The sequence below is a fragment of the Bradyrhizobium archetypum genome (assembly GCF_013114835.1).
Lineage (GTDB): Bacteria > Pseudomonadota > Alphaproteobacteria > Rhizobiales > Xanthobacteraceae > Bradyrhizobium > Bradyrhizobium archetypum.
In genome coordinates, this window is the sequence record NZ_JAAVLW010000003.1 from 226,000 (window position 1) to 451,752 (window position 225,753).

General features: G+C 63.4%; 210 protein-coding genes, 1 tRNA gene, 1 other RNA gene and 1 pseudogene (1 of these 213 only partly in view). 109 read left to right on the forward strand and 104 right to left on the reverse strand.

Annotated elements, in window-relative coordinates; translation table 11 throughout:
- The 3 genes from HCN50_RS09700 to HCN50_RS09710 all read left to right on the forward strand — a co-directional run.
- Positions 1 to 283, forward strand: the end of a protein-coding gene (locus tag HCN50_RS09700) for a patatin-like phospholipase family protein (RefSeq protein ID WP_311967742.1). 590 nt of this gene lie to the left of the window's left edge; only the last 283 of its 873 coding nucleotides appear in the window; the start codon falls outside the window, past its left edge; it ends in the stop codon at positions 281 to 283.
- 188 nt (positions 284 to 471) lie between these two features.
- Complete coding sequence (locus tag HCN50_RS09705; RefSeq protein WP_171709425.1) at positions 472 to 2,103, forward strand: FMN-binding glutamate synthase family protein; 1,632 nt, start codon at positions 472 to 474, stop codon at positions 2,101 to 2,103.
- 98 nt (positions 2,104 to 2,201) lie between these two features.
- A complete protein-coding gene (locus HCN50_RS09710; RefSeq protein ID WP_171709426.1) occupies positions 2,202 to 3,509 on the forward strand; it encodes a hemolysin family protein in 1,308 nt (435 codons plus the stop codon).
- 66 nt (positions 3,510 to 3,575) lie between these two features.
- Here HCN50_RS09710 and HCN50_RS09715 read toward each other — a convergent pair whose 3' ends face one another.
- The 3 genes from HCN50_RS09715 to HCN50_RS09725 form a co-directional block, all read right to left on the reverse strand.
- The gene (locus tag HCN50_RS09715) at positions 3,576 to 5,624 is read right to left on the reverse strand and encodes a carbohydrate porin (RefSeq protein WP_283812064.1); all 2,049 of its coding nucleotides are present in this window, start codon (positions 5,622 to 5,624) and stop codon (positions 3,576 to 3,578) included.
- A gap of 443 nt (positions 5,625 to 6,067) precedes the next feature.
- Positions 6,068 to 6,325: a hypothetical protein gene (locus HCN50_RS09720; RefSeq protein ID WP_171709427.1), complete on the reverse strand. Its 258-nt coding sequence runs from the start codon at positions 6,323 to 6,325 to the stop codon at positions 6,068 to 6,070.
- Positions 6,326 to 6,479: 154 nt separating this feature from the next.
- Positions 6,480 to 7,289, reverse strand: a complete 810-nt coding sequence (locus HCN50_RS09725) for a creatininase family protein (RefSeq protein ID WP_171709428.1) — start codon at positions 7,287 to 7,289, stop codon at positions 6,480 to 6,482.
- A gap of 144 nt (positions 7,290 to 7,433) precedes the next feature.
- On the opposite strand from HCN50_RS09725, the gene HCN50_RS09730 reads away from it, so the two are divergent.
- Genes HCN50_RS09730 through HCN50_RS09750 form a run of 5 tightly spaced genes read left to right on the forward strand, consistent with a single transcriptional unit; the run spans position 7,434 to position 11,747 of the window.
- Positions 7,434 to 8,453 carry an ABC transporter substrate-binding protein gene (locus tag HCN50_RS09730; protein ID WP_171709429.1) on the forward strand — a complete coding sequence of 340 codons (1,020 nt, stop codon included), beginning with the start codon at positions 7,434 to 7,436 and terminating at the stop codon, positions 8,451 to 8,453.
- Between the two features lie 6 nt (positions 8,454 to 8,459).
- Positions 8,460 to 9,272 carry an ABC transporter ATP-binding protein gene (locus tag HCN50_RS09735; protein WP_171709430.1) on the forward strand — a complete coding sequence of 271 codons (813 nt, stop codon included), beginning with the start codon at positions 8,460 to 8,462 and terminating at the stop codon, positions 9,270 to 9,272.
- A gap of 23 nt (positions 9,273 to 9,295) precedes the next feature.
- Positions 9,296 to 10,057, forward strand: coding sequence for an ABC transporter permease (locus HCN50_RS09740; protein WP_235976919.1), 762 nt, complete (start codon positions 9,296 to 9,298; stop codon positions 10,055 to 10,057).
- Positions 10,057 to 11,046, forward strand: a complete 990-nt coding sequence (locus HCN50_RS09745; protein WP_171709432.1) for a 2-hydroxyacid dehydrogenase — start codon at positions 10,057 to 10,059, stop codon at positions 11,044 to 11,046. The genes HCN50_RS09740 and HCN50_RS09745 overlap by 1 nt, the downstream gene beginning before the upstream one ends.
- A gap of 20 nt (positions 11,047 to 11,066) precedes the next feature.
- Positions 11,067 to 11,747: an AprI/Inh family metalloprotease inhibitor gene (locus tag HCN50_RS09750; protein ID WP_171709968.1), complete on the forward strand. Its 681-nt coding sequence runs from the start codon at positions 11,067 to 11,069 to the stop codon at positions 11,745 to 11,747.
- 145 nt (positions 11,748 to 11,892) lie between these two features.
- On the opposite strand, the gene HCN50_RS09755 is transcribed toward HCN50_RS09750, so the two are convergent.
- Complete coding sequence (locus HCN50_RS09755) at positions 11,893 to 13,833, reverse strand: alpha/beta hydrolase domain-containing protein (RefSeq protein WP_171709433.1); 1,941 nt, start codon at positions 13,831 to 13,833, stop codon at positions 11,893 to 11,895.
- Between the two features lie 611 nt (positions 13,834 to 14,444).
- On the opposite strand from HCN50_RS09755, the gene HCN50_RS09760 reads away from it, so the two are divergent.
- The gene (locus HCN50_RS09760; RefSeq protein ID WP_171709434.1) at positions 14,445 to 14,930 is read left to right on the forward strand and encodes a GreA/GreB family elongation factor; all 486 of its coding nucleotides are present in this window, start codon (positions 14,445 to 14,447) and stop codon (positions 14,928 to 14,930) included.
- 16 nt (positions 14,931 to 14,946) lie between these two features.
- Positions 14,947 to 15,360 (forward strand): nucleoside diphosphate kinase regulator, encoded by a 414-nt coding sequence (rnk, locus tag HCN50_RS09765; protein WP_171709435.1) that lies wholly within the window; start codon positions 14,947 to 14,949, stop codon positions 15,358 to 15,360.
- Between the two features lie 406 nt (positions 15,361 to 15,766).
- Here rnk and HCN50_RS09770 read toward each other — a convergent pair whose 3' ends face one another.
- Complete coding sequence (locus HCN50_RS09770) at positions 15,767 to 16,273, reverse strand: GDSL-type esterase/lipase family protein (RefSeq protein ID WP_376700274.1); 507 nt, start codon at positions 16,271 to 16,273, stop codon at positions 15,767 to 15,769.
- Positions 16,274 to 16,433: 160 nt separating this feature from the next.
- On the opposite strand from HCN50_RS09770, the gene HCN50_RS09775 reads away from it, so the two are divergent.
- Both HCN50_RS09775 and HCN50_RS09780 read left to right on the forward strand, forming a co-directional pair.
- Positions 16,434 to 16,874 carry a YciI family protein gene (locus HCN50_RS09775; RefSeq protein WP_311967751.1) on the forward strand — a complete coding sequence of 147 codons (441 nt, stop codon included), beginning with the start codon at positions 16,434 to 16,436 and terminating at the stop codon, positions 16,872 to 16,874.
- Positions 16,875 to 16,905: 31 nt separating this feature from the next.
- Positions 16,906 to 18,183, forward strand: a complete 1,278-nt coding sequence (locus tag HCN50_RS09780; RefSeq protein WP_171709970.1) for an RNA polymerase sigma factor — start codon at positions 16,906 to 16,908, stop codon at positions 18,181 to 18,183.
- Positions 18,184 to 18,185: 2 nt separating this feature from the next.
- Here the strand turns inward: HCN50_RS09780 and HCN50_RS09785 are convergent, their stop codons facing one another.
- On the reverse strand, positions 18,186 to 18,497 hold the full coding sequence (locus tag HCN50_RS09785; protein WP_171709436.1) for a putative quinol monooxygenase: 312 nt from the start codon (positions 18,495 to 18,497) through the stop codon (positions 18,186 to 18,188).
- A gap of 183 nt (positions 18,498 to 18,680) precedes the next feature.
- Here HCN50_RS09785 and HCN50_RS09790 point away from each other — a divergent pair, with 183 nt between their 5' ends.
- On the forward strand, positions 18,681 to 19,058 hold the full coding sequence (locus tag HCN50_RS09790) for a hypothetical protein (RefSeq protein ID WP_171709437.1): 378 nt from the start codon (positions 18,681 to 18,683) through the stop codon (positions 19,056 to 19,058).
- Positions 19,059 to 19,139: 81 nt separating this feature from the next.
- Here the strand turns inward: HCN50_RS09790 and HCN50_RS09795 are convergent, their stop codons facing one another.
- Positions 19,140 to 19,820: a DUF6064 family protein gene (locus HCN50_RS09795; protein WP_171709438.1), complete on the reverse strand. Its 681-nt coding sequence runs from the start codon at positions 19,818 to 19,820 to the stop codon at positions 19,140 to 19,142.
- Positions 19,820 to 20,737: an aldo/keto reductase gene (locus HCN50_RS09800; RefSeq protein WP_171709439.1), complete on the reverse strand. Its 918-nt coding sequence runs from the start codon at positions 20,735 to 20,737 to the stop codon at positions 19,820 to 19,822. The genes HCN50_RS09795 and HCN50_RS09800 overlap by 1 nt, the downstream gene beginning before the upstream one ends.
- 352 nt (positions 20,738 to 21,089) lie before the next feature.
- Between HCN50_RS09800 and HCN50_RS09805 the strand changes: the two genes are divergently transcribed.
- The gene (locus HCN50_RS09805; protein WP_171709440.1) at positions 21,090 to 21,770 is read left to right on the forward strand and encodes a DUF1326 domain-containing protein; all 681 of its coding nucleotides are present in this window, start codon (positions 21,090 to 21,092) and stop codon (positions 21,768 to 21,770) included.
- On the opposite strand, the gene radC is transcribed toward HCN50_RS09805, so the two are convergent.
- From radC to HCN50_RS09825, 4 genes are all read right to left on the reverse strand, one after another.
- Positions 21,767 to 22,480 (reverse strand): RadC family protein, encoded by a 714-nt coding sequence (radC, locus tag HCN50_RS09810; protein ID WP_171709441.1) that lies wholly within the window; start codon positions 22,478 to 22,480, stop codon positions 21,767 to 21,769. The two genes, HCN50_RS09805 and radC, sit on opposite strands and share 4 nt — an antisense overlap.
- Positions 22,481 to 22,587: 107 nt before the next feature.
- On the reverse strand, positions 22,588 to 23,145 hold the full coding sequence (locus tag HCN50_RS09815; protein ID WP_171709442.1) for a hypothetical protein: 558 nt from the start codon (positions 23,143 to 23,145) through the stop codon (positions 22,588 to 22,590).
- Positions 23,146 to 23,332: 187 nt separating this feature from the next.
- Positions 23,333 to 24,157 carry a type I methionyl aminopeptidase gene (map, locus tag HCN50_RS09820; RefSeq protein ID WP_171709443.1) on the reverse strand — a complete coding sequence of 275 codons (825 nt, stop codon included), beginning with the start codon at positions 24,155 to 24,157 and terminating at the stop codon, positions 23,333 to 23,335.
- Positions 24,158 to 24,273: 116 nt separating this feature from the next.
- Entirely contained in the window at positions 24,274 to 25,590 is a 1,317-nt protein-coding gene (locus tag HCN50_RS09825; RefSeq protein ID WP_235976878.1) for a mechanosensitive ion channel family protein, read from the reverse strand.
- A gap of 221 nt (positions 25,591 to 25,811) precedes the next feature.
- Between HCN50_RS09825 and HCN50_RS09830 the strand changes: the two genes are divergently transcribed.
- Positions 25,812 to 27,605: a potassium/proton antiporter gene (locus HCN50_RS09830; RefSeq protein WP_171709445.1), complete on the forward strand. Its 1,794-nt coding sequence runs from the start codon at positions 25,812 to 25,814 to the stop codon at positions 27,603 to 27,605.
- A 41-nt stretch (positions 27,606 to 27,646) separates the two neighbouring features.
- Here HCN50_RS09830 and HCN50_RS09835 read toward each other — a convergent pair whose 3' ends face one another.
- Entirely contained in the window at positions 27,647 to 27,874 is a 228-nt protein-coding gene (locus HCN50_RS09835; RefSeq protein WP_376700275.1) for a dodecin, read from the reverse strand.
- 255 nt (positions 27,875 to 28,129) lie between these two features.
- Here HCN50_RS09835 and HCN50_RS09840 point away from each other — a divergent pair, with 255 nt between their 5' ends.
- The 3 genes from HCN50_RS09840 to ilvD all read left to right on the forward strand — a co-directional run bounded on the left by HCN50_RS09840 (position 28,130) and on the right by ilvD (position 32,448).
- Positions 28,130 to 29,059: a glycine reductase gene (locus HCN50_RS09840; RefSeq protein ID WP_171709446.1), complete on the forward strand. Its 930-nt coding sequence runs from the start codon at positions 28,130 to 28,132 to the stop codon at positions 29,057 to 29,059.
- Between the two features lie 224 nt (positions 29,060 to 29,283).
- Positions 29,284 to 30,477: a CaiB/BaiF CoA transferase family protein gene (locus HCN50_RS09845; RefSeq protein ID WP_171709447.1), complete on the forward strand. Its 1,194-nt coding sequence runs from the start codon at positions 29,284 to 29,286 to the stop codon at positions 30,475 to 30,477.
- A 126-nt stretch (positions 30,478 to 30,603) separates the two neighbouring features.
- The gene (ilvD, locus tag HCN50_RS09850; protein ID WP_171709448.1) at positions 30,604 to 32,448 is read left to right on the forward strand and encodes a dihydroxy-acid dehydratase; all 1,845 of its coding nucleotides are present in this window, start codon (positions 30,604 to 30,606) and stop codon (positions 32,446 to 32,448) included.
- A 3-nt stretch (positions 32,449 to 32,451) separates the two neighbouring features.
- Here ilvD and modC read toward each other — a convergent pair whose 3' ends face one another.
- The 6 genes from modC to HCN50_RS09880 all read right to left on the reverse strand — a co-directional run bounded on the left by modC (position 32,452) and on the right by HCN50_RS09880 (position 37,401).
- Positions 32,452 to 33,111 carry a molybdenum ABC transporter ATP-binding protein gene (modC, locus tag HCN50_RS09855; protein WP_171709449.1) on the reverse strand — a complete coding sequence of 220 codons (660 nt, stop codon included), beginning with the start codon at positions 33,109 to 33,111 and terminating at the stop codon, positions 32,452 to 32,454.
- A gap of 2 nt (positions 33,112 to 33,113) precedes the next feature.
- Positions 33,114 to 33,809 (reverse strand): molybdate ABC transporter permease subunit, encoded by a 696-nt coding sequence (modB, locus tag HCN50_RS09860; protein ID WP_171709450.1) that lies wholly within the window; start codon positions 33,807 to 33,809, stop codon positions 33,114 to 33,116.
- Complete coding sequence (gene modA, locus HCN50_RS09865) at positions 33,809 to 34,594, reverse strand: molybdate ABC transporter substrate-binding protein (RefSeq protein ID WP_171709451.1); 786 nt, start codon at positions 34,592 to 34,594, stop codon at positions 33,809 to 33,811. Before modA ends, modB begins: the two co-directional genes overlap by 1 nt.
- A gap of 191 nt (positions 34,595 to 34,785) precedes the next feature.
- The gene (locus HCN50_RS09870; protein WP_235976879.1) at positions 34,786 to 35,238 is read right to left on the reverse strand and encodes a Spy/CpxP family protein refolding chaperone; all 453 of its coding nucleotides are present in this window, start codon (positions 35,236 to 35,238) and stop codon (positions 34,786 to 34,788) included.
- A 115-nt stretch (positions 35,239 to 35,353) separates the two neighbouring features.
- Entirely contained in the window at positions 35,354 to 36,301 is a 948-nt protein-coding gene (mepA, locus tag HCN50_RS09875; protein ID WP_171709453.1) for a penicillin-insensitive murein endopeptidase, read from the reverse strand.
- A gap of 98 nt (positions 36,302 to 36,399) precedes the next feature.
- On the reverse strand, positions 36,400 to 37,401 hold the full coding sequence (locus HCN50_RS09880; protein WP_171709454.1) for a Bug family tripartite tricarboxylate transporter substrate binding protein: 1,002 nt from the start codon (positions 37,399 to 37,401) through the stop codon (positions 36,400 to 36,402).
- Positions 37,402 to 37,523: 122 nt separating this feature from the next.
- Here HCN50_RS09880 and HCN50_RS09885 point away from each other — a divergent pair, with 122 nt between their 5' ends.
- A complete protein-coding gene (locus HCN50_RS09885) occupies positions 37,524 to 38,708 on the forward strand; it encodes an FAD-dependent oxidoreductase (RefSeq protein ID WP_171709455.1) in 1,185 nt (394 codons plus the stop codon).
- 324 nt (positions 38,709 to 39,032) lie between these two features.
- Positions 39,033 to 41,240, forward strand: coding sequence for a putative bifunctional diguanylate cyclase/phosphodiesterase (locus HCN50_RS09890; protein WP_171709456.1), 2,208 nt, complete (start codon positions 39,033 to 39,035; stop codon positions 41,238 to 41,240).
- A 271-nt stretch (positions 41,241 to 41,511) separates the two neighbouring features.
- Here HCN50_RS09890 and HCN50_RS09895 read toward each other — a convergent pair whose 3' ends face one another.
- From HCN50_RS09895 to lepA, 4 genes are all read right to left on the reverse strand, one after another.
- Positions 41,512 to 41,910 (reverse strand): hypothetical protein, encoded by a 399-nt coding sequence (locus HCN50_RS09895; RefSeq protein ID WP_171709457.1) that lies wholly within the window; start codon positions 41,908 to 41,910, stop codon positions 41,512 to 41,514.
- 98 nt (positions 41,911 to 42,008) lie between these two features.
- Entirely contained in the window at positions 42,009 to 43,181 is a 1,173-nt protein-coding gene (locus tag HCN50_RS09900; RefSeq protein ID WP_171709458.1) for an acyl-CoA dehydrogenase family protein, read from the reverse strand.
- Positions 43,182 to 43,277: 96 nt separating this feature from the next.
- Positions 43,278 to 44,513 (reverse strand): MFS transporter, encoded by a 1,236-nt coding sequence (locus HCN50_RS09905; protein WP_171709459.1) that lies wholly within the window; start codon positions 44,511 to 44,513, stop codon positions 43,278 to 43,280.
- Positions 44,514 to 44,684: 171 nt separating this feature from the next.
- Positions 44,685 to 46,496: a translation elongation factor 4 gene (gene lepA / locus HCN50_RS09910; protein WP_171709460.1), complete on the reverse strand. Its 1,812-nt coding sequence runs from the start codon at positions 46,494 to 46,496 to the stop codon at positions 44,685 to 44,687.
- Positions 46,497 to 46,611: 115 nt separating this feature from the next.
- Here lepA and HCN50_RS09915 point away from each other — a divergent pair, with 115 nt between their 5' ends.
- Both HCN50_RS09915 and HCN50_RS09920 read left to right on the forward strand, forming a co-directional pair.
- On the forward strand, positions 46,612 to 48,222 hold the full coding sequence (locus tag HCN50_RS09915; RefSeq protein WP_171709461.1) for a glycosyltransferase family 39 protein: 1,611 nt from the start codon (positions 46,612 to 46,614) through the stop codon (positions 48,220 to 48,222).
- A gap of 31 nt (positions 48,223 to 48,253) precedes the next feature.
- On the forward strand, positions 48,254 to 49,051 hold the full coding sequence (locus tag HCN50_RS09920; protein WP_171709462.1) for an SDR family NAD(P)-dependent oxidoreductase: 798 nt from the start codon (positions 48,254 to 48,256) through the stop codon (positions 49,049 to 49,051).
- Positions 49,052 to 49,069: 18 nt separating this feature from the next.
- On the opposite strand, the gene HCN50_RS09925 is transcribed toward HCN50_RS09920, so the two are convergent.
- From HCN50_RS09925 to HCN50_RS09945, 5 genes are all read right to left on the reverse strand, one after another.
- Positions 49,070 to 49,396: an HPr family phosphocarrier protein gene (locus HCN50_RS09925; RefSeq protein ID WP_171709463.1), complete on the reverse strand. Its 327-nt coding sequence runs from the start codon at positions 49,394 to 49,396 to the stop codon at positions 49,070 to 49,072.
- Positions 49,393 to 49,794, reverse strand: a complete 402-nt coding sequence (locus HCN50_RS09930) for a PTS sugar transporter subunit IIA (RefSeq protein ID WP_171709973.1) — start codon at positions 49,792 to 49,794, stop codon at positions 49,393 to 49,395. The genes HCN50_RS09925 and HCN50_RS09930 overlap by 4 nt, the downstream gene beginning before the upstream one ends.
- A gap of 131 nt (positions 49,795 to 49,925) precedes the next feature.
- Positions 49,926 to 50,441: an HPr kinase/phosphorylase gene (locus tag HCN50_RS09935; RefSeq protein WP_171709464.1), complete on the reverse strand. Its 516-nt coding sequence runs from the start codon at positions 50,439 to 50,441 to the stop codon at positions 49,926 to 49,928.
- Positions 50,438 to 52,255 (reverse strand): sensor histidine kinase, encoded by a 1,818-nt coding sequence (locus tag HCN50_RS09940; RefSeq protein WP_171709465.1) that lies wholly within the window; start codon positions 52,253 to 52,255, stop codon positions 50,438 to 50,440. The genes HCN50_RS09935 and HCN50_RS09940 overlap by 4 nt, the downstream gene beginning before the upstream one ends.
- A 96-nt stretch (positions 52,256 to 52,351) precedes the next feature.
- Entirely contained in the window at positions 52,352 to 53,053 is a 702-nt protein-coding gene (locus HCN50_RS09945) for a response regulator transcription factor (protein ID WP_027541437.1), read from the reverse strand.
- 216 nt (positions 53,054 to 53,269) lie between these two features.
- Here HCN50_RS09945 and HCN50_RS09950 point away from each other — a divergent pair, with 216 nt between their 5' ends.
- Entirely contained in the window at positions 53,270 to 54,007 is a 738-nt protein-coding gene (locus HCN50_RS09950) for a HugZ family pyridoxamine 5'-phosphate oxidase (protein WP_171709466.1), read from the forward strand.
- A gap of 254 nt (positions 54,008 to 54,261) precedes the next feature.
- On the opposite strand, the gene HCN50_RS34225 is transcribed toward HCN50_RS09950, so the two are convergent.
- Positions 54,262 to 54,390, reverse strand: a complete 129-nt coding sequence (locus HCN50_RS34225; RefSeq protein ID WP_283812065.1) for a hypothetical protein — start codon at positions 54,388 to 54,390, stop codon at positions 54,262 to 54,264.
- A gap of 116 nt (positions 54,391 to 54,506) precedes the next feature.
- Here HCN50_RS34225 and HCN50_RS09955 point away from each other — a divergent pair, with 116 nt between their 5' ends.
- The gene (locus HCN50_RS09955) at positions 54,507 to 56,123 is read left to right on the forward strand and encodes a phosphoenolpyruvate carboxykinase (RefSeq protein ID WP_171709467.1); all 1,617 of its coding nucleotides are present in this window, start codon (positions 54,507 to 54,509) and stop codon (positions 56,121 to 56,123) included.
- 144 nt (positions 56,124 to 56,267) lie between these two features.
- Here HCN50_RS09955 and rocF read toward each other — a convergent pair whose 3' ends face one another.
- The 3 genes from rocF to HCN50_RS09970 all read right to left on the reverse strand — a co-directional run bounded on the left by rocF (position 56,268) and on the right by HCN50_RS09970 (position 60,934).
- The gene (gene rocF / locus HCN50_RS09960) at positions 56,268 to 57,239 is read right to left on the reverse strand and encodes an arginase (protein ID WP_171709468.1); all 972 of its coding nucleotides are present in this window, start codon (positions 57,237 to 57,239) and stop codon (positions 56,268 to 56,270) included.
- A 148-nt stretch (positions 57,240 to 57,387) separates the two neighbouring features.
- A complete protein-coding gene (locus tag HCN50_RS09965) occupies positions 57,388 to 58,206 on the reverse strand; it encodes an acyl-CoA thioesterase (RefSeq protein ID WP_171709469.1) in 819 nt (272 codons plus the stop codon).
- Between the two features lie 202 nt (positions 58,207 to 58,408).
- Positions 58,409 to 60,934, reverse strand: coding sequence for a glycogen/starch/alpha-glucan phosphorylase (locus HCN50_RS09970; protein WP_171709470.1), 2,526 nt, complete (start codon positions 60,932 to 60,934; stop codon positions 58,409 to 58,411).
- Between the two features lie 238 nt (positions 60,935 to 61,172).
- Here HCN50_RS09970 and HCN50_RS09975 point away from each other — a divergent pair, with 238 nt between their 5' ends.
- Positions 61,173 to 61,403 (forward strand): hypothetical protein, encoded by a 231-nt coding sequence (locus HCN50_RS09975; protein ID WP_171709471.1) that lies wholly within the window; start codon positions 61,173 to 61,175, stop codon positions 61,401 to 61,403.
- Between the two features lie 46 nt (positions 61,404 to 61,449).
- Here HCN50_RS09975 and HCN50_RS09980 read toward each other — a convergent pair whose 3' ends face one another.
- Positions 61,450 to 61,740 carry a GIY-YIG nuclease family protein gene (locus HCN50_RS09980; protein WP_171709472.1) on the reverse strand — a complete coding sequence of 97 codons (291 nt, stop codon included), beginning with the start codon at positions 61,738 to 61,740 and terminating at the stop codon, positions 61,450 to 61,452.
- 176 nt (positions 61,741 to 61,916) lie between these two features.
- Between HCN50_RS09980 and HCN50_RS09985 the strand changes: the two genes are divergently transcribed.
- The gene (locus HCN50_RS09985; RefSeq protein WP_171709473.1) at positions 61,917 to 62,348 is read left to right on the forward strand and encodes a hypothetical protein; all 432 of its coding nucleotides are present in this window, start codon (positions 61,917 to 61,919) and stop codon (positions 62,346 to 62,348) included.
- Positions 62,349 to 62,447: 99 nt separating this feature from the next.
- On the opposite strand, the gene HCN50_RS09990 is transcribed toward HCN50_RS09985, so the two are convergent.
- Together HCN50_RS09990 and pyrE are read right to left on the reverse strand one after the other, a co-directional pair.
- On the reverse strand, positions 62,448 to 63,197 hold the full coding sequence (locus HCN50_RS09990; protein WP_171709474.1) for a DUF2865 domain-containing protein: 750 nt from the start codon (positions 63,195 to 63,197) through the stop codon (positions 62,448 to 62,450).
- 306 nt (positions 63,198 to 63,503) lie between these two features.
- Entirely contained in the window at positions 63,504 to 64,067 is a 564-nt protein-coding gene (pyrE, locus tag HCN50_RS09995) for an orotate phosphoribosyltransferase (protein ID WP_171709475.1), read from the reverse strand.
- Positions 64,068 to 64,264: 197 nt separating this feature from the next.
- Between pyrE and HCN50_RS10000 the strand changes: the two genes are divergently transcribed.
- On the forward strand, positions 64,265 to 64,891 hold the full coding sequence (locus tag HCN50_RS10000) for a glutathione S-transferase family protein (protein ID WP_171709476.1): 627 nt from the start codon (positions 64,265 to 64,267) through the stop codon (positions 64,889 to 64,891).
- A 45-nt stretch (positions 64,892 to 64,936) separates the two neighbouring features.
- Here HCN50_RS10000 and polA read toward each other — a convergent pair whose 3' ends face one another.
- Together polA and HCN50_RS10010 are read right to left on the reverse strand one after the other, a co-directional pair.
- On the reverse strand, positions 64,937 to 67,987 hold the full coding sequence (gene polA / locus HCN50_RS10005) for a DNA polymerase I (RefSeq protein WP_171709477.1): 3,051 nt from the start codon (positions 67,985 to 67,987) through the stop codon (positions 64,937 to 64,939).
- Between the two features lie 105 nt (positions 67,988 to 68,092).
- Positions 68,093 to 69,145 carry an acyltransferase family protein gene (locus HCN50_RS10010; RefSeq protein WP_171709478.1) on the reverse strand — a complete coding sequence of 351 codons (1,053 nt, stop codon included), beginning with the start codon at positions 69,143 to 69,145 and terminating at the stop codon, positions 68,093 to 68,095.
- A gap of 181 nt (positions 69,146 to 69,326) precedes the next feature.
- On the opposite strand from HCN50_RS10010, the gene HCN50_RS10015 reads away from it, so the two are divergent.
- The 4 genes from HCN50_RS10015 to HCN50_RS10030 all read left to right on the forward strand — a co-directional run bounded on the left by HCN50_RS10015 (position 69,327) and on the right by HCN50_RS10030 (position 75,606).
- Positions 69,327 to 70,643 carry a UDP-glucose dehydrogenase family protein gene (locus HCN50_RS10015; RefSeq protein WP_171709479.1) on the forward strand — a complete coding sequence of 439 codons (1,317 nt, stop codon included), beginning with the start codon at positions 69,327 to 69,329 and terminating at the stop codon, positions 70,641 to 70,643.
- 121 nt (positions 70,644 to 70,764) lie between these two features.
- Positions 70,765 to 73,242, forward strand: coding sequence for an ATP-dependent helicase HrpB (gene hrpB / locus HCN50_RS10020; protein WP_171709480.1), 2,478 nt, complete (start codon positions 70,765 to 70,767; stop codon positions 73,240 to 73,242).
- Positions 73,243 to 73,467: 225 nt separating this feature from the next.
- Positions 73,468 to 73,983 (forward strand): TIGR02281 family clan AA aspartic protease, encoded by a 516-nt coding sequence (locus HCN50_RS10025; protein ID WP_171709481.1) that lies wholly within the window; start codon positions 73,468 to 73,470, stop codon positions 73,981 to 73,983.
- Between the two features lie 123 nt (positions 73,984 to 74,106).
- The gene (locus HCN50_RS10030) at positions 74,107 to 75,606 is read left to right on the forward strand and encodes a phosphomannomutase/phosphoglucomutase (protein ID WP_171709482.1); all 1,500 of its coding nucleotides are present in this window, start codon (positions 74,107 to 74,109) and stop codon (positions 75,604 to 75,606) included.
- Positions 75,607 to 75,717: 111 nt separating this feature from the next.
- Here HCN50_RS10030 and HCN50_RS10035 read toward each other — a convergent pair whose 3' ends face one another.
- From HCN50_RS10035 to HCN50_RS10050, 4 genes are all read right to left on the reverse strand, one after another.
- On the reverse strand, positions 75,718 to 76,218 hold the full coding sequence (locus tag HCN50_RS10035; protein ID WP_171709483.1) for an Lrp/AsnC family transcriptional regulator: 501 nt from the start codon (positions 76,216 to 76,218) through the stop codon (positions 75,718 to 75,720).
- A 68-nt stretch (positions 76,219 to 76,286) separates the two neighbouring features.
- On the reverse strand, positions 76,287 to 77,249 hold the full coding sequence (locus tag HCN50_RS10040; protein WP_171709484.1) for a sugar kinase: 963 nt from the start codon (positions 77,247 to 77,249) through the stop codon (positions 76,287 to 76,289).
- Between the two features lie 80 nt (positions 77,250 to 77,329).
- Positions 77,330 to 78,280, reverse strand: coding sequence for an NAD(+) diphosphatase (gene nudC, locus HCN50_RS10045; protein WP_171709485.1), 951 nt, complete (start codon positions 78,278 to 78,280; stop codon positions 77,330 to 77,332).
- Between the two features lie 4 nt (positions 78,281 to 78,284).
- Entirely contained in the window at positions 78,285 to 78,704 is a 420-nt protein-coding gene (locus tag HCN50_RS10050; RefSeq protein ID WP_171709486.1) for an HIT domain-containing protein, read from the reverse strand.
- A gap of 227 nt (positions 78,705 to 78,931) precedes the next feature.
- Here HCN50_RS10050 and ffs point away from each other — a divergent pair.
- From ffs to HCN50_RS10075, 5 genes are all read left to right on the forward strand, one after another.
- Positions 78,932 to 79,028, forward strand: an RNA gene (gene ffs / locus HCN50_RS10055) — signal recognition particle sRNA small type.
- 109 nt (positions 79,029 to 79,137) lie between these two features.
- On the forward strand, positions 79,138 to 80,982 hold the full coding sequence (locus HCN50_RS10060) for a DNA polymerase III subunit gamma/tau (protein ID WP_171709487.1): 1,845 nt from the start codon (positions 79,138 to 79,140) through the stop codon (positions 80,980 to 80,982).
- 24 nt (positions 80,983 to 81,006) lie between these two features.
- Positions 81,007 to 81,330, forward strand: a complete 324-nt coding sequence (locus tag HCN50_RS10065; RefSeq protein ID WP_171709488.1) for a YbaB/EbfC family nucleoid-associated protein — start codon at positions 81,007 to 81,009, stop codon at positions 81,328 to 81,330.
- 1 nt (position 81,331) lies between these two features.
- Positions 81,332 to 81,937, forward strand: coding sequence for a recombination mediator RecR (gene recR / locus HCN50_RS10070; RefSeq protein ID WP_171709489.1), 606 nt, complete (start codon positions 81,332 to 81,334; stop codon positions 81,935 to 81,937).
- Positions 81,938 to 81,961: 24 nt separating this feature from the next.
- Positions 81,962 to 82,387 (forward strand): hypothetical protein, encoded by a 426-nt coding sequence (locus tag HCN50_RS10075; RefSeq protein WP_171709490.1) that lies wholly within the window; start codon positions 81,962 to 81,964, stop codon positions 82,385 to 82,387.
- A 159-nt stretch (positions 82,388 to 82,546) separates the two neighbouring features.
- Here the strand turns inward: HCN50_RS10075 and HCN50_RS10080 are convergent, their stop codons facing one another.
- The 3 genes from HCN50_RS10080 to HCN50_RS10090 form a co-directional block, all read right to left on the reverse strand.
- Positions 82,547 to 83,908 (reverse strand): AmpG family muropeptide MFS transporter, encoded by a 1,362-nt coding sequence (locus HCN50_RS10080; RefSeq protein WP_171709491.1) that lies wholly within the window; start codon positions 83,906 to 83,908, stop codon positions 82,547 to 82,549.
- A gap of 80 nt (positions 83,909 to 83,988) precedes the next feature.
- Entirely contained in the window at positions 83,989 to 84,294 is a 306-nt protein-coding gene (locus tag HCN50_RS10085) for a GIY-YIG nuclease family protein (protein WP_171709492.1), read from the reverse strand.
- A gap of 67 nt (positions 84,295 to 84,361) precedes the next feature.
- On the reverse strand, positions 84,362 to 85,570 hold the full coding sequence (locus tag HCN50_RS10090; protein WP_171709974.1) for a DNA recombination protein RmuC: 1,209 nt from the start codon (positions 85,568 to 85,570) through the stop codon (positions 84,362 to 84,364).
- A gap of 182 nt (positions 85,571 to 85,752) precedes the next feature.
- Between HCN50_RS10090 and def the strand changes: the two genes are divergently transcribed.
- The 3 genes from def (at position 85,753) to truA (ending at position 88,232) form a co-directional block, all read left to right on the forward strand.
- Positions 85,753 to 86,280, forward strand: a complete 528-nt coding sequence (gene def / locus HCN50_RS10095; protein ID WP_171709493.1) for a peptide deformylase — start codon at positions 85,753 to 85,755, stop codon at positions 86,278 to 86,280.
- A 144-nt stretch (positions 86,281 to 86,424) separates the two neighbouring features.
- A complete protein-coding gene (gene fmt, locus HCN50_RS10100) occupies positions 86,425 to 87,360 on the forward strand; it encodes a methionyl-tRNA formyltransferase (RefSeq protein ID WP_171709494.1) in 936 nt (311 codons plus the stop codon).
- A 134-nt stretch (positions 87,361 to 87,494) separates the two neighbouring features.
- A complete protein-coding gene (truA, locus tag HCN50_RS10105; protein ID WP_171709495.1) occupies positions 87,495 to 88,232 on the forward strand; it encodes a tRNA pseudouridine(38-40) synthase TruA in 738 nt (245 codons plus the stop codon).
- A 145-nt stretch (positions 88,233 to 88,377) separates the two neighbouring features.
- Here truA and dapE read toward each other — a convergent pair whose 3' ends face one another.
- The 10 genes from dapE to rpmH form a co-directional block, all read right to left on the reverse strand.
- A complete protein-coding gene (gene dapE / locus HCN50_RS10110; RefSeq protein WP_171709496.1) occupies positions 88,378 to 89,538 on the reverse strand; it encodes a succinyl-diaminopimelate desuccinylase in 1,161 nt (386 codons plus the stop codon).
- An 84-nt stretch (positions 89,539 to 89,622) separates the two neighbouring features.
- Positions 89,623 to 90,468, reverse strand: coding sequence for a 2,3,4,5-tetrahydropyridine-2,6-dicarboxylate N-succinyltransferase (gene dapD / locus HCN50_RS10115; RefSeq protein ID WP_171709497.1), 846 nt, complete (start codon positions 90,466 to 90,468; stop codon positions 89,623 to 89,625).
- A 219-nt stretch (positions 90,469 to 90,687) separates the two neighbouring features.
- Positions 90,688 to 91,383, reverse strand: coding sequence for a pyrimidine 5'-nucleotidase (locus HCN50_RS10120; RefSeq protein WP_171709498.1), 696 nt, complete (start codon positions 91,381 to 91,383; stop codon positions 90,688 to 90,690).
- Positions 91,384 to 91,537: 154 nt separating this feature from the next.
- Entirely contained in the window at positions 91,538 to 92,524 is a 987-nt protein-coding gene (locus HCN50_RS10125) for a DUF1036 domain-containing protein (RefSeq protein WP_171709975.1), read from the reverse strand.
- Between the two features lie 86 nt (positions 92,525 to 92,610).
- Positions 92,611 to 93,507 (reverse strand): acetylglutamate kinase, encoded by an 897-nt coding sequence (gene argB / locus HCN50_RS10130; RefSeq protein ID WP_171709499.1) that lies wholly within the window; start codon positions 93,505 to 93,507, stop codon positions 92,611 to 92,613.
- Positions 93,508 to 93,601: 94 nt separating this feature from the next.
- On the reverse strand, positions 93,602 to 93,982 hold the full coding sequence (locus tag HCN50_RS10135) for a DUF423 domain-containing protein (RefSeq protein WP_171709500.1): 381 nt from the start codon (positions 93,980 to 93,982) through the stop codon (positions 93,602 to 93,604).
- Positions 93,979 to 94,632, reverse strand: a complete 654-nt coding sequence (gene yihA, locus HCN50_RS10140; RefSeq protein ID WP_171709501.1) for a ribosome biogenesis GTP-binding protein YihA/YsxC — start codon at positions 94,630 to 94,632, stop codon at positions 93,979 to 93,981. The genes HCN50_RS10135 and yihA overlap by 4 nt, the downstream gene beginning before the upstream one ends.
- A 129-nt stretch (positions 94,633 to 94,761) precedes the next feature.
- The gene (gene yidC, locus HCN50_RS10145) at positions 94,762 to 96,636 is read right to left on the reverse strand and encodes a membrane protein insertase YidC (RefSeq protein ID WP_171709502.1); all 1,875 of its coding nucleotides are present in this window, start codon (positions 96,634 to 96,636) and stop codon (positions 94,762 to 94,764) included.
- Positions 96,637 to 96,656: 20 nt separating this feature from the next.
- Positions 96,657 to 97,106 carry a ribonuclease P protein component gene (rnpA, locus tag HCN50_RS10150; RefSeq protein ID WP_171709503.1) on the reverse strand — a complete coding sequence of 150 codons (450 nt, stop codon included), beginning with the start codon at positions 97,104 to 97,106 and terminating at the stop codon, positions 96,657 to 96,659.
- Between the two features lie 27 nt (positions 97,107 to 97,133).
- Entirely contained in the window at positions 97,134 to 97,268 is a 135-nt protein-coding gene (gene rpmH, locus HCN50_RS10155) for a 50S ribosomal protein L34 (RefSeq protein ID WP_008542748.1), read from the reverse strand.
- Between the two features lie 423 nt (positions 97,269 to 97,691).
- Here rpmH and HCN50_RS10160 point away from each other — a divergent pair, with 423 nt between their 5' ends.
- Both HCN50_RS10160 and HCN50_RS10165 read left to right on the forward strand, forming a co-directional pair.
- Entirely contained in the window at positions 97,692 to 99,170 is a 1,479-nt protein-coding gene (locus HCN50_RS10160; RefSeq protein ID WP_311967803.1) for a sensor histidine kinase, read from the forward strand.
- A gap of 234 nt (positions 99,171 to 99,404) precedes the next feature.
- A tRNA-Arg gene (locus HCN50_RS10165) sits at positions 99,405 to 99,481 on the forward strand.
- A 221-nt stretch (positions 99,482 to 99,702) separates the two neighbouring features.
- Here the strand turns inward: HCN50_RS10165 and HCN50_RS10170 are convergent.
- Entirely contained in the window at positions 99,703 to 100,071 is a 369-nt protein-coding gene (locus tag HCN50_RS10170; RefSeq protein ID WP_171709504.1) for a nuclear transport factor 2 family protein, read from the reverse strand.
- 169 nt (positions 100,072 to 100,240) lie between these two features.
- Here HCN50_RS10170 and HCN50_RS10175 point away from each other — a divergent pair, with 169 nt between their 5' ends.
- Positions 100,241 to 101,125, forward strand: coding sequence for a LysR substrate-binding domain-containing protein (locus tag HCN50_RS10175; protein ID WP_311968037.1), 885 nt, complete (start codon positions 100,241 to 100,243; stop codon positions 101,123 to 101,125).
- On the opposite strand, the gene HCN50_RS33065 is transcribed toward HCN50_RS10175, so the two are convergent.
- On the reverse strand, positions 101,122 to 101,508 hold the full coding sequence (locus HCN50_RS33065; protein ID WP_210264866.1) for a hypothetical protein: 387 nt from the start codon (positions 101,506 to 101,508) through the stop codon (positions 101,122 to 101,124). The two genes, HCN50_RS10175 and HCN50_RS33065, sit on opposite strands and share 4 nt — an antisense overlap.
- A 58-nt stretch (positions 101,509 to 101,566) precedes the next feature.
- On the opposite strand from HCN50_RS33065, the gene HCN50_RS10185 reads away from it, so the two are divergent.
- The 5 genes from HCN50_RS10185 (at position 101,567) to HCN50_RS10205 (ending at position 104,455) form a co-directional block, all read left to right on the forward strand.
- Positions 101,567 to 102,028, forward strand: coding sequence for a GbsR/MarR family transcriptional regulator (locus tag HCN50_RS10185; RefSeq protein WP_210264867.1), 462 nt, complete (start codon positions 101,567 to 101,569; stop codon positions 102,026 to 102,028).
- Positions 102,029 to 102,089: 61 nt separating this feature from the next.
- Positions 102,090 to 102,773, forward strand: a complete 684-nt coding sequence (locus tag HCN50_RS10190) for a methyltransferase family protein (RefSeq protein ID WP_171709506.1) — start codon at positions 102,090 to 102,092, stop codon at positions 102,771 to 102,773.
- 37 nt (positions 102,774 to 102,810) lie between these two features.
- The gene (locus HCN50_RS10195; protein ID WP_171709507.1) at positions 102,811 to 103,047 is read left to right on the forward strand and encodes a hypothetical protein; all 237 of its coding nucleotides are present in this window, start codon (positions 102,811 to 102,813) and stop codon (positions 103,045 to 103,047) included.
- A 101-nt stretch (positions 103,048 to 103,148) separates the two neighbouring features.
- On the forward strand, positions 103,149 to 103,856 hold the full coding sequence (locus HCN50_RS10200; RefSeq protein WP_171709508.1) for an alpha/beta fold hydrolase: 708 nt from the start codon (positions 103,149 to 103,151) through the stop codon (positions 103,854 to 103,856).
- A gap of 125 nt (positions 103,857 to 103,981) precedes the next feature.
- Positions 103,982 to 104,455: a VOC family protein gene (locus HCN50_RS10205; RefSeq protein ID WP_171709509.1), complete on the forward strand. Its 474-nt coding sequence runs from the start codon at positions 103,982 to 103,984 to the stop codon at positions 104,453 to 104,455.
- 26 nt (positions 104,456 to 104,481) lie between these two features.
- Here HCN50_RS10205 and HCN50_RS10210 read toward each other — a convergent pair whose 3' ends face one another.
- From HCN50_RS10210 to HCN50_RS10225, 4 genes are all read right to left on the reverse strand, one after another.
- Entirely contained in the window at positions 104,482 to 105,396 is a 915-nt protein-coding gene (locus tag HCN50_RS10210) for a hypothetical protein (protein WP_171709510.1), read from the reverse strand.
- A 13-nt stretch (positions 105,397 to 105,409) separates the two neighbouring features.
- Positions 105,410 to 106,738 carry an HlyD family type I secretion periplasmic adaptor subunit gene (locus tag HCN50_RS10215; RefSeq protein WP_171709511.1) on the reverse strand — a complete coding sequence of 443 codons (1,329 nt, stop codon included), beginning with the start codon at positions 106,736 to 106,738 and terminating at the stop codon, positions 105,410 to 105,412.
- Entirely contained in the window at positions 106,735 to 108,468 is a 1,734-nt protein-coding gene (locus HCN50_RS10220; protein ID WP_171709512.1) for a type I secretion system permease/ATPase, read from the reverse strand. Before HCN50_RS10220 ends, HCN50_RS10215 begins: the two co-directional genes overlap by 4 nt.
- A gap of 130 nt (positions 108,469 to 108,598) precedes the next feature.
- Positions 108,599 to 108,889, reverse strand: a complete 291-nt coding sequence (locus HCN50_RS10225) for a hypothetical protein (RefSeq protein ID WP_171709513.1) — start codon at positions 108,887 to 108,889, stop codon at positions 108,599 to 108,601.
- A gap of 199 nt (positions 108,890 to 109,088) precedes the next feature.
- Here HCN50_RS10225 and HCN50_RS10230 point away from each other — a divergent pair, with 199 nt between their 5' ends.
- From HCN50_RS10230 to HCN50_RS10255, 6 genes are all read left to right on the forward strand, one after another.
- Positions 109,089 to 110,330: an NAD(P)/FAD-dependent oxidoreductase gene (locus tag HCN50_RS10230; RefSeq protein ID WP_235976882.1), complete on the forward strand. Its 1,242-nt coding sequence runs from the start codon at positions 109,089 to 109,091 to the stop codon at positions 110,328 to 110,330.
- 198 nt (positions 110,331 to 110,528) lie between these two features.
- Entirely contained in the window at positions 110,529 to 111,446 is a 918-nt protein-coding gene (locus HCN50_RS10235) for an ABC transporter permease (RefSeq protein WP_171709515.1), read from the forward strand.
- Positions 111,443 to 112,324 (forward strand): ABC transporter permease, encoded by an 882-nt coding sequence (locus HCN50_RS10240; protein ID WP_171709516.1) that lies wholly within the window; start codon positions 111,443 to 111,445, stop codon positions 112,322 to 112,324. Before HCN50_RS10235 ends, HCN50_RS10240 begins: the two co-directional genes overlap by 4 nt.
- Positions 112,321 to 113,298: an ABC transporter ATP-binding protein gene (locus HCN50_RS10245; RefSeq protein ID WP_171709517.1), complete on the forward strand. Its 978-nt coding sequence runs from the start codon at positions 112,321 to 112,323 to the stop codon at positions 113,296 to 113,298. The genes HCN50_RS10240 and HCN50_RS10245 overlap by 4 nt, the downstream gene beginning before the upstream one ends.
- Complete coding sequence (locus HCN50_RS10250; RefSeq protein ID WP_171709518.1) at positions 113,295 to 114,245, forward strand: ABC transporter ATP-binding protein; 951 nt, start codon at positions 113,295 to 113,297, stop codon at positions 114,243 to 114,245. The genes HCN50_RS10245 and HCN50_RS10250 overlap by 4 nt, the downstream gene beginning before the upstream one ends.
- A gap of 44 nt (positions 114,246 to 114,289) precedes the next feature.
- Positions 114,290 to 115,819 (forward strand): ABC transporter substrate-binding protein, encoded by a 1,530-nt coding sequence (locus HCN50_RS10255; RefSeq protein ID WP_171709519.1) that lies wholly within the window; start codon positions 114,290 to 114,292, stop codon positions 115,817 to 115,819.
- An 81-nt stretch (positions 115,820 to 115,900) separates the two neighbouring features.
- Here HCN50_RS10255 and HCN50_RS10260 read toward each other — a convergent pair whose 3' ends face one another.
- A complete protein-coding gene (locus HCN50_RS10260; protein WP_171709520.1) occupies positions 115,901 to 116,482 on the reverse strand; it encodes a CGNR zinc finger domain-containing protein in 582 nt (193 codons plus the stop codon).
- Between the two features lie 96 nt (positions 116,483 to 116,578).
- Between HCN50_RS10260 and HCN50_RS10265 the strand changes: the two genes are divergently transcribed.
- A complete protein-coding gene (locus HCN50_RS10265; RefSeq protein WP_171709521.1) occupies positions 116,579 to 117,472 on the forward strand; it encodes a haloalkane dehalogenase in 894 nt (297 codons plus the stop codon).
- Positions 117,473 to 117,477: 5 nt separating this feature from the next.
- On the forward strand, positions 117,478 to 118,872 hold the full coding sequence (locus HCN50_RS10270; protein WP_171709522.1) for an amidase: 1,395 nt from the start codon (positions 117,478 to 117,480) through the stop codon (positions 118,870 to 118,872).
- A 69-nt stretch (positions 118,873 to 118,941) separates the two neighbouring features.
- On the opposite strand, the gene HCN50_RS10275 is transcribed toward HCN50_RS10270, so the two are convergent.
- Positions 118,942 to 120,417, reverse strand: coding sequence for an amidase (locus tag HCN50_RS10275; protein ID WP_171709523.1), 1,476 nt, complete (start codon positions 120,415 to 120,417; stop codon positions 118,942 to 118,944).
- 64 nt (positions 120,418 to 120,481) lie between these two features.
- Entirely contained in the window at positions 120,482 to 121,450 is a 969-nt protein-coding gene (locus HCN50_RS10280; RefSeq protein ID WP_171709524.1) for a VOC family protein, read from the reverse strand.
- Positions 121,451 to 121,593: 143 nt separating this feature from the next.
- Between HCN50_RS10280 and HCN50_RS10285 the strand changes: the two genes are divergently transcribed.
- From HCN50_RS10285 to HCN50_RS10295, 3 genes are all read left to right on the forward strand, one after another.
- Positions 121,594 to 121,878 carry a hypothetical protein gene (locus HCN50_RS10285; RefSeq protein WP_171709525.1) on the forward strand — a complete coding sequence of 95 codons (285 nt, stop codon included), beginning with the start codon at positions 121,594 to 121,596 and terminating at the stop codon, positions 121,876 to 121,878.
- A gap of 898 nt (positions 121,879 to 122,776) precedes the next feature.
- Positions 122,777 to 123,343 carry a thiamine pyrophosphate-binding protein gene (locus HCN50_RS10290; protein WP_171709526.1) on the forward strand — a complete coding sequence of 189 codons (567 nt, stop codon included), beginning with the start codon at positions 122,777 to 122,779 and terminating at the stop codon, positions 123,341 to 123,343.
- Positions 123,340 to 123,939 (forward strand): thiamine pyrophosphate-dependent enzyme, encoded by a 600-nt coding sequence (locus HCN50_RS10295; protein WP_171709527.1) that lies wholly within the window; start codon positions 123,340 to 123,342, stop codon positions 123,937 to 123,939. The genes HCN50_RS10290 and HCN50_RS10295 overlap by 4 nt, the downstream gene beginning before the upstream one ends.
- Before the next feature lie 35 nt (positions 123,940 to 123,974).
- On the opposite strand, the gene HCN50_RS10300 is transcribed toward HCN50_RS10295, so the two are convergent.
- Positions 123,975 to 124,898: a LysR family transcriptional regulator gene (locus HCN50_RS10300; protein ID WP_171709528.1), complete on the reverse strand. Its 924-nt coding sequence runs from the start codon at positions 124,896 to 124,898 to the stop codon at positions 123,975 to 123,977.
- Between the two features lie 165 nt (positions 124,899 to 125,063).
- Between HCN50_RS10300 and HCN50_RS10305 the strand changes: the two genes are divergently transcribed.
- Positions 125,064 to 126,296 (forward strand): rhodanese-like domain-containing protein, encoded by a 1,233-nt coding sequence (locus HCN50_RS10305; RefSeq protein ID WP_171709529.1) that lies wholly within the window; start codon positions 125,064 to 125,066, stop codon positions 126,294 to 126,296.
- Between the two features lie 58 nt (positions 126,297 to 126,354).
- On the opposite strand, the gene HCN50_RS10310 is transcribed toward HCN50_RS10305, so the two are convergent.
- Entirely contained in the window at positions 126,355 to 127,074 is a 720-nt protein-coding gene (locus tag HCN50_RS10310; protein ID WP_171709530.1) for a DNA-3-methyladenine glycosylase I, read from the reverse strand.
- Positions 127,075 to 127,295: 221 nt separating this feature from the next.
- Between HCN50_RS10310 and HCN50_RS10315 the strand changes: the two genes are divergently transcribed.
- The 8 genes from HCN50_RS10315 to HCN50_RS10345 all read left to right on the forward strand — a co-directional run bounded on the left by HCN50_RS10315 (position 127,296) and on the right by HCN50_RS10345 (position 134,163).
- Positions 127,296 to 129,128, forward strand: a complete 1,833-nt coding sequence (locus tag HCN50_RS10315) for a DEAD/DEAH box helicase (protein WP_171709531.1) — start codon at positions 127,296 to 127,298, stop codon at positions 129,126 to 129,128.
- A 103-nt stretch (positions 129,129 to 129,231) separates the two neighbouring features.
- A complete protein-coding gene (locus HCN50_RS10320) occupies positions 129,232 to 129,621 on the forward strand; it encodes a RidA family protein (RefSeq protein WP_171709532.1) in 390 nt (129 codons plus the stop codon).
- Between the two features lie 4 nt (positions 129,622 to 129,625).
- On the forward strand, positions 129,626 to 130,957 hold the full coding sequence (locus HCN50_RS10325) for a (Fe-S)-binding protein (protein WP_171709533.1): 1,332 nt from the start codon (positions 129,626 to 129,628) through the stop codon (positions 130,955 to 130,957).
- Positions 130,935 to 131,663: a Crp/Fnr family transcriptional regulator gene (locus HCN50_RS10330; protein ID WP_171709534.1), complete on the forward strand. Its 729-nt coding sequence runs from the start codon at positions 130,935 to 130,937 to the stop codon at positions 131,661 to 131,663. The genes HCN50_RS10325 and HCN50_RS10330 overlap by 23 nt, the downstream gene beginning before the upstream one ends.
- Positions 131,664 to 131,699: 36 nt before the next feature.
- Positions 131,700 to 131,987 (forward strand): DUF1330 domain-containing protein, encoded by a 288-nt coding sequence (locus HCN50_RS10335; RefSeq protein ID WP_171709535.1) that lies wholly within the window; start codon positions 131,700 to 131,702, stop codon positions 131,985 to 131,987.
- Between the two features lie 156 nt (positions 131,988 to 132,143).
- Positions 132,144 to 132,422, forward strand: coding sequence for a hypothetical protein (locus HCN50_RS10340; RefSeq protein ID WP_171709536.1), 279 nt, complete (start codon positions 132,144 to 132,146; stop codon positions 132,420 to 132,422).
- Between the two features lie 267 nt (positions 132,423 to 132,689).
- Positions 132,690 to 132,815, forward strand: a complete 126-nt coding sequence (locus HCN50_RS34230; protein WP_283812066.1) for a hypothetical protein — start codon at positions 132,690 to 132,692, stop codon at positions 132,813 to 132,815.
- Positions 132,816 to 132,906: 91 nt separating this feature from the next.
- A complete protein-coding gene (locus tag HCN50_RS10345; protein ID WP_171709537.1) occupies positions 132,907 to 134,163 on the forward strand; it encodes an aminopeptidase in 1,257 nt (418 codons plus the stop codon).
- A 124-nt stretch (positions 134,164 to 134,287) separates the two neighbouring features.
- On the opposite strand, the gene HCN50_RS10350 is transcribed toward HCN50_RS10345, so the two are convergent.
- Together HCN50_RS10350 and HCN50_RS10355 are read right to left on the reverse strand one after the other, a co-directional pair.
- On the reverse strand, positions 134,288 to 134,386 hold the full coding sequence (locus tag HCN50_RS10350) for an alpha/beta fold hydrolase (protein WP_171709538.1): 99 nt from the start codon (positions 134,384 to 134,386) through the stop codon (positions 134,288 to 134,290).
- A 109-nt stretch (positions 134,387 to 134,495) separates the two neighbouring features.
- On the reverse strand, positions 134,496 to 135,326 hold the full coding sequence (locus tag HCN50_RS10355) for an MBL fold metallo-hydrolase (protein WP_171709539.1): 831 nt from the start codon (positions 135,324 to 135,326) through the stop codon (positions 134,496 to 134,498).
- Between the two features lie 212 nt (positions 135,327 to 135,538).
- Here HCN50_RS10355 and HCN50_RS10360 point away from each other — a divergent pair, with 212 nt between their 5' ends.
- The gene (locus HCN50_RS10360; RefSeq protein WP_235976925.1) at positions 135,539 to 136,423 is read left to right on the forward strand and encodes an alpha/beta fold hydrolase; all 885 of its coding nucleotides are present in this window, start codon (positions 135,539 to 135,541) and stop codon (positions 136,421 to 136,423) included.
- 64 nt (positions 136,424 to 136,487) lie between these two features.
- On the opposite strand, the gene HCN50_RS10365 is transcribed toward HCN50_RS10360, so the two are convergent.
- The gene (locus tag HCN50_RS10365) at positions 136,488 to 138,011 is read right to left on the reverse strand and encodes a permease (protein ID WP_171709541.1); all 1,524 of its coding nucleotides are present in this window, start codon (positions 138,009 to 138,011) and stop codon (positions 136,488 to 136,490) included.
- Positions 138,008 to 138,760, reverse strand: a complete 753-nt coding sequence (locus tag HCN50_RS10370; RefSeq protein WP_171709542.1) for an ABC transporter ATP-binding protein — start codon at positions 138,758 to 138,760, stop codon at positions 138,008 to 138,010. Before HCN50_RS10370 ends, HCN50_RS10365 begins: the two co-directional genes overlap by 4 nt.
- A 287-nt stretch (positions 138,761 to 139,047) precedes the next feature.
- On the opposite strand from HCN50_RS10370, the gene HCN50_RS10375 reads away from it, so the two are divergent.
- The 6 genes from HCN50_RS10375 to HCN50_RS10400 all read left to right on the forward strand — a co-directional run bounded on the left by HCN50_RS10375 (position 139,048) and on the right by HCN50_RS10400 (position 145,900).
- Positions 139,048 to 139,923: a branched-chain amino acid ABC transporter permease gene (locus HCN50_RS10375; protein ID WP_171709543.1), complete on the forward strand. Its 876-nt coding sequence runs from the start codon at positions 139,048 to 139,050 to the stop codon at positions 139,921 to 139,923.
- The gene (locus tag HCN50_RS10380; protein ID WP_171709544.1) at positions 139,923 to 141,074 is read left to right on the forward strand and encodes a branched-chain amino acid ABC transporter permease; all 1,152 of its coding nucleotides are present in this window, start codon (positions 139,923 to 139,925) and stop codon (positions 141,072 to 141,074) included. Before HCN50_RS10375 ends, HCN50_RS10380 begins: the two co-directional genes overlap by 1 nt.
- Positions 141,071 to 141,829, forward strand: coding sequence for an ABC transporter ATP-binding protein (locus HCN50_RS10385; protein ID WP_171709545.1), 759 nt, complete (start codon positions 141,071 to 141,073; stop codon positions 141,827 to 141,829). Before HCN50_RS10380 ends, HCN50_RS10385 begins: the two co-directional genes overlap by 4 nt.
- Before the next feature lie 10 nt (positions 141,830 to 141,839).
- Positions 141,840 to 142,619, forward strand: coding sequence for an ABC transporter ATP-binding protein (locus HCN50_RS10390; protein ID WP_171709546.1), 780 nt, complete (start codon positions 141,840 to 141,842; stop codon positions 142,617 to 142,619).
- Between the two features lie 152 nt (positions 142,620 to 142,771).
- On the forward strand, positions 142,772 to 144,610 hold the full coding sequence (locus tag HCN50_RS10395) for an AMP-dependent synthetase/ligase (RefSeq protein WP_171709547.1): 1,839 nt from the start codon (positions 142,772 to 142,774) through the stop codon (positions 144,608 to 144,610).
- A gap of 90 nt (positions 144,611 to 144,700) precedes the next feature.
- The gene (locus tag HCN50_RS10400; protein WP_171709548.1) at positions 144,701 to 145,900 is read left to right on the forward strand and encodes an ABC transporter substrate-binding protein; all 1,200 of its coding nucleotides are present in this window, start codon (positions 144,701 to 144,703) and stop codon (positions 145,898 to 145,900) included.
- A 240-nt stretch (positions 145,901 to 146,140) separates the two neighbouring features.
- Here HCN50_RS10400 and HCN50_RS10405 read toward each other — a convergent pair whose 3' ends face one another.
- The 4 genes from HCN50_RS10405 to HCN50_RS10420 all read right to left on the reverse strand — a co-directional run bounded on the left by HCN50_RS10405 (position 146,141) and on the right by HCN50_RS10420 (position 150,161).
- A complete protein-coding gene (locus HCN50_RS10405; protein ID WP_171709978.1) occupies positions 146,141 to 147,022 on the reverse strand; it encodes a substrate-binding periplasmic protein in 882 nt (293 codons plus the stop codon).
- Positions 147,023 to 147,057: 35 nt separating this feature from the next.
- Positions 147,058 to 147,411, reverse strand: a complete 354-nt coding sequence (locus HCN50_RS10410) for a c-type cytochrome (protein ID WP_171709549.1) — start codon at positions 147,409 to 147,411, stop codon at positions 147,058 to 147,060.
- A 13-nt stretch (positions 147,412 to 147,424) separates the two neighbouring features.
- Positions 147,425 to 149,089, reverse strand: a complete 1,665-nt coding sequence (locus HCN50_RS10415; RefSeq protein ID WP_171709550.1) for a methanol/ethanol family PQQ-dependent dehydrogenase — start codon at positions 149,087 to 149,089, stop codon at positions 147,425 to 147,427.
- A 271-nt stretch (positions 149,090 to 149,360) separates the two neighbouring features.
- Positions 149,361 to 150,161, reverse strand: a complete 801-nt coding sequence (locus tag HCN50_RS10420) for a transglutaminase-like cysteine peptidase (protein WP_171709551.1) — start codon at positions 150,159 to 150,161, stop codon at positions 149,361 to 149,363.
- Between the two features lie 679 nt (positions 150,162 to 150,840).
- Between HCN50_RS10420 and HCN50_RS10425 the strand changes: the two genes are divergently transcribed.
- Both HCN50_RS10425 and HCN50_RS10430 read left to right on the forward strand, forming a co-directional pair.
- Positions 150,841 to 156,546 (forward strand): VCBS domain-containing protein, encoded by a 5,706-nt coding sequence (locus tag HCN50_RS10425; RefSeq protein ID WP_171709552.1) that lies wholly within the window; start codon positions 150,841 to 150,843, stop codon positions 156,544 to 156,546.
- A gap of 76 nt (positions 156,547 to 156,622) precedes the next feature.
- Positions 156,623 to 158,848, forward strand: a complete 2,226-nt coding sequence (locus HCN50_RS10430) for a CHASE2 domain-containing protein (protein WP_171709553.1) — start codon at positions 156,623 to 156,625, stop codon at positions 158,846 to 158,848.
- Positions 158,849 to 159,028: 180 nt separating this feature from the next.
- Here HCN50_RS10430 and HCN50_RS10435 read toward each other — a convergent pair whose 3' ends face one another.
- Positions 159,029 to 160,642 (reverse strand): ABC transporter substrate-binding protein, encoded by a 1,614-nt coding sequence (locus tag HCN50_RS10435; RefSeq protein WP_171709554.1) that lies wholly within the window; start codon positions 160,640 to 160,642, stop codon positions 159,029 to 159,031.
- 197 nt (positions 160,643 to 160,839) lie between these two features.
- Here HCN50_RS10435 and HCN50_RS10440 point away from each other — a divergent pair, with 197 nt between their 5' ends.
- The 7 genes from HCN50_RS10440 to HCN50_RS10470 all read left to right on the forward strand — a co-directional run bounded on the left by HCN50_RS10440 (position 160,840) and on the right by HCN50_RS10470 (position 168,175).
- On the forward strand, positions 160,840 to 162,498 hold the full coding sequence (locus HCN50_RS10440) for an ABC transporter substrate-binding protein (protein WP_171709555.1): 1,659 nt from the start codon (positions 160,840 to 160,842) through the stop codon (positions 162,496 to 162,498).
- A gap of 167 nt (positions 162,499 to 162,665) precedes the next feature.
- Positions 162,666 to 163,619 carry an ABC transporter permease gene (locus tag HCN50_RS10445; RefSeq protein WP_171709556.1) on the forward strand — a complete coding sequence of 318 codons (954 nt, stop codon included), beginning with the start codon at positions 162,666 to 162,668 and terminating at the stop codon, positions 163,617 to 163,619.
- Positions 163,620 to 163,630: 11 nt separating this feature from the next.
- On the forward strand, positions 163,631 to 164,509 hold the full coding sequence (locus HCN50_RS10450) for an ABC transporter permease (RefSeq protein ID WP_376700281.1): 879 nt from the start codon (positions 163,631 to 163,633) through the stop codon (positions 164,507 to 164,509).
- Between the two features lie 3 nt (positions 164,510 to 164,512).
- Positions 164,513 to 165,592, forward strand: coding sequence for an ABC transporter ATP-binding protein (locus HCN50_RS10455; protein ID WP_171709558.1), 1,080 nt, complete (start codon positions 164,513 to 164,515; stop codon positions 165,590 to 165,592).
- Positions 165,589 to 165,786 carry a hypothetical protein gene (locus HCN50_RS10460; protein WP_171709559.1) on the forward strand — a complete coding sequence of 66 codons (198 nt, stop codon included), beginning with the start codon at positions 165,589 to 165,591 and terminating at the stop codon, positions 165,784 to 165,786. Before HCN50_RS10455 ends, HCN50_RS10460 begins: the two co-directional genes overlap by 4 nt.
- On the forward strand, positions 165,783 to 167,195 hold the full coding sequence (locus HCN50_RS10465; protein ID WP_171709560.1) for an amidase: 1,413 nt from the start codon (positions 165,783 to 165,785) through the stop codon (positions 167,193 to 167,195). Before HCN50_RS10460 ends, HCN50_RS10465 begins: the two co-directional genes overlap by 4 nt.
- Positions 167,192 to 168,175 (forward strand): ABC transporter ATP-binding protein, encoded by a 984-nt coding sequence (locus tag HCN50_RS10470; protein WP_171709561.1) that lies wholly within the window; start codon positions 167,192 to 167,194, stop codon positions 168,173 to 168,175. Before HCN50_RS10465 ends, HCN50_RS10470 begins: the two co-directional genes overlap by 4 nt.
- A 64-nt stretch (positions 168,176 to 168,239) precedes the next feature.
- On the opposite strand, the gene HCN50_RS10475 is transcribed toward HCN50_RS10470, so the two are convergent.
- Positions 168,240 to 168,479 (reverse strand): hypothetical protein, encoded by a 240-nt coding sequence (locus tag HCN50_RS10475; RefSeq protein ID WP_171709562.1) that lies wholly within the window; start codon positions 168,477 to 168,479, stop codon positions 168,240 to 168,242.
- 127 nt (positions 168,480 to 168,606) lie between these two features.
- Here HCN50_RS10475 and HCN50_RS10480 point away from each other — a divergent pair, with 127 nt between their 5' ends.
- The 3 genes from HCN50_RS10480 (at position 168,607) to HCN50_RS10490 (ending at position 172,303) form a co-directional block, all read left to right on the forward strand.
- The gene (locus HCN50_RS10480; RefSeq protein ID WP_171709563.1) at positions 168,607 to 168,876 is read left to right on the forward strand and encodes a GlsB/YeaQ/YmgE family stress response membrane protein; all 270 of its coding nucleotides are present in this window, start codon (positions 168,607 to 168,609) and stop codon (positions 168,874 to 168,876) included.
- A gap of 374 nt (positions 168,877 to 169,250) precedes the next feature.
- On the forward strand, positions 169,251 to 170,999 hold the full coding sequence (locus HCN50_RS10485; protein WP_171709564.1) for a type I secretion system permease/ATPase: 1,749 nt from the start codon (positions 169,251 to 169,253) through the stop codon (positions 170,997 to 170,999).
- Entirely contained in the window at positions 170,996 to 172,303 is a 1,308-nt protein-coding gene (locus tag HCN50_RS10490) for an HlyD family type I secretion periplasmic adaptor subunit (protein ID WP_171709565.1), read from the forward strand. Before HCN50_RS10485 ends, HCN50_RS10490 begins: the two co-directional genes overlap by 4 nt.
- Positions 172,304 to 172,484: 181 nt before the next feature.
- Here the strand turns inward: HCN50_RS10490 and HCN50_RS10495 are convergent.
- Positions 172,485 to 172,968, reverse strand: a pseudogene (locus HCN50_RS10495) (CinA family protein).
- 139 nt (positions 172,969 to 173,107) lie between these two features.
- Here HCN50_RS10495 and HCN50_RS10500 point away from each other — a divergent pair.
- From HCN50_RS10500 to HCN50_RS10510, 3 genes are read left to right on the forward strand one after another with little or no spacing between them, the layout of a single operon-like run.
- On the forward strand, positions 173,108 to 174,187 hold the full coding sequence (locus HCN50_RS10500) for an amidohydrolase family protein (protein ID WP_171709566.1): 1,080 nt from the start codon (positions 173,108 to 173,110) through the stop codon (positions 174,185 to 174,187).
- Entirely contained in the window at positions 174,184 to 175,287 is a 1,104-nt protein-coding gene (locus tag HCN50_RS10505) for an amidohydrolase family protein (RefSeq protein WP_171709567.1), read from the forward strand. The genes HCN50_RS10500 and HCN50_RS10505 overlap by 4 nt, the downstream gene beginning before the upstream one ends.
- On the forward strand, positions 175,287 to 175,700 hold the full coding sequence (locus HCN50_RS10510) for a Rieske (2Fe-2S) protein (protein ID WP_171709568.1): 414 nt from the start codon (positions 175,287 to 175,289) through the stop codon (positions 175,698 to 175,700). Before HCN50_RS10505 ends, HCN50_RS10510 begins: the two co-directional genes overlap by 1 nt.
- A gap of 153 nt (positions 175,701 to 175,853) precedes the next feature.
- On the opposite strand, the gene HCN50_RS10515 is transcribed toward HCN50_RS10510, so the two are convergent.
- The 7 genes from HCN50_RS10515 to HCN50_RS10545 form a co-directional block, all read right to left on the reverse strand.
- Positions 175,854 to 177,830 carry a glycosyltransferase family 2 protein gene (locus tag HCN50_RS10515; RefSeq protein WP_171709979.1) on the reverse strand — a complete coding sequence of 659 codons (1,977 nt, stop codon included), beginning with the start codon at positions 177,828 to 177,830 and terminating at the stop codon, positions 175,854 to 175,856.
- A complete protein-coding gene (locus tag HCN50_RS10520) occupies positions 177,830 to 179,038 on the reverse strand; it encodes a hypothetical protein (protein WP_171709569.1) in 1,209 nt (402 codons plus the stop codon). Before HCN50_RS10520 ends, HCN50_RS10515 begins: the two co-directional genes overlap by 1 nt.
- Before the next feature lie 14 nt (positions 179,039 to 179,052).
- Positions 179,053 to 180,474 (reverse strand): HlyD family secretion protein, encoded by a 1,422-nt coding sequence (locus HCN50_RS10525; RefSeq protein WP_235976883.1) that lies wholly within the window; start codon positions 180,472 to 180,474, stop codon positions 179,053 to 179,055.
- 294 nt (positions 180,475 to 180,768) lie between these two features.
- Entirely contained in the window at positions 180,769 to 181,884 is a 1,116-nt protein-coding gene (gene tcuB, locus HCN50_RS10530) for a tricarballylate utilization 4Fe-4S protein TcuB (protein ID WP_171709570.1), read from the reverse strand.
- A 31-nt stretch (positions 181,885 to 181,915) separates the two neighbouring features.
- The gene (locus HCN50_RS10535) at positions 181,916 to 182,947 is read right to left on the reverse strand and encodes an alpha/beta hydrolase (RefSeq protein ID WP_171709571.1); all 1,032 of its coding nucleotides are present in this window, start codon (positions 182,945 to 182,947) and stop codon (positions 181,916 to 181,918) included.
- A gap of 54 nt (positions 182,948 to 183,001) precedes the next feature.
- Positions 183,002 to 184,396: an FAD-dependent tricarballylate dehydrogenase TcuA gene (gene tcuA / locus HCN50_RS10540; protein WP_283812074.1), complete on the reverse strand. Its 1,395-nt coding sequence runs from the start codon at positions 184,394 to 184,396 to the stop codon at positions 183,002 to 183,004.
- 194 nt (positions 184,397 to 184,590) lie between these two features.
- On the reverse strand, positions 184,591 to 185,490 hold the full coding sequence (locus HCN50_RS10545) for a transcriptional regulator GcvA (RefSeq protein WP_171709574.1): 900 nt from the start codon (positions 185,488 to 185,490) through the stop codon (positions 184,591 to 184,593).
- A 115-nt stretch (positions 185,491 to 185,605) separates the two neighbouring features.
- On the opposite strand from HCN50_RS10545, the gene HCN50_RS10550 reads away from it, so the two are divergent.
- From HCN50_RS10550 to HCN50_RS10560, 3 genes are all read left to right on the forward strand, one after another.
- Positions 185,606 to 185,809: a DUF1127 domain-containing protein gene (locus HCN50_RS10550; protein WP_171709575.1), complete on the forward strand. Its 204-nt coding sequence runs from the start codon at positions 185,606 to 185,608 to the stop codon at positions 185,807 to 185,809.
- A gap of 70 nt (positions 185,810 to 185,879) precedes the next feature.
- Entirely contained in the window at positions 185,880 to 186,512 is a 633-nt protein-coding gene (locus HCN50_RS10555) for a GNAT family N-acetyltransferase (RefSeq protein ID WP_171709576.1), read from the forward strand.
- Between the two features lie 132 nt (positions 186,513 to 186,644).
- Positions 186,645 to 187,064, forward strand: coding sequence for a nuclear transport factor 2 family protein (locus tag HCN50_RS10560; RefSeq protein WP_171709577.1), 420 nt, complete (start codon positions 186,645 to 186,647; stop codon positions 187,062 to 187,064).
- A gap of 149 nt (positions 187,065 to 187,213) precedes the next feature.
- Here the strand turns inward: HCN50_RS10560 and HCN50_RS10565 are convergent, their stop codons facing one another.
- Together HCN50_RS10565 and HCN50_RS10570 are read right to left on the reverse strand one after the other, a co-directional pair.
- Positions 187,214 to 188,044, reverse strand: a complete 831-nt coding sequence (locus HCN50_RS10565) for an enoyl-CoA hydratase (protein WP_171709579.1) — start codon at positions 188,042 to 188,044, stop codon at positions 187,214 to 187,216.
- Between the two features lie 118 nt (positions 188,045 to 188,162).
- Positions 188,163 to 188,864: an SDR family NAD(P)-dependent oxidoreductase gene (locus HCN50_RS10570; RefSeq protein ID WP_171709581.1), complete on the reverse strand. Its 702-nt coding sequence runs from the start codon at positions 188,862 to 188,864 to the stop codon at positions 188,163 to 188,165.
- A 321-nt stretch (positions 188,865 to 189,185) separates the two neighbouring features.
- Here HCN50_RS10570 and HCN50_RS10575 point away from each other — a divergent pair, with 321 nt between their 5' ends.
- Entirely contained in the window at positions 189,186 to 190,274 is a 1,089-nt protein-coding gene (locus HCN50_RS10575) for a Zn-dependent alcohol dehydrogenase (protein WP_171709582.1), read from the forward strand.
- A gap of 107 nt (positions 190,275 to 190,381) precedes the next feature.
- On the opposite strand, the gene HCN50_RS10580 is transcribed toward HCN50_RS10575, so the two are convergent.
- The 6 genes from HCN50_RS10580 to HCN50_RS10605 all read right to left on the reverse strand — a co-directional run bounded on the left by HCN50_RS10580 (position 190,382) and on the right by HCN50_RS10605 (position 197,699).
- The gene (locus HCN50_RS10580; RefSeq protein ID WP_171709583.1) at positions 190,382 to 190,735 is read right to left on the reverse strand and encodes a nuclear transport factor 2 family protein; all 354 of its coding nucleotides are present in this window, start codon (positions 190,733 to 190,735) and stop codon (positions 190,382 to 190,384) included.
- Positions 190,736 to 190,758: 23 nt separating this feature from the next.
- On the reverse strand, positions 190,759 to 192,231 hold the full coding sequence (locus HCN50_RS10585; RefSeq protein WP_171709584.1) for an amidase: 1,473 nt from the start codon (positions 192,229 to 192,231) through the stop codon (positions 190,759 to 190,761).
- 156 nt (positions 192,232 to 192,387) lie between these two features.
- Positions 192,388 to 193,359 carry an iron exporter MbfA gene (gene mbfA, locus HCN50_RS10590; RefSeq protein WP_171709585.1) on the reverse strand — a complete coding sequence of 324 codons (972 nt, stop codon included), beginning with the start codon at positions 193,357 to 193,359 and terminating at the stop codon, positions 192,388 to 192,390.
- 78 nt (positions 193,360 to 193,437) lie between these two features.
- Positions 193,438 to 194,595 (reverse strand): alpha/beta fold hydrolase, encoded by a 1,158-nt coding sequence (locus tag HCN50_RS10595; protein WP_171709586.1) that lies wholly within the window; start codon positions 194,593 to 194,595, stop codon positions 193,438 to 193,440.
- A 201-nt stretch (positions 194,596 to 194,796) separates the two neighbouring features.
- Positions 194,797 to 196,335: an acyl-CoA synthetase gene (locus HCN50_RS10600; protein ID WP_171709587.1), complete on the reverse strand. Its 1,539-nt coding sequence runs from the start codon at positions 196,333 to 196,335 to the stop codon at positions 194,797 to 194,799.
- Positions 196,336 to 196,526: 191 nt separating this feature from the next.
- Positions 196,527 to 197,699, reverse strand: a complete 1,173-nt coding sequence (locus HCN50_RS10605; RefSeq protein ID WP_171709588.1) for an acetyl-CoA C-acetyltransferase — start codon at positions 197,697 to 197,699, stop codon at positions 196,527 to 196,529.
- 159 nt (positions 197,700 to 197,858) lie between these two features.
- On the opposite strand from HCN50_RS10605, the gene HCN50_RS10610 reads away from it, so the two are divergent.
- The 7 genes from HCN50_RS10610 to HCN50_RS10640 all read left to right on the forward strand — a co-directional run bounded on the left by HCN50_RS10610 (position 197,859) and on the right by HCN50_RS10640 (position 206,301).
- Positions 197,859 to 198,512, forward strand: a complete 654-nt coding sequence (locus tag HCN50_RS10610) for a TetR family transcriptional regulator (RefSeq protein ID WP_171709589.1) — start codon at positions 197,859 to 197,861, stop codon at positions 198,510 to 198,512.
- A gap of 87 nt (positions 198,513 to 198,599) precedes the next feature.
- On the forward strand, positions 198,600 to 199,358 hold the full coding sequence (locus tag HCN50_RS10615; protein WP_171709590.1) for an SDR family NAD(P)-dependent oxidoreductase: 759 nt from the start codon (positions 198,600 to 198,602) through the stop codon (positions 199,356 to 199,358).
- 332 nt (positions 199,359 to 199,690) lie between these two features.
- Positions 199,691 to 201,562, forward strand: a complete 1,872-nt coding sequence (locus HCN50_RS10620) for an AMP-binding protein (RefSeq protein WP_171709591.1) — start codon at positions 199,691 to 199,693, stop codon at positions 201,560 to 201,562.
- Positions 201,563 to 201,699: 137 nt separating this feature from the next.
- Positions 201,700 to 202,827, forward strand: coding sequence for an acyl-CoA dehydrogenase family protein (locus tag HCN50_RS10625; RefSeq protein WP_171709592.1), 1,128 nt, complete (start codon positions 201,700 to 201,702; stop codon positions 202,825 to 202,827).
- A 114-nt stretch (positions 202,828 to 202,941) separates the two neighbouring features.
- Positions 202,942 to 204,186, forward strand: coding sequence for an acyl-CoA dehydrogenase (locus HCN50_RS10630; RefSeq protein WP_171709593.1), 1,245 nt, complete (start codon positions 202,942 to 202,944; stop codon positions 204,184 to 204,186).
- Between the two features lie 157 nt (positions 204,187 to 204,343).
- Positions 204,344 to 205,588: an acyl-CoA dehydrogenase gene (locus HCN50_RS10635; RefSeq protein WP_171709594.1), complete on the forward strand. Its 1,245-nt coding sequence runs from the start codon at positions 204,344 to 204,346 to the stop codon at positions 205,586 to 205,588.
- Positions 205,589 to 205,590: 2 nt separating this feature from the next.
- On the forward strand, positions 205,591 to 206,301 hold the full coding sequence (locus tag HCN50_RS10640) for a nitroreductase (protein WP_171709595.1): 711 nt from the start codon (positions 205,591 to 205,593) through the stop codon (positions 206,299 to 206,301).
- Here HCN50_RS10640 and HCN50_RS33590 read toward each other — a convergent pair.
- The 5 genes from HCN50_RS33590 to HCN50_RS10660 form a co-directional block, all read right to left on the reverse strand.
- Positions 206,298 to 206,678, reverse strand: coding sequence for an ankyrin repeat domain-containing protein (locus tag HCN50_RS33590; RefSeq protein ID WP_235976884.1), 381 nt, complete (start codon positions 206,676 to 206,678; stop codon positions 206,298 to 206,300). The two genes, HCN50_RS10640 and HCN50_RS33590, sit on opposite strands and share 4 nt — an antisense overlap.
- The gene (locus tag HCN50_RS10645; RefSeq protein ID WP_235976885.1) at positions 206,648 to 207,928 is read right to left on the reverse strand and encodes an ankyrin repeat domain-containing protein; all 1,281 of its coding nucleotides are present in this window, start codon (positions 207,926 to 207,928) and stop codon (positions 206,648 to 206,650) included. The genes HCN50_RS33590 and HCN50_RS10645 overlap by 31 nt, the downstream gene beginning before the upstream one ends.
- A gap of 229 nt (positions 207,929 to 208,157) precedes the next feature.
- Positions 208,158 to 208,412: a hypothetical protein gene (locus HCN50_RS10650; protein WP_171709596.1), complete on the reverse strand. Its 255-nt coding sequence runs from the start codon at positions 208,410 to 208,412 to the stop codon at positions 208,158 to 208,160.
- Positions 208,413 to 208,717: 305 nt separating this feature from the next.
- Positions 208,718 to 209,503, reverse strand: a complete 786-nt coding sequence (locus HCN50_RS10655; RefSeq protein ID WP_171709597.1) for an enoyl-CoA hydratase/isomerase family protein — start codon at positions 209,501 to 209,503, stop codon at positions 208,718 to 208,720.
- A gap of 28 nt (positions 209,504 to 209,531) precedes the next feature.
- Complete coding sequence (locus HCN50_RS10660) at positions 209,532 to 210,644, reverse strand: cyclic nucleotide-gated ion channel (protein WP_171709598.1); 1,113 nt, start codon at positions 210,642 to 210,644, stop codon at positions 209,532 to 209,534.
- Positions 210,645 to 210,958: 314 nt separating this feature from the next.
- Here HCN50_RS10660 and HCN50_RS10665 point away from each other — a divergent pair, with 314 nt between their 5' ends.
- Both HCN50_RS10665 and HCN50_RS10670 read left to right on the forward strand, forming a co-directional pair.
- Positions 210,959 to 211,624: a Crp/Fnr family transcriptional regulator gene (locus tag HCN50_RS10665; protein WP_171709599.1), complete on the forward strand. Its 666-nt coding sequence runs from the start codon at positions 210,959 to 210,961 to the stop codon at positions 211,622 to 211,624.
- A gap of 18 nt (positions 211,625 to 211,642) precedes the next feature.
- Positions 211,643 to 212,527 carry a DUF6537 domain-containing protein gene (locus HCN50_RS10670; protein WP_171709600.1) on the forward strand — a complete coding sequence of 295 codons (885 nt, stop codon included), beginning with the start codon at positions 211,643 to 211,645 and terminating at the stop codon, positions 212,525 to 212,527.
- Between the two features lie 192 nt (positions 212,528 to 212,719).
- On the opposite strand, the gene HCN50_RS10675 is transcribed toward HCN50_RS10670, so the two are convergent.
- Together HCN50_RS10675 and HCN50_RS10680 are read right to left on the reverse strand one after the other, a co-directional pair.
- The gene (locus HCN50_RS10675) at positions 212,720 to 213,907 is read right to left on the reverse strand and encodes an extracellular catalytic domain type 1 short-chain-length polyhydroxyalkanoate depolymerase (RefSeq protein ID WP_171709601.1); all 1,188 of its coding nucleotides are present in this window, start codon (positions 213,905 to 213,907) and stop codon (positions 212,720 to 212,722) included.
- Positions 213,908 to 213,912: 5 nt separating this feature from the next.
- Complete coding sequence (locus tag HCN50_RS10680) at positions 213,913 to 214,332, reverse strand: ribbon-helix-helix domain-containing protein (protein ID WP_171709602.1); 420 nt, start codon at positions 214,330 to 214,332, stop codon at positions 213,913 to 213,915.
- Between the two features lie 115 nt (positions 214,333 to 214,447).
- Between HCN50_RS10680 and HCN50_RS10685 the strand changes: the two genes are divergently transcribed.
- Complete coding sequence (locus HCN50_RS10685; RefSeq protein WP_171709603.1) at positions 214,448 to 215,449, forward strand: alpha/beta fold hydrolase; 1,002 nt, start codon at positions 214,448 to 214,450, stop codon at positions 215,447 to 215,449.
- Between the two features lie 80 nt (positions 215,450 to 215,529).
- Here HCN50_RS10685 and HCN50_RS10690 read toward each other — a convergent pair whose 3' ends face one another.
- The gene (locus HCN50_RS10690) at positions 215,530 to 216,939 is read right to left on the reverse strand and encodes a TAXI family TRAP transporter solute-binding subunit (RefSeq protein WP_171709604.1); all 1,410 of its coding nucleotides are present in this window, start codon (positions 216,937 to 216,939) and stop codon (positions 215,530 to 215,532) included.
- A 416-nt stretch (positions 216,940 to 217,355) separates the two neighbouring features.
- On the opposite strand from HCN50_RS10690, the gene HCN50_RS10695 reads away from it, so the two are divergent.
- On the forward strand, positions 217,356 to 217,709 hold the full coding sequence (locus tag HCN50_RS10695) for a DUF3307 domain-containing protein (RefSeq protein WP_171709980.1): 354 nt from the start codon (positions 217,356 to 217,358) through the stop codon (positions 217,707 to 217,709).
- Between the two features lie 197 nt (positions 217,710 to 217,906).
- Positions 217,907 to 218,311, forward strand: coding sequence for a hypothetical protein (locus HCN50_RS10700; protein WP_171709605.1), 405 nt, complete (start codon positions 217,907 to 217,909; stop codon positions 218,309 to 218,311).
- A 147-nt stretch (positions 218,312 to 218,458) separates the two neighbouring features.
- On the opposite strand, the gene HCN50_RS10705 is transcribed toward HCN50_RS10700, so the two are convergent.
- Both HCN50_RS10705 and HCN50_RS10710 read right to left on the reverse strand, forming a co-directional pair.
- Positions 218,459 to 218,773, reverse strand: coding sequence for a YkgJ family cysteine cluster protein (locus HCN50_RS10705; protein ID WP_171709981.1), 315 nt, complete (start codon positions 218,771 to 218,773; stop codon positions 218,459 to 218,461).
- Between the two features lie 59 nt (positions 218,774 to 218,832).
- Entirely contained in the window at positions 218,833 to 219,531 is a 699-nt protein-coding gene (locus tag HCN50_RS10710; RefSeq protein ID WP_171709606.1) for a helix-turn-helix transcriptional regulator, read from the reverse strand.
- 103 nt (positions 219,532 to 219,634) lie between these two features.
- Between HCN50_RS10710 and HCN50_RS10715 the strand changes: the two genes are divergently transcribed.
- Together HCN50_RS10715 and HCN50_RS10720 are read left to right on the forward strand one after the other, a co-directional pair.
- On the forward strand, positions 219,635 to 219,883 hold the full coding sequence (locus HCN50_RS10715) for a hypothetical protein (protein WP_171709607.1): 249 nt from the start codon (positions 219,635 to 219,637) through the stop codon (positions 219,881 to 219,883).
- A 62-nt stretch (positions 219,884 to 219,945) separates the two neighbouring features.
- A complete protein-coding gene (locus HCN50_RS10720) occupies positions 219,946 to 220,674 on the forward strand; it encodes a glutathione S-transferase family protein (RefSeq protein ID WP_171709608.1) in 729 nt (242 codons plus the stop codon).
- Between the two features lie 64 nt (positions 220,675 to 220,738).
- Here HCN50_RS10720 and HCN50_RS10725 read toward each other — a convergent pair whose 3' ends face one another.
- The gene (locus HCN50_RS10725; RefSeq protein WP_171709609.1) at positions 220,739 to 221,368 is read right to left on the reverse strand and encodes a pyridoxamine 5'-phosphate oxidase family protein; all 630 of its coding nucleotides are present in this window, start codon (positions 221,366 to 221,368) and stop codon (positions 220,739 to 220,741) included.
- A 120-nt stretch (positions 221,369 to 221,488) separates the two neighbouring features.
- Between HCN50_RS10725 and HCN50_RS10730 the strand changes: the two genes are divergently transcribed.
- A complete protein-coding gene (locus HCN50_RS10730) occupies positions 221,489 to 222,382 on the forward strand; it encodes a LysR family transcriptional regulator (protein WP_171709610.1) in 894 nt (297 codons plus the stop codon).
- An 85-nt stretch (positions 222,383 to 222,467) separates the two neighbouring features.
- On the opposite strand, the gene HCN50_RS10735 is transcribed toward HCN50_RS10730, so the two are convergent.
- Positions 222,468 to 222,911, reverse strand: a complete 444-nt coding sequence (locus HCN50_RS10735) for a PaaI family thioesterase (RefSeq protein ID WP_171709611.1) — start codon at positions 222,909 to 222,911, stop codon at positions 222,468 to 222,470.
- A 256-nt stretch (positions 222,912 to 223,167) separates the two neighbouring features.
- Positions 223,168 to 224,337: a 4-hydroxybenzoate 3-monooxygenase gene (gene pobA, locus HCN50_RS10740; RefSeq protein WP_171709612.1), complete on the reverse strand. Its 1,170-nt coding sequence runs from the start codon at positions 224,335 to 224,337 to the stop codon at positions 223,168 to 223,170.
- Positions 224,338 to 224,600: 263 nt separating this feature from the next.
- Here pobA and HCN50_RS10745 point away from each other — a divergent pair, with 263 nt between their 5' ends.
- The gene (locus HCN50_RS10745; protein WP_171709613.1) at positions 224,601 to 225,617 is read left to right on the forward strand and encodes a TRAP transporter substrate-binding protein; all 1,017 of its coding nucleotides are present in this window, start codon (positions 224,601 to 224,603) and stop codon (positions 225,615 to 225,617) included.
- Positions 225,618 to 225,753: the final 136 nt, after the last annotated feature.

The following is a 225,753-nucleotide window of genomic DNA, read 5'->3' on the forward strand; positions in this document are numbered from 1 at the left end:
TGCCTGCGCAAACCAGGCCCCACCCGTCGGCGCGGTCGCCAACGCGCTGCACGCGCTGACGCTGCTGATCGCGCGGCAATTGGTCAGCGAGCTGGAAGCCCTCGGACCCGACATCGAGTATTTCGTGGTGCCGCCGCTATGCCCGCTGGTGGGCTCTCCTTACGACTTCTCGCGAACTGACGACCATATCGATCGCGCCATTCTCTCCACCGATGCATGGCTGGCCCAGCACGGCCTGCAGCAGGGCAAAATCCCGCACGAGATGCGGTTGCACAGCCACTAGCGGCCGGGTGCCGCCGCGTTACGCTGCACTGCAGGAGGCGGCTGATTTGATCGGCCTCGTGACGCAGCAAATTTTATTCGAAGCCGCCGTCATGTTCCCGTATGCCGCTCCGTATATCCGTGTAGCGCTCGCTCCGGCGGTTGGACTAAGCTGGTGGCGGCGACGCGACAATCCGGCTGGGGGATTCCATGGAAACGCTGCTGCTCCCGTTCTCGCCACGCTACATCGTGCTCACGGTCTGCGCCGTGGTGACGGCGCTGCTGGTCGGTATCGGGATTTTCGACCATAACCCTAAAGTGTGGGAACTGCTGCTGGTGCCGATCGCGATTTTCGGCGCGCTCACGCTGCTTGGCATTCGGGATCTGCTGCAGAAGAACCATGCCGTTCTGCGCAACTATCCGATCTCGGCGCATATCCGCTTCCTCCTCGAAGAGATCAGGCCGGAGGTGCGGCAATACTTCTTCGAGAGCGAGAAGGACGGCATGCCGTTCTCCCGCGATACCCGCGCTCTGGTCTATCAGCGTGCCAAGATGCAGCTCGACAAGCGGCCGTTCGGCACCCAGGAAGATGTCTATCGCGAGGGTTACGAATGGATGCATCATTCGGTGGCGCCGAAGGCGCGAAGCACCGCGGAATTCCGCGTCACCATTGGCGGCCCGGATTGCACCAAACCGTATTCGGCATCGGTCTTCAACATCTCGGCGATGAGTTTTGGCGCGCTCAGCCCCAACGCCGTGCGCGCGCTGAACATTGGTGCCAAGAAAGGTGGCTTCGCGCACGATACCGGTGAGGGCGGTGTCAGTCCCTATCATCGCGAAAATGGCGGCGACCTCATCTGGGAGATCGGCTCCGGCTATTTCGGCTGCCGCAATCGCGATGGCTCGTTTAACCCGAACGAATTTGCCCGCGTCGCGGCCGATGGCCAGATCAAGATGGTTGAGCTCAAGATCAGCCAGGGCGCCAAGCCCGGACATGGCGGCGTGTTGCCGGCAGCCAAGGTGTCGGAGGAGATTTCCAAGATCAGGGGCGTCGCAATGGGCGAGGATTGCGTTTCGCCGGCCACCCATAGCGCGTTTTCGACGCCGCTTGAGATGATGGCATTCATCGGCGAAATGCGCCGGCTGTCCGGCGGCAAGCCGGCCGGGTTCAAGATGTGTATCGGCCACCCCTGGGAATTCCTGGCGATCTGCAAGGCAATGCTGGAGACCGGCATCTATCCGGATTTCATCGTCGTTGACGGCAATGAGGGCGGCACCGGCGCGGCGCCGCTGGAGTTCATGGATCACCTGGGCATGCCGATGCGCGAGGGCGTCAGTTTCGTCCACAACGCGTTGATCGGCATCAATGCGCGCGACCGCATCAAGATCGGCGCCGCCGGCAAGATCGCGACCGCCTTCGACATGGCGCGCGCCATGGCAATCGGCGCCGACTGGTGCAATTCCGCGCGCGGATTCATGTTCGCGCTGGGCTGCATCCAGTCCTTGAGCTGCCACACCGACCGCTGTCCGACCGGCGTATCCACGCAGGATTCTACCCGCGCCCGAGCGCTGGTGGTGCCACTCAAGACCGAGCGGGTCTACATGTACCATCATGCCACCCTGCACGCGCTGTCCGAGCTTCTCGCCGCCGCCGGCCTCGACCACCCGAAGCAACTACGGCCAATCCACTTCTCGAAGCGAACGTCGAACACCGAGGTGCTGTCATTCGCGAAACTGTATCCGTCGCTGCGTCCGGGCGAGTTGATCGAAGGCACCCAGGATCCGCGCTTCCGCGATGCATGGGCGATGGCGCGCGCGGATTCGTTCCAGCCGGTGGGATAAAAGATCCCGGCGGTTTCCCACGCCCTGTTGAATCTTGCCGGGATGGCTATCTGGTAAGGTTCTGCTGGCGCATGGAATGGAACCGCAAGAAAGCGATAATGCTCACCTTTGAACTCGGGATCGTGACGATCCTGATCGTCACCAACGGCCTGCTTTCGATGTCGGAGCTGGCCATCGTGTCATCGCGGCCGGCACGGCTGGCGGCGCTCGCTGAAAAACACGTCAAAGGCTCGCGCCGGGCGCTGGCGCTGGCCTCTGATCACGGAAAGTTTCTTTCCACGGTGCAGATCGGCATCACGCTGATCGGCGTGCTGTCAGGCGCGTTTTCCGGCGCCACGCTCGGCCAGCGTCTGAGCAGCCTGCTGGTCGGGGCCGGCTGGCCGCTAGGCGTGGCCGATACCATCGGCGTCGGCATCGTGGTGACCGCGATCACCTACGCGTCGCTGATCATCGGCGAGTTGGTGCCGAAGCAGATTGCCTTGCGCGACCCTGAATCGGTGGCGGTGCGAGTGGCGCCTTACATGATGCTGCTGGCGAGGATTTCGTTGCCAGCGGTCTGGCTTCTCGATCGGTCTGGCAAGGCGCTGTTGTGGCTATTGGGTCACCGCGGCGGGACTAGCGAGCGAGTGAGCGAGGATGAAATTCGCACGCTGGTCGTCGAAGCCGAGAATGCCGGGGTGCTCGAGCCCGGCGAAAAGGAAATGATCGCGGGCGTCATGCGCCTCGGCGATCTTCCGGTGGGCGCCGTCATGACACCGCGCCGCGAGGTGAGCATGATCAATCTGACCGACGACCTGCAAGCCATCCGCGCCGTGCTCGCGGCCAGCAGCCATTCCCGCTTGGTGGTGTTCGATCAGGCGGCCGATACCGCGGTCGGGATCGTCAGCGCCAGGGACATGCTGGACCGCTGTCTGTCGGGACAGCCACTGGACATCGCAAAGCTGGTTCGTCCAGCTCCAGTCATTCCGGAATTTCTCGACGCGAGGGACGTCGTCGCCATCCTGCGCGACTCCACCGTCCACATGGGACTGGTTCATGACGAATATGGCGGCTTCCAGGGCGTGGTAACCAGCGCCGACATTCTGGAATCGATCGTCGGCGGTTTTCACACGGAAGAGGGGCCGCCGGAGGCGGCGGCCGTCAGGCGCAATGACGGTTCGTATTTGATTTCGGGCTGGATGTCGGCCGTCGAGTTTGCGTCGCTGCTCAGGTTCGAGTTGCCGGCGTCGCGCCACTACCAGACGGTTGCCGGCTTCCTGCTCAACCGCTTCGGCCGGATACCCGACGTCGGCGATCACATCGAGGCGGAAGGCTGGCGCTTCGAGATCATCGATCTCGACGGCCGTCGCATCGACAAGGTGCTGGCCACGAGGATCAGCGACGCTTCGGTTCAGGTAGACGCGTGAGTGGCTGCGCAGCCGGATGCGCATCGTCCAATGTCGTCCTGCGTGCGCAAGGACGACGAAGAGCTTCTAAAACTCCCCGTGCAGCCTTCCCGAAAACACGTGAACCGGGCCGCGGTCGGCGTTGTAGGCGGGATTGGTGACGAACTGGTAGTCCGCCGTCAGCGTGATCTGCTTGGTGAGCGCATAGGCGTAGTAGGTTTCCAGGATGCGCTCCTTGCGGTAATTGAGCTGTCCGTCGCCGATCAGGGGGCCGAGCCCGCCGGCCGCGATGAAGTCGCGATGATCGCGCGACAGCGCGTTGATCGCGCCGGCAATGCCGATGGTATCGTCGGGCCTGCCCCATGCGGTGCCCCTGATCGAGGTGCCGAGCGAGAGCGAGGCATCGATGTCGGTGAACGACATGATCTCGGTCTTGCCGTTGTTCCAGCTCCAGCGGCCGAACAGGCCGATATCGTCCGTGACTGACTGTTCGACGTTGAAGACGTAGCCGTATTTGAGGCGGCCGGTGCGCGTCAGCGAAATATCGAGATTGAGCGCCGGATCGTTCAGCGTGTCGCGATAGCTGCCGGAATTGGCGCTGCTCACCCACCCGATGGTGCGCAGCTTGCCCGGACGGGAGAACAGCTGATAGCGCGTCTCCAGTTCGGCCACATACTGACCGCGGCGGAAGACCTGCGTATCGAAATTGTTGGAGTTGGAGACCGCGCCGATCATGAAATAGCCGCCGCGCAACGCCCATTGCTTCTGGTTCAGTTCGGCGGTCACGCCGTAGGTCAGTCCGAGCCGGTCGGCGGCATAGTCGAAGGCGCCGGGCGCCCAGATCGACCAGTTCATGAAATCACGGCGGGTATCCTTGGCGTAGGAATTGCCGTCAAAGACGTCGCCGACCGAGAACTTGCCGGCCTGCAGCGTCAGCCGGTTGACGTCGACCTTGCCGGCAAGCTGCTGCTGGCCACTGGCCAGCTCCTCCTGCTCGCCGCCGAATCCGAAGGTCTGCCGCACATAGAGCCGCGAGGTGTTGTAGTGCGGGTAGGGGAAGTTCGACTTCTGCGCCTCGCCGCTGGGAAAGCCGGCGACGCCGACGGTGTCGCTGAGGCCAAATCCCTGCAGCAGTTCGGGATTGTAATAGACCTCGCCGCCTTCCCAGAGCCGGGCGTTCAGGTAGAGGCTGTTGCTCCAGGTGGCCTGTGCCTGCCGCGCCGGCGTGAGGCTGTTGGTGCCGGTATAGGGTGCGCGGAATGCCGGATAGCCCTGGCCGAGATAGGTGGTCTGGCCGTGAATCTCCCAGCGGTCGGATTCCGGATCGGTCAGGTCGGTGTTCGGCGTCCAGGTCTTCGATCCCGGCCAATCGACTTTGCGGTTGAGTCCGATGCGGACCTGCTGGAAATCGAGAGTCGAGCTGTGTTCTGCCCCCGAAGGAAAGCGCACATCGGCGCGATCGAACTGGCTGTAGAGATATTCGAGCCTGACGCTCCAGTGCGGCGCAAAGGCATATTCCACGCCCGCGCCTGCGGCCCAGCCGGGCCGGACATTGATGTGCTTCTGGTCGGGGCCGACGTCGGGCGTGTTGGTGAAACGCTCGCCGGCAAAGGCGAAGCCGCCGGTGGCGTAGAGCAGCCAATGGCCGCTGGCAAAGCCAAGGCGGCCCCGCACGGTGCCGGCATAATCCAGTTTCTCGACGACTTCGGAGCGAGCGCCCGTGAGCGTCGAGACGATGGAGTTGGAGGCAATGTAGTTCGGAAAGGTCAGGTCGGCTTCGACGCCGAGCACGACGCCGGAAGGCAGGTGCGCATTGTAGCCGGCTTGCACGCCGCCGATCGGACCGCTGAAGACGCTGTTGGTGGAAACCGCAACTGGATCCGACAGCACCGCATTGGAGGAGCCACGGCCATAGCCGGTGTGGCCGCCAACATAAAAGCCGCTCCAATCGAACGCCGGGCGAAGATAGGGCGCCTTCAGCGGCATGTCGGCCGCCAGCGCCGGGCTGCCGAGCGCCAGCGCACTGATCGCGGCGCCTGCCAGCGCATGTTCCAGGGATCGGTGGTTGCGGTTCACGGTTCGGATATTCCCGGCGCGACCCGTATGGTCGCTACCCATCACGGCAGATTCGAACATCTGCCGCCACCCACCAAATGAAGTCATCAACCCGTCGCCACCAAATTCCGGCAGTTCCTCCCTGCTGGCCCTCAGACCCGGAGTATCCGCCGCTTTATCGAACCTTTATTGCGAATAATTCGCAATAGCAAGAACGGAGCTTCAGCTACAGTTCAATGACACCGTTGCGTGACGTGGCTGCAACAACGTCCGTTCCGGCAGATCGCTGACAGGGTGTTCGGAGAGATGGCTGACACGTTGCTGTGCGGTTGCGAGACGCCGATGGCGAGGCCGCGCGTAAAAAGGTGACCCGCCCGGGGGGACAGCCGGGCGGGTCGGGTACGGCACGGGGTGGATGAGGCGCCCGTGCCGGACGCAGATCCACGAGAAGCGTTTTCAGGGTCTGAAGTGGTTTGCTTGGAAAGAAATCGCTTCTCAAACAGCAACCAAGTCAGCCGCAGAAATCAGTAGGCGCAGGTGCGGACGCGGCCGATGTAGTTGCCGAACGCGTCGTACTGACGAACCCAGCCGCAGCGGCGATAGCCGTCGTAGTAGTAGTGGGGGCCCGAAGCTGCGATGGCAGTGCCGACGATGGCTGCGCCAACGAGGCCGGCTCCGACGCCCCAGTGCAGCGGCTTGGCTTGAGCCTGTGTGGACGCCATGCCGCCGGTAACGGCAAGGGTAGCGAGAGCGAGCGCGGCGAACTTGGTCTTGATCGACATGGAAGTCTCCATCCTTGTGTTAAGCGGCCCATTGTGGTCCGCATGCCCAGTTGGACGGAGCACGTTGAAAGGCGGTTCGAGGCGACGGCCGGAAATATGATTTCGTCGATTATTTCTTCAACATTTCAGATAGTTACGGAAATAAATCGCGATTCTATGCTTTACGAAGAAATAATTCCGGATCGAATTTGTCGATGTCATCGAGCAATTCGCAGAACGCGCGCGCGCCGTGATCGAGCAGTTGTTCGCCCTTCCCCGCAGTGGCCTTGGTGGCGTCGCCGACCGCGCCGCTTTCGTTGAGGTCCTGCGCCTGCCAGGCGAAGGGGACCGGCCGATGCGCCGAGAGCCAGCGAAATTTCTGCTCCATCGCGATGCTGGCCGGGCGAAAATCAGCGATTGCATCCTTGCGCACGGTGTGCGGGTAGCGCGCCAGCATGATCGATGTCTCGACCGCGCCGCCATGGATACCGTGGCGAATTTCTTCCGCGGAAAATAATCCATCCGGCGCGCCGAAGCGCGACCAGCTCGTGGTGACGACGAGAAGCTTGTGATGCGCGCGCAGATCCTGCGCCACCAGCGACATCGCCGCGCTGTTGCCGCCATGGCTCGTCACCATCACAAGCTTGCGGATGCCGGTTCGCGCGACTTTCTCGCCGATCGTCGTCCATTCTTTTAGCGCCACGTCGGTCGGCAGCGTCACCGTGCCGGGAAAATCGATATGCTCGGTGGAAATGCCGATCCGCTGCGGCGGCAGGAAGGTGACCGGGAGCGCGACGGGCAATAGCTCACGCACCCGCGCCAGATAGGCTTCGCCGATCAGGACGTCGGTTTCCAGCGGCAGATGCGGGCCGTGCTGCTCGGTTGCCGCCAGCGGCAGCACCGCAATCCAGCGCGCGGCATCGGCTTTGCGGATGTCGGGCCAGTGGATGTCGGCCCAGTCGCGGGGCGGAACGGTTGAAGCCATCGAGCGAAGCGTTTCTTTGGATGAATTTGCAGGGTAGTTTGTTAGATAGTCCGGGAATTGATCCAATTTGCGGATAAACCGGTGGGACGATATCCACGTCCACTGTCTCCCATCATGGGCCAGAACGATCGACGGAGTCCAACCATGAAACGGGCCTTTTTGCCGCGAGCGTTAACTGCAGCTCTTCTGGCGCTGGCTGCGGGGCTGATGCCTGCGCGCGCCGAAACCCTCGACAAGGTGTCGTTCGGAACCAACTGGGTTGCGGAAGCCGAACATGGCGGTTTCTTCCAGGCGGTTGCCGACGGCACCTACCAGAAATACGGCCTCGACGTCACCATCGTTCCCGGCGGCCCCAACACCAACAACCGCATGCTGCTGACCGCCGGCAAGCTCGATTTCTTCATGAGCGCGAATACGCTGCAATCATTTGACGCCGTCGCCAACAACGTGCCGCTGATTGCGGTCGCCGCGATCTTCCAGAAGGATCCGCAGGTATTCCTCACCCACCCGGAGACCAGGATTGCGAAACTCGAAGATCTCAAGCCGCTGACGCTGCTGGTCTCCAAGGAAGGTGTCGCGAGCTACTTCCAGTGGCTGAAGTCCGAATACGGGTTCAGCGAAAGCAAGGTGAAGCCCTACACCTTCAATCCGCAGCCCTTTATCGTCAACAAGCAGAGCGCGATGCAGGGCTATGTCACGTCCGAGCCCTACGCTGTCGAGAAGGCCGCAGGCTTCAAGCCGGGCGTGATCCTGCTCGCCGATCACGGCTTCAACGCCTATTCGACGCTGATCGAGACCCGCCGCGAGATCGTCGACAAGAAACCCGACCTCGTGCAGCGCTTCGTCGATGCCTCCGTCGTCGGCTGGTACAACTACCTCTACGGCGACAATTCGGCCGGCAACGAGATGATCAAGAAGATCAACCCGGAGATGACCGACGAGCTGCTGAGCTATTCCGTCGCCAAGATGAAGGAATACGGCATCGTCGATTCCGGCGATACGTTGCGCGATGGCATCGGCGCCATGACTGACGCGCGCGTGGCGAGCTTCTTCGACAAGATGGTACGGGCCGGCGTGGTTCGCCGCGATATCGACTTCCGTCAGGCCTATACGCTCCGCTTCGTCAACAAGGGCGTCGGGCTCGACCTGCGGCCGAAGAACTGAGGCAAGATGGCCGGGCCCGTTGTGTCCGAAACGGATATCGATGCGGCGGGCCTAGCGGTGCGCCTGCGCGCCGTAACCAAGATCTATCACAGCGGCGTGACGGCGCTCGGACCGCTCGACCTCGAGGTCGCAAAGGGCCAATTCGTTTCACTGCTCGGGCCTTCCGGCTGCGGAAAGTCGACCGCGCTGCGGCTGATCGCGGGACTGGCCGCGCCGAGCGCGGGCAGGGTGGACGTTTCCCATCGCGCCAGCAAGGCGGACGGGTGCCATCCCATAGGTTTTGTGTTTCAGGAGCCCACCTTGATGCCGTGGGCGAGCGTGCGTGAAAATGTGCGCCTGCCGCTGAAGCTGGCGCACGTGACGGCGACTGAGGCCGACCGGCGCATTGCGGAGGCGCTGGCGCTGGTCGATCTTTGCGAATTTGCCGATGCATATCCGCGCGAATTGTCCGGCGGCATGAAGATGCGGGTCTCGCTGGCACGCGCGCTCGTGACCGACCCGGATATTCTCCTGCTCGACGAGCCGTTCGCTGCGCTCGACGAGATCACGCGCTTTCGGCTTAACAACGACCTGCTGGCGCTGTGGCGCAAGCTGCACAAGACCATCATTTTCGTCACCCATTCGGTGTTCGAGTCGGTCTACCTGTCGCAGCGGGTGATCGTGATGACGGCGCGGCCGGGCCGCTTGGCACGCGAGTTTCGCATCGCAACGGTAGAGCCGCGGGGCGAGGAGTTCCGCACCTCGGTCGACTATGTCGCTTACTGCCGCGAGGTCTCGAGCGCCCTGGCGCCTTCCTATTCGGGACAACGCGGAGCATGATTTCGTTGCAGAATATTGGCCGCATGCTGCTTCCCGCCGCCGTGCTCGCGGCGGGGTTTGGGTTCTGGGAACTCGTGGTGCGCATCAACGATATCCAGCCCTACGTGCTGCCGAGCCCGCTAACCGTGTTTCAGACGCTGGTCAGCGACTGGCCGGTGCTGTCGGAATCGCTCGGCGTCACCCTGCTCACCACGCTGGAAGGCTTCATCGCGGCGGCCATCGGCGGCGTCGCGCTGTCGCTGTTGTTCAACCAGTCGAAATGGCTGGAGTATTCGCTGTTTCCCTACGCGGTGATCCTGCAGGTCACGCCGGTGATCGCAATTGCGCCGCTATTGCTGATCTATCTGCCGCAGCAGACCGCGGTCATCGTCTGCGCCTGGATTGTCGGCTTCTTTCCGGTGCTGTCCAACACCACGCTCGGGCTGAATTCGGTGGACCGCAATCTGGCCGGGCTGTTTCAGCTCTATGGCGCGTCAAAGCTGCAGACGCTGCGCTACCTGAAATTGCCGGCGGCACTGCCGTATATTCTCGGCGGATTGCGGATTGCGGGTGGCCTGTCACTGATCGGCGCCGTGGTCGCCGAAATCGCGGCAGGCACTGCTGGCTCGGGCTCCGGCCTTGCCTTCCGGATCGCCGAATCCGGCTATCGCCTCAACATTCCCCGAATGTTCGCGGCGCTGTTGTTGCTGTCGGCAGCCGGGATTGTCATCTATGGGCTGCTGGCGCTAGTTTCGCACCTCGTATTACGGCGCTGGCATGAGAGCGCGCTTGGAAAGGAAAGTTGATGGCTGCCGCTAATGTTTCGTCTGAGAAGATCGATCTCCTGATCTACGGCCCGGTCCGGCCGATCCTGGAAAACGGCTTTTCGGATCAGTACGTCCTGCATATGGCGGAGAGCCGCGCCGATCTCGAGCGGTTGACATCAGACACGGTCGCGAAGATCCGCGGCATGGCGGTGACCTATCACATGGTGCCGGCTGATGCGAAGGCGCTGTCGCAATTCCCGAAGCTCGAGATCGTCGCGAGCTTCGGCGTCGGATACGATCACGTCGATTCGGCTTATGCGCGCGAGCACAATATCGTCGTCACCAACACGCCCGACGTGCTGACGGAAGAAGTGGCCGACGTCGCGATGGGGCTTCTGATTGCGACCCTGCGTGAATTCGTCAAGGCGGACCGCTATCTGCGCTCGGGCCTGTGGCAGGCGCAGAACTATCCCTTGAGCGCCGGCTCGCTGCGCGACCGCAAGGTCGGGATCGTCGGCATGGGCCGCATCGGACAAGCGATCGGGCGCCGGCTGGAGGCCTCGCGCGTGCCGGTCTGCTATCACTCGCGCAACCCGTCTTCGGCCGTCTCCTACAAGCACTATCCCGATCTCCTGGAAATGGCGAAGGACGTGGACACCCTGGTCGTGATCGTGCCCGGCGGCGCTTCCACGGCCAAGATGATCAACGCCGATGTGCTAAAAGCGCTCGGCCCGCGCGGCGTCTTGATCAACGTCGCGCGCGGCTCGGTGGTCGATGAGCCGGCGCTGGTTGCGGCGCTGAAGTCCGGCACCATTCTGGCGGCCGGCCTCGACGTGTTCGCCAACGAGCCGAACGTCCCGGACGAGCTGAAGGCGATGCAAAATGTCGTGTTATTGCCACATATCGGCTCGGCTTCGGTGGTAACGCGAAACGCCATGGACCAGCTCGTCGTCGACAATCTGACAAACTGGTTTGCCGGCAAGGCGCCGCTGACGCCTGTTCCGGAAACCCCGGTGAAGGGACGCTGATGCCCCGGACACGCCCGCACATGACCGCGGCAGCGCTGACGGCGCTGCTGGCGCTTGCGCCGGCTGTTCGGGCACAGGATGCCTCGACCCTGAAAAAGGAAATGATCGGGCAGTGGGAGCTTGCCACCACCGAGCGCAGCAAGACCTGCGTCATCACGATGAAGGGCGATGCGACGCCGCAAGGGCTCAAGCTCGAGCTTGAGCCCGGCTGCGCCAAGGCGCTGCCGTTCACCAAGGACATCACCGCCTGGAACATCAAAGGGCTGGATATCGTGCGGCTGCAGGATGCCGCCGGCCAGCCGGTGATCGACTTCACCGAAGTCGAGAGCGGCATTTTCGAAGGCTTGCGGACCGGCGAGGGGGTCTACATCCTGCAGAACCTCGCGGCCGCCCGCTCACTCGCGAAGTCGATGGACCAGATGATCGGCGACTGGTCAATGGTGCGTGGCAACGGCCAGACGGTCTGCGGGCTGACGCTGACCAATACCGAGGCGACAGGCGATAATTTCCAGGTGTTCCTGAAGCCGAAATGCGATCCGGCGGTTGCGGCCTTTGCGCCAAACCAGTGGCGGCTGGAGCGCGGACAAATGATCCTGATGTCGGCCAAAGGCGAGACCTGGCAATTCGAGGCCGACGACAATGCGCAGTGGCGGCGGGTGCCCGATACCGCCGATCCCCTGATCATGGTCCGGGGCCAGTAGGACCTAATTGACCGTGAATCAGGGCGTGAACTCATAAAGGCGATGTCGGCTTCTGACGGCCAAACGGAAAGCTTCTGATCGGTCACGGCCGTACCCAAAGGCCACATTCGCGCGGGATAGTTCAGCCATTGCCGCCCTCATCTAATTAAATGTTTGCGATGAACAGCTCGACGTCCTGCTCTAAGAGGAGTCGGTCTTGGACGAGCTGCTTCGCGGCCTTCGAAACAGCCGCAGCACGGTCGCCTTGTTTTGGATAGCGCTCAGCCAGCGATAGACGCGTATCGTTGTTCTTGAGCCGCTCCTCGCGAGTGGCTGCGAACGGGAACATCGACCCGTAATTCTCGCATAGTTCGCCTTCTGCAAATCCAGCTTTGCGGAAGTTCCAGCCCGTATGCGTTGCGATAGGGGCCTCCAGGGTCGGCAGGCGCACCCCTGCGATATTCCGGCCGTCGGCGTCGGTCTTTGGAACGAATACCGGATAGGCTGCTCCTTTGACCGGTGGCATCACGTCGAAATCGATGACCGTTGGTCGTGTCAGCTGCCCGGAATAACGAACGCCCGGAATTTGCGGAAAGCCCACCGCTTCGGCAGTAGGCGGCACAAGCGTGCCGTCGCTTCGGCTTGGGTACCGGCTTGGCGGTGGCAAGATGCCATCCGTTATCCACGCATCAAGCGCAACCAACAGCGCTCGCGCTGGCGGACCTGCATGAAGTGGGTTCGTCGGGAACATGCAGGTCCGTGCAAGTGCGGAGCGGTCATTTGCCAGCGCGAAATGCTGAAGATTGGAGATCAGGAACAGCCGAACATTGTCAGGCATCGCCAAGTCATTGCCTTGTGTGTCGGTCGCGACCAGGGATGCGCGTTGCTGGTAAAATTCGATTTCGCTGTCGGTCTTGATGGTCTTCGGACAGTTGCCGGCAGCGAGGCACTGCGCCAGCAGGCCGTCGGTGCGTCCTGTGAGCGCGTCCGTCGTCACCGGGTAGGTGAACGGAAATTCCGAGCCCGGATATACCGTATCGGCGTGTTGGTAGGGCGAGCGGCCAGGTTGGCTGAAGCGATAGTTGGTGAATGTCTTCTTCCCGCCGGCGACGTGTGGCATCAGCCCCTCGAACACGGCGCGGCCCTCCTCATCGGTGTTGAAGCCGAGATAGAGGAAATCATGCAGGTATCGGCCACTCTGTGAGACGCCGAACGCGATGGCGCGATCGATCTGGCCGGCCAACAAATTCGCAGTGCCTTCCGCATCGGCCTTCTGATGCCGAAGGAACGAGACGATATCGCGCGTTGCCGCGAACCCCAGGCCCATCACCTTCGGATCCTTGGCAAGGTAAATGAGTTCATAGATCGCCCCAGCGTCAAAACCGGCAGGACGGCGGATCGCAATCCGGTTTGGACTGTCAAAGCGGAGCGAAAGGTCGTTCGGCGCAGTTCGCGGATCGCTCTCGCGCTCGCGCACCGTGATCTTCGCATGCGCTGGATCGAGATCGGCAGCGGGATAGCTCAGCGTTGCGAGCGCGGGATCTTCCAAATGATCAAAAATAAACTCCTCGCGCGCGAGACCGGTTATCTGGGGCACGATGGGCGGCGAAAACGTAAGGCGCCCGCTCACGGCAGCCGTATCTCCCTGCCAGCCACTCCATACGATCGTGTAGCCGCGGCTCATCAGGAAGCCATTGCCTGCATCAGCCACCTTGGTCAGATCGTTGTTAACCGCGGCATCATTGAACAGCGCCAGCCCAGCTTTATTGCCACGATTGGCAACCTCATAGAACAGACGACGATTTGCGTTGGCCGCGATCGTCGGACGGAGGATCTCGACATCGCTCACCGCCTCGACAAGGCCCTGCGCGCTGCGCGGCGCGCGGTCGATATCCACGATCACAGAATTATGCGGATCTCTGGGCGCGACTCCAATTGTGGCGCGGGCGATGATACGATCGTAGGTCCCGACTGAAGCGAACACGCGGCCTTCGAACGCCGGCGATTCGGTGCGCAGAATCTCGAATTTGATGACCTTTGCGTCCACCGCCTGTGACGAATCAAGTATGCCGATCGCGAAGACCAGTCCTTGCAGTATACGCTTCATCTCTTCCTCCCAGCGACGCGCGCGTGCATGCGCGGTTCCAGGTCATTAATGAAGGTGAAGCTTGCCGGCCTCGGGCACATGAGCTGCCATAAGGAAATTAATCTAAGGGGGTCGGCCCAATCCCGGCAGCTCGTTCATGCACTCTACCACCAGTCGGGGCGCGCCGAGAAGAGCTAGGATTTCCGCAATTGGGCTCGAAGGCGAAGACCTTCCGATGGCCGCTCAGGCTGCTGATGGGGGTAGACCTGACCTCGTTCGTGGTATCCTCGACTGGCGCTTTTGACGCCAAGCGGACATTGACCCATCCTTCACGAGCCATGTTCAAAGGTATCCGCACTTGCTGGATGCTAGAGCAGGCCGGTACAACGCTCTCCCTGCGTGTGTGCTCTTTGGTCGCGATACAGAGACAGCGGAAGGTCCTATGGTGGCCGCGACATGATCCACGTCCTCGACATCGATCCGCGCATTGCGCGGCGTTGCTTGCACGCCGGACGGCTCCAAGCAGGAGCTTAGCCGGACGGTAGTTGGTGCCGTCCGGATTACCCTTCCTTCATCAAACAGATTTGGTGTGCGGCTTTTCCGTGAGGGAAGCCCGAACAAGGAGGCATGTCGTGAACAACCCCTTTTTTCCGGACGTCATTCTTCCGGCGTCTGACCATCGCCGATTGGAGCGGCTCGCGCAGGTGGGCGCAGATCAAGGCGACGTGGACGCGCGTTTCCTGTTGAGTGAGATCAGTCGTGCCGAAATCGTCCCTGATCGCGCAGCCAGATTGGACAGCATTGTCACGATGGGTTCGTGGGTGACGTTCTGGACCACCTGGGGCTTCCTCCGGGAGACGAGGCAACTGGTGTACCCCGAAGACTACACGTCGGAGCAAGCCCAACTTGCCGTGATGTCACCGTTGGGCGCAGCGCTAGTGGGGCTGAAGGTCGGAAGCGAAATCCCCTTCCTCACCGCTGGGCGCACCAACGTCGTCAGGATCGAACGCGTCAGTCGAGGTGATCCGAATGACGTTGTCAGGGTTCTGTTTAGCAATCCGGTGGTCAGGGGCAACAAGCTCTTTGATGACAATGATCCGGGACCATCAGCCGCTTAGGAAAGGAGAGAAGATAATGAGCAAGACTAATCGCAAGGGCAAATCTGAAATCGTGTTGCCGCCCATCACGGTGATGGAGGATGAGGCGAGGCGTCTCAACGCCCTGGCCAGTTCGAGCGCGGTGCTCTTCCCGCGCGTAGCCCATTTCCTTGCACAGGAGATGGAGCGTGCAAGCGTGGTGGCGGACAATTCCGATCTGCGCGGCGTGGTCCGCATGGGCTCGCAGGTCCGGTACTGCGATGACAAGACCGGTGACGTCCGGGACGTGGTGTTGGTGTATCCGCACGAAGCGGACATAACGCTAAAGCGTGTCTCGGTTCTTACGCCCGTCGGAGCTGCGTTGATCGGCCTGTCCGTTGGTCAGGCCATCGAATTTCAGACGCCGGGCCACAACAAGCGGTCCTTGACGGTCCTAAGCGTGTCCAACTGACGGAGGCGTTGCTATGCGCGACGTTTCAACTAAACAGGCCGCCTTAGCAGTCATCGGTATCACCGTCGTCTTGCTTGCCATGTTCTATCTTGCGACCTTCCTCAAGGCCTGAAGATCCAACCTCTAAGGTGCCCCTCTCGGTCCATGATCGAGCTGGGGCACCGGCAATGTTGCGGCACCGCGCGGATCGAGTCATTGAATGAACCAGCATGACTTCACGGTCGCAGTCCGCGACGTCTACTGACCCTTCGCCGACGAGGTTGATCGAATGGTGGTGAGTTACTGCACTGCATGAGTCCGATTGTGGCCCAACTCGGACCTCTGGTGAGGTCTGCTACCGCACAGTTATCAGGGCACAGCAGACATCCGCGTCTCAAGCTGCCGCGCGGATCCATGAGTGCGCGCCCTAGCGGCCGATCACGCCTGCTACCTGGGACGCAACCTGTTCGGCGAGCATGTGGTAACCCTCCGGGGTGAGATGCTGGCCGTCGGGCTGATGCGGTAATCCCCTGAAACTGCTGTTTGGAATCATGATCACCGGGATGCCGCGCGCACTTAACTGGCTCTGAATTTCCGATGTTCGGTCGGGCGAGCCCTTGCGCCGGTCGTTGCCGCCCGGCTGGAGGATGACGGCGCTGGTGCCTTTCGGTACGGCCTGGTCCAGACGCCGCAACATGCCTTCCGTGGTGTCGCCGTTAATGCCGGCGTTTACGACACGGACGTTGGCCCCCTTGGCCCGCAATATCGCCTCGAGTTGTGCCGGATAGGCCTGTCCCCGCGCGACCCCCTTGCCATAAGTGTTACTGGCGCCCAGCGCCACGATGGTGGCGGCGCCGGCTGGCGCGGTTTCGAAAAGGAAGAAGGCCGCCAGGATGACAGCCGCCATGCCGGGCCGAAAGGAGTGCGGTTTCATACTTGCCCCGTTTGCATCGGTGCAGGAAGCCTACAGGCCCAATATCCTCTGGTGCAACCGGATGGGCGGGGTGGTCCGTGGAAAGCCGCCAAAAATTTAATTCACGGCCCTGTCGATCCGGCGTCCTCCCGTTCGTCGTCTCCCATAGCGAGACAGTTTCGTGGCGATTGCCGCCGCGGCTCGCCTCAACGGGAGTTCCTCGATGCGCTTCATGTCGATCGTTACCTCGCCCCAGCCAGATAAAGCCCCGACGCCCGCCCTGATGGAAGCGATGGGTAAGCTTGCCGAACGCGAGATCAAGGCCGGCCGGATGGTCGACATGGGCGGGCTAACCCCGCTGCAGCAGGGGGCGCGGGTCTCTATCGAAGGCGGTAAGCTCAGGGTCACGGACGGCCCGTTTGTGGAGGCCAAGGAAGTGATCGGCGGCTACGCCATCTTCGAGTTCCGCGACAGGGCAGAAGCGCTCGCCATGGCCAAGGAGTTCATGCAGCTTCATCTCGACCACATGCCCGGCTGGGAAGGCACCTGCGAGCTGCGCGCCATGGCCGGTCACGGCCTGGAAATGACCTGCGGTGACGTCGAATCCCCCGCGCATGCCTGATGGCGCGGCATCGCCGATCTGGTCGGCGGCGATGACGGCCGCCGAGATCAATAGCACCATCCTGGCGGTCTGGCGCGTCGAACAGCCGCGCCTGATCACCGGCCTCTCCCGGCTGTTGCGCGACGTGCCGCTGGCCGAGGATCTCACCCAGGAAGCGCTGGTGGCGGCGCTCGAGCATTGGCCCGATGGCGGCGTGCCGGACAAACCCGGCGCGTGGCTGATGGCGCTGGCCAAGCGCCGCGCACTGGATCATCTGCGCCGCCGCAGCATGCTGGCGCGCAAGCACGAGATGCTGATGCGCGAGCTGGAGCAGGAGCAGCAGGCGATGCCCGACCCGGACGCCGCACTCGATGAAGATATCGGCGACGAGCTGTTGCGGCTGATCTTCACCGCCTGCCACCCGCGCTTGTCGCGCGAGGCGCGCGCGGCGCTGGCGCTGAAGATGATTTGCGGACTGACCACGGAAGAGATCGCGCGCGCCTTCCTGCAGCCGGAGCCGACGATTGCCCAGCGCATCGTGCGCGCCAAGCGCACGCTCTCGGAGTCCGGGCTTACTTACGAAACGCCGCGCGGCGAGCAGCTTTCGGAGCGGCTGGCCTCGGTGCTGGAGGTCGTCTATCTCATCTTCAACGAGGGCTATACGGCCGCCCGCGGCGACGAATGGCTGCGGCCGCAGCTCTGCCATGACGCGCTGCGCATGGGTCGCGTGCTGACGCTGGTCGCGCCGCAGGAAGGCGAAGCCCACGGCCTGCTCGCGCTGATGGAGCTGAACGCCTCCCGCACCGCGGCGCGCACGGATGCGGCCGGTGATCCGATTCTCCTGATGGAGCAGAATCGCGCGCTATGGGACCGGCTTCAGATCCGTCGCGGGTTGCTGGCCCTGGCCCGGGCCTGTGAGCTCGGTGGTGGACGCGGCTTCTATACGCTGCAGGCCGCCATCGTCGCCTGCCACGCCAGTGCCGCCACACCTGCCGAAACGGACTGGCCGCGCATTGCAAACCTCTATGCCGAACTTGCCACGCTGGTGCGTTCGCCGATCATCGAGCTGAACCGCGCCGTCGCCATCGGCATGGCCGAAGGACCGGCAGCAGCACTTGCGATCGTGGATCGGCTGGCCAGCGAGCCGGCGCTGAAGAACTACCATCTCCTGCCAAGCGTCCGCGGCGATCTGCTCCACAAGCTCGGGCGCGTTGCGGAAGCCCGTGCTGCGTTCCAGGCCGCGTCCGCGCTTGCGACCAACAAGCGCGAACGCGAATTGCTGCAGCGGCGCGCCGCCGAGGCCGGCGATGGCGTGCCGCAGGCTTGCTGATTTCAGATGAAGCGGAACTGCGAGCGCTCGCGTTTGGCAAGCTTGGGGATCGCCTGGCCAAGGATGATATTCTTGAAGTGATCGGTTTGCTGATGCTCGGCAAACGCCGCTTCGCCTGCGAACACCTCGTAGAAAAAGAACTCCCTCGGCTTTGCCACGTTCTGGTGGATCTGGAATTCCTTCACGCCAGCTTCGCGTTGCGCCTGCGGAAGGAAGTCTTTCAGAAGCGCCGCGATCGCGGCTTCCTCTCCGGAATTGACCTCCCAGAATGCGGTGACGATCAGGTGCTGGTTTGCAGTGTCGGTGGTTGCCATGATGCTCTCCTGTGCAAGTCGACGCCAGTTCGATTTCCGCTTCCGGCGACGGCAGGCCATCATGCCTCGTGCGGTGACATCGATGTTTCGATGCAGGACGAACTGTCGTATTCGTGATGGGAACCTCGTCGGCAGTCGGGGCGTTGGCCAGCGTTGTTTCCCATCTCGGCATGGAGCAGGCACATGGCGAAAAGGACCGTGCTCGCGATCGGCATCGAACCTTCCCTCGTTGACTTCAGCGCCTTCCCGGGGCTCACGGCCGAACTGGTGACGAGCCATATTGAAGCGCAGATCGAGCAGCTTCGCGCGATGGGCTATGAAGCCGATAGCTGCCTGATCGATCTCGGCGATACGGCCGAGGCCGTCGCGGCGCTGGCGCTGGGCGCAAAGCATTATGACTGCGTGGTGATCGGCGCGGGCCTGCGCGAACCGCGGGAGCGGCTGCATCTGTTCGAGCGGATCATCAATCTGGTCCACCTTGCCGCGCCGCAAACCCGCATCTGCTTCAACACCACGCCGGCCGATACCGTTGAGGCGGTACAACGATGGGTCGCGCCATGAGCGCGCTTGCGTTCAAGTCGTGCGGAAGGCGCCGAGCAGGCTGCTGACCCCCAGCTGGCGCAGACGGCATCACGCGAGCATTCACGCGGCCGGAAGCGATCGGCGCGGACGGATGATCGCCCAGGTCCAGGCTGCAGCGGCGAGCGCCAGGACGGCGTAAGGCGCCCAGGCTTGCGGCTCGCCCATGGTCTGCAGGGTCATACCGCTCAAGAGGCACCAGAGAGCGGGGATCGGCAGCAGCCATGGCACGAGCCTGCCGCGGGCGAGAAGCAGAACGCCGAGTGTCGCGATCGCCGTCGGATCCGGCGCGATGCCAAAAACCTCGGACGAGGCCCAGCCGCGTCCCTGCAGCGGCGCAAGCAAGGGCTGTCCGGCAAGTGCGAAGCCAAGGATGAGATATCCGGCCCACTCGGCAGGACGCCGGCCGAAGGTGAGGGCATCCAGCAGGAACGCGACGAGGAGCAACATGCCCTCGGCGAAAAATGCCGGTGCAACATAAGTGGCGGCCCAGTTGATGGTCGAATACCGGTTCCACAGGAACGACCAGCCGACGAAGATCCAGAGCGCCGCCAGAATGAGTGCGATCCAGCGTGTCCGGATTCCCCGCCGCCACACGATGAACAGGATGATGGTGAGGCCGGCGGCGAACATCGCGACGTGCAGAGGCCAGAGCGCCGCATTGTGCAGCTCGAACATGCGCCAGTAGGTGCGCGGCGAAAACAGCAGGAAATCCTCCGGCCGGTAGGTCCACCACTCCGACATCAAAGCGCCTTCACGAGAGCGGAGATGCGCTGCCGCATGGCGGTATCCGGCATGGGGCCAGCGGCGGCGAAAAGATTTTCACGCACGTGGTCAACGCGGCTGGTTGCCGGAATGGCAACGGTGACGGCCGGGTGAGAGAGGATGAACTTCAGCATGAGCTGCGCCCAGCTCGATGCGCCGAGTTCGGCCGCCCATTCGGGCAGCGGCTTACCCTGGAGCCGCTGGGTCAGCGCGCCCTGCCGGAACGGGCGGTTGACGATCACGGCGATGCCGCGCTCCGCCGCCAGCGGCAGCAGCCGCGCCTCCGCGTCGCGATCGACGACGTTGTAGGAGAACTGCACGAAATCGATCGGCTCGCTCCGCATGATCTGTTCGACGAGATCATGACGGCGGCCTTCGGAGGTGGTGATCCCAACGTAACGCAGCGTGCCGGCCGCCTTCATTTGGAAAAGCATCTGCAGATGCGGCTTCCAGGCGAGGAGGTTGTGAACCTGAAGGAGGTCGAACTTCGGCACGCCCCAGAAGCGACGCGATTGCTCGATCTGGGCAGGGCCTGCCGCCGCCGAGGACGTCCAGACCTTTTCGGCCGAGAACAGCGCTTGAGGCCGCCCGAGCTTTTCAAGACCGTAGCCGACCATCGGCTGCGACGAGCCATACATGGGGGAGGAGTCAATCAGGCGGCCGCCTGCCTCGAAGAAGGCCGACATCACACGTGCGCATTCATCCCTGAGCACCGGATCGTTGCCGACGTTGAAGGTGATCCAGGTGCCTAGTCCGACGATCGGAATTTCCTCGCGGGTCGAGGGGATTGGACGGCGGGCAGGCTGGCCCTGCTGGGCACGCAGCGAGCTTGGCAAGTGCGCAGCCGCAGCCGCTGCCAAGGAGGCCTGCAGGAACGTTCGGCGTGTCGTCCGCATCCGAGGCTCCATCATCGCGGCGGGCAAAACCCTTGCGCAACAAATGCGCAGAATAGCAGAACGCTACCGCCCGCTTCGTAGTTCGAAATTGTCGATCGAGGCACTGGACAAATATGGGCTCGCGCGCCGTCCTCAATCTGTGATGGAACATTGGCGTTGCTGGATCGACGGCAGTCCTCTCAAACCTGCGTGATTCGGTTTCAGTCGCAGGTCAACGCCGCTAAACTTCTGGGGCCAACAGGGGTGTAAGACTACAACGTTAAGCCCCCGGTTCCAGATTGGAGGCTCGGGCGCGACACTCACCAGTTTGCGAATTATGGCGTCAACCACAAGCGACGGGAGGCGCAATGAGATGGCCGGTCAGTGGCTATTCAAGAGCGAGACTTATGATAACTGCAATTGCGCCATGAACTGCGGTTGCCAGTTCAACCTGCCGAGTACCAACGGCTATTGTCAGTCGGCTTTCGTCGGGACCATCGTTGAAGGCCATTTCAACGATACGCCGCTCTCAAGCCTGAACTGGGCGGCGCTGTACAAGTGGCCCGGTGAAATCAAGAACGGAAACGGCCGGCGCCAGATCGTTATCGACGAGCGTGCAGATGAAGCCCAACGGATCGCGCTTGAAACGATCATCTCCGGCGAGGCATGCGCGCCATTGAGCAATCTTTTCGCGGTATTCGCATCCACCTGCTCGGAATTTTGCGAGACCTTGTTCCTGCCGATTGAGCTCGATGCGGATCTGGAACTCAGAACTGCAAGGGTGGAGATACCCGGCGTCATGCGGAGTACCGGCAGGCCGAAGATCAACGAGTTTACCGGTCAACCATTCCACATTGCGCTGGCGCGTCCTAGCGGGAGTTTCGAGTTTACCTACGCAGAAATCGGGCTGGGTACCACGTCGGTCACAGGCGACATGGAAATGGCGTTCGAAGATTCATGGGCACACTTTTGTGTTCACCACTTCAATCAGGATGGCTTGGTCCGGGAAAGATCAAGGCTCACGGCATGGCTTGGTAACATGACCCCGCGCTAGATCAGCTTCAGTCCCCTCAAGCTCGTGTGCCCGTTCTTGCCGACGATGATGTGGTCGTGCACGGAAATGCCGAGCGGAGTGGCGATCTGGATGATCGCTTTCGTCATATGGATGTCGGCCTGCGACGGCGTCGGGTCGCCGGAGGGGTGATTATGGACCAGAATCAGCGCGGTCGCCGACAGTTCGAGCGCGCGCTTGATCACCTCGCGCGGATAGACCGGGGTGTGGTCGACGGTACCGATCTGCTGGATTTCGTCTGCTATCAATTGGTTGCGCTTGTCGAGGAATAGCAGGCGAAACTGCTCCTTGTCGGCAAACGCCATGCCGGACCGGCAATAGTCGATCACGTCGTTCCAGGAGGAGAGCGCAATCTTGCGCTTGATTTCGCCCTTTGCCACCCGGCTTGCGGCAGCCGCCAGCAGCTTGATCTGGTTGATCGAGGCCTCGCCGATGCCGTCGACCTCGCGCAGGCGCGCCACCGGCGCGTGAATGACTTCGGCGAAGGAGCCGAATTTTTTCAACAGCGCCTTCGCCAGCGGCTTGGTGTCGCGCCGGGGCAGGGCGGGAAACAGCGCCATTTCCAGCAGTTCGTAATCGCTCAGCGTCTCCGGCCCGGCGCCGTAAAACCGCCCGCGCAGCCGCTCGCGATGGCCGTGATAGTGCGGCTTGTCACTGGTCAGGTCTTCTGTTGGATCGGTCTTGGCGGGCATCGGTCCAAATGTGCCGTGGACGCGAATTTTTGCAACCGGGAAAATCGCAATGATTGATCCCCGTGCCGCTTACGCCCGACGGTAGAGCCCGGGCCGAAGCGTTGATGTTATACCTCGCCGCTCGAGACCGCCGTCGGGCGTACACTCCGCTTGAGATAAAACTCGCCGGTCAGCCGCCAGCTCTTGCGCTCATCGGTCGATTCGCGGCTGATCCAGTGCAGCGAGTTCGCTTCGATCTCGGTGAAGCACCACTGGCAGATCGTGCCAGCGGCGTCGCGATATTCCTGCACGATGTCGTCGCCCACTTGGCGGCCGGTCATCCGGTTGTAGGACTGGCGTACCGGGTCGACGAAGATGATCTGCCAATTGTCCTGCCCGGGATCGTAGATCCGCAAGGTCGTGCCGTACATCCGGTCGTCCTCGCCGGCCGCGCGCCCGGTTCGCGCGGGCACGATCCAGACGTCCTGGATCGCGCGGCCCTGCAGGGCCCAGCCGAAATGGACCTCGCAACTGGAATCGAAGCGCTCGCCGTTCGCGCGGTGCACCGTCACGGTGCCGTCCCATGCGCCGACGAAACGGCCATACAGCATCATCTTGTCGGCGCGGTCCGGCGCCGGACCGTTGCTGCATAGTGCGTCGATGAATGAAAGCGATTCGCTGGCCATTGATGTTCTCCCGTCGAATTCGTCGTGTTCGGGAGACTTCGCAAATGAGGAAGGGCGTCGCTTGGAGAAAATTGCGGTTGATCGAGGCAAGCCGGATGCGGCCGGTATGCCGGGCAGCGGCCGATTGCACAGAGAAAGGCACGGCGCGAAGCTCGGCGCTTCGGGATTATTCCCCGCGCCGGCTCAACTATGTCGTAGCCGGCGGCTTCTCGCCGTTGCGTTCGGACAGCGTGAAGATCTCGACGCCGGTGGCGGTCACGCCCACCGAATGCTCGAACTGGGCCGATAGCGACCGGTCGCGGGTTACCGCGGTCCAGCCGTCGGACAGGATCTTCACATGCGGCTTGCCGAGATTGATCATCGGCTCGATGGTGAAGAACATGCCGGGCTTGAGCATCACGCCTTCGCCGGGCCGGCCGATATGGATGATGTTGGGCTCATCATGGAACATGCGCCCGAGGCCATGGCCGCAGAAATCACGCACCACGCTCATGCCCTGCGGCTCGACAAAGCTCTGGATGGCGTGGCCGATGTCGCCGGTGGTGGCGCCGGGCTTCACCGCGGCGATGCCGCGCATCATCGCTTCGTAGGTGACCTCTATCAGCCGCTCCGCCTTGCGGGCGATCGGGCCGATCACATACATGCGGCTGGAATCGCCGTACCAGCCGTCGACGATGAACGTGACGTCGATATTGACGATGTCGCCTTCCTTCAGCGGGCGATCGCCGGGCATGCCGTGGCAGACCACGTGATTGATCGAGGTGCAAGTCGAGTAGCGGTAACCGCGATACATCAGCGTCGCCGGATAGGCGCCATGGCTGAAGGCGAAGTCGCGGACGAATTCGTCGATCCGCGACGTCGGAACGCCCGCCTTGACGACATCGGTGAGCTCGTCGAGGCATTTGGCGACCAGCGCGCCCGCCTTGCGCATGCCGGCGAATCCGCTCGGGCCGTGCAGCTTGATCTGGCCGGTCTTACGTAACGAGGTCTCGGTCGCTTCAATATAGCTCATGGGCGGTCATGCTTCGGTGGGAACGGCAATGGGTTGATTTTGAACGCCTAATTTAATGATCGGAATGGTCAGTGCAAGCCAAGGTTGGAGTCTGCGCGGCCATAAAAGGCTTGCATCTAGCCGGAAACTTCCACCACTGGCTCGACCGGCAGCGCACCGCCGCGGACGCGGATTTCGCGGACCGGATAGGGAACACGGATGCCCTCCCGCTTGAACGCGTCCCACAGTGCCAGCATCACCTCGCTCTTGACGTTGTCCATACCGTCGGGATCGGCGATCCAGAAGGTCAGCGAGAACTTCATGCCGGCCTCGGCGAACTCCGTGATGATGCAGTTCGGCGGCTTGTTCTTGATGGCGCGCGGCGCAGCCGCCGCGACCTCGATCGCCAGCTTGCAGACGAGGCGGGGATCGGCATCGTAATTGGTGCTGAACAGTACCTTCACCAGCGTATTCTTGTCGGTGTAGGTCCAGTTCACGACCTTCTGCGTCACCAGGTCTTCGTTCGGAATCAGGAACTCGCGGCCATCGCCGGCGGCGACCGAGATGTAGCGCGTCTTCATCGTGCTGATGCGCCCGGTGTTGTCGCCGATGGTGACGAGGTCGCCCGGTTTCACCGATTTGTCGACCAGGAGGATGATGCCGCTGATGAAGTTGGCAACGATCTTCTGCAGGCCGAGACCGATACCGACGCCGGCCGCGCCGGTGAACACCGCGAGCGCCGCGAGATTGATGCCGACCGCGCTCAAGGCCACCGCAATGGCAAATACCATCAGCGTGAACCGGACGATCTTGACCAGCAGCACCTGGATCGACGGCGTCAGGTCGCCGGACCGGGTGATCCGGCCTTCCACGAAATTGCTGGCGATGTTGGTCAGCCACAGCGCCACGATCAGGAGCGCGCCAAGCTTGATCAGCAGCAGCGGCGTCAATCGGAGATCGCCGAGCACGATCGAGACCGAGTCGAGCGCCTCGATCACCGGCTCGAGCTGGCCCAGAATGCTCAAGGCTACGACCAGCCAGGCCGAAATCGACACCAGGCGGACCACGAAGGTGTTGCGGATCACCGAGGTGATGAGGTTGATGACCAGCCAGGCGACGGCGAGCTTGGCGGCAACCGCCAGCAGATAGGAGCGGCTTGGCCAGGTCGAGGCGATCATGACCGCGCGCGCCAGCGTCATCAGAGCCGCGAACACCGCCGTCGCGGTGCTGCCGACCAGCACGCGGATGAACAGCCGGAACGGCGCCGGCCAGCCCATCGCAACCGACGACACGTCTATCCTGGACCGCACTGCCGCGCCGCTGGCCCAGGCGATCCCGGTAGCGGTCAGGATCAGTCCGAGCTGCAGATAGAACCAGGGCGAGGTGACCTCCGCGCCGACCGAGCGCGCGGCGCTGTGCAGGATCTCGATGATCTCTTTCAAATCCATCGGCAAATCTCGTTCGAGGCCAGCCGGCCTCTTCAGGCAAGTTGATTCGCAAGGTGCAGGCAGATTCCCACAAGCGCAGCGCGGACGCCATCGATACGCAGCTACGGTGACGGCCCAGGCCCTAAAAATCGGGCACATTGCCGCTATCGCAGAAATGGGTTGGCGTTCAAGTGTGGCAACGATAAGGATGCAATTGCAAGTATTTGCGGGCGAATTATCGGAGGTTCATGAGTTCTCTCGACTCGGTCAGCATCGCCATCTTTCTGGGCGCTATTCTGGTGATGGCGGGCATTCTGTCGAGCCTGCTTGCGCTGCGCTTCGGGGCGCCGCTGCTGCTGGTGTTCCTCCTGATCGGCATGCTGGCGGGCGATGCCGGGCCGGGCCAGCTCAGCTTCGATGACGTTCGCACCACCTATCTGGTCGGATCGGTCGCGCTGGCGCTGATCCTGTTCGACGGCGGGCTGCGCACCAAATTTCAGAGCATTCGCACGGTGCTTGCGCCATCGATGGTACTGGCGACGGTTGGCGTGCTGCTGACCGCGCTCGTCACGGCGCCGGTCGCCAAATACGTGCTCGACCTGAACTGGACCGAGTCATTGCTGGTCGGCGCCGTGGTGGCGTCGACCGATGCTGCGGCGGTGTTTCTGCTGGTCCATACGCAAGGCCTGCGCCTGCGGCCCCGTGTCGGGGCAACGCTGGAAGCGGAGTCCGGCACCAACGATCCGTTCGCGATCTTCCTGACCCTGATGCTGGTCGAATTCATTTCGGTCGGGCAAAGCTCGCCCGGACATGTCGCATTCGAACTCGCCCGCGAAGGCCTGCTCGGCGCCTTCGTCGGCGTGATCGGCGGCCGCCTGGTGGTGCTGGCGCTCAACCGCATGGCGCTGCCGCAGGGCCTGCACGCGCCCTTCGTCACGACGGCCGCCCTGGTGATTTTCGGCATGGCGCAGATCGCGCATGCCTCGGGCTTTCTCGCGGTCTATCTCGCCGGCATCATCATCGGCAACCGGCCGACCCGCGCGCATAACTCGGTGATCACCTTTCTCGACGCCGCGACCTGGCTGGCGCAAATCGTGATGTTCGTCCTGCTCGGGCTATTAGTATCGCCACAGCGTCTGTTGGACAGCGTGGGGCCGGCGGTGATCGTGGCGCTGGTGCTGATGCTGGTGGCGCGGCCGCTCGCGGTGATGCTGTGCCTTGTGCCGTTCCGGTTCAACTGGCGGGAGAAGATCTTCATCGCTTGGACCGGGCTGCGCGGTGCGGTCGCGATCTTTCTCGCCTCGATCCCGATGCTGATCGGATTGCCCAAAGCCTATCTTTATTTCGATGTCGCCTTTGTCGTGGTCATCATATCGCTGTTGCTGCAGGGCTGGACGCTGGCGTCGGCGGCGCGGTGGCTGCATGTGGCGCTGCCGCGTATCGACCGCGGGCCGCGGCGCGTCGAGCTCGATCTGCCCGGCCAGCTCGAGCAGCAACTGGTCGGCTATCCCGTGCGCCCGAAAAGCCTGTATTTCCGGCGCGGCCTGCTGCCATCCTGGTCCAAGCCGACACTGGTGATCCGCGACGAGCGGATTCTTTCGCCCACCGAGGCCGATCCGGTCGCTTCCGGCGATTACCTCTATCTGCTGGCGCCGCCGGAAAAGGCTGAGGCGCTGGACCGCTTCTTTGTCGATATGGCGCCGAGCTCGGCGCCCGATCCGCATCTGCTCGGCGATTTCATGGTGTCCGGCGAGCACACGCTCGGCGAACTGGCCGAAATCTACGGCGTTTCCGTCGGCAAAGAGCAGACGCGGCTGACGCTGGCGGACTATTTCGACATTCATCTCGACCATGCCCCGAAGGAGGGCGCTGAGCTCGAACTCGATTCCATCGTTCTGGTGGCGCGCAGCATTGGCGGCGGCCGGGTCAATGTGATCGGCCTTCGGCTGCCCGAGGACGAGGAAAAGGCCGTGCCGCTGACGCGCTGGCAGGCATTCAGGCGCAAGCTGGCGGAGGTCTGGTCGTCGGTGGCAGGGGTTTGAGGCCCACGGCGTTCACGAACGCTGATGGCGTCACATCGCCATCATTGCTCTTCCAGCGTGAATCCAACCCGCAAGGTGACCTGGTAGTGGCGAACAGATCCGTTTTCGATATGGCCCCTGGTTTGTACGACTTCGAACCATTTCATCTCGCGAATGGTCTTTGACGCGCGGCTGATGGCGTTCTGAATCGCGTCCTCGATGCTCTTTTCGGAAGACCCTACGAGATCCAGGATCTTGTACACGTGATCCTTCATGCCGGTGTCTGCCATAGCTAACCTCCGTTGCGGCCATCGGTGCTGAGTTCTGAACGAGTTGGCAACCTCCCCAGTTCCATGACTTTCTGGCGACTTGTGCATCCAAGTGACCGCGCTCGACGCTGCGTGCGATCCATCGCTGCGCAGCCGGCATGCCGTCGCCCATGCCGTCCGCCGTATTTTCCGCTGTTGAGGAATTGGCGAAGTATCATTAGCTTAAACAGAGGTCAGCCAATGACCTCACGGTAGAAACGTAAGGAGAGACACACAATGTCCGGCCCCTCTGACGATCAGCTCGGCTTTGCGCCCGACTACGATTCTCCCGTTCCCTATATGCAGCGAACGCGCGACTACTACGCGGCGATCGGCTACACCACGCCCTATCGCTGGGCGCACTATGTCGATGCGCCGTTCCAGCCGCTGAAAAAGCCGCTCGCGCAATCGCGCGTCGCCATCGTCACCACCGCCGCGCAATATGATCCGGCCAAGGGCGACCAGGGCCCGGGCGCGCCGTACAATGGCGGCGCCAAGTTCTACAAGGTCTATGACGGCGATACCTCGAAACAGCACGATTTGCGGATCTCGCATATCGGCTACGACCGCAAGCACACCACCGCGACCGACAGCGGCACCTGGTTTCCATTGCCGCAGCTTCTGAAAGCCAAAGCGTCGGGCCGCATCGGCGAGGTCGCGCCGCGTTTTTTCGGTGCGCCGACCAACCGCAGCCATCGCGTCACCATCGAAACCGATGCACCCGATATCCTCGCCCGCTGCCTCGCCGATCAGGTCGATGTCGCCGTGATCGTCCCGAACTGCCCGGTCTGTCATCAAACGTCGGCGCTGGTGGCGCGCCATCTCGAAGCCAACGGCATCGCGACTGTGGTGATGGGCTGCGCCAAGGATATCGTCGAATTCGCCGCCGCGCCGCGCTTCCTGTTTTCGGATTTCCCGCTCGGCAACTCCGCCGGCAAGCCGCATGATTTGGACTCGCAAGCGCTGACGCTCGAGCTGGCGCTGCGGCTAGTGGAGTCCGCGCCCGGCGCGCGCACCACGATGCAGTCGCCGCTGCGCTGGAGCGCGGACGCCTCCTGGAAGCTCGACTACAACAACATCTCGCAGATGAGCCCGGAAGAGCTGGCGCGCCGCCGCGCCGAATTCGACAAGCAGAAGGAGATCGCGCGCGGCAACCGGGCGGCGTGATCCCGTCACCCTTCCCCTGGAGGGGGAGGGTCGCCGCGCAGCGGCGGGGTGGGGTGACGGTCTCTCCACGTCCAACACTGCCCGAGTCGAGAGATCACCCCACCCCGTCTCACATTTCGCTGCGTTCCATGTGAGCCGACCCTCCCGCTCCAGGGGAGGGTGCATTTCACGGCCACCCTCTCCCACACGGGGAGAGGGAAAGAAAAAGCCAGGAGGAGGCCCCTTTGACCCGACCGTTCGAAGGCGTGAAGATTCTCGACTTCACGCAGGTGCTGGCTGGCCCTTATGCAAGCTACCAGCTCGCGCTGCTCGGGGCCGACGTCATCAAGGTGGAGCGCCGCGAAGGCGAGGATATGCGCCGCACGCCGCTGAGCCGTGAATGGGCCGAGCGCGGCCTTGCGCCGGGCTGGCAGGCGATCAACGGCAACAAGCGAAGCCTCACCCTCGACCTGTCGAAGCCGCAAGCGATCGCCATCGTCAAGCAGCTCGCAGGCCAGGCCGACGTGGTGATGGAGAATTTCCGGCCCGGCGTGATGGATAAGCTCGGCATCGGCTATGCCGCGCTCTCGGCCATCAACCCGCGGCTGATCTATTGCGCCATCTCCGGCTTCGGCCAGACCGGGCCGGAGCGGCTGGGTGCCGGCTATGACGGCAAGATCCAGGCGCTGTCAGGCATCATGTCAATCACCGGCCATCCCGAGACCGGCCCCACGCGCGCCGGCTTTGCGGTCTGCGACGTGCTGTCGGGTGCGACCGCGGCCTTCGGCGTGTCGAGCGCGCTGTTTCAGCGCACGCACACCGGCAAGGGCCAGTTGGTCGACGTTTCCATGCTCGAGGCGACGCTGGCGTTCCTGTCCGGGCAGGTCGCGGACTATTCAGTGGCGGGCCATCGCCAGCAGCTTTCCGGCAATCAGGCCGTCAGCCGAAGACCTACCGCCAATTTGTTCAAGGCAGCCGACGGCTACCTGCTGCTCGCCGTCAACAGCGAGAAGCAATACCGCGCGCTGATGACGGCGCTCGGCCGTGCCGACGTGCTGGAGGACCCGCGTTTCGTCGACTGGTTCGCGCGCCAGGAAAACGAGCCGGCGCTGCGGGCCATCATCGAGGAGGCGCTGTCGAAGAAAGACCCGCGCGAATGGGAGAAGATCCTGGAGGCGGCGGGCGCGCCCTGCGCCAGCATCTGGAAGATCGAGGAGGTGATCGAGCACCCGCAGATCGCAGCCCGCGGCGCCATCCAGGAAATCGATACGCCCTACGGACGGCTGCGCTTTGCCGGCAGCGGCTTTCAGCTCGCCCATGGCGGCGGCCGGCTCGACCGCATGGCGCCCGCGCTCGGCGCCCACACCGAGGAAGTGCTGGCCTCGCTCGGCTATGACGCGAAAGCGATCGCGGAACTGCGCGCACGCGAGGTCGTCTAGCGGTAGCCCCGGGGCAGGGCGTCCCGTTATGGGGGTGCCGGCGCATGGCGACCCTGCGCCAAGCCGCTTTTATCGAGGCCGCCCAGCGTCTAAAAGACGCCTTTCCCGATCCAAGAAGGATAGATCATGCCCGCCTACCGCTCCCGAACCACGACCCACGGCCGCAACATGGCGGGCGCCCGCGGCCTCTGGCGCGCCACCGGCATGAAGAACGAGGATTTCGGCAAGCCGATCATCGCCGTGGTCAATTCGTTCACCCAGTTCGTGCCCGGCCATGTGCACCTGAAGGATCTCGGCCAGCTTGTCGCGCGCGAAATCGAAAAGGCCGGCGGCGTCGCCAAGGAGTTCAACACCATCGCGGTCGATGACGGCATCGCGATGGGCCATGACGGCATGCTCTACAGCCTGCCGTCGCGCGAGATCATCGCCGACAGCGTCGAATACATGGTCAACGCGCATTGCGCCGACGCCATGGTGTGCATCTCCAACTGCGACAAGATCACGCCCGGCATGCTGATGGCGGCGCTGCGGATCAACATCCCGACCGTATTCGTTTCGGGCGGCCCAATGGAATCCGGCAAGGTCAACCTCAAAGGCAAGATCCGCGCGGTTGACCTGATCGACGCCATGGTCGCGGCGGCCGATACCAGCGTCAGTGACGCCGATGTGGAAGTGATCGAACGCTCGGCCTGTCCGACTTGCGGCTCATGCTCCGGCATGTTTACCGCCAACTCCATGAACTGCCTGACCGAGGCGCTGGGGTTGGCGCTGCCGGGCAACGGCTCCATCCTGGCGACGCATGCGGATCGCAAGGGATTGTTCGTCGAGGCCGGGCACCTGATCGTTGACCTCGCCCGGCGCTATTACGAGCAGGATGACGAGACCGCGCTGCCGCGCACGATCGCCAACTTCAAGGCGTTCGAGAACGCCATGACGCTCGATATCGCGATGGGCGGCTCGACCAATACGGTGCTGCATCTTTTGGCCGCCGCCCATGAAGGCAAGGTGCCGTTCACGATGCAGGATATCGATCGCTTGTCGCGGCGCGTGCCCGTTCTCTGCAAGGTGGCGCCGTCGGTGGCGGACGTGCATCTGGAGGATGTTCACCGCGCCGGCGGCATCATGGCTATTCTCGGCGAACTCGACCGCGCGGGCCTGCTCAACCGTGGCCTGCCGATGGTTCACTCTAACACGCTGGAAGACGCGCTGAGCCGCTGGGATATCAAGCAGACCAAGAGCGAAAGTGTCAGAAAGTTCTTCACGGCTGCGCCGGGCAATGTGCCGACCCAGGTCGCCTTCAGCCAGGAGCGCCGGTTCGAAGAGCTCGACACCGACCGCACGGCCGGCTGCATCCGCGACGTGGCGCATGCCTTCTCCAAGGATGGCGGCCTAGCGGTGCTGTCGGGCAACCTCGCGCTCGACGGCTGCATCGTGAAGACCGCCGGTGTCGATGAGAGCATTCTGAAGTTCGAGGGTCCGGCGCGAATCTTCGAAAGCCAGGACGCCGCGGTCGAAGGCATTTTGGGCGGCAAGATCAAGGCCGGCGACGTCGTCGTGGTGCGCTATGAGGGCCCGCGCGGCGGTCCCGGCATGCAGGAGATGCTGTACCCGACCAGCTATCTGAAATCGAAGGGACTCGGAAAAGTCTGCGCGCTGATCACCGACGGCCGTTTCTCCGGTGGCTCCTCGGGCCTGTCGATCGGTCACATCTCGCCGGAAGCCGCCGAAGGCGGCCTGATCGGTCTCGTCGAGGACGGCGATCTCATCAAGATCGACATCCCCGCGCGCGCGATCAGCCTTGTGGTCGATGATGCCACGCTGGAAACGCGCCGCGAAGCCATGCTGGCGCGCGGGGCGGACGCATGGAAACCGGCCAAGAAGCGCAGCCGGAATGTGACGACGGCGCTGAAGGCCTATGCCGCACTGACCACCAGCGCCGCCCGCGGCGCGGTGCGTATCGTGCCGGAGTGATCTCTACGTCAGCACCTTGACACCGCCGAGTGCAGTGACGCGGCCGCGCTTGAGCATCACGATCTGCGTTGCGAGCTGCCGCAGCTCGGCGGCATCGTGGCTGACATAGACCATGGGGATGCCTTCGTCGCGCAGCCGCACCAGATAAGGCAGGATCTCCTCCTTGCGGCTTTCGTCGAGCGAGCCCAGCGGCTCATCCATCAACAGCAGGCGCGGCCTTGACAACAATGCGCGGCCGAGCGCCACGCGCTGGCGCTCGCCGCCGGAGAGTTGGCCGGGACGGCGGTCGAGCAGATGGGCGATATCGAGCAGATCGGTGATGCGCGCGCGTTGCGCGGAATCCTCCGCGAGGCGGTTCATGCGCCGGCCGTAGTCGAGATTTTGCCGAACGTTGAAATGCGGAAACAGCCGCGCATCCTGAAACACGTAGCCGATCCGGCGCCGGTGCGGCGGCACATGGACGCCGTTCGACGTATCGTCCAGTGTCTCGTCGTCGAGCGCGATGATGCCGCGATCGGGCCGCAATAGTCCGGCGATCATGTTGATCAGCGAGGTCTTGCCGGCGCCGGACGCGCCGAACAGGCCAGTGACGCGGCCCTGGCTTTCGAATTTGGCTTCCAGCGAGAACTCGCCGAGCTGTTTGGTGACGTCGACGCGCAGCATGGTCAGTTTCCGTGCAGGCGCTTGGTGGCGCGCCGCGCGAACCATTCGGAGGCGATGAGCGCGCCCATCGCGATCACGATGGAAATCAGCACCAATCGTCCCGCCGCGGCATCGCCATCGGGGGTCTGGATCAGCGAATAGATCGCCGACGAAATCGTCTGCGTCTCGCCGGGAATGTTGGACACGAAGGTGATGGTGGCGCCGAACTCGCCGATCGCCTTGGCGAAGCCGAGTACCATGCCGGCGAGCACGCCCGGCAGCGCCAGTGGCAGGGTGACTGTCGCGAACACCTGCCAGGGTGCTGCGCCGAGCGTGCTGGAGGCCTGCTCGAGCCGGCGGTCGATCGCCTCGATCGACAGCCGGATCGGCCGCACCAGCAATGGAAACGACATGATGCCGCAGGCGAGCGCAGCACCCGTCCAGCGAAACGCGAACACGATGCCGAAATTGTCGGCAAGCCACGCCCCAACCAGCCCGCGCCGGCCGAAGCTCAGCAGCAACAGATAGCCGGTGGCGACCGGTGGCAGCACCAGCGGCAGATGAATGAGCGCATCGAGGACGGACTTGCCCCAGAAATTATAACGCGCCAGCAGCCAAGCCAGCGCGATACCGAACGGCGTCGCCACCAGTGTCGCAATGATGGCGACGCGCAGTGACAGCAGGATGGCCGTCCATTCGGCCGGCGAAATCTCGAACATCAGGTTGAGGGACCGACGAGGAATTTGAAGCCGTATTTTTCAAAAATGGTCTTCGCCGTCATCGAGCGAAGGAAGGCGAGATAATTCGAGGCTTCCGGCCTCGCGGTCGTCGTCGCCGCGACGGGATAGATGATCGCCGGATGGGAATCGGCCGGAAACGTGCCGACGATTTTTACACCCGGCTCGGCCTTGGCGTCGGTCGAATAGACGATACCAAGTGCCGCTTCGCCGCGTGCCACCAGCGTCAGCGCGGCGCGAACGTCGACGGCCATCGCGAATTTCGGCTCGGCGGCCTGCCATGCCCCGAGCTTCTCCAACACTGCCTTGGCGTATTTGCCGACTGGCACGGCCCTGACGTCGCCGGTCGCGATCCTGCCGTCGCCGGCGAGTTTTGCAAGATCGAAGCCGGTGCCGATGCTGACGTTGTCAACCTTGGAATCCTTCGGCGCGACCAGCACGATGCTGTTGCCGAGCAGATTGACCCGGCTCGGCTCGTTGATGGTCTTCTTACCGATCGCGTAATCCATCCAGTCGGTATCGGCAGAGATGAATATGTCGGCCGGCGCGCCCTGTTCGATCTGCCGGGCCAATCCTGAACTCGGGCCATAGCTGACAGTGGTCTTGACGCCAGTCTTGGCGGTATAGGCGGCGTCGACTTCGTCGAGCGCATTCTTCATCGAAGCCGCCGCAAACACGGTCATCGACCTGTCCTGCGCGGCGGCGGGAAGGGGAATGATTTCTAATGATAGGGCGAAGGCGAGAAAAAGGCCGGCAAGACGATTCATCGGGCGCTCCATGCATGCTTGCGAGCCGCGTTTGCCGCACGCAAAACAGGCGTTGGTTGGTCGAGGCGACCGTCGGAAGCGCCGTTCCGGTATTCCCTGAAGACTTACGGTCGATCAGGATATCGCCAGCCTGATCATAGTCAGGATGAGGGTAGAGGTAAAGGCGGCTGCATCGGCCGCAAGATGCAGCGTCAATGATGATGGTGTCGCTTATGGGCGCCGCTACCGTAGCCCCGCAGCTCCGCGTACTTCGCCATCTGCGCCGGCGTTAAGATGCTTCCGGTCAACAAATGGTATTTCAGATGGGTTTCGCGCAGCATTCCCTGCGTGGCGGCGACGGCCGCCGTCGACGCCTTAAGGCTTTCCGGCGTGACAATGCGGCTGGCAAACTGCCTGTCGAGCTCGGCTTCTTGTTCGATCAGCTTCGCGCCCAGCGGCATTGCCTCGGTCTTCATGGCATCGAACAGGCGCTGCATGCTGGCGCGCTGATCGGCGGAGAGTTCGAGCTTGTCGGCGAGTTCGAGGACGTGTGACGGGCCAGGATATCCGTTCAGCTCGGCGGCGAGCGCCAGTCCCATGCCGCGGCCGGCGTTCAGGTCCGCAATCTGCTGATCAGAGAGCGCCTTGATCGAGCGCGTCTGCATTCCGGCATAGGGCGTTTGTGCGTGCACGCTGGTGACGAAAACGATCGATGCAATCAAGGGCCAAACCTTCATCGGTGTTCTCCGGCTGACTATTCGTTACGTCATCAATGCTTCATCAATGCTTCGCGTCCGGCGCGTGCAGCACCGCCTTGCAGGCCGGCGGCAGCTCCGCCATTGTCATCGGCGGCTTCGGCTTGGGCGGCACTTTCGGCGGCTTCGGGTGCAGCACCGCATCGCTGAACCAGTAGGCAAGATCGCCGGTGCTGCAGCCTTCGCCTTCGTTCGGATCGGGCTGGCTCTCGCATTCGCCGGCGCCGGGTGGGCATCTGATGCGGATGTGGAAGTGGTAGTCGTGGCCGTACATCGGCCGCACCTTGTGCAGCCAGTGGCGATCGCCCCTGGCTTCGCGGCACAGCGCCTTCTTGATCGCGGCGTTGACGAAGATGCGCTGTACGCTCGGCTCCAGCGCGGCGGCGCGGATTACAGCAAGATGCGTCGGCGTCCAGTTGTGCGGATCGATATCGAGCCGGTCCCCGCGCACCATCATCACAGCCGACATCTCCTCGCGCTCGTTGCGCGATAGCTGCCGGTTCGGCATCGGCGTCAGCCAGATGTCGGCGTCGAGCCCCACCTGATGGCTGGCATGCCCGGTGAACATCGGCCCGCCGCGCGGCTGCGACATGTCGCCGACCAGGATACCCGGCCAGCCCGCATCCCTGTGCGCCCTGGCGGCCAGCCGCTTGATCAGCGCGACCAGATCCGGATGCCCCCAATAGCGATTGCGCGACAGCCGCATCACCTGCCAATTGTCACCGTTGATCGGCAGCCCTTCCGCGCCCGCGATGCAGCCATGGGCATAGAACCCGAACACCCGCGTCGGCATCGCCGCCGGCAGCACCTTGCGGCCAAATAACTCCTTCGCGGCGATCTTGGGATCATCGGGATCGGCAATTGGCGGCAGCGGCTTCGGATTGACCGTGCCCTTGTCCTGCGCCCATGCATCCGCGGCATGGACGACGGCAATCAAGGTGATGATCAGGATCAGAAACGGGCGGGGGGTCATCGGATCAGAGAGTTCAGGGATCACTCAGTTCGCGCAAACGTAGCATGAAATCGGCGACAGACGACAGGCGCCATGAGCGCAATTGCTAACGCGGGCCCTCACTGCAGCTCGATATTGGCGGATTTGATCACCGCGGCCCACCGGTCGATTTCCTCGCGCATGTAGGTGGATGTCTTGTCGACCGGGCCACCGAAAATTCCGGCGGATAGTTTCTTGAGCTGATCCCGCACCGCAGGCTGACGCAGTGCCTCGTTCACATCGGCATTGATCTTGTCGACGATGTGTTTCGGAGTTTTCGGCGGCGCGACGATGCCGTACCAGGCGACCGCTTCGAAACCCGGCAGCGTTTCCGATATCGTCGGTACGTTCGGCAGCGCCGGAAGCCGTTCGGAGGAGGCCACGGCGAGCAGTTTCAACTTGCCGGCCTGAACAAGTTCGAGCGAGACGCCGAGATTGTCGAACATGACGTCGACGTCGCCGGCGACCAGCCCCTGCAGCGCGGGCGCCGAGCCACGATAGGGAATATGCCGCAGCTTCACCTTCGCCATCGATTGGAATAGCTCCGACGTCAGATGTGAGGTCGTTCCATTGCCCTGCGTGGCGCAGATGGTTTTGTCGGAGTTATGCTTCAGGTATTCGATCAACTCGGGCACGCTCGATGCTTTGATATTGTTCGGATTGACGATCAGCGCGTTGGGTACCTGGGCCATCACGATAACAGGCTCGAACTTCGTCGGATCGAAGCCGAGCCGCGGATACAGATTGTGATTGATCACGAGCGGCGGCGGAGGCGACGAGAGCAGAGTGTATCCGTCAGGTGCCGAATGAAAGACCTGTTCGGCGCCGATGTTTCCCGCGGCGCCGGTGCGGTTTTCGATCACCACCGGCTGGCCCCATTTACGGGACAGCCAGTCCCCGACAATCCGTGGAATGGCATCGGCCGTTCCTCCGGCGGGGAAGGGAACAACGATCTTCACGGGGCGATCCGGATAGTCGGCGGCCGATCCGTGCGTGGGAAAATGCGCGGATAAGACCAAAACCAGCGGCAGCAACGCCAGCTTACGGCAGGCGGCAAGCAAAGCTAGCATGGAGCCGTGCATTGAAACTCCTCCCGCCGTCGGTCTCCGTCCGGTCTGCGCGATCGGCGCCGGCACTTGGTGTTTGCAGCAAGGGAGGATAGCTTGAAACAGGGAAGCTTCCGAAGCATTTTTCGCGTGGGATGATGACGCGGCCGCAGCTCACTGTTGTGATCGTTGGAGGCGGAATCGGCGGATTGTTCGCCGCAAACGCGCTTGTAGCCCACGGCTTCAATGTCTCCGTCCATGAACAGGCGCCCGCGCTGGGCGAGGTTGGCGCAGGGGTATTTCTGACGCCAAACAGCGTGCGGCAGTTGCAGCGGGCGGGCCTCGGAGATCAGGTGGAAAGATGGGGCGCCAGGGTGGGCACCGCCTCTCACTATTTCCGCCACGATGGCGCGCCGATCGCCCCGGTGCAGGTGACGGACTCGTCGGGCTGGAACGCGACGTTCGGCATGCATCGCGCGGATCTGATCGAGATTTTGGCCGGCGCATTGCCCGCCGCCATTATCCACACCGGCCATCGCGCCACAGGCTTCGCGCAGGCCGATGAAATTGCGCGCGTGACGTTCGCCGACGGCACCGTCGCCGAAGGCGACGTCGTCATTGCCGCGGATGGCATCCATTCGGAGCTCCGCCGATTTGCGGCGCCGCCGTCTCGTCCCGTCTTCCACGGCTCGGTCGCCTATCGCGGCGTGCTGCCGCATCGGCGCATTCCGCATTGGCCGACCGATCGCTGGCAGATGTGGCTGGGTAAGGGAAAGCATTTCCTCAGCTTTCCGGTGCGTTCGGGCCAGCTCATCAACTATGTCGGCTTCGTGCCGGCCGATGCGGAAATGAAGGAATCCTGGTCCGCGCCTGGAGATCCCGACGTGCTTCGCCACGAATTCGAGGGCTGGGACCCGCGCATCGGCGCGTTGTTGAGCGAGGTGGACAAGACGTTTCGATGGGCGCTGTACGATCGCGAGCCGCTGCCGACCTGGACGCGCGGCGGATTGACACTGCTCGGCGATGCCGCGCATCCGATGTTGCCGCATCTCGGCCAGGGCGCCAATCAGTCGATCGAGGACGGCATGGCGCTGGCGACGATTCTGGGGCGGGCGTCACGCGGCAATGTACCGGCCGCGCTGCTGGCCTATGAGCGGTTGCGGCGCGAGCGGGTGGCGGCGGTTCAGCGCGGCGCGCGAGAAAATGGATTGCGCTACGATTCCTCCTACGCCGATCTCGGCATTCGCGATGCCGAGATATCGGCCCATGCGGCGTTCCGCAGGCGGCTTTATGATCACGACGTTGTACCGGAAGCGCAAGCCGTGGCGGCTTCGCTGTCTTGAACGGGCGTTGTGTCGGCGATTACCTTAACGGTGCGATAACCCTGCCGATCATTGACCGATAGCAATGCGCACGCGCGGCGGTTCGCGCATTCCTTGTGCAGACACGGCGCGCGTCGCAACGCGTTATGCAGCCGCGGCGATTTTTTCACATGAATTTGCGATTTGGGCCGGTCGCCTCGAACAACAATGCACGCGCAGCGTGCATTTGTTTTTCCAGCAGAAAACGGAGGATAACGCGATAGGCCAGTTTCAACGATAAGAGAAAGCATTTTTTCAGATACTTGTCTGAAAACTTTGCACGCAGAGTGCGAGTAGAGCGGAGCTATGCCGAAGAAGCCAAGAACGACCAGAAAGCCGAAGCAGACGGCGATTGTCCGCTTTCCCGGTCGGCCCGCAAAGTCCGCTGCAAAACTGCCTTCCAGCCGCCGGCCTCCAACCGGCGAAGCCGCTCGCAAGCACAAGGAGGTCGAGGCGGCTCTTGCCGAGGCGCGCAAATCGCACGAGCGCTTGCGCGAGGCGATCGATATCCTGCCGCAGGGTATCGTGTTTCTCGACGCCGAAGGCCGCTACATTCTCTGGAACAAGAAATATGCGCAGATGTACAGCCGCAGCGCGGATCTGTTCAGGCCGGGCGTGCGGCTGGAGGACACGATCCGCGTCGGCGTGGCGCGCGGCGATTATCCGGAAGCGATCGGGCGCGAGGAAGAATGGATCGCCGCACGACTCGAGAAGCTGTTCCAGCCGGGCGAGCGGCACGAACAGACACTGGCAGACGGCCGCGTCATCCTGATCGACGAGCGCCTGACCGAGGATGGCGGCATCATCGGCCTGCGCGTCGACATCACCGAGTTGAAGCAGCGCGAGGCGTCGTTCCGGCTGCTGTTCGACAGCAACCCGGTTCCGATGATCGTCTGCGCGCTGGGCGACGAACGAATTCTCGCCGTCAACCACGCCGCCGTCCAGCACTACGGTTATAGCCGCAGCGAATTCGAGAAGCTCACGATCCGCAGCCTGCAGGCGTTTGACGTCGAGCCGCCATGGGCCGGCGGACACGCTGGCGACGAGCGCGCGGCCCGGGCCTGGAAGCATGTCAGGGCCGACGGTGCGCTGATCGATCTGGCGATCTATTCGCGCCGGCTCGTTTACGGCGACCGGCCTGCCGTCCTGCTCGCTCTGATGGACACGACCGAGCGCAAGCGCGCCGAGGCCCGGCTGACGTTCATGGCCCAGCACGACGGCCTGACCGGGCTGCCGAACCGCAATCTGCTGCGCCAGCAGATGGACGACATCCTGCTGCGCACTCGCCGCAACGCCGAGAAGGTCGCCGTGCTGATGCTCGGCCTCGACCATTTCAAGGCGGTCAACGATACGCTCGGGCACGGTATCGGCGACAAGCTGTTGCGTGGCGTCGCCAAGCGATTGCGATCAATACTGCGCGAGGACGATGCGCTCGCCCGGCTCAACTCCGACGAATTCGCCATTGTCCAGAGCGGAGTGACGCGGCCTGAGGACGCGGCGTTCATGGCGAGGCGTCTCTTGGACGCGATCGCCGATCCCTATCTTCTGGACGGGCACTCCGTGATGATCGGCGCCAGCATCGGCATAGCGATGTCACCCGGCGACGGCGATGAATCCGAAAAGCTCCTGAAGAACGCCGACCTCGCATTGTCGCGCGCCAAGAACGAATTCCGCGGCACCTTCTCGTTCTTCGAGGCGGGCATGGACGCGCAAGCCCAGATCCGCCGCAAGATCGAAACCGAGCTGCGCGAAGCCGTTCAGGGCGATGCGCTGCGGCCCTATTACCAGCCGCTGGTCGATCTTTCGAGCGGACGCATCACCGGCTTCGAAGCGCTGGTACGCTGGCCGCATCCCGAGCGCGGCATGATCTCGCCGGCCGAGTTCATTCCCGTGGCGGAGGAAACCGGACTGATCAACGCCGTCGGCGGTTTGATGCTGCGCCGCGCCTGTGCCGATGCAGCGCAATGGCCCGACGACGTCCGTGTCGCCGTCAATCTGTCGCCGCTGCAGTTTCGCGTCGGCAATCTCCTGTCGCTGGTGGTGGATACGCTGAAGCAGTCCGGCCTGCCGGCGAAGCGCCTGGAACTGGAGATCACCGAGACGCTGCTCCTGGAGAAGAGCAGCGAGGTGCTGGCGACGCTGCATGCGCTGCGCGCGCTCGGCGTCCGCATCTCGATGGACGATTTCGGCACCGGCTATTCCAGCCTGAGCTACCTGCGCAGCTTTCCGTTCGACAAGATCAAGATCGACCAGTCCTTCGTGCGCGACCTAACTGCCAATCCCGATGCGCAGGCGATCGTGCGTTCGATCATCAGCCTCGGCAAGGGCCTCGGCGTCACCATCACGGCCGAAGGCGTCGAGACCGAAGCCGAGGTCAACTGCCTGCGCAACGAGGGCTGCCATGAGGGGCAGGGCTTCCTGTTCAGCCGCGCGCGGCCCAATGCGGAGATCGTCAGCCTGTTGAAGACGCAGGGCAACTGGAGCGCGCCGTCAGGCGCGGCGCTGGTGGCGTGAGGCTGCGGTATCGGCCAAGGCGTCATTGCGAGGAGCGCAAGCGACGAAGCGCCATCGCTCCGCGTGCGCGTAGAGGCGGATTGCTTCGCTACGCTCGCAATGGCGGTGACGGCCGCTCGCAATAATGGCGGAGACTACTTCGCCCGTCCCGCCTTCCGCTTCCTCGCATGATACGTCAGCGCCCGCGCCACGCAGTAGCGTAGCGCCTTCTCGGGCAGCTTCTCGCCGGCATCGAGCAGGATGCAACCCGGCGGAAGCGAAAACGAAATGCCTATCTCCTTCGTGCAGTCTTGCGTCCGCCTGATCGTGACGTCTTCCGTGCGCTGGATCGCGTCGTTTTGCGGGCGCTGGACCTTGCCGCTGTCTTTCGCTTGCGGGTTGCTGCCGCCTTCTTGGCCGAGCGTGATCGCGCCGCTGCGGGCCGGCGTGCCGCGGCCTTGCCGCCGCGCGGACCGCCGATCCGGCCACCTTTTTTAGCCGCGACATTGGTGTCCTTCACGCCGCGGCCGGAGCCGCTCTTGTTACCGCCGCCGGTTTCCTTGTTGACGGTGGCCCAGGCGCGCCGCTCGGCTTCCTTCCTGCCGATGCCGCGCTCCTCGTAGCCTTCCTCGATATGTTCGGCCTTGCGTTTCTGCTTGTTGGTGTAACTCGATTTGTCACCGCGGGGCATGACGTATCTCCCTCGTTGCTGCGGTTGCCGAAAAGCAACGCGCACTTGGCGAGCGGGTTCCTGCTTGAGCCTGTTCACGTCGACCGGGAACGGCCATCTCAACGCGCTGTCGGTGGCCCCTCGAGACCACCTGACAGGATCGCCCGGCCGGCATCCTCATAATGGGCGTCGCGGCCCTGGATCTGCTGCGCGATGGCGTGCATGTCGCGGAAACGGCGTTCGAACTTGTTGGCGTTGAACACGGCCGTAGCGCCAGCCATGTGATAGGCGGTATCGACCACGGCGGCCGATTGATGGATGGTCCATGTCGAGGCCATGCGCAGCGCGATGCGATGGGCTTCGGTGATGGCAGCGCCCTGCGACAAGTCGCGCCACACCTCCGCTGCGGTGGCATAGAGATAGGCGCGGGTGGCGCGCCATTGTGCCTCGGTGCGGCCGATCAAGCCTTGCACCGCATTGTTGTCGCGCATCGCCTTCAGCGCCTGCGGGGTCTTGGCGCGGGCAAGGTCGATCGCGGCGTCGAGCGTGGCGCGGGCAACGCCGAGCGAGGTTGCCGCAAAGCCCATGCCGAACACCATGTTGGTGGAGAGCTTGTATAGTGGCCCGTTTTCGCGCCGGGCCTCGGGTTCGTCGCGAAGCGCGGCAAATTTCTCAGGGATGAAGAGGTTGTCGACCGAGTAGGAATCGGTGCCCGTGCCGCGCAAGCCAATCACGTCCCAGACGTCGTAGAGCGTTGCGCTGCTCACCGGAAACAGGATGGTGCGGATCTCCGGCGAGCCATCCGTCCGGCGCCGCGCCGTGCCGTCGGCCTCGACGACGCGGACATGGGCGCCGAGCCAGCTCGCCTGCCGCAAGCCGGAGGCAAAATCCCAGCGGGCGCTGGCCCTGTAGCCGCCCGGAGCCGCCTGCACTTCATGGTTGATGGCGCCCCAGGCCAGAATGCCGGGCGCGACGTTGAAGATCGCGTTGGCGGCATCCGGATCGAGATAGGCCGCCGTCATGGCGCAGACGCTGCACTGGCCAAGGCACCACGCGGTCGAGGCGTCAGCCTTGGCGACTTCCTCCTGCATCTGCATGAAGGTTTCGAGCGGCACCTCGGCGCCGCCAAAGCTCTTCGGCAGCAGCGCGCGGTAGAGCCCGTTCTCGATCAGCGCCTGCGTCACCGCTGATGTCAGCCGCCGTGTTCGCTCGATCTCGTCGGCGTCGCGAGCAATCAGCGGCGCCAGCGCCCGCGCGCGTTCCACGAGGTCGAAGCCCGGATGCCTGTTCATGCGCTTCCTCGCATTCTCTTGTTCTTAGGCTTTCTTGGCGTCGCCGCGGATGGTGACGTATCCACCGCCCTCGATCAAGGCGGCGGAGTTTGCCGCTCACGCCGCCGCTCGCTCGAGATCGAGCGAAGATTGCGACGGCCGTTTGGCCGAAGGGAAGCTCAACGCCACCGTCACGGCCGCCAAGCCGATCGCGAAGGAGCCGACATAAAGCCAGTTGTAGGCGCGGAAGGTATCGAACACCCAGCCACCGGCCAATGGCCCGAGCGCCATGCCCAGACTGGCGAAGGCGGAAACCGCGCCGAACACGCTGCCCATGATGCGCACGCCGAAATATTCGCGCACCAGCACGGCATACAGCGGCATCACGCCGCCATAGGCGAGGCCGAAGACCACCGACAGCGCATAGAATTCGCCGAGCTGGCCGACCGCGAGAAACGTGGCGATCGACAGCGCCTGCACGAACAGGCCGCCGACGAGCACATGCTTGGCGCCGAAGCGGTCGGCCAATAGGCCGAGCAGCAGCCGGCCGCCGAGGCCGGAGAAGCCGGCGAGGCTGTAAACGGTGACGGCAGTCAAGGGCGCGATGCCGCAGATCATGGCGTAGCTCACCAAATGGAAGATCGGCCCCGAATGCGCCGCGCAGCAGGCGAAATGCGCGAGCGCCAGTGTGATGAATTGCGGGGTCCGAAGCGCCTGCGCGATCGTCCACTGCCCGTCGGGCGCGCCGGTCCCATGGGCAGCAGCAGGCGTTGAGGGTTCTGGCGGCCGCCGCACCAGCAGCGAGGCGGGGATCAGGAGCGCCACGGCGACGATGCCGATCACCAGCATCGCCGTGCGCCAGTCATAGGACGCGATCAGCCAGCTTGCGAATGGCGCGACCGTCATCGGCGATACGCCCATGCCGGCCGACACCAGCGCTACCGCGAGGCTGCGGCGATGTTCGATCCAGGCACTCGCTGCGGCTACCATCGGCGCGTAGAAGGCGCCGGCGGAAATGCCGATCAGCACGCCGAATGCCAACTGGAACTGCCACAGGCTGGTGGCCTGGCTGGCGCCGATCAGGCCGGCGCCGAGCAGCAGCGTGCCCAAAAATACCACGATGCGGGTGCCGTAGCGGTCGGACAGCGCGCCCCAGAAAAATGCCGCCACCCCCATCGCGAGAAAGTCGATCGTAGCCGCCGCCGAGATGCCGCTGTGCGACCAGCCCATTGCTTCCGAAATCGGCTGCAGGAATACAGCCAGCGACAGCATCGAGCCGAACGCCACGCAGGTCATCATCGCGCCCACGGCGACCACGATCCAGCCATAGGATAAACCGGAGGCCTTGCTCATGCGTTTCCCCGCGCGTGTGTTGTTGTTGGTATGCGCGGGATGATAGTGGCCTATTCGCGGCTCTCGCGCAATGCAGCCGAAAGCAACTCTCTCATTCGCAGATCATGTAGATGGTGGGCACGGAGCTATGCGCCTTTGCCTACCCAACTTCATTGATAGTGAAGCGCCCGCTCAGCTATCCACCTTCAGCGCGGCAATAAAAGCCTCCTGCGGGATGTCGACCTTGCCGAACTGCCGCATCTTCTTCTTGCCTTCCTTCTGCTTCTCCAGAAGCTTGCGTTTACGCGTGATGTCGCCGCCATAGCATTTTGCGGTGACGTCCTTGCGCAGCGCGCGGACGGTCTCACGCGCGATCACCTTGCCGCCGATCGCCGCCTGAATCGGGATCTGGAACATGTGCGGCGGGATCAGCTCCTTCATCTTCTCGACCATGGCGCGGCCGCGGCCTTCGGCGCGGGTCCGGTGCACCAGCATCGAGAGCGCGTCGACCGGCTCGCCGTTGACAAGGATCTGCATCTTGACGAGATCGGCCACCTTGTAATCGGTCAAATGATAATCGAACGAGGCATAACCCTTCGACACCGACTTCAGCCGATCGTAGAAATCGAACACGACTTCGTTGAGCGGCAAATCGTATTTCACCATGGCGCGGGAGCCGACGTAAGTCAGCTCCTTCTGTGAGCCACGCCGGTCCTGGCACAGTTTTAATACGCTGCCGAGATATTCGTCGGGGGTAAGGATGGTGGCTTCGATCCACGGCTCCTCGATGTCGGCGATCTTGACCACGTCGGGCATGTCGACGGGATTGTGGATCTCGATCTCCTGGCCGTCGGTCAGATGCATTTTGTAGATCACGCTCGGCGCGGTGGCGATCAGGTTGAGATCGAACTCGCGCGACAGCCGCTCCTGGATGATCTCGAGATGCAGCAGCCCGAGGAAGCCACAGCGGAAGCCGAAACCGAGGGCGGCGGAGGTTTCCATCTCGTAGGAGAAGCTCGCGTCGTTGAGCCGCAGCTTGCCCATTGCGGCGCGGAGCGTCTCGAAATCGTTGGCATCGACCGGAAACAGGCCGCAGAACACCACCGGGATTGCCGGCTTGAAGCCCGGCAGCATCTCCTGAATTGGCTTCTTGTCGTCGGTGATGGTGTCGCCCACCCTTGTGTCGGCGACTTCCTTGATCGCCGCGGTGATGAAACCGATCTCGCCGGGGCCGAGCTCGTCGACCTGTTCCATCTTCGGCGTGAAGAAGCCGACGCGCTCGACGTCATAGGCGGCGTTGGTGCCCATCATGCGGATGCGGCTACCCTTCTTCATCGTGCCGTCGACGATGCGAACGAGCACGACGACGCCGAGATAGACGTCGTACCAGCTATCGACCAACAGCGCCTTCAGCGTCGCGTCGCGGTTGCCCTTCGGCGGCGGCAGGCGGGTGACAATGGCTTCCAGCACGTCGGGTACGCCGAGACCGGTCTTGGCCGAAATCATCACGGCGTCGGAGGCATCGATGCCGATCACGTCCTCGATCTGCTGCTTGACCTTATCGGGCTCGGCCGCGGGCAGGTCGACCTTGTTGAGAACCGGCACGATCTCGTGATTGTTGTCGAGCGCCTGATAGACGTTGGCGAGCGTCTGCGCCTCCACGCCCTGGCTGGCGTCGACCACCAGCAGCGATCCCTCGCAGGCCGCCAGCGACCGCGAGACTTCGTAGGCGAAGTCGACATGCCCGGGCGTGTCCATCAGGTTGAAGATGTAATCCTTGCCGTCCTTGGCGCGGTAGTTCAGCCGCACCGTCTGCGCCTTGATGGTAATGCCGCGCTCGCGCTCGATATCCATGGAATCGAGCACCTGTTCCTTGCCCGCCATTTCGCGGTCCGACAGCCCACCCGTCATCTGGATCAGGCGGTCGGCCAGCGTCGATTTGCCATGGTCGATATGGGCGACGATGGAGAAGTTGCGGATGTTGGAAATGGGCGTCGTTGTCATGGGGCGCGGGATAGCATTCACGTCCCCGTGCGGCAACCATCTTGCTGTATTTCAAGGGGGTTTCTTCACGCCAAGCTGATTCCACTCGAGCCGAAAACACGCTACGGAATGGGTCATGTCGACTGCATCCATTCTGCCCACGGCCGCGCGCGGCAAGCGTTTTCCATCGATCCGGCGGCTGGCGGCGTGGCTTGCCGCGCAGGCCAACGGTCCCACGGAGGCCCCCATCGCCGGCCTGTGGCTGGTGGTGGGCTTTGCCGCGGTTCACGCCGTGCTGTGGACGCTGATCCTGGTCATTCTGAAGACCGGGCAGGACGTTCACATGGACGTCGCGGAAGCCTTCGCCTGGGGGCAGAAGTTCCTGCTGGGTTATGGCAAGCACCCGCCATTGTCCGGATGGGTTGCCGGCGTGTGGTTCATGTTCTTTCCGATCACGGATTGGGCGACCTACGCGCTGGCGATGGCCACGCTGGCTTGCGGTCTCGTGATCTGCTGGTTGCTGGCGCTGCGTGTGGTCGATCACCGCCGCGCGTTCTTCGTCGTGGTGATGCTCGCGCTCTATCCGATCTTCAATTTCAAGGGGTTCAAATATAATCCGGACCTCTTGCAGCTCGTCACGTTGCCGCTGATGGTGCTGGCCTATCTCGATGCGTTCGAGAAGCGCAGCATCAAATCCGGCATATGGCTCGGGCTCGCCGGCGCGCTGGCGCTGATGACCAAATACTGGGCCGTCACGATGATCGGCGCCATCGGCATTGCGGCGTTGATCCACCCCGAGCGCTTTAAATTCCTGCGCTCGCCGGCGCCCTGGGTGGCGATTGTCGTGCTCGCGATCGCAATGCTCCCGCATCTGATGTGGCTGAAGCAGGTCGATTTCGTCCCGTTCACCTATGCGGGCGACACTTATTCGCTCACCGACCGCGCGATGATCGACGATCTCGCGCTGGGTTATGTCGGGCACAATCTCGCGTTGCTAGCCGCGCCGGTGATACTCGGCGCGATCGCGCTGGTCTGGCGGCCGTGGCGCTTGACGCCGTTTCCGGCCCTGGCGCGCGGCGCCAATTCCGGCGTGAATACGTTCCAGGCGCTCAATGTCTGGATCATCCAGGCGGTGGTAGCGATCGGGCCGCCGCTGGGTGCCTTGGCGTTCCACGTCTACATCAAGACCGACTGGGGCATCCCGCTGTTCTTCCTGGTGCCGGTCGCGCTGATCGCGATTCCTGCCGTGCGGGTCCGGAAAATCGCGCTGGCGAACCTGACGGCAACCTGGCTGGTGATTACGCTCGTCGTGCTGGCGGCATCACCGAAGATCGTCGCCTACGAGCTCAGCGAAAAGCGCACGGCGGGCGCGACCTATCGGGCGCGTTCCGAACTCGCCCGCGGGCTGACAGAGGCCTGGCACACGCGCTTTTATTCGCGCTGGCCGGTGGTTGCCGCCTATATGGATACCGGCCAGCCCATGACCTTCTACAGCGCTGATCATCCGGCGCCGCTGACGCCGAACGAGCCGTGGTCGTCGGGTCTGACCTCGCTCGAGGAGGCAAAGCGATCGGGCTTCATCGGCATCTGCGAACCCGGCCACTGGAAGTTCGAAGAATGCGAGGCGTGGATGAAGGCCCATGCGGCCAATGCCGAGCGCATGGTGATGACCACGCGCCGGTTCTTCTTAGGGATGCCCGGTCCCGCGACAGCCTGGAACATCTACATCGTGCCGCCGGCCAAATAGACGCACTCACAAGAAAATCGAAGGGAAACGCATGGATCTCGACCTGACGGGCAAGACGGCACTGGTCACCGGTTCGACACGCGGCATCGGGTTGGCCACAGCCACTGGCCTCGCGCAGATGGGCGCCGAGGTGATCGTCAATGGGCGCGAGACGGCGGCGGTCGGCGAGGCCATGGCGAAACTCCGAAAGGCTGCGCCGTCGGCCAAGGTGCATGCGGCAGCGTTCGACCTCGGCAATGCCGCGGGCTGTGCCGCGCTGGTCGCGCAATTCCCTGACGTCGACATCCTCGTCAACAATCTCGGCATCTACGAGCCGAAGGGGTTCTTCGAAATCGAGGATGCCGATTGGTCAAGGATGTTCGAAGTCAATGTCATGAGCGGGGTGCGGCTGACGCGGCATTATCTGAAGCGGATGCTGGACAGCAAGGACTGGGGCCGCGTTGTGTTCGTCTCCAGCGAATCCGGCGTCTTCATCCCGAAGGAAATGGTGCATTACGGTTTTTCGAAATCGGCGCAGCTCGTCATCGCGCGCGGCGCGGCGGAGACGACGAAAGGCACCAACGTCACCGTCAATTCGGTGATGCCCGGCCCGACCTGGGTCGAGATGGCGCCGCTGCGTCTGGCGGCGCGTGCCGAGGCGATGGGGACGACCGTCGATGATCTGGTCTCGCGCACCTTCAGCGAACGCCGCCCGGCCTCGCTGCTGCAGCGCTACGCCAAGCCCGAAGAGGTCGCCAATCTGATCTGCTATGTCTGCTCGAGAGCCTCCAGCGCCACCAACGGCGCCGCGCTCCGCGCCGACGGCGGAATCGTTACGAATCCGTTCTAGACTAGCCGCGCGCCCGCCTCACACGCCTTCTTCGTTAAACTTGTCCGCAACCAGTGCGGCGATCGCGTCGACCACTTGCTGGGCTTCGGGGCCGATCGCGGAGACTGTAACCGAGGTTCCAGGTCCCGCCGCCAGCATCATCAAACCCATGATCGAGGTGCCGCCGACGGTCTCACTGCCGCGCGTCACCCAGACTTCGGCGTTGAAGCGTTCCACCATCTGGACGAACTTGGCCGATGCCCGCGCGTGCAGGCCGCGCTTGTTGATGATTGGAAGTTCCCGCGAGATCGCGCCAGCCGGCACACCGGACCCGAGTTCCTTTTCAGGCGCGTCGTCGTCGCTCATTTGCCGGCGAGCACGCGGCTGGCGATGGTGACGTATTTGCGGCCGGCTTCCTGCGCCATGGCGATGGCGTCGGGAAGCGAGCGCTCTTCGCGCACCTTGGCAAGCTTAACCAGCATGGGAAGATTGATGCCTGCGAGCACCTCCACCTTGGGGCGGCTCATGCAGGAAATGGCGAGGTTGGAAGGTGTGCCGCCGAACATGTCGGTGAGGATGGCGACACCATCGCCGCTGTCAACGCGATTCACCGCTTCGATGATATCGCTTCGACAAAGATCAGAGTCGTCATCGGCTCCAATCGTGATGGCTTCGATTTGTTTTTGCGGACCCATGACATGTTCGAGCGCCGCCTTGAACTCGTCGGCAAGGCGCCCATGGGTCACAAGCACTAGACCAATCATCGGAAACTCCTCGCGGGTGCTTTTGGTGCACCGCACGAACGCGCCACTTTGACCATCCAGAGGCCCCGCGCAAGAGGGCATCTTGGCTATTGTTCCGGAAGTTGCCGGTAAGAAGTGAGACCTGCGCCGGTTTAATCGGTGGCGATATTGCGGCTTATATGGTTACCAATTCCCTTCGAACAATCATCCGAAGGTTGGACGGAACCTGAACCAACGGTTGTTGTCAGAACGGCTGCAATCAAGGGGAGGGGGTCGTAGCCGGCCCCGACCGGAATTCTCGGTAACAAAACACCGTTTAGATGGATGGCGAGCGCTTCCGGCGGGGGCAGCCGCTCGGCGTCGCCGGCCGCGAGGTCGGCGACGAGGCCGACCGCCGCCTCGCTGACGAAGTCGCAGCGGCGGATGCCGAGCCCTCGGATTTCGATCAGGCCGGCCAGTTCCGGCACCGGGCGGACCCACAATTGTCCGGCCACTGTGTCGAGATGGACACGGTCATCGCCGACCAGAACCGCCGGCGGAAGCTGTCCGGCGCGCCCTGCGAGAACCAAATTGAAGGCCAACCGCGATTTGCCGGCACCTGACGGCCCCCGGATCAGCACAGCGCGCTCGCCCACCAGCACGGCGGAGGCGTGCACGCTCGCGGTCATAGCGCAGGCAGCCGGACCACGAAACGCGCGCCGGCCACGCTCGGCTTGCCGTCGGCGCCGGCCGGGCCATGGCGGTTTTCCGCCCAGATGCGCCCGTTATGCGCTTCGATGATCTGCTTGGAGATCGATAGGCCCAGGCCCGAATTCTGGCCAAAGCCTTGATGCGGCCGGTCGGTGTAGAAGCGCTCGAAGATGCGTTCCAGCGCATCCTCGCCGATGCCCGGCCCGTCATCATCGACAACGATTTCGATTTCCGACCGCGCGCGGCGGCAGGACACGCGCACTTTCCCGCCGGGGGTGGAGAACGATTGCGCGTTCGAGAGAAGGTTGGAGATCACTTGACCGAGCCGGGAATCATGGCCCGGCACCGAGAACGTGTCGGTCGCTCCGCGGCCGTCGAAGCGGGCTTCGACTGCTACGTCATGCCCCAGCCTGGTCTCGTTGGCGACCGAGGTCAGCGTCGTCAAGAGCCGGCGCAAATCGACCGGCGCCATGTCCTGGCGCTGCAGTTCGGCATCGAGGCGGCTGGCGTCCGAAATATCCGAGATCAGGCGGTCGAGCCGCTTGACGTCGTGCTCGATCACCTCGAGCAGGCGCGCGCGGCTGGTGTCGTTGCGCGCCAGCGGCAGCGTTTCCACCGCCGACCGCAGCGAGGTCAGCGGGTTCTTCAATTCATGAGCGACGTCGGCGGCGAACATCTCGATCGCCTCGATGCGGCTGTAGAGCGCATTCGTCATGTCGCGCAGCGCGCCGGACAGATGACCGATCTCGTCGCGGCGGCGGGTAAAATCGGGAATTTCGACGCGGGTCTGGATGCGGCGGCGGACGCGCTCGGCGCCGTCGGCCAGCCGCCGCACGGGACCGGCGATCGTGCTCGCGAGCAACAGCGACAGCACGATCATGACCGCGGAGGCGACGCCGCCGACCTTGAGAATCGCCAGCCGCTCGGCGGTCACCATCTGGTCGATATCATCGCCCTGGGTCGACAGCATCAGCGCGCCATGCACGGCGCGGAAGCGCTGCACCGGCACCGCCACCGAGACGATCACCTCGCCACGGTCGTTGACGCGCACCATGCTGCTTTTGACGCCGTCGAGCGCCTGCACGATCTCCTGATAGCCCTTGCCGTTCTCAGGGCCGAGCTCGCGATAGAGCGGCAGGTCGCCGCGATTGAGCCAAGTGCGAATCGAGATTGTAGCGCGCTCGACGAAGCCCGGCTTCTCGGTCGACGGCGGCGGCAGTTCGAATCGCATCACGTCGCCGCGGCCGTAAAGGCTGCGGCTGTCGAGAATCATGCCGCCGTCGCCGCCATAGATGCGCGCGCGCGTCTTGGTCGGCGAGATCAGCCGCCGCAGCACCGGCGCGACGCGCTCCGGATTGATCGGAAAATCCAGCCCTGAGGATTCGTCCGGCGCGCCGTAGCTTTCGCCGGGCTTGAGGTCGAGCAGGCGGTCCGGATCGATGGTGATGGTGTTGGTTTCGACGGTGGCGGAGGCGGCAATCGCGCCGGCGATGATTTCGGCCTGCACCAGCAGGCTCTGCGCCCGCGCATCGATCAGGCCGGCGCGGAACTGCGAGAGATAGAGAATGCTCGCCACCAGCGCGACGAGGCCCGCCAGATTGAGCGAGACGATACGGCGCGTGAGGCTGGAGAAGGAAAGCGCGAAGAAGAATTGTCCGGCCCGGCGCAGCCAGCCGAGCGGCCGCCGCCAGCCCTTCTCGCCCGCATTATCCTCGGCAACGCGATCCTGCTCGAGGAGCTCCAGAGCGTCCTCGTGGTTCAGGCTGGGATCAGGCTGCGTTCGATCTAGCAATGGCTGAACTGCCGGTTGTGATGCGCCGTTGTAGTTCTACGCTTTTACGCCGAACCGGCGGATGTGTCAGTCGGCACATCCGCCGGAAAACGCAGATCAGGCTTCCTTGAAGCGATAGCCGACGCCGTACAGCGTTTCGATCATCTCGAAATCGTCGTCGACCACCTTGAACTTCTTGCGCAGCCGCTTGATGTGGCTGTCGATGGTGCGATCGTCGACATAGACCTGATCGTCATAGGCCGCGTCCATCAGCGCGTTGCGGCTTTTCACTACGCCGGGCCGCGTGGCCAGCGCCTGCAGGATCAGGAATTCCGTCACCGTCAGCGTCACCGGCTCGTTTTTCCAGGTGCAGGTGTGACGCTCGGGATCCATCCGCAACAGGCCGCGGTCGAGTGCGCGCGCATCCGGCTCCTTCGGCACGGCGGTCGGATCCTTCGGTTGCCCGCGGCGGAGCACGGCCTTGACGCGCTCGACCAGGAGGCGCTGCGAGAATGGCTTGCGGATGAAATCGTCGGCGCCCATCTTGAGGCCGAACAATTCGTCGATCTCTTCATCCTTGGAGGTCAGAAAGATTACCGGCAGGTCGGACTTCTGCCGCAGCCGGCGCAGCGTTTCCATGCCGTCCATGCGCGGCATCTTGATATCGAGGATTGCGAGGTCTGGCGGCGAGGTGCGGAAGCCGTCGAGCGCCGAGGCACCATCCGTGTAGGTCATGATGCGATAGCCTTCTGCTTCGAGCGCGATCGACACGGAAGTAAGAATGTTGCGGTCATCATCGACCAGGGCGATTGTGGGCATGAGCCTCTGCTTTCGAATAAGAGTGGCTTAAACGGCGGGCACTTCAGCCAGACGCCGCATAAATGGGCTTCGTACACGGTCAACGAGCAATGCAAGCTGGGCTGAAGTGTGACCGAGTTCCGCAAAACGCTCTCAAGGAGACGCGCCGCCCCCATATAGCACCCTGACCACCTGAGAAAAGGCCCTTTTTTGCAATAAGATGGCCGGAAAGGAACCATGCAGCCGACCGCAGATTTTGATGCTTCCAAACTATCCCGCTCGCTGCTGCGGCGCTGTCGGCAGGGCGCGCTCGCCACGCTTATGCCCGAAAGTGGCGATCCGTACTGCTCGCTGGTGAACGTCGCCAGCCATGCCGATGCCTCGCCAATCCTCCTGCTTTCGCGGCTCGCGCTGCATACGAAAAACATTCTCGGCGACAGCAGAGTCTCGCTGATGCTCGACGAGCGCGCCGCCGGCGATCCGTTGGAGGGCGCCCGAATCATGTTGGCGGGCCGGGCCGAGGAGGCGATCGGGGAAGCTGCGAAAACCCTGCGCCGGCGTTACCTCAACGCGCATCCGTCTGCGGAAGCGTTTGTTGACTTCAATGATTTCTCGTTCTTCAAGATCGTCCCGTCGGGCCTGCATCTGGTCGCGGGTTTCGGCCGCATCATCGACCTCAAGCCTGAGCAGTTTCTGACCGAGATCGGCGATGCCGGCGATTTGCTGGAAGCCGAGCAGGGCGCTGTCGAGCATATGAACGAGGATCACCGCGAGGCGATGAATCTCTATGCGACGAGATTGCTCGGCGCAGAGGCCGCCGATTGGCGTTGTACCGGCTGCGACCCCGATGGCATGGACATGCAGGCCGGCAGCACAACGCTGCGGCTGGATTTTCCGGAGCGTGTTACCAGCGCCGTGGGCTTACGCAAGATGCTGGTGCGGCTGGCGGGTGAGGCGCGGGCCAAAGCGGACTGACAAGAGTTAACGCATCATCACACGGTACGGCTCTTAATGATGCGGAAGTTTCATCGACCTAAGCCCGCGCAAGGCTGACCAGCGAAAGCCCGCATGAAATCCCGCAATCGATTGATGTTCTCAGTTTGTCTGGCGCTGTTGTCGGGCACGTGCTTTCCGCACCATCGCGGGCCGCAAAAAAGGCAATATCGCTGCGCTCAGCGCCGCGCTGATTTTTCGATTGTGCGACGCAACATCCTTGGCCGCGGCAAGCGCTATGAATGGTCGCGCAACCACGAAGGCAAACTGAGATAAAGCGCCGCAGCAAGTGATTGATTTAGATCAATCGCCCGCGCGTGAATAAACCAAATCGCGCGGATCGGCTTGGCAAGCTCGGCGTTCATCAGTATTAGGTCGCCGGACCGAGGCCGAAAGGCTATATTCAGGGGTCACCGCGACAGAGCGCGTCAAGCGACATGCTGCGCGACTAGAGTAACGCGGGTTCGAGGAGGACTTCTTCGTGCGAGAGACGGGTTTACGCAACGGTGCCTTCGGCGCCGACAAATTCGGCTTAAAAAATCTCAAGACGGTGCACTGGAATCTCGGTGCGCCGCAGCTTTATCAATATTCACTGGCGGGAGGCGAAGCCGTGTTGTCGGCGGATGGCGCGCTCTGCGCTGACACCGGCGAGTTCACCGGCCGCAGTCCCAAGGACAAGTTCACGGTTCGCGATGCGACCACCGACAAGAGCATGTGGTGGGCCGGCAACCAGTCGATTACCTCGGAGCAGTTCTCCGCACTCTATGCCGACTTCCTCAAGCATGCCGAAGGCATGACGCTGTTCGCGCAGGACCTCTATGGCGGCGCGGATCCGAACTTCCAGATCAAGACCCGCGTCTTCACCGAACTTGCCTGGCATTCGCTGTTCATCCGCACGCTCTTGATCCGTCCCGAGGCTCAAGCACTGCGCGATTTCGTGCCCGAGCTCACCATCATCGACCTGCCGAGTTTCCGCGCCGATCCTAAACGTCATGGCGTGCGCTCGGAGAATGTTGTCGCGATCGATTTCGCCCGCAAGATCGTCCTGATCGGCGGGTCTTATTATGCCGGCGAGATGAAGAAGTCGGTCTTCACCACGCTGAACTATTACCTGCCCGCCAAGGGCGTGTTGCCGATGCACTGCTCGGCCAATGTCGGACCCAAGGGCGACACCGCGATCTTCTTCGGGCTATCCGGCACTGGCAAGACCACGCTCTCCGCCGATCCGAACCGCACGCTGATCGGCGACGATGAGCATGGCTGGGGCAATGACGGCGTCTTCAATTTCGAAGGCGGCTGCTACGCCAAGTGCATCAAGCTGTCGAAGGAGGCCGAGCCGCAGATTTTCGCAGCCAGCAGCCGCTTCGGCGCGGTGCTCGAAAACGTGGTGCTCGACGAAGACACCCGCGTGCCGGATTTTGACGACGGTTCGAAGACGGAGAACACCCGTTCGGCCTATCCGCTCGATTTCATCCCGAACGCTTCGCGCACCGGCCGCGCCGGCCAGCCGAAGAACGTCGTGATGCTGGCGGCGGATGCCTTCGGCGTGCTGCCGCCGATCGCAAAGCTCTCGCCGGCCCAGGCGATGTATCACTTCCTGTCCGGCTATACCGCCAAGGTCGCGGGCACCGAGCGCGGTCTCGGCAATGAGCCGCAGCCGGAATTCTCCACCTGCTTCGGCTCGCCGTTCCTGCCGCTCGATCCGTCCGTCTACGGCAACATGCTGCGCGAGCTGATCGCCAGGCACAATGTCGATTGCTGGCTGGTCAACACCGGCTGGACCGGCGGAAAATATGGCACCGGCAGCCGGATGCCGATCAAGGTCACGCGCGCGCTGCTCACCGCGGCACTCGACGGCTCCCTGCGCAATGTCGAATTCCGCACCGACAAGTATTTCGGCTTTGCGGTGCCGACCGCGCTGCCGGGCGTGCCGAGCGAGATCCTCAATCCGGTCAACACCTGGAAGGACAAGGCCGAGTTCGACAGGACTGCGCGTAACCTGGTCGGCATGTTCCAGAAGAACTTTGCCAAGTTCGAAGCCCAGGTCGACGCCGAAGTCCGCGCCGCCGCGCCGGACACCAAGCTCGCGGCCGAGTAGCGCCTCGGTTCAGCGACGAATCATTTGAGAACCAACAAGGGCGGCCGCAAGGCCGCCCTCTTGTTTTCACGCCACGCTCTGCATCCTCGCCTCGAGGGAGCGCACCTTCTTCGTGGTCGCAATCAAACCTCGTTTCATCGCGCATTAGGAACCATTGCGCGGCAACATCGCGTTGCTCGGCGTTCGCCGGTCGGTGATCTGCAGGCCGAACAGGCTGCCGATCAGCTCGACGGCAACGCGCGCCGTGCGGCCGCGTTCGTCGAGAAACGGGTTGAGTTCGACGACGTCGACCGATCGCACCAGCCCGGAATCGTGCAGGAGCTCCATGATAAGATGCGCCTCGCGATAGGTCGCGCCGCCCGGCACCGTGGTGCCGACGCCGGGGGCGACCGTGGGGTCGAGAAAGTCGACGTCGAAGGAGACGTGCAGCACGCCGTTTCGCGCCCGCACGCGCTCGATCACCTTGCGGATCAGCACGCCGACGCCGAACTCGTCGATCACGCGCATGTCGGCGATCGCGACGCGGCGTTCGAATACCAGTTTCTTCTCCAAAGGATCGATCGAGCGGATGCCGAACAGATCGAGCTGGTCCGGGCCGATCGAGGCGCGCGGCGCGCCGCCAAGCAGATTTTCGAGACCAGGCTCGCCGCACAGGAACGCGGCCGACATGCCGTGCATGTTGCCGGTCTCGGTCGTCTGCGGCGTGTTGTAGTCGGCGTGCGCATCGATCCAGAGCACGAATAGCGGTCGACCCTGCTCCTGCCAGTGCCGCGCGACGCCGTTCACCGAGCCCATCGAAAGCGAATGATCGCCGCCCATGAAGATCGGAACGGCGCCCGAATGCGCCAGCGCATAGGCGCGTTCGCTGAGCGCGCGGATCCAGGTCTTGATCACGTCGTAATATTTGGCGTTCGCCGGCGGCGGACCTTCGGCCGGTGCTAGGTCGGGCTTCGCCATGTTGCCGTGGTCCTCCACGGCAAAACCGAGCTGATCGAGGATGCGGCCGATGCCGGCGGTGCGCAGCGCGTCCGGTCCCATCAAGGTGCCGAGCTGCGAGGCCCCGATCTCGATGGGGACGCCGAGCAGGGCGATGCGGGGAGCGTTGGCGTCGGACATGAGCCCACCTTTTGTCAGACCTCATCCTGAGGAGCCCCGCAGCGGCGTCTCGAAGGATGAATGGCACCAGCGGGGCCACATGGTTCGAGACGGCGCTCCGCGCCTCCTCACCACGAGGGTCTAATGGCCGCAACAACAGACCCGCTGCTCACGCCTTGAAATACGCGATTTGCGTCGTGGTGGCGAGCAGCCGTCCCGACGGCGACCATAATTCGCCGTGCTGGTCGCCGTAACTTCTGTGGAAAATCCGGGCATCGGCCGCTGCCAGCACGTGGGTGATGTCCTCGGCCGCCAGTTCGTCCGACGCCGTATGAAAATACGTCGTGATTGAAACCGTGCCGAATGGAACCAGTTCCCGGCGCGCCAGAAAGATCCGGCCGAAGAAGGCGTCCGATATCGACATCAGCGACAGCATGTCGATCTTGCGCGGCGCGCGATCGCCGATCCACTGCTTGGAGTATGCATCGAGCGGCGGCGATGCCGGTGAGCCGTAGAAGCTCGGCTCGCCTTCGACGAAGCGAAAGTCATATTGGTGCGTCCAGGTCATCGGCGTGTTCGGAAACGCGCGCGCCTGTTCGAACGGCACGGCACCCGGGAATGTCGCCTGCTGATGCGACCAGGACGGCCGGCGCTCGGCGAACACCGCGGTCGCTAGCGTCGCGACCTCGCCGCCACCCTGCGCCATCTCCACGCACCAGTGCTGGCTCGAACGGTTGGCCTTGACCAGGCGCACGTCGAGATCGAACGCGCCTTCCGCGACCGGCGCGCAGAAGTTCACGGTCATCGACAGCGGATCGCCCGAGCGCTGCGGATGCTCCATCAGCGCGCGCAGGATCGTGGCGGCCGTGCAGCCGCCGAACGGGCCGACAAAGGCCCAGTAGTCCGGGCTGGTCTTGCCCTGCCAGCAGCTATCGCCGGCGGTGACCCGCGTGGCGTCGTCGAAGAGGTGTGGAGCTTTGGTGAGCATTTCCATTTTTCCCATCATTGCGAGGAGCAGCGCGACGAAGCAATCCATCTTTTCTTTGCGTGGCGAGATGGATTGCTTCGCTTCGCTCGCAATGACGTCCTGGACGACTGGTGCAGTATCGCGACTGTCCTGCTGGATTCAATGATGCCTGAGGTAATGGCTCTATCCTTCGTCATGCCGGAGCATAGCGACCACTTATGGCTTACCGTTTCACCCCGCGCTGGGCGCCAGCTTCCGGCACCGCGACCGCCCGCACCGGCACCTGCCAGATGTCCTCGGCATATTCGCGGATGGTGCGGTCGGAGGAGAACCACGGCATCCGCGCCACGTTGAGGATCGAGGCGCGGGTCCAGGCCGGCATCACCTGCCAGCGCGCGTCGATGCCGCGCTGCGCCTCGTAGTAGGAATCGAAATCGGCCGAGACCATGTAATGGTCGAGATGGCGCAGCGCGTGAGCGATCGAGACGAAGCGGCCGGGATCATCGGGCGAGAATGCGCCGCTCTCGATTGCCGCGACGGCGCGGGTCAGCCGCGGCGAGCGGCGGATGACATCGGTCGCATCCAGTCCCTGCTTGCGCCGGATCGTGACATCGCCGGCTTCCATGCCGAAGATCGCGATGTTCTCCGCGCCGACATGGTCGCGTATTTCGATGTTGGCACCATCAAGCGTGCCGATGGTCAGCGCGCCGTTGAGCGCCAGCTTCATGTTGCCGGTGCCGGAAGCTTCCATTCCGGCGGTGGAAATCTGCTCGGAGAGATCGGCGGCCGGAATGATCACCTCGGCGAGGCTGACATTGTAGTCGGCGAGGAAGACGATCTTGAGTCTTCCGGCAATATCGGGATCGTTGTTGACGACCTCGGCGACGTCATTGATCAGCTTGATGATCAGCTTGGCGTAGCGATAGCTCGCGGCCGCCTTGCCGGAGAAGATCTTCACCCGCGGCACCCAGTTGCGTTGCGGCTCGTCCTTCATCGCCTGGTACAGCGCGATCGCTTCGAGAATGTTGAGCAGTTGCCGCTTGTATTCATGGATGCGTTTGATCTGGACGTCGAACAGTGCCGATGGATCGATCTTGGTGCCGAGGCGCTCGTTGATCAGCCGTGCCAATGCCAGCTTGTTGTTATACTTGACCTCACGAAAACGCTGCTGAAACGCGCTGTCGCTGGCGCGGGCCTCGATACGCTCGAGCAGGGAGAAGTCGTCGAGCACGGCATCGCCGCAAACCTCGCGCAGCAATTCGGTCAGCTTCGGATTGGCCAGCATCAGCCAGCGGCGGAAGGTGATGCCGTTGGTCTTGTTGGTGATGCGGCCGGGATAGAGATGGTTGAGATCGTGGAACACGGTCTCCTTCATTAGGTCGGAATGCATCGCGGACACGCCGTTGATGCGGTGCGAGCCGACGAAAGCGAGTTGTCCCATCCGCACCCGGCGGCCGGATTTCTCGTCGATCAGCGAGACCGATGCGCGATATTCGATGTCGCCCGGGCAACGCTGGTCGGCCAGCGCCAGATGCGCGGCATTGATGCGGTAGATGATTTCGAGATGCCGCGGCAATAGCCGCTCGAACAGTTCGACCGGCCAGGTCTCCAGCGCTTCCGGCAGCAACGTGTGATTGGTATAGGACAGCGTCGCCACCGTGATCTTCCACGCTTGGTCCCAGCGGAAATTGTGCAGGTCGACCAGGATACGCATCAGCTCGGCGACAGCGAGACTGGGATGGGTGTCGTTGAGCTGCACCGCGACCTTCAAGGCGAGATTGCGCAACTGTCCATCGGAAGCCAGGTGCCGCTTGACCAGGTCCTGCAGCGACGCCGAAACGAAGAAATATTCCTGCCGCAGCCGCAGTTCACGCCCCGCGGGACTCTCGTCGTTCGGATAGAGGAATTTGCAGATCGATTCTGCGCGTGCCTCCTCGGCGACGGCGCCGAGATAGTCGCCGGTGTTGAAGACGTCGAGCCGCAGCGGATCGGGCGAGCGCGCCGACCATAGCCGCAGCGCGTTGACGTGCTGGCCGCGCCAGCCCACGATCGGCGTGTCGTAGGCGACAGCCTGCACGGTTTCTGCCGGCCGCCAGGTCGCGCGGTCACGCCCGCCGTCGTCGACATGGTCGACATGGCCGCCGAAATGAACGTGATAGACCACCTCGGCCCGCTGGAATTCCCAGGGATTGCCGAAGCTCAGCCACTCGTCCGGATATTCCTGCTGCCAGCCCTGCGCGATGATCTGGCGGAACAGACCGAAATCGTAGCGAATGCCATAGCCGATCGCGGGAATGGCAAGCGTGGCCATGCTCTCCATGAAGCATGCCGCGAGGCGGCCGAGGCCGCCATTGCCGAGGGCTGCGTCCGGCTCGCACTTGCGCAAGTCGTCGAGCGCGACGCCGAGATCGCCGAGCGCCGCCTCGAACACCGGCAAGAGCCCCATGTTGTTCAGCGCATCGGTGAACAGGCGGCCGATCAGGAATTCGAGCGAGAGGTAATAGACCCGCTTGCTGCCGGCATCGTAGCTCTCCTTTTCCGCCGTCAGCCAGCGGTGCACGATGCGATCGCGCAGCGCCAGCGCGGCAGCCTTGTACCAATCGCGCCTCGTCGCCATGCCGGCATCCTTGCCGATCGCGAGCCGAAGCTTGGCGAGGATCGCGCCCTTGATTTCCGTCAGCGCCAATTCATCGATCGGCTGGCCGACAGCCGGATAGTTCCCTGGGAATTGTTCCTGCAACGCATCCATTCCTGCAGTTGAGACTCACCACCACGATACTCGCCTTGCACCATCATCGAAACCGCTGGAGCATTCTTGTGCACTGCGCTGGTATGTTTTTATGCAAGGACCGGGCCGATTTCGCGGCGCAGTCGCGACCGCTTTTGGTGCTATAATTCCCCGCGAAGGCCGTGGGACCGCCGGAACCCGGCAGGTGGGATGCCGGTTCGTGTGAGAGAGGCGTTCTCGAACAAGTGGGAGGCTTGCCATGAGACTGATGATCGAGATCGCCGCCACTGCGTTGCTGGTAGTCTGCATCAGTGCGACCAGCGCAGCCTTTGCCGCGGGTAAGACCGGCAGGAGCGCCGACGTGGTGACTTGCGCCTTCAGTGTTGCGCAGGGCACATCACCCGCCGCCCGTTGCGCGGCGATCAAGCGGCAGTGTGGCGGAAAGTTCTACGCCAATTACTGCGGGGACAAGCTGCTGTCCGCGATGTGAATTCAAGGTCGTCCCGGCGAAGGCCGGGACCCATAATCACCGCTGCTTAGAGCAGGTGAGACAGGTCGCTCCAATCCGGATTGGCTTCTTCGATCAAGCGAATCTTCCAGTCTCGCCGCCAATTCTTCAATTGCTTTTCTCGAGCGATCGCCTCCAGTGACGATGCAAATTCCTCGACGTGCACGAGACGGGTCACGCCGTATTGTTTAACGAAAATAGAGCCGCGGCCAGCACGATGTTGCTCAACTCGGGTGCGTACATTGTTGGTTACGCCAATGTATAGCGTTCCATACAGGCCGCTGGCGAGAATGTAGACGTAGTATGTGCCGCTGGGCATGCGCTGGCCCCATCCCGCAAAAAGTCGAGCCTCGGTGGTTATGGGTCCCGGCCTTCGCCGGGACGACGTTTCCTTAGAACAAATTAAGAACACTTTAGCAAGTATCTGATATACCATTGTGATTCGGCGCGATGCCGACACAACATCTATGGTCTATCAGTCTCCGCGAGGACTACATGTCCACCATCGCCTTCGATCAGTTCGCCCTCACCCGTATCGCCGATTTCGCGCGCTCGCTGTCGCGCCTGCATCAGGCCTCGCGCCGCCAGCTCGTCGACGACGACGCGATCGACCGCGAGTTCAATGCGGTCTGCATGTCGGTATGGGGCTACACCACCGACGATTTCAGCGACGAGCTGTTTTCGGACGTGGACCACGCCTTTCTCGATTCACTGGACGAGGCGCAGGCGCGCATCTTTGCCGCCGAGCAGGGCTACGACCTCGTCGACGACCAGGGCATGCTGACGGACTGGTGGGGCTATTGCTGGATGATCCTGGCCGAGAAGCGCGGTCTGCTGACGCCGGAAAACCGTGCGGCGGCGCGCGCGGCGATCGAGGAAAAATATCTGTCGGCGCCGAACGTGATTGGGGTCATCGTCGGGCGGTAGGGCTGGCGTCAGTTGCGGGAATGCTGCGAGCGGGGGCCCATGCTACTTTGCATGGGGTTGTTTTCGCAATTTCGTGTTTGGGCCTTGCGCTGTACTGCCTTATCGCACTTCCGCCCGCTTCGCGCCGCTCTTCGGAATCGAGGCGGTTGGCAGGTCGGCGTCGCCTCTCGGCTCGGGTAGCGCCGCGCTGCCGGCGACCATCTCGGCGCTAACCGGCGCGACCTTCATCTCGCCGAGCCGGGCGCGGACGTCGGCCGTGAGGCCGGGATAAGAGGCGACGGGCGTGAACTCCGCGCTCTGATCGGTGCCGAGCCGAACGCCGGTATAGGCCACCAGACCGTCGGTGGTGGCGATGACGTCGCCGGAGCGCAGCGAGGTGTCGAGCGCAAGATCGACCGGCGCAAGGCCAGACGGGCTTCTGCCGTTGCAGGTGCAATCGGCGCGCAGCGCCTTGCGATAGGCGTAGGCGTTTTCGCTGTCCGCGTAACGTTCGCCATTGCTCGCGGCGGCGCTATCGATGTTGCTGCCGTAAAAAACCTTGGTGACGCTTGCTGGACAGAAGGACTGGCACATCTGAACCGGCGAGGCGTTGCCGCGCGTGGTCAGCGGAAAATATTTGCCGTCGCAGCTTCGCACGCAGAAGGCAGGCCCGGAGCCCGCGACGCGCGGCGCGGGCTGGACCGGTTGATTGTTGCCGAACGGATCGGCGAAGAAGTTGGTTGGTGAGGGGGCTTGCCGCACCTGCTGTTTTTGCATGCCGCCGAACAGGAAATCGAACAGGCCCTCGGCGGAAACGCTGCCGGGCACCAGCGCAAACGAGGCCGTGAGGATCGCTGCAGCCGCAGACATTACGCGGCGCCGCACGCGCGAAAAAGCCAACTCTGTACGCAACGCCAACTCCACCCGACGCAACAGACGCGCTGAAGCGTGTCAGGCTTCAGCCGCGAGTAACCTTAACGGTGGATGGTAAAGGAGTGGTGTTCGGGGGCGGGCGGGAGCCGAAAAGAATTGAGGCCTCCTCCTCTCCCTCTCCCGCTCGCGGGGGAGGGTGGTGGCCGCATAAAGAATGTCCGAAGTCGGGAAGAGAGCCCCCACCCGTCACGCGCTACGCACGCGTCGACCTCCCCGCAAGCGGGAGAGGGAAACCAACAGCAATCACCCCTTCAAAAATTCACCCGCCTTATACAGCGAACGAAATTCGAGCCCGGCCTCGGCAATGGCCTCGCTTGCACCTTCCTCGCGGTCGACCATGGTGAGCACCAGCACGATCTCGCCGCCGGCATCGCGCACCGCTTCGACCGCCTTCAGGGCAGAACCGCCGGTCGTGGTGACGTCCTCGACGATCACGATGCGCTTGCCCTGCAAGGTCTCGCCCTTGGCGAGCCCTTCCACTGCGAGGCGGGCGCCATGCTCCTTCGGTTTCTTGCGCACGAAGAAGGCGGCGATCGGATGCCCCTTCAGCCAGGAGAGCTGCGCGATCGCGCCCGCCAGCGGGACCGCGCCCATCTCCAGCCCGCCGATGAAATCGAGCCTGTCATCCTTCAATGCCTCATAGGTCAGTTCGGCTAGCAGCGCCGCGCCCTCGGGGTCGAGCATGGTCGGCTTGAGGTTGAAGTAGAAGTCGCTCTTGCGGCCGGAGGCCAGCGTGATCTCGCCGCGGCCGAACGAGCGCTTGCGGATGATCTCGGCGAGACGGGCGCGGGAGGCTGATTTGGACAAGGCGGTCTTTCCCGAGTTTGAGGCGGGCCGCAATCTATCGGCGCTTTCGGGCACATTCCAGCGCCGATCCGGCGCCGTCAACAGGGCATGGTGTCGTCATCCGCGATGGCAGATGAGCGCATATTCCGCGGCGGCGGTTGTAACCGTCTCAAGTTCCGGGGTACTGGATACCGCGCTTTCGCGGGGTATGACAAAAAATGACGATCGAACTGCACACCTGGAACACGCCGAACGGCCGCAAGATATCGGTTGCGCTGGAGGAAATGGGACTGCCCTACACGGTGATCCCGGTCAACATCACCAAGGGCGAGCAGATGGCGCCAGCCTTCCTCAAGCTCAGCCCGAACAACAAGATCCCGGCGATCGTCGATCCCGATGGCCCTGGCGGCAAGCCGGTGAGCATTTTCGAATCCGGCGCGATCCTGCTCTATCTCGGCGAGAAGACCGGCAAGTTCCTGCCCAGGCCGCTGGCCGAACGTATCCCGGTCTATGAATGGATGATGTGGCAGATGGGCGGTTTCGGACCGATGCCGGGCCAGGTTCATCATTTCATCGCGCTGGAAAATGAAACGGACCGCGCCTATGGCCTGAAGCGCTTCATGGCCGAGACGCGCCGGCTCTATGGCGTGCTGGACCGTCGCCTGGAGGGGCGCGAATTCGTCGCCGACGCACTATCCGTCGCCGACTTCGCCATCCTCGGCTGGGCCTGGCGCCACCCTCGCCATAAGGTGGAGCTGAAGGATTTTCCGAATGTCGAGCGCTGGTACAACGCGCTGATGGCCCGCCCGGCGACCAAGCGCGGCATGGAAGCGAAGCTGGATTGATTTTCTCTTTCCCCGCCCACGCCGGGCGATGACAGTGCTATTGAATCAATGCGCCTCGTCCCAATTGTTCGCCGCCCGCGCATCCACCTGCAGCGGCACCGAGAGTACCACGGCCGGGAACGGCGCGTCCTGCATCACGCGCTGCACCACCGGCAGCGTCGCCGCCACCTCTTCGTCCGGCACCTCGAAGATCAGTTCGTCATGAACCTGCAGAAGCATCTGCGCCGATAGCTGTTTCTCCGCCAGCGCATCCTCCATCCGGACCATGGCGCGGCGGATGATGTCGGCGGCGGTGCCCTGCAGGCGGGCGTTGATCGCGGCGCGCTCGTTGAAGGAGCGGATCGAGGCGTTGGAGGCCTTGATATCGGGGTAATGGCATTTCCGGCCGAACAGCGTCGTCACATAGCCGTTGCTGCGGCAGAAGTCCCGCGTCTCGTCCATATAGGCGCGGATGCCCGGGAAGCGCTCGAAATATTTCTTGATGTAGGCGGAAGCTTCCTCGCGTGCGATGCCGAGCTGGTTGGCGAGACCGAACGCCGAGATGCCGTAGATGATGCCGAAATTGATCGCTTTCGCGCGGCGGCGCACCTCGCCCGGCATGTCCTTGATCGGCACGCCGAACATTTCGGAGGCCGTCATGGCGTGAATGTCGAGCCCGTCGCGGAACGCCTGCTTCAACACGGGGATGTCGGCGATCTCAGCCAGCAGGCGCAATTCGATCTGCGAATAGTCGGCCGATACCAGCTTATGGCCTGGCGTCGAGACAAAGGCCCGGCGGATCTTGCGGCCGTCCTCGGTACGTACAGGGATGTTCTGCAGGTTCGGCTCGTTCGACGACAGCCGCCCCGTGGTGGTCGCAGCCAGCGCGTAGGTGGTGTGCACGCGGTGGGTCTGCGGATGCACGTAATTCGGCAGCGCGTCGGTATAGGTCGATTTCAGTTTCGAGACCTGCCGCCACTCCAGAATCTTTTTCGGAAATTCGTGGCCCTGCTCGGCGAGTTCGTCGAGGATCTGCGCCGAGGTCGACCACGCGCCGGTCTTGGTCTTGGTGCCGCCGGGGATTCCCATCTTGCCGAAGAGGATGTCGCCGATCTGCTTGGGGCTGCCGACATTGATCGGCTCGCCGGCAATCTCCTGTAACTCAGCCTCGACGCGCGCCGCGGTCTGGGCGAAGTCGCCCGACAGCCGCGACAGCACCTGCCGGTCGATCGAAATGCCGCGCCGCTCCATCCGCGCCAGCACGGTGACGAGCGGCCGCTCCAGCGTCTCGTAGACCGTCGTCATGTGCTCGGCGGCGAGCCGCGGCTTCAGCGCACGATGCAGCCGCAGGATCACATCGGCGCTTTCGGCTGAATAGGCGGTCGCCTTGTCAATCGCCACCTGGTCGAACGTGAGCTTGCCCTTGCCGTTGCCGATCAGCTCGCTTTCGGCGATCACCGCATGGCCAAACCAACGTTCAGCGAGCGAAGCCAGCGCATGTGAATTGCGTCCGGCGTCGAGCGCGTACGACATCAATTGTGCGTCGTCGACGTTGCACAGGGTGATGCCGTGCTGCGCCAGCATCACGGCGCTGAACTTGATGTCGAAGCCGATCTTGAGAATGCCCGGTGATTCCAGCAGCGGCTGCAGCGCTGCCAACGCCTCGGCGACCGTGATCTGGTCCGGCGCGAGGCCGGCGTCGAACAGGCCTGCGCCGCCGCCGGATTGCTTGTGCGCGAGCGGGATGTAGCAGGCGTCGTTTGGCGCCAGCGCCAGCGCGATGCCGCAGATGTCGGCCTGCATCGGATCGTCCGAGCTCGCCTTGGCGTCGATCGCGAACGTGCCGGCATCATAAGCCCGCGCAACCCAGGCCCTGAGCTCATCGAACGTGCGGATGGTCTGGTATTTGGTCCGATCGACCGGCAGTTTTCGCGCAGCCTCCGCGCGGATCGCCGCCAGCGAGATCGGCGTGCCCTTGTGGCTCGCCGCCTTGTCCTGCTTGTCGCCGCCGGTCTTGCCCGGTGCGGTGGCAGGCTTGCCTGCGGGTGGGCCATCCAGCGTCGTGCCTTCATAGCCTTCCGGCTTCTTGCCCGAGGGCGGCACCGCGAAAACGCTGGCGCCGCTCTTGTTGCCGGCATCCGGCTCGATGTCGGCGGGATCTACTTGCGAATATTCGGCGACGCGGCGGGTGAGGGTTGAGAACTCCATCGCCTTGAGGAAGGCGATCAGCTTGCGCGCATCCGGCTCGTGCACCGCAAGATCGTCGAGCGGCACTTCGAGATCGACCTTGTCGTCGAGCAGCACCAATTGCCGCGAAATCCGCGCCTTCTCGGCGTTCTCGATCAGGGCCTCGCGCCGCTTCGGCTGCTTGATTTCGCCGGCACGGGAGAGCAGGCTTTCAAGGTCGCCATATTCGGTGATCAGTTGCGCCGCGGTCTTGACACCGATGCCAGGCACGCCCGGCACGTTGTCGGTGGAATCGCCGGCCAGCGCCTGCACCTCGACCACCTTCTCCGGCGGCACGCCGAATTTCTCGATTACCTCGGCGACGCCCAGGCGGCGGTCCTTCATGGTGTCGTACATGGTCACGCAGTCGGTCACGAGCTGCATCAGATCCTTGTCCGAGGACACAATAGTCGCCGTAGCGCCGCGTTCGCAGGCAATGCGGACATAGGTCGCGATCAGATCGTCGGCCTCGTAGCCCACCTGTTCCAGGCAGGGCAGGTCGAAAGCGCGTACCGCTTCACGGATCAATGCGAATTGCGGGATCAGGTCGTCCGGCGCCGGCGGCCGGTGCGCCTTGTAGTCGGGATAGAGCTTGTTGCGGAAGGTGATCTCCGACTTGTCGAACACGATGGCGAGGTGGGTCGGCCGGTTATCCTCCGGCATCTCGCGGAGGAGCTTCCACAGCATGTTGCAGAAGCCGAGCACGGCATTGACCTGCAGCCCGTCGGACTTGCGGTTCAAGGGCGGCAGCGCGTGATAGGCGCGGAAAATGTAGGAGGAGCCATCGACCAGGAACACATGGTCGCCCTTGCCAGGTTGTTTGGCGGCGGCCTTGGCTGGAACTTTGGCGGGAGCGGGTTTGGCGGCGGCTTTGGGGGCTGTTTTCGGCATGGCCGAAATTTAGGGATTTTTGCGCGGAATGACAGCCTTGGGAGGGAGGCGACCACAGATTCTCTCGTCATGGCCGGGCTTGAGGGCTTTGCCGTGACCGCGAACCTACTCCGCCGGCTGCAGCGCGGGCGCAGCCTTTTTCGGCGCGATCCAGAAGGCAGTGGGGCGCTCGAACAGGAAATCGGCGCGGACCAACAGCGCCAGCCGCCAAATCAAAATCGCTCCCGCGATGCCCGTCACTGTCACGATCAGGGAGATCACCCCGATATCGGCGATCAGGCCGGTCTTCAAGAGCAGCGTTCGCGTCACCGCCATCGGCAGGAAGAACGCGAGATAGATGACGATGGAATGCTCGCCGCAATAGCGCAGAAAATTCAGCCATTGCATGCGCGCCAGCAGCGTGCCCATCACGATGATGGCACCGGCGCCGGCGAAGCCGAGCGCCAGTGAGACCAGCGGCCAATGGCTGTAGCCGGCCGTGACGAGGCCGCCGTTGACGAGCGCCCACAGCGCCAGCCCGATGAGCGCCAGCGCAGGCTTTTCACGTGAACAGTCTGACAGCGCGAACACGTAGGAAGCAAACAGATAGCCGGAATAAAAATAGACGAAGCGCGCGCAGAATTCGTCGATCACCGTCCAGTGGGTCTCCACATGCGCCATCTCCAGCGCGGCGGCGACAATCCAGATCGCAAGTGGCGCGATGCCGCGTGACAGTTTTGTGACGACAAAGAACACCGGCAGCAAATAAATGAACCACAGCGTGCCGAACGGCTCGATGAAGGATTCCAGATAGAGCTGGCCAACATGGCGCCAGCCGTTTTCGGCGGCGAAGCCGGGCGCCTTGAAGCCGAACTGGATCGTCATCCAGAGGACGTAAAAATATGCGAAGTGCATGACCTTGCGGTCGAGATAGGTGCGCCAGTCGCGGTCGATCACGACGCTGAGAAAAAGGCCTGAAATCAGGAAGAAATCCGGCATCCGGAACGGCTGCGCGAACATGACGAATGCATGCATGAAACCGGTGTCGCCGGCCGCCTTTTCCACGCCGAGCACTGAATGCATCATCACCACCATGACGATGCAGATGCCCTTGGCGTAGTCCACCCAGTCGATGCGGGTGGAACGGTCAGGTCCGGCGGATGTGCCGTTTGAAGTCATCGGTGTCCCTTTTCGGCGCGAGGTGGCCGCATCTTCGGCCCGATCTGTTGCTTTCTTCTTTATCGATACAAATGGCATGCCGGGGCGGGGCCGCTTTTTCCGGTTTCCTCTTTGGTGAAAAATGCTCTAAGACGCCGACGAATTCGGGGTTGGCGTTAACCATTAGGGATGGGTCGTTTCAATGCGAATTGCCATGATTGGCACGGGCTATGTGGGGCTGGTATCCGGCGCCTGCTTTGCCGATTTCGGTCACCACGTCACCTGCGTGGACAAGGATGCTGGCAAGATCGAAGCCCTGCGCCGCGGCGAGATCCCGATCTTCGAGCCCGGGCTCGACGCGCTGGTGGCGTCCAACGTCAAGGCCAGGCGGCTGGATTTCACTACGGATCTGACCGGGCCGGTCGCGGACGCCGATGCCGTGTTCATCGCGGTCGGTACGCCGTCGCGTCGCGGCGATGGCCACGCCGATCTCACTTACGTCTACAGCGCGGCGCGCGAGATCGCAGCGGCGCTCTCGGGCTTCACGGTGGTGGTGACGAAATCGACCGTGCCGGTCGGCACCGGCGACGAGGTCGAACGGCTGATCCGCGAAGCCAATCCATCGGCGGATGTGGTGGTCGCCTCCAATCCGGAATTTTTGCGCGAGGGCGCCGCGATCCGCGACTTCAAATTCCCCGACCGTATCGTGGTCGGCACCGATGACGAACGCGGGCGCAAGGTGCTTGGTGAAGTCTACCGGCCGCTGTCACTCAACCAGGCGCCACTGATGTACACCGCGCGGCGCACGGCTGAATTGATCAAATACGCGGCGAACGCGTTCCTCGCCACCAAGATCACCTTCATCAACGAAATTGCCGATCTTTCGGAAAAGGTCGGCGCCGACGTCCAGCAGGTCGCGCGCGGCATCGGCCTCGACAACCGCATCGGATCGAAGTTTCTGCACGCCGGTCCGGGCTTCGGCGGCTCCTGCTTTCCGAAGGATACCCGCGCGCTGGTCAAGATCGCGCAGGACCACGACGTGCAACTGCGCATCGTCGAGGCCGTGCTCGGCGTCAACGACAACCGCAAGCGGGCGATGGCACGCAAGGTGTCGAATGCCGCCGGCAACCTGCGCGGCAAGACGGTCGCGGTGCTCGGCCTCACCTTCAAGCCCGACACCGACGACATGCGTGAGGCGCCGTCGATCCCGCTGGTGACGGGTCTCCTCGACATGGGCGCCAAGGTGCGCGCGCACGATCCGGTCGGCATGGAGCAGGCGAAGAAGGAATTGCCCGACATCGAATATTGCGACGACCCCTATGAGTGCGTGAAGGGCGCGGACGCCATGGTGATCGTCACCGAATGGGTGCAGTTTCGCGCGCTCGACCTCGATCGGATCAAGGGCGCCATGGCCCAGCCCGTTGTCGTGGATCTGCGCAATATCTATCGCGCCGATGACATGGCGGCCCATGGCTTCATTTACGAGAGCGTTGGGCGACGGGGCGAGGCTCGGAAGTAGCCGCAAGCACGTTGTCATACCCCGCGCAGGCGGGGTATCCAGTACTCGCGCTCCTCGTTTACTGGATCATCCGCTCCAGTGCGCCATTGCGTGCAAGGCGGGTGATGACGGATCAGAGATATTGCCCCGAAGCTTCGACACGCCTCTTCCGATCGACGCGGTGCTCGATGAGCTCGACCGCACGCTGGCGGCCAACAACACCGCGGTGCTGGTGGCGCCGCCCGGCGCCGGCAAGACCACGCGGATGCCGCTGGCGCTGCTCGATGCGCCCTGGCTGAAGGGCAGGAAGGTCATCGTGCTGGAGCCGCGGCGGATCGCGGCGCGCGCCAGCGCCGAGCGAATGGCGCGGACGCTCGGCGAGCGGGCAGGGGAGACCGTCGGTTACCGCGTCCGTTTCGGCTCGAAGATTTCGCGCGCGACTAGGGTCGAGGTGGTCACCGAGGGAATCTTCTCGCGACAGATTCTCGACGATCCTGAACTGTCCGGCGTCGGCGCCGTGCTGTTCGACGAGTTTCACGAGCGCTCGCTCGATGCCGATCTGGGCCTCGCGCTCGCCCGCGACGCGCAGACCGGTTTGCGCGAGGATCTTCGTATCCTCGTGATGTCGGCAACGCTCGATGGCGCGCGAGTCGGCAAGCTGCTCGGCAACGCGCCGGTCGTTGCCAGCGAGGGCCGCGCCTTTCCGGTCGAGACGCGCTATCTCGGCCGCAAGGCGGATTCGTCGATCGAGCGGCAGATGGCGGATGCGATCGTAACAGCGCTGCGCGCCGATCCGGGCTCGGTGCTGGCGTTTCTGCCGGGCGCCGCCGAAATCCGCCGCACGCAGAATTTTCTCAGCGAGCGGATACATGATCCGGCCGTCGAGATCGTGCCGCTGTTCGGCGCGCTCGACGCTTCGGTGCAGGATCGCGCCATTGCGCCGGCACCGACGGGCCAACGCAAGGTCGTGCTGGCGACCTCGATCGCCGAGACCTCGCTCACCATCGAGGGCGTACGCATCGTCGTCGATTCCGGCCTGGCGCGGGTGCCGCGCTATGAGCCCGATATCGGCCTGACGCGGCTGGAGACCGTGCGCGCCTCGCGTGCCGCCGTCGACCAGCGCCGCGGCCGCGCCGGCCGCACCGAGCCCGGCGTGTGCTACCGGCTGTGGGACGAGCCGCAGACCGCATCGCTTGCGGCTTACACCCAGCCGGAAATTCTCTCGGCCGACCTCTCCTCGCTGGTGCTCGACCTCGCGCAATGGGGCGTGCGCGATCCGGCGACGCTGGCGTTTCTCGATCCGCCGCCCGCGCCCGCGCTGAAGGAGGCCACCAGCCTTCTGCACGAACTCGGCGCGCTCGATCCGGATGGCCGCATTACCGCGGAGGGAAAAAGTCTGCGCGCGCTGGCGCTGCCGCCACGGCTGGCGCGCATGATCGTGGATTCGCACCGGCTGGGGGCGGGCGAAGAGGCCGCCGAAATCGCCGCGATCCTTACCGAACGCGGCCTCGGCGGCGACAGCGTCGATCTCGATGTCAGGCTCGATCAATTCCGCCGCGACCGCTCGCCGCGCGCTATGAGCGCCCGCAGTCTGGCGCAGCGTTGGGCCCAGCAGGTAGAGGCGACGGAAGGGCGGCCTGCCGAGGATACTTCGCCCTCCACCGGGATGATGCTCGCACTCGCCTTTCCCGACCGCGTCGCGCGCAACCGCGGTAATGGCAGTTTCGTGCTGGCGAACGGCCGCGGCGCTGCCGTCGAACAAACTTCGTCGCTGGCGCGCACGCCCTACATCGCCGTCGGCGAACTGACCGGCATCGCCGCGCAGGGACGCATCCTGCTTGCCGCGCCGATCGCGCAAGCCGATATCGAAACGCGCTTCGCCGATCAGATCGAGGACACCGAGGAGATTTCGTTCGATCGCAGCGCGATGGCCCTACGGGCGCGCCGCAAGCGGACGCTGCATGCGATCACGCTGTCGGAAGCGCCGGTCGCGCTGTCGCCCTCGGCAGAGACTGCACGCATCTTCGCCGCCGGCCTGGTTGCGGTCGGGCTCGACAAGCTGCCATGGTCGAAATCCCTGAAGCAATGGCGCGACCGCGTGATGTTCCTGCGCAAGGCGGAAGGCGATAGCTGGCCCGATCTGTCGGATGCCGCGCTCGCTACTGAGGCCGAGAACTGGCTGGTGCCCGCGCTCTACGACAAGACCTCGCTGAAGGAGTTTTCGCCAGGCAATCTCTCCGAAGCGCTGATGGCAATGCTGCCGTGGGAATTGCGCGCGCGGCTCGAGCGCGAAGCGCCGACGCATTTTGAAGCGCCGACCGGCACCATGTTGGCGATCGACTACGAGGCCGAGCAGGGCCCGACCATTGCGGTGCGCCTGCAGGAACTGTTCGGGCTCAACACCCATCCCTCGATTGCGAAGGGCGCGGTACCGCTGGTGCTGGAGCTGCTATCTCCGGCGCAGCGTCCGGTGCAGGTGACGCGCGACCTTCCAGGTTTCTGGCGCGGCAGCTATGCGGCCGTGCGCTCCGACCTGCGCGGCCGCTACCCCCGCCACCCCTGGCCGGAGGATCCGGCCGCCGCGCAGCCGACGCGAAGGGTTAAGCCACGCGGGACATGAGGCTTCAAGCTGTCATTGCCGGGCTTGACCCGGCAATCCATCGTTCTTGAGAAGAGGCTTTTTCCGAATATTGATGGGTACGCGAGTCAAGCCCGCATATGACGGCTTCGGCGTTAACGCTTCGCTCATCCTTTTCATCAAAATGGCAGGCCCGGCCATCGCCGTTAGTCGCGGTTTCGCGGCTGACGTGGTGATATCGGCGGGCTGGCAATCGAGTGTGGCGTAATGCGTAACCTGATGATCCTTGCCGCCGTTCTGGTCGGGCTCGGCACCTACATGGCGCAGATGGCGGACAAGATGTCGCCGGCCCCGGCATCCGCCAACGCATCGCCGAAACTGGCTCCCGCGCAAACGGTCGCGCAAGCCTCCGGCCGCAGCATCGACATTCCCCGCGACGCCCGCGGCCATTTCCAGACCGACGGCCGCATCGACGGGCAGCGCATCAACTTCATGGTCGATACCGGCGCCTCGCTGGTCGCGCTGAACGAGAAGTCCGCGGCGCGCTTCGGCCTGCGCCCTTCGCGCAGCGATTACAATGCGACCGTCTCCACCGCCAACGGCACCATCAGGGCTGCGCGGACCCGCCTTGCCATGATTGAGCTCGGCGGTCTCATAGTGCGCGACGTCGATGCCGTGGTGTTGCCCGACGAGGCGCTGTCGGAGAACCTGCTCGGCCTGTCGTTCCTGTCGAAGCTGAAGCGGTTCGAATATGCCAACGGCCGACTGGTGCTGGAACAGTAAGGTAAGGTTACCAGGCTACCAAACCGCCGCAATTGACCGTCACAACGCGCCGGCCTGCCTATCGCCCGGCCTGCGCTTCCGCTATGGCTGCAGTTCCCTCTTAATCCACGACAAGGCCATTCCATGTTTCCGAAGCCCAAATCCGTGCTGGTTCCGAATACCTATGATTTCGAATCCGGGCCAATGGTGAAGGCAACCGGATTTCGCGAATATGACGCGCGCTGGCTGTTCGAGAAGGAGATCAATCTGATGGGCGTTCAGGCGCTGGGCATGGGGCTCGGCGCGCTGATCGCGGAGCTCGGCGTCAAACAAGAAATCGTGACCGGCCATGATTTCCGCGGCTATTCGGCTTCGATCAAATACGCGCTGATTTCCGGCCTGATGGCGGCCGGCTGCAAGGTGCACGATATCGGGCTGGCGGTGACGCCGATGGCCTACTTCGCGCAGTTCGATCTCGATGTGCCCTGCGTCGCCATGGTGACCGCCTCGCACAACGACAATGGCTGGACCGGCGTGAAGATGGGCGCCAATCGCCCGCTCACCTTCGGCCCCGACGAGATGACGCGGCTGAAGGAAATCGTGCTCAACGCCGATTTCAGGAACAGGGCCGGCGGCGCCTATCAATTTCATGAGAATTTCCCGGCGCGCTACATCGCCGATCTCACCGACCGCCCCAAGCTGAAGCGCAAGCTGAAAGTTGTCGCTGCCTGCGGCAACGGCACGGCCGGCGCGTTCGCGCCGCAGGTGCTGGAAGCAATCGGCTGCGAAGTCATTCCGCTCGATACCGAGCTCGACCACACCTTCCCGAAATACAATCCGAATCCGGAAGACATGGAGATGTTGCACGCGATCCGTGACGCCGTGCTCAAGCACAAGGCCGATGTCGGCCTGGGCTTCGACGGCGATGGTGACCGCTGCGGCGTGGTCGACAATACTGGCGAGGAGATCTTCGCCGACAAAGTCGGCGTGATGCTGGCGCGCGACATGTCGGCGATCCACAAGGACGCGCAGTTCGTGGTCGACGTGAAATCGACCGGGCTGTTCGTGACGGATCCGGTGCTGCAAAAGCAGGGCGCGAAGACCGCCTATTGGAAGACCGGCCATTCCTACATGAAGCGCCGCACCAACGAGATGGGGGCGCTGGCGGGTTTTGAGAAATCCGGCCACTTCTTCTTCAACAAGCCGTTCGGCCGCGGCTATGACGACGGCCTGGTCTCGGCGATTGCGATCTGCGAGATGCTCGATCACGCGTCCGACAGGTCGATGGCGGATCTCAAAAACGCGCTGCCGAAAACCTGGTCGTCGCCGACCATGTCGCCGCATTGCGCGGACGAGCTGAAATACCGTGTGGCGGATGCCGTGGTGAAGCACTTCGAAACGCTGCAGAAAAAGGGCGACACGGTCGCCGGCCAGAAGATCCGCGATCTCGTCACCGTCAACGGCGTGCGTGTCACCGTCGAAGATGGAAGCTGGGGCCTGGTGCGGGCTTCATCGAACAAGCCGGAACTGGTGGTGGTGGTCGAAAGCCCGGTCTCCGAACAGCGTATGCGCGACATGTTCGAGGCGATGGACGGCGTGCTGCGCACGCATCCGGAAGTCGGCGAGTATAATCAGAAGATTTGAGGCAGTGTCATTCCGGGATGGTGCGAAGCACCAGACCCGGAACCTCGAGATTCCGGGTTCGATGCTGCGCATCGCCCCGGAATGACCGCTTCATTGTCGCTAGATCGAGACCTACGCCGCCGGCACCGGCAGCGCGGTCACCGACTTGATCTTCTCCATCGCAAAGCGCGAAGTGACGTTCTTCAGCGGTACGGCGCTGATCAGCTTTTTGTAGAACACGTCATAGCTCGCCATGTCGGCGACCACGACGCGCAGCATGTAATCGACGTCGCCGGCCATCCGGTAGAATTCCATGACCTCGGGCATGGCGCTGACGGCGTCGGCAAACTTGCGCAGCCAGGCTTCCGAATGATCGGCGCTCTCGACCGACACGAACACGGAAATGCCGAGCCCGATCTTGTTCTGGTCCACGAGCGCAACCCGGCGCAGGATCACGCCGTCAGCCTCCAGCCGCTGAATGCGCTTCCAGCACGGCGTCGACGACAATCCGACCCGGTCCCCGATCTCGGCGACCGACAGCGAGGCGTCCTCCTGCAGCACGGTCAGAATCTTGCGGTCGATGGCATCGAGGCGGCGACTGGCCTCGGGGAGCTGAACAGCGAGCTCGGTCATGAGAAGAATGTTCCATATGAAAGGTCTGATCCTCTCATATATAGAAAAATCTTCTATGGCAAGCCCGCTTATCGGCCAGTGTGCGCCCGGTCGCTAACCTGGCCATGGCTCAAAAACTCTTCAACTTCAGCACGTCGCGGGGCTGCGAAAGCCCCACCGAAGCGGGTGCATTTCAGCGCGGCGGCGGCCGAGGCGAATCGAAGCGCCTGCCGCAACTCCTGCTTCTCGGTGATGGCCAGCGCAAACGCCCCATGGAACACGTCGCCGGCGCCGAGGGTGTCCACCGTATGCACCGGGAAGGCAGGGGTTTCCTGGATGTTCCCGCTCTCGTCGAGCCAGATCGTGCCCCGGGGGCCGCGCGTCCCCGCCAGGAACGACGGGGTCAGCTTGGCGATTTTCCTCAGCGCCTGGGCGTCGTCGGTAACATCGGCGGTTTCCTGCAGCGGCTCGCTTGAGAACACCAGATGCGTGGAAGCGTTCAACAGGCCCTCGCGCAGTGACATGGCGCGATCGACGTCGACGATCACGGGAATGCCGCGCCGGACGGCCTCGGCGCAAAGCTCGGTGCAGAATTCGGCGCAGCGGCTCTCGGTGAGAATAGCCGCGCAATCGTCCAGCAGCGTGTCGAAGTCGGGTAACTTCACATGCCAGAGTTTCGGGTCACGGAAGGTTACGATGGTGCGCTCGCCGGAAGGATCGATCATCACCGCCGAGATCGGCGTCACCAGCCCCGGCATTTGGATGAGATGCTTCGTTTCGATGCTCTCATGCGCCATCTGCTCGAAGATGAAGCGGCTCGACGTTTCCTTGGCATCGCCCATCGGCCCGCAGATCGAGGCGCGGCCGCCGAGCCGAACGATACCGATCGCGCCGTTGAGCGCGTTGCCGCCGCAGATTTCGTCGAAGGCGGTGGCATTCTCCTTAGAGCCCCGCCCGGGAACAGCCGGCGTATGAAAGGTGAGGTCGCGCACCGGCATGCCGATGCAGAGAATCCGCGGCGGGATCTTGGGCGCTTTGTCCTGAAAGTTCATGGGAGAATCCGTCATGCCAGTTCCGCCATCAGCCGGAACCAAGATCCGGAGTTAATCGACTGACCCATGGACCGTTCCCGCTATGCGGCAGTGTCTTTGTCCCCATGCACCCAACGCCCGATCAGATGGTGCGCGATTGCAAACGGATGCGCCGCAAACAGGCCGTCAGGATGCTCGCGCCGATGCATCAGTGCGACCTCGTCGCGGCTGAACCAGCGCGCGTCCTCGAGCTCGGCACGGTCCACCACGATATCCTCGTTGAGCGCGCGCGCCGAGCATCCGATCATCAACGATGACGGATAGGGCCATGGCTGCGTCATGTAGTAGCTCACATCGGTGCAGCGGATGCCGGATTCCTCGAAAATCTCCCGGCAGACTGCGTCCTCGATGGTCTCGGCGGCCTCCACGAAGCCGGCAAGGCACGACCACATCCCGGGCATGAACTGCTTCTGCCGGCCAAGCAGGCATCGATCACCATGGGTAACCAGCATGATCACGACCGGATCGGTGCGCGGAAAATGCTCGGCCTTGCAGCTCGGACATTCGCGCTTCCAGCCACCGTCCTTCATCGCGGTGCGGGTGCCGCAATTGGCGCAGTAGCCGTGGCGCTGGTGCCAAGTCACCATCGATTTCGCCATGGCGATCGCGGAGAGCTGTTCCGGCGGCACCGTGCCCTGCATCGCCATGCCGCGCAGCTCGGTCACCGCGACGTCGTCGCGGGGCATCAGCTTCTCCACGGCCGCAGCCGAAATACCCATGCCGAAGATGGGCGCGCCGTCGCGCAGGCCCAAAAAAACCGTGCCGGGATTGGCGCCGAGCTTGACGGCCTCTTCAACGCCGAGCAGCACGCGCGGCCCATCGGCCTCCTGCTTCACCAGCAGCGAGTCGCGGTAGATCACATAGGCGCTAGCGTTGCGCTGGTTCTCCAGCGCGAACAGTTTCTCGTCATTGGTGCGCAGATGCGCAGCGCGATCCAGAGTATGGGTAACGAAAGCGGGCTTCCCGAGCGGATACTTGTCGAATGCGGACATCTGTTCAACCCAACCAGATCTTGCGGCGAAGTGCGTTGATGAAATTCTGAACTTCCTCGGCGTCGTGCGCCAGCGGCGGCATCACGCCCCAGACCGGGCGCGGCCAGGCCGCATCGCCCGTGCGCCGCGCGATGATATGGACATGCAGTTGCGGTACCAGATTGCCGAGCGCCGCGACATTCAGCTTGTCGCATTTGGTGATCTCTTTGAGCGCCCGCGAAACCCGGGAGATTTCGGTCATCAATTGCGCCTGCTCGACATCGCCGAGATCGATGATTTCGACCGCACCCTCTCGGCGCGGCACCAGCAGCAGCCACGGGTAATGCGCGTCCTTGATCACCAGCACCTTGCACAGCGGCAGGTCGCCGATGTCGATGGTGTCTTTTTTGAGCTGGGAGTGCAGCGACCAGGCGTCAGACGGCATCAGAGGTCTTTGATCCTTGAAGTAGCCTTGCAGAGGGCGGCCCTGCAACCATCACCCGTCATGCCCGGGCTTGTCGCGGGCATCCACGTCTTTTTGCGCTGGGCTAGAGGAAGCAAGACGTGGATGGCCGGGTCAAGCCCGGCCATGACGATGGAGGGTAGTTCCGGGCGCATGACACCCACTAACCCCGCTTGCTTTCCGGGGCTTTTGGCCCCAAATAGGGACCGGGAGATTGGCGGTGGACGAGCCACTCGCCAACCGGGTCAGGTCCGGAAGGAAGCAGCCCTAACGAGGTCCGGATCGGGTCGCTCGTCAGTCTCCTACCTGTTTTCGAGCGAATCGCGCAGGGAAACGGCCGGTCCGCCGCCCTGCGCTTGACCTTCGTTCCTATCCGCAAGCCGGCCCCGAGAGATAGTCAATTGCGGATCGACCGATGAGTGATGCTGGCGCTCCCCCCGACAATTCAGAAGGCCAGGGCGGTTTGGGGCTCGGCAACGAGGCCGCCAAGCCTTACCGGGTGCTGGCACGCAAATACCGCCCCTCCAGCTTTGACGACCTGATCGGCCAGGAGGCGATGGTCCGCACCGTTTCGAATGCATTCGAAACCGGGCGCATTCCGCAAGCCTGGATCCTGACCGGGGTGCGCGGCGTCGGCAAAACCACCACGGCGCGGATTCTCGCCCGCGCGCTTAACTACGAGAAGCCAGACGGGTCGGTGAAGGGGCCGACCATCCACATGCCGGATCTTGGCGTGCACTGCCAGGCGATCATGGAAAGCCGGCACATGGACGTGCTGGAAATGGACGCCGCGTCCCATACCGGCGTCGACGACGTCCGCCAGATCAATGACAGCGTGCGCTATGCGCCGGCGAGTGCCCGCTACAAGGTCTACATCATCGACGAAGTCCACATGCTGTCGACGGCGGCGTTCAACGCCTTCCTGAAGACGCTGGAGGAGCCGCCCGAGCACGCCAAATTCGTCTTCGCCACCACCGAAATCCGCAAAGTTCCGGTCACGGTGCTGTCGCGCTGTCAGCGTTTCGACCTGCGCCGGGTCGAGGCCGACGTGCTGATGGGCCATCTCTCCAATATCGCCAAAAGGGAAGGCGTCGAGGTCGAGCCCGAGGCACTCGGCATCATCGCCCGCGCCGCCGAAGGCTCGGTGCGCGATTCGCTGTCGCTGTTCGACCAGGCGATTGCCCATGCCGCAGGTCCCGTGCGCGCCGATGCGGTGCGGCAGATGCTGGGGCTCGCCGACCGCACCCGGGTGATCGACCTGTTCGAGCATCTGGCGCGCGGCGATATTGCCTGCGCCTTCGGCGAATTCCGCTCGCAATATGACGTCGGCGCCGATCCGGTCGTAGTGTTGTCCGACCTCGCCGAATTCGTCAATTTCGTCACCCGGGTGAAAATCGTCCCGGCGACCGCCGACAATGTCGCGTTCGGTGAAACCGAGCGCGTGCGCGCCCGCGAATTCGCCGCCAAGCTGTCGATGCGGGTGCTGTCCCGGATGTGGCAGATGCTGCTGAAGGGCATTGCCGAGGTGCAGACCGCGACCCGGCCGGCGGCGGCGGCGGAAATGGTGCTGGTCCGCATTGCCTACGTCGCCGAACTGCCGACGCCGGACGAAGCGATCCGGATGCTCGATCAGAACGGCGGCGGAATGCAGATCGCATCCGGCAGCGCGGTCGCGTCACGCGCGGCACCGGCCCCGACCATGTCGTCGATGCCCGGGCCGTCTTCGATGCCAGCTTCGCCGATGCGGACGCCTGCCGCGCCCCGCTCCGGTGCGGAAGCGTCGGCGCGCCCGCAAATGGCGCCGTCGGCGCAAACGGAGTCCGCGCCGATCTTGCGGATCAAAAGCTTTCCGCAACTGGTGGCGCTCGCCGGCGAAAAGCGCGACCTTCTGACCAAGGCGGCGCTGGAAGCCGATGTGCGGCTTGTTCGTTTCGAGGACGGGCGGCTGGAGGTGGCGCTGGAGCGCAATGCCGCGCGGGGGCTGGTCAACGAGCTCTCCCGCAAGCTGGAACTGTGGACCGGGCGGCGCTGGACCGTGGTCGTCTCCAACGAGGCCGGCCAGCCGACGCTGCGCTCGCAGAATGAGCAGGCGCGGAACGAGCACGCCCGCGCCGCGGAGGCCGATCCGCGCGTGCAGGAGGTGCTGGCGCGATTTCCCGGCGCCAAGGTGATCGAGGTGCGCCGGCTTGCCGCCGAGCCGCCGGAATCCAATATTATCGCTGATGACTTGAACGAGACTTCCGACGGCGACGACGACTGATCGGACTCTCGAGAGGACGGATGAATGGCTGATTTTCTCGGCATGATGAAGCAGGCCGCGCAACTGCAATCCAAGATGCAGGCGATGCAGGAAGAGCTCGGCAATCTCGAGGTCGAGGGCATTTCCGGCGGCGGGCTGGTCGCCGTGCGCATGACCGCCAAGATGGAAGTGAGGGGCGTCAAGATCGATCCGTCGCTGATGAAGGCCGAGGAGCGCGAAGTGCTCGAGGACCTCCTGGTGACGGCGCATAACGACGCACGGCGCAAGGCGGAAACCGCGGCGATGGAAAAAATGCAGGCGCTGACCGGCGGGCTCGGCCTGCCGCCCGGGCTTCTTGGTCTTACCTGAAATGGCAGCAAGCGTTGCCGGCCCCGAAATCGAACGCCTGATCCAGCTTCTGGCACGCCTGCCTGGGTTAGGCCCGCGTTCGGCGCGGCGCGCGGCGCTGCATCTGATCAAGAAGCGCGAAGCTTTGATGACGCCGCTCGCCGGCGCGCTGCAGGTGGCGATCGAGCGGATCCAGGTCTGCAGGACCTGCGGCAATATTGATACGCAAAATCCCTGCACGGTGTGCACCGATCCCAGGCGCGATCCCTCGACCATCGTCGTGGTCGCCGACGTCGCCGATCTCTGGGCGCTGGAGCGGGCCAATGCGACCAATGGGCGCTATCACGTGCTTGGCGCCACATTGTCGCCACTCGATGGCGTCGGTCCGCAGGATCTGACCATCGACGCGCTGGTGGCGCGTGCGCACGAATCGCAAGTCAGCGAAATCGTTCTCGCGCTCAACGCAACGGTTGATGGCCAGACCACCGCGCATTACATCACCGATCTTCTGCAGGACGCCAACGTCAAGGTCACCCGGCTCGCCCACGGCGTGCCGGTCGGCGGTGAGCTTGATTATCTCGACGAAGGTACGCTATCGGCTGCGATGCGGCAGCGGACGCTGTTCTAACCCGCACATACGGAACTGATCGACATGACGAAACCACGATTCGGCAAACGCTCCCGCTTTGCGGTCATCATCGCCGCAGCCCTGGTCGCGCCTGCCGCATGGGCGCAGCAGGGCGAGCCTGCGCCGAAGCCGGGCAAGCCGATCAAGGCCGGCGACGTGCTGTCAGGCGAACTCAACGCCATGAAGGGTGGCAAGAAGGGCAAGCACGCCGCGACATACCAGATCACCAGCGAGCCGCGCCGCCTGCCGCCGCCGAACGGGCTCTGCAATCTCGAAACCGGCCCGGAGACGTTCCAGCTCGTCACCAACAGCGATGCCCAGGCCGCGCAACTGAAAAATTTCATCGGCAAGGAGATTTCTGTAAAGGTCGACGAGGTCGCCTGCGCGCAGGACGCCGGGCAGATCAGCGAAGCCGTCATCACCAAGTGGAGCGTGGTGACGAAGCATTGAGTTGCTGCCGTCACTGCCACACATACCGCTGTCGTCGCCCGGCCTGACCGGGCAATCCAGTACGCCGCGCTCTCTCGATTCTATCGCAACTGCCTGGAATACTGGATCACCCGCTTTCGCTGGTGATGACGATTTGTGTTCCCTGATGCCGCTGAGCAGCTAAACCTTCACCGGCCCTACCGCCGCAAAATGCCCGCGCCGCTGCAGCCAGGCCAGCAGGATCAGGCTCGGCACTGCGACGACGACCGAGATCACGAAGAACAGCGGCCAGCCCGTCGCCTCCGCCACATAGCCCGCGCCCGAGGACAGGTAGGTGCGCCCGACGGCAGCCAGCGCGGTGAGCAGCGCATATTGGGTCGCGGTATGCAGCGGGTTCTGACACAGCGCCGAGAGATAGGCGACGAAGATCACGGTGCCGATCGCTCCGGTGAAGTTTTCTGCCGAGATGGCTACGGCCAGCGCCCATTGATTGGTACCGACAAAGGCGAGCCATGCGAACACCAGATTGGAGATCGCCTGCAGCACGCCGCCGATCCACAGGCTTGCGACCAGCGAATAGCGCCGCGCCACATAGCCGCCGGCAAAGCCGCCGATCAGGGTCGCAGCGAGACCGACGCCCTTGACGATGGCGGCGTAATCGTTGCGGGTGAAGCCGAGGTCGATTACGAACGGCGCGGTCATGGTGCCGGAAAACGCGTCGGTGAGTTTGAACAGCACCACGAAAGCCAGCGCCGTCAAGGCATGCTTGCGGGCGAGAAATTCGGAGAACGCCCCAATCGCTGCATGCATGACGCGCGAGAATGCAGCCTCGTCGCGGGTCTTGGCCTCCGCGCGCACCGATTGCTCCGGCTCGGTGGCGGCCAGGGCCGTGACGGTGCCGATCAGCACCAGCGCAGCCATGGCAACATAGCCCCACATCCACGCTGCATTGCGCCCGATGCCGGTGCTCTCGAACGCACTTACGAGGAACAGCACGCCCGCGGTCGAGACCAGCATGCCGATGCGATAGGCCGCGACGTAGGAGGCCATGCCGGCGGCCTGCTCGCTCTCGGGCAGGCTTTCGACACGAAATGCATCGACCACAATGTCCTGGGTCGACGACATCGTCGCGACCAGCAGCGCGCCGAGTGCGACGAATAGCGGCGCGCGTGCCGGATCGGTCAGCGCCAATAGCAGGATCGCGCCGACCAGCAGCAGTTGCGAAAACACCAGCCAGCCGCGGCGGCGGCCAAAGGCGCGGGTGAAGATCGGCACATGCAGCGCATCGACCAGCGGCGCCCAGGCAAATTTCAGCGTGTAGGGCGTGCCGACCAGCGCGAACAGCCCAATGGTTCCGAGATCGACGCCGGATTCGCGCATCCACACCAGGAGCGTCGATCCAGACAGCGCCAGTGGCAGCCCGGACGAAAAACCGAGCAGCAGCACGATCAGCACGCGCGGCTGCAGATAGACGGCCCAAGCCTCGCGCCAGGTTGGGGCGGGAGCCTTCTCGGACGCGGAGATAGCTTCTGGTGCGGTCATGCAGGGGTGTTAGCAGAGATTCGGCCACAAAAAAGACTGTCATCGCCCGGCTTGACCGGGCGACCCAGTATTCCAGAGGCCTATCCGCCGCCCCCGGCAATCTCAGGGTAAAGATCAATCCAGTCTGGATTTTGTTTCTCAATCAGCGATATCTTCCCGGCGCGTGGCCATTTCTTGAGCCGTTTTTCGCGCTGGATGGCAAATTCGATCTGATCGAAGGCTTCGAAATAGACGAGCCGGCTCACCTCATGCTTTTTGGTGAAACCCTCGGCGAGCTTCAACTTGTGCTCGCCAACGCGTCGCACCAAATCATTTGTCACGCCGATGTAGAGCGTTCCGCCGACGCGGCTGGCCAGGATGTAGACGTAATAGTTACGCGTTCCCAATTGCCGTGGGATACTGGGTCGCCCGGTCAATGACAGGCTAATATGTGGCTTCGGCCGGGCAAGTCACTTACTCCCCCGCCTGCAGCTTGCGGGGCACGGGGAACAGCTCGGCTGTTCCACCCTTGACGACGCGGGGCGCCTCCGCGGGTGCATCAGCCTTGCTGAAATCGAGTTCCTCGATGCGGCCGGCGCGTTTTTCGATCTTGTCGGCCGAGATCAGGATCTGCCGGACATCCTCGTTCACGTCGGAAAAATGCTTCTGCAGCTTGAGCACGCGCTCGCGCAGGCGGCCGAGATCGTCGCCGAGGTTGAGCACTTCGGTGCGGATCTGGTCGGCGGCATCGCGCATCCGCGCGTCTTTGAGGATCTGCTGCATCACTTGGATCGCCAGCATCAGAAGCGAAGGCGATACCAGCACGACGCGGGCGCGGTAGGCCTTCTGGATCACGTCGTCGAAACCGTCGTGGATTTCGGCATAGACCGATTCCGATGGCACGAACATCAGCGCGGTATCCTGGGTCTCGCCGGTGATCAGGTATTTCTCGGCGATGTCGCTGACGTGCTTCATCACGTCGTTGCGCAGGCGCTGGCTGGCGAATTTGCGCTCCTCGTCGGTGCGCGCGTCGTGCAGCGCGGTCATCGCCTCCAGTGGGAATTTCGCATCGATGCACAGCGGCCGCTGGTCGGGCAGGAACACGACGCAGTCCGGCCGCTTGCCTGATGAGAGCGTGTATTGGAACTCGTACGAGCCCTGCGGCAGGCCGTCCTGCACGATCGCCTCCATCCGCGCCTGGCCGAAGGCGCCGCGCGACTGCTTGTTGGCGAGCACGTCGCGCAGCGTCGTCACTTGCGACGTCAGGTCGGTGAGATTCTTGTGCGCGCTGTCGATGATGCCGAGCCGCTCGTGCAGCACGCGCAGACTATCCATGGTGTGGCGCGTGGTCGCTTCCATCGACTGGCCGACGCGGTGCGTCACCGAATCCAGCCGTTCGTTGACCGCGCGCGCCATCTCGGCCTGGCGGCCGGCCAGCGATTGCGCCATGGCGTCGACGCGGCCGGTCGATTCGCTCTGCGCCCGCAGCATTTCGCTCAGGCGCTCCTCCAACTCGTCGGCCCGGATCGCCTGCGCCATCGCCAGTGCCGCGCCGCGGCGGCCGGAGCGGGCGATGATGATCGCAATCGCCAGCAGCAGGACCAGCACGAGCGCGCCGAACCCCGCCAGGGCTTCGCCGGTATGAATCGGCAGGTCGCCGACAATGAAGAGAATTTCGTTCATGTCAGCCTTGTAGCCCGATTCGCCGCCTTGCGCGAACGAAGAGGGAACATTCATGGTGAACGACGGGTTAATTTTCATAGTTAGCGCCGCCTTAAAAATCATGGTTAAGGCCGCGTTAACGGCAGGCCCGGCACATTGACCCCCGCAAATCAGCGGCTTAAATCCCGCGCCAGAGAAAAATCATGGCCATCAGAGAAATCATCATCCTGCCGGACAAGCAGTTGCGGCTCGTCTCCAAGCCCGTCGAAAAGGTGACGACGGAGATCCGCAAGCTCGCCGACGACATGTTCGAGACCATGTACGACGCGCCCGGCATTGGGCTCGCGGCGATCCAGGTCGCAGAGCCGCTGCGGCTGATCACCATGGACCTCGCCAAGAAGGACGAGAACGGCGAGACCAAGCCGAAGCCGCGGGTGTTCATCAATCCGGAAATCATTTCCGCGTCCGAGGAACTGTCGGTCTATGAGGAGGGCTGTCTCTCGATTCCCGAATATTACGAGGAGGTCGAGCGCCCGGCGCGGGTGCGCATCCGCTTCACCGATCTCGACGGCAAGGTGCACGAGGAAGACGCCGACGGGCTGTTCGCCACCTGCATCCAGCACGAGATCGACCACCTCAACGGCGTGCTGTTCGTCGACTATCTTTCGAAGCTGAAGCGCGACCGCGTGATGAAGAAGTTTATGAAAGCTGCCAAGCGCGCGGCGGGGTAGGCCCGCCACTCCCTCAGCCCGTCATGGCCGGGCTTGTCCCGGCCATCCACGTCTTTGGTTCAGCAAGGAAGAAAGACGTGGATGCCCGCGACAGGCCCGGGCATGACGGAGTAAGATCGAACGCCTCGGGATAATTCCAATTTCATGCCGCTTCGCCTGGTCTTCATGGGCACGCCTGATTTCGCCGTGCCGACGCTGCTCGAACTCGTGGCTCACGGCCATGAGGTCGTGGCCGTCTACACCCGCGCGCCGAAGCCTGGCGGCCGCCGCGGCCTGCACTTGCAGCCGACGCCGGTCGAGCAGGAAGCGCGGCGGCTTGGCATCCCCGTGCTAACGCCGGCGACGTTGAAGACGCCGGAAGCGCTCGCCGAATTCCAGGCGCAGAATGCCGACGCCGCGGTCGTGGTCGCCTACGGCATGATCCTGCCGCAAGCCATTCTCGACGCGCCGCGCTACGGCTGCTTCAACCTGCATGCGTCGTTGTTGCCGCGCTGGCGCGGCGCCGCGCCGATCAACCGCGCCATCATGGCCGGTGATGCCGAGACCGGCGTGATGGTGATGAAGATGGATGTCGGCCTCGACACCGGCGACGTCGCGATGGCCGAGCGGCTCGCGATCACGGACGCCATGACGGCGGCCGATCTGCACGACGCGCTCGCCCCGCTCGGCGCCGATCTGATGGTGCGCGCGATGGGCGGGCTCGAGCGCGGCGGATTGCAACTGACCAGGCAAAGCGAAGACGGCGTGACCTACGCCGCCAAGATCGAGAAGGCCGAGGCGAAAATCGACTGGAAGCGGCCCGCGCGCGAGGTGCTGCGGCACATTCACGGCCTGTCACCGTTTCCCGGTGCCTGGTGCGAGATCGCAACCGAAGCCGAACCGGCGCGGATCAAGATCCTGCGCTGCGAACCGGCCGATGGTTCCGGCGCGCCGGGCGAGGTACTCGACGATCGCCTGACGGTGGCCTGCGGCGATGGCGCGATCCGGATTCTGGAGCTGCAGCGCGAAGGCAAGGCGCGGATGAAGGCCGCAGACTTCCTGCGCGGCACGCCGTTGAAGACCGGTGCGCGGTTCTCTTAACACTGTCATACCCCGCGAAGGCGGGGTATCCAGTACGCTGCGGCCTATGAGAATAAAATGGACGTCACGGCGTACTGGATCGTCCGCCCCAAGTGCGCAATTGCGCACAAGGCGGACGATGACATCGAGCAAAAATGCCCCGCTACAAGCTCATGATCGAATATGACGGCACGCCGTTCTCCGGCTGGCAGATCCAGGAGAACGGCTCGACCGTGCAGGGCGCGCTGGAGGCCGCGGTGAAGGCGATCAGCGGCGAAAACGTGCGGGTGCACGGTTCGGGCCGCACCGATGCCGGCGTCCACGCGCTGGGGCAGGTCGCGCATTGCGATATCCAGAAACCGTTTCCGCCGGGCCGCCTGCGCGACGGGTTGAACGCGCATTTGCGCCCGCACCCGATCGGCGTGCTCTCGGCGGAAATCGTGTCCGATGATTTCGAAGCGCGCTTCTCCGCCAAACGGCGGCACTACCGCTACCGCATTACCAACCACCGCGCCAACCTCGCGCTCGACATCAAGCGAAGCTGGCGGGTGCCGCGGCATCTCGATACAGATGCGATGGACGCCGCAGCCAAACGGCTGCTCGGCAAGCACGATTTCACCACCTTTCGCGACACCGAATGCCAGGCGAAGTCGCCGGAGAAGACGCTCGACCAGCTCGATGTCATCAGGGAAGGCGATCTGGTTTCGATCCTCACTTCCGCGCGCTCGTTCCTGCACAGCCAAGTGCGCTCGATGGTGGGCTCGCTGGTCTGGGTCGGCGAAGGCCGCTGGAGTGGCGACGACCTCGCAGCCGCGCTAGCCGCCCGCAACCGCGCCGCCTGCGGCCCCGTAGCGCCGCCGGAGGGGCTCTATCTGGTGCGGGTGGAGTATTAGTTGACGCCCCCACCACTGTCATACCCCGCGAAGGCGGGGTATCCAGTACGCTGCGGCTTTGGTGATTGAATCGAGATCGTCACGGCGTACTGGATCGTCCGCCCGAGTGCGCAATTGCGCACAAGGCGGACGATGACGGCGAGAGCTACGTCTGTGAAAAATACCGCTCCAGCACGCCGCGATAAATCCTCGTTAGCTTTTCCAGATCCGACACCGGTGTACGCTCGTCGATCTGGTGCATGGTCTGGCCGACCAGGCCGAATTCGATCACCGGGCAGTAGCTCGAGATGAAGCGCGCATCCGAGGTGCCGCCTGACGTGGAGAGTTCCGGCTTGCGTCCGGTGACTTCCTCGATCGCGCTTACCGCGAGATCGGTGAACGCGCCCGGCTTCGTCACGAACACGTTGGAGTTGGAATATTCCCACACGATGCGGGCACGGATGCGGTTGCCGCAGGCCTTTGCCAGCCGCTCCTCGACCAGCGCGCGCAAGCTTTCCTGCGTGTGATTGTCATTGTAGCGGATGTTGAATTTGGCACGCGCCTGTCCGGGGATGACGTTGCTGGCGGTGTTGCCGACATCGATGGAGGTGAACTCGAGGTTCGACGCCTGGAACTGCGCGCTGCCGTGGTCGAGCGGCTCGTCGGAAAGCGCCACGATCAGCCGCGAAATATCCGGCACCGGGTTCGACGCGCGGTGCGGATAGGCGACATGGCCCTGCACGCCGTCGACATAGAGCGTGCCGGACTGTGAGCCGCGGCGGCCGATCTTGATGCAGTCGCCGAGCACCTCGACGTTGGAGGGCTCACCGAGCACGCAATGGTCGAATTTCTCGCCGCGCTCGGCGCACCACTTCAGAAGCTTGATGGTGCCGTTGACCGAGACGTCCTCTTCATCGCCCGTGATCAGAAACGAAATCGACCCTTTCGGCTTGCCGCCATTGTCTTTCAAATAGTCGAGCACGGCAGCAACGCTGCAGGCGATGCCGCCCTTCATGTCGACCGCGCCGCGGCCGTACAGGAAACCGTCCTTGATGTCGCCGGAGAACGCGCCGTGGGTCCACGCGGCTTCGTCGCCGGGCGGCACCACGTCGGTATGGCCGGCAAACGTAATGTGCGGCGCTTCGGTGCCGATGCGGGCGTAAAGGTTATCGATGTCGGCGGTGCCGGGTTCGCCGAAGGTGACGCGATGCACCTCGAAGCCGGCGTCTTTCAGAAGCCGTTCGAGAACGCCGAGCGCACCGGCGTCCGCGGGGGTGACGGATGGGCAGCGGACGAGATCGCGGGCGATGGAAACGGCGTCATTCATGGCCCGGCTTACCACGCAAAACCAGCGGCGGGCTAGTGCCGCCGATTTGAAGTCCCGCAGCGCAAGCTGCAGCCGCCGGCGCGATCAGTCCCGCAGCAGCTCGTTGATGCTGGTCTTGGCGCGGGTGCGCTCGTCGACGCGCTTGACGATCACCGCGCAGGCGGTGGAGGGGCCTACCTGCCCGTTCTTCATCGGCTTGCCGGGCAGCGCGCCGGGCACAACGACCGAATATTCCGGAACTTCGCCGATGAAGGTCTCGCCGGTCTCGCGGTCGACGATCTTGGTGGAGGCGCCGAGGAATACGCCCATCGCCAGCACCGCGCCCTTGCGCACGATCACACCTTCCGCCACTTCGCTGCGCGCGCCGATGAAGCAGTCGTCCTCGACGATCACGGGTTCGGCCTGCAGCGGCTCCAGCACGCCGCCGATGCCGACGCCGCCGGAAATATGCACGCGCTTGCCGATCTGCGCGCAGCTACCGACCGTGGACCAGGTGTCGATCATGGTCGCCTCATCGACATAGGCGCCGAGATTGACGAAGGACGGCATCAGCACGACGTTGCGGGCGATGAAGGCCGAGCGGCGCACGATCGCGCCCGGCACGGCGCGGAAACCGGCATCGCGAAAACGGTTCTCGCCCCAGCCTTCGAACTTCGAGGGCACCTTGTCCCACCACGACGCCTTGCCGGGGCCGCCGGGAATCTGGCCCATGTCGTTGAGGCGGAACGACAGCAGCACCGCCTTCTTCAGCCACTGATTGACCTTCCACTTGCCCGAGGCCTCGCGCTCGGCCACCCGTGCCTCGCCCTTGTCGAGCAGTTCGAGCGCATGATCGACCGCCTCGCGAACCTCGCCCTTGGTCGACGTCGAAATGCCGTCGCGGGCATCGAAGGCGGAGTTGACGGTGGATTCGAGCGCGGACAGGGACATCGGGATTTCCTCAAGGGGCTTTCGGGCGAAGTGGTGGGCTTTTTCGGGATTTGGGCAGGGAGAGTCAAGGCAAACTCTCCCGTCGTCACCCGCCAACGGGTCGCGCGAACGCGCGCCCGATGACAGGCTCCAGCGGGTGACCCCGTACGCCGAGGACGGCTGGTATTGATCGAGATGCTGGTGATTACTGGATACCCCGCCTTCGCGGGGTATGACGACCTACTTTGATTGAGCGAGCCTCTCCAAAAAACCTGTCAGATCATCGGTGACATGATCGACGTAAGCGGCATCGCGGCCTTCCAGCTCCCAATCCTCGCGCACCACCTCCTTGGCGCCGTCGGGCACCACCAGCACTGTCGTCATGCCGAGCTGATGCGGCACCACGAGGTTGCGGGCGAGATCCTCGAACATCGCGGCCTTCGAAGGATCGACGCCGTGGACGCGCAGAAACCTGTCGTAGGTCTGCGGCGCCGGCTTCGGTTCCAGTTCGGCGGCGATGATGTCGAACACCGCCTCGAAATGCTCGCCGATGCCGAGCCGCGCCAGCACCGCGCCGGCGTGATCGGTCGAGCCGTTGGTCAGGATCAGCTTGCGCCCTGGAAGCCTTGCGATCGCCGCCCCCATCGCCGGGTTGGGCTCTAGCGGCGAGTGATCGATCTGGTGCACGTAGGCGAGATAGTCGTCGGCGCGCACGCCGTGCTCGGTCATCATGCCACGCATGCTGGTGCCGTAGCGGCGGTAATAGTCCTTCTGGATCACCCGGGCTTCTTCCGCGGAGATTTTCAGGTAGGCGCTGATGAACTCGCCAATCCGCGCGTCGACCTGCTGCCACAGATTGACGTGGTGCGGGTACAGCGTGTTGTCGAGATCGAACACCCAGGTGTCGATATGCGTGAAGGGGCGGGAAGTCTTCATGAGACACTCTCCGTGTCATGCCCCGCGAAGGCGGGGCATCCAGTACGCCGCGGCGGCCATTGTAACTGGCAACAAGCGTCACGGAGTACTGGATCACCCGCCCTCGCCTTCGCGGGTGATGACGGGCAAAGGGTGAGGCGAGAGCGCATATCCATCACGGCATCGCAAACCGCAGCGTCTTGCCGCCGCTCGACATATCGACCGGCGCAAAGCCGGTCGCGGCTAGCCCCCGCGTGCCGCAATCGCCCTGTTCGGATACCTCGAACTTGCTCTCGCGCGTGCAGAGCTCTTTCGGGCCGCCCCAGTTCAGCGGTTTGTCGCGGTACTTGATGGCGCGGTTTTCGCCGTCGACGGCTTCGGCAAAGCTGTAGACCTGCCTGGGCTGGCCGGTCACGTCGGGATGCAGGCACTTGCCGGGATCGATGCGGTACCAGCCGCGGCTGGTCACCGCCTTGCCATCGTCGGTGGCGACTGCGGCCATGATCTTGTGTGGCGTATCATTGCACCAGGTCAGCCCCGTGGGAGAAGGCTTCTGCACCGCCTCGATCATGGTGGTGAAGAAATTTGGCGACTGTACATTGTCGGCCGCGAGCCCGCGGCTCTTCAGGAATGCCGCAAGCGCGGCCTGTGTCTTTGGCCCGTCGACACCGTCGATCGGGGCGGCGTCATAACCCGCGATCACCAGCAGCCGCTGAATGCCGGCCAGCCGCGCCTGCTCGTCGTCATACTCGGAATCCTCGGCGAGGTAGGCGACCAGGTTGCCGTCGTCAGTCCGCGTCGGGGTGATCTGGGTGAACGGCGCGGGCGTTTGGTTGCCGCGGCACTGGCGGGCGGCGGCGATGACGAAATTCTCCGGCGCGACGCACAGCGTGTCGCTGCCGTTCTGCGGGATTGGTGAAGCGCCGTAGACGCCGAGCGCGCGCGCGTTCAGAAGGATGCGGTCGGCGGTCAGCGCGCCCTGCGCCACCACGCGGCAGGCGGCCGGATCGATCCGGAACCAGCCCCGCGTCGCAGTCGCCGATTTCTCGTCGATGCCGATCGCGGCCTCGACGACGTAACTCATGCGGTTGCAGAGTTTCAGGTCGGCGAACGCAGGCAGGGACGAAGCGAACAGCGTGATCGCCGCGGCCGGCAGCGACATCAGGATGCGGCTAAGAGCGGAACGAGGCTGTGGCCTCGTTCTCCGCTTGCCATGCCCGGCCTTGATGCGCGTTGCCGCTTTGCTCATCACTTGTGGATCAGCGTGCCGGTGCCCTGATTGGTGAACAATTCGAGCAGCACCGCGTGCCGCATCTTGCCATCGATGATGACGACGCCCTGCACGCCCTGTTCGAGGGCATAGATGCAGGTCTCGACCTTCGGGATCATGCCGCCGGAAATCGTGCCGTCGGCGATCAGCTTGCGCGCGTCCTTCACCGACAATTCCGGAATCAGCTTCTTCGATTTGTCGAGCACGCCGGGAACGTCGGTCAACAGCAGCAGCCGCTTGGCCTTGAGCGCACCGGCCACCGCGCCGGCAAAGGTGTCGGCGTTGACGTTGAGCGTGTGGCCGTCATGCGAGGTCGCGAGCGGCGCCAGCACCGGGATCAGCTCATAGCCGATCAGCTGGTTCAACAGCGTGAGATCGACCTTGTCGGGATCGCCGACGAAACCGAGATCGATCGCCTTCTCGATGTTCGAATCCGGATCGACCATGGTGCGCGAGGTCTTGGTCGCCTTTACCATGTTGCCGTCCTTGCCGGACAGGCCGACGGCCTTGCCGCCGGCTTCATTGATGTAGCCGACCAGTTGCTTGTTCACCGAGCCTGCCAGCACCATCTCGACGATTTCGATGGTGGCGGCATCGGTGATGCGAAGCCCGGCGGCGAATTCCGACTGGATACCGAGGCGCTTGAGCATGGTCGCGATCTGCGGGCCGCCGCCATGCACGACCACCGGATTGATCGCGGTCTGCTCCAGAAGAACGATGTCGCGCGCGAACGCCTTGGCGGTGTCCTCAGCGCCCATGGCGTGGCCGCCATATTTAATGACGATGGTTTCGTCGTCATATTGCTGCATATGCGGCAGCGCTTCCGACAGGATGCGGGCCTGATCGAGCGGGCTGATATTCTGCGCTGAGGTCATGAAGCGGGGTCTCGCCATTTCTCGGATGTCGGGCCGGGTTCTATCCGATTGGCGGGCAGGGCGCAAAGTGGCAGTCGGAGGCGCGTGCCCCGGGCTACGGAATTTGCCCCCGCTTCGGCCACGCTGCCGCGACTGCCAGCGCGAGCCAGCTTGCGATCAATAGCGTTCCGCCGGTCGGCGCGGCCATCGGAAACAGCGCATGCCCCGCGTAGTGCCGCAGCGTCACGTCGCCGGCAAACAAGGATGCCGCAATCACGAAGCCGAAAGCGGCAACGATGCCGATTTTCGCATGAACGATGCCGCGCTCGGCCAATGCGACGGCCCCCAATGCAGCGCAGGCGTGAAACAGCAGCATCGACGAGGCCGAGACCAGCCGTGATGCGTCGGCACCGTGCGCGGACGCGGCCGCCAGCATGACGCCATCGGCACCCATGATGGCGGCGAGCACGATCAGAATGCGGCCGGCGCGGTTCATTGTCCGCGCTCGCCGAGCAGGCGCACCATCGCAGCGCGCAATTCCGGCATGCCGGCTCCGGTGCGCGAGGAGGTCACCAAGACGTCCGGAAACGCCGCCGGATGCTTGGCGAGGGCGGCGGTGGTGTCGGCGATATTGTTCTGCAGCTCAGCGGCCTTAACCTGGTCCGCCTTCGTCAGCACCACCTGGTAGCTCACGGCGGACTTATCCAGCGTCTTCAGCACGTCCTGGTCGACATCCTTGATGCCGTGGCGCGCGTCGATCAGCACATAGACCCGTGCCAGCGTGGCGCGTCCCAGCAGGAATTGATGGATCAGCTTGGTCCAGGAGGCGACCTTGGTTTTCGGCGCCGAGGCGTAGCCATAGCCGGGCATGTCGACCAGCCGCAGTCCGGCCTTGTCAGGCCCTTCGAAGAAAATCAGTTCCTGGGTGCGGCCCGGCGTATGCGAGGTGCGCGCCAGCGCGTTGCGGCCGGTGAGTGCATTGATCAGGCTCGATTTGCCGACGTTGGAGCGGCCGGCAAACGCCACTTCCATGCCCGCCATCGGCGGCAGCGTTTCGATCGAGGGCGACGCCCAGACGAACTTCCATTCGCCGGCAAAGAGCTTTCGTCCCTGTTCGATCAGCTTCGCATCGATATCGGCTGTCATGGGAAGTTTCTCGTCTCCCGCCGTCATTGCGAGGAGCGTAGCGACGAAGCAATCCATCTATCCCCGTGCAGAGGCATCGATTGCTTCGCATCGCTCGCAATGACGGAGCCCATTGCGAGGGCGCGACGATCACGTCTTCTCGACTGGCTTGCCCATGCCAAAGCTCGCCTTGAGATTATCGAACAGCTCCACTTTCACGCCGTTCTTGCGCATGATGTAGCTCTGCTGGACTACCGAGAGCAGGTTGTTCCAGGCCCAGTAGATCACGAGGCCGGCCGGGAAGCCCGCGAGCATGAAGGTGAAGATCAGCGGCATCCAGTCGAAGATCATCTTCTGGGTCGGATCCGGCGGCGTCGGGTTCAGCTTCATCTGGATCCACATCGTGATGCCCATGATGATCGGCCAGACGCCGAGCGCGAGATAGGTGCCAAGCACCGGCAGGTGCGTCGGATCGAACGGCAACAGCCCGAACAGGTTGAAGATCGTGGTCGGATCCGGCGCCGAGAGATCCTTGATCCAGCCGTAGAACGGCGCGTGGCGCATTTCGATGGTGACGAACAGCACCTTGTAGAGCGAGAAGAACACCGGGATCTGCAGCGCCACCGGAAGACAGCCCGCGATCGGGTTGATCTTCTCCTTGCGGTAGATCTCCATCATTTCCTGCTGCTGCTTCTGCCGGTCGTCGGGATAACGCTCCTTGAGTGCCTGCAGTTGCGGCTGCACCGACTTCATCTTCGCCATTGAAGCGTAGGACTTGTTGGCGAGCGGGTAGAACGCGAGCTTCACCAGCACGGTCACCAGCAGGATCGAGAGGCCGAAATTGCCGAACAAATGGAAGAAATAGTCGAGCGCCAGGAACATCGGCTTGGTGATGAAATAGAACCAGCCCCAATCGATCAACAGGTCGAAGTGGTTGAGCCCGAGCTGCTTGTTGTAGCCGCCATGGCCGGCAAGCGGGAAGTTGATGCCGACGACGCCGGCTTCCTTGGCCCCCGCAAACAGCCGTGCATTGGCGCTGCCGGTACCGCCGATCGCGATGGTCTGCGGATCCTGCAGGTAGTCGGCTTGATAGCGAACCTTGGGACCCGGCTCTTCGGCGAGGAAGCGGGCCTTGAGGCGTGCCGAGGTGTCGGGCAACAGCGCAGCCGCCCAATATTTGTCGGTTATGCCGAGCCAGCCGTTCGTCACGTTGAACTCGAATCCCCGCCCGCCATTGCCGAGAACCGGCGCCTCGGCGACGGCCTTGTAGCCGTGCTCCTGCAGGCCCTTCTCGCCGAGATAGCCGATCAGGCCTTCATGCAGGATGTAGTAGCCCGAGACCTCAGGCGTGCCGTGGCGGGAGATCAGGGCGAAGGGGTAGAGCGTGACCGGTGCGTTGCTGACGTTGGTGACGTCATCCTTGATGGTGAAGAGATAGCGGTCGTCGATCGCGATGGTGCGGCGGAAGGTGAGGCCTTCGCCATTGTCCCATTTCAGCGTCACCGGCTTCTCCGGCGTCAGGCTCCCGGAGCCTTCCTGCTGCCACACCGTCTCACGGTCGGGAAGCTTCGCGCTCGAACCGGAGGCGGCGACCCAGCCGAACTCGGCGTAATAGGGATGCGCCGTGCCCGAAGGCGAGAACAGCACGATCGCGGGCGATTTCGGATCGACGGTGTCGCGGAACTTCTCGAGCGACAGGTCATCGACGCGGCCGCCCTTCAGCGAGATGCTGCCGGAAAGCCGCGGCGTCTCGATCTTGATGCGGGGCGAGGCCGCAATCGCGGCGGCGCGGCTGACCACCGGCTGCGCCGGCTGGCCGGCGGGCGCGACCGCTGAGGGCGTCGCGCCCGGTTGCGGGGTGGTGGCGCCGGGCGCTGCAGGCGGCGCCGACTTGTTGAGTTCGGCCTGGGTCTGACTCTGCGCGCGTTGCCGCTCCATCTGCGGCATGTTGTAGAAATATTGCCAGGCGATCAGGACGAGGCCGGACAGAATGACGGCGAGGATGGTGTTGCGGTTGTCGGTCATCGTTTTTGAGGTCTCGCCATTCAATTCGGGTTTCGGGCTCGTTCGGTTCTGACTGACGTCGGAACCGAGGCCCTCAGTTTTCGTCTTGACGCGTTTTCTTCACGCGAACCGGAAGCCACTTCGCTCGAAAACGCTTTGCCCGTCGACTGCCGGTCGAGGCGATGCAGCGCCGAGCGGAGATCGTCGAGCATGGTTGCGAAGTCGCGGGTGAGCGCGGCCCGGCGGCCTACCAGCACATAATCATGGTGCGGTCGCATGGATATGACGTCCAGCCGCTTCACCAGCTCGCGAAGCCTGCGCCGGATGCGATTGCGCTCGGTGGCGGTACCGTTCTTCTTGGTAACGGTAAAACCGATCCGGATCGGGCCGTCATCGTCGCGGGCCCGGCCCTGTACGACAAAGGCAGCGCTGTTGGCCCGCGTGCCATTGGCAACGGCGAGAAAATCCGCCCGCTGCCTCAGCCGATCCATGAATGAAATCTCCGGAAAGGATCCGGCTCAGGCGCTCAGACGCTTGCGGCCGCGCGCACGGCGCGCAGCGAGGACCTTGCGGCCACCGGCTGTGGCGAGACGGGCGCGGAAGCCGTGACGGCGCTTGCGCACCAGTTTGCTGGGTTGATAAGTCCGCTTCACGGGTAGTTCTCCGCTGACCGGGCAATTTGCCTGTTGGATTGAGATCACGTCCGATGATGCGGGCCGGCCCGAAAAGGGGCCGTTTACGGCCCCAAATGAGCCGCCCCCGGGTGAAACCGGGCCATCGCGGACAATTGGCGCGGCTTATACGGGAGCGACCTGTTTTCGTCAATGTCAGGGGTTGCCGCAGGACGCGTTCTTTGAAACGTCGCAATTGGGGCGAATATATCTGTTTTCGCGGGGTTTTCGGGGGCGAGACGGCGGTGTGCCCGGACTACCGGAACCGCATGACATTAGCGATCGGTAATTTGACCCGTCGGCGGCGCGACCGCATCCTCGGAATCACGGTACGACCGACCATATAGGCTGGGCGCGGTGACTCCGGCGGGCTCCAGAACCTGAAGATATCAAGGTAAGATATTCGTGTCAGCGACCGATGACCAGCCGATTCCTCCACTGCCGCGGCCGGCGGGCTCGCGTCGGCTCGGCCTGTCCGGCAAGCTTTTGCTGCTGACCATCCCGCTCGTGATGATCGCGCTCTTGATGACTTACGTGCCGTCGATCGCAAATTTCTGGACCAACCGGCTGAACGACCGCCTGGCGGCGGCCAACACCGCTGCCCTGGTGTTGGATGCGGCCCCGTTGGGCATGGTCCCGGATTCGCTCGCGCGGCAGATTCTGACCAGCGTCGGCGCGCGCGCGGTTGCCATCAAGATGGGGCAGCAGCGCCGGCTGCTCGCCAGCGCCGACCTGCCCGCGGCGATCGACCGCGATATCGACCTGCGGACCCTGACAGTGTGGTCCGCGATCGTCGAATCCTTTGAGACCATGCTGGACACCGGCAACCAGACCCTCCGCGTGGTGGGACCGGCGCCCGGCGGCGCGCAGTTCATCGAGATCGTGATCGATGAAAAGCCGTTGCGCCTGGCGATGTACCGGTTCTCCCGCAACCTGCTGCTGGTCTCGCTGGGGATCGCGATGCTCGCCGCGGGGCTGGTCTACCTCGCGCTCCATTATCTGTTCGTCCGCCCGATGCGGCGGCTGACCGCGAATCTCGTCGGCTTCCACGAAAACCCGGAAAGCGCAGCGCGCATCATCGTGCCGAGCCAGCGCGGCGACGAGATCGGCGTCGCCGAACGCGAATTGTCCGACATGCAGCGCGATCTCGTCTCGATGCTTTCGCAGAAGAGCCGGCTCGCCGCGCTCGGCCTTGCGGTATCGAAGATCAACCACGATCTGCGCAACCTCCTGGCGTCCTCGCAATTGCTGTCGGACCAACTCGCCAGCGTGCCGGATCCCAGGGTGCAGCGCTTTGCGCCGAAACTGATGCGCTCGCTGGAGCGCGCCATCGATTTCTGCCAGTCGACGCTGTCTTACGGCCGCGCCCAGGAAGCCGCCCCGGACCGCCGCATGATCCAGGTCGAGCCCGTCGTGACCGAGGTCCGCGAATCCGCCGGCCTCGCCGCTGACGCCTCGATCACCTGGATCAGCGCAATCGAGCGCGGCCTCTCGATCGACGCCGATCCGGACCAGCTCTTCCGCGTGCTGCTCAACCTGGTGCGCAACGCGGTGCAGGCACTGGATAGCCGCCCCAAGGGCGATGGCTCTCCGCTGCAGATCCGCATCACCGGCCGCCGCGAGGGCTCGGTCGCCATCATCGAGGTTTCCGACACCGGTCCCGGCGTGCCGGCGAAGGCGCGCGAGCATTTGTTCGAGGCGTTCCAGACCTCCGGCCGCCCCGGTGGCAGCGGGCTGGGGCTGGCGATCGCTGCCGAACTGGTGCGTGCCCATGGCGGCGATATCCACCTGGTCGAAGGCACCATCGGCGCCACCTTCCGGATCTCGATTCCCGACCGCCCGGTGGAACTGCAGAGCGTCCGCAACGAGCGAGCGCGGGCGTAAGCGCTTGTTCCTCCACGTCATTCCGGGGCGATGCGAAGCATCGAACCCGGAATCCAGAAGTGAGGTGCGAGACTGCTCAAGGCGCGCATTTACCACCGCTTTATTCGCCTCCTGACCGCCTTTCCGGACCTTGCAAAGCGAAGCCGGAGCGGGTAGCTAGAGCGCTCTTTCGCGACCGTCCGAACCTTTATCGGGCGCATCCGGGCCCCTGAAGCCCAATGTCAAAGCGAAAACGCGCCCGTAGCTCAGCTGGATAGAGCACCAGACTACGAATCTGGGGGTCAGAGGTTCGAATCCTTTCGGGCGCGCCATTCTCGGTACAAAGCTGCGAACGCCAGCAGCCGCCGCCCTGCAGCGGCGCGCGCCGAGAGTGATGGCTGGCCAACACGTTCAAGCGCCGCGACTGCGCATTCGGCGTCCGCGTGCGCTTGGTCGCGGACCGCGGACAATTCCGCCATCCGATCCTTGAGCGAAGAATCGGCCGCGTTGATGACGCCGTTCGCCTGAATTTTGCAAGGCGGCACTACAGCCGTTATGTTTTCGAAGTCATGACTTTCTGAACGATCTTCCAGGTTCCGTTAATCTTTAAGCATGACAACATGTCCGTGAAGTAGCGCGGCGGGATTTGCAATTTCAGCTTCACAAGCGCGAGTTCTTCTTCAACGTCGATTGATATGATCTGATCGTGGCGCTCCAAGCCCTGTTGTTTAGGGGCTGTCATGTTGCGCACGGCCGCTAACCACATCGCAATCGGCGTCACGCTCACGTTGCCGTTGTCGCCGACCTTCGTCACGGAACTCGCGGGATCAAATATAGACGCGAATTTGTCAGCATCCATTTCATAGGCCGCGTCGAAATAGGTCTGCGCTAGAGAGCGCAAGGCGCGAACATCGATATCCATTAGTCGTCCCCCAAAGTGCTGTTAACCGCACCGATTCAACCTCGGGCATCTATGCCGAGCGTCAAACTGGCCGAACATGCAGGGCCTCGTTTGTTGGCAAATCCTAGGGCACAGTGGCTTATGAGCCTAGACACGTTGCGTAGGATGGGGTTATGAGCCAGATTCATAAATCATGAGAAACGAACTGAACGAACTCGCTTCGTTTGCAATCGTCGCTAGTGAACGAAGCTTTACACGAGCTGCGGCGAAGCTAGGTGTATCTCAGTCCGCCCTGAGCCACACGATTCGGCGACTTGAGCAACGACTTGAGTTGCAGCTTCTTGCTCGGACAACGAAGAGCGTCGCGCCAACCGCTGCAGGAGCAGCTCTTTTGAGGGACTTGTCTCCGGCACTCGAGCAAATTGCGCGTGCCCTCGACAACGCTCGAAGCGTTCGGCACCGGCCAGCGGGGCGCCTTCGAATTGCAATGTCACGGTCGGCTGCTGTGATGGTTTTGTTGCCGCGGCTCACGGCATTCGCTGAGGCCTACCCTGACATTGTTCTCGACGTTGTTACCGTCACTGGCCCGGTAGACCTCGTCGCGGGCGAGTTCGATGCTGGTATTCAACTCGGCGAGTACATTCAAAAGGACATGATCGCGGTGCGGGTCACGCAGGAGCTGCGATTGGCGGTGGTCGGATCGCCCGGCTATTTTGCATCACGAAGCCTTCCTCGGAAGCCGAAGGATCTAAATGACCATCGATGCATAGGCCTGCATCTTCCGGGCGGTCCGTATCGGTGGGAGTTCGAGCGAGGACGAAAGGCGGTGACGATCAGCGTGAACGGCCCGCTCATAGTCGACGATACCAACCTAGTGATTCAGGCGGCACTCGCTGGCGTCGGCCTGGGACTCGCATACGAAGAGCAGGTCGCAGAGCATGTTGCGAAGCACCGCCTTATCCGCGTACTGGAGGACTGGACGCCGCCATTTCCCGGCTTCTTCATGTACTACCCCAGTCGTCGGCATCAGCCTGCTGCGCTGTCTGCCCTGGTGAACGCGCTGCGACTCTCTTAACAATAGTCGGCGCGCGACGACCGGTAGGGAACTGGCGTGTGGACCGCAGGGCCGGCGAGGCACCGCAGGAACGGTGCGAGCCTTCGTAGCGCTGGAACTGCCAGTATCACCCAGCGTGGCGCGTGGCGCGGAAGAACCACCCGAAATACAGACAGAAGAAAGAGCACGAAGTGGATCGTGCCACGCACAGCGCTGAGCTCGGGCGACTGGACAGTGCTGGTACAGATCAGCGGGACCGGGAGTTTCACCAAGTTAAAGTAGAATTGCATCCCGCTGCTGACCAAGAACGCGCCGGCGAGGAACTTGCGGTACTCGCGGTATCTCACAGCGACGTAGATCGTCGGCAGCCCAACAACGATCGCGGCAACGAGATACGGAAACATTGGACGCTCCCAGCTTGATGCTTGGCGCTATTTTCTGTATATTCGGAATATGCCGAATATGTCGAATAAACCGGCCAAGGGGCAGCGGGGCTTCGTCGAGGATGTGGCTCGGCTGCTGATACCTTGGGGCGTGCCGCCTGCCGCCGCCCGGCTCTACGGATATCTGCTTCTGTGCCCGGCTCCTGTCAGCCTCGACCAGATCACCGAGGGCCTCGGGATCAGCAAGAGCAGCGCAAGCGTGGCCGCGCGGCTGTTGGAGAGCTACACGCTCGCGCGTCGCCACAGCGAGCCTGGAACGAAACGCGCGCTTTACGCCGTGGCCGACGACTATGAAGCCACGATCCGGCAGCAGAACCGTCTCCTCGAAGCATTGGCTGGGCAGCTCGACGCAGGGGCCCGAATTACGGCGTCCAAGGCGGTAGGCGCGCGTCTCCAGGAGATGGCGGATTTCTATCGGGTGACGCGCGGCGTCATGGAAGAGGCCATCATCCGCTGGAAGCATGGCCGCCAGTCGCGATGAAGAACAATTCGCCGCGGCGCGAGCGCCGCGGAGGATCAACGGCTTCGATGGAGAGCAAGAAATGAGCCTCGCTCTGAATTTTCTCATCCAGACAATTCTCTGGTTCGGCTTCATGGCCGCGATCATCTTCGGCGCTGCAGGCACGATGGATTATGCCGGCGGGTGGCTCTATCTCGGCGAAATGGCCGTCATCTCGGCCGTTTTTGGGCTGCACATGATGCGCGTCGATCCCGGCCTGCTCCGCGAGCGCCTTAAGCCGCCCGTGCAGAAGGATCAGCCGCTCGCAGACAAATTGGTCCTGATCCCACTTCTGCTTCTTATGTTCGGAGCGATGGGCTTCATGGCAGCGGACGCTGCGCGCTGGCACTGGTCAAGAATGCCGCCTTTCGTGCAATGGGCAGGATGCGGCCTCCTCCTGGCGGCGTTCTCGTTCATGTATTGGACTATGCGCACGAACAGCTTCGCAGCGCCCGTCGTCAAAATACAAAAGGACCGACGGCAGGCCGTTATTACGACGGGCCCTTACGCCATTGTTCGCCATCCGATGTATTTCGGCGCGCTGTTCTATTCTGCCGGCACCTCGCTCGTGCTCGGCTCGTGGTGGGGACTTGCCACGGTCCCCATCGTCGCCCTCCTGCTCGGCATCCGGATCGGCATCGAGGAAAAGGCGCTGCGCACCGGTCTCGATGGCTATGACGAATATGCGCACCGCGTGCGCTATCGTCTGATCCCGCTCGTCTGGTGATGCGGCCCCGCCCGCGCATGATCATCGTGTCGGCGCCGTGGGCCTCTATTCGCTCGGCTGCGCCTATGTGCTGTGGAGCGGCCGCGCCGAGCCGCTGCTGTCGCGCTGGCCGCTGATTGTGCTGACCGCGTTCGGCGGCGGCCTGTTTCTCGTGCGCATTTCGCTCGCCGTGGTGTATCCGCTCGCGGAGGCGCCGATCGCCAGCTCCGATTCTGACATGGCGTCATGGCGAAGCAGCCGTGCCCATCTCCATCGGCTGTGGCGCGCCATTTGAATTTGCAATGGGCACACCGGCGCCCACTTTCGCCAAATTGCGATCAGAAGCGAACTTGCCGGCAGCGGTGCTCGCTGGCTATATCGCAGCGAGGAGGGGCCGTGTCGCCAGATTTCGTCCTTGTCGCAGGACCGCTGGTCCGCGCATCTAGCTGGGAGCCGACGGCCAAGCACCTGCGCGAGGCGGGATGGCGCGTCCAAGTGCCGGATATCCTGGCCTATCATGCCGTGCCGCCGGCCTGGCGTGCATGGACCCGCAGTCTTCTCGATCACATTGCGCCCGCCGATGAACTGGTTGTGGTGGGTCATAGTTCGGCAAGCGTATTGGCTGCTGATCTTGCCATCAGGCTACCCACGCGCAGCCTCATCATCGTCGATGGTGAAGTTCCTCCATCGCAAGGCCCAGCCTCGCCCGTGAGGCCAGCGCTTCGCGATCGCATCCAAAGCCTTGCAGAGCCCGATGGAAGTCTCCCGGTTTGGTCAAAATGGTTCTCAAGCGATGCGGAACGCACGTCTCTTGTTGGGCTCGATATTCTGGCCAGCGATCCCCCAGCCTTCGCGCAGTTCGAAAACGAGCTGCCGAAAATGCAGGTCGATTGGTTCGACGACACGATCGAACTCGCAAGCTGGGACCATATCCCTGCCGGGTTCATCCAGACCTCGAGGATCTATGATCACGCCGCCGCGGAAGCGCAGCGGCGCGGCTGGCCGGTGACGAGATTGCAAGGCACGCATCTCCATCCCACGCTGCGTCCGGCAGAGACGGGAGACGCCATACTTTCAATCTCGCGTCGGCTCGCCGCAATCTGATTCTCCGCTGCTGGCACGAAGCGGTAAGCTGGCCTTCGTTATGGCCAAGTGAGACATTAAGCTGGGGCACCGGGCTCGCTATCTAGGGAGCGGATGGGGGCGGCTTGGAACTGAAAGGACGCGCAATGGCAAAGAACACGATCTGTCTCTGGTACGACAAGGACGCCGAGGCTGCTGCCCGTTTTTACGCCGAGACCTTCCCCGACAGCGCAGTGCACGCGGTTCATCACGCGCCGAGTGACTACCCGTCCGGGAAGGCCGGTGACGTGCTGACGGTCGAATTCACGGTTGCCGGCGTGGCTTGTCTCGGCCTCAACGGCGGTCCCGCGTTCAAGCATAACGAAGCGTTTTCGTTCCAGATCGCCACCGACGATCAGGAGGAAACCGACCGCTATTGGAACGCGATCGTCGGCAATGGCGGGCAGGAGAGCGCGTGCGGCTGGTGCAAGGACAAATGGGGCGTTTCCTGGCAAATCACGCCGCGCGTGCTGACCGAGGCGCTGGCGGCTGGCGGTGCTGAAGCCAAGCGCGCCTTTGATGCGATGATGGATATGAAGAAGATTGACGTCGCTGCGATCCAGAAGGCTCGGCGCGGCTGACGTCAGCGCTTGCGGGTGCTGGCATGTCAAAAATGATGCACCCCCAGCGCCGAGAACGCGCCGTCATGCGGCTCGTGGCCATCCATGGTTGGCTGGCCGAGAAAGCCGAGCTGCAGCGGCATCGGATGGAGTAGCGCCGTCGGAATCGCGCCCGCGGTGTCGAGCAGCGGCACGCCGTGCGCGGCATCGGAGGCTTCCGCAGGGCTCGGTGCCGGACTGAGAAGGTCGGCCACCAACGGCTCGATCACGCCTGTTGATGGCGCGTCATGGGTGCCGCCCGTGATGGTGCCGAGCAGGCCATCGGTGAGATGGTTGACGGTATCTGATACCGATGAGGTCAGTTGCCCGACCGTGCTGCTCAGGCTGGCGATCGTGCTCGATACCGTTGCGAGCGCGCTGTCGACGATGCCGGTGACCGTGTCCGTGATCGTGTGAACGGTTGCGCCAAGCTCGAATGAGGGTGGGGCGATACTGCCGACTGACCCGTTGGCCGCGCCGGCCGACGGCGCGTGATCCAGCGGTGCATCGAGGCTGGCTGGCGCGGCTGAGGATGCCGGAATTTGCGTGCCGAGCACCTGGCCTGATGGCGTGTCCGCGACGGTCTCACTCGTAGCCTGCGGAGACGTCGCGGCCGTGGCGCCGGCATGGAGCGCAGGTGCAAGCTCGGTTGCCGGCGCTTCGATCGTGCCGGCATGCTGGTCGTCGTGGCCGGGTGCGGGATCGGCCGGCACCAGCGCTGCCGGGATGGCCTCAGCTGGATGCGGCGCGGCCGGCTCCGCCGCGCGCGCTTCGCTTTCGTGCTCCAGGCGGTGCAGCACGGCGTCGGCGTCGTTGAGCAGGCCGAGCAGCATGGTGGCGAAAGCAACCGATTCGGTTGCCGCGAGATGACGGCTGCGCTCGGCTTCGTCGGAGCGGCGGGCGTTCTTGACGGATTCGGCCATGACCACTCCTTCCTCAACGCTCGCGGAATGCGCGGGTGATCTCGTCGCGCAGCGGGCCGAGCAAATATTCGAACAGCGTGCGCGGCCGTGTCGGCACGATCACTTCGGCCGGCATGCCGGCCTGCAGATCGACGCGCGACTTCTTGACGTCGTTTGGATCAAGCGCGACCTCGACGGCGTAATAGCCTTGTCCGGACTTGTCGTCGGTCAGGCGGTCGGCGGACACTGTATGCACGGTGCCGTAGAGCCGCGGACGCTCAATATAGTTGATGCCGGTGAGCTGCACCTCGGCGCGGTGGCCGACGGCGACATCGTTGATGTCGGAGAGCTTCAGCTTCGCAGCGGCGATCAGTGGATTGTCCGTCGGCACGATGTCCATCAGCCGCGCGCCGGGCTGGATCACGCCGCCCTCGGTGAACACGTCGAGGCCGACGACGGAGCCGGTCGCCGGCGCCGTAATCCGCGTGCGCGCCAGCACATCCGTTGCGGCGTCGATCTTGGGCGCGAGTTCGGCGAGCTTGTTTTCGGTGGCGCGCAACTGGTCGGTGATCTCGCTCATGCGCCCGCGTTCCACCCGCGCGATCTCGAGATCGTTCTGCGCGATCTGCTGCTGCATGCCGGCGATGCTGGCCTGCTGCGCGCCGATATCGGCCTGCAGCCTGGCGTCCTCGCGCTGCAAGGCGAGGATGCGGGTCTTCGGCGTATAGCCCTGCGCGAACAGATGCTGCGCGCCGTTCATCTCGTCGGTCAGCAGTTCGCGCTGTTTCTCGGTGCCGGCAAGCTGCGCCTGCGTGCCCGCGATCTGCGATTCCAGCTCCTTGATCTTGCCGCGCAGCACCGCCGTCTCGGCCGCGAACTGGTGTTTGCGCGCCGCCATCATCGCCGTCTCGTTGGCCATCGCCTGGCGCACGGCGGAGAGCTCGCTGCGGGCGCGCAGGCTTTCGTCGAAATCCGGCGCCTCGCCCTTGTCGCGTTCGGCGATCAGCCGCGCGCGGGCGGCGAGCGCGGCGTCGCGATCGGCGATGAGCACGTCGAGCTTGGCGCGCGGGTCGCTGTCGTCGAGCCGGATCAGGAGCTGGCCTTTCTCGACGCGCGCGCCGTCGCGGACGGTAAGCTGGCGCACCACGCCGCCATAGGGATGCTGCACGCTCTGCCGGCGGCCCTCGACCTGAAGATTGCCGGTGGCAATCGCGGCGCCGGAGATCGGCGCCAGCGTTCCCCACATCATCATCGCACCTGCGAACGCCGCGACCACGCCGGCGCCGAGCAGCGCCGGCCGTGCGGGGCGCGAATAGCGGGCGCGGTCGCGTAGCGGGGCGTAGCCGTCGTCGATTGCGGTCATGACGCCCGTCCCGCGGCAGCCTGCTGCAAGGCGTGATAGACCTCGCCGGGCGGGCCGAGCATGTCGAGCATGCCGCCCCGCAGCACCATCATGACGTCGACGATGTCGAGAATGGTGGTGCGGTGGGTGATCACGATGATGGTGGCGCCCTCGCTCTTGGCCTGCAGCAGCGCGACCTTGAGCGCCTCCTCGCCGGGCGCGTCGAGATTGGCGTTGGGCTCGTCGAGCACGAGCAGCGGCGGGCGGCCGAGCAGCGCCCGTGCCAGCGCCAGCCGCTGGCGCTGTCCGCCCGACAGGCCGATCCCGCCGGGACCCAGCCGCGTGTCGTATTGCCTCGGCAGGTCCAGCACCATCTCGTGAATGCCGGCGCGCTTGGCGGCGTCGATGATCTCTTCGGTCGAGGCGTCGCCGAAGCGGGCGATGTTCTCGCGCACGGTGCCGGCGAACAGGCCGACGTCCTGCGGCAGATAGCCGACATGGCGGCCGAACTCGAGCGGATCCCAATGGCTGTAGTCGAGCCCGCCGAAGCGCAGCCGCCCGTCGGCCGGAGCAATCGCTCCAACGAGAAGCCGTGCCAGCGTGCTCTTGCCGGAGCCGCTCGGGCCGACGATGCCGAGCGCCTGCCCGGCGCCGAGCTCGAACGTCAGGTCCTTGATCACGGGCTCCTTGCGCGCCGGCAGCAGGCAGCGCAATTCGCGCACCTCGATGGTGTTGCGCGCCCGCGGCACGATGGTTTGCGGCGGCGTCAGATCGATCTCTCCGAGCAGCTCGCGCACTTCCGCATAGGCTTCGCGGGCGCCGATGAACTGCTTCCAGGTGCCGACCGCCTGTTCCACCGGCACCAGCGCGCGGCCCATCACGATGCTGGCGGCGAAGATAGTGGCGGGTGTGATGGCGTGGTCGATGGCAAGCCAGGCGCCGGTGCCGAGCATCAGCGATTGCAAGAGCAGGCGGAAGAAGCGGATCGAGGAGGTCATCACCGCGTTCTTGTCGCTGGCTTGCGCCTGCTGCACCAGCATCGACGAGCGCTGGCTCTGCCAGTTGCGCTCCACCGCCGGCTGCATGCCCATGGCGCGGATCACGTCGGCGTGGCGCAGGATGTTCTCGGTGAAGACGTAGGACTGGTTGCCGGCCGCCTCCGCCTGCTTCATCGGCTCGCGCGTCATCATTTCGTTGAGCCCGGCGAGGGCGAGCAGCAGCACGGCGCCGATGGTGGCGACGGTGCCGAGCAGCGGATGGATGAAGAACAGCAGCATCAGATAGATCGGAATCCACGGCAGGTCGAACGCGAAGTAGATGCCGGGGCCGGTCACGAAGGTGCGGAACTGGTCGAGATTGCGCAATTGCTGCGCGCCGCGTGAGGCACCGCGCTGTGCCGAGCGCACCACGAGCGCCTCGAACACGCGCGCCGACAGCTCCATGTCGAGCCGGATGCCGCAGCGGATCAGCACGCAGGAACGCACCGCATCCAGCGCCGCCATGGTGAGCAGCGCGATCGCGAGGATCAAAGTGAGCAGGACGAGCGTCGAGACGTTCTCGTTGAGCAGCACACGGTTATAGACCTGCATCAAATAGAGCGGCGAGCTCAAATAGAGCAGGTTGATGGCGCTGGAGAACAGCCCGGCCCAAAGAAAGTGTGGCCACAGCGCGATCAGCGCCTGGCGAACGTCGTCGGTCCGCCGCGCCGGCACGGTGGAGTCGTCCGAGAGAGTCAGTGCGCCCGTAGGCATTCGGCGATCACCTTGGGCATGGTTGATGGAGCGTTGCACGATCTATGCGTGCAGCGCAGGCGACCGGGAGGCGGCGTGGGGATGCGCTCCCCACGCCGCGCGTTGTTGAAATAACTTTACGCAACAGGGATCAGGCGAGGCCGTGGAGCAGGCCGCCGACATCGAGATGACCGACATCCGCGCTGGCACCGATCAGGGTCGGTGCGGAAACCGAGGCGTCGATGCCGTCAAGCCCGGCGGACAGGTCAATGCTCGGGCTCGTCTCGATCGCCGTGCCAAGATCGAGCGTGTGCGACAAATCCGCCGTGCCGCTGGCGCTTGCCGAAGCGCTACCGCTTGCGCTTGCGCCGCCAAGCACGCCGGTGGCGGTTCCGAGCAGGCCATCGACGGTACCAAGCAGGTTTCCGAGTAGAGCAGCCATGTAGTCAACTCCTATGATGGTTGGCTGAAATGCGACGAACGTCGCGCTGCACAAAGCTACGGGAGTCAAAAAGGTTGCGGACTCACATGCGGCGTTTTGGTGATCATTTGTTGAGAGGGGAACTTTCCGGTGTTGCCGGCCGGCGGCGGGCCGCCCATGATGTGAAATCTTTCCGGTGGAAGCGTCTGGAATATCGATGATGGAAGACAAAGCGGATGTCGTGGTGCTCGGCGCGGGCATCGTCGGCGTGTCGACGGCCTATGCCGCGCGCCAGCGCGGGATGTCGGTCGTGCTGATCGACCGGCGCGAGCCGGGCAGTGAAACTTCGTACGGCAATGCCGGCATCATCAGCAGCGGCTCGATCACGCCGCTCAACAATCCATCGCTATGGAAGGCATTGCCGAAATACCTGACCAACCGCCACGCGGCCTTGCGATGGAATCCGCTTTGGGCGCTGCAGAACGCCGGCTGGGTCGCGCGCTTTCTGGCCGATTCGGTGGCGTCGCGCTTCAGGCCGCGAGCGGCTGCGCTGCACGGATTGATCGGCGCCTCGGCGAAGCTGCATCGGGAATGGATCGTGAAGGCCGATGCAGCGCAGCGCATCCGCGAAACCGGCTGGCTGAAGGCGTGGCGCGGCGAAGCGGTTGCCGCGGTGAAAGCGGAGCAGGCGCTGCTGGCTGAATATGGCATCGCCAGCGAATGGCTCGACCGTCAGGCCATTTCGGCGCTCGAGCCTGATATTGTGCCTGTCTACAAGATAGGCCTGCTGCACACGGAGACCGCCTCGGTGGATTCGCCGGGCGCGGTGGTCAAGGCCTATACGCGGATGTTTGCTGAAGCCGGCGGCGATGTCAGGCAGTCGGAAATCAAGGCGATCCTGCCCGACGGCGACCGCTGGCGCGTGGTGCTGGCCGATGGTGACATGTCGGCGCGCCATGTCGCGGTCGCGCTCGGACCATGGTCCGCGGACATCCTGCGTCCCCTCGGCTATCGCGTGCCGCTCGCCTTTGAACGCGGCTATCACCGCGAATTCAAGCCGAACGCAGCGCGTTCGTTGCGGCGTCCGATCTATGACATCGACGGCGGCTTCATCATGACGCCGATGGAGCAGGGCATCCGCGTCACCTCGGGCGTCGAACTGACCGATCGCGACGCGCCTTCCTCGTTCGCCCAGCTCGACCAGGTGGTTCCGCTCGCACGCGGCGTGGTGGAATTCGGCGACCCCGTCGGCGATGCATGGCGAGGCTCGCGCCCGACGCTGCCGGACAGCCTGCCGATGATCGGACCGGCGCCAAGGCATGCCGGCCTCTGGCTTGCGTTCGGCAATCAGCACATCGGCTTCACGACCGGCCCCGCGACCGGCGCCGCCATCGCCGCTATGATCAGTGGTGCGTCGCCGCCATTCGACGTCGCGCCGTTCGCGCCGGGGCGCTATATTTGAGGCAGCGCAAAAGTTGTGCCGGGCCAGACGTTAGTCGTGGGATTGCAGTCCGCAATGACACACACATTGCATCATCGCCACAGGCCATCGTGGCGATGGGAAATCGTTGCAATCGGCTCTTGCATGGGGCGGCGGTTTGGTGACACTTGCGCTTGCTTCGCCGATCACGATGCGTGCGTTGGCGCTGGAGTTTTGTAGATGTTGCGTCTGATTGCCAGGCGTCTTGCTCTCGGGGTGCTGGTCGCGCTGACCGTCATGACGCTTGCCTTCCTGCTGACGCGGCTGTCGGGTGATCTTGCGGTTTCGATCGCGGGCCCTCAGGCGACGCAGGCCGATGTCGAAATCGTGCGCAAGGCCTACGGCCTTGATCGCCCGCTCTATGTGCAGTTCTTCGCCTGGACCGGTCGCGCCATGGTCGGCGATTTCGGCCAGAGCTATTTCTTCAAGGACAGCGTGGCGAACCTGATCCAGAAGCGCCTGCCGATCACGATCACGCTTGGCTTGGTGGGCTTAAGTCTTGCCCTGATCGTTTCGCTGCCGCTCGGCATCCTGGCCGCGCTTCGCGAGAACACCTGGATCGATCGCGGCGTCACTCTGTTCACGATGGTGGGGCAGGCGGTGCCGAGCTTCTGGCTCGCCTTGATCCTGATGATCGTGCTCGGCCTGCAACTCGGCATTCTGCCGATATCTGGCACCGGCACCTGGCAGCATTTCGTGATGCCGGGCATCGTGCTCGCTTTCACGGCGATTCCGGCGCTGACGCGGCTGACGCGCTCCGGCATGATCGAGGCGATGGCGTCGGATTACATTCGCACCGCCCGCGCCAAGGGCCTGTCGCGGGCGCGCATCATCTTCAAGCACGCGCTGCGCAACGCCGCTATACCGGTCGTATCGATTGCCGCGGTCCAGCTTGGCTTCATGCTAGGCGGCTCGATCGTGATCGAGACGGTGTTCGCGCTGCATGGCGTCGGCTATCTTGGCTGGGAGAGCATCGCCAAGAACGATTTCCCTGTCGTGCAGGCGGTGGTGCTGGTGCTGGCGGTGTTCTATATCGGTCTCACTTTGCTGGCCGATATACTCAATGCGTTGCTCGACCCGAGGCTGCGGACCGGATGAGCGAACCGATTGCCATTCAGGCGCCGCAGCCGTCGACCATCGCCACCTCGCGGATCGGCACGGCGGGCTTTGCGATCGGCATCGCCATCATCGCCCTGGTCCTGGCCGCAGCCCTGATCGGCAATTGGCTGGTGCCGCAGGACCCGTTCACGCAGGATCTCGGCAACCGTCTCAAGCCGCCGTTCTGGATGGAGGGCAGCGAGGCGGGGCACCTGCTCGGCACCGATCAGCTCGGGCGCGACTATCTCGCACGGCTGGTCTATGGCGCGCGCATTTCGCTGTTGATCGGCATCATGACGGTGATCACGTCGGGGCTGATCGGCACCACGCTCGGCGTGCTTGGCGGCTTCTTCGGCGGCCGCGTCGACGACCTCGTGCTGTTCGCCATCACGACACGGTTGTCGATTCCCGTGGTGCTGGTCGCGCTCGCCGTGGTCGGGCTGATGGGGTCGGGCCTCGGGCTCGTCGTCGCAACCCTCGGGCTGTTGCTGTGGGACCGCTTCGCCGTGGTGGCGCGCGCCACCACCATGCAGGTGCGCAACCACGACTATGTCAGCGCCGCCTGGTGCGCCGGCGCCTCGATGCCGCATATCCTGATCAAGGAGATTTTGCCGAACATCGCGAGCCACCTCGCGGTGGTGGCGACGCTGGAAATGGCGCTCGCGATCCTGCTCGAAGCCGCCCTGTCATTTCTCGGACTCGGCGTGCCGCCGCCGTTGCCGTCCTGGGGGCTGATGATCGCGGAAGGCAAGGACTACATGTTCTTCTCACCATGGGTGATCATGATCCCCGGCGTCGCGCTGGCGGTTCTGGTGCTCGGCATCAACCTGGTCGGCGACGGCTTGCGTAATCTGCTCGGCGCGGAGCGACTGCGATGAGCGCGATCCTGGAAGTGCAAGAGCTTCAGGTCACGTTCGGCCGTACCGCGGCGGTGCGTGGCGCTTCCTTCCGGGTCGAGAAGGGCCAGACCCATTGCCTGGTCGGCGAATCCGGCTGCGGCAAGTCGGTCACCGCGCTAGCGGTCATGAACCTGCTTGCGCGCGGAGGTCAGCGTTCGGCGAAACGGATGAGCTTTGCCGGCACCGACCTCACCTCGCTGTCGGATCGCGAGATGGCGCGGCTGCGCGGTAATCGCATGGCGATGATCTTCCAGGAGCCGATGACGAGCCTCAACCCCGCTTTCACCATCGGCTCGCAGATGGCCGAGGTGCTGACCCGCCACAAGGGCGGCTCGCGCGCCGCGGCGCTGGAGCGCGCCGCCGAGCTGATGGCGCGCGTCGGCATCACCGCACCCGGCATGCGGCTCGGCCAGTTTCCGCACCAGCTTTCGGGCGGCCTGCGCCAGCGCGTCATGATCGCGATGGCGCTGATGTGCGATCCCGAACTGTTGATTGCCGACGAGCCGACCACCGCGCTCGACGTCACCGTGCAGGCGCAGATCCTGCGGCTGCTGGCGAGCCTCAAGCGCGAGTTCGGCCTGTCGATCCTGCTGATTACCCATGACCTCGGCATCGTCGCGCGTGTCGCCGACCATGTCTCGGTAATGTATGCCGGCGAGGTGGTGGAGCGTGCGCCGACCGCGGAACTGTTCCGCGCGCCGCAGCATCCCTATACGCGCGGGCTGCTGTCCTGCGTGCCGGTGCCGGGCCGCGTGCAGCGCGATCGGCCGCTCGGCTCGATTCCGGGCGTCGTGCCGGCGATCGGTCCCGGCTTTGCCGGCTGCGCCTTTCGCTCGCGCTGTGCCCATGCCGACGAGACCTGCACGCGCGCGATACCGCGGCGCCCGGCGGGCGAGGCGCATGATTATCTGTGCCGGCTGGAGCCGGACTGGGCGGAGCTGCAACCCGCATGACCGCCGCGATCGAGGTCGAGAACCTGCGGTGCGAATTCCGCGTCAACGCCGGATTGATGGCTGCAGAAAAGCGCGTGATCGCGGTCGACGATGTAACCTTCAGCGTGCCAGCCGGCAGCGTGCTTGGTGTCGTGGGCGAGTCCGGCTGCGGCAAATCCACGCTCGCGCGCCTGATCCTCGGACTGCTGAAGCCGACGGCGGGCACCGTGCTGGTCGACGGCAAACGCCTGTTCGACCTCGACCGCAAGGCGCGCGCCCGGCTGATCCAGCCGGTGTTCCAGGATCCGTTCGCCTCGCTCAATCCGCGCCGGCGCATCAGGGACATCGTCGCGCTGCCGCTGGAAGCCCAGGGCACGTTCTCGCGCACCGAGATCGAGCGCCGGGTCGGCGGCATTCTCGAGCGCGTCGGCCTCTCGGCCGCGATGGGCGAGCGCATGCCGGCGCAGCTCTCCGGCGGACAACGCCAGCGGGCGGCGATTGCCCGCGCGCTGGTGCTGGAGCCCAGAATCGTGATCTGCGATGAACCGACCAGCGCGCTCGACGTTTCGGTGCAGGCCCAGATCCTCAACCTGCTGGCCGACCTGCGCCGCGATCTCGGGCTGACCTATCTCTTCATCAGCCACAATCTCGCCGTCGTCGAGCATGTGGCAAGTGAAGTCGCGGTGATGTATCTCGGCCGGATCGTCGAACGCAACGAAACCGACGCGCTGTTTCGAAAGCCCGCGCATCCCTACACCAGGGCGCTGCTGGAAAGCGTGCTGACCCCGGAACCGGGCAAGGGCGTACCGGATATCGGCCTCGGCGATGTCATGCCGGATCCCTCGAATATTCCGCCGGGCTGCCGGTTCAATCCGCGCTGCCGCATCGCGGTCGAGCGCTGCCGCCATGAGACACCAGTGCCCATGGTCCGCCCGCCCCAGGGAATGGTAGAATGTCATCTGGCATAGGGCGTGCTTCACGTCGTCTGTAATCAAAAATAATGGAGAGCGATATGCGCATGCAAAAAAGGCTCGGCGTTGCAATTCTGGCCGCGGTTCTCTCGGGCGCCGGTGCACTGCCGGCCACCGCGCAAAAATCCGCCGACACGTTGCGCATCGTGATGCGCGACGCGCTGCCCAACATCGATCCCTTCTATAATAATTTGCGCACCGGCGTGGTGATGCATCACCAGGGCTGGGACGCGCTGGTCTATCGCAATCCCGATACGTTCAAGATCGAGCCGCTGCTCGCCACCGAGTGGAAGCTGCCGGATCCGACCACGATCGAGTTCAAGCTAAGGCCGGGCGTCAAGTTCCACGACGGCAGCCAGCTTACCGCAGATGATGTCGTCTATACGATCAACCTCGTGGCTGATCCGGCAAGCCGCGTCTCGACGCCGTCGAACTACAACTGGATCGACAAGGCCGAGAAGACCGGCGACCTCACGGTGAGCGTCAAGCTGAAGCGGCCTAACCCGGCGGCGCTGGAATATTTCGCGCTGGTGCTGCCGATCTATCCCAAGGCCTACCGCGAGAAGGTCGGCGCGGAAGGCTACGCCAAGGCGCCGGTGGGCGCCGGCCCCTATAAGATCACCAAGGTCGAGCCCGGCGTCTCGATCGACTTCGAGCGGTTCGACGATTACTGGGCCGGCAGTCCCAAGGGCAAGCCCGCGATCAAGAAAATGAGCGTGCGCTTCGTGCCCGATGCCGCGACCGAGATGACGGAATTGCTCGCCGGACGCGCCGACTGGATCTGGAACATGAATCCGGACCAGCTCGAAGCCGTGAACCGGATGCCGCATCTGCAGGCTGTGCGCAAGGAATCGATGCGGATCGGCTTCCTCTCGCTCGATGCCGCAGGCCGCACCGGCGCCGACAATCCCCTGACCAAGCTCAAGGTGCGTCAGGCGATCTGGCATGCGATCGATCGCAAGGCGATCGCCGACAAGCTCGTCACCGGCGGCAGCCGCGTTCCGGCGGCACCGTGCTTCCCCTCGCAATTCGGCTGCGATGCCGAGGCCGCGGTGGCTTACGACTACAGTCCGGCGAAGGCCAAGCAGCTTCTCACTGAGGCCGGCTATCCCGACGGTTTTGATGTGGAGCTTGCAAGCTATGTGCTGCCGCAATGGGGCTCATCGGTGCAGAACTACCTGCATGCCGTCGGCATCCGCGCCAAGCTCAACCAGCTCCAGACCGCAGCCCTGATCCAGCGCGCCAAGGCCGGCGAACTCAGGATGTATCTCGGAAGCTGGGGCAGCTATTCGATCAACGACGTCTCGGCCATCCTGCCCAATTACTTCGACGGCGGCGCCGACGACTACGCGCGCGATCCGGAGGTGCAGAAATGGCTGCTGCAGGGCGGCTCAACCATCAATCCGGAGGTGCGCAAGGAGGCCTATTCGGCGGCGATCAAGAAGATCACCGAGCAGGCCTACTGGGCGCCGCTGCACACCTATGTGACGACCTACGGCCACTCCAAGCAGCTCGACTTCACGCCGTATCCGGACGAGCTGCCACGCTTCTATCTGGCGAAGTGGAAGTAACAGGGATTACGGATCCAAAAGGTCCGCAATCCGCGATTTCTCCTCGGGCAATGCGTGCATTTGCCCGAGGGCGCAAAGCCATCAATCGCCGCGGCGCTGGCGGTCGCGATAGGCTCGGGTCTTCTCCCGGTTTCCGCATCGGTCCGATGAGCACCAGCGCCGATTGCCGGGCTTGGAGCGGTCGTAAAAAACCCAGTGGCACTCCTCGGAACTGCATATCTTCATACGTTCAAGCCTGCCGCTATCGGCTAGGCGCACGAGCTCGGCGAGAACGCCGCCAAGCCCGCTGCTCGCGCGCCGGGCCACCGGCCGCAGGTCGAGCGAACGCTTCCGCGAAGCCGTGACCGACAAGGGAAAGCGGGCGGCCGCGCGCTCGAGCTCGATTGCCGCGGCGTTCTGCTGTGTCGGTGAAGAACTCAGGAATTGCCTGAGGGCTGCGCGCAATTCCAGCGCTTCGCGATGCTCGGCGGGCGAGATCCGGCTGCCGGACTTCAACAGGCCGCGCGTCTGAAGCCATTTTTCGAGCTGCGCCGGCGTCGCCAGTTCGTCGCCGGGCTCATGCGCGACGCCCTGCTCGACGTACCGGCGCAGGTCGATCGAGTTCACGAAATCGTACAGCAGCGCGATATCGGCGGGAACCGGGAATTTTTCCGAATGCCTCATGACACCAGCATAATCTTTTTACTGGTTTCTGCAACAAACACCTGTTAAATGCGTTAGCCGGTGTTGGCTGAAGGCATGAACAGAGGAGAACTCCCAATGACGCATCCCCTGATCTCGACCGAGGAAGTGTCCTACCGGAAGCGCGTGGCGGTGCTGGATACCGATATGGCTTACGTCGATGCCGGCGAAGGCGACCCGATCGTGTTCCTGCATGGCAATCCGACGCCCTCGTATTTGTGGCGCAACATCATTCCCTATCTGTTGCCCTATGGGCGCTGCCTCGCGCCGGACTATGTGGGCATGGGCAATTCCGGCCCTGCGCCTGACGGAAATTACCGGTTCGTCGATCATCGCCGCTATCTCGACGCCTGGTTCGAGGCGATGGGCTTGACGAAGGACGTGATCCTCGTCGTTCACGACTGGGGCTCGGCGCTGGGCTTTGATTGGGCCCGGCGCAATCCGGGGCGCGTCAAGGCGATCGCCTATATGGAAGGGATCGTGCGGCCGTTCGCGTCCTGGGAGGAGTGGCCCGCGGCTACCCGCGCCTTCTTTCAGGGGCAACGGACCGATCGCGGCGAGGATCTGATCCTTCGGCAGAATCTCTTCATCGAATATCTGCTTCCGCTGCGCCATATCCCCGATGAGGCGATCGAGGTCTATCGGCGGCACTATCGCAATCCCGGCCTGTCGCGCATGCCGATGCTGGCCTGGACGCGGGATCTGCCGATCGCCGGCGAACCGGCCGACGTGGTGGCGATCGTCGAAGACTACGCGCGTTGGCTCTCCACCAGCCCGATACCGAAACTTTTCATCGATGCCGATCCGGCCGGTTTCCTGATTGGCGCACAGCGCGAATTCTGCCGCGCCTGGCCCAACCAGCAGACTGTCCTGATCAAGGGCGCGCACTTCCTGCAGGAGGAAGCGCCTGACGAGGTCGGCAACGCGCTGGCTCGCTTTGTCGCGAATGTCCGCGCGGGGGCCATGAGCTGAACGCCATGAACGATCTGCATTACCTGGAGCTGACCGATCTGGCCAAGCTGATCCGGACGCGCCGGATATCGCCGGTGGAGGCGACCCGCCAGCAACTCGACCGGATCGCAGCGCTGGACGACAGGCTCGCCAGCTACGCCGTCGTCACCGCCGAGCGCGCGATGGCCGAGGCGCGGGCGGCGGAAGCCGACATCGCCGCCGGCCATTATCGCGGACCGCTGCATGGCGTCCCGCTCGCCGTAAAGGATCTGTTCTGGACCAGCGGCGTGCCGACCGCGGCGGGGACGATAATTCACAGGGATTTCAGGCCGACCGAGGATGCCACCGCCGTACGGCGCCTTCGCCAAGCAGGCGCCGTATTGCTCGGCAAGCTGCAGATGACCGAGGGCGCCTATTCCGATCATCACCCGCAGATCACGCCGCCTCGCAACCCCTGGAACGCCGATTATTGGCCGGGCATTTCTTCAAGCGGGCCGGGCGTGGCGGTGGGGGCGGGGCTTTGCTTCGGCGCGCTCGCCTCCGACACGGGCGGCTCGATCCGCTGGCCATCGGCCGCGAACGGCCTGACCGGCATCAAGCCGACCTGGGGACGGGTGAGCCGCCACGGCGTGTTCGACCTCGCGCCGAGCCTCGATCACGTCGGGCCGATGGCGCGCAGCGTCGCGGATGCCGCCGCGCTCTTGACCGCCATCGCCGGCGCCGACCCGGCCGATCCCACTGCATTGCTTGAGCCGGTGGCGAGTATCGCGGCGACGACGAACCAGGCCATAGGCGGTCTCAAGGTTGGCGTCGATCGCGACTGGGGTCGTAGAGACGTCGATCCGCAGGTACTTGCGGTGCTCGATGATGCGGCGCGCGCGCTGTCCGCGCTGGGCGCCGAGCTCGTGGAAGTCGATGTGCCTGATGTCACGCAGGCCGTGGCCGATTGGGCGCCCAATTGCGCTGTGGAAGCCGCCGTCGCCCACCGGGCGACGTATCCGGCGCGCCGGGCGGCATACGGTCCGGTGCTGAGCATGGTTCTCGATGCCGGACGCGCCTCGTCCGCTCTCGACTATCAGGAGGTGCTGCTGCGGCGCATGGCTTTCCGCGGCCGCATGCGCGCTCTGTTCGGAAAGATCGACCTGCTGCTTGCGCCGGCGCATCCGTTCGCGCCGCTGTCCCTGAAGACCATGGGGACGATGGGCCTGCAGCCGGAGCTGATCGCCAGGCTGCAAGCCTACACCGCTCCCTTCAACATGACGGGCCAGCCGACACTGACCCTGCCGGGAGGGTTCAGCACCGACGGTTTGCCGATTGCATTCCAGATGGTGGCCGCCGATCTCGGCGAAGCGATGCTGATCCGCGCCGGCATCGCGTTCCAGCGTGCGACGGACTGGCACCGTCGGCATCCGGCGCTGTAGAGCCTGATGAAATTAGACGCCGGCCTTCCGTCAGCGCAATCCCCTGCAACGCAGCTAGATCATCCGCGTTCAACTCCTCGTCACATGCACAGCTGGCTTCTGCCCCGCGTTCCACTTGCCATCGATCGCGCGCTCGATCTGCGCCGCGAGTTGCAGGAGCAGCCCATCATTGGCCTGCTTGGCAATGGCCTGGATGCCGAGCGGCAGGCCGTGCTCGTGGGTGGCGAGTGGCAGCGAGATCGCGGGGATGCCGCAGAGATTGGCAAGCGGGGTAAAGGCAAAATTGCGCCAGAGATTGCCGAACCAGTCGAGCACATCAGGATTGTCGCTGATGGTGAGAAATTCCGTGGTGCCGACCTTCGGCGTCGGCAGCGCCGTGATCGGCGTCAGGATGATGTCCCAGTCCTCGAAGAACGCGCCGAAGCCGCGCGAGGTGGTATTGAACACCGCCTGCATCCGCGCCCGGTCGGCGTAGGAGGTATGTCGGCCATGCCGCCAGATCCGGATATTGATCGGCTCGATCAGATCTTCCGGCGGCTGCTCCACGCCGCGCGCCGCTAGCATGTTGGAGATGACGACGGCAAAATTGCTGATGTAGCAGGTGGTCTGTGCCGCAAAGGCTTCGCGGTAGTCGATGTCGGGCAGGGCGTAATCGACATGATGGCCGAGACCTTCGAGAAAGCGCCCGGCCTTCTGCAGTTCGGCTGCGATATGCGGCGTCGCCCGGTAATCGCCCCACTGGTATGACAGCGCGATCTTCAACCGGGCGGGATCGCGCGCGATCATCCGCGTATACGGTTCGGGCGAACCCCAGAACGGCATGAACTCGCCCGGCGCAGGGCCGCGGCAGGCATCGACGAAGGCCGCGGTGTCGCGCACCGTGCGCGACTGGCAGCCCTGGATGGAGACCAGCCCGCTGAGATCGGACAGATGGGGCGACAGCGAGAACACGCCGCGCGAGACTTTTAGCCCGATATTGCCGTTGACGCCTGCCGGAATCCGGATCGAGCCGCCGCCGTCGGTCGCATGCGCGAGCGGCACCGCGCCGGCCGCGACCATCGCCGCACTGCCGGCCGACGATCCGCAGGTGGTGTAGTCGGTGTGCCACGGATTGCGCGTGATGTAGACCGCAGGATTCTCCGCAGAGCTGCAGACGCCGAACTCCGGCGTGGTGGTGCGCCCGATCAGATTGAGCCCGGCCGCCCGCATCTTCGTCGTCAAGAAGGTGTCGGCGCTGGCGCGGTTGCCGCGCATATAGAGCGATCCCATTTCCTGCAGCCGGCCCTTCAGGGTCGGGCCGAGGTCCTTCATCAGGAATGGAAGCCCGGCAAAGGGACCGTCGAGGTTGGTGCCGTCGGTCGCGGGATCCGCGACGGCATCCTCGAACACTTCGACGACCGCCGAAAGCGGGGGATCGACCTTGGCGATCGCAGCCGCGGCCTGCGCGGCCAATTCTTTTGCCGTCAACTCGCCCTTCGCAACGCGCGTGGCCAGCGCCACACCGTCATGCCGCGCCCACTCGTCCCAGCTCATCGGCAAGTTCATTCGATCATCCTCACAGCTTTGCCCTCGGCGCACGGACGCTGTCGTTCATTTCGTTGTCGCGCCATCAAACCTTGATGAGATGCACCTTTGTCCCCCAGGGATCGGCGGTTTCGATGCCGTTCGTGATTGTCGCGGCCGGCGCGCCGGCCTGCCGCAGGCGCTGCGCCTGGGCCTGCAGGATTTCCTGCGACGCGACCTCCAGCGAAAACCATGCAAGTCCGGTGGCTGCATCATCCCGTCGACCGGCGCCGGCGCTCTGCCAGACATTGATGCCAAGGTGATGGTGATAGCGCCCCGACGACAGGAACGCGGCGCCGGTCCGCTTGCGCGTCGGGTCGAAGCCGATGACGCCGCCATAGAAGCGGTCGGCCTGTTCGAGATTGCCGACGCGCAAATGCATATGGCCGATGCGAAGGCCGTCGGGTGCCCTGGCATAGTCGGCGACGCGCGGATTCGCCAGCGTCAGCAGGTTATCGATATCGAGCGGGTCGGTCGCCATGGCGACCGTTCCGCTGTCCCATTTCCAGCTTTCGGGCGCGCGGTCGGCGTAGACTTCGATGCCATTGCTTTCGGGATCGTCGAGATAGACCGACTCGCTGACGAGGTGATCGGCGAAACCGGAGAGCGGCACCTTGTTCGTTGCAGCGTGCACCAGCCAGCGGGCGAGATCCTTGCGGGTCGGCATCAGGAAGGCGGTGTGGTAGAGGCCCGCGGCATTCCGTGCCTCGGCGGGGGCGTTCGCGCGCAAGGTGAGATCGAGCAGCGGCACGCCGCCCGCGCCGAGCCGGGCGCCCGTTGCCGTGCGCTGCATGACGGTGAGCCCGATAACGTCGCGATAATAGTCGGCGACGAGATCAAGGTTGCGCACGCGCAAGGTCACCATGCCGATCCGCATCGGCGTCCGGTTGGCGATGGTCGGCCCGGTGGCGCCGCTGGCCGTTCCTTCCGCCAGCGCTGCCGCCGTGGCCGCCGCGCTCAGCGACGAGGCGCCGACAAGGTGCAGCAGCGTGCGGCGGGTCAGGTCGATGCTCATGACGGCTCCGTTTTTCTCGGTCGGCTCAGCGAAGCAAATCCCGCGCCGGTTCGATGCTCCGCCATGTCGCGGCCGGTCGGAACCAGCGTTGCAGCAGAACGTTTTGCTCCGGGCAAGCTATTTTTCAGCCACCGGAGATGAAAATGACGCGCGCTGCAGCAGCGATTCTCATAGCGGTAATGGGAGTGGGTACCGCCTCTGCCCAATCCACCGCGCCATCGGGCGAGAAGCAGGAGACGGCCTGCACGACATCACCGGCTGCGACGTCGGGAAGCGGCGAAGAGAAGACGTCGAACTCGCAGACTGTCGGCAAGAGCGCGGTACTGCCCGATGCCGGCGGTACGAACTCAGCCGCGCCGACCGTACAGAGCGGCGAGAAGCCGCTGAAGGTTTCTCCGGATTGCCCGCCGGATTCGAGGCCGAAATAGCGAGATGCCATAGGGTAGGTAAAGGAGCGCCACCCACCGTATCTCACCGATTGTGTCACTTGACGGTAGCGCGCTAGCGCCTTGCCCACTCGACGACTGCTGCGGCAGAATAGCCGAGGGGCAAATCACTTCTGATTTTCGGAAATAGTGTCAAGCCCGCAAATCAAAAAAATTCCGCTTTCGTTCTCACCCAAATCAGTCGCATAACTTCGCCCGTCTCACCGCAGATGAGGGGCGCTCGCGAACGTCACGAACGCGCGGTGGGATGCGATGGACGCGGATGGCGCGAGAGACGTTGCGCGCGGTAAGCGTACGGCGAAGTCGTGTGGTTCGGGCGCCGCGGTGCTGGCGTTAAGTCCTTTGAGAAGCGAAAGCTGCTCAGGGGCGACGGAGGCAATAAAGCCGTTCTCCGGGAAGAGCACGAAGTAAGCCGTAAAGCCATTGCGCAGGGAAGGCCGGGATGCTCCCGCTGTACCTGTATGCTCGTGTGCATTTTCTTGATGCGCAAGCAGCACACGAGACCGCGGGTGCGGCGCGCACCCGGTCTTCCCTGCGCCCTCTGAATGAAGAGGGCGGGAAGTTGAAAGCAAAGCTCGGGCGCAAAGCGTCGCGAGATCGTTGCATCACATTCAGTCGTCATCCCCGCGAAGGCGGGAATCCAGTATTCCAGAAGCGCAGTGATTGAACCGAGAAGCCGCGACGTACTGGATCCCTTGCCTTTGCGGGGATGACAGCGGTATGTGCGGTGCTATCTCCGCGTCATTGCAAGCGAAGAGGCACCCCCCAGCCTTTCAATTTTGCGATAGAAGCCATGTCCACATTCAAATTCCTTGAATTCCGGCCGCGATCTACTCTGCGCGCAACTCAACTCTAGGAATCGCAGAGGAAACCGGGCCCGATGGCGGAAGCAGCAAAATCACGGAGCGAGGCGGTAGCAGCGCTGCCGACCTGGCCGGACGAGATCTACCGCGTGCTCAAGGATGCCGGCATTCGCCAGGTGGCGATGGTGCCGGATGCCGGCCACAGCCGCCTGATCCGCGCCTTCGAAGCCGATCCCGAGACCCGCGTCGTCACGCTGACGACGGAGGAAGAGGGTGTGGCGATGCTGGCGGGCGCCTGGCTCGGCGGCGAGCGCGGCGTTTTGCTGCTGCAGTCGAGCGGCGTCGGCAACTGCATCAACATGCTGTCGCTGCCGGTGATCTGCCGCATGCCGCTGTTGATGATCGTCACCATGCGCGGCGATTGGGGTGAATTCAATCCCTGGCAGATTCCGATGGGGCAGGGCACGCGCCCTTCGCTGGAAGCCATGGGCGTGATCGTCAACAAGGTGGACGAGCCGCATCTCGTCGCCTCAACCGTGCAGGGCGCGGCGAACCTTGCCTTCAACACCTGGAGGCCGGTGGCGGTCCTGATCGGCCAGCGCGTGCTCGGCGCCAAGAATTTCAAGGAGCTTGCCCGCAAATGAACAATCCAAACGCGCTTCTGCATCGCCGCGACGTCGTCAACGAATTGTTGCGCGATCGCGCCGATCTGCTGGTCATCGCCGGCCTCGGCGCGCCGAACTGGGACGTCTCGGCTGCCGGCGATCATCCGAATAATTTTCCGCTCTGGGGCGCGATGGGCGGTGCCTCGATGATCGGGCTTGGGCTGGCGCTGGCGCAGCCCAGGCGCAAGGTGCTTGTGATTACCGGCGACGGCGAGATGTTGATGAATGTCGGCTCGCTTGCCACCATCGCGGTGGAAGCGCCGAAGAATCTCACGATCGCCGTGCTCGACAATGAGCGATTCGGCGAGACCGGCATGCAGAAGACCCCGACCGCTTCCGGCGTCGACCTCGCCGCAATCGCCACGGCCTGCGGCATCCGTACCTCGCGCATCGTCCGCACGATGGGGGAAGTCACCGAGCTGCGCGACCTCACCCATGCGGGACGCGGAACGGCCTTCGCGCAGATCAAGATCAATCCGGAGGCGCTGGTGTTCGTGATGCCGCCGGCCGACGGCGTCATCCTGACCACGCGTTTCCGGCAGTCGGTGCTCGGCGACGAGGCGCTGTTTAATTGAGGCGCAGCTATGGCGAAGAGGCGTGCGTGGCAACGCTACGCCGTCATGTTGATCTTCCAGCGCCCTTGCCTGGCGAGCTCCTGAATCTCGGACACGATCAGCGCCGCAATCGTCGTCGTGGCGATCGACGGCGGATGGGCGATCGGCGAAGCCAGAATCAGCTCGCGCGATACCGATGGGCTGACAGGGGCCATCTCGAGGCGTTTCGCCACGACTTCGGCGCGGATCGCCGAAGGCGGCAGCAGCGTATAGCCGAGCCCTTCCTCCATCAGGCTGATCTGGGCGCGGTAGGAATCGACCTCGATCATGGCCTCCAACTTCAGCTTTTCGCGCGCCAGCGCCTTTTCCAACAGCGCCCGCAAGCCGTGCGAGACGCTGGGCAGGATCAGCTTCTGCTTCGCCAGCCATTTGAGATCGACCTGCTTGCGCTTGTTCAGCCCCGATCCCGGCGGCCCGACGGCGACGATATCCTCACGGCCGATCGACTGGACCTGAAGATGCAGATCGACAGCGGGGCCATAGATGATCGCGAGGTCCATTTCGCCGCGGTGCAGCCACTCGACCAGATGCCCGCCATAGCTCTCCACGATGCGCAGCGAGACGTCGGGAAACTCGTTGAGGACGCGCCGCGCGAACCGTCCGGACAATACTGCGCTCACCGTCGGCACCATGCCGAGGATGACGCGGCCCGACGGATTGCCGTTCGCCGATTTGAGGTCGTCGCTGACCTGCTCGATCTGGCGGATCAGGCCGGTGGTGCGGTCGAGCAACATCCGCCCCGCGCTGGTCAGGAGCATGCCGCGCCCGTTGCGGACGAACAGCTCGACGCGAAGCTCGTGCTCCAAGAGCTTGATGTGCCGGCTGAGCGCGGGCTGGGCGGCGCGCAGCCGGTCGGCGGCCTTGCTGAGGCTGCCGAATTCGGCGACGGCGCGGAAGGTCCGCAATTGTTTGAGGTCCATCGGATGCTCGGGTGCTTATTCGGCAGGCATCATATGCTGTTTCGCGCAAGTCGGTGCAATCGGTCCAATGTTCGATGCCAGACAGTTAATGGCCTCGGCTGGCGTGACGCGCCGCCCGTGATGCTGCTAATGGAGCAACGACTTTTCATCCGGAATTCACGATCCATGACCGTCCCCTCCGTCCCTTCCTCTCAAGTCCGCACGGCGCTGCTGTTACGGGAAGAGATTGCGCTGCTCGATCTCAGGCACGAGGCCGTCTTCGCCACCGGCCATCCACTGTTCGCCGCCAACGTGGCGGCCGACCGGATCGCGCTCGAAGCGGAGACGCGGCTGCCGCGCAAGGACGTTGCGATCGTGCTCTACGATAACGGCGAAGGGCTCATTCCTGGGGCGGCGGATCGGCTCGCGGGGCTGGGCTACAGTCATGTCCACCAGCTCGATGGCGGGCTGCAGGGCTGGAAGTCGGCCGGTTATGAGCTGTTTCAGGACGTCAACTCCTACGCCAAGGCGTTCGGCGAACTGGTGGAGGCGCGGCGGCATACGCCTTCGCTCGCAGCAGAAGAGGTCGGCGCCCTGATCGCGGCTGGCGCCAACATCAGGATTCTCGATGTCCGCCGGTTCGACGAATACGCGACCATGAATATCCCGGGCTCGATCAGCGTGCCCGGCGCGGAACTGGTGCTGCGCGCCGGCGGCGCCGCGCCCGACCCGGAGACCACCATCATCGTCAATTGCGCCGGCCGCACCCGCTCGATCATCGGCACCCAGTCACTGATCAATGCCGGCGTCGCGAACAAGGTGGTGGCGCTGCGCAACGGAACGATCGGCTGGACCCTGGCGAAACAGAATCTCGAACACGGCGCTAATCGGCGCGGCGAGATCGGCGCCATCGGCGGCGGCGAAGCCAACGCACGCGACGTCGCCTACCGCGCCGGCGTCCGCCACATCCGGCCGGAGGAGCTGGCGTCGCTGCAGGCGCAGGCGCACCGCACGCTCTATCGCTTCGATGTACGCTCGGAGGAGGAATACACCGCCGGCCACATCACGGGCTTTCGCCATTACGCAGGCGGGCAATTGGTGCAGGAGATCGACATGGCCGCTCCGGTGCGCGGGGCGCGCATCGTGCTCACGGACGACAGAAGCGTCCGCGCCGACATGACCGCGTCCTGGCTCGCGCAAATGGGATGGGAGACTTACGTGCTCGAAGGTGGCTACGACAGTTCGCTGGAGGTAGGACCGCCGCAGGTGATTCCGAAGCCTGACCCCTCACACCGCTACCGCCGTCCCTATGAAGGCACCGACGTCAAGGAAAGCGCGATGCAGGCCTATCTCGACTGGGAATACGGCCTCGTCGAACAGCTCCGCCGCGACGCCACGCACGGATTCTTTGTCATTTGATGGCGGGTGCGTAGGTGGAGCTGACTTGTCTCGCCTTAGCTCGAAGAGCGAAGGCGCATCACTCGTCGCCGCCGAGCATGCTCTCGAGCTTATCGGCCGAATAATTCTCGCCAATTGACAGCGCGCAAATCCGTGAGAGCTGCACGTAGGCAAGCCCCGTCTCCTCGGCCCATGCATTGAACTGCGCCTGTACCTTGGCGAGGTCACGCTTCGAGGTGACGGTCTCCGCAATGTCGAGCCCGGCGTCGCGCAGGCACAGCACGACGTCGCGGGAGGTAACAAAGCCGTCCCAGCCAAGGAAGCGCAGCATCATCTGCCCGGTATTGCCGCCGAGCCGGCTGCCGCGCTTGGCCAGCAATTCCAGCAATCCGGCCTCGTCGGATGAGGGCCAGTTGGCGAGGAACTTGCCGAAGCTGCCGTGCTCCTTGGCGATGTCGCGGACAAAGCTGGCATTGGCGCGCACCGACATGATCTTGGCGCCGTTGCGCACGATGCGCGTGTCCTTCATCAGTTCGTCCCAGAACTCGTCCGGCTTCAGCGACAGCGGGCCGGGCTTGAAGCCGAGGAACGCCTTCTCGAAGCCCGGCCATTTGCTCTCGATCACGCTCCAGGCAAAGCCTGCGCAGAACACCCGCTTGGTCATCTCGGCAAGGATGCGGTCATCGCCGAGCCTGGCGAGCGCCTTCGGGTCGGGCTTGGCCGGCAGCAGCTTGGCCAGCGCCTTGGGCCCGCCCTTGCGCTTCTCGGCGCGGGCGCGAATGGTCTTGAACGCGGTCACGGTGGCTACCCCTCCGTTAAATTCCCCGACGGCAGTCTAGAAGTGATCGGCTAATCTGCAAAGAATGGGTGGCGTATGGGGTGGATTTCGCCTAATGCATCCCCATCTCACTCACATCCGTCGGGTCGTGCCGCAGCGCGTCGTTCGCGCAAGCTTCGAGCCATTTCGGTTCAGGGCAATATTCGACATTTCCGGCTGATCCAGCCAACCAGGGACATCTCGTGACATTTCTGCCCACCCATCCGCCGCTCGCCCGAGCTTTGGCGGAGCGCAATTTCGATCGGCTGACGCCGGTGCAGACGGCGGTGCTGGCCGACGATGCTGACAGCCGCGACCTCCTGGTTTCGGCGCAGACCGGCTCGGGCAAGACCGTCGCCTATGGCCTGGCGATTGCCGGCGGCCTGCTGGATGGTGCCGAGCGATTCGGTCGCGCGGCTGCGCCGCTGGCGCTGATCGTGGCGCCGACGCGCGAACTAGCGCTTCAGGTGCATCGCGAGCTCGGCTGGCTTTACCGGCATGCGGATGCCCGCGTGGTTTCCTGCGTCGGCGGCATGGACCCGCGCCGCGAGCAGCGCGAATTGGCTCAAGGTGCGCACATCGTGGTCGGCACGCCGGGCCGGCTTTGCGATCATTTGCGGCGCGGCCGGCTCGATGTCTCGGAATTGAAGGCGATCGTGCTCGACGAGGCCGACGAGATGCTCGATCTCGGTTTTCGCGAGGACATGGAATTTATTCTGCAGGCGACGCCGGATAGCCGCCGCACGCTGTTGTTCTCGGCGACCCTGCCACCCGGCATCGTTGCGCTGGCGAAGGAGTATCAGCAGGACGCGTTCCGCGTCGAAGTCGCGGGCGACGAGGGCGGCCACGCCGACATCGAATATCGCGCCGTCCGCATCGCCGCCGGGGATGCCGAGCACGCCATCGTCAATCTCCTGCGCTTCTTCGAATCGCCGGGCGCGCTGGTATTCTGCAACACGCGTGAGGCGGTGCGGCATCTGCAGGCGACGCTGCTGGAGCGCGGCTTCTCGGTGGTCGCGCTGTCGGGCGAACTGACACAGAACGAGCGGACCCACGCGCTGCAGGCGCTCCGCGACGGGCGCGTCCGCGTCTGCGTGGCGACCGATGTCGCCGCCCGCGGCATCGATCTGCCGAAGCTCGATCTTGTCATCCACGCCGATCTGCCGAACGATCCGGAGGTCATGCAACATCGCTCGGGACGCACTGGGCGGGCCGGCCGCAAGGGTGTCAGCATATTGCTGGTGCCGTCGACCCGGCGTCGCCGCGCCGATATGCTGCTCAAACTCGCCGGCATCGATGCGGCGTGGGGCATCGCCCCTCAGCCCGACGAGATCCGAAAGCTCGACCAGGAGCGGCTGCTGCGGGACGATGTGTTCACGGCAGACACCACGATTGAGGATCAGGCGCTCGCGCAGGCGCTGCTTGCCGAACGGCCAGCCGAGCAAATTGCCATCGCGCTGGCTCGGCTCTATCGCGCGCGGTTGCCTTCGCCCGAAGACATTGCCGATCCCGGCGAGGATCGCGTCAAGTCGCGTGCCGAACGCGCACGGGAGCGGACGGATCGCGCGGGGGAGCGTGGACCGAAGCCCGGAAAATCAGCAGGCCGCCATCGCATCGCGGAAGACAGCGTGTGGTTCACCGCAGCGATCGGACGGCGGAAGAACGCCGAAGCGCGCTGGCTGCTGCCGATGCTGTGCCGCCGCGGCAGCATCAAGAAGGAGGATGTCGGTGCCATCCGCATTCTCGACACCGTCACCGAATTCGAGATATCCGCGCGTGTCGCGCCCCGCTTCGCCGCCCGAATCCGGCGACCCGATAAGGAAGACAGCATCCGCATCGAGGCAATGAAAACGGCCCCGTTGCGCGAGGAGGCTCGCGAGAAGGAATGGACACCAAAGCCGCACGGCAACAACGCAAGGCGTGCCGACAAGCCCGCGTCCGGCAAGGACACGCGTTACGACACCAAAAGGCGGCGTGAAAGTGAGCCGCCGGCGCACGCCTCCGGAAAGAAGAAAAAGCAGAAGTTTCGCGGCTGACCGGCCGTTCGATTGCCGGGCTCGAGTGCCGACTACTTAACAGAGATTTCCGCAGGAGTAGTCTAGCTTTGTCCGCGCATTGAAACGGATGCCGGGAGGTCGTATGGCGAGGACAGTTCTGACGTTGGGAAAGCATTTTGAGGCGACCGTGCCGTTCTCGCTGGGCGTGATCTCGTCCGGCCGGCTGCTGCACACCGCGGGCATCACGGCGCGCGATGCGGACGGCAATGTCATCGGCGACGGCGATATGCGGGCGCAAGTGACGCAGTGCTTTGCCAACCTCGCAGACATCCTCGCCAATGCGGCAACGTCTTTCGACAAGGTCGTCAAATTCACCATATTCACGACGGACATCGACCGCTTCAACCGCGACACGCGCGATATCAGGTTTCCCTATTTCAGCGGCCGGCCCGCCGCGACGCTGGTCGAGGTGAGCAAGCTCGTCGATCCGCGGATGCTGGTCGAGATCGAGGCCATCGTTTGCTTGGATTGATGCGATGGACCGCTCGTCGCCGAGGCCACTGGCAGAATTCCTTGCCTCTGAAGCGCAGGCGATCGCCGGCGCCTGCACGACGTGCGGAGAATGCGTCAGCGTGTGCCCGGTCATTCCGCATGGCGCCGCCGCGAATGCTCCGGCCGGGCAGGTCGTTGGCGGCATTGTCGGCTTTCTCGGCGGGCAGGGAGAGCTCGATCCTGTATCGGATGCCTGGACGTCGACCTGCAATGGCTGCGGCCTGTGCATCCCCGTCTGCCCGGCGGGGATCAATCCGCGCAAGATGCTCACGCTCGCCGGCGCCAGATCGGCGTCGCGCGGATCGAAAACTCCCGAACTGTTTCGCCGGATGTCCCGCGCCATCAGGATTATGGCCGCCATGCAGTTGATCCCGGAAGAATTCCGTCGCGTGTTCGTGCCGCCCCGACCGAGGCGCGCCGCGATCGTGTTCTATCTCGGGTGCAACGCACTGCGCACGCCGCACCTGCTGTTCAATTCGATGGCGCTGCTCGACGCGCTGGGGGCTGACTATGAAGTCGTCGGCGGCCCGTCCTCCTGTTGCGGCGTGATCGCCACCAAATGGGAGGGCGAGATCCGAACCGGCGAACGCGTCACCGCGAACGCGATTGATCGCTTCGAAGGCTTCACGCCAGAAAGAGTGCTGAACTGGTGCCCAACGTGCCAATTGCATCTCGGTGAAACACTGGAAGGCTTCCGCAGGACGACTTACGAGTTCGACCATGTGACCGAATATCTCGTCAGCCGGATCGACGAATTGCGGAAAAAATTCACGACGCCGATTCCGCGGCGCGTCATCGTCCATGCCCATGTCGGTCGCGCCGATATTTGCCGTAATGTCGATTTGTTGTTGCGCGCCATTCCGGAGCTGGAAATCATCGAAACTGTCGTTGAGTCCGGATATACCTGCGGCGGCTCAGGCTGCAGCAAGGCGCCGGAGCTGGCCGCCCGCGAACACGGCGAGCTTCTCGCTCGCGCGCAGGCGACCGGTGCTGAAATCCTGGTTACCCTCCATCATGGCTGTCACGCGGCCTTTGTCGGCAGCGAGGCGCATGGAAAATTCCGCGTGCTGAACTACACCGATCTGCTCGTCGAGGCGCTCGGCGGCGTGCCCCATTCGGATCGGCTGAAGGAGTTTCGCTTGCTCGATGACTGGCAGATGATCGTCGATGAGGGCCGCCCCTATTTGCAGGCCAATGGTCTGGATGTCGATCCGGAATGGCTGAAGCAGCATGGGCCCGCCATTTTTGCGTCGCTGGAATTCAAGGGACAGCTTGACTGTTTCGAGAAAGGACATGCTCATGCAAACCCTGCCTGATGCGCGAATGCCCGGCAGAACGCTGTCGCCGAAATGGAGCATCGCGACCGAAGGGCTGAGCGCCTTGCAGCGGCAGATGCTGCTCGATCGAATGAAGGCCGTGTCGTTCGATCCGAAGCAAGTTCTGTTCGATCAGGGCGAGCCGAGCGACACGCTGCTGCTCGTCACCGAGGGCAGGGTGCGGCTGTTCCAAACCATGGAGAATGGCGAGGAGTTCACCTTCGGCATCTGCCTGCCCGGCACGATCCTGGGGCTCGCGGCGACAGTCACGGGCCAGCCCCGGATATTGTCGGCTGAAGCGCTGGAGGCGGCTACCGCATCGATCATGACGCGTCCTAATTTCCTGCGTTGTCTGTCGGAAATTCCGCCGTTCCATTGGAACATCACCCGCCTGCTCGCCATCCTCTCGATTGAAAGCATCGAACGCAGCGGGCCGATGGTGCTGGACCGCGCATCGGTGCGGCTTGGCACAATTCTCAAATCGCTGGCGCGGCCTGAGCACGGCGATGCGACGGAGCCGTCGCTGTCGGTGGTTGGCCTGAGCCAGCAGGAACTCGCCAAGATGATTGGCGTCAGCCGTAGCTGGGTCGCGATCGCGCTATCCGAATTCGAGCGGCTCGGGCTGATCTCCAAGAGCCGCGGCAAGATCGTCATCCGCAATGCCAGCCGGCTCGACGGCTTCATTGCCGACGAACGCAATCACTAAGCCTCAGCCAGCAAACTTGATCAGCACGGGACAGCCATGAGCGTCTACATCATCGCGCAATTGAAATTCACCCGCCGCGAACGCTACGATCGCTATCAGTCGCGCTTCATGGGCGTGTTCAGCAAATTCAAGGGCAAGCTCCTAGTCGCGGACGCGCATCCGGTGGTGCTGGAAGGCGAATGGCCGCGCGACAAGGTCGTGATCATGGAATTTCCCGACGACGCCGCAGCGAGGGAATTTCAGAATTCGCCGGAATATCAGGAGATATCGGTCGATCGCAAAGCGGGCGCCGACGCGGTCGTGCTAACGGTGAGGGGCCTGTAGACGGCGCCCCCCTCCTCAAGCGTGTCTCAAGGGTTAATCAGGCTTCCTCACATCCATTTGTCTCGCGCGACGGCAAGCCTGTGAAATATCTCACAGGCGTTTTTCGCGCTCGCTGACAATTTTCCCGCGCGAAAACACACACGCGGGGCATCAGCAATGCGTACCAACTTCGTTGGAGGCGAGCCCGGGCAACGCACGAAGCGCAAGGGATTTTTTGCTCGGCTCCTCGAGGCGCTGCATCGGTCGCGGCGCCGCGACGCGATACGGGTGCTGCGCCGTTACCGGCATTTGATGGCCGGGCAGGCGCAGGTGCGTCCCTCGAAACCAGCGCCGGAATCCCGACAAACCGAGAAGAGCAGCCGAAATGCCCACGGAAGTACGCCCATCCGCGCCGATCGCGCCGCGCGCGAGAACTCCAAAACGCGGTTCGCGTGACGTGACGCCATCAAGCTTCACGGCGCTCGCCATCGTCGCCGGTCTGATACTGGTCCTTCATGTCGCCGCCAGCACCGTGCTTGCCCATCCGCGGGCGCATGCGTCGCCGGCTCCGCCGGACGATGGCGCGACGTGCTTGGGTGATGCGAAGCAGCCGGTGTCATCATTGCCATTTGACTAACTTACTCGCTAGGAAAGCACAGTGTAGCCCTTTATTGCCAGCATGAAGGCGCTGGCGCTATCGCTCGGCGGCAAGATCTGTCTTCCATGCCAGCGATCGGCCTCGCCATCAGCCTGCCGGCGCTGTTTGCGGGTTCCGTGCTCGGCATTGTTGCATTCCGGAACATCGACGAGATCGGGTTTCGCCGGGTCATACTTGTGCTATTGCTGTAGTCAGGCGCTTCGCTCGCCCTGGCGTGATTTTTTGTGATCACAGTCGAAGGCTTGCGAAGCCTAGAATCCAACACTATCGGCCGAAAGAATCATGACCGCACATCAGCGCAACGTCTCCGCCTTGATCGATCCCGTGAAGCTCGACCGCCTCGCTGAAGTCGCGGTCAAGGTCGGCTTGCGGCTGAAGCCGGGACAGGACCTGCTATTGACCGCGCCCTCGACCGCGCTGCCGCTGGTGCGCCGGATTGCCGAACATGCCTACAAGGCCGGAGCGGGTATCATAACCCCGTTCCTGTCGGACGAGGAGATCACGCTGGCGCGGTATCGTTACGGCCATAACGAGAGTTTCGATCGCGCCGCCAACTGGCTCTATGAGGGCATGGCGATGGCGTTCGGCGCCAACACCGCGCGCCTTGCCATCGTCGGCGATAATCCGATGCTGTTGTCGGGAGAAGATCCGACCAAGGTGGCGCGTGCCAGCAAGGCCAATTCGATGGCCTATCAGCCGGCGCTGGAAAAGATCGTCAATTTCGAAACCAACTGGAACATCATCGCCTATCCGAGCCCGTCCTGGGCGAAGCAGGTTTTCCCTGACTTCCCGGAGGATGTCGCGGTGGCGAAGCTGGCGGATGCGATCTTTGCGGCGTCGCGTGTCGATCAGGATGGCGCTGTCGCCGCGTGGGAAAAGCACAACGCCGTGCTGCGCGAGCGGACCGAGTGGCTGAACGGCCAGCGTTTCCATGCGCTGAAATATTCCGGACCCGGCACCGATCTGACGATCGGCCTCGCTGACGGCCACGAATGGGAGGGCGGCGCCTCGACGGCGAAGAACGGCATCACCTGCAATGCCAACATTCCGACCGAGGAAGTGTTCACCACGCCGCATTGCCGGCGCGTCAGCGGCCATGTCGTCTCGTCCAAGCCACTATCCTATCAGGGCACGCTGATCGACAACATACAGGTCAGGTTCGAGGAAGGCCGCATCGTCGAAGCCAGGGCCTCGCGCGGCGAGGAGGTGCTGAAGAAGGTGCTCGACACCGACGAGGGCGCGGCGCGTCTCGGTGAAGTAGCGCTGGTGCCGCATTCCTCACCGATCTCCAAAAGCGGGCTGTTGTTCTTCAACACACTGTTCGATGAGAACGCCGCGTCGCATATCGCGCTCGGGCAATGCTATTCGAAATGCTTTGTTAACGGCGACAAGCTACCGCCGGAGCAGATCGCGGCGCAAGGCGGCAACAAGAGCCTCATTCATATCGACTGGATGATCGGATCAAGCGAGACCGACATCGACGGCATCCACGCCGACGGCAGCCGCGTTCCGGTCATGCGCAAAGGCGAGTGGGCGTAATCAGTCCAGCTTGCCTCGCGGAGTCTGTCCTCGGGTGCATTCGCGCAGCCCGTTGGCTCGCAATACGCTGATGACTGCCTCTGGTTTCGCTTGCATGCCGTCATATGATCACGCTCGTGATGCATTAGCCCGACAGGCCGCGGATGAAATCCAGCAGCGTGATATTGACCTGGCTGGGGCGCTCCTGCTGGGTCCAGTGTCCGCAGCCGGGCAGAATTTGCACATCACACAGCTTCGCAACGACTTGCCTGAGGTTGGTGATGTGCTCTCCAAGCCAGGGGGGGCAGCCATCACCATATCGTGGTCACCGGCGATAAAGAGCGCCGGGACCTTCACACCCCCTCGAGAATGATCACCGTCGGCGTGCCCGGCAGCGTGTCGCGCGAGATCTTCAACGTCCGCTCGGTCCGCTGGTCGATGACGAATTGCTGGCCGATCAGGCGCATGAACTCGTCGAGCGGGGTGGCGAAGCGGTGCATCGGCAGCACCACGGAGGCGCGCAGCCGCCGCGTGATCTCGGAGACACCGTCGAGCGACATCGTATAAGTGCCGTCGATCGGAACCATGACGATGTCGAGCCGGCCGATCGCCGCGAAATGGGTCTCGTCTAACTTGTGATGCAGATGCCCGAGATGGCCGATGCAGAGGCCGGCAACCTCGAAGATGAAGATCGAATTGCCGTCCTTGATCATTCCCCCGCCCGAGCCCTCGCCATAGTAGCGGCGGATGTCGGTGGGAACGTTGCGGACGTAGACGTCACCGATCCGCGTTGAGATATGCGCTGCCTGGCCGTTCTCGCCCCAGCCATGCAGGACGTGCGGAATTTTCGGATCGGGAAACAACGTGTAGTGCGTCGAGTGCGCGCGGTTCATGGTGACGATATCGGGCAGCCGGCCGGTCCGGTAGGCGCCGTTGAAATCGGTCGCGATGCGCACGCCGCCGGGCGTGTCGATGTAATAGGTGGAGTGCCCGACATAGGTGATCGCGACCTCTTCGACCTTGGCGGCGGTGCGGCGCAGGTTGACCGGAATGGCGCGTGACGGTGCGTTCGCCATGGCGAGGCACTCGCTGCGCAAAGCCTGCTGCTGGGCGGCCGCCGGGACGATCAGCGAACCGAGGAAGGCAAGGGCGACGGCAAGTGATACGTTAAGCGATCGCGACATGGCTGGACCCATCGGCGGTGAAGGCCGCGCCCGACACTGTATCGCCGAATTCCGCGGACGTCATGATGACATTCCCGCAACGGCTGCATGCCGGATTTGCTTCATCGGGTCCAGGCCATGCCATATTATTGGAAATAACAAGGGAGTTCGCCGTGACTGAAGAGACCGCTTCGCCGGCTTCGCGCGTCGCATCATCGAAGCGGCTCGAGCCGCTGCGCCAGATCGATGCCGGGGTCCTCAGCATCGCCTATTACGAGGCGGGTCCCCCCGATGGACCGGCCGTGATGCTGATGCATGGCTTTCCATACGACATTCATTCCTATGTCGACGTCGCACCGAAACTGGCGGCCCAGGGCTGCCGGGTCATCGTTCCCTATCTGCGGGGCTACGGCCCGACCCGGTTTCGCGATCCCGCCACGCCGCGCTCGGGCGAACAGGCGGCGGTCGGCGCGGACATGATGGCGCTGATCGACGCGCTCGGCATCCGGCGCGCGGTGTTCGCAGGCTATGACTGGGGTGGGCGCGCGGCCTGCGTCGGCGCGGCGCTATGGCCGGAGCGCTGCATTGGGCTCGTGTGCGTCAACTCCTACCTGATCCAGGATATCGCCAACGCCATGGTGCCGATGCATCCTGAACGCGAGGTCGCGCTGTGGTACCAGTACTATTTCCAGCTCGATCGCGGCCGCGCCGGCCTTGCCGCCAACCGGCGTGAGATCGCCCGCATATTGTGGAAGCAATGGTCGCCGAACTGGGCGTTCGACGATGCCTGTTTCGAGCGAACGGCAGTGGCCCATGACAATCCCGACTACGTCGGTGTGGTGATCCACAGCTATCGCCACCGCTTTGGTCTGGCCGAGGGCGATCCGCAGTATGCGGATATCCAGCGCCGGCTGACGGCGCTGCCTCCGATCACCGTGCCGTCAATCACGCTGGATGGCGCGGGCGATGGCGTAGCGCCCGCGAGCGATGGCGCCGTCAGCGCGTCGAAATTCACCGGCCGCCGCGTCCACCGCGTGGTGCCGCGCGTCGGCCACAATCTGCCGCAGGAAGCGCCGGAGGCATTTGCGGCGGCGGTGATGGAGCTAGTCCGCGGATAGGTCGACTTTGCCTTGCTTAAGGTCAGTTGGGCAGAAGACAAAAATGCCTCAAGGGGTCCCTCGATCAATCGCGCCGCGGGCTGATCTTCCACGTCGCTGCCAGGATCGCCGCTGTCATTACGCCGCTGATCACGGCGGCGATCGGGATCGTGACGGCGAGCGCTGCGGTCGCTGCCCAGCCGATCGAGCAGAAGGCTTCGGCAAATGTCGCCAGCCGAGACGAAGTCTGGCGACGGCGGAATTGGCTGCGTTTGGCCTGCACGCGGAACCAGAGCTGGATCGCAGCGGCAGAGACGGTCGCGACGATGATGCCGAGTGCGGTGACGATCGCCTGTGTCATGGACGCAAACGCAAGGGCTGCGATCAGTGGCGCGAAGATGGCGCCGATTGAAGCTAGCACCACTTCGATCTTGGCGCGGATAACGCGCGACGGCGGCAGCGGCGCTGTCGCGACCAGGTCGGCGGCATCTTCACCCGAGATCGTCAGCCAGGCCAGGCCGCCGGCGAGCTGGCCAGCCGCCATCACGATCACGGGCGTGATCAGCACGATCGCGGCCGAGCTTTCGGAAAAACTGCGCCACAGCAGCAAGGCCGGCGGCACCAGATACAACAATTGCATCAGGCTTTGCGACAACAGCCAGGGGTCGCGCCGCAGCAGCAGGAACTCCTTGGCGCGCAACGCGTGCTGCCGCGAGCCGCCACGAAACGCCGTTGCGCGCGCACCGCGGGGGACGGATTGGGTGGTGGCGGCGACACGGACGACGGTATCGGCAAATCGCGGCGAGAATACCGCCATCACGGCGCCGAGCAGCAGGAGCCCGCCGGCCATGAGCCATGACAGCACCATGCCCTCGCCGATCGCCGCGCGCGCCGGCCACCACAGCGGGCTGTCGAGATCAGGCGCATAGGCGGAAGCGGCGTCAGAGGTCAGCACCGCAAAGCGCGACAACGTGCCATAGGAAAGGATCGCTGCGACCTGCAGCGCGATCACGAAGCCGGCACCGATGACAGCGGCCACGATCTGCGCGACCAGGCGGGTGCGGCTCGGACCGATCAGGCGGAATAGCAACACGGTGATCGCGATCGCCACCGCTGCAGCCGAAAGGCCGATGGCGACGACGATGCCGAACGCGGAGAGCCATCGCGCGCCACCGCCGAGCACGAGAACGTCGACAAAGGGCGTCGACAGGAGCAGCGCCATGCCGATGACCGACAGCGCGATCGCGACGATCCGCACCGAGAAAACGTTGGCGAGATTGACCGGCGACGACATCAGGAGATCGAGATCGGCGCGGGCGTAAAACACCCGCGTCACCGATTCGATCGCTTGCGACAGCATCAAGGCCCAGGCGAGAAAGATGGTCGCCGTGATGACGATCAATTCCGGCTTGCCGAGCGGAGCTTGCAAATCGGCGAAGCGGCCGATCACCGCGTAGGCCGGCAAATGCATGATGGCGGCGAACACGATCAGGGCAATGACCGCGCGCTTTCGTTTGCCGCGGCTGCCGGCGATGATTGCCAGCCATTCGCGCCAGGCCAGCCGGACCTCGTGCCGGGCAAACCAGGTGAGTGCCGCGGCCGAACTCATGCGGCGGCGGCCTCGGCGTCGACGAGGGCGATGAACATGTCTTCGAGGGTGGTGTCGCCGCGGCCGGTCTGCTGGCGCAGCTCGGTGAGCGTGCCCTCGGCGACCAGGCGGCCCGCGGCGATGACGCCGATCCGGTCGGCCATCCGCTCGGCGACTTCGAGAATATGCGTCGTGATGATCACGGTGCAGCCGGAACGGACGCGTTCCTGCAGCAAGCCCTTGACGTGACGCGCCGACAGCGCATCCAGCCCGGTGAGCGGCTCGTCCAGAATAATGAGCCGGGGATCGTGGACCAGCGCGCCGGCCAGCGCGACCTTCTGGCGCATGCCCTTGGAAAATCCCTCGCAGCGTTCGTGCAGATGCGGCTCCAGCCCGAGCGACAGCAGAAGCTGATGCGCGGAGGGAGCAGAAACGGCGGGATCGATGCCCCACAGGCCGGCGACGAATTCGAGATATTCCAGCGGCGTCAGCTTGTCGTAGATCATCGGCTCGTCGGAAACCCAGGCCATGATCTGCTTGGCGGCGACGGGGTCGGCAAGCGCATCGATACCCAGGATCGAGATGGAGCCAGCGTCGGGCTTGAGCAGACCGGCGACCATGCGCAAGGTCGTGGTCTTGCCGGCGCCGTTGGGGCCGAGCAGGGCATAGAACTCGCCGGTGCGAATGGTGAGGTCGAGGGCATCGACCGCCGGGCGGTCAAAACGCTTCGTTAACCCTCGCACTTCGAGCGCCGATACGTCCGCGTTCATGATTTCGGGGCGATCCAGTTGTTCATTACGGACCATGGACCGAAGAACTTTCGGTGCGGTGAATCTTGCACCCCAAATCGCAGCGATCCCCGCAACTTCCCGGGCTGCGGCATTTCTCCGCAATTGTTAACGGCACAGCACGCAGGGCTTTGTTGACAGCGCTCGGCGCTTTGGGCTCAATGCAGCGGGACATGTGCAGCTGTCGGCATTGTGGATGCCAGGCAGCGTGTAGACACAAGATGCGAAAGAGGCGATCGACAGAATCGCCCGGCATCGGGGAGGGAATGATGCTGGACTTCGTTCAGCAGCTCGTGAGTGGCATCGCGCTCGGCTGCGTCTATGGCCTGATCGCGCTTGGTTTCGTGCTCGTTTACAAGGCAACCGAGGTCGTCAATTTCGCCCAGGGCGACTTGATGATGCTGGGCGGATTCTTCGCCTTCACGTTCATCGGCATGCTCGGTCTCAATTACTGGCTCGGATTCGCCGGCGCGGTCGCGGCCATGGCGCTGTTCGGCATGCTCGCCGAACGGGTCGTTGTGCGTCCGATTCTCGGCTATCCGCAGTTTTCCATCATCATGGCTACCATCGGGCTCGGATATTTCCTGCGCTCCGTGGTCGGCATGATCTGGGGCACTGACGATTTCAAGATCGAGACGCCGTTCAGCGAAGGCGTGCTGCGGATCGGTTCGCTGGTGCTGGCCTACGACAAGCTCTCGGTGATCGCCGCCACCATCATCCTTTGCGCGCTATTGTACCTGTTTTTCAACCGCACCACGCTCGGTACCGCGATGCGCGCCAGTTCGGAGAACATGCTGGCTGCCTATTACATGGGCATTCCAGTCAAGCGCGTGGTGTCGATCGTGTGGGCGATCTCTGCGGCGGTTGCGACCGCGGCCGGCGTGCTGCTGGCGCCGATCACCTTCATTCACTCCAATGTCGGCCTCGTGCTGGGCCTGAAGGCGTTTCCGGCTGCGGTGCTCGGCGGCTTCGGCTCGATTCCCGGCGCTGTTGTAGGCGGCGTGCTGATCGGCGTGATCGAGAGCATGGCCGGCTTCTACCTGCCGCAGGGCTGGAAGGACGTCGCGCCCTACATCGTTCTTCTGGTGGTGCTGCTGCTCAAGCCCGAAGGCCTGTTCGGTATTCACATGCGGAAGAAGGTCTGATGCGATTCCTCTTCAAGACGGACTACGAAGACGACATCAAGCTGTTTCCGCACAGCGGCTACGTCATCTCCTATGGGCTTCTGCTGGCGTGTCTCCTGATCGCGCCGTTCGTGCTGTCGAGCTATCTCGTCAGCCAACTGGTATTCGTCTGCATCTACGCCACTGTCGGTGTGGGGCTGATGATTCTCACCGGCTTCACCGGACAGGCTTCGCTTGGGCACGCCGCCTTTCTGGCGATCGGCGCCTATACGGCGGCTTACCTGCAGCAATACAACGTGCCCTTTCCGGTCTATTTCCTGGCCGGCGGACTGTTGACCGGCGTGGTCGGTGCGCTGGTCGGATTCCCGGCGCTGCGGCTGACGGGCATCTACCTGGTCATCGCCACGATTTCCTTTGCCTTCATCGTCGAGGAAATCCTGGCGCGCTGGGAAACCGTGACCAACGGCAACGAGGGCATGCGGGTCAAGACGCTGAGCCTGTTCGGACAGGCGGTGCCGCGCGACGGCCCGACCTTCTATTATCTCTGTCTTGCCGTCCTGGTCCTTACCATCGTCGGCACCCTCAATCTGCTGCGCTCGCCGACGGGCCGCGCCTTCGTCGCCATCCGCGACAGTGAAACGGCAGCGCGCAGCATGGGCATCAACGTTTCGCTCTACAAGGTGAAGTCGTTTGCGATCAGCGCCGGTATCACCGGGCTCGCCGGCGTGCTGTTCGCGCACAAGCTCTCTTTCATCTCTCCGGAAATGTTCACGCTGCAGCTCTCGATCGAGTTCATCATCGTGATCCTGATCGGCGGCACCTTCAGCCTGCACGGCGCGGTGCTCGGCGCTATCTTCCTCGTAATGATCGATCCGTTCCTGACCTATCTGAAGGACGACCTGCCCGGCATCATCGCCGGCGTCGCCGCAGCCTTCGGCGCGGACAGCATCACGGCTGGAAAAATCCACGGCAACGTCGCCGCCATCGCCTCCGCCAACGGCCTGAAGGGCGCCATCTACGGGATCATCATCGTGCTGTTCGTGCTGTTCGAACCGCTCGGTCTCTATGGCCGCTGGCTGAAGATCAAACTCTTCTTCCAGCTTTTCCCGCTCTACAAGCGCGCCACTTTCAAGCGTCAAAAGATCTACGTGAAATCGGAGCGGAACCGATGAGCTATTTCCGCGCGGAAAACCTGTCCTTGCATTTCGGCGGCCTCAAGGCGGTCGATTCCGTCAGCTTCGCGGTGGAGAAGGGCGAGATCCTCTCGATCATCGGCCCGAACGGCGCCGGCAAAAGCTCGATCTTCAACCTGATTTCGCGGATCTACCCGCCGACCTCGGGCAAGATCTTCTTCGAGGACCAGGACATCACGCAGCAGCCGGCCTACGACATTGCCGGCCTCGGCATTGCCCGCACCTTCCAGAACATCGAGTTGTTCGAGAATGCGACCATGCTGAGCAATCTCCTGGTCGGCCGCCACCGTCATTCCACGACGCAGCTCTGGCAGGAATTGCTGTTTCTGCCGAGCGTGCGCGCCGGTGAAAAGATGCACCGCCGCCGCGTCGAGCAGGTGATCGAATTCCTCGATCTCGAGGCATATCGCGACAAGCTGATCTCGGGACTGCCCTACGGTGTCCGCAAGGTGATCGAATTGGCGCGCGCGCTTTGCTCGGAACCGAAGCTGATCCTCTTGGACGAGCCCTCGTCCGGGCTCAATGTCGAGGAGACCGAGGACATGTCGTTCTGGATCCGCGACATGAAGACCGAGCTCGGCATCACCGTTTTGATGGTCGAGCACGATATGACGCTGGTCAATCGCGTCTCCGACCGCGTGATCGCGCTCAACTACGGCCGCGTGCTGGCGATGGGCTCGCCGTCCGAGGTGCAGCGCCATCCCGATGTCGTCGCCGCCTATCTCGGCGCATGAGGATGATGCCATGAGCGCTTCCGACATCATCCTCAAGCTGAGCAATATCGAGAGCTATTACGGGCCGATCATGGCCATCCGCGGCATCAGTCTCGAGGTGCCGCGCGGCCGTATCGTCACCCTGCTCGGCGCCAATGGCGCCGGCAAGACCACTGTGCTCAAGACAATCTCCGGCATTCTCGATCCGCAGAAGGGCTCGATCGAATTTCTGGGCAAGCCGATCCAGCGCATGGAGGCCGACAAGATCGTGCGGCTGGGCTTAAGCCACGTGCCTGAAGGCCGCGAGGTGTTTCCGTTCCTGTCGGTACGCGAAAACCTGATGATGGGGGCCTATCCGCGCAAGGATCGCGCCGGCGTCGCCGAGGATCTCGATCGTGTCTACGGCTATTTCCCGCGGCTGAAGGAGCGCATCAACCAGCCGGCGGGGCAGCTTTCCGGCGGCGAGCAGCAAATGCTGGCGATCGGGCGGGCGCTGATGAACCGACCGACCCTGCTGCTGCTTGACGAGCCGTCGCTTGGCCTGTCGCCGATCCTGGTGAAGGAGATCTTCACCATCATCAAGCGCGTCAACGAGGAGCAGGGTATGTCGATCCTCCTGGTCGAGCAGAACGCCAAGGTGGCGCTGGAGACCGCGCATTACGGCTACGTGCTGGAAATCGGCCGTGTCGTGATGAACGACACCTGCGAGCGGTTGATGAATTCAAAGGACATCCAGGAATTCTACCTCGGCGCCAAGGAAGAAGGCGCCCGCGGCGAACGGCGCTGGAAAAAGAAGAAGACGTGGCGCTAGAGGACTTGGCGTTGGAAGACCCAGCGTTAACCGTCGCAGTCAAAAGCGTGGCATTTAGAACGGGTTAGAGCTAGATTCAGGGCCTGCTTCAAGAAACCAAGACCGGTTGCCAAGACCGGCACCTGAGGCAGGCGACAGAGGGAGGAGAGCGCATGGCCAGACCGGCAGTGCTGACGGTCGCCGACACGATCGCGAGGAGCTTTCTGAAATCCGTGGAGACCCGCGGCGATCGGCCGGCGATCCGCGAAAAGAAGTTCGGCATCTGGCAGCCGACCAGTTGGCGCGAGTGGCTGCAGATCTCCAAGGACATCGCGTTCGGCCTTCATGCCACCGGTTTCCAGCCCGGCGACGTCGCCTCGATCATCGCCAATGCGGTGCCCGAATGGGTCTATGCCGATATGGGTATCCTCTGCGCCGGCGGCGTCTCGTCCGGCATCTACCCGACCGACTCGTCGGCGCAGGTCGAATATTTGATCAACGATTCCTCGACCAAGGTCATCTTCGCGGAAGACGAAGAGCAGCTCGACAAGATCCTGACCTGCCGTTCGCGCTGTCCGACATTGCAGAAGATTGTCGTGTTCGACATGGAAGGCCTCCACGGTTTCAGCGATCCGATGGTGCTGTCGCTGGCCGAGTTCATGGCGCTCGGGCGCAACCACGCGCAGGGCAATGAGGCGCTGTGGGATGAGATGATCGGGAGCCGCTCGGCCGGCGACCTCGCCATTCTCGTCTACACTTCGGGCACCACGGGCCCGCCCAAGGGCGCCATGCATTCCAACCGCAGCGTGACGCACCAGATGCGCCACGCCAACGACCTGTTTCCGTCGACCGATCACGAGGAGCGGCTGGTGTTCCTACCGCTCTGCCACGTCGCCGAGCGGGTCGGCGGCTATTACGTCTCGCTGGCGCTGGGATCGGTGATGAACTTCGCCGAAAGTCCGGAAACCGTGCCGGACAATCTGCGCGAGGTGCAGCCGACCGCCTTCCTCGCGGTGCCCCGGATCTGGGAAAAATTCTATTCCGGAATCACGATCGCGCTGAAGGACGCGACCACATTCCAGAACTGGATGTACCGCAACGCGCTCGCCATCGGCAACCGGATGACCGAGTACAAGCTGCAGGGCGATACGCCGCCTTTCTCGCTGCGGCTCGCCAATCGCGCCGCCTATTGGCTGGTGTTCCGCAACATCCGCCGCATGCTCGGGCTCGACCGCTGCCGCCTGGCCTTTACCGGCGCGGCGCCGATCGCACCCGATCTGATCCGCTGGTATCTCGCGCTCGGTCTCGACATGCGCGAGGTCTACGGCCAGACCGAGAACTGCGGCGTCGCGACCATCATGCCTCCCGACCGCATCAAGCTCGGTTCTGTCGGCAAAGCCGCGCCCTGGGGTGAGGTTGCGATTTCGCCGCAGGGTGAAATCCTGATCCGCGGCGATTTCCTGTTCATGGGCTATCTGAACCAGCCGGAGAAAACCGCCGAGACCATCGACGCCAAGGGTTGGCTGCACACCGGCGATGTCGGCTCGATCGACAATGAGGGCTTCGTCAGGATCACCGACCGGATGAAGGACATCATCATCACCTCGGGCGGCAAGAACATCACGCCGTCGGAGATCGAGAACCAGCTAAAATTCTCGCCCTACGTTTCGGATGCCGTGGTGATCGGCGACAAGCGACCCTATCTGACCTGCCTCATCATGATCGACCAGGAGAATGTCGAAAAATACGCGCAGGACCACGATATTCCCTTCACCAACTATGCCAGCCTGTGTCGTGCCCGGGAAATCCAGGACCTGATCCAGCGCGAGATCGAGGCGGTCAATGCCAACTTCGCGCGTGTCGAAACCATCAAGAAGTTCTACCTGATCGAGCGTCAACTTACGCCTGAGGACGAGGAGCTTACGCCGACCATGAAGCTGAAGCGCAGCTTCGTGAACAAGCGCTATGCGGCCGAGATCGAGGCCATGTATCGCGAGAAGGCGGTGGCGTAGGCGATATTTGGAACCAAGATATTTGAAAACGGCGAAGGATCGAGAAGGCCCACCCTTCGCGCAACACGGGCCAAGGAAGAGGAGACTGCAATGTCGAAATCGTTCAAGGTGCTGGGCCTTGCGGTGAGCGCCCTTGCGCTGACCCAATTGCCGGCCGCAGCCCAGACCAAGGTTACCGATCAAGGCATCTCGGCCAACGAGATCGTCATCGGCACCCATCAGGACTTGTCCGGCCCGATCAAGGTCTGGGGCGTGCCGGTTTCCAACGGCATGAAGATGGCGGCGGAAGAGATCAATGCCGCCGGCGGCATCCATGGCCGCAAGATCAAGCTGATCGTGGAAGACAGCGGCTACGATCCGAAGCGCGCCGTGCTGGCGTCGCAGAAAATGGTTGAGCGCGACAAGGTGTTCGCGATGGTCGGCCCGATGGGCTCGCCCACCGTGCTCGCCGCGCAGGACATCCTGTTCGATGCCGGCGTGCTGCAGCTCTTCCCGCTCACGGCGGCCGAATTCACCTTCAAGTTTGATCCGGCGAAGCCGCAGGAGCGGCTGAAGTTCAACAACCTGCTGCCTTACGTCGAGAGCACACGCGCGGCTGTCAAGTACATGCTGGAGACGAAGAACTTCAAGAAGCCCTGCATCATGTATCAGGACGACGAGTACGGAAAGAACGTGCTCGACGGCTTCACCCAGCAGGTCACCGCCATGAAGCTGCAGCCGGCGTCGGTCACGAGCTATAAGCGCGGCGCTTCCGACTTCAGCGCGCAGGTCGCCAAGATGAAGTCCGACGGCTGCGATATGGTCGTGCTCGGCACCGTGATCCGCGAGACCATCGGTGCGATGGGCGAGGCCAAGAAGCTCGGCTGGGACGTCACCTTCCTCGGTGCGACACCGACCAACGTGCTCGAAGTGCCGGCGCTCGGCAAGGAAGCCGTTGAAGGCCTCTACGCCGCGTCCGGCTTCGAAATCCCGTACGAGGACACGGCGAAGGGCAAGGTCAAGGACTGGCTGACCAATTACAAGAAGATGTTCGGCTCGGACGCCAACACCCAGGCGATCATCGGCTACAACGCCATGATGACGTTTGCGTTCTACGCCGAGAAGGCGGGCAAGGACCTGACCGGCCAGAAGATGATGGCCGCGCTGGAGTCCGGCGAGCAGTTCCGCGACATCTTCAACTCGCCGCCGACCAAGTTCTCCAAGACCGACCATCTCGCCAACACGATCACGCAGGTCCAGCAGATCAAGAACGGCCGCTGGGTGCTGGTCAAGGAAGGCCTGATGTTCTGAGGGGTGTTTCGCTCGGACAACACCGAGCTAAACAAAGGGCTGCGCGAGACGATCGCGCAGTCCTTGTGCTTGGCTCGAACGGCAAACGCCGTCATTGCGAGGAGCGGAGCGACGAAGCAATCCATTTCTCCGCTTGTGGCGCGATGGATTGCTTCGCGGAGCCTGTCATCGGGCGCGCATTCGCGCGACCCGTTGGCTCGCCATGACGGAAAGCGAGCACCAGCCCCGCCGCCTACCCCTCTATTGCTGAAGCACCCTCTGCAACTGGTCGCCGAGGATCGCGGGCTCCACCGGCGGCAGATAGGTGAGGCCGGCCGCTTTCGCGAGGTCGGCTACGGTGCCTGCTGCCTGCAAATCGGAGAGCGCCTTGTTGACCGCTGCGATGAGCGCCGGATCGCTGGCGAGGCCGACATAGCCCCTGTTGACGCCGATCGGATAATAGTATCCGGACGCTGTAAGCCTGGTGTCCGGATGGCTGGCGCGGTGGGCATCGAAACGGTGCAGGTCGAGCAATGTCGCGTCAAAATCGCCGCGATTGAGCGCGCCGAGCAAATCGTCCCGTCCCGGCACCAGATGCGTGATGTCGTCGATCAACCGTCCTTTTTCGAACGTCATCAGAAGCGCATCGCCCAGCGTGCCGCTTTCGATCGCAAGCCGCAGTCCGGCGAGATCGCCGATGCCGGCGATCATGCGGCCGCGCGCCTTCTCGCCGAGTACGACAGTCAGCGCCGAGTAAACATAGGGCTGGCTCGGCGCCAACACGCCGACCGGTACCCGGCGGCGGCGATCGTCGCGGGTGGCGCCCTCGAAATCCGGTAGCTTCGCCGTCTTGACGCCGGGCGCCACAAGCGAGTCCTTGGTGAAGACATAGCTCCCGACCAGCGCGCAGCGACCATCGGAGAGCAGGGCATTGGCTTCGAGGGCCGGGCTTGAGGTTTCGTCGAGCTTGCTTTCAAACCATTGGATCCTGAGCGGTCGGCCAAGGCGCTCGGCAACAGCCTGCGCAAGCGCGACGTCAAACCCGCTGTCGGCCTTCCCGCGCTGATGGATCGAAAGCGGAGGCAGGTTCTCGTCGAGACATACTTTCAGCGGATCTTCCGCCGCGCGCACGGTCGTCGCCATCGCAAGAAGCGCTGCAGCGATCGCGAGCCGGCGCTTCACTGCTTCCTCCTGCTCGATACAAAGGCCCAGATCTCCGTGATCTCCTGATCGCTCAGAATGTCCTTCCACGGCGGCATGTTGTTCTTGCCCTGCTTCACCGTGGCGACGAATCGCGCCTCGTCGTCAGGGAATGCACGCAGGTCGGGCGTGACCGTGCCCGAATTCACCATGTTCGGCCCATGGCAATGCGAGCACTTCTGCGCATAAGCGGTCTTGCCGGGACCGATCAGCGCCTGATCGATGGCAGCAGCTTGTTGCTGGGCGGTGGCCGGCATCGTCATCCACGCGATGGCTGCCACCACGACGGCGGCGAGAGACGCCGCCGTCCGCTTCGACACCTCGTACGTCATTCGTGTTCCGCGATCAGTTCTTTACCGCGAAAACCCACAGCGAACCGCCTGTCGGCACATTGGCAAGCCGCTCGTCGCCGGAGAAGATCGAGTAGACGCCGCCATAGCCGCTGGTGACGGCGATGTACTGCACGCCGTCCTGCTGCCAGGTCACCGGTTGTCCCTCGATGCCCGAGCCGGTCTGGAAGCTCCACAGCTTCTTGCCGTCATTGGCGTCGAAGGCGTCGAACTCGCCGGTCAATTGGCCGGAGAACACGAGCCCGCCGGCCGTCGACAGCACGCCCGAGAAGCGCGGTATGTCGCTTCCCACTTCCCATTTTGACTTTCCGGTCATGGGATCGATGGCCTTGAGATAGCCGCGCGGTCCGTCGGGCCATGCCCAGATGTCGGTCAAGTCCATGCCGAGATACCATTCGCCTTGCTTGAAGACGGCTGGCTCGGCCTTGTAGTTGCCGCCGAAATTGAGCGTATTGGCATAGGCAAGGCCGGTCTGCGGATTGTACGACATCGGTTCCCAGTTCTTGCCACCGAGGATCGACGGCTGAACCGTCACCTTCTTGCCTTCACGGGCTTCCTTGGAGATCTCGGTCTCGATCGGACGGCCGGTCTTCATGTCGATGCCAGAGGCCCAGTTCACCTTCACATAGGGATTGGCTGCGAGCAGTTTCCCGTTCGTCCGGTCAAGGACATAGAAGAAGCCGTTGCGGTTGGCGTCCATCAGGACCTTGGTGGGCTTGCCTTCGATGGTCACGTCGGCAAGCACCATCTCGGCGACCGCGTCATAGTCGAACGGATTGTTCGGCGAGAACTGATAGTGCCATTTGATCTTGCCGGTCTTCGGCTCGAGCGCCAGGACCGCGCAGGTGTAGAGATTGTCGCCGGGACGCACCGCCGCATTGAACGGTCCCGGGTTGCCGACGCCCCAATACACCGTGTTCAGCTCCGGGTCATAGGAGCCGGTGATCCAGGTCGATCCGCCGCCGAGCTTCCAGGTATCGCCTTTCCAGGTATCACCGCCCGGCTCATCGGGGCTGGGTATGGTGTGGGTTCGCCACAGCCGCTTGCCCGTCTCCGGATCATAGCCCTCAATAAATCCGCGCGTGCCGAACTCCGCGCCGGAAATGCCGGTGATGACCACGCCGTCGGCGACGAGCGGCGCCACGGTCATCGAATAGCCTTCCTTGAAGTCGGCCGCTTTCTGACGCCACAGCTCCTTGCCGGTCTTCATGTCGAGCGCAATCACATGGGCGTCGAGCGTGGTGCGGAACAGCTTGCCGTTATGAATGGCAGCGCCGCGGTTGATGATGCCGCAACAGACGATGCGCGGCGTCTCTGCCGGATACTCGACCTTGGTCTTCCAGATCTGCTTGCCGGTCTTTGCGTCAACCGCCATCGTCGCATTGTGGCTGGTGACGTAGATGACACCTTGGTATACCAGCGGCTGCGACTGCGCGCTTCGATCATCCGCGAAGCTGTAGTTCCACACCGGCACCAGGTTCTTTACATTGTCCTTGTTGATCTGCGTAAGCGGACTGAACCGCTGCAGATTGTACCCCATGCCGTAATTGAGAACGTTGGCCGTATCGGTCGCTCCCTTGACCAACTGCTCGGTCGTCTGAGCGCTTGCGCCGAGCGGCACAAGAACGACAAGGCTTGCGGCAAACGCAATGCTCTTCATGCGATCCCTCCCAATGAACTTTCTGCGCGCCTATTTGCTGGCGCTGTGGGATCAACAATCTTCCCGAAACGGGAAAGCGTCAACACGAAAGTCGAAGATGGAGCGCGAGCGCTTGCCGCGAAGCGAAAGCAAGAAACTTGTCGCGTGATGTTTTCGGAATGCGATGAGCATCGCGGCTGCCCCGCGCCATTGATCACGAGGCAAGCAAGATCCGCAAGAAAAGCAGATCGTTGTCGACTGACGTCGCGCAACATTTGCGCGCCGTCAATTGTCAGTCGGCGGATCCGAACGATTGGTCCGCGAAGCCAGCTGGAGAAATCGTGGCGAGCGAGGCCGCAGGTTTCCGGCCCGAAGCGTCGACAAGCATGGAGGAGTCGGCATAGCGCATCACGCCGTGCTCGCCGATCACGAATGTCGGCCGGAAGTTTCTGATGTCGGCATCTGCAACCATCGCCATGCGGCGGTTGTCGAGCATGAGCCATCGGCCGTCGAGCCGTGCAGCGGCGACCGCGTGATCCTCGCCGTGGATGGTGTCGCGTAAGACCACGATCCTGAGATCGTCGGACGCGATGCCGGCACGACGCAATGCGACGAACTTCGCGATCGCATAATCTTCGCAGTCACCGCCACCACGGGCGAGCGTTGCGAGCGGCGACGTCCAGACGTCGATCTGGCCGTGTTGGGCGAGGTCGCTCATCGGCTGGATCGCGAGATTGATGGCGCGATTGATTTCGCCGAGGCGGGCGCGGCCTTCGCGCCAATGCGCGGCGTCGACGATGTCGAGAAATTTCAGCGCGGCGGCAGACACGCAGCCGTCGCGGTCGCCTTCGCAAAGCGCAAGCTGCACCATTTCATCATCGAGCCGGCGCTGCACGCCGAGCCATTTGTCGTGCAGTCCGCCGCTGGAGATGGAAGATGCGAGGAGTCCGAATGGCTCGGCCGATCGCTGGATCAGTTCCACCGGCGCGGATGGCTCAGGCGTCTCCGCGCGCAGGTCGGTTGACCCGAACCAGGCCAAGCCGCACGCGACGATGCCCGCACGCCATGCATGTGCATAGACTGACAACCCCATCTGACACCCCTTGTCCGGGCATCGGCGGGCCTGTTCTGCCTGCTCGTGACCGGATCATTTCAGAACGGTCAGGATGGGCAACGGCGCTTTTGATCCGTTTAAAAAGAGGGGAAGCGGGTCGGCAGTTTGCGAAAGAGCGTGAACGCGGCCTTGCCGGTTTGCAGCGGATTTTATCGATCGACTAGAATCGACGTTCGTGAAGGCCGCTCGGCTATCCCAGCTGCGGGATACAGTGCGGAAGTTTACGGTTGCGAAAGGGTCACAGGTCACCCGAATTAACCTTGTCAGAGGAATCGCTCGGTGGGCGATACAACGTGTCCCGGATGCCCTGAAGGGGTAACGGCTGCCAATCGATTCGGCGAAGTGGTCGGTCTTCAAGCGCTGTTGCTTCCTTCAGGAACTGGCGCTCGCTGCGCTGCGGCAGAGATAAAGCATTATGATTGCTTATCTTTATGCCTTGGGAAGGTTGTGCCTATTTTTCGATCGGTCCGCGGCGGATCCCGCCTTTCCCTCGCCACACTCTCGCCGGACTATTTTCCGGACCTTTTCGGTCCTACCGCAGACATACCCCATATTGGGGGTGTTCGCGGCAGGCGTGCTTTTGTGTTCCTTACCTGCATGGTATGAAACTGGTGCAGGGAAATTTCATAGTTCTTAACCATTTAGCCATGGGGCCCAAGTGAATTACGCCGGCAAATTCGGATCGGGTGAACTCGACCCTTTTTCCGGCAAGGATTTTGATCTCGGGCTGCCGTCACAGCACGGCCATCTTTCCTCGTCGGGCAAGTTCCATATCGACAAGGTTTCGACACACGCGCCGTCCGACGCCATAACTATTTCTGATGCGCACCTGCTCTTCTCCGGCGACTTCAAGCGGTCGGGCGTTGATCTGATCCTCACCCATGGCGACCGCGAGGTCGTGCTGCACGATTATTTCAAGGGAGAGAAACGCGCGGCACTGGCCTCGCCCGATGGCGCGCACCTCACCGGCGACATCGTCAGCGCGCTGAGCGGGCACACCCAGTTTGCGCAGGCCGACGGCAGCGCGAGTGCCGCGCCAGCCGTCATCGGCCATGTCACCAAGCTGACAGGAAATGCGACCGCAATCCGCAACGGCGTCTCGATCATCCTGAATCAGGGCGACACCGTCCATAAGGGTGACGTGGTTCAGTCCGGCTCCGACTCGATGCTCGGCATCACCTTCATCGACGGCACCGTATTCGGTCTCGCATCGAACGCCAGGATGGTGTTGAACGAAATGGTTTACGACCCCAACGGGTCGGACAACAAATCGCTGCTCAGCCTGGTGCAGGGCACGATCTCCTTCGTCGCCGGCGCTACCGCCAAGAAAGGCGACATGAAGGTCGACACGCCGGTCGCGACTATGGGCATCCGCGGTACCGCGGTGCTGGTCGAGATCGACTTCGAGGTCCCCGGCCAAGGTGCCGCCCCGCCGGCGAAATTCCAGGTGCTGGTCGAACCCGATGGCACCACCGGCTCTTACATTCTGTTCGACAAGACCACGCTGACGCCGATCGCGACCGTTAACCGGGCCGGCACGCAGACGGTCATCAACGGCCAGGGCGCGGTCAGTTTCCAGTCATCCGTGCAATTGTCGCCCGATGCGCAGAAGATCATCAGCGACGTGTTTTCGCTCAAGTTCAGCGACCTGAACAACCCGAACACCAAGCTCACGACCAATTTCACCGACTCGATCGTTCCGGAAACCTTATTCGTCAAGCTGGCCAGCAACGATGTTGTCCCGGTCACGCTTCAATCCGTCAATATCCCGGATAAGGCTGCCTCCGGGCCCGCTCCGGTCCCGACCGAGAGGCTTGTGCATATTCCGGGGCCGCCGCAGGCCGCCGCGTTCGGCGGCGCCGCTACCGAACGGGCCGATGTCACCGGCAACGCCGCTGTCAACGGCACGTCCGGCATTGTCAACTATTTCGACATCAATGTCGGCGACACCCCGAGCGTCAGTACGCAGTTTTCCTCCTTCATTTATCAGAACGCACAGGGTGCCGACGTCACCGCGACGCTGACTGCGCAGCAACAGGCGGCGGTCACGGCCGTCGAAGTCCCGCTGGTCGTGGTGCAAGACGCCAACGGCAGGAATTTCGGCACGGCGACCTGGACCTACAACATCGCAGATGGCGCGTTCGACTTCCTGGCCGCCGGTGAGACGTTGAAGCTGACCTACATGGCGCGGGTCGACAACAACTACGCGCCGAACAACGAAACGACGTTCGTGCCGTTTACGATCACCATCACCGGCACCAATGATAAGCCGACGATCTCGGCGACCGGCGGCGAGATTACGGAGCGGATTGGTACCGGCAATACGGCGGTCGACACCGTATCCGGCACGATCACATTCGGCGACGTCGACCTGACCGACCGTCCCGTCGTCAGCGCGGCGATCTCCGCGACCGATCCGTTCCGCTACTATGACGCGGAGGGCAACGATGTCACCGCGGCGCTGACACCGCAACAGTTGGCGGCGGTCCTGGCCGTCGAGGTGCCGCTGAGCGTGGTGCAGGCGGCCGGAAACACCAACAACGGTTCGGCGACCTGGACCTACAGGATCGAAGACAGCAAGTTCGATTTCATCGCCAAGGGCGAGACGCTGGTGCTCAACTACGTCGCCCAGGTCGACGACGGCCATGGCGGCGTCGTCTCCATCCCGATCACGGTCTCGATCCAGGGCGCCGACGTCGTCGTCATCGGCACCAACGACGTGCCGACCATCGAGGTGACGAGTGCTGCGTTCCCCGAGTTGGTGAATCCCGAGCAGCCCAATCCGACCAGATCCACGGCGCTTCATTCGGTATCGGGCACGATCAGCTTCACCGATGTCGACCTGACCGACCGCCCCGTGGCGAGCGCGGCGTTCACGTCCTTCACTTACCGGAACGCCGGCCTTACCGACATCACCTCATCGCTCACCGCAGCCCAACTCGATGCGATCGCGGCGGTCGACGTGCCGCTGACAGTGGTGCAGGCGAACGGCAATACCAATAACGGTTCGGCAAGCTGGAGCTACAGCGCAGCCGACGGCGCTTTCGATTTCCTTGCCGATGGCGAAATCCTGACGCTGACCTATACCGCCACCGTCGATGACGGGCATGGCGGCGTGGTGACCAAGCCGCTTACCGTCACGGTCACCGGCAGCAACGATACGCCCGAGATCACCAGCGATGCGCAGGCCGCGACGATTGCTGAACGGGCCGACAGCTACAATTCGGCGACGCTGGATACCGCCAGCGGCGCGATCACGTTCACCGACGCCGATCTGACCGACACGCATGCGGTCAAGATCGCGAGCGTCAGCGCTTCCGGCGTGATGACAGCCCTCGCCGACGGTACGGTCCAGCTCAGCTGGCTGTCGCTGGGCCCGCTGAGCGATTCGACCGGCGGCATCAAGGGTTTGCAGAGCTGGTCGTTCTCGGCGCCGGACAGCTATTTCGATTATCTCGCCGTTGGCGAGACGGTCACGCTGACCTACACGGTGGAGCTCGACGACCATCATGGCGGGGTCACCTGGCAGGACGTCGTCGTCACCATCAGCGGCAGCAACGATGCACCCGAAATAGCTGATATCGCGCAGCGGGACCTCACGGAGCCGACCGATACCACGGCGCTGACGACGACGATCCCCGTCACGTTCGCCGATCGCGACCTGTCCGACGTCGGCCACACCGCAGCGATTACCGGCGTGGTGGCTTCCGGCGCGACCGCGGGCCTTTCGCTCAACGCGACAGCGCTGATCGCACTGCTCACGCCGGGCACGGTGACCAAGGCTGCCGGTACGTCCTCCGGATCCGTTGATCTGTCATTCTCGGCCGCCTCGACCGCATTCGATTATCTGTCGAAGGGCGAGGTCCTGACGCTGACCTATACTGTCGCGATCGACGATGGCGACGGCGGCGTGACGCCGAAGACTTTTGTCGTCACCGTCACTGGAACCGACGACGCACCTGTTATTGCCGAGATTGCGCAGCAAGACCTGACCGAGCAGACCAATACGTCGGCGCTGACGGCCACAATTCCGGTGACGTTCACCGACGTTGACCTGACCGATGTCGGACATGCCGCAGTCATCACCGGTGTCGTGGCATCCGGCACGACGACAGGTTTGGCGCTCGGTGAAGCCGCACTGAAGGCACTGGTGACGCCTGGCGAGGTGACCAAGAATGCCGGCTCCTCGGCCGGCTCGGTCAACCTGTCATTCTCGGCGGCCTCGACCGCGTTCGATTATCTGGCGAAGGGCGAGGTCCTGACTCTGACCTATGCGGTCGCGATCGACGACGGCGATGGCGGCCTGACGCCGAAGACTTTTGTCATCACCGTCACCGGAACCGACGACGCGCCTGTCATTGGCGACATTGCGCAGCAAGACCTGACCGAGCAGACCGATACGTCGGCGCTGACGGCGACGATCCCCGTGACCTTCACCGACGTTGACCTGACCGATGTCGGCCATGCCGCAGTCATCACCGGCGTGGTGGCATCCGGCACGACGACAGGCTTGGCGCTCGGTGAAGCCGCACTGAAGGCACTGGTGACGCCTGGCGAGGTGACCAAGAATGCCGGCTCCTCGGCCGGCTCGGTCAACCTGTCATTCTCGGCGGCCTCGACCGCATTCGATTATCTGGCGAAGGGCGAGGTCCTGACGCTGACCTATACGGTCGCGATCGACGATGGCGATGGCGGGATCACGTCGAAGACGTTTGTCGTGAACATCACCGGCACCAATGATTATCCCGTCGTCGCAACAGAGGACGTGACTGCCGCCGTGACGGAGCAGGGCGTGCCCACGGGTGATCTGACTGATAGCGGCACGATTGCGCTGGCGGATGTGGATCTCACGGATGCCCATGAAATCGGATCAACGATTACGGCGTCAAGCGGAGCGCTGGGCGCTTTGTCGGCATCGGTATATCCGGACACCGTTAACGGTACGGGTGGCATCATCAACTGGACCTACAGCGTTCCGGATTCGGCCGTCGAGTACCTCGCAAAGGGCGCGACAAAGGTCGAGCACTTCACGATCACGCTGGACGACGGTCGCGGAGGTACGGTCAGCCGCACGATCGATGTCACCATCACCGGCACCAACGATGCTCCCGTGCTGGTCGCCTCTCAGCCGTCCCTGACGCCGGTCGCGGAGGACGCTACAACGATTGCCGGTCAGACCGTTGCCTCGTTCCTCGGGACCAGCATTACCGATGTCGATGATGGCGCGGTGCAGGGCATCGCGATCACCGCCACGACCGGCGCGCATGGCCACTGGGAATATTCCACCGACGGGACCACCTTCTTCGCTTTCCCGGCAGTGTCGACGACATCCGCCTTGCTGCTGGCTGCTACCGACAAAGTCAGATTCGTCCCCGATGGAGAGGGCGGCGAAACAGCTACGATCACCTATCTGGCGTGGGACCAAACGACGGGAACCAGCGGCAAGACTGCCGATGCATCATCGGCAGGTGGTTCGGCGGCTTTCTCCGTGACGTCCGATACCGCCACCGTCACGATAACGTCGGTCAACGATGCGCCAATCGTGCAGTCCGGCGTATCCACAAAGGTGGCGCAGCTCGCGAACAAGAACGGTGTTGCCGTCTTCGACGGCCAGTTCTTCTTTGGCAATGACAAGCTCACCGTCACCGATCCCGACGGCGCCCTGCATGGTATCGCCATCACCGGCGTCGACAATGGTGGCGCAGGAGGAAGCTGGCAGTATCATCTCCCCGGCGGCGGGGATTGGATCGCGATCAAGTTGGCTCCCGGCGACGCGTTATTGTTGTCCGCCGACGCCAAGGTGCGCTTCAGCGGTTCCGGCAGCGGCGATACCGAGCATCTGACCTTCAAGGCCTGGGACGGCACCGATGGCTCGACCTCTGGTTCGATCATCACGATGCCGTCAGCGACAGGCGGTACAACCGCATTCAGCAGCGGAGTCTACAGCGTTGGCGCCAAGAACGACGCGTCGGTCATCAATACCAGCCAGTTCACGGTGGTCGAAGATCGGGCCAACAGGACGTTCGCGACCTCGGGCAATGACGTGATCTTCTCGACCGCGCACGACGACGTCCTGAAGGGCGGGGCAGGCGCAGACCAATTCGTGTTCGCCGAACACATGGGCAACGACACGATCACCGACTTCCAACCGGGGCAGGACAAGATCGACCTTCTCGCCCACGTCCCATTTACGCCCGGCGATTCCGGTTCCTTCGCTTTGTGGCTCAACAGCGGTGCGGTCGAGCAGGTAGGCTCGGATACCCTGATTCAGTTCGATGCAGGCAACAGCATCCAGTTGTCGAACCTTGCCAAGGCGAACCTGCAGATGAGCGACTTCATCCTCCACCCCGGCGGGCATATCTGATCCCGCCCGTGGTCCCGGTGCGGCTCCGCGAGGCTCCACGCGTGCCTGACCCACCGATGCGTGCTATCCAAAGCGCATGAAGCTCCGGGCCCTACCGAGGTGGTTCAAGCGGCGCATCGGCTATGCCCGGCTGCTGTGCCTTGCGCTACTGATCGGGTTTGCCGCGCTTCGCGTCGCCGATCCAGCGCCGGTGGAGGAAATCCGCGTCCGGACCTTCGATTTTTTCCAGCGCATCGATCCGCGCCAGAAGACCGCGCGGCCGGTCACCATCGTCGATATCGACGAAAAGAGCATGGAGAAGCTCGGGCAGTGGCCGTGGCCGCGGACGCGGCTTGCAGATCTCATCACCGAACTGACGAGGTTAGGCGCCGTCGTGATCGCGTTCGACGCGGTGTTCCCGGAGCCAGACCGCCTCAATCCCGCCTTGGCGGCGGACACCTTCCGTAATCTCGACGAGGAAACCCGCGCCAAGCTGCGCACCTTGCCGAGCAACGACCAGATCTTCGCCGACGCTATCCGCAAGTCGCGCGTCGTGCTCGGCGAATCCGGCCTGCCGGAGGAAATCGCAGCCCTCGACAAGACGTTGCCAGTCACGGGGCTCGCGATGCTCGGCGAAGAGCCGCAACGCTTCATGTTCGATTTTCCGGGCCTGTTGCGCAACGTGCCGGTGCTGGAGCACGCCGCCGCCGGACGCGGCCTGTTCACCATCAAGCCCGAACGCGACGGCATCGTGCGGCGGGTGCCGATGATCATGCAGGCGCAGGGCCAGACCATGCCCTCATTGACGTTCGAGATGCTAAGGGTCGCCAGCGGCTCGGGGACCATCCTGATAAAGGCTGAAAGGGCCGGCATTACCAGTATCGGCGTCAAGGGCTTCCAGATTCCGACCGACCATAACGGCCAACTCTGGCTTCACTATGCTCGTAACGATGCCTCAATCTACGTTCCGGCGATCAACGTGCTGGAAAAGAACGTCGCGCCCGACATGATCGCCGGCAAGCTGGTGCTGATCGGCACCTCGGCGGTCGGCATCAACGACATAAAGACCACGCCGGTTGCGCCCGCCATGCCTGGCGTGGAGATCCACGCCCAAGTGCTTGAGAGTGCACTGACCGGTGCGCTGATCTCGCAGCCGATCTACGGCATCGTCATCGAATTCGCCACCGCGCTCTTGGTAGGACTTCTGGTGATTGCGTTCGCACCTCTGTTCGGTCCGGTCTCACTGGTCATTGTCGGCAGCGTGTTTGCATCCGTGCTGGTCGGAACATCGGCGTATTTCTACGTCCAGCACCGCCTGCTGATCGATTTCACCTATCCCTTGATGTCGACCACGGCGATTTATCTGACGCTGATCTTCTCTGCCTTCGTGCGCGAGCAGGCGCAGCGCCGGCAGATCCGTTCCGCCTTCGGCCAGTACCTGTCGCCGGCACTGGTCGAGCAGCTCGCGCAGTCGCCGGAAAAGCTCGTGCTCGGCGGCGAGGAGCGCGAGATGACCATCATGTTCTCCGACATGCGCGGCTTCACCTCGATCTCGGAAACCTACAAGAGTGATCCGCAGGGGCTCACGGCGCTGATGAACCGCTTTCTGACGCCGCTTACCAACGCCATCCTCGACCGCAAGGGCACCATCGACAAATATATGGGCGACGCCATCATGGCGTTCTGGAACGCGCCGCTCGACGACGAGGACCACGAGATCAACGCCTGCGAGGCTGCGCTCGACATGCTGGATCGCGTCGACGAGCTCAATCGGGCGCGCGAGCAGGAGGCAAAGGAAGAGGGACGTCCGTTCATTCCGCTCAACATCGGCGTTGGTCTCAATACCGGCATTTGCGTGGTCGGCAACATGGGCTCCGACCAGCGTTTCGACTATTCCGTGTTCGGCGACAGCGTCAATTTGGCCTCGCGCCTCGAAGGGCAGTCCAAGGAATACGGCTTTCCGATCATCGTCGGCTCCACGACCGCGCTTGCGGTCAAGGACCGGTTCGCGATTCTCGAACTCGACTTCATCATGGTGAAGGGCAAGAAGGAGCCGGAGGTGATCTACGCCATCGCCGGCCGCGAGAACGTCGCGCAGTCCGGCCGCTTTCAGCGCCTGCGCAATCTGACGATCGAGATGCTCGCCTGCTATCGCAATCGCGACTGGGAAGGCGCGCTGGCCGCGATCGAGCGCGGCCGCAAGACCGACGAGGCAAATGCGCTGGAGCTGCTCTACAATTTGTATGAGGCGCGCATCCGCGGCTATATCGAGAACCCGCCGCCGGAAGACTGGAGCGGCGCATTTGCGCTGCTGACGAAGTGACGCGGGCTCGTCATGCGCGGGCTTGACCCGCGCATCCATCACTTCAAAAGAATCTTGCGAAGGAGATGGATTGCCGGGTCAAGCCCGGCAATGACAGAATCGTAGTGTGGGCAAAGCGAAGCGTGCCCGCGTACTGATGGTGGGCACGGCGCTGCACGCCTTTTGCCCTCCCTACAATTCCTACTCCAATCCAATCTGCGTCAAATCCTGGAACCAGTGTTGCGCCTGCACGAACTTTTTCACTTTGGGCGACAGCGCGTGCGGGTTGGTGTCGTGCACCACCCACACCAGCGTGGCGTCGTCGACGATCGCGGCGTGCGCCTGCGCCAATAGTTCATCCTGTTTGGCGACGTCGAAGGTCTGCTTGGCCTCTTCGATCAGCGCATCCACCTTTGGATTCTTATAGCCGCCCCAGTTGACACCGACCGGCGCGATTTGGCCGGAGTGGAAGAAGCGCACAATGGCGTAGAGCGGATCTGACGTGACGTAGGCGATGTTGTTGGAGGTGATGTTCGCGTTCATCTCGTCGGCCGCGCCCTTGCGCCACGCCGTATATAATGTTTCGAGTTCGACCACCTTGAAATCGATCTCGATGCCGATTTCCTTGAAGCTCTGCTGCAGGAATTCGTTCATCGGCAGCGACAGCATCTGCCCGGTGCCGCCCTGCGCGATGATAAAGGTCGTCTTCAGCGGCTTCTCCTTGGAGTAGCCGGCTTCCTGAACGAGCTTCTTCGCCGCTGCGACATCATACTTCAGTTCGAACGAGGGTTTGCCGAACCACGGGCTCGACGGGTCGACCTGGCCCTTGGCGGGCTTTGCGAGGCCGTTCATCAGGCCGACCACGGCATCGCGGTCGATCGCAAGGTTCAGCGCCTTGCGCAGGCGGATGTCGGTCCAGGGCGAGCCGGGCAGCACGCTCAGATGATAGTTCCAGACATGCGGCGTGACGTTGTCGACGATCTTCATGCCGGCGGATTTGAGCTGCGGCACCGCATCCGGTGCCGGCGTCTCGATCAAATCGACCTGTCCGGCCAATAGCGCATTGGTGCGCGTCAGCGCTTCCGGCATCGGCATCAGCACGATCTTGTCGGCCTTGGGAAGCCGCTTCTTGTCCCAGTAATCGGCGTTCTTGGTGAGCTCGGCGAGTTCGCGCGGCACGAGCTTTGTGAGTTTGAACGGCCCGGTCCCGGAGGGCTGGCTCGCGAATTTGTCCCAATCCTTGCCGAGCTTCTCATATTGTGTGGGGCTGGAGACCAGGAACCAGAGCATCTGGTACGGGAAGAATGAATCGACGGTCTTGGTGGTGATCTCGATCGTATTGTCGTCGATCTTGGCATAGCTCGCCACCGAGGGCAGGCGCGTCTTGACCTGCGCGCTTTGCCGCTTGTCGAACTGCGGTGCCTTGTCGTTGAGCACCTTGTCGAGATTCCAGATCACGGCATCGGCATTGAAGTCGCTGCCGTCGTGAAACTTGACGCCCTTTCGCAAGGTAAAGCGCCATTTCTTCTTGTCTGAAACGTCGACCTTCCATTCGGTCGCAAGTCCCGGCACCAGCTTGCCCGGCCGGTCGGAGACGTCCATCTCCCAGGCGACCAATGGATCGTAGATCGTGTAGGCGGAGAACTGATAGGCGCCGGCGCCGCGGTCGGGCTGGCCGGTGGTCAGCGGAATGTCCGCCATCGATATGCCGTAGCGCACAACGGTCTCCGCTTGCGCCGAAATTGTGGGCAGGCCAGGAGAAAATCCGAGGGTGAATGCTGTGGCAGCAAGAAGCATCGAATTTCGGATGCGCATGAATTAAGCTCCATCGGGCGGGGTTGGAGCTGAAAAATGCAAGCTTGGTGCCAGATGGAGCAGAGAACCTGCGCTTGCATGCGCACTCACCGTGAGTTGTGCGGCTATTGGCCCCTGGCGAAGCGCCTTCCTTGGCACAGGCGTTGCATGCCTCTGCATAAGAATTAGTCACTCTAGTCGAGAAGGAATTGCTGCATATGCGTAACCAGAAATCGAGGAAGACGGCCACCGCGTGGCTGCTGGCGACGGCGCTGGTGGTCGGTCTGCCGCAACTCGCAACCGCCGAAACGGTGCTGCGGATCGGCATGACGGCCGCCGACATTCCGCGCACGCTCGGCCAGCCCGATCAGGGTTTTGAGGGCAACCGCTTTACCGGGCTGACCATGTATGACGGGCTGACGATGTGGGACCTGTCGTCGGCCGAGAAGGCGAGCGTGATGATTCCCGGGCTCGCGACCGAATGGAAGGTCGACGAGGCCGACAAGAAAAAGTGGACCTTCAAGCTGCGCCCCGGCGTCAAGTTTCACGACGGCAGCGACTTCAATGCCGACGCCGTGGTCTGGAATGTCGAGAAGGTGTTGAAGCAGGATGCGCCGCATTTCGACCCCAGCCAGGTCGGCGTCACCGCCTCGCGCATGCCGACATTGGCTTCCGCCCGCAAGATCGACGACATGACGGTTGAATTGACCACCAAGGAGCCGGACAGCTTCTTGCCGATTAACCTGACCAATCTGTTCATGGCGAGCCCCGCCAAGTGGCAGAAGCATTATGACGCCGCCGAAGGCGCCGATGCCAAGGCGAAATCGCAGGCCGCCTGGGCGGCGTTCGCCAAGGACGCCTCGGGCACCGGTCCCTGGAAGATGTCGAAATTTACCCCGCGCGAGCGGCTCGAACTGGTCAAGAACGAAGGCTATTGGGACAAGGGCCGCGTCCCCAAGATCGATCGCATGGTGCTGCTGCCGATGCCGGAGGCCAATGCCCGCACCGCGGCGCTGCTGTCCGGCCAGGTCGATTGGGTCGAGGCGCCGGCACCTGATGCCGTCAAGGAAATCAAGGCGCGCGGCTTCCAGCTCCAGGCCAACGAATCGCCGCATGTCTGGCCGTGGCAGTTCTCGCGCATCGAAGGCTCGCCCTGGAACGACATCCGTGTCCGCAAGGCCGCCAACCTCTGCATCGATCGCGAAGGCCTGAAAGAGGGCCTGCTCGCCGGCCTGATGGTGCCGGCTACCGGCACCTTCGAGCCCGGCCATCCCTGGCGCGGAAAGCCGACGTTCGAGATCAAGTATGACCTCAAGGCCGCGCAGAAGCTGATGCAGGAGGCAGGCTACGGCCCGAACAAGAAGCTGACGGTGAAGACGCAGACTTCGGCCTCGGGCTCAGGCCAGATGCAGCCTTTGCCGATGAACGAATACCTGCAGCAGGCGCTGGCCGAATGCTACTTCGACGTTCAGCTCGACGTTATCGAGTGGAACACGCTGTTCACCAACTGGCGCCGCGGCGCCAAGGACCCGACCGCCAACGGCGCCAATGCCACCAACGTCACCTATGCGGCGATGGACCCGTTCTTCGCGCTGGTGCGCTTCCTGCAGTCATCGATGGCCCCTCCGGTCTCGAACAATTGGGGCTATATCAACAACCCCAAGTTCGACGAGCTGGTGACCAAGGCGCGCCAGACCTTCGACCCCGCGGCGCGTGACGCAGCGCTCGCCGAACTGCACGCGGCCTCGGTGGACGATGCGGCGTTCCTCTACGTCGCCCACGACGTCTCGCCGCGCGCGATGAGCCCGAAGGTGAAGGGCTTCGTGCAGCCGAAGAGCTGGTTCGTCGACTTCTCGCCGGTGTCGATGGCGCCGTAGGAGAGTACTACCTCAGCCGTCATGCCCGGGCTTGACCCGGGCATTCACGCCTTTCCTGCTGTGGCCAAGACGTGGATGGCCGGGACAAGCCCGGCCATGACGACATATAGTTTGCGTCACCAAGCCACCTTCTCCCACAAGGGGAGAAGGGAAGAAGAGAGTCGCTCGTGCTTGTCTATGTTACCCGGCGTATCATCTACGTCATTCCGATCGTGATCAGCGTCGCGCTGGTGTGTTTCCTGCTCGTGCACATCACGCCCGGCGATCCCCTGGTCGCGGTGCTGCCGGCGGATGCGTCGCAGGAACTCGCCGCGCAAATGCGCTCCGCTTACGGCTTCGATCGGCCGCTGCCGGTCCAGTTCGGGCTCTGGCTGTGGCGCGCCATCCATGGCGATCTCGGCAGCTCGATCGCGACCGGCCGCCCGGTGCTGTCGGAAGTTTTGCGCGCGGTCGGCAATACGGTGACGCTGGCGATCGCCGCTGCGCTGATCGGCTTCACGCTCGGACTGTTGTTCGGCCTGATCGCCGGCTATTTCCGCGACACCTGGGTCGACAAGGTCGCGACCTCGTTCGCGATCGCCGGCGTCTCGGTGCCGCATTACTGGCTCGGCATGGTGATGGTCATCATCTTCTCGGTGCAGCTCAACTGGCTGCCCGCGGTCGGCGCCGGTCCCGGCGGTTCTGGCGCGTGGGGCTGGGATTGGGAGCACATGAAATATCTGATCCTGCCGGCGATCACGACCTCGGTCATTCCGATGGGCATCATCACCCGCACGGTGCGGGCGCTGACCGGCGACATCCTTTCGCAGGATTTCGTCGAGGCGCTGCGCGCCAAGGGCCTGCGCGAATGGGACGTGTTCAGGCACGTCATCAAGAACGCGGCGCCGACGGCGCTTGCGGTGATGGGCCTGCAGCTCGGTTACATGCTCGGCGGCTCGATCCTGATCGAGACCGTGTTCTCCTGGCCAGGCTCGGGGCTCCTGCTCAATTCCGCGATCTTCCAGCGCGACCTGCCGCTCTTGCAGGGGACTATCCTGGTGCTGGCGCTGTTCTTCGTCACCCTCAATCTGTTGGTCGATATCGCGCAGGCCGCGATCGATCCGCGCATCAAGCGGGGCTGATCATGGCCGTGATGTCGGACACCGCGCTGCAGGCCGCCCCCATCACCAAGGCGCGCGGCTATTGGGCTACCGTTGGCCGCCGTATCGTGCGCGACAAGGTAAGCATGGTCTGCGCCTTCATTCTGGTGCTGATCTTCGCCTCCGCGCTACTGGCGCCGTGGCTCGGCCTAGCCGATCCCTATCAGGGCTCGATGATCCGCCGGCTTCGCCACATCGGCACGCCGAACTATCCGCTCGGCACCGATGAGCTCGGCCGCGACATGCTGGCGCGGCTGATCTATGGCGGCCGGCTGTCGCTGATCATTGGTATTTTGCCGGTGATCTTCGCCTTCGTGATCGGCACCTCGCTTGGCCTTGTCGCCGGCTATGTCGGCGGCCGGCTCAACACCGCGATCATGCGCACGGTCGACGTGTTCTATGCCTTCCCGTCGGTGCTGCTCGCGATCGCGATTTCCGGTGCGCTCGGCGCGGGTATCGTCAACTCCATCGTCTCGCTGACCATCGTGTTCGTGCCGCAGATCACCCGCGTTGCCGAAAGCGTCACCACCGGCGTGCGCAACATGGATTTCGTCGAGGCTGCGCGCGCTTCCGGCGCCGGCCCCTTCACCATCATGCGCGTGCACATGCTCGGCAATGTGTTGGGGCCGATCTTCGTTTACGCCACCGGATTGATTTCGGTGTCGATGATCCTCGCCGCCGGCCTGTCGTTCCTGGGTCTGGGGACCAAGCCGCCGGAGCCGGAATGGGGGCTGATGCTCAACACGCTGCGGACGGCGATCTATATCAATCCATGGGTGGCGGCATTGCCGGGCGTGATGATCTTTGCGGTGTCGATCTGCTTCAATCTGCTCAGCGATGGCATGCGCAGCGCCATGGATATCAGGAACTGAGCCATGAGTGAGACGAACCCGTTGGTCGATCATTTGGAGCAGGTCGAAGACGTCGGCGGGGCGGCGCAGCCGCTGCTGCAGGTCGTCGGCCTGACCAAACATTTCCCGGTGCGCGGCGACCTGTTCAGCCCGCGCAAAACCGTGCGCGCGGTCGATAATGTGTCCTTTTCCATCGCCAAGGGCGAAACCGTTGGCATCGTCGGCGAATCCGGCTGCGGCAAGTCGACCACCGCGCGGCTTCTGATGCACCTGATGAAGCGCGATGCCGGCGACATCGTCTATGACGGCATGCAGGTCGGCCCTGCGCTGTCGTTGCGCGCGCTGCGCCGCGGCATGCAGATGGTGTTTCAGGACAGCTATGCCTCGCTCAACCCGCGGCTTACCATCGAGGAGTCGGTCGCGTTCGGCCCGAAGGTGCATGGCATGGCGGACGCTGCTGCGCGCAAGTTGGCGCGCGAGCTGCTCGGCAAAGTGGGCTTGCGGCCCGAAACCTTCGCCAACCGCTATCCGCACGAGATCTCCGGCGGCCAGCGCCAGCGCGTCAACATTGCGCGGGCGCTCGCGCTGTCGCCGCGGCTCGTGATCCTCGACGAGGCCGTGTCGGCGCTGGATAAATCGGTCGAAGCGCAGGTGCTCAACCTGCTGGCCGACCTGAAGCGCGAATTCGGCCTGACCTATCTCTTCATCAGCCACGATCTCAACGTGGTGCGTTACATCTCGGACCGCGTGCTGGTGATGTATCTCGGCGAGGTGGTCGAACTCGGTCCGGTCGACAAGGTCTGGGATCAGCCTTCGCATCCCTATACGCAGGCGCTATTGGCCGCGATGCCATCGTCCGACCCCGACAACCGCACCGAAACGCCGCCGATTTCGGGCGATCCGCCCAATCCGATCGATCCGCCGTCCGGCTGCCGGTTTCACACCCGCTGCCCGTTTGCGGAGCCGCTCTGCGCAAATGCGACGCCAAAACTCAGCGATGTCGATACAATGGGCCATCAGGCGGCGTGCTACATGGCCATTGCAGGCTCCGGGCACAGCCGCGCACCGGCCAACAAGAACGAGATGGGAGCAACCGCCGCATGACAAGACCCGATCCCAAGCAGGTCAAGGCAATGACCGAAATCGCCGGCGTGCCGCAGGATGCGGAAGTGTCAGCGCGCATCGCCAATTCCATCGGCCTGGCCTTTGACGGCTTTGCGCCAATTGCCGGCACGCTGCCGATGGACCTTGAGCCGGCAAGCTTCCTGCTGGTGCAGAATGCGAAGGTGGCGAAATGAGCGGCGAACCGGCCCTGATGTCGCTGGTCGCGGTTGCCAAGGCGATCGCCGATAAGAAAGTTTCCTCGCGCGAGGCGACGCAATCTTGCCTCGACCGCATCGCGCAATGGCAGCCGCGCGTCAACGCCTACATGGCGATCGAGGCGGAGGAAGCACTTGCCGCGGCTGATGCCGCCGATGCGGCGCTCGCCAAGGGCAAGATTTTTGGCCCGCTGCACGGCGTGCCGATGGCGCACAAGGACATGTACTACGAGGCGGGCAAGGTCGTCACCTGCGGCTCAAAAATCCGGCGGGATTTCGTCGCGACGACGACCTCGACCGCCTTGCAGCGGCTGAAGGATGCCGGCTCGGTCAGGCTCGGTTCGCTGCAGATGGTCGAATTCGCCTACGGGCCGACCGGCCACAATGTGCATTACGGCGCGGTGCGTAACCCCTGGAATGTCGATCACATCACCGGCGGCTCGTCCTCCGGCTCGGGCTCCGCGGTCGCGGCGCGGCTGACTTTCGCGGCGCTGGGCTCCGATACCGGCGGCTCGATCCGGATGCCCGCGCATTTCTGCGGCGTTACCGGTTTCAAGACCACCGTCGGCCTGATCAGCCGCGCCGGCGCAATGCCGCTGTCGCAGTCGCTCGATACCGTCGGACCGCTGGCGCAAACCGTTGAAGACTGCGCGCTGCTGGTCGGGCTGATGGCGGGCGCCGATCCCGAGGATCTAACGACGTCGATGCGGCCGGTGCCGAACTACATGGCCGCGACCATGGGCTCGCTGAAAGGCGCCAAGATCGGCGTGCCCACCGCGTTCTACGTCGACGACCTCGATTCCGAAGTCGCGCGGGTGCTCGACGAGACCATCGCCACCCTCAAGAATGAAGGCGCCGAGATCGTCAAGGTCGAGCTGCCAGACCAGCGTCAGCTCACCGCCGCCTGCCAGATCGTGCTCGCTACCGAAGCCGCCGCCTTCCACAAGCGCTGGATGATCGAGCGTCCCCAGGATTACGGCGCGCAGGTATTGATGCGGCTGCAGAACGGGCTCGCGATCCCCGCCGTGACCTATCTGGAAGCGATGCGCTGGCGCGGTCCTGCGCTGGCCGCCTACCTCGCGGCGGTCGAAGGTACCGAAGCCGTGATCGTGCCGGTCGCGCCGATGCCGGCGGCGACCATTGCCGAAAGCGATGTCGGCAATAGCCTCGATGCGGAAGCCGTGATCCAGCGGATCACGCGCTTCACCCGCCCGATCAACTATCTCGGCCTGCCGTCGCTTTCGATCCCCGCGGGCTTCACCGGCAAGGGCCTGCCGGTCGGCATGCAGCTGATCGGCCGTTCCTTCGACGAGGCAACCCTGGTGCGGATCGGTGCGGCGTTCCAGCGCGCCACCGACTATCACCAACAGGTACCCAAATTGGCATGAGCAACCTCGTCGATATCAGAGACCTCAGCATCCGCTTCACCGGCGAGCGCACGGTTCATGCCGTCAACGATATCTCGCTCTCGCTTGGCGAGGGCGAGGTGCTCGGCCTGCTCGGCGAATCCGGCTCGGGCAAAAGCGTGACCCTGCGCGCGCTGATGCGGCTGTTGCCGAAGAAGCGGACGCAGATTTCCGGCAAGGTCAAGGTGCTCGGACGCGACGTGCTGGCGATGAACGACGAGGAGCTCTCGGCGTTCCGCGGCCAGACCGTCTCGATGATCTTTCAGGAGCCGGCGCTTGCGCTCGATCCCGTCTACACGATCGGCCGCCAGATCGCGGAAACCGTGATCCGCCACGAAGGCAAGAGCGAAAAAGAGGCGATGGCGCGCGCGCTGGAGATGCTGGAGGTGGTGCGTATTCCCTCCGCCAAGCGCCGCCTTGAAGCCTATCCGCACGAAATGAGCGGCGGCATGCGCCAGCGCGCGATGATCGCGCTCGCGTTGGCCTGCAAGCCGAAGATTCTCCTGGCTGACGAGCCGACCACGGCGCTGGACGCTACCGTGCAGATCCAGATCCTGTTGCTGCTGCGCGAATTGCAGCGCAAGTTCGGCATGTCCGTGATCTTCGTGACCCACGATATCGGGGTTGCCATCGAAATCTGCGACCGCGTCGCGGTGATGTATGCGGGACAGATCGTGGAGCAGGGCAAATTGCGCGACATTGTCCGCACGCCGGTGCATCCCTATGCCAAGGGGCTATTGGCCTCGACCGTTCATGGCGCCAAGCGCGGCCAGCGGCTGGAAACCATCCCGGGCACGCCACCTTCGCTCGACAAGGCGCCCGCGAGTTGCTCGTTCGCGCCGCGCTGCACGGTCGCGCAGCCGGGCTGCAGCGAGCGATTGCCGCCGAATGTGCAGGTATCGCCGGATCGAACCGCGCGCTGTGTGCTGGCAGCGCCCGCTGAAGCTTCTGTTGCTAACTGAAGTGAGCCGCCTCGGGCTGCGCTTCCCGGATGCTGCGCACCGCGCCGCGTCCGGGATGCGAGACTTACCCACCCAGCCCCGGATCGGCCCAGCGCTCGATTTGCGCGGGTCCCACGATCTGCTTCGGCTGATGCGGATTGAGCGTGCCGGCGCTGGCGCACCAGCCCTTGGCGAGGATCTGCATGGCAAAGAGCTTGGCGTCGATTTCCGATTTGAAGGTGCGGGTCGAGCGGGCGCCGCTCCCGGCCGTCTCGTCCGCTCTGTGCGGACCGAAAGTCACATACCAAATGTCGCTCTGTTTCATGCCGACATAACGCGGGCGACATAAAAAAGTTCACTTCGCTGGCGCAGTTGGAAGGTACACGGCCGACGGCTCGCTACGTCGAACGATGAGGTGGGCCGCTGGCCGGCCTGAACGGGGGGACTTTGAAATGGTGATTTCCAACCAAGGCATTCTCGTCATTCTCTTTGTCGGCCTAGTGGCCGGCTGGCTCGCCGGCAAGATCGTGCACGGCACCGGCTTTGGCATCATCGGCGACATTCTCGTCGGCATTGCCGGTGCGCTGCTGGCGAGCCTGCTGTTTCCCAAACTCGGTATTCGTCTCGGCACCGGGCTGGTGTCCGAGATCGTCTATTCCACCATCGGCGCCATCATCCTGCTTGTCATCGTGCGGCTGCTGCGTACCGGCGGGCGGTGGTAGCCGAACGGCCGCGGGGTGGTTTCTCGATCGCCCGATGGGGTTCAAGGATTCGTCGTCGCCATACCGCGGCAAGCGGCCTAGGTAACGGCGACGGCGGCGGGGTGGGGAAGTGCAGGAATCGACCTCCTGATCGAGGTCTCTGGGTGAGATCGGCCGGCTCTCGATGTCGGTGATTCGGGTCCGCTTCCGGGTAGCCGCCCGCCCGTGCCCCCGCCCGAGGGCTGGATCCTGGCGTCAATAACTGTCGAAAAGTGCGACTTCCATCCGCCTTTTATAGCGGTGAACTGGATTGGGGTTAACGTGACTTAAATAGACGATGCCCGAAAACATCGGTAGAACCAGCCGTACCTATCCATTTGAAGAGATACGCATAAATGGCAGCCGCCCCCGGCGTCCGGCGTTCCGAGCTAGGTCAAGCGCTGCGCGAGTGCCGCAACGCCTTTATCGGCGTCGGCGTCATGAGTTGCATGATCAATTTGCTGTACCTCACCGGCTCGATCTTCATGCTGGAGGTCTACGACCGCGTGCTGCCGAGCCGCAGCGTGCCAACCCTGGTCGGCCTGGTGATTCTCGCCGCCGGCCTCTACATCGCGCAAGGCGGCCTCGATCTGATTCGCGGCCGCGTTCTGGGCCGGATCGGCACCGCGCTCGATGAGGCGATCAATACGCGGGTATTCGAAACGGTGGTGCGGCTGCCGCTGATGGTTGGCAGTCGCAACGAGGGCCTGCAGCCCTTGCGCGACCTCGACAATATCAGGTCATTCCTCGGCAGCATGGGGCCGGGTGCATTCTTCGATCTGCCCTGGCTGCCGTTCTATCTTGCGATTTGCTTTGCGTTTCACTGGTTGCTCGGCGTCACCGCGCTGGGCGGCGCCATCGTCCTGGTGACGCTGACGCTGATCACCGAGTTCCTGTCGCGCACGCCGGCCAAGGAGGCGATGACGCTGGCTGCGCGGCGCAACGATCTGGCCGCCACCAGCCGCCGCAACGCCGAAGTGCTGGTCGCGATGGGCATGGCCGGGCGCCTGACCAAGCGCTGGAGCGAGGCCAACGAGACCTATCTGGCGGGCAACCAGCGCGCCAGCGACGTGGCTGGTGGCCTCGGGGCGGTCGCAAAAGTCCTGCGCATGATGCTGCAATCGGCGGTGCTCGCAGTTGGCGCCTATCTGGTGATCCATCAGGAAGCCACCGGCGGCATCATCATCGCGGGCTCGATCCTGAGCGCACGCGCGCTGGCGCCGGTCGACCTCGCGATCGCTCACTGGAAAGGCTTTGTCGCGGCGCGCCAGAGCTGGCATCGCCTCTCCGGACTCCTGGAGAAGATGCCGCCCGCAAACCAGCAGACCCTGCTGCAGGCGCCAGCCAAGCGGCTGTCGGTCGAAGCGGTCAGCATCGTGCCGCCGGGCGACCAGCGCGTCATCGTGCAGGACGTCAATTTCGTCGTCGAGGCCGGCACCGGCCTCGGCGTCATCGGGCCGAGCGGTTCGGGCAAGTCGTCGCTGGTGCGTGCGCTGGTCGGCGTCTGGGCGCCGGCCCGCGGCAAGGTGCGGCTCGATGGCGCGGCACTCGACCAATGGTCGTCGGACGTGCTCGGCCGCTACATCGGCTATCTGCCGCAGGACGTCGAATTGTTCGCCGGCACCGTCGCGCAGAACATCTGCCGCTTCGATCCGGACGCGAAGTCGGAAGAGATTATCGCCGCCGCCAAGGAAGCCGGCGTGCACGAGATGATCATCAAGATGCGCGAGGGCTATGACACCCAGATCGGCGAGCAGGGCGCGGCGCTGTCGGCCGGGCAGGCGCAGCGCGTAGCGCTGGCGCGCGCGCTCTATGGCAAGCCGTTCCTGATCGTGCTCGACGAGCCGAACTCCAATCTCGACAGCGAGGGAGACGAGGCCTTGACCCGCGCGGTGCGCAGCGCGCGCGAGCGCGGCGCCATTGTGGTCGTGGTGGCGCACCGGCCGATCGGAATCGAAGCGGTCGATCAGTTGCTGGTCTTGAAGGATGGCCGCATGCAGGCGTTCGGGCCGAAGGAAACCGTGCTCGGCCAGGTGCTGCAGCGCGTGCCGTCGCCACCGCCGATCAAGATCGTGTCCGAAGCGGGAGCTGTGAAAAAATCATGACTGCCGAGATGAACCGCGCGCGCCGTTCGATACGCTCGCATCTCATTGCAGGTCTTGCGCTGACGCTGGTGCTGCTCGGCGGATTTGGCGGCTGGGCCTCGACGGTGCAGATCTCCGGCGCCCTGATCGCGCCGGGCTCGGTGGTGGTCGATTCCAACGTCAAGAAGGTGCAGCACCCGACCGGCGGCGTCGTCGGCGAAGTGCGGGTGCGCGATGGCGACGTCGTCAAGGCGGGCGACGTCGTGGTGCGTCTCGACGAAACCGTGGTCAAGGCGAGCCTTGCCATCGTGGTCAAGACGCTGAACGGCTTGTGGGCGCGCGCGGCGCGGCTGGAGGCCGAGCAGCGCGGCCTCGACAAGATCAAGTTCCCGCCGCAGCTTGCCGATCGGGTCGACGACTCCGATGTCCGCGACGTCATCGCGAGTGAGACAAAACTGTTCGAGGTGCGCGTGTTCGGGCGCGCCGGACAGAAGTCGCAGTTGCGCGAGCGCGTCGCCCAGCTCAATGAGGAAATCGCCGGCCTCACCGCCCAGGAGCAGGCCAAGGAAAAGGAAATCGCGCTGGTGGAAAAGGAGCTGGTCGGCGTGCGCCAGCTCTACGAGCAGCGCCTGATCCAGATTTCGCGGCTGACGGTTTTGGAGCGCGATCTCGCCCGCCTGTCGGGCGAGCGTGCGCAGTATATCGCGGCGCGGGCGCAGGCCAGGGGCAAGATCACTGAAACCGAGCTGCAGATCATCCAGATCGACAAGGACGTGGTCAGCGAGGTCTCCAAGGATCTGCGCGAGACCAATGACAAGATCGGTGAGTTCGTCGAGCGCAAGGTGACCGCAGAGGACCAATTGCGCCGCATCGATATCCGCGCGCCGCAGGACGGCGTCGTGCTGCAGTCGACGGTGCACACGGTCGGCGGCGTCATCACGGCGGGCGACGCCATCATGATGATCGTGCCGAAGGCCGACGATCTCTCGGTCGAGGCCAAGGTCAATCCGCAGGACATCGACAAGCTGCAGATCGGCCAGAAGACGCTGCTGAGGCTGTCCGCCTTCAACCAGCGCACCACGCCGGAACTCAATGGCGTCGTCACCCGCGTCTCCGCAGACGTCACCACCGATCAGCGGACCGGCCAGAGCTACTACACCATCCGCGTCTCGATGCCGCCCGACGAAGTCGCCCGCCTCGGCGAGGTCAAGATCATTCCCGGCATGCCGGTGGAAGCCTTCGTCCAGACCGGCGACCGCACCATGTTCTCCTACTTGATGAAGCCGTTCAGCGATCAACTGATGCGTTCGTTCCGGGAGCGGTAGTTCACCACCGCTGTCGTTCCTTCGAACGATGCATGGGCCCGGCTTTGCATCGCGTCACTGCGTGCCGCCGCGTCCGGGACACGAAAGCTTTTGAGACAGCAAACTGTATCCGTTCCCCTGACGCAGCGCAGCGCGAAGCGGTGCGCTGCCGAGCCGGGGTCCATGCGGGCTACGATCACATCTACTTCGACAAATTCTCCAGCAGCAAGTTCAACGCCGTGCTCGCAAACTGTCGCATGTTCGCTTGCCGGTCAGCACTTCCCGTCTCCAGCGTGAACACTTCGTTTTGTGGCCCCGCTACCGCCATGCAGCTATGGCCGGCGGCGTCGCCGTAGCGGTTGCCGGTCGGCCCCGTCGCGCCGGTCTCCGACAATCCCCAGTCGGTCGCAAAGCGCTGGCGGACCCGGCTCGCCAGCAGCTTTGCGTAAGGCTCGGACGCCGAGCGGAGGCCCTTCATCGCCTCGTCCGGAATGTCCATCAGCAGCCGTCGCGCATCCCGCGTATAGACCACCGCACCGCCGAGGAAAATAGGCCGATGCGCCCGGCACAGACAAGAGCGCAGCCGAGATCAGGCCGCCGGTTGAGGATTCTGCCACCGCAATCGTCTGCTTTCGCGCGATCAGTTGGGTCGCGATCTTTTCTGCGATCGTTACAAGCTCTTTCATTTCAACTCCTGCGCGTAAGCCATTTGCCCAGTCATGCCCTCGTAGCACAGGAGGGTTACGCTTGCCGAGTTGCGGCGTGCGGGCCGCCCTGATTGAATACCTCGAACAATTGCGTCGCGCGCGCTCACGAGGAAACACCATGACGTCGCCGCTTCCCGGCGGCGTGGATTGCGATCTGCATCCCGCCGTGCCGCATTTGACCAGCCTGTTGCCCTACATGAACGAGTATTGGCGCGACCAGGTGACGACACGCGGCATGACCGACCTGGTCTCGCAATCCTATCCGACCAATTCGCCGATCTCGTCGCGGCCGGACTGGCGGCCGGCTCAGGGCAAGCCGGGCGCTGACATCGCCGACTTGCAGAAGCAGGCGCTCGACCGCTTCGGCGTCGCCTACGGCATCTGCAATCCGCTCTACGGCGTGCAGATGGTGTTTTCCGAGGACATGCAGGACGCGTTCTGCCGCGCGCTGAACGACTGGCTGGCCAAAGAGTGGCTCGACAAGGACGGCCGGCTGCGCGGCTCGATTGTGATCCCGACGCAAAGCGTCGAAAAATCCGTCGCCGAGATCGAGCGCTGCGCCAAGGACAAGCGCTTCGTCCAGGTGCTGATGCTGGTCATGGGCGACATGCCGCTCGGCAAGCGCGCCTATTGGCCGATCTACGCCGCCGCCGAACGTCTCGGCCTCACCGTCGGCGTCCATGCCGGCAGCGCCTATCACAATCCGCCGACCTCGATCGGCTGGGGTTCCTATCACATCGAGGACTATGTCGCGCAGGCGACCGCCTTCCAGACCCAGCTCACCAGCGTGATCGTGGAGGGCGTGTTCGCCCGCCATCCGAAGCTGAAAATGGTGATGCTGGAAAGTGGCTTCACCTGGCTGCCGGCCTATCTGTGGCGGCTGCACAAGTTCTGGCGCGGCATACGGATGGAGACCCCGTGGGTCGACCGCGCGCCGCTGGAGATTGTGCGCAGCAACATCCGCTTCTCGCTGCAGCCGATCGATGCGCCGCCGGATCCCGCAACCCTGAACCGCCTGTTTGACCATATGCAGTCGGACGAATTGCTCCTATTCTCGACCGACTATCCGCACTGGCAGTTCGATGGCGACGAGGTGCTGCCGCCGGGATTGTCGCCTGATCTGGTTCGCAGGATCATGATCGACAATCCGCTCGCGACATACGGCCGGTTGCAAGCGGTGAAGGAGACGACGCCATGAACGTCCAGTTCCGCCCAGAATCTTCGGCAACTGTCAGCCTCAAGACCGCGATCGCCGATTGCGACATTCACCCGGCACGCGCCACCAAGGACGAACTTTATCCGTTTATGGCAAAGCGCTGGCATGCGCATCTCGAGACTTACGGCATCCAGGCCTATCACGGCATGATGGAAGGCCCGCCCTATCCGAAGGCGCAGCCGAATGCCTCGCGGCGCGATGCGTGGCCGCCGGAAGGCGGGCCGCAGGGCTCCTCGCTCTCCTTCATGCAGAAGCAGTTGCTCGACCCCTACAATGTCGCGCTCGGCGTGCTCAATCCGCTCGCCAGCGGGCAGGGCTTGCGCAACCAGGATTTCGCCAGCGCGCTCTGTTCCGCCATCAATGACTGGCAGATCGAGAAATGGACCAGCAAGGACAAGCGCCTGAAGGCCTCGATCGTCGTCGCCAATGAGGATGGCGTGGCCGCCGCCGCCGAAATCCGCAAGCGCGCGGGCGATCCGAATTTCGTGCAGGTGCTCTTGCTCTCGCGCAACGTCGAGCCGCTTGGCCAGCGCCGCTACTGGCCGGTCTACGAGGCGGCGCAGGAAATCGGGCTGCCGGTCGGCGTGCACGCCTTCGGCTTCGGCGGCAATCCGCTCACGCCTTCGGGCTGGCCGAGCTTCTACATCGAAGAGATGGTGGGCCATGCACAATGCCAGCAGACCGTGCTCGCAAGCCTCGTGCTCGAAGGCGTGTTCGAGCGTTTCCCGAAATTGAAAATGGTGATGATCGAGGCCGGCTTCGGCTGGGCGCCGTCGCTCGCCTGGCGGCTCGACAAAAGCTTTGAGAAGCTGCACAGCGAGGTGCCGCATCTGAAACGAAAGCCGTCGGAATATATCCGCGACCACATCTGGTGGACCACGCAGCCGATGGAAGATCCGGAGCGCCGCGATCATCTGTTCCAGGTCATCGAGTGGATCGGCTGGGACAGACTGTTGTTCGCGACCGACTACCCGCATTGGGATTTCGACGAGCCGTCGCGCGTGCTGCCGGCCGGCGTCAGCGATGCCAACCGCGAAGCGTTCTATCTCGGCAACGCGAAGAAGCTGTACGGGATAGCTTGATGGTTCGGCACGTCATTGCCCCGGTGGATGAGCTGCCGCCGGGGACGCGAAAATTTCTGGAAATCGACGGCCGGCCGATCGCGATCTTCAACATCAAGGGCGAGTTCTTCGGCCTGCTGAACCGCTGCCCTCATCAGGGCGCGGCGTTGTGCGAAGGCCCGCTGATCGGACTCGCGCAATCCTCCAATCCCGGCGAGATCGAATACACCAAGCTCGGCGAAATCATCCGCTGCCCGTGGCATGGCTGGGAATTCGATATCCGCACCGGCCAGTCCTATTGCGATCCCAAACGCTTTCGCGCCCGGGCGTATCCAGTCAATGTCGAGCCGGGCGCGGCCGTGGTGAAGGGCCCGTATGTCGCGGAGACCATCGCGGTCACGGTCGAGAGCGATTACGTGGTGGTGGATTTGTAATACCGGTCGGCGCGAAGCGCCGCCGGATGACAGGCTCCGCGAAGCAATCCATCTGTCCTCGTGCCGAAGCATGGATTGCGTCGCGGAGCCTGTCATCGCGCGCACATTCGCGCGACCCGTATGCTCGCAAGAAAGAATTCAAGAGCCGAATTCTCACGCGCCGCGAAATCCCCGTCGCAGCAAGCCGGCCAAGGCGCCGCGAAGACTGGCCACGGCGGCGATATTGCCATAGGACCCGCTGAAAAGCCGGACCACCAGCCGCCGATACTGATCGGCGCTCGGCTCGAGCCGCGCCAGCACGGTGTGGCCGGATCGCGAGACCATAGAAATGTCTGTCCATCCCAAGCCCTCCAGATGAATCCGGTAACGGCAGCCCGCAAGCTCGAGCGCGTCGCGGGCCGGACCCGACAAACGCACCGAACTCAGTGATATCCCGAGCAGGCGACACGACAGGATTTTCCCTTCGCCGGAGAGCCAGGCAGGCTCATCCGTTTCGAACACATCGCCGGTGCGGGGCAATTCGAAGCAGACGAGAAAGGCGATGAAGGCGATCAGCATCGCGATGCCGGCCCACAGCAAATTGAAGAAGTCGAGCGAGGAAATCTCGCTGGCTGCATCGGGTGACACGAACGCCCAGACGATGCTGGCGGCCGAGCTGAAGGCGATCAGGCCAAAGATCGCGGCGAGCCTCCAATGCACGCGTGGCATCGAGCGGTCGCCGCCTTTGTCGGTGATCTTGAACGGGCGGCCGAACGGCTTGACGATGGCGCTCAGGAGTGTCGCGGTTACCGCAAAGCAGGTGACTGCGTGGGTGGCCTCCATGAACAACGGCAGCGTCCGCCCGCGGGAGATCCAGCCCATGTAGATGATTGGGCCGAGCAGCGCCGGCACGCCGTAGCGTAGAAAGGAGAGATAGTCGGCTTCGAAGGCGGGCAGGCCGCCGAACCAGTAGATAGTCGGCGCGATCAGCAGCAGAACCATGAATGGTTTGCAGAACCAGTTCAGCACCCCGTGAAAATAGTGCCAGCGCTGGGTGAAGCTAAAGCCGCGGCCGAACAGCGGGCCGTTGCGGAGCATGGCGACCTGTATGGTGCCGAGGCACCACCGCGCGCGCTGGGTGATGTATTCCGGGATGCCTTCGGCCGAAAGTCCAAAGCTGAGCGGTTCGTTCAGCCACCAGGTACGGTAGCCGCGCGCCAGCATCGTGTAGGTGAGGTTGATATCTTCCGAAATCGCTTGCTCCGGGAAGCCGCCGACCTCGTCGAGCCGGTCGCGGCGCACGACAAAGGAGGTGCCGACGCAGAACGCGCAGCCCCAGGCGTCCTTGGCTGGCTGAAAGACGTCGAAGAAGAAGCGTTGATCGTCGACCCAGCTCTTGCCGGCGAGCAGATTGTGCTGGATCGGATCGGCGTTGCAGTAAAATTGCGGCGTCTGCACGATCGCAACCTCCGGATCGGACAACAGCAGGCCGACCGTGCGTTTCAAAAAATCCCGCCGTGGTGCAAAATCGGCATCGAGCACCAGGATGACCGGCGCATTGGTCTCGCGCGCGGTCGCCGCCAGCCCATGATTGAGGTTGCCAGCCTTGGCGCCGATGTTGTCCGGCCGCGTCAGATGATTGGCACCAACTTGTGCGCAATAGTCGCGCAGCCAGTCGCGCTTGGTGTCGTCGAGCACCCAGACCGTCGCATTGGGATAGTCGAGCGCCAGGGCGCTGAGGATCGATCGTTCGAGGATTTCGAGCGGCTCATCATAGGTGCAGATGAAGATGTCGACGGCGGGGTAGCCTCGCGATCCAGCTAGTTGGCGTTGCGCCGCGTCGGCCTGCGCGGTGCGATCGGTGCTGCGGAACAGGATCACGATCGAGATCAGAGTGTAGAGAATGGCAACAGATTCAAACGAGATGAACAGCCGCGGCCACAGGCTTTCGGCCGACAGCGCAAATGGCGGCAACGTATCGTTCCATCGCCAGAGCGCATAGAGGATCAGAAGGGCTGAAGTCGTGATGCCGAACAGGACACGGTCCTTGGCATGCAGCGGATCCAGCAGCCGCGCCATCACCAGAAGCCCAAGGAGGATTCCCGTATCCATGGTGAGGATCGATAGATCATCGCCGGCGCTCGGGAACATCATCGTATTTTTTCCCCGCTGAACGGATTCCAGCCCGTTTCGGCCAGCGCCGCCCACGCCGTCGCGCCGAGGTGCGGGCGGCGGTAGTAGAAGAAGTCGGGCACGGTGCCGGTGGGATCGATTGACAACCCCGTCGTCAGTCGCGCGGTGCGCGTTGCGTTGAGCAGACCGGAGCGCGTTTGGTCGGTCTTCAAATTGGCCAGCAGCCGATCGCTCTGCAGTGTGTTGCCGCTGATCCGGTAGGCCAACGCTGCCTGCGCGGTGCCCTCGACCCAGATGCCGTCGCGGTCCCCGTTGAAATCGAAACCGCCATCGACCGCCAGATGAGATTGCGCGAAGTCAAGCGTGCTTCGCCAGGCCGCCGGCGCGTCCGGCGCGGCCATCCATGGCCAAAGCTGAGCGTCAAGCGCGAGCAGGCCTTCATCCGCAAGACTGCCGTCGGGTTTTGTTCCGATTGAGAAGTGATTTCCGCGGAAGGTACGATCGAGCAGCCGCCGGGCCCGCCCGGCCGCGTCGGCGTATTTTGGCTCGCCGGTCAGGCGGAACAGCCAGCTCGCGGCGGCATGGACGTCTGCATTATGCTCGGTCGACATCCACGTCAGAGTGACCTGTTGCGGATCGTAACCGTGAAACCCGCCACAGAAGCCGTCGCGGCACGCGGTCGCCGCGATGATCCAATCGACCAGGCTTCTGGCGTCGGCGAGATACTGCGGATCATGCGTCGCCTGGTGCAGCGTCAGCAGCGCCAAGGCCGCCCATGCAACGTTGCCGGTCGAGATGCCATCCTGCGCCGCATCCTCGGCCCAGATCCTGGCGTGCTCATCCCACCATCCCGGTAGATTCGGAGCTCCCTTGCCAACCGAGCCGGCGCGATAGGCGTTGCGAATCCGATGATCGTTAAAGGTCCGGTCGTTGCGGACCGCCCGGCTCAATGCGTTACCGATCGGCTTGGCATCCGGCACGTTGCCGCAGGCGATCAGCGCAATAACGGCGAGCGCGTTGTCGTAGACAAACGCCGTCGTGGCAATGCCGGCCGGCAGGCTTGCTTCGTCAGCTCCGGGTTCATAACTGCGGATGAAGACAGCATCGGCCTCGCCGGTCAGCGGTGCTACCGCCGTGGTGAGTCCAGCACAAAACGGGCCGCCGCCCTTCTCCGGCTGCTTGCTCGCAACGGGCGTCGAACTCAGGACCATTGCACACAACGTCATTCCAACCGCGTGCTTCATCGCGATACGAGCGTATGAGTTCGGGACCACCAGTTTCCATCGCCCCTCGAGGCCTGCGGCTGGGCCATGCCGGCACGGTGTGTATCCGCATCGACCGGGTGGTTTTGCGCGGTCTCGCTGTTGCGGCCATCATCGCGCGTCCATGAGGCCATGAGATTGCCGAGCCGCCGCCAGGTGATCGACATCGACGGCACGATGCCGTTGTCACGCGTGACGGTAACCCACTGGCCGACCGGGCAGGCCGCAGCATCCGACGCCTGCGCTTGCCGCACCGACGCGCCAGCCTCGTCCGCGCCTTCAGGCGTAATGATCGCATAGAGCTCGCGCCGTTCGGTCTGCGGAAACGGCACGGCAAAGCGCTCATCGACTTTGTCGCTTGTCTTCGGCAACACCGCGCTGACGATCCCGGTCTGGAACGTGCTCCCGTCGATGCGGACCCGAGTGCCGGGCATCATGTTCTGGCCCTGACGGTATGAGAAAATGGCAACCACGAAGCGCTTGTCGCAATCGACGACGGAACTGATGGTGTCACCGGCATTGACATGACGCCCCATCGCCGCGCCGATGGTCAGCACCTTGCCGGGGCCGCGAGAAAGGACGTCGGCTCCTGCCAGGCTCGCCAACCGCTTTTGCTCGGCGTCGATCAGGTGCTCCAAGTCGCTGAGGATGGCGGATTGCTGCCTCTCCTCGATCTCCATGCGCTTGGCGTCCAATTCGATATCCCGACGCTTTTGCGCCAAATTGTTGAGCGCAACCAGCTCCTCTCCGACATAGATGCCCCTGTTTAAAGCATCGAGCTGCGCAATCTTTTGATTGAGCTTGGCGCCTTCCGCGTCGGCGTTGTGCGTGGCCGCAGCATATTGCTGCGTGGTCGGCCTGAGCATGTCCATGCTGGCGGCATTGCGCGTCACCATGCTGGTTTGCCGTTCCACCAAGGCCTTCTTTTCCCCGGTCTGGGCCTTGGATTGCGACACGCGGGCGCGCAGTTCTTCGATCTGCGACTGGAACTGCAACTTGAGTTGCTCACTTTGGCTGGCGAGTTCGGCCTCGAGGGAAGCAATATAGGCGCGGTCGGATGCCCCCTTGGCCCGCGTCGCATCGAGCTTCTGGCGTGCATCGGACGCTTTTTCTTCCAGCGAGATCAGCGTGCCGCGGTCGACCCTTGGATTGCTGATCTGCGCCAGCCTGTCGCCGTCGCGAACGTCGCGGCCGGGAAGCGCCGTCAGCGTGTCGATTTCGCCGCCGATCGGTGCAGTCAGTAGCGTCACCGGCGCGTTGACAACGGCGCGGTCGGATTGATCGGCGGTAATCGGCGGAGCCACGGCCGTAACCATTAATGCCGACAATAGCCCGGCCACGCCGATGGCGGAAACTCTCAGGATGGCCGGATGTCGCCGGCCGGAGGATGGATTGCTCATCAGCTCTCTCTCGGTTGGTGGCGCCCGAAAGAGCGCTTCCTCAGGAATCGGCTTCCGGTTCCATCCGGGTTGCCTTTGTGACACGTGCACTGCAAACCGTGCGGAGCTCGTTTGGTTCAAGTTGTTCTTGGGAAAAAGCTGCAGAAATGATCGGCGGGAACTACGCGATCAACTTGCGTTGCGCGCGATCACATCCGCGACATCATCAACAAATATCGGGCCCGATATCATTGTCGGGACTTCTCCATGCATGACGCGCTGATTGTTTCGCGTCGCTCGACATGCCGAAGAGTGCTATTCGCCTGCCCCCTGCGCCATCGCACGTCGCTCCATCGCATAGCGCACCAGCGCGGCGAAACGGTAGATGCCGTGGACGAACTTGCCATAGGGCATGGTGACGAATAGCGAGAACACCACGCCGAGATGCAGCGCCAGCAGCGGGCCCATTGCCGCTGTCTCGCGCAGGATCAAAAGCGCCATGCCGGTCAGGCTCGTCAGGAACAGCATGGCGATGAATGCGACGTCCATGCCATAGCGCGCTTCATCGACCAGCACCGAATCGCGCTTCCGTCGCTCGGTGAGCAGACCGATCGGCCCGAGCAATAGGCCGATGCCGCCTAGCGTGCCGAGCACGACCGGCAGGTCCCACCATGGGTAAGGCGCCTGCCACCCCAGCAGATAGTGATAGAGTGTGGCGACAGAGGTCGAGGCGAAGCACAATGCAAAACCGTAGAAGGTGAAATGGTGATAGAGCCTGCGCCGGTCGGTCGGGCGGTCGTCCTCGTTGAAACAGCCGACGCCGCCGCCGTCGAGATAGCGCAGCTCGCCGGCATCGCGGATGGCCTGGAACAGCGCGGCTGCATCGGTCTTCATGCCGATGGGTTCGCCGATATCGCGCCAGAACGCGCGCACGCCCATCACCAATGCCACGATCGCATAGAGAAACGCCGCCCCGAACAGGGCTGCCATCGCGTTGTGTGGCATCAATTTGTAGAACGCACCCGGGCCGGTATGAACGCCGAACAGAACCTGACTATCGTGCCGGGCGGCAAAGCCGAAAATAAATAGGGCTACGCTCAGCGCGGCGACGAGGCTGATGACGAGCCCGTTTCGCGCGAACACGCCTGCGAAGGCGCGAGGCCAGACATAGGCTGTCCAGGATTCCGTGCGCGCCACTGCTAGCGTCTTCGGCACATTGACATCGAATTCATGCGGCGGCGAGAACTGGCAGTCGGTGTAACAGGCGCCGCAGGCGTGGCAAAGATTGGCGAGGTAGTTGAGGTCGCCGTCGGAGAACGCACGGCGCATTTCCATCGCCGGGAACACCGCGCATAGCCCCTCGCAATAGCGGCAGGAATTGCAGACCGTCATCAGGCGGTCGGCTTCGTCCAGAATTCGCGTTCCGTGCATCCGTTGCTTCCTGCGCCTTACGCGAACCCGCTTACTTCGTCAGACCCTTGCCCTCGAGCCATCTCTGGATCAGGCCCGCGACCTCAGCATTGTTTTTGTCCATCATCACCATGTGTGAATTGCCCTTGATGCCGGCCTGCGGCAGGTCGACGACATCGACGCTGCCGCCCGCGGCCTTGACGGCGTCCGCAAAGGCGATGCCGTTGGCACGGATCTTCGGCCAGCGCGAGTCCTTCTCGATGTAGTCGCCGTAGATGATCAGGGTCGGAATGTTCTTCAGCGCGTCGACCTTGCCGGGATCGCCGACGCCGGCCGGCTCGATCGCAATCAGCGCCTTGACCTTGTCGGGCCGCGCCTGGGCCACCTTGAAGCCGAAACTGCCGGCCTGGCTGTGGAACAGGATGATGGACGGTCCGATGCGGTCGATCTCGGCGATATAGGCGACGATGATGGCATCATCGGTCGTAGTCCAGCGCGGCACGTTCTGCTTGACGAAGTTCTCATAACCCTCGTTGGGAAACTGGCTGCCCGGCATCAGCTTGCGCTTGGCAGGGTCCGGATCGTAGGAGCCTGCGCCGTCGCCGATCCGAAAACGCTCGAACGGATTGGCGGTTGTGAGGAATACCGGCTCGCCCTTGAAGATGTCGGGGTATTGCGCCCAGCCGGAACGGCCGCGCTCGACCGCATCCGAATTATAGACAGCCCAGCCCTTGCGCAGGAAATAGTTCAGCCAGCCCTCGCGTCCGTCCGGCGTCGTCTCGTACGTCACGCCGGTCAGGCCGCCGCCATGCCACATCAACAGCGGATAGGCGCCCCTCTCGTTGGCGGGCAGGAAATACTGCACGTACATCTGCTCGACCTGATAGGTGCCGTTGGGATCGACCTTTGCGGGCACGCCGCCGGGGGTAAACGTCACCTCCCTGACCGGCTTGCCCGAAATCTCGACCAGTCGTCCGCCGACATGGAACGAGCCCATGTCGCGCAGCGCGATCGGCTCGGCGGCGTTGGCCGCGGACGACATCATCAGAGTTGCCGCAACTGCGGAAATTGCTATTCGCGACATGTTTTCTCCCAACGTGCTCTGCTTCCTCTCCCCACCCTTCGCGGGGAGAGGGACTTACCAATTCCTCGCATTCTTCGCCGCTTCCCGTCCCGCGACCCGTCCGAACACGCTGCCGATCGTCATGCCGATGCCGGCCGCATAGCCCTTGCCGAGCACATTGCCGGCCATGATCTCGCCGGCCGCGAACATGTTGGCGGACGGCTTGCCGTCCTTCATCACCATGCGCGCCTGCCTGTTCACGCGGATGCCGAGATAGGTGAAGGTGATGCCGGGCCGCACGGGATAGGCGAGATAAGGCGGCGTCTCGATCCGGCGCGCCCAATGCGTCTTCGGCGGCGTGATGCCTTCGGTGCGGCAATCATCCAGGATGGTGTGGTCGAAGGTGCCGGGCCTGACCGCCGCGTTGAAATCGGTAATCGTCTTCTCCAGCGCTGCCGGATCAAGTTCGAGCTTGCCGGCGAGCTCGCCGATGGTGGCGCCCGCGATCGGCGAAAACAGTGTCGGCATGAAGCTGGTAACGACAGTCGAATCGAAAATGATATAGGCGATCTGGTCCGGCTGCGCCGCCACCAGGCGGCCCCAGATCGCGTAGCGCTTCGGCCAGATGTCCTCGCCCTCGTCGTAGAATCGCTGGGCGTGCTTGTTGACTACGATGCCGAACACGACCGAGTCGTGCCGCGTGATGATGCCGCCGTCGAATTTCGGCGCGCGGGCGTCGATCGCGACCGCATGGCATTGCGTGGGATCGCCGATATCCTGCACCCCCTTGTCGAGCAGCATTTTCAGGATCGAGCCGCGGTTATAGGGCGTGCCGCGGATCAGGAAATTGTCGGCGGCCTCACCCCAATACTGCTTCAGCCATTCGATGTTGGCTTCAAAGCCGCCGGCCGCCGCGACCAATGCTGACGCGCGGATGTCGCTGACGCCATCGATCGGCTGTTTCAGCTTGGCGGACAGAAACATGCCTTGTTCGATCTCGAGGTCGATCACCTCCGCATCGTAGACGATCTCGACGCCGAGCCTTTCCGCGGTGAGATAGAGCGCATTCAGCATCGCGCGGCCGCCGCCGAGGAAGAACGAATTGGTGCGGCCGAGGCTCAGCGTGCCGCCGAGCGAGGGCTGCCAGCGCACGCCCTGCTCGACGATCCAGTTCAGGATGTCCTTGGACTCGGCAATCATGAACTTGGCCAGTTCCTCGTCGGTCTGCCCGCCGGTCAGGCGCAACAAATCGTCCCAGAACTCTTCCTCGGTGTAGGGGCCGGTGAGAATATCGGTCGCGGCATCGTGTGCGCAGCGCATGTTGCGGGTGTGGCGGGTATTGCCGCCGCGATAGAATTTCGGCGCGCCTTCCAGCACCAACACGGAAGCGCCCGCGCGGCGCGCGCTGATCGCGGCGCAGAGCGCGGCGTTGCCGCCGCCGATCACCAGCACGTCAAACTTCTGATTCAAATCGGCCATGCGCTCTTGTTGTCGTTGTTGGCCTGGAATCAAACCGGCGCTCGGCCAGGCAAATCCATCCGCCCCGGCGATTTTCTAACCCGATGCAACGGCCGCGTCACGCCTCCCGTGCGCCTGTGTCATCACCAGCATAGCCGCATGCGACGATGTCGCATGCAAGGCGCGGTGCGGAATATCTGGCAAGCTCAGGGATGGTTCTGCACGGAGGCGCGCAGCCATTGCCGGAACGCCGCGAGCTTCGGCGGATCGGTTCGGCCTGCGGGCGAGACCAGATAGAACCCGGCATCGACCGGGAAAGCCATCTTGAAGGGAACGACCAGGCGTCCCTTGGCGATGTCTTCCTGCACATAGGCGGTGCGGCCCATGGCAACACCGAGGCCGTCGATTGCGGCCTGCACGGTCATAAAGATCATGTCGAAAGTGACGCCGGGCTGTTTGGAAAAATCGGCCGGGAGGCCGGCGGCCGTCAGCCACAGCCGCCAGTCGTCGCTGTTGGCGTTGCTGGTGTGCAGCAGCACGTGATCCCGCAGGTCCTCGGGGCATTTCAGCGGCTTGTTGCCCTTGAGCAGCGCTGGGCTGCACACCGGGAAAAGCTCGTCCGCCATCAGCCAGTCGGCGCGAACGTCCGGCCACTGGCCGCGGCCATAGCGGATGGCGGCATCGACTTTGTCGCGCTGGAAATCCACTAGGCTGGTCGAGGTGGTGATGCGCACGTCGATGCCGGGATGGGCTTCCTGGAATGTGGTGAGGCGCGGCAGCAGCCATTTGGCGGCAAGCGATGCCAACGTCGAGACCGTCAGCACCTGATCGTCGTCTTTCCGCAGCAGGCGGTCGGTCGCGAGGCGAAGGTCGTTGAAGGCGGCGCGGATGCCGGGAAGGTAGTCCTGCGCTTCCGCCGTCAGCGTCAGCGAGCGGTTCTGCCGGATGAACAGGCGAACGCCGAGTTCTTCCTCCAGCCGTTTGATCTGGTGGCTGATCGCGGTCTGCGTGACGTTCAGCTCGGAGGCCGCCTGCGTGAAGCTCAAATGCCGGGCCGCGGCCTCGAAGGCCCGCAATCCATTCAGCGACGGCAGCCTGGCGGTCATTCCGCGATCCTCTAATGCATGAGCTTATATCATCCGAAACGGTACAAAGTGTCGTTTGCGGGAAGCCGTATGGAGGCAGATATTGGCGGCAACAGATTAGCGGCAGGAGCCGAAAATGTCCACTTACACCCATGAATCGATGATAAATCATCATGAACCGAGGCTTTTAAGCCAGTTGGCCGACACCCTGCACGTGTGGCGGCAGCGCTACCGGGCCCGGAAGGAACTGGCGAGCTGGTCCGAGCGGGAGCTGCACGACATCGGAGTCTCCTGGAGCGACATCGCCTACGAGACTGAAAAGCCGTTCTGGCGGGCCTGATGGCAGCCGCGCTGGCGCCGCCTCGTCCGAGGGGCGCCGGCCATTTCTTTGAGCCACGCGGGAACGACCCATGACCACGATGCGTCTCGACGATCTCAGGCAATATTCCGACGTGCTGCGCTCCCGGCACGGCGAGGCCGTGACGGTGCGCTTTGTCGAGGCGCGCGATGCAGAGGCGCTGCAGAACTATTTTCGCGCGCTCTCGACGCGGTCCCGTTACAACCGCTTCCTCGGCGCCGCCAGCGAACTGCCCCCGTCCGAGCTCGATCGCTTCATCCATGTCGGCGAGGCCGACCGTTTCAGCGTAGTGGCGACCATAATGATCGACGGCCGTGAGACGATCGTCGGCGAAGCGCGCTACGCGTTTGACAGTGAGAGTGCTTCGATCGAGTTCGGCCTGTCGATCGACGATCGCTGGCAGGGGCATGGCATCGGCAAGGCGTTGTTGAACAATCTCGAATGCCGCGCGGCTTCATTCGGCGCCGAACGCGTCTTCGGTGACACGCTGCGTTCCAATGACGCCATGATCGCGCTCGCCCGCAAGTCCGGCTACGCCTTCACCAACACGCCCGGCGACTGGAGGCTGACGCGCTTTCAGAAAGAGATCCAGGAACGAGCTAACGTCAAACCGCAGGAAATCCCATGCGCCAGTTGGCGGCTTGCCGCCGTCTCTCCCAGCGCAATGTCCTCGCTTGCGGTTTGACCACTTAGCCCGGTTCTGGCGTACCAGAACCGGGCTATTTTCTCAGCAATACCGTTTTCTCGGCAAGCTCAGCCGATTGATAATGTTTCCGCCGCATTCTAGCTTTCTCCGACTTCGCAGGGGAGGCTCGTCATGTCAGTCGACGCCGGATTCGTGCGGAAGATGTTCGCAGGCCTCGAGCAGGGCGATGGCGCGGGCTTTTTCGCCCATGTTGCCGACGACGTCGATTGGACCGTGATGGGGACGCATCCGCTCGCCGGCCACTACACGTCAAAGGCCGATTTCATCGCCGGCACTTTCGCCAAGCTGGGCAAGGTGCTGCCGAACGGCGCGCAGCTGCACGTCGACGATTTGATCGTGACCGGCGACGTGGCGATTGTTGAACTGCATTCGGAGGCGACCGCGAAGAACGGCTTCCGCTTCGACAATCACTATTGCTGGATCTGCCATTTCAAGAACGGTGTCATCGTGCGTGTGCGCGCGTACTTGGACTCGGTAATGGTAGCGCGGTTATTCACGGAGAATCCGATCGAGTTGCGCGAACGGTCGTAACCTCTCCCGCTTGCGGGGAGAGGTCGGATCGCGTTTGCGATCCGGGTGAGGGGTGCAGGTCTATCGACACCGTAAGCTCGCGGAGGGAGCCCTCACCCCCCGACCCTCTCTCCGTGAAGAACGGGGAGAGGGGGAGGGACAACCGACGCTCACTTGCCTGAAAACATCGGTTTGCGCTTGTCGATGAAGGCCTGCACGGCCTCCTTGTGATCGGCGGTGGTGGTCAGGCGCACCAGGCGCTCGGCCTCATGGTCGCGCGCGGTGGCGAAGTCGAATTGCAGCGCTTCATCGAGATTGTCCTTGATGTAACGCAGCGCCAGCGTCGGCCCCTCGGCCATGGACGTGGCGAGCGCAAAGGCCTCGGCCTGCAGCTTGTCGTCCGGCACCACGCGATTGACGAGGCCGATGGTTTCGCACCTCGGGGCATCGACCTTCTCGCCGGTAAACATCAGTTCGCGCGCCCGCGCGGTACCGACCAGCCGCGTCAATAGCCAGGCGATGCCGTAGTCGCCGGAGAGCGCCACGCGGACATAGCCGGTGGAAATGAACGCCGATTGCGCCGCGATGCGAATGTCGCACGCCAACGCGAGCGCAAGTCCCGCGCCGACCGCAGGGCCGGGCAGGGCCGCAATGGTCGGCTTGCGCACCGACACCAGCGCGCCGGTCAAGAGGCGCTGTCGCTCCTGCAGGTCGGCGACCTTCTCCTCATAGGACATCTCCAGCTTCTTCTTGTCGCGATGCGCGCCCATGCCCTTGACGTTTCCGCCGGCGCAGAACGCGGTGCCGGCCCCGGTCAGCAGCAGGGCACCGACCTCGGGGTTCTCGCCGCAAGCCTTAATCATGCTGCGAAGCGCCGGCGTCAGCGTATCCGAGAATGCGTTACGCGCTTCGGGACGGTTCAGTGTGATGACGGCAACGCGGTCGCGGATCACGCAGAGCAGTTCGTCGGTGCCGGTGTCGAGTTTGGTTTCGGTAGTCATTGTTTCCCCTGTTGTTGTTCTTGCTCCGTCACTGCGAGGAGCGTAGCGACGAAGCAATCCATCTACCTCTCTGCGGCGCTATGGATTGCTTCGCTGCGCTCGCATGACGACGTGGCTGCTAAAACTTCTCCACCCACGGCCGCAACTCCACTTCCCAGGTCCAGGCGCTGCGCGGCTGTTGCAGCACGTTCCAGTAGCTCAGCGCAATTGCATCGGGATCGAGCATCGAGTCCGGCCGGTCGGCGGACTCGACACGGCCCGTGCTGCGAATACCGCCGTCGATGACGAAATGCGCGACATGGATGCCTTGCGGCGACAATTCGCGCGCCATGCTTTGGGCGAGGCCGCGCAGCGCGAACTTGCCCATCGCGAACGGCGCCGATTGCGGATAGCCCTTGACGCTGGCGGAGGCGCCGGTGAACAGGATCGCGCCGTGCTTGCTGGGAATCATCCGCTGCGCTGCCTGCTGCGCTACCAGGAAGCCGCCGAAGGCCGAGACTGTGATCGAATTGGCGACTTCGGCCGGCACCAGGTCGGTAAACGCGCCCCGCGCCCGCGCGCTGGCGTTGTAGACGACGATATCGGGCGTGCCGATCTCGCGCTCGACCATCCCGAACAGACGCTCGACCTCCTCGGCCTCGGCGGCGTTGCAGGCAAAGGCGCGGGCACCGGTCTCGGTGCAGAGCGCGCCGAGCTTTTCGATCTTGCGCGCGGCGAGCGCAACCTTGATCCCTTCGCGCGCGAACAGCCGGGCCAGCGATGCGCTCAGACCCTCGCCGACACCGACGATCAGGGCAATGTTGTATTTTGGCAATTCCATGGGCGCGGTCCTCGGATGGTGGGACTTAGTATCTAGGAACCCGATTCCGTCCGGCAATCGTCCGCCATGGCGGCCTTCCAATTATGCGTGTTGACGGCACCTCCGCCTGCGTTATCGATAGTTGACCAACATCGGGCGGAACGAACAAGGGTCAAAAATGCATCCTCTCATGCATGATCGCGCGGCAGCTTCGGCGAGCCAGCCCTCACCGATCATCTGCTCGGCGAGCCTAGCGTCGGCATGGCCGAGGTTGGCGAATTGCTCGTCGCGGCGTAGGCTGCCGTCAGTTCAAGTCATAAGAACAGTGAAGGGGAAACACCGATGAAGGCCGCCGTCCTGCATGAAGTCAACCAGCCGCTCGTGATCGAGGAGGTCAGCGTGCCGAATCCCGGTCCGCGCGAGGTTTTGATCCGCACCCGGGTGGCCGGCCTCTGTCATTCCGACCTGCACTTCATGGAGGGACTCTACCCGCATCCGCTGCCGGCCGTGCTCGGGCATGAATCGGCCGGCGTGGTCGAGAAGGTCGGAAGTGACGTCACCTACGTAAAACCCGGCGATCACGTCGTGACGTGCCTGTCGGTATTCTGCGGCACCTGCGACAACTGCACCACCGGCCGCACCGTGCTTTGCACCGACACCACGGTGAAGATGCTGCCCGGCCAGTCCAACCGGCTCTCCTGGGCACGTGAGGAGAAACTGCACCAGTTTCTCAATCTCTCGTCGTTCGCCGAGCAGATGCTGGTGCACGAAAACGCCATAGTCAAAATCCGCAAGGACATGCCGCTGGAGTTGGCGGCCCTGATCGGCTGCGGTGTCATCACCGGCTATGGCGCGGTGGTGAACACCGCCAAGGTTCAGGCCGGCGAAACGGTGGCGGTGATCGGCTGCGGCGGCGTCGGCATGGCTGCGATCAATGGCGCTGCGATCGCTGGCGCCGGTCGCATCATCGCGATCGATACCAATCCGGTTAAGCTGCAGCTCGCCACCAAGTTGGGGGCCACCGACATCGTCGATCCCGGCAAGGGCGACGTCGTGCAGCAGGTGCGCGAGCTCACCGGCGGCGGCGTGCATCACGCCTTCGAGGTGCTGGGCCGCAAGGAGACCGCGGAGCAGTCGTTCGCGATGCTGGCGCCCGGCGGCACCGCGACCATCGTCGGCATGATCCCGTTCGGCCAGAAGATCGAGCTGCACGGCTTCGACTTCCTGCGCGAACGCCGCATTCAAGGCTCGTCGATGGGCTCCAACCACTTCCGTGTCGATATGCCCCGCCTCGTCGAATTCTACATGCGCGGCAAGCTGCATCTGGAGGACTGGATCTCGGCCAAGCTGAAACTCTCCGAGATCAACGAGGGCTTTGCCAACATGAAAGCCGGCAAGACGCTGCGCAGCGTGATTGTGTTTGATAGTTGATTTAGCTCGTCATGCCCGGGCTTGACCCGGGCATCCATCAATCTTCGCAAGCCGCCTTCTTCAAGGGGGATAGATTGCCGGGTCAACCCGGCAATGACGGCGTTGGTTCACCGCGACACATGCGCAGATACCGCCAGCCACTTCCCGTTCTGCTTTGCCCAGCAATCGGTATAGCGGCCATGGGCCTCTTGGCCGTCAGCCGTCGTATAGCTTGTGGCGGCGTGGATGATCGCGAAATCGCCGAGCACGCGGATTTTTACGTCGTGCGCGGTGAGGTTCTTGATCGTTACAGGCGCGGCTGTTTGTTCCAGAAACGCCGCGCGGTCGACCAGGGATTTGTCAGGATTTGAGCAATAAAAATCGTCGGCAAGTATTTCGTCAAAGCGCTTGACGTCGGAGTTCTGGACTGAATTCACATAGTCGAGGTTGAGTGCGGTGAGTTCGTCGATGTCGTTGCTCATGGTGTTCTCCAATGACGACTCGCTCAATCATCAAACATCGGGGGCGGTTTGAAGCCGCCGAACCTCCGCTCGATCAGCTCCGCCAGCTTTAGCGTTGTGCGATCCTCCAGCCACGGCCCGACGATCTGCACGCCGACCGGCAGTCCATCCGGTGCAAAGCCGGTCGGGATCGCGGTTGCGGGGAGGCCGGGTAGCGTAGCGATGCCGGGCCAGGCGAACTGATCGGTATAGGCATGCGGCTTGCCGTCGATCAGGATTCGGCGTTCTGCCTGGTCGGGCGTGTGATCGTGCGGAAAGGCGGGCGTCGGCATGATGGGGCAGATGACCGCGTCGAACGATTTGAACAGCTCGCGCCATTGCGCGCGCAGCCGCGTCCGCCCGACGCTCGCCGCCACCCAGTCGCGATGGCTAAGCGCGATGCCGCGCGTCAGTTCGGCCTGAAGGCTGTTGTCATCGGCCGGTAGCGCCGCGGCCGCGGCAACTGCACCGGCGTGGACATCAGCCGGGAAGCTCGCGGCGAGGAACGAAAGCAACATCCGCACATAGAGCCGCGAGGAGGCCGCGAAGTCAGGCAGCAGCGGGCTTGAGCGGGAAATCCTGGTGCCGGCCTTCTCGAGATTGCTGGCAAGTTTGTCGATGGTACTGCGGACGGCCTTGTCGGTCGGCAATACGGGATCGGTGTCGATCACGAGGATGCGGAAATCCTGCAGCGACGTATGGCGGGCAACCGGCAACTCGAGTTTGTAAGCTATGCCGGCCTCCAGAGGATCGGGGTCGGCCATGACGTCGAGCAGCAGCGACAGGTCGGCTGCGCTCCGCGCCATCGGACCGATCACCGCGAGGTCGCGCTCGTATGGCAGCGGCGGCGCCGGCGGCGCGGTATGGCCGCGCGAGGGCAACAACCCATAGGTCGGCTTGTGCGCATAGACGCCGCAATGGAACGCCGGCACGCGCAGCGAGCCGCCGATGTCGGAGCCGAGCGAGAGCGCGCCATAGCCTGCCGCGAGCGCTGCCGACGATCCACCGGACGAGCCGCCCGGCGTGCGTCCGAGATCATAAGGGTTGTTGGTGGTGCCGTAGATGTCGTTGTAGCTCTGCCAGTCCGCGAGGTTGAGCGGCACATTAGTTTTCGCAAGTATGATGCCGCCGGCGTCCTTGACCCGCGAGATCGACAGCGCATCTTCCGTCGGCGTGAAATCCTTCTGCTCCGGAATGCCCCAGGTCGTCGGCAGCCCTGCAACGTTATAGGATTCCTTCACTGTCACGGGGATGCCGAGCAGCGGCCTCTGTAAGCCGCGCGCCAGTTCGGCGTCAGCGGCGCGGGCCGCGGCAATTGCGCGCTCGTAATCGCGAACGCAAATCGCATTGATCTTGGCGTCGTGCCGTTCGATGCGGCCGATAGCATCCTCGGCCAGTTCGACCGCCGAGACCTTTTTTGCGGCAAGTGCGGCTGACAGTTCGACGGCTGTCTTGAAGCTCCATTGCGATCTGGCCAAGATGTACTCCCCGCGCTGTTTTCGAATGCGGCGCGGATGATGCTCAGTTTGAATGCAGGCCGCAAGAGCAATAGCTGTACAGCGGCGTGCTCGTCATGTTGCTAGCCATTCTCTCAATCCGTCATAGAGCGATCGCCTGGTTAGAGTGATCACGCTCTAAGCCGCGCCGATCAATATCCCGACTGCCAGCACGATGGCGCCTCCCAGCACGATCTGAAACACCGCCTGCAGGAATGGCGTGTCCATGTAGCGCGCGCGGATGAAGGCGATCGCCCATAATTCGAAGAACACGATGATGCAGGCAATCGCGGTTGCGAACCAGAACGCATTCGGCCAGGAGTCGGGAACGAGATAGGGCAGAGTATGGCCGATGCCCCCGAGTGTCGTCATCACGCCGCAGGTGAAGCCGCGCAGCCAGGGCGAGCCGCGCCCGGTCATCGAGCCGTCATCCGACAAGGCCTCGGCAAAGCCCATGCTGATGCCGGCGCCGATCGAGGCGGCAAGCCCCACCAGAAATGTCTGCCAGTTCTGATGCGTAGCAAAGGCTGCCGCGAACAGCGGCGCCAGCGTCGAGACCGAGCCGTCCATCAACCCGGCGAGTCCCGGCTGCACATATTGCAGCACGAACATGCGCCGCCGCGTCTTGTCCTCTTCCGCGCGCACATCGGGCTTGAGGATTTCGCCGGTCAGCTTGACCGCGAGTTGCTCGTGGTGCTTCTCCTCCTCGGCGAGATCGCCGAGTAGGCGCCGGACGCCGACATCCTCGGCACGTTCGCTGGCCCTGGCGTAGAAGCGCTCGGCCTCGAGCTCCATCGTCTCGACCTCTTTACGGATGGTGTCGAGCGGCAGGTTCTTGGTCAGCCAGATCGGGCGCCGCCGCAAGAATCCCTTGACGTCCTCGCGGCGGATCGGCGGCAGGTGCGGACCGAAGCGTTTCTCATACAGTTCCAGCAGGCGGTGACGGTGGCCGCGTTCCTCCTCGGCCATCTCCTCGAACACCTTGGCCGAGTCCGGATAGCGTTCGGCGAGGTCTTCCGCGAAGGTCATGTAGATGCGGCTGTCCTCTTCCTCGGAAGAGATCGCTACAGCCAGCACTTCGCGCTCGGTCAGGTCGGCGAAATTCTTCACGAGACAGCGCCTTTTCTTACTTTAGAATTATTCTAATATTGGCGCTGGCCGAGGTCAATTGCTGCGTCGATCCGCCTTCTACGCCTTCGCTCCTCGCAGGAATTGCACCAGCAACCAACTCACCTGGTTAGGCTGCTCCTGCTGCACCCAGTGACCGGCGCCATCGACGAGATGGCAGCCGATCATGTCGGTGCAGGCCTTGGACTGCATCGCTTCATAGACGCCGGGGCGCTGATAGGTGCCCCAGTCCTGCTTGCCCGAGATGAAAGCAGAGCGCACGTCGATCGTGCGGCCGGACCATAGCTGCAATTCCGCCGTGAACGCGCCCGAGGTGCCGCAGCGATACCATTGCAGGCCGCCCTGGAAGCCGTTGCGTTCATACTCGGCGCTGTAGAAGGCAAGCTCGCTGTCCGGCAGCCATTTGTTGGCGGCGATTTCGGCAGCCGACGGCATTTCCTCCGCGACGGTGGCGGCCATATCCTTGGCGAGGTCCATCACGTAGTAGGTCGGCAGTTTGGCGAGTTCGGCCGCCGTCCATGATTTCAGCGGGTAGGGCTGGTTGGCTTTCCAGTCCGCGCTCTTGTGATGGTAGTAGGCGCGCAGGAAATCATGCACGCCCTGCGGCGCGCGGTGCATGTCATTGTTCGCCGCGCGCGTCGAGTAGTACCACTGGTAATGCTTGCGCGGCCGCGGCAATGCGGCGAGATCGCGGTGGATCGGATCTTCTGCGGCTGATTCGACCGGTCCGTCCACGGTGTTGAACGGCAGCGACGGCGGGCCGCCGAACGGCGCGCTCATCATGACGACCGAACGAAACACGTCGGGCCGGATCAGCGCGCACCATGCGGCGACCGACGAGCCGAAATCATGCCCGACGACGGCGTCAACGCTCTTGTAGCCAAACGCGGATACCAGTCCCAGCGCGTCGCGCACCAGATTGGGCAGCCGGAAGGACGCGAGATCGCCGTCGTAATCCGGATCCCACCCCGTCGTGCGGCCATAGCCGCGCTGGTCCGGCGCGATCACGTGATAACCGACTTCCGCGAGGACCGGCATCACCTTACGCCACGAATAGGCAAGCTCGGGGAAGCCGTGCAGCAGCAACAGGCAAGGCCGGCCGCGGGTCTCGAAACCGGCTTCGAGCACATGCATGCGCAGGCCATTGATGCCATCGACATAGCGCGAGCGGATGGTGGCGGGCAGCGGGATCTCGGGAAGGGAAGTTGTTGTGTTCATGTGGCGCACTCCCTTGTCGTCCCGGACAATCGAGCCAACGGGTCCGGCCTTCGGCCGGCCCGATGACAGGCTCCGCGAGCGCGATCCGGGACCCATAACCACAAATGTTTGACCTCATAAAGGGCTGTGGCCCCAGCTTTGTAAAGCGATCAACAGCGGTGGTTAAGGGTCCCGGCGTTCGCCGGAACGACAATGGAGAGATTACGCTTTTGCCGCCTTCGGCCAATACCGGTCGCGCAGGTGGCGCTTCACCAGTTTGCCGGTCGGCGTGCGCGGCAGCTCGGCTTCGAAGTCGATGCTCTTCGGGCATTTGATCGGCGATAGATGCTTGCGGCAGAACGCGATCAGTTCGGCCTCTAACGCCTTGCCGGCCTTGGCCATGTCGTGCGGCTGCACCACGGCCTTGACCTCTTCGCCCATTTCCTCGTTCGGCACGCCGAACACCGCGACATCGGCGACGGCGGGATGGGTGATCAGGACGTCCTCGGTCTCCTGCGGGTAGATGTTCACGCCGCCCGAGATGATCATGTAGCTCTTGCGGTCAGTGAGATAGAGATAGCCTTCCGCGTCGAGATAGCCGACGTCGCCGAGCGTCGACCAGCCCTTGGCGTTGTAGGCCTTCTTCGTTTTCTCGGGATCGTTGTGATAGGTGAAGGCAGGCGCATCGGCGAAATAGACCGTGCCGATCTCGCCAACGGGCCGTTCCTCATCGTTCTCGTCGAGGATCTTCACCTTGCCGACGACGGCGCGGCCAACGGTGCCGCGGTGGGTCAGCCACTCCTGCGATGTCGAGACCGTGACGCCATTGCCTTCGGAGCCGGCGTAATATTCGATCAGGATTGGTCCCCACCAATCGATCATTTTTGCCTTCACGTCGATCGGGCAGGGGGCAGCGGCGTGGATCGCGCCTTTCAAAGAGGAAACATCGTAACGCTGGCGCACCTCGTCGGGTAGCTTCAGCATGCGCACGAACATGGTCGGCACCAGCTGCGACTGCGTGACCTTGTATTTTTCGACCAGCTTCAGGAATTCCTCCGCGTCGAAATGCTCCATGATGATGGAGGTGCCGCCGAGCGTGATCGCCATCATGTTGAAGCGCAGGGGCGCTGCATGATAGAGCGGCGCCGGCGACAGATAGATGCTGTCGGAGGACATGCCGCACATGTCGGCGCAGAGAATTTTCAAAAGCGGGTTCGGCACGTCGATCGCCTTGCCCTCAAACTCCTTCTTGATGCCCTTGGGCCGGCCGGTGGTGCCGGAGGAATAGAGCATGTCGTAGCCCGCCACTTCATCCGATATGGGCGTGACCGGCTGCGCGGCGGCTTCCTTGTCATAGGAACGGAAGCCGGGCTCGGGCTCGTCCATCATGTAGAGCAGCGGCCCGTCGGGCTGGCCGACGAGGCCTTGGACCTGCTCGGCGCATTTCGGTGTGGTGATGAAGACCTTGGCGCCGCAATCCCTGACGATGTAGGCGATCTCGTCCTGCGTCAGATAGCGGCTTATCGCGGTGTAATAGAGCCCCGCGCGCTGTGCCGCCCAGCAGATTTCCATGAAGGCGAGGCGGTTCTCCATCAGAAGCGCGATGTGGTCGCCCGCCTTCAGCCCGAGTGAGCGGAATAGTTGCGCGCCCTGGTTCGAGAGCTCGTCGAGCTCGCGATAGGTAATTGCCTTGCCAGTCCCGGCCATCTGATAGGCGATCTTGTCCGGCGTGTTGCGGGCGTGGATGGAGGGGTGGGTCACGACGTTTCCTCGGAGTGATCATTACTTTTACGTCGCCCCTGCGAACGCAGGGGCCCATAACCATTGATTTTTATTATTGGGCTGGATGGTGCTCCAGCTTGGCCTACCGCAGATGGCTGTGATTATAGGTCCCGGCCCAAGGCCGGGACGACACCGTATGTGTGGCCGCAGACGCGAGCTCGTCTTGCAGCTTACAGCCGTTCCACGATCGTCACATTCGCCATGCCGCCGCCTTCGCACATGGTCTGCAGACCGTAGCGCTTGTTGCGCTGTTTCAGCGCGTTGACCAGCGTGGTCATCAGCTTGGTGCCGGAGCCGCCGAGCGGATGGCCGAGCGCGATCGCGCCGCCATTGACGTTGAGCCGTTCCGGATCGGCGCCGGTGGTCTGCAGCCACGCTACCGGCACGGCGGCGAAGGCTTCGTTGACCTCGAACAGGTCGATGTCGTTGATCGACATGCCGGCCTTCTGCAGCGCGCGCTTGGTGGCGTGCAGCGGCGCGTCCAGCATGATCACGGGGTCGCCGCCCATCATGGTCATATGGTGGATGCGGGCCAGCGGCTTCAGGCCGAGCGACTTGAGGCCCTTTTCGTTGACGACCATCACGCCGGAGGCGCCGTCGCAGATCTGGCTTGCGCTGGCGGCGGTGTGCTTGCCGTTTTCGGCGATCAGCTTGACGCCCTTGATGCCGTCGAGGCTGGCATCAAAGCGGATGCCTTCGTCGATATGGTGCGTGTCGGTCGAGCCGTCGGCGCGGGTGATCTGCAGCGGAACGATCTCATCCTTGAACTTGCCGGCTTGCGTCGCGGCAATCGCGCGCTGGTGGCTGTTGTAGGAGTATTCGTCGAGCTGGTCCTTGGACAGCCCGTACTTCTCCGCCATCATCTCCGCGCCGGTGAACTGGCTGAAAACGATGTTCGGATATTTTTTCTCGATGCCCGGGCTCTTGTAATGGCCAAAGCCGTTCTTGGCCGGCAGCTGCGAGGCGAGGCCCATCGGCACGCGCGTCATCGATTCCACGCCGGCGGCGATCACGATGTCCATGCTGCCTGCCATCACCGCCTGCGCCGCGAAGTGCAGCGCCTGCTGCGACGAGCCGCATTGGCGGTCGACCGAGGTGGCGGGCACGCTCTCCGGGAGCTTGGAGGCCATCACCGCGTTGCGGGCGATGTTGTTGGACTGTTCGCCGGCCTGCATCACGCAGCCCATGATCACGTCTTCGATCTGGGCGGGATCGACGCCGGTGCGGTCGACCAGCGAATCCAGCACGGAGGCGGCGAGGTCGGCCGGGTGCCAGCCCGCCAGACGTCCCCCCTTGCGGCCCCCCGCGGTGCGTGCGGCGGCGACGATATAGGCCTCAGCCATGTCTGTTCTCCCTGGTCATTGTTGTCTGTTGGAAAAGATGGGCCGGATTTAAGGGGCACGGCAGGATTTAGTCAATCAATCAATTAACTCTTGAGTGCGGGCCCGGCATGCGCTTATCTGCGGCCAGGTTTCCTCCCTCGGCCAGTGACAGGGCATCAGTTGAATACCATCGTACCGACCAGGCTTCCGAGCGGCCGAAATGCCACGGCCGAGAAGCTGCTCGTCGCGGCGAGCGAGCTGATGATCGAGCGCGCTTCGATCGAGGTCTCGCTGTCGGACATCGCGCAGAAGTCGGGGGTCAACGCGGCGCTGGTGAAATATCATTTCGGCAACAAGGACGGGCTGTTGCTGGCGCTTCTGGCGCGCGACGCCGCGACCGAGATGTCGCAGCTCGAATATCTGATCAGCCAGCCCATCACGCCGACGGCGAAGCTACGGCTGCACATCGCCGGCATCATCCGCGCCTATCACCAGTTCCCCTATATGAACCGGCTGATCCACTATCTCCTGCACGAGAGCAGCCCTGAGGCCGCCGACGAAGTCTCGCAATTCTTCGTCGCGCCCTTGCTGGACTTTCACCGCCGTCTGCTTGCCGAGGGCGTCAAGGCCGGCGAATTCCGCGATATCGATCCGGTGCTGTTCTACACCAGCCTGATCGGCGCCTGCGATCACCTGTTCTTCGGCCGCCACGCGATGTCGCGGGCGACCGGGGTCGGCCCGGTCACCGACGAAGTCTGCCGCGACTACATCAAGCATATGGAAGCGCTGATCTGCGGCGGCATGCTGAAGGAGCGAATGGCGAGTGGCGAATAGCGAAATGGGGCCGTCCTCCATTCGCCACTCACTATTCGCTATTCGCCATCAAGTGAAGAAACGCCAAAGGAAGGAAAGGTTCTCAAAATGCAGTTGAACGACGTTGCCGTCATCATCACCGGCGGTGGTTCGGGCCTCGGGGCCGCGACCGCCCGCGCCATGGCCGCGAAGGGCGCCAAGATCGGCGTACTCGACCAGAACAAGGAAAATGCCGAAAAGGTCGCGGCTGAAGTGAAGGGCGTAGCCCTTCATGCCGACGTCACCAGCGAGGAGCAGATGAAGGCGGCGATCGGCAAGGCGGAAGCGGCGCACGGCGTCGCGCGCGTGCTGATGAACTGTGCCGGCATCGGCGGCTCGCAGCGCATCGTCGGCAAGGACGGCGTCTACCCGCTGGAGAAGTTCGTCCGCATCATCAACGTCAACCTGATCGGCACCTTCAACGCGCTGCGCCTGTTCTCCGAACGGCTCGCGACGGCTGCCCCGGTCGGCGAGGAGCGCGGTGTCATCATCAACACCGCGTCCGTTGCCGCCTATGAAGGCCAGATCGGCCAGATCGCTTACTCCGCTTCCAAGGGCGGTATCGTCGGCCTCACGCTGCCGGCAGCGCGCGATCTCGCGAGCCTGAAGATCCGCGTCAACACGATCGCGCCCGGCATCTTCTTCACGCCGCTCTTGATGGGTTTGAACGAGGAAGCCCGCAAGAGCCTTGGCGCCCAGGTGCCGCATCCGGCCCGCCTCGGCGAGCCCGACGAATATGGTGCACTCGCAGTGCATATCGTCGAGAATGCGATGCTCAACGGCGAGACCATCCGCCTCGACGGCGCCATCCGCATGGCGCCGCGGTAGGCTCGATCGTCGTCCCCGCGAATGCGGGGACCCATACTCCGCGGCCTCTCTGAAAGGCGAACTGGCAAAGGCCGCGGCGCAACAACGAAGGCCTGTGTTTATCGGTCTCGGCTCCCGCGGAGCCTGTCATCGGGCGGCGCTTCGCGCCGACCCGTTGACTTGGCCGGGACGACGGTGATGAGGAGCGCGTCGTGACTCAACCGCTGGTGCTGTGTAGCCGCTCGGAAGATTTCAACGAAGGCATCAGGGCCTTCCTTGAGAAACCAAAGCCTGTCTATATCAGGCGATGAAGACAAGATCCGCAAAAGGACAAGAATTCCGGGAGACGCAATATGGGTGGGAGTGCCGCCGCAGTGTTGAGCAAGCCAGCCTTTCGCAAGATCGAGTGGCTGCCGCGCGACATCGCGGTCGAGCGCCGCGCGGACGGCGTCATCATCCTGAAATCGCGCATTCCGCTGCAACCTTACGAGAAGCACATTCCGGCCTCGCTCGCGAAATGGGCGAAGGAAGCGCCCGAGCGTATCTGGCTCGCGCAACGCACTGGGCCGGACCGTCAATGGCGAAAAGTCTCCTATGGCGAAGCCAAGCGCGTTGTCGACGGGCTGACGCAGGGCCTGCTCAATCTCGGTCTTGAAGAGGGGAGGCCCGTTGCGATCCTGTCGGGCAATTCGATCGAGCATGCGCTGATGACGCAGGCCGCGATGCAGGCGAGGCTGCCGGCCGCACCGGTCTCGCCGGCCTACTCGCTGATGAGCCAGGATCATCTCAAGCTCAAATACCTCTTTGACCTGATCAAGCCTGCGGTCGTGATGGTGCAGGACGGGCCGACCTTCGAGAAGGCGTTGAAGGCGCTCGATCTCACCGATGTCATCGTCGTGCATGTCCTGCGGCCCTGCGAAGGCATCAAGAGCGTGCCCTTTGCCGATCTCGCGGCAACAGCGGTGACGAAGGATGTCGATGATTCGGTTTCGATGATCACGCCAAAGACTGTCGGCAAGCTGCTGTTCACCTCGGGCTCGACCGGCATGCCGAAGGCCGTCATCAATACGCAGGAGATGATGTGCGCCAATGCGGCGATGATGATGCAGGTTCGTCCGCGCGATCCCAACGGACCGATCGCGACCATGCTGGACTGGATGCCCTGGAATCACACCATGGGCGGCAACGCCGCGTTCCATCCGATCCTGATCGACGGCGGCACGCTTTATATCGACGACGGCCGGCCGATGCCGGGCCAGTTCGAGGAGACCATTCGAAACCTGCGCGAGGTGTCGCCGACCTATTACGCCAACGTGCCTGCCGGCTATGCGGCATTGGCGGCGGCGATGGAGAAGGACGAGGCACTATGCCGCAGCTTCTTCAAGAATCTCTCCATCATGGCCTATGGCGGCGCGCGGCTGCCGGATGATCTCTACGACCGCATGCAGGCGCTGGCAGTGAAGACCACCGGCGAGCGCATCGTGTTCTACACCGGCTGGGGCTCGACCGAGACCGCGCCGACCTCGACCGGCACCTATTGGGACACCGAGCGCGTCGGCCTGATCGGGCTGCCGTTCCCCGGCGTCGAACTGAAGATGGTGCCGTGCGGTTCGAAATACGAATTGCGCCTGCGCGGCATCAACGTCACGCCCGGCTATTTCGGTCAGCCAGATCTGACGAGGAAGATGTTCGACGAGGAAGGCTTTTACTGCATCGGCGATGCTGGCGTGTTCGTCGATGAGAATGATCCGCTGCAGGGCATCATCTTCGCCGGCCGCGTGGTGGAGGACTTCAAGCTGACGACCGGCACCTTCGTCCATGTCGGTTCGCTGCGTACCGACGCGATCGCGGCCGCGACGCCTGTCGTGCACGATGCGCTGGTTACGGGGCAGGACCGTCCGTTCATCGGGCTATTGGCCTGGCCCAATCTGCACGCCTGCCGGCAGATCACAGGCGATCCCAATGCGACGTTTGAAGAAGTCGTGCGGCATCCCGAAGTGATCGCGCGGCTGAAACGCGGGCTGGAAGCGCACAATGCCTCCGCCACCGGCAGCAGCATGCGGATTGCACGCGCCATGCTGATGGCCGAGCCGCCCTCGATTGACGGCAATGAACTGACCGACAAGGGCTACATCAACCAGCGCGCCGGCCTCGAACGGCGTGCCGCGCTGTTGGAGAGGCTTTATGCCGATCAGCCCGGCGAAGATGTGATTGTGCTGCGATGAAGACGACGCTGTCTCCACTCGTCATTCCGGGGCGCGCGAAGCGCGAACCCGGAATCTCGAGATTCCGGGTTCGATGCTGCGCATCGCCCCGGAATGACGGCGAATAAACAACACGAAAGCAACTGGGGTAACCTGCCATGAACTTCGATTTCTCCGACGAACAAAAGCAGATGCGCGACGAGGCGAGGAAATTTCTCACCGAGCAGTGCCCGCCGAAGGCCGTGCGCGAGGTGCTCGACGGCAAGGCGCCGTATGACAAGGCGCTGTGGAAGGGGCTCGCCGAGATGGGTTTTCTCGGCGTCGCGATCCCGGAAGAATTCGGCGGCGCGGGCGCCGGCCATCTCGAGCTCTGCGTGATCGCCGAAGAAATGGGCCGAGCCAATGCGCCGGTGCCGTTCTCCTCCACTGTCTATCTCGCCGCCGAAGCGCTGCTGCTCGCCGGCTCCGAGGCGCAGAAGCAGAAATGGCTGCGGAAGATCGCCTCCGGTGAAGCGATCGGCACGCTGGCGCTGTTCGAGGGCAAGGGCAATCCGTCGCCGAAGGCGATCAAGCTGCAGGCTTCCGGTGGCACGCTTACCGGCGTGAAGAAGCCGGTGCCGGATGGCGCGATCGCCGATTTCGCCGTGGTTGCCGCGCGCACCGGCTCGACCGGGCGCGATTCCGACATCTCGCTGTTCCTGGTCGATCTGAAGACCGGCGGCGTCGAAGCGAAGTCGCTGACCAATGTTGATCCGACAAGAGGGCAAGCTGAACTCACCTTCAATAACGCCAAGGCCGAGCCGCTGGGCGCGGCCGGCGACGGCTGGAGCATCCTCACGCAAGTGCTCGACCGCGCAGCCGTGCTGCTGGCGTTCGAGCAGGTCGGCGGCTCCGACCGCGCGTTAGAGATGGGCCGCGACTATGCGCTCGACCGTATCGCCTTCGGCCGCCCGATCGGCTCGTTCCAGGCGGTGAAGCACATGCTGGCCGACATGTATGTCTCGGCGACGCTGGCGCGCTCGAACTGCTATTACGGCGCCTGGGCACTCTCGACCAATGCCGCGGAATTGCCGGAAGCCGCAGCCGCTGCGCGCATCAGCGCGACGCAGGCGTTCCAGCACTGCTCCAAGAACAACATCCAGGTCCACGGCGGCATGGGCTTCACCTGGGAGTTCGACTGTCACATGTACTACCGCCGCGCCAACGCCACTGCGCTGACGCTCGGCAGCCTGTCGTACTGGGAAGATCAGTTGATCGACCGCATGCGCAAGAAGAATGCGGCTTAGCGTAAGGAACGTCATTCCGGGGCGATGTGAAGCATCGAACCCGGAATCCAGAGGTTTGGATCGAGATTCCGGGTTCACGCTGCGCGTGCCCCGGAATGACAGAAAGAGAACGTCATGAACTTCGACGACACCCCGCAGGAAGCCGCGTTCCGCGCTGAAGCGCGCGCGTGGATACAAGCCAACGCGCCGAAGCAGTATGAGGAAGAGCTGCGCAAATCCTCGCTCGGCCGCACCGTGCTCAAGGGCGCCAACATTCTCGAGGTCGCAAAAGCCTGGCAGAAGAAGAAGGCCGATGCCGGCTGGGCCTGCCTGCACTGGCCGAAGGAATATGGCGGCCGCGGCGCCTCGCCGATCGAGCGGGTGATCTGGCAGCAGGAGGAGGGGCCGTTCGGCAAACTCAGTGGCATGTTCATCATCGGCCACGGCATGTGCGGGCCAACCATGATGGCGTTCGCCGGCGAGGAGCAGAAGCGGAAATGCCTGCCGCCGCTCGCCTCCGGCGAGAAAATCTGGTGCCAGTTGTTCTCCGAGCCGGCCGGCGGCTCCGACGTCGCAGGCCTGCGCACCCGCGCCGAGCGACGCGGCGACGAGTGGATCATCAACGGCCAGAAGATCTGGACCTCCGGCGCGCATTATTCGGATTACGGCATCCTGCTGACGCGCACCGATCCGACCGTGCCGAAGCACAAGGGGCTCACCATGTTCTTCCTGGACATGAAGAGCCCGGGCGTCGAGGTGCGGCCGATCAAGCAGGCCAGCGGACAATCTGATTTCAACGAGGTCTATTTCACCGATGTCGTGATCCCGGACTCGCAGCGGCTCGGGGCCGTCAACGACGGCTGGAACGTCTCGCTGACCACGCTGATGAACGAGCGCATGTCGATCGGCGCGGGCGTCGCGACCGGCTTCCCAGAGTTGTTCGAGTTCTGCAACAACCTGATGCTGGGGGATGGGCCCGCGATCGAGGACCGCAGCGTTCGCTCAAAGCTGGCGAACTATGCGGTGAAGGCCAGCGGCCTGCGATACACCAGCATGCGGGCGATCTCGGCGCTGTCGAAGGGCGAGCGTCCGGGGCCGGAAAATTCGATCGGCAAATTGGTGGCGGGATCGATGGTCCAGGAAGTCGCGATGTATGCGCTGGACCTGCAGGGCGCCGCCGGCGTGCTCAGCGGGCCTGACGACGCCGAGGTCGCCGGCAAATTCCAGGCAATGCTATTGCGCGCGCCGGGCACCCGCGTTGAGGGCGGCACCGACGAGATCATGCGCAACATCATCGCCGAGCGCGTGCTTGGTTTGCCCGGTGACATCCGGGTCGACAAGGACGTGCCGTTCAACCAGATCCCGACCAAGGGAAGATAGATATCGTGTTCCCGGACGCGGTGCAGCGCCCCTGGCGCTGCTCCGCAGAGCCGGGACCCACAAAAGGCGGCCGCTTTAATGGACCCCGGCTCTGTCGCGCAGCGCTTCGCGCTGCGCAGCGTCCGGGGAACGTATCCGGAGACAAAGGAGAGCCAAAATGAACTTCGACGATACCCCGCAGGAAGCGGAATTCCGCGCCACCGCCCGCAAATGGATCGACGCCAATGCGCCGAAGCAATATGAGGCGGAGCTGTCAAAATCCTCACTCGGCCGTATCCGGCTGGAGAAGGAAGAAATCGTCGACGTCGGCAAGGCCTGGCAGAAGAAGAAGGCCGAGGGCGGCTGGGCGTGCCTGCATTGGCCGAAGGAATATGGCGGCCGCGGCGCCAGCCCGATCGAGAAGGTGATCTGGCAGCAGGAGGAGGGCGTTTACGGCAAGCTGACGCAGCCGTTCCAGATCGGCGAGGGCATGTGCGGTCCGACGGTGATGGCGTTCGGCAGCGAGGAGCACAAGCGCCACTATCTGCCGAAGCTCGCGTCCGGCGAGCACATCTGGTGCCAGCTATTCTCCGAGCCGGCCGGCGGCTCCGACGTGGCGGGCCTGCGTACGCGGGCCGAGAAGAACGGCGACAACTGGATCGTCAACGGCCAGAAGATCTGGACCTCCGGCGCGCATTATTCCGACTACGGCCTTCTGATCACACGTACCGATCCCAATGTGCCGAAGCACAAGGGCCTGACCATGTTCTTCCTCGACATGAAGAGCAAGGGCGTCGAGATACGGCCGATCAAGCAGGCCAACGGCATGCAGGAATTCAACGAGGTCTATTTCACCGACGTCGTGATCCCGGATAGCCAGCGCCTCGGTGCGGTCGGTGACGGCTGGAACGTGTCGCTGACCACGCTGATGAACGAGCGTATGTCGATCGGTTCGCGGCTCGCCACCGGTTTTCCGGAAATGTTCGAGTTCTGCTCCAACCTGATGACCGACGACGGCCTTGCGATCGACGATCCCGCGACGCGCTCGAAGCTGGCGAGTTGGGCGGTGAAGGCGAGCGGTCTGAAATATACCAGCTACCGCGCCATCTCCTCGCTGTCGAAGGGCGAACGTCCGGGACCCGAAAACTCCATCGGCAAGCTGGTATCGGGCTCAATGCTTCAGGATATCGCGACTTACGCGATGGACCTTCAAGGCGCGGCCGGCGTGCTCACCGGCGCCGATGAAGAAGCGGTGCACGGCCAGTTCCAGCAGATGCTGTTGTCCTCGCCCTCGATGCGCATTGCCGGCGGCACCGATGAAATCCTGCGCAATATCATCGCCGAGCGCGTGCTTGGCCTGCCTGGCGACATCCGCGTCGACAAGGATGTGCCGTTCAACAAGATCCCGACCAAGGGGCGCTGATCATGGATGCAAAGGCGCCGAAGGCGCACGATGCGAAGGCAGACCGCATCGGCGTGCTCGAAGAACTCCTGAACGAGCGCTACTCCGTGCGCGCCTTCCTGCCGCGGGAGGTGCCGCGCGACACCATCGAGCATATTTTGAAAGTGGCGCAGCGCACGGCGTCGTGGTGCAACAGCCAGCCCTGGCAGGTCTTGATCGCGAGCGGCGAGGCCAAGGAGCGCTTCCGCAAGGCGATCTATGCCGAGGCCGCTTCGGGCGCAAAGGACGACCATGACTTTACCCCGCCGCGCGAATATCTCGGCGTCTATCTCGAACGCCGTCGCGAGAGCGGCTTTCAGCTCTACAACACGCTTGGCATCGCGCGCGGCGACAAGATCGCCTACGCCAGGCAGGCGCTGGAGAACTACAATTTCTTCGGCGCGCCGCATGTAGCGATCATTCACACCGACGAGCCGCTCGGCATCTATGGCGCGGTCGATTGCGGCGCCTATGTCTCCAACTTCATGCTGGTCGCACAGGCGCTCGGCCTCGGCACCATTCCGCAGGCCGCGCTCGCGCGCCACTCCGGATTGATCCGGCGGCACTTCAAGCTGGCCGATGACCGGCGCGTGGTCTGCGGCATCTCCTTCGGCTACGCCGATCACGCTCACAAGGTCAACAGCTACCGCACCTCGCGGGCGAGCGTCACGGATACCGCGACGTTCGTGGACTAGCCCAGCAATTCCTCAGCAACGTCGTCGGCGAATCGCTTTCGCACGCCTGATATCAGCACGTGCTCGGAATCGCCGTGAATCGCCGTTGCGCCGGGCATGCCGTGGTCACGCAGGGCGCGTGCGCAGCCGACCCAGTCGCCGCCTTCGACCGGTTCGTTGCACGAGGCCCAGGACAGCGTGCCGCAGGCATTGTCGCCATGGCCGTGCTGCTCCGTCCATTGGGCGCCGTGTTCGAGCAGAAACCGTGTCAACGCGGAGTTACCGTTAAACACGGCGAGATTCAGTGCGGACGCATCCCAGTCGCCGCCACGCACCGCGATCGGCCAGCCCAGCCTGACCATCAGCCTCACGATGTCGTCGGCGCCGGCCGCGGCCATATCGGGCAACAGCCGGAGCTGCGCCGGAGACAGCGAGGCCGGCAGATCGGGTCGCGGGCTTGGATCGCGTGCGCCTCGGCTTCATCGCCAGATGCACATGCCGCAACGAAACGTTCCTCGTCGAAGATATCTGGCGTACCGGTTTGCGGGCGCAGCAGAGCCGCAGCGTCGGAGAGGCCGAACTGCAGCGCCAGCCGGTAGGGACTGAGGCCTTCTGCCGTCGTGCGCGACGGATCAGCGCCTGCCTCCAGAAGCGCCTTCACATGACGGGGCCGGCGACGATAGATGGCCCATGCGAGCGGCGAACCCCAATCGGTCAGCGGCGGATTGCGCGCCGGTTCGTCCGGATCGCCGCCGTGCTGCAGCAGCAATTTCAGCGTGGTGTCGTCGTCGAGGTCGATCGAGCGGTAGATCGCATTGCTTTCGGCGATGCGCGCACCATGCTTCAGCAGCAGGCGTGTGCAGGCCGGGTTCTCCAGCGAGTGATAAAGCGATTCGCCGTCATTGGGGTCCGCGCCGGCTTCCAGCAACAGTCTGGTCAGCGCCGGGTCGTGGTTGCTCCCGGCCGCGCCATACAGCGTCGAGAGCGGATAACGCTGGTCCGGCTTTTCAAGCGATCCCGGCGGCCAGCGGCTGTAAATGTGCTGGTTGACGTCCGCGCCGGCCGCGATCAGCCATTGGGCGCAGCGATGCAGGCGCTCGCGAGACTCTTCCGTGCGCAGCAGGCTCGAATGCGCGACCGCAAACAGCGGCGGTAGTTGCAGCGGGCCGCCGGGCCGGTTGACCCATGATGGATCGGCCTGCGTCGCCTGCCGCAGCGCGTTCTCGTCGCCGATGGCGCAGGCGAGATAAGGATCGCTCACGACGAGCTCGGGGTCATCCGCGAGCATCCGTAAGCCGACGCGTGGATTGGCGCGGTTGACCGTGCCGCTGACATCGCCGGAATAGAGGAGCTGCGCCCAGTGCAGGACGCGAGCGGTGCGCTCGTGGTGCGCCGCTATCTGCACCTCGACGTAACGTTTCAGGTCGGGCCAAGAGGCAAAACCGTGTTCGCGCGCGATGCAGGATTGCGCGTCGTGCAGGCGAAGCTGCAGCGATGAAATGGCCTCGTCGCTGTGGCCGGCTGCGGCCGGCAGCGCGCCGCGAAACCGCGCCATCACCGCCGCGTCGCGGCTTCGATAGAGGCGGATCAATTCCTTGGCCTGTTTCTTCAGATGATCGAGATTCAGTCGATCGGGCGACCGGTTCATCAGACACCTCCGTGCATGACATCGCCGACGGCCCGCAATACCGGCTGCACAAAGGCTCTAGATGTCGCTCGAAAGCTGCAAGTGGGTTCAACCCTTCCCGCGGGCCCGGGAGCGGCTTGCACCGCATCCGCTACCATATGGCTGGCGCCGGCACGGGTCAACGTACCAGGCATACGGAAAAATCCCGGCCGCTTGCCGCGACCGGGATCTTTATTGCAGAAAGGTTCGATCAGTAGGCGCAGACGTTCACGGTACGCAGGCGCATGCCGCGGCGGGTTTCGACCCAGCGCTGCTGCAGACAGCCGTTCAGACCGGTGTCGACATAGACGCCGCCGAAGCCGACGCCAATGGCGGGACCCCAGCCATAGCCCCAATGATGGCCCCAGTGATGGCCGTGGTAAAAGCCGCCGGCGGACGCGGGCGCTGCGGCGGCAATGGTGAGCGAGGCGGCGGCAATCAGTCCGAGGGTAACCTTGCGAAACATACCCATTTTCTCCAGTTGCGTGGCGCGAGGCCATTGTTGCGTCCCTGCCCATCAGTCGGGCCAGCCGTGCCTTGCGTTCACGCGCGAAGGGGAGAATCGTGTTTCAGGAGTGTTTCGTCCCAGGAATATCGTGTCCCGGACGCGGCGCCGCGCGCTACATAGCGTCCGGAAAACGCAGCCGATCGGATCGTCATGCCCGCCTTGTGCCGGGCATCCACGTCTTTGCTTCAACCAAGCAAGATAGACGTGGATGGCCGGGACAAGCCTGGCCATGACGGAAATGCTGGCTGCATTTTCGGCCCAACTCAAAACCGCGGCGGACGCTTTTCCGCAAACGCCTTGATGCCTTCCTTGATCTCGGCGCTGCGCATGCTTTCGCGGTGGCGGCGGTCGGCGGCTTCTTCATCCAGCTTGCCGCGCGCGAATTCGTTGATGGCGCGCTTCATGCCGCGCATCGCAAGCGGCGCGTTGCCGGCCAGGATATTCGCGAGACGATCCACTTCCTCGTCGAGCGCTTCCACGGGCACCATGGCGGTGAGATAGCCGATCCGCAGCATTTCCGGCGCCGTGATCTTTTGCGCGGTCAGAAACAGCATCTTTGCGTTGTCGACGCCGAGCCGCGAGACGTAGCGCTTAATTCCGCTCGGATAATAGTGCAGGCCGAGCCGCGCCGCCGGCATGAACATTTCGGCAGTATCGATGCCGATGCGGAAGTCGCAGGCCAGCGCCAGGTCGGTCGAGCCGCCATAGACGCCGCCATTGAGCCGGCAGATCGTCGGCACACCGAGATCCTCCAGCCGGTTGACGACGACTTCGAACGCCGAGCCCGCGCTCTGCTGTTCGTTGGCGCTGGTGGCGCGGTCCGCCACCGAATTGAGATCATAACCCGCGCTGAAGGCGCGGCCGGTGCCGGTCAGCACCAGCACGCGGATCGCGTCATCGGCCTCGATCCGGTCGAACAGTTTCAAGAGTTCGCCGAGATCCTCGCTCTGCAGCCGGTTCAAATGTTTCGGCCGGTTGAGGCGGATGGTGGCGCGTCCGCCGCTGATCTCGAGGATGGGCGCGCTCGCCGCCTCGGCTGCTTCACGCATGCTGGTCTCCGTTGTTCTTGCTTTTGAATTACTCGTTCTCTTGCGCGCGCCGCTTGGCTTCGGCGTCGATGGTCTCGGCGAGATCAGGGTGCCGCGCCATCAGCAGACGAAAGTCCACGAGATCGAGCACCAATAGCCGCGTTACCTTGGTGGTCGTGACATTGGCGCCGCGCACGCTGTTGCCGAGCAGCGCCATCTCGCCGAAGAACGCGCCTTCGCCGAGCGCGATCCTTTTGCCGGGCAGTTCCACCTCGGCTTCGCCGGCGGCGATGAAATACATGCAGTCGCCCTTTTGTCCCTTGCGGATGATCTGGGTGCGCGCCGGCAGGTCCATCGTGCGCAGCATGTGAGTGACGTCGGCGATCGCGGCCGGGCCGAGGGTGGCGAAGAACGGCACCTTGCTGACGGTCTCCCAGGTCTTGAGGAAATTGTCGCGGCGGGTTTCGGCGGCAAAGCCGGTCGCCAGAATACCGGTCCACAGCCCGAACACGCCAAGCCCGGAGATCATCACCAGCGCCGCGACCATCCGCCCGAGCGGCGTGATCGGCACCACGTCGCCATAGCCGGTGGTGGTCAGCGTCACCACCGCCCACCACAGTGCCGCCGGCACGCTGCCGAAGGTCGCCGGCTGCACGTCGCGTTCCAGGAAATATTCGGCAACCGAGGCCAGCAACACCACCATCAGGAAGATCACGAGCACGCTGAGCAAGGGCCCCGATTCCAGCACCAGCACGCGGCGCAACTGCCGCAGTCCGGGGATGCCCGGAACTACTTTCAGCACCCAGAGGATGCTGAGCAGCCACGCAGTCCTGGACTCGACACCCACGATCAGCGCGACCGGCACCGCAAGGGCCCCGATCGCGTCGACGATCCCGCTGCTGGAAAGCATGTAGAGCGACAGCCGGCCTTGGTGCGCCATGTGGCGCAGCCGCACCAGCCATTCGAACACGAAGTAGACGAGGCACGTCCACAGCACCGCCTCGATCCATCGGTGCGCCACCTCGTAGGCGGGGCCGGCCGTGAGCACCGCCATCGCGGCGACGCCGGCCGCGACCGCGACATAGGCTGCCTTGGTCATGTTGCGGCCGGCCGTCTTGGCGGTGAATTGAGCTAGCGCCGAGAGGATGAGCCGCTTGGACATCGGGTGACGAGGGCCTGATGGGTGCAATAAAAGCCGGATAGCGGCGCGAGCCGCAGCGTGATCAATGGGGCGCAAAGTGCCCGGCGGCGGGGAGGCCGTCAACGACGGTCCTGTGCCGCCACTGCCCTCTTGCCGGCCGGCTCAGGGCGTGCCGACAGGCATCGCGCCGGCGAATTTTACCCGGAATAGTGAGAATCCCGACAAAACGTCGCCTATTCCTCGTATACCAAAAGGACCCCGCGGCCGTTACGATAGCGGGCACCGCAGTAGAATCGCGGCAAAATTCACTCCCTGAAGAATTTGGTTGGCCTCCAATGGATACGTCTCATCTGGCACAACACGCAGGAACCGCCGGCGCGCTGTTCGCGTCGATCTTCGTGGTCGCCACCACCACGATGAAGACCATGATCCCACTCCGGGTATTCGGCATTCTTGCCAACGTCGTTCTGATCGTGACCGCGATCCCGACTCATAATTATCTGGTCATGGGCGTGCAGGCGGTCATGCTGTTCGTCAATTCCTATCGCCTGCACCAGATGCTGCAACTGGTGCGCGACGTGAAGAAATCCGTCAACAGCGACCTGTCGATGGAATGGCTGAAGCCGTTCATGACGGAGCGCAATTGCGCGGCCGGCGAGATCCTGTTCTACAAGGACGAGAAGGCCGAGGACATGCTCTATATCGTCAGCGGCAAGTTCAAGCTGGTTGAGTCCGGTATCGTGCTGCCGGTCGGCGCCATCGTCGGCGAGCTCGGCATGCTGTCGCCGTCGAACACGCGCACGCAGACGCTGGAGTGCGTCGAGGCCGGCCTCATCCTGAGCGTCAGCTACACCAAGGTCGAGGAGCTGTACGTGCAGAATCCCGCCTTCGGCTTCTATTTCCTTCGGCTGACCAGCGCCCGCCTATTCCAGAACCTCGAGGCGGCTGAAAAGCGGCTGGCGCAGCATCTGGCGTCATCAGCCGAGCCGAAGCCCGCCTAGGAGCCGGAGCGACAAGGAGTGTCAGACCGCGGTATTGTATCGTCGTTGCGTTATCTGTTCGCCGATTTCATCGGCGAGGATGACGCTGAGCCGCCGTTCCTGCCCGAAGGGCTGCCCGAGCCGGTAATGGCGCTGGCGAGCGAGGCGATCCATCTGCTCATCGATTATCAGGGCCCGAGCTACGCGAGTCTTTACGTCGACCGGCTGCGGCGGTTCGTCGGTAAGCAGGGCGTCGACGACACGATGCTCGCTGAAATTGCCCGCCTGATGGCGATACGCATGAGCTATGAGGACCCGATTCGGATCGCGCAGCTCAAGCTCACCGAACTCAGCGGCCAGCCCGTCGGATCGGCGGGGTCCGTCGACATCAGAAAATTCCGGCTTGAAGAGCTGATCAGCGCGCTTCCCGCCGTCATTGCCGAATACATCCTCGATGCGGTGGAATGGGCCGGATTGGCGCACAAGCGCGTTTCCATCCGCTTCAGTACGAAAAGCCGCTTCGGCATTCGCCGCCTCAAGATCGAGGCAGGGCTGCGGCGATGGCGGCCGCTTTCGGTGCGCTATGCCAAGGAGCGGGTCTGGGTCGAGCGCTGGCTGCACATGATCGACCGCGCGCTGACCAAGCAGCCCCAGGCGGCACCCGCGATCATCCACACCGCGACTATGATCGTGGGATATGGCGAGGTCTATCGGCAGGGCATGATGGACTGGAACGCGATCATCGATGGGCTCGTCAAGCCGACTTTCGACGGCGTGCTGGCGCTCTCGGATCTTGCCGGCGCGGTGACAGAGGCGCGTGCCGCGGCAGTGCCCGACCCGCGGCAGTCCGCACTCAAGCGCAAGATCGCCGAACTCCGCGCACGGGTGGCTGCCGGCGCGTATACGACGGTGCCGTCGTCTTAGAGGTCTCGCTCTGTCGTGATCGCCGGGCTTGGCCCACATTCGCTCTTCGAGCTAGGGCGGACAAGTCGGTTTGCCCGTCCTACGCGAGCTTCAGGAGTCGATGTTAGACTTCAAAGCAAATGGCGCAATGGGGTCAGGCTGGCATCGGCGGAAAGCTGCTCTCGTGTCCGCTGAGGGGCGAACGGATGGACGCTAACCTGATCGCTGCGCGAGCGAATGCTCGAGGAAAAAACGCAGCATTTCCCTTGTTGCGTCAGGTCCTTTCGGATCGGTGTAGGAGCCGGCAGGGCTGCCTCCGGACCATGCGTGTCCAGCGCCGTGGATATTCCAGTGCTCCAATATTCCGCGCCCACTCGCGTCGCTGAAGATCGTGCGGGTGTAAGCATGCCCTCCAGGTACCTGGCCGCGATCAATTTTCTTTTGCAGCCTCATGGCTCTCACGGACTGCTCAAGAACTTGATCGCCGTTGTTGGGATGAACGGTGGTGTCGCGATCGCCGTGAAGAACAATGGTCGGGACAGGTGGCCCGTCACCAAAAACGACCCTGTGACTGGATTCGCCGCCTTGTCGCATGGCGACCAGCGCAGAAGGAAGGTCAATGGCGGCCCCGCAAGCAAGGCCAGAATGTACGCCGATTGCTGCGTACAGATCTTTATAGGTATTGCCCATGACAGCAGCAGCGGCTGCTCCGGCCGATAGTCCACCAACATAGACACGGTTTGGATCAATCGGAAAATCGCGCATGACTTGGCGAGTGATGCCGGCAATGATCGAGGGTTCACCACTGCCCCGCTGCTGGTCGGCTGCGCGAAACCAGTTCCAGCATTTCGCGTGGTTTGCCTTGGCGCGCTGTGCCGGATAGACCACAAAGCAGGATTTTTCCTCAGCGACGAAGTTCATCCTCGTACCAGCGGCAAAATCGTCCGGGGACTGGGTGCAGCCGTGTAGCATCACGATCAAGGGAAGCGATTGGTGCTGATTACGGCTGGGGATGAAGAGCTTGTAGGCGCGGCTGCCCGCCGGATTGCTGTAGCTACCTTCGGTGAACCTTGTGCCGTCTGGCACGATATCGGACATCGACAGCGGCTTGCGCGCAGTCACACCTCGCAATACGAACCCAGGGCGATGCGTTGCGCGGTCAAGCAGCTCGCGGAGCATGTGAGATTCCGCCCGCGCCAGGTCCGGGCCGTTGTCATCCTCGACAGCATTGGCTTGCACGTCAATGATTGTCGGCCCTTCAAGTGCGGGCTGAGCACGGCGCGAAGTCGGGTCTGGCGCGCTTTCGCCGTGCAGCATGCGTTGCAGCAGCGCGGTCGCCTCCACGAGCCGACCAGCGCGCGTGAGGCGCGTGGCTTCTCCAATCATGTCCTGTCTCAGCATCGCGTTCACCGCGTTCTATCGGCGAGGGCGGCCTTGACCGGCGGACTGGCCTGCAAAGCGCCCAGCACGCAGACTGACGCAATTGCGGCGCGAGCAAGCTCGGGCGTGACATCTTGAGCGATGCTGGCAAGGCCCAAAACGTTGATGTGCAGCATCTCCCCGGCTTGCCGCGCCGCTTCGAGATCCTCCCGGCTGAAGTGCCTGAGACCCAGATCTAAACTTTTCCGGGTGGCTGACTTTTTGAGGACGTCCGCATGACGTTCCAGCTGATTGCGGATTGCCGTTCGGATGAAATCGGTTCGATTCGAATAGAAACCCTCCTGCACCATCAAGTCGACCTGACCAAGATCGACATAGCCAAGATTGATCGTGATTTTTTCGCTGTCCGAGGGCTTCGGCCGGAGTTCGCGAACGTTATCCGTCATGACTATTTCCATCCATAAACCATCTAGATGGATGGTATATGGATGTACGCCAGATTTGTCAAGCGGGAGGGAACGCCAACCGGCTGTCGGCTTTGACCTGCACCGGGGGCGGACGATGTTTCCGATTTTTTCGATCAGCGACGCCTTTAGAAGGTCCGTTGGCGGCCTACTGGAAATTGCGGGTTACGGGCCGCATGAAGCAGCATGGGACCGCCTTGAGCATCCCGCCTTTCGACTGCGCCGCTACGCGTCCTTAGCGGCAAACCCTTTGCCGGTCTTGATCGTACCTGCTCCGATCAAGCGGGCATACATATTCGATCTCCTGCCGGACGTGAGCGTGGTGCGACGGCTCATCCAGGCGGGATTTGCCGTCTACCTGTACGAATGGCCGGAGGAACAGGATGGCAAAGCGGACCTCGAAGCCAGCATAAGCTCGCTCAGACTTGCAGCTGAAATGATTGCGACCGAGTATCGCGGCCGATCCATCCTCGTTGGGCACTCTCTTGGTGGGACTCTCGCCGCGATCGCTGCGTCCATTGAGCCGCACCTGGTCAGCAAGCTCGTGCTTGTTGAGGCTCCCCTGAAATTCGGCGTACAGACCGGAGCGCTAGGCCCAGTTGTGCTGTCTTCGCCAACAGTGCCGCCCGATCCTGTGCCGGGAAGTCTGCTTGATCTTGCGAGCGTTGTCGCGGCACCGGAAGAATTTGTAGTCGGGCGCTATCGCGATAGCTTTACAAGCTTGCTGGATCCGGAAGCGCTAGCAATCCATCTTGCCGTCATTCGTTGGAGTCTGGACGAGTTCGCGCCCGGCGGCCAACTGATCCGAGATGTCATCCAGCTGCTCTATCGCGAAGACCGATTCGCCCGGAACGAGCTTCATGTGCTTGGCCGGAGTGCCCGATCGGACGCGCTGGGCAAAATACCCGTCGCGGCGATTGTCGATCATGCAAGCCGAGTCGTTCCATCGTCGTCCGTTCTAGGAGCGTTGAAGCATCCTTCGATTTTTCCTTATGAGCCAGAAGTCGGAGTGGCGCTTCAGCACGTGGGACCGCTTGTGGGCAGACAGGCGCATCGAGAAATCTGGCCGAAGCTGATTGATTGGATGTGCGGGCGCTAACTATGCTGCCGACCCAAGGGCAACTTTCGATTTCCGCTTTGCTTCGACTGTGTGAGTGGTCCGTTCACTATAAGTGCCGCTTACGCGCTCTGCGCGGTCTTTACGACCACAACCTTGTCGTCTTGCGCATGATCCTGCGCGGCATGGCGCTTGAGATGTTCGCGCCTCAGGGTGATCTCGTCGCGCACGAATTCATAGCCGAGCTTGAAGGTGTCGAGCCCGTCACTTGAGATGGTGCCGTCGCGCAAGCCTATCACCACGCCGCGCAAGATCCTTTCCAGCTCGTCCTGCAGTTCATCGAGCGCGTCCAGCGAGTTGGCGAATTCCATGCGTTCGCCGATATCGAGAATGGCGGTGGCGAGCTGGCTGGCCTTTTCCGGCGCTACCCTCGTGACCTTGGTGTAGATGGCGGCAAAGATCGAACCGATGATGCTCAGCGCGGCCAGCGCGACATACATCAAATCACTATAGCGCTCGACGAACGACTTGATTTCGTCGTTGATGTATTCGGCGGCGCCGGGATGGGCCACGATGAAGGCGTCCTTGTCGGTCTCCGCCGGCTCGATCTTGGAAGCAAAGCCGTCGGGCAACGCGAGCTCGGCCTTGTTCTCGTAGATGATCCGCGCGAGCTCGCTCACGGTCGTGGTCGAGAGCTTGGATTGGGCGACCAAAAGCCATTCGAGCCCGATCGTGTCGACGTCTTCGGCGGGCAGGACGGGCGAGGCAGACAGCATTCCGGTCGCCACTGTCTCCTCCGAGATCGCCGGATACTTCCTGGCGATCGCTTTCGCCGATTCGATCGCGTTCAGCGTAAAGCCGCCGCGCCTGGCATATTGCTCGTAGCTCTTGTCCTTTACGATCTGCGAGGCGTGCGCGATCTTGACCACCGCGCCGAAGCCGGACGCGAATAGCTGGTCGAATGTCGAGGCCGGCGGCGCCATCTGGACCCGCGCCGCCGCTTCCGGCGTATCCGATAGTTCGAGAATGTTGCGCACCAGCGCCGCGCCGCTCTCGCTGTCGGCAACGACAGCGATCTTCTTTTTCTTCAGCTCGGCGATCGATTTGATCTTCTTGCCGCTCGGGCTGATCAGGAGAAGCAGGTCGTGTTCGAGGATTGCGATCGACCGGGCGCGGGGCGGGATGCGGGCGTCGGTGCGCAGGATCGCAAGATTGGCTTCCTTGCGGTCGAACTGCGACAGCGCCTTCGCATTGTCGCTATTGGGCACAATCTTGAGCCGCAGCCGCGAAGAATTATTCTTCAACACGGTTGCCAGCCTGGCGGCGAAGCGCGCCTCGGGTCCCATGGTATCGCCGACCGCAAATACCAGCGTCTCGGAGTTGCGCAGCAAGGTCCGGCCGCCCCACACGACGACTGCGGTAAGCACCAGCGTCAGGATGGAAAACAGCAGGATCTGGGTCCGGTTGCTCTTGACGGTCCGCGAGCGGCGACGCGGCATTCTTGAATGCGCCGTTGGGGCTTCAGCGCTCATGGCTCGTACCGGGTTCAGGGACGCGCCGCCGCAGGGCTGGCGCCGCGGGCGGTCCGAATGAATCGTAAATACCTAGAAAAGAACGATAATTTTGCCCGCCCGGCAATGATAGCCTGTACCTATGGGATTGCAAACCGCGCCCGCCGGTAACCTTACCCTTCGATCACGCCGCGCGCCGGTGCCGCAGTATCGCAGTTCCGCCACACCGTGCGATTTTCAGACTACCCACAGGTGCATTCCGGCGCGGGAGATGTCATAAATAAAGCAACGTTCGAATAGTCCGGGTTTGACAAGAACATTGCGCTGACAGCCTAGGCCCCGGTTTTTCGCCACCCCGTCAGTCCCAGCAAAGGGCGTCAGCTTTGTTGTTTCCTTCGATGTCGTCCTCGATCCCGGTAGGTGCGCTGATCGGATGGATGATGCTTCTCACCGTGAAGCACGTCATTGCCGACTTCGTGCTGCAAACGTCCTGGATGGCGATCGGCAAGGATCAAAAGACCGGCTGGGCGCTGCCGCTACTTGCGCACTGTCTCGTGCACTTGGCGGTATCGCTGCTGCTGATCCTGATCGTCGCACCGCGATTCTGGTTCGTCGCCTTTATCGATTTCTTCATTCACATCACGGTCGATCGCATCAAGGGGATCATCGCGTCGCGGTTCGGCGTGACGCTGGAGAATGAGCATCCGTGGTTCTGGACGCTGATCGGTGTCGATCAGGCGCTGCATCACCTCACCGGCTTTGGCTTGGCGATTTACATGGCGGCGAACTGATCGCTGCCCGGCGGCATCCGCTTCCTTATCTTCAATCCTCTTCCGCGATTGGTCGGGGTGCATCGCGCTTCCCGCGCGAATCAATCTGTCGATTCTGATTCAGCCGTGGCTGGCAAGATCCCCGCAACACTACTGGCGAGCGTGGTTAACCCTTCATTAGAGAATTACACGGCATCTTCCGGAAAGGGAGAACCGCAATGTTTTCAAGCCGCGACGCCTTCGAGAACGATTTCTGTCCGGTCCGGGACGAACTGCTCGGCCAGATGTATCGCGCCAATCCGCATGGCCTGTCGCTTCTGGTGGAAAGTGTCTCCTCCGACGTCCGCGCCATGCTGGCGCTATTCTGCTATCGTCGCAGCCACCTCCACGCGCTCGCCCTTGCGGTTGCGGCAAGCTGCACCGAACGCGAACTGATCCATTTCGGCGGCCGGGTCGGCTCCACGCTTTATGCGCTGTCGCGCGAACCGGCCGCGCGCGCTGCCTCGTCGTCATCCAACAACGGCCGCAAGCCGATCACCTTGTCGACCAAGCCGCTCTCGACCTTCAAGCCGATCGAGGACGAGATCGACGACGAAGAGTTTGCCGAGGCTGTGACGGCCTGATCTCTCCGCCCGTCGTCCTCGCGAACGCGAGGACCCATACGCCGCGGCTGTGGTTATTGGGCACGCGGGTCGACATCTTTCTTCAACGCAACCCTGTGGTTATGGGTCCCGGCGTTCGCATTGCGTTCGCAGGGACGACGATTAATGCTACACCAAGATCGGCAATCCGTGCCGCCTTCGCGCCATCGCGCATTCGACATCGCCGGGCATGCAGGTGCGGCACACTTCGGGCCGTATCGTGTAGATCAGGCACGATGTCTTGTCGCCGACCTTGCCTGACAGCGCCGAGCAGCGGTCGCCGTCGCAGCGCATGCCTGAGAGCCGTTCATTGACGAATCTTTCCGGGATCAGATCGAGCGCCGCATCGTCCTCGGTGGTGAAGCGCGGCCAGTTCGGCGAGTAGCTGCAGCAGGCGCCGCAGGCCTGGCAGGGGCTTTCGTGATCGCTGGCGGTTCGATGCATGGCGAAGCGTTTAGCGACAAATCGCGGCCGCGGCCAGCCACCCACGTCAGCTATCCTGTTCAGGTATCCTTCGGCGCTTCCCAGACCAGGCTCCGACGCCACTTCGCGCGCAGGATGTCGCGCCTTTCTGGATATTTTTCGTCGTGGTAGACCGCGTCGACGACGCGGTCGGTGCGGAAACTGCGAAAGTCCTTTCGCAGTTCGCACCACGCCGCCAATATCCGCACCGCCTCGTGATAGCCGACTGCGATCGGCCAGATCGTGCGCTGGCTATCGCGGCCATGCTCGTCGCGATAGTTCAGCGTGATCTTCTTGCCTTCGTGAATTTGCGCCCTGGTCCGCACCATGTCGATGCGATCGGGCTCGCGGTTCCAGGCCCGCCGGGCGCGGCTGGCAGGCTCGAGCACGAACGGCCGCAGCCGCTCCGGTACGGTTTCGGCAACTTTCGCCATCAGATCCTGCGCGGCGCGGGCCAGCGCGGGATCGGCATGGCCGACCACCCATTGCGCGCCGAGCACGCAGGCTTCGATCTCGTCAGGCGTGAGCATCAACGGCGGCAGGTCGAACCCCTTTTCCAGGATATAGCCCACGCCGGCTTCGCCGCGGATCGGCACGCGCTGTTCGATCAAGGTCGTGATGTCGCGGTAGATGGTTCGCTTCGAAGTCTCCAGCTCGGCGGCGATGGCATCCGCCGTCAAAGGCTTCCGGCTGCGCCGGAGCACCTGAATGATCTGGAACAGCCGGTCGGCCCGTCGCATGGCTCAATCTCTTTTCCAAAAGGCGTCTGCCCGATGCTGACAGCATGTTGGCAGCAGTGGGTCGGTATACCCGGACAACACCTCAAGTGAAGGGAATTTGTCCATGACGATTTTCAGCGAATTCGACCTCCGGCGAAGCCGCGCACCTCTGGTAAATGCCCGCGGATTTGCATTGGAACAACTGGTTTCCATCCACTGCGTCACGTCAGATCTGCGCTGGGCGATGCTTGAGCTGGCGTGGCGGTCGGTCACGGCGATGTGCGCTTTTGCGCACGCGCAGCTTGTCTCGTGGGTGCGCAGGGCCCGTGCGCCGCGGGCGGAGGAAGCCCGCGGCCGCCATTGTTGCTGCTGACACCATGGTGGCAGCAGGGGGGCGCTAGCCTCGGGAACGTTCTTTGAGATCGGGAGACCAGCATGATCACCCTTTACGGCTTCGGCGCCGGTTTCGGCCTGCCGGAGATCAGTCCCTTTGTGACCAAGACCGAGGTCCAGCTCAAGATGGCCGGTCTTGCCTATCGCAAGGAGAAGGCCAAGCCGCCGGCCTCGCCGAAGGGGCAGTTGCCCTACATCGTCGACGAGGCTGAGACGATCGCCGATTCCACCTTCATTCGCGCGCATCTGGAGGCCAAATACGGTTTCGATTTTGATGCGCCGCTCAGCCTGCAGGCGCGGGCGCAGGCCTGGGCGTTCGAGCGCATGATCGAGCACCACGTCTACTGGGCGCTGGTCGGCGCACGCTGGGTCGACGGCGATAATTTTGCCAAGGGCCCGTCGCATTTCTTCGACAGCGCACCGGTGCATTTGCGCGAGAAGATGCGCGAGGACGCGCAGTTTCGCGTCGCCGAGAATTACCTCTTGAGCGGCCTCGGCCGCCACGCACCCGAAGAGGATGTCGATCTTGCCATGCGCTCGCTGTTTGCGCTCTCGGTCCAGGTCGGCGACAAGCCGTTTATAATGGGGGAGTCGCCCTGCGGCCTGGACGCGACCGCGTTCGCCATGCTTGCCGGAATCCTGACGCCGTTCTTCGAGTCGGCGCTGCGGCAGCGCACCGAACAGTTCGCCAACCTCACCGCCTATGTCGATCGGATGATGCTGTTGTACTATCCGGAATTCGCCTGGGCGCCGGTGCAACAGGCCGCGTGATGGCCATAGCGTTTTCGAGCGAAGTGGGCCCCGGTTCGCGTTAAGAAAACGCGTCAAATAAAAGTTATCCGGCCGGCGCAGATTGCCCCCTCAAGGCCGCCAACTCGGCTTCGAGCTCGGCGATGCGGGCGTCGCGCAGGGCGAGCGCCTGCGCGACGTCAACCGCATCGAACTTCTGCGGGATGTGCTGCGGGCAATTGGTGTCCCATGCCGAAATCCTGAAAAGGATGACCTGCTCGGTCCGCGCCTTGTAGCCTTTGGGCATCAGCGCGTCCGCTAGCGCCGGATCGTCCTCCACCACGCGCGCCTCGCCCCAGATCTTCACGCGCCGGCGATGCGCATAGTCCATCACGAAAATATGTGCCTTCGGATTCTCCGACAGATTGCCTTGCGTGATGTACTGCCGGTTGCCGCTGTAATCGGCGAACGCGATGGTGTTCTTGTCGATGATCTTGACAAAGCCCTTCGGCCCGCCGCGGTGCTGGATATAGGGCTGGCCGTCGGCGGAAGCGGTCGCGAGATAGAAGCTGTTGGCGTCAGCTAAGAAGGCCGCGAGGTTTTCGTCGATCTCGGTGCGCCAGCCGCCGCGCGCTTCGACATGGGCATAGGCCTCGCGCGAGCCCTTGCGGGTCTGGATCGCCTTCACCGCGGGGGTGAAGGCAACATCGCTGGAATAGGCGTGAACGTCAGACATCTGAGCCTCCCGTCATGGAGCGCCTACACGGTCGTCCTTCGGCTGCAAAGATGGCTGTTTCTGCTGCATAAACAATCTCGGTGGTTGACACTTCACTGTTGCTGAATATGCAATAGTAGGATGGACCGGTTTGACGCGATGCAGGCCTTTGTCGCGGTGGCCGACTTGCGGGGCTTTGCCCCCGCAGCCCGCAAGCTCGGGCTGTCGCCTTCAGGCGTGACGCGGCTGATTGCGGCGCTGGAGGATCGTCTCGGCGCGCGGCTGTTGCAGCGGACCACGCGGCAGGTGACGCTGACCGATGCCGGTGCACGCTATCTGGAACGGGCGCGGCGCATCCTCGCCGATCTGGAGGAGGCCGAGGGCGCCGTCGAAGGCGAGCGCACGCGCCCCGAAGGCCAGCTTGTCATCTCGGCGCCGGTGGGGTTCGGCCGGCTGCATGTCAGCGCCATCGTGACCGCCTACCTGAAGCGCTATTCCGAGGTCAGCGTCGACCTCCGTTTGTCGGACCGCATGATCAATCTCGTCGAGGACGGCGTCGATCTTGCCGTCCGCATCGGCCATCTGCCCGACTCGACGCTGGTCGCGCGCCATGTCGGCGAGATGCGACGCATCGTGGTGGCCTCGCCGGGGTATCTCAGAAAGCGCGGCGAACCGAAGCGGCCGGAGGAGATTGCCGCGCATGACACGATCCAGTTCGGTGCCATGACGGCAGCGCTCGACTGGCGGTTCGTCGAGGATAACAGCGAAATCCGCGTCGCGAGTACGCCGCGCTTCGCCACCAACAGCTCGGACGCGGCGATCCAGTATGCGGAAGCGGACGGCGGGTTGACGCGCGTGATGGCCTATCAGGCCGCCGAATCGCTGGAAGCCGGCCGGCTCAAAATCGTGCTCGCGCCGTTCGAGCAGCCGGCGATGCCGATCCACATCGTCTATCCGACCTCGCGGCTGCTCTCAGCCAAGGTGCGGACCTTCGTCGATCTCGTCACCGAGATGGCCGACTGGCATTTTGGGTAAGCCGTCATTCCGGGGCGATGCGCAGCATCGAACTATGGTGCGCAATTGCGCACCTGAGAATCTCGAGGTTCCGGGTTCGCTCGTTTCACTCGCGCCCCAGAACGACGTCGCTTTCCTTCTTCGGCACCACCCGAAACGTCGCATTGGCCCGCGCGATCACGGCGTCGTCGGCCTTGATCAGGCTCTGCGCGAAGCAGATCGTCTTGCCGGTCTTGACCACCTCGCTCTCGACCGCGAGCCACTGCCCGACCTCCGCGGTGCCGACGAAATCGACCGCAAGAGAGATCGTCACCAGTGACGACGCCCCACCCATCACATGCGCGCAGCTATGGCCCATCGCGGCGTCGGCAAGTGCGGCGATCAGCCCGCCATGGATTAGGCCGCGACCGTTGGTGTGCGGCTTTGCCAGGCGCAACCCGATGATGACGGCCTTATCGGTCTGCTTCGAATACAGCGGCTCCCAGGGATCGGTGAGCGGGCTTCTGCGGGTGCGGCGCTCGAAGCCTGCGGGGATGTCGGATGCGGTCATTGGCGGCTCGCGGCGTGACGATGTTTTGAGTCATTGAACGCAACACGCCCCACGAAGTCACCGCCTACAAAGTTTTAAACGGGATTTCGACGGGTGTTTGAAAATGCTGCGCTCTCTCCGTTCGTCATTGCGAGTCAACGGGTCGCGCGAATGCGCGCACGATGACAGGCTCCGCGAAGCAATCCATGCGTCCGCGTATGCGGAACAATGGATTGCTTCGTCGCTTGCGCTCCTCGCAATGACGGTGGCCCACCGTCTAAAACGGCAGCCCGACATAATTCTCCGACAGCGACGCCGATGCTGCCTTCGAGTTGACGACGTAATCCAGCTCGGCAAGCTGGATGCGCGCGCCGAATTCGCCCTGTTCGGGGAACTGGTGCAGCATCGAGGTCATCCACCAGGAGAAGCGCACCGCCTTCCAGACACGCGCCAGCGCGCGCGCCGAATAGCCGTCGATGCCGGCGGAGGATTTCTCGTCATAATATTCGCGAAACGCCTGCGACAGGTAATGCACGTCGCTGGCGGCAAGGTTCAGTCCCTTGGCGCCGGTCGGCGGCACGATATGCGAGGCGTCGCCGGCCAAAAACATCCTCCCGAACCGCATCGGCTCGGCGACGAAGCTGCGCAAGGGTGCGATGCTCTTTTCGATCGAGGGGCCGGTGACGAGCTCGTCGGCTGCCTTCTGGTCGATCCGGCGCTTCAATTCGCCCCAGAACCGCTCATCCGGCCACTGCGCGATATCGTCGTCGAGCGGGCACTGCACATAATAGCGGCTGCGCTTGGTCGAGCGCATGGTGCAGAGCGCAAACCCCCGCGCGTGGTTGGAGTAGATCAGCTCGGGGCTGACCGGCGGGGTATCCGACAGGATGCCGAGCCAGCCGAACGGGTAAATCCGTTCATAGGTCTTTAGCGCCGACGGCTTCACGCTGGCGCGGCTCACGCCATGAAAGCCGTCGCAGCCGGCAATGAAGTCGCATTCGATCTCGTGGCTGACGCCGTCCTTGACGTAACTGACGCGCGGCCGGTCGGTGTCGAAATCGAGCGGCTTGACGTCCGCGGCCTGATAGATCGAGGTGAGGCCGGCGGCCTTGCGGGCATTCATCAGGTCGAGGGTCACCTCGGTCTGGCCGTAGATCATGACGGTCTTGCCAGTGGCGCCGTACATGTCGATGCGGTGGCGCGCGCCGCCGAAGGCGAGCTCCAGGCCATGGTGGATCAGCCCCTCCTGATGGGCGCGCGCGCCGGCGCCGACCTCGTCGAGCAGCGCCACGGTGCCTTCCTCGAGCAGGCCGGCGCGGATCCGGCCGAGCACATATTCCGGCGTCTGCCGCTCGAGAATGACATTATCGATGCCGTAGCGGTGAAGTAGTTGCCCAAGCAACAATCCGGCCGGACCTGCACCTATGATGGCTACTTTTGTCCTCAATACCCGCTCCCTCCGGTATTATAGGTTCCAAGCCGGCGGTTGCCCCCGGGCTTGCATGGTAGTTATATCATATAACGGTTTTGGCAAAGGTCATTGGCGCGAAACAATACGACCGTACCTCGCGACAGTGCACATTGCCAATTATGGGGGAGACGAGACGTCAAGGCGCAATGGTTCGCCTTGAAAACGCGGGCCGGTTAGATAACATGTTAATTAACGAGGTCGGGCGATCGAACAGCCCGCGTGAAGGGGAGAGGATGCCGATGAGAAGAGCATTTCTGGCGATGCTGCTGGTTGCCAGCGTGACGCCTGCGGTGGCGCAGGAAAAAACCTTCGACCTGAAGATTTCGCACTGGGTGCCGTCCTCGCATCCGCTGCAGAAATCGCTGGAGGACTGGGCGGCCGCTGTCGAAAAGGATTCCGGCGGCACCATCAAGTCCAAAGTGTTTCCGGCCCAGCAACTCGGCAAGGCATTTGACCATTACGACATGGCGCGCGACGGCATCGCCGACGTCACCTATGTCAACCCCGGCTATCAGCCCGGGCGCTTCCCCCTGATCGGCGCCGGCGAGCTGCCGTTCCTGATGTCGGACGCCAAGGGCGGCTCGATGGGCCTCGACGCCTGGTACCGCAAGTATGCCGAGAAGGAGATGAAGGACGTCAAGTTCTGCCTTGCCTTCGTCCATTCCCCGTCGTCATTCCATTCCCGCACCAAGAAGATCGTCGTGCCTGATGACATCAAGGGCATGAAAATCCGTCCCGCGCACGCTACCATGGCGAACTTCGTGACCCAACTCGGCGGCACCAATGTGCAGTCCTCGGCACCGGAGGTCCGCGACATCATCGAGCGCGGCGTCGCCGACGCCGTCACCTTCCCGTGGGGCTCGTTGCTGCTGTTTGGCATCGACAAGGTGACCAAATACGACATGGAAGCGCCGCTCTATGTCACCACGTTTGCCTTCGTGATCAACAAGGACAAGTACAACCAGATGTCCGACAAGCAAAAGAAGGCGATCGACAACAACTGCAACACCGAGACCGCCGGCAAGGTCGGCGAGCACTGGGGCAAGATGGAGGACGCCGGCATCGACAAGATCAAGGCGGAATCCAGCCACGAGGTCTACAAGCTCACGCCCGAGCAGATCGGACTTTGGAAGAAAGCTTCGGAGCCGCTGACCAAAACCTGGGGCGAGGGCGTCAAGAAGCACGGCGGCGATCCGGATGCGGCGCTGGCCGAGCTCAAGGCTTCGCTCACCAAGTACAACGCGCTCGCGCAGTAGACCGAAGCCGTAGGAGCTGCGCTCCCTCTCCCGCTTGCGGGGGAGGGCAGGGGTGGGGATCGTGCCACATAACGCATGCTGGAGTTCGGGGAGAGAACCCCCACCCGCTGCGCGGCGCGCAGCGACCTCCCCCGCA

Excerpts from the sequence above, each read along its gene's own strand:
- HCN50_RS10575 (WP_171709582.1), top strand. The coding sequence starts at position 189,186 with ATGAAGGCCGCCGTCCTGCATGAAGTCAACCAGCCGCTCGTGATCGAG.
- HCN50_RS10395 (WP_171709547.1), top strand. The coding sequence starts at position 142,772 with ATGGCCAGACCGGCAGTGCTGACGGTCGCCGACACGATCGCGAGGAGC.
- HCN50_RS09720 (WP_171709427.1), bottom strand. The coding sequence starts at position 6,325 with ATGTCGATCAAGACCAAGTTCGCCGCGCTCGCTCTCGCTACCCTTGCC.
- HCN50_RS09925 (WP_171709463.1), bottom strand. The coding sequence starts at position 49,396 with ATGAGCGACGACGACGCGCCTGAAAAGGAACTCGGGTCCGGTGTGCCG.
- polA (WP_171709477.1), bottom strand. The coding sequence starts at position 67,987 with ATGCCGAAAACAGCCCCCAAAGCCGCCGCCAAACCCGCTCCCGCCAAA.
- HCN50_RS10460 (WP_171709559.1), top strand. The coding sequence starts at position 165,589 with ATGACAAGACCCGATCCCAAGCAGGTCAAGGCAATGACCGAAATCGCC.
- HCN50_RS10365 (WP_171709541.1), bottom strand. The coding sequence starts at position 138,011 with ATGAGTTCGGCCGCGGCACTCACCTGGTTTGCCCGGCACGAGGTCCGG.
- HCN50_RS10080 (WP_171709491.1), bottom strand. The coding sequence starts at position 83,908 with ATGACCGCACCAGAAGCTATCTCCGCGTCCGAGAAGGCTCCCGCCCCA.
- HCN50_RS09745 (WP_171709432.1), top strand. The coding sequence starts at position 10,057 with ATGGCTGCCGCTAATGTTTCGTCTGAGAAGATCGATCTCCTGATCTAC.
- HCN50_RS10125 (WP_171709975.1), bottom strand. The coding sequence starts at position 92,524 with ATGTCGCTGCCGGCCGCGGCGATCACGCTGTTCGCTTCGTCCCTGCCT.
- HCN50_RS10240 (WP_171709516.1), top strand. The coding sequence starts at position 111,443 with ATGAGCGAACCGATTGCCATTCAGGCGCCGCAGCCGTCGACCATCGCC.
- HCN50_RS10735 (WP_171709611.1), bottom strand. The coding sequence starts at position 222,911 with ATGACCGCATCCGACATCCCCGCAGGCTTCGAGCGCCGCACCCGCAGA.
- HCN50_RS10525 (WP_235976883.1), bottom strand. The coding sequence starts at position 180,474 with ATGAGCAATCCATCCTCCGGCCGGCGACATCCGGCCATCCTGAGAGTT.
- HCN50_RS10050 (WP_171709486.1), bottom strand. The coding sequence starts at position 78,704 with ATGCCGTCTGACGCCTGGTCGCTGCACTCCCAGCTCAAAAAAGACACC.
- HCN50_RS09950 (WP_171709466.1), top strand. The coding sequence starts at position 53,270 with ATGCAGCCGACCGCAGATTTTGATGCTTCCAAACTATCCCGCTCGCTG.
- HCN50_RS10570 (WP_171709581.1), bottom strand. The coding sequence starts at position 188,864 with ATGGAATTGCCAAAATACAACATTGCCCTGATCGTCGGTGTCGGCGAG.
- HCN50_RS09790 (WP_171709437.1), top strand. The coding sequence starts at position 18,681 with ATGGCGAAAAGGACCGTGCTCGCGATCGGCATCGAACCTTCCCTCGTT.
- HCN50_RS09890 (WP_171709456.1), top strand. The coding sequence starts at position 39,033 with ATGCCGAAGAAGCCAAGAACGACCAGAAAGCCGAAGCAGACGGCGATT.
- HCN50_RS10255 (WP_171709519.1), top strand. The coding sequence starts at position 114,290 with ATGCGCATGCAAAAAAGGCTCGGCGTTGCAATTCTGGCCGCGGTTCTC.
- dapD (WP_171709497.1), bottom strand. The coding sequence starts at position 90,468 with ATGTCCCTGTCCGCGCTCGAATCCACCGTCAACTCCGCCTTCGATGCC.
- HCN50_RS10035 (WP_171709483.1), bottom strand. The coding sequence starts at position 76,218 with ATGACCGAGCTCGCTGTTCAGCTCCCCGAGGCCAGTCGCCGCCTCGAT.
- HCN50_RS09795 (WP_171709438.1), bottom strand. The coding sequence starts at position 19,820 with ATGTCGGAGTGGTGGACCTACCGGCCGGAGGATTTCCTGCTGTTTTCG.
- HCN50_RS10285 (WP_171709525.1), top strand. The coding sequence starts at position 121,594 with ATGACGCGCGCTGCAGCAGCGATTCTCATAGCGGTAATGGGAGTGGGT.
- HCN50_RS09805 (WP_171709440.1), top strand. The coding sequence starts at position 21,090 with ATGGCCGGTCAGTGGCTATTCAAGAGCGAGACTTATGATAACTGCAAT.
- HCN50_RS10375 (WP_171709543.1), top strand. The coding sequence starts at position 139,048 with ATGCTGGACTTCGTTCAGCAGCTCGTGAGTGGCATCGCGCTCGGCTGC.
- HCN50_RS33590 (WP_235976884.1), bottom strand. The coding sequence starts at position 206,678 with ATGGCCGCGGCCGGCGCCGACGACATCGTGAGGCTGATGGTCAGGCTG.
- nudC (WP_171709485.1), bottom strand. The coding sequence starts at position 78,280 with ATGTCCGCATTCGACAAGTATCCGCTCGGGAAGCCCGCTTTCGTTACC.
- yidC (WP_171709502.1), bottom strand. The coding sequence starts at position 96,636 with ATGACCGACAACCGCAACACCATCCTCGCCGTCATTCTGTCCGGCCTC.
- HCN50_RS10725 (WP_171709609.1), bottom strand. The coding sequence starts at position 221,368 with ATGTCTGACGTTCACGCCTATTCCAGCGATGTTGCCTTCACCCCCGCG.
- HCN50_RS10685 (WP_171709603.1), top strand. The coding sequence starts at position 214,448 with ATGTTTCCGATTTTTTCGATCAGCGACGCCTTTAGAAGGTCCGTTGGC.
- HCN50_RS10560 (WP_171709577.1), top strand. The coding sequence starts at position 186,645 with ATGTCAGTCGACGCCGGATTCGTGCGGAAGATGTTCGCAGGCCTCGAG.
- ilvD (WP_171709448.1), top strand. The coding sequence starts at position 30,604 with ATGCCCGCCTACCGCTCCCGAACCACGACCCACGGCCGCAACATGGCG.
- modB (WP_171709450.1), bottom strand. The coding sequence starts at position 33,809 with ATGTTCGAGATTTCGCCGGCCGAATGGACGGCCATCCTGCTGTCACTG.
- HCN50_RS10640 (WP_171709595.1), top strand. The coding sequence starts at position 205,591 with ATGGATGCAAAGGCGCCGAAGGCGCACGATGCGAAGGCAGACCGCATC.
- HCN50_RS10065 (WP_171709488.1), top strand. The coding sequence starts at position 81,007 with ATGGCTGATTTTCTCGGCATGATGAAGCAGGCCGCGCAACTGCAATCC.
- HCN50_RS10340 (WP_171709536.1), top strand. The coding sequence starts at position 132,144 with ATGCGTACCAACTTCGTTGGAGGCGAGCCCGGGCAACGCACGAAGCGC.
- HCN50_RS10400 (WP_171709548.1), top strand. The coding sequence starts at position 144,701 with ATGTCGAAATCGTTCAAGGTGCTGGGCCTTGCGGTGAGCGCCCTTGCG.
- HCN50_RS10710 (WP_171709606.1), bottom strand. The coding sequence starts at position 219,531 with ATGCGACGGGCCGACCGGCTGTTCCAGATCATTCAGGTGCTCCGGCGC.
- HCN50_RS09710 (WP_171709426.1), top strand. The coding sequence starts at position 2,202 with ATGCTCACCTTTGAACTCGGGATCGTGACGATCCTGATCGTCACCAAC.
- HCN50_RS10545 (WP_171709574.1), bottom strand. The coding sequence starts at position 185,490 with ATGACCGCCAGGCTGCCGTCGCTGAATGGATTGCGGGCCTTCGAGGCC.
- HCN50_RS09840 (WP_171709446.1), top strand. The coding sequence starts at position 28,130 with ATGTCCGGCCCCTCTGACGATCAGCTCGGCTTTGCGCCCGACTACGAT.
- HCN50_RS10645 (WP_235976885.1), bottom strand. The coding sequence starts at position 207,928 with ATGAACCGGTCGCCCGATCGACTGAATCTCGATCATCTGAAGAAACAG.
- HCN50_RS09740 (WP_235976919.1), top strand. The coding sequence starts at position 9,296 with ATGCTGCTTCCCGCCGCCGTGCTCGCGGCGGGGTTTGGGTTCTGGGAA.
- HCN50_RS10090 (WP_171709974.1), bottom strand. The coding sequence starts at position 85,570 with ATGAACGAAATTCTCTTCATTGTCGGCGACCTGCCGATTCATACCGGC.
- HCN50_RS10270 (WP_171709522.1), top strand. The coding sequence starts at position 117,478 with ATGAACGATCTGCATTACCTGGAGCTGACCGATCTGGCCAAGCTGATC.
- HCN50_RS10515 (WP_171709979.1), bottom strand. The coding sequence starts at position 177,830 with ATGTTCCCGAGCGCCGGCGATGATCTATCGATCCTCACCATGGATACG.
- HCN50_RS10465 (WP_171709560.1), top strand. The coding sequence starts at position 165,783 with ATGAGCGGCGAACCGGCCCTGATGTCGCTGGTCGCGGTTGCCAAGGCG.
- HCN50_RS09870 (WP_235976879.1), bottom strand. The coding sequence starts at position 35,238 with ATGCAGACGCGCTCGATCAAGGCGCTCTCTGATCAGCAGATTGCGGAC.
- HCN50_RS10225 (WP_171709513.1), bottom strand. The coding sequence starts at position 108,889 with ATGGCTGCTCTACTCGGAAACCTGCTTGGTACCGTCGATGGCCTGCTC.
- HCN50_RS10705 (WP_171709981.1), bottom strand. The coding sequence starts at position 218,773 with ATGCATCGAACCGCCAGCGATCACGAAAGCCCCTGCCAGGCCTGCGGC.
- HCN50_RS10010 (WP_171709478.1), bottom strand. The coding sequence starts at position 69,145 with ATGACTTCAAACGGCACATCCGCCGGACCTGACCGTTCCACCCGCATC.
- HCN50_RS10675 (WP_171709601.1), bottom strand. The coding sequence starts at position 213,907 with ATGCTGAGACAGGACATGATTGGAGAAGCCACGCGCCTCACGCGCGCT.
- rnk (WP_171709435.1), top strand. The coding sequence starts at position 14,947 with ATGAGCAAGACTAATCGCAAGGGCAAATCTGAAATCGTGTTGCCGCCC.
- HCN50_RS10245 (WP_171709517.1), top strand. The coding sequence starts at position 112,321 with ATGAGCGCGATCCTGGAAGTGCAAGAGCTTCAGGTCACGTTCGGCCGT.
- HCN50_RS10455 (WP_171709558.1), top strand. The coding sequence starts at position 164,513 with ATGAGTGAGACGAACCCGTTGGTCGATCATTTGGAGCAGGTCGAAGAC.
- HCN50_RS09935 (WP_171709464.1), bottom strand. The coding sequence starts at position 50,441 with ATGACCGCGAGCGTGCACGCCTCCGCCGTGCTGGTGGGCGAGCGCGCT.
- HCN50_RS09815 (WP_171709442.1), bottom strand. The coding sequence starts at position 23,145 with ATGGCCAGCGAATCGCTTTCATTCATCGACGCACTATGCAGCAACGGT.
- HCN50_RS10290 (WP_171709526.1), top strand. The coding sequence starts at position 122,777 with ATGGCGGAAGCAGCAAAATCACGGAGCGAGGCGGTAGCAGCGCTGCCG.
- HCN50_RS09830 (WP_171709445.1), top strand. The coding sequence starts at position 25,812 with ATGAGTTCTCTCGACTCGGTCAGCATCGCCATCTTTCTGGGCGCTATT.
- fmt (WP_171709494.1), top strand. The coding sequence starts at position 86,425 with ATGCCGCTTCGCCTGGTCTTCATGGGCACGCCTGATTTCGCCGTGCCG.
- HCN50_RS34225 (WP_283812065.1), bottom strand. The coding sequence starts at position 54,390 with ATGAACGCCGAGCTTGCCAAGCCGATCCGCGCGATTTGGTTTATTCAC.
- HCN50_RS09770 (WP_376700274.1), bottom strand. The coding sequence starts at position 16,273 with ATGAAACCGCACTCCTTTCGGCCCGGCATGGCGGCTGTCATCCTGGCG.
- HCN50_RS10405 (WP_171709978.1), bottom strand. The coding sequence starts at position 147,022 with ATGGCGACGACCGTGCGCGCGGCGGAAGATCCGCTGAAAGTATGTCTC.
- HCN50_RS10260 (WP_171709520.1), bottom strand. The coding sequence starts at position 116,482 with ATGAGGCATTCGGAAAAATTCCCGGTTCCCGCCGATATCGCGCTGCTG.
- HCN50_RS10075 (WP_171709490.1), top strand. The coding sequence starts at position 81,962 with ATGACGAAACCACGATTCGGCAAACGCTCCCGCTTTGCGGTCATCATC.
- HCN50_RS10325 (WP_171709533.1), top strand. The coding sequence starts at position 129,626 with ATGGACCGCTCGTCGCCGAGGCCACTGGCAGAATTCCTTGCCTCTGAA.
- HCN50_RS10170 (WP_171709504.1), bottom strand. The coding sequence starts at position 100,071 with ATGGATATCGATGTTCGCGCCTTGCGCTCTCTAGCGCAGACCTATTTC.
- HCN50_RS09780 (WP_171709970.1), top strand. The coding sequence starts at position 16,906 with ATGACGGCCGCCGAGATCAATAGCACCATCCTGGCGGTCTGGCGCGTC.
- HCN50_RS09705 (WP_171709425.1), top strand. The coding sequence starts at position 472 with ATGGAAACGCTGCTGCTCCCGTTCTCGCCACGCTACATCGTGCTCACG.
- argB (WP_171709499.1), bottom strand. The coding sequence starts at position 93,507 with ATGACCTCAGCGCAGAATATCAGCCCGCTCGATCAGGCCCGCATCCTG.
- HCN50_RS09975 (WP_171709471.1), top strand. The coding sequence starts at position 61,173 with ATGAGACTGATGATCGAGATCGCCGCCACTGCGTTGCTGGTAGTCTGC.
- HCN50_RS10680 (WP_171709602.1), bottom strand. The coding sequence starts at position 214,332 with ATGACGGATAACGTTCGCGAACTCCGGCCGAAGCCCTCGGACAGCGAA.
- HCN50_RS10430 (WP_171709553.1), top strand. The coding sequence starts at position 156,623 with ATGAAGCTCCGGGCCCTACCGAGGTGGTTCAAGCGGCGCATCGGCTAT.
- lepA (WP_171709460.1), bottom strand. The coding sequence starts at position 46,496 with ATGACAACGACGCCCATTTCCAACATCCGCAACTTCTCCATCGTCGCC.
- rnpA (WP_171709503.1), bottom strand. The coding sequence starts at position 97,106 with ATGGATCGGCTGAGGCAGCGGGCGGATTTTCTCGCCGTTGCCAATGGC.
- HCN50_RS10380 (WP_171709544.1), top strand. The coding sequence starts at position 139,923 with ATGCGATTCCTCTTCAAGACGGACTACGAAGACGACATCAAGCTGTTT.
- HCN50_RS10205 (WP_171709509.1), top strand. The coding sequence starts at position 103,982 with ATGGCAAAGAACACGATCTGTCTCTGGTACGACAAGGACGCCGAGGCT.
- HCN50_RS10480 (WP_171709563.1), top strand. The coding sequence starts at position 168,607 with ATGGTGATTTCCAACCAAGGCATTCTCGTCATTCTCTTTGTCGGCCTA.
- HCN50_RS09880 (WP_171709454.1), bottom strand. The coding sequence starts at position 37,401 with ATGCACGGCTCCATGCTAGCTTTGCTTGCCGCCTGCCGTAAGCTGGCG.
- HCN50_RS10595 (WP_171709586.1), bottom strand. The coding sequence starts at position 194,595 with ATGAACACAACAACTTCCCTTCCCGAGATCCCGCTGCCCGCCACCATC.
- HCN50_RS10320 (WP_171709532.1), top strand. The coding sequence starts at position 129,232 with ATGGCGAGGACAGTTCTGACGTTGGGAAAGCATTTTGAGGCGACCGTG.
- HCN50_RS09785 (WP_171709436.1), bottom strand. The coding sequence starts at position 18,497 with ATGGCAACCACCGACACTGCAAACCAGCACCTGATCGTCACCGCATTC.
- HCN50_RS09750 (WP_171709968.1), top strand. The coding sequence starts at position 11,067 with ATGACCGCGGCAGCGCTGACGGCGCTGCTGGCGCTTGCGCCGGCTGTT.
- HCN50_RS10030 (WP_171709482.1), top strand. The coding sequence starts at position 74,107 with ATGTTTCCGAAGCCCAAATCCGTGCTGGTTCCGAATACCTATGATTTC.
- HCN50_RS10355 (WP_171709539.1), bottom strand. The coding sequence starts at position 135,326 with ATGTCGCGATCGCTTAACGTATCACTTGCCGTCGCCCTTGCCTTCCTC.
- HCN50_RS09835 (WP_376700275.1), bottom strand. The coding sequence starts at position 27,874 with ATGGCAGACACCGGCATGAAGGATCACGTGTACAAGATCCTGGATCTC.
- recR (WP_171709489.1), top strand. The coding sequence starts at position 81,332 with ATGGCAGCAAGCGTTGCCGGCCCCGAAATCGAACGCCTGATCCAGCTT.
- HCN50_RS10015 (WP_171709479.1), top strand. The coding sequence starts at position 69,327 with ATGCGAATTGCCATGATTGGCACGGGCTATGTGGGGCTGGTATCCGGC.
- HCN50_RS10550 (WP_171709575.1), top strand. The coding sequence starts at position 185,606 with ATGTCCACTTACACCCATGAATCGATGATAAATCATCATGAACCGAGG.
- HCN50_RS10665 (WP_171709599.1), top strand. The coding sequence starts at position 210,959 with ATGGATACGTCTCATCTGGCACAACACGCAGGAACCGCCGGCGCGCTG.
- HCN50_RS09885 (WP_171709455.1), top strand. The coding sequence starts at position 37,524 with ATGACGCGGCCGCAGCTCACTGTTGTGATCGTTGGAGGCGGAATCGGC.
- HCN50_RS10485 (WP_171709564.1), top strand. The coding sequence starts at position 169,251 with ATGGCAGCCGCCCCCGGCGTCCGGCGTTCCGAGCTAGGTCAAGCGCTG.
- HCN50_RS10440 (WP_171709555.1), top strand. The coding sequence starts at position 160,840 with ATGCGTAACCAGAAATCGAGGAAGACGGCCACCGCGTGGCTGCTGGCG.
- HCN50_RS10215 (WP_171709511.1), bottom strand. The coding sequence starts at position 106,738 with ATGACCGCAATCGACGACGGCTACGCCCCGCTACGCGACCGCGCCCGC.
- HCN50_RS10235 (WP_171709515.1), top strand. The coding sequence starts at position 110,529 with ATGTTGCGTCTGATTGCCAGGCGTCTTGCTCTCGGGGTGCTGGTCGCG.
- HCN50_RS10275 (WP_171709523.1), bottom strand. The coding sequence starts at position 120,417 with ATGAACTTGCCGATGAGCTGGGACGAGTGGGCGCGGCATGACGGTGTG.
- HCN50_RS09970 (WP_171709470.1), bottom strand. The coding sequence starts at position 60,934 with ATGGATGCGTTGCAGGAACAATTCCCAGGGAACTATCCGGCTGTCGGC.
- HCN50_RS10280 (WP_171709524.1), bottom strand. The coding sequence starts at position 121,450 with ATGAGCATCGACCTGACCCGCCGCACGCTGCTGCACCTTGTCGGCGCC.
- HCN50_RS10250 (WP_171709518.1), top strand. The coding sequence starts at position 113,295 with ATGACCGCCGCGATCGAGGTCGAGAACCTGCGGTGCGAATTCCGCGTC.
- HCN50_RS10335 (WP_171709535.1), top strand. The coding sequence starts at position 131,700 with ATGAGCGTCTACATCATCGCGCAATTGAAATTCACCCGCCGCGAACGC.
- HCN50_RS10520 (WP_171709569.1), bottom strand. The coding sequence starts at position 179,038 with ATGACGTTGTGTGCAATGGTCCTGAGTTCGACGCCCGTTGCGAGCAAG.
- HCN50_RS10000 (WP_171709476.1), top strand. The coding sequence starts at position 64,265 with ATGACGATCGAACTGCACACCTGGAACACGCCGAACGGCCGCAAGATA.
- radC (WP_171709441.1), bottom strand. The coding sequence starts at position 22,480 with ATGCCCGCCAAGACCGATCCAACAGAAGACCTGACCAGTGACAAGCCG.
- HCN50_RS09715 (WP_283812064.1), bottom strand. The coding sequence starts at position 5,624 with ATGTTCGAATCTGCCGTGATGGGTAGCGACCATACGGGTCGCGCCGGG.
- HCN50_RS10700 (WP_171709605.1), top strand. The coding sequence starts at position 217,907 with ATGTTTTCAAGCCGCGACGCCTTCGAGAACGATTTCTGTCCGGTCCGG.
- HCN50_RS10695 (WP_171709980.1), top strand. The coding sequence starts at position 217,356 with ATGATGCTTCTCACCGTGAAGCACGTCATTGCCGACTTCGTGCTGCAA.
- HCN50_RS10185 (WP_210264867.1), top strand. The coding sequence starts at position 101,567 with ATGTCGAATAAACCGGCCAAGGGGCAGCGGGGCTTCGTCGAGGATGTG.
- HCN50_RS09730 (WP_171709429.1), top strand. The coding sequence starts at position 7,434 with ATGAAACGGGCCTTTTTGCCGCGAGCGTTAACTGCAGCTCTTCTGGCG.
- HCN50_RS10490 (WP_171709565.1), top strand. The coding sequence starts at position 170,996 with ATGACTGCCGAGATGAACCGCGCGCGCCGTTCGATACGCTCGCATCTC.
- HCN50_RS10655 (WP_171709597.1), bottom strand. The coding sequence starts at position 209,503 with ATGCGTGAAGCAGCCGAGGCGGCGAGCGCGCCCATCCTCGAGATCAGC.
- HCN50_RS10605 (WP_171709588.1), bottom strand. The coding sequence starts at position 197,699 with ATGGCTGAGGCCTATATCGTCGCCGCCGCACGCACCGCGGGGGGCCGC.
- HCN50_RS10435 (WP_171709554.1), bottom strand. The coding sequence starts at position 160,642 with ATGCGCATCCGAAATTCGATGCTTCTTGCTGCCACAGCATTCACCCTC.
- HCN50_RS10635 (WP_171709594.1), top strand. The coding sequence starts at position 204,344 with ATGAACTTCGACGATACCCCGCAGGAAGCGGAATTCCGCGCCACCGCC.
- HCN50_RS10650 (WP_171709596.1), bottom strand. The coding sequence starts at position 208,412 with ATGTTTCGCAAGGTTACCCTCGGACTGATTGCCGCCGCCTCGCTCACC.
- HCN50_RS10265 (WP_171709521.1), top strand. The coding sequence starts at position 116,579 with ATGACGCATCCCCTGATCTCGACCGAGGAAGTGTCCTACCGGAAGCGC.
- HCN50_RS10295 (WP_171709527.1), top strand. The coding sequence starts at position 123,340 with ATGAACAATCCAAACGCGCTTCTGCATCGCCGCGACGTCGTCAACGAA.
- HCN50_RS10475 (WP_171709562.1), bottom strand. The coding sequence starts at position 168,479 with ATGAAACAGAGCGACATTTGGTATGTGACTTTCGGTCCGCACAGAGCG.
- HCN50_RS09920 (WP_171709462.1), top strand. The coding sequence starts at position 48,254 with ATGGATCTCGACCTGACGGGCAAGACGGCACTGGTCACCGGTTCGACA.
- HCN50_RS09900 (WP_171709458.1), bottom strand. The coding sequence starts at position 43,181 with ATGAACAGGCATCCGGGCTTCGACCTCGTGGAACGCGCGCGGGCGCTG.
- HCN50_RS09930 (WP_171709973.1), bottom strand. The coding sequence starts at position 49,794 with ATGATTGGTCTAGTGCTTGTGACCCATGGGCGCCTTGCCGACGAGTTC.
- HCN50_RS10330 (WP_171709534.1), top strand. The coding sequence starts at position 130,935 with ATGCTCATGCAAACCCTGCCTGATGCGCGAATGCCCGGCAGAACGCTG.
- HCN50_RS09755 (WP_171709433.1), bottom strand. The coding sequence starts at position 13,833 with ATGAAGCGTATACTGCAAGGACTGGTCTTCGCGATCGGCATACTTGAT.
- HCN50_RS10120 (WP_171709498.1), bottom strand. The coding sequence starts at position 91,383 with ATGAAGACTTCCCGCCCCTTCACGCATATCGACACCTGGGTGTTCGAT.
- truA (WP_171709495.1), top strand. The coding sequence starts at position 87,495 with ATGCCCCGCTACAAGCTCATGATCGAATATGACGGCACGCCGTTCTCC.
- HCN50_RS09980 (WP_171709472.1), bottom strand. The coding sequence starts at position 61,740 with ATGCCCAGCGGCACATACTACGTCTACATTCTCGCCAGCGGCCTGTAT.
- HCN50_RS09800 (WP_171709439.1), bottom strand. The coding sequence starts at position 20,737 with ATGCGGACGACACGCCGAACGTTCCTGCAGGCCTCCTTGGCAGCGGCT.
- HCN50_RS10300 (WP_171709528.1), bottom strand. The coding sequence starts at position 124,898 with ATGGACCTCAAACAATTGCGGACCTTCCGCGCCGTCGCCGAATTCGGC.
- HCN50_RS09895 (WP_171709457.1), bottom strand. The coding sequence starts at position 41,910 with ATGCCCCGCGGTGACAAATCGAGTTACACCAACAAGCAGAAACGCAAG.
- HCN50_RS10555 (WP_171709576.1), top strand. The coding sequence starts at position 185,880 with ATGACCACGATGCGTCTCGACGATCTCAGGCAATATTCCGACGTGCTG.
- def (WP_171709493.1), top strand. The coding sequence starts at position 85,753 with ATGGCCATCAGAGAAATCATCATCCTGCCGGACAAGCAGTTGCGGCTC.
- HCN50_RS10025 (WP_171709481.1), top strand. The coding sequence starts at position 73,468 with ATGCGTAACCTGATGATCCTTGCCGCCGTTCTGGTCGGGCTCGGCACC.
- HCN50_RS10370 (WP_171709542.1), bottom strand. The coding sequence starts at position 138,760 with ATGAACGCGGACGTATCGGCGCTCGAAGTGCGAGGGTTAACGAAGCGT.
- tcuB (WP_171709570.1), bottom strand. The coding sequence starts at position 181,884 with ATGCACGGAACGCGAATTCTGGACGAAGCCGACCGCCTGATGACGGTC.
- HCN50_RS10500 (WP_171709566.1), top strand. The coding sequence starts at position 173,108 with ATGACGTCGCCGCTTCCCGGCGGCGTGGATTGCGATCTGCATCCCGCC.
- HCN50_RS10220 (WP_171709512.1), bottom strand. The coding sequence starts at position 108,468 with ATGCCTACGGGCGCACTGACTCTCTCGGACGACTCCACCGTGCCGGCG.
- mepA (WP_171709453.1), bottom strand. The coding sequence starts at position 36,301 with ATGACCCCCCGCCCGTTTCTGATCCTGATCATCACCTTGATTGCCGTC.
- HCN50_RS10720 (WP_171709608.1), top strand. The coding sequence starts at position 219,946 with ATGATCACCCTTTACGGCTTCGGCGCCGGTTTCGGCCTGCCGGAGATC.
- HCN50_RS10420 (WP_171709551.1), bottom strand. The coding sequence starts at position 150,161 with ATGGGGTTGTCAGTCTATGCACATGCATGGCGTGCGGGCATCGTCGCG.
- HCN50_RS10565 (WP_171709579.1), bottom strand. The coding sequence starts at position 188,044 with ATGACTACCGAAACCAAACTCGACACCGGCACCGACGAACTGCTCTGC.
- HCN50_RS10345 (WP_171709537.1), top strand. The coding sequence starts at position 132,907 with ATGACCGCACATCAGCGCAACGTCTCCGCCTTGATCGATCCCGTGAAG.
- HCN50_RS10450 (WP_376700281.1), top strand. The coding sequence starts at position 163,631 with ATGTCGGACACCGCGCTGCAGGCCGCCCCCATCACCAAGGCGCGCGGC.
- HCN50_RS09945 (WP_027541437.1), bottom strand. The coding sequence starts at position 53,053 with ATGCCCACAATCGCCCTGGTCGATGATGACCGCAACATTCTTACTTCC.
- HCN50_RS09915 (WP_171709461.1), top strand. The coding sequence starts at position 46,612 with ATGTCGACTGCATCCATTCTGCCCACGGCCGCGCGCGGCAAGCGTTTT.
- HCN50_RS10630 (WP_171709593.1), top strand. The coding sequence starts at position 202,942 with ATGAACTTCGACGACACCCCGCAGGAAGCCGCGTTCCGCGCTGAAGCG.
- HCN50_RS09985 (WP_171709473.1), top strand. The coding sequence starts at position 61,917 with ATGTCCACCATCGCCTTCGATCAGTTCGCCCTCACCCGTATCGCCGAT.
- HCN50_RS09905 (WP_171709459.1), bottom strand. The coding sequence starts at position 44,513 with ATGAGCAAGGCCTCCGGTTTATCCTATGGCTGGATCGTGGTCGCCGTG.
- HCN50_RS09990 (WP_171709474.1), bottom strand. The coding sequence starts at position 63,197 with ATGTCTGCGGCTGCAGCGATCCTCACGGCCTCGTTTGCGCTGGTGCCC.
- HCN50_RS10390 (WP_171709546.1), top strand. The coding sequence starts at position 141,840 with ATGAGCGCTTCCGACATCATCCTCAAGCTGAGCAATATCGAGAGCTAT.
- HCN50_RS10305 (WP_171709529.1), top strand. The coding sequence starts at position 125,064 with ATGACCGTCCCCTCCGTCCCTTCCTCTCAAGTCCGCACGGCGCTGCTG.
- HCN50_RS10190 (WP_171709506.1), top strand. The coding sequence starts at position 102,090 with ATGAGCCTCGCTCTGAATTTTCTCATCCAGACAATTCTCTGGTTCGGC.
- HCN50_RS10620 (WP_171709591.1), top strand. The coding sequence starts at position 199,691 with ATGGGTGGGAGTGCCGCCGCAGTGTTGAGCAAGCCAGCCTTTCGCAAG.
- HCN50_RS09965 (WP_171709469.1), bottom strand. The coding sequence starts at position 58,206 with ATGCTCACCAAAGCTCCACACCTCTTCGACGACGCCACGCGGGTCACC.
- HCN50_RS10715 (WP_171709607.1), top strand. The coding sequence starts at position 219,635 with ATGACGATTTTCAGCGAATTCGACCTCCGGCGAAGCCGCGCACCTCTG.
- HCN50_RS10230 (WP_235976882.1), top strand. The coding sequence starts at position 109,089 with ATGGAAGACAAAGCGGATGTCGTGGTGCTCGGCGCGGGCATCGTCGGC.
- HCN50_RS10745 (WP_171709613.1), top strand. The coding sequence starts at position 224,601 with ATGAGAAGAGCATTTCTGGCGATGCTGCTGGTTGCCAGCGTGACGCCT.
- HCN50_RS10060 (WP_171709487.1), top strand. The coding sequence starts at position 79,138 with ATGAGTGATGCTGGCGCTCCCCCCGACAATTCAGAAGGCCAGGGCGGT.
- HCN50_RS10385 (WP_171709545.1), top strand. The coding sequence starts at position 141,071 with ATGAGCTATTTCCGCGCGGAAAACCTGTCCTTGCATTTCGGCGGCCTC.
- HCN50_RS10040 (WP_171709484.1), bottom strand. The coding sequence starts at position 77,249 with ATGAACTTTCAGGACAAAGCGCCCAAGATCCCGCCGCGGATTCTCTGC.
- HCN50_RS10625 (WP_171709592.1), top strand. The coding sequence starts at position 201,700 with ATGAACTTCGATTTCTCCGACGAACAAAAGCAGATGCGCGACGAGGCG.
- HCN50_RS10730 (WP_171709610.1), top strand. The coding sequence starts at position 221,489 with ATGGACCGGTTTGACGCGATGCAGGCCTTTGTCGCGGTGGCCGACTTG.
- HCN50_RS10535 (WP_171709571.1), bottom strand. The coding sequence starts at position 182,947 with ATGTCGCGAATAGCAATTTCCGCAGTTGCGGCAACTCTGATGATGTCG.
- HCN50_RS33065 (WP_210264866.1), bottom strand. The coding sequence starts at position 101,508 with ATGTTTCCGTATCTCGTTGCCGCGATCGTTGTTGGGCTGCCGACGATC.
- HCN50_RS10690 (WP_171709604.1), bottom strand. The coding sequence starts at position 216,939 with ATGAGCGCTGAAGCCCCAACGGCGCATTCAAGAATGCCGCGTCGCCGC.
- HCN50_RS10410 (WP_171709549.1), bottom strand. The coding sequence starts at position 147,411 with ATGACGTACGAGGTGTCGAAGCGGACGGCGGCGTCTCTCGCCGCCGTC.
- yihA (WP_171709501.1), bottom strand. The coding sequence starts at position 94,632 with ATGACAGCCGATATCGATGCGAAGCTGATCGAACAGGGACGAAAGCTC.
- HCN50_RS10135 (WP_171709500.1), bottom strand. The coding sequence starts at position 93,982 with ATGAACCGCGCCGGCCGCATTCTGATCGTGCTCGCCGCCATCATGGGT.
- HCN50_RS10510 (WP_171709568.1), top strand. The coding sequence starts at position 175,287 with ATGGTTCGGCACGTCATTGCCCCGGTGGATGAGCTGCCGCCGGGGACG.
- HCN50_RS34230 (WP_283812066.1), top strand. The coding sequence starts at position 132,690 with ATGCCAGCGATCGGCCTCGCCATCAGCCTGCCGGCGCTGTTTGCGGGT.
- rocF (WP_171709468.1), bottom strand. The coding sequence starts at position 57,239 with ATGTCCGACGCCAACGCTCCCCGCATCGCCCTGCTCGGCGTCCCCATC.
- HCN50_RS10615 (WP_171709590.1), top strand. The coding sequence starts at position 198,600 with ATGCAGTTGAACGACGTTGCCGTCATCATCACCGGCGGTGGTTCGGGC.
- HCN50_RS10470 (WP_171709561.1), top strand. The coding sequence starts at position 167,192 with ATGAGCAACCTCGTCGATATCAGAGACCTCAGCATCCGCTTCACCGGC.
- HCN50_RS09725 (WP_171709428.1), bottom strand. The coding sequence starts at position 7,289 with ATGGCTTCAACCGTTCCGCCCCGCGACTGGGCCGACATCCACTGGCCC.
- HCN50_RS10210 (WP_171709510.1), bottom strand. The coding sequence starts at position 105,396 with ATGGCCGAATCCGTCAAGAACGCCCGCCGCTCCGACGAAGCCGAGCGC.
- HCN50_RS10505 (WP_171709567.1), top strand. The coding sequence starts at position 174,184 with ATGAACGTCCAGTTCCGCCCAGAATCTTCGGCAACTGTCAGCCTCAAG.
- dapE (WP_171709496.1), bottom strand. The coding sequence starts at position 89,538 with ATGAATGACGCCGTTTCCATCGCCCGCGATCTCGTCCGCTGCCCATCC.
- HCN50_RS09735 (WP_171709430.1), top strand. The coding sequence starts at position 8,460 with ATGGCCGGGCCCGTTGTGTCCGAAACGGATATCGATGCGGCGGGCCTA.
- modA (WP_171709451.1), bottom strand. The coding sequence starts at position 34,594 with ATGAATCGTCTTGCCGGCCTTTTTCTCGCCTTCGCCCTATCATTAGAA.
- modC (WP_171709449.1), bottom strand. The coding sequence starts at position 33,111 with ATGCTGCGCGTCGACGTCACCAAACAGCTCGGCGAGTTCTCGCTGGAA.
- HCN50_RS10660 (WP_171709598.1), bottom strand. The coding sequence starts at position 210,644 with ATGTCCAAGCGGCTCATCCTCTCGGCGCTAGCTCAATTCACCGCCAAG.
- HCN50_RS10580 (WP_171709583.1), bottom strand. The coding sequence starts at position 190,735 with ATGAGCAACGACATCGACGAACTCACCGCACTCAACCTCGACTATGTG.
- map (WP_171709443.1), bottom strand. The coding sequence starts at position 24,157 with ATGAGCTATATTGAAGCGACCGAGACCTCGTTACGTAAGACCGGCCAG.
- HCN50_RS10415 (WP_171709550.1), bottom strand. The coding sequence starts at position 149,089 with ATGAAGAGCATTGCGTTTGCCGCAAGCCTTGTCGTTCTTGTGCCGCTC.